The organism is Alcaligenes phenolicus, assembly GCF_032063905.1.
In the GTDB taxonomy this organism is placed as follows: Bacteria; Pseudomonadota; Gammaproteobacteria; order Burkholderiales; family Burkholderiaceae_B; genus Alcaligenes; species Alcaligenes phenolicus.
On sequence record NZ_DAMBOE010000005.1, the window covers coordinates 1 to 176,949 of the forward strand.

The following is a 176,949-nucleotide window of genomic DNA, read 5'->3' on the forward strand; positions in this document are numbered from 1 at the left end:
CCGACCCGACCCGACCCGACCCGACCCGACCCGACCCGACCCGACCCGACCCGACTGCGGCGGCCAGGCTGTCTTATGGAAATCTGGGTATTTGCTCAGTATTGGATATAAACCCAGTCCCATGTGCCCGTTTCCCGGCACTCCCTCCCCTGCCCAAGCACTAGCGCGCTTTATTGATCGTTCTCTGTCCGGATGCCAAACGTGGCTTTTTGGCGATAGTGGGCAATTCGTTTTGTCAGCTATCTACTTTGATAGGACAATCTGCTCACTGTGGAACTTTCGGGGCGTTTAGGCCGACAAAGCCATGGGTTTGAATCGCAAGTTGCTGTCAAAGTGAGGCGAAACCGGCACTTGCTCCAGTACATGGACACCGTATTTCTGCCTTGGCCCGTGGAATCACCCACTTATCTTTAAGGGGTATGTTTTTTCCTTGTGGGCAGCAAGGGTATTCTCCTGCTAGCCCGTGGCCTGAATCGCTATAAGAAATAGCGCGAAATCTCCCCTCATGTAACAATTGGCGCCAAGGCTGTTTAATCCTTAAGTATCGTCTCGCTACTCTCCCTGTACTTCATGTCTCAACCGAATATCGAAGAAGCCGCTCAGGACTGGCACGGCTTGCTCCAGAAAGTGCCCCTGGCGGTCCGTGCTCATGTGCTGACTATCACCCAAGATAACCAGGACGAGCTTGCGACCCACTTTTATACGCATATGCTCAAGCACCCTGCCGCACAGGTGTATCTCTCGCATGATCAGGTACACAAGCGCTTGCATCGCTCCTTGCGCAGTTGGTTGGTACAGCTGTTTTCGGTGGATGAACACAGTGATATGCAAGATCAGGTCAAGCTGCAAAATCAGGTTGGCGAGGTTCATGCTCGGGTTGGGGTGCCGGTTCACCTGGTGCTGCGTGGTGCACGCTTGCTCAAGGGGCGTTACGCCCGCTTCCTGTTTGAATCTTCGACTATTAGTTCCGAGCAGGCCTGGGAGTGCTATCGCTACATTCAGAATTTCATTGATCTGGCGATGGAACTGATGAGCCATGCTTATGCCAATTCGCGTGAGCGTAAATCCCGTGCCGAAGAGTCCTATCGCCTGTTTGCCATTGTGCAGAACGTGGCGGCCGAGCGTGGCCGACAGCGAGCCGCGCTGCTGGATTGGGAAAATCTCTTCATGTTTGCGATGGCGGTCAACAACGGTGTGACGCCTGCCCCGCGGATTGGAGATTCGGACTTCGGTATCTGGTTCAAGCATAAGGGGGCGCATGCCTTCCAGGGCACGGTAGAGAGTCGTGAGATCCTGGACTTGATGAACCTGATTGATACCGAGCTGATGCCGGCTTTCGAGCAAGGGGACGCGAAAGGACAGGTTCTACGCTTGCATGAGCTGCGTGATCGAACCCGAGCCATTGGTTTGCACCTGGATCGCTTGTTTGAGCAGCAAAACGAGCTGGAATCGGGCCGGGATGTGCTGACCCGCCTGTTAAGCCGCAAATACCTGCCTGTCGTGCTTAGCCGTGAAGTGGGCTATGCGCAGCAGCGGGGATCGCGTTTTGCGCTGCTGGCCGTGGATATAGACTTCTTCAAGCGGGTTAATGACACTCATGGCCATGATGCCGGTGATCGTATCCTGCGTCAGTTTGCTGAGCTGCTCAGCAATAGCGCGCGTGCTGGTGATTATGTATTTCGCCTTGGGGGCGAAGAGTTCCTTCTGGTATTGGTCGATGTGGATGCGGATGGTGCGATGCGTGCTGCCCGTAATTTGCGTCTTCGTATTCATGCGGAAACCTTCCGGGTTGCGGATGGCGAAAGCATGAGTATCACTGCCAGTATTGGCGTGGCCTTGTACGATGGTCATCCGGATTACGAGCGCACGCTGCGCCGGGTTGACCGCGCCTTGTATCAGGCCAAAGAAGAAGGCCGCGACCGGGTTGTATACGTCTGATGGGACGGGCTTGCCCGCCCTTTTATGTCGTATGGCGGCAACCTGTGCTACAAGTGCGTATTGTTTTGTTCCTGCCAGTGTTTGGTGCCTGATTCCTGACTGTTGCGCGGCCCTTGAAGTGGCGGCCCCAGCCTGGTGTGGCGCGTGAAACACATTTACATTGAATGGCATAAACGCTTTGGCCCCAAGCTGAAGCAGGATTTGTTTGCGAGCTGATTTTATGCATCCCCGTTTGGCTGTTCTTCCCCAGTACCTGCTCCCTAAACAGGCTCTGACCCAGTTTTTAGGCAGCTTGGCCTCCAAGCCCATGGGTGGGCGCACGACCTGGGCTATCAAGCGTTTTATCGACCGTTATCAGGTCGACATGAGCGAGGCAGAAAACTCCGACCCAGCCAGCTACGCCACCTTTAACGAGTTTTTTGGTCGTGCCTTGCGTCCGGGTGCCCGCCCTATCGCGGATACGGCCTTGGTCAGCCCGGTTGATGGTGCCATCAGCCAGTTGGGGCCCATCCAGGGTGCCGAGGTGTTCCAGGCGAAGGGGCATAGCTACTCGACGACGGCTTTGGTAGGCGGAGACGCTCAGGAGGCAGCCCGCTATCAGGATGGGCTGTTTGCGACCCTGTATTTGAGCCCTAGTGACTATCACCGGGTACACATGCCTTGTGCAGGTGTGCTCAAGCGCATGATTCATGTACCGGGTGATTTATTCTCGGTCAATCCGACGACGGCGCGCGGTGTTCCCGGCCTGTTTGCCCGTAATGAACGTGTGGTCTGCTTTTTTGACTCCGAGCAAGGCCCGTTCGTCTTGGTGCTGGTGGGGGCGACGGTGGTGGGCAGTATGGTCACGGTTTGGCATGGTGTGGTAAATGCCTCGCGTGACGGCAATATCCACGAGTGGAACTATGAAGGTCAGAATATCGCCCTGGAAAAGGGACAGGAAATGGGCCGATTCCTGCTGGGTTCCACAGTGGTGATGCTGTTCCCCAAAGAAAGCGCATATCGTTTTGACCCGAGCTGGCAGCCGCAAGGCGTAATCCGCCAAGGTCAAGCGATGGGCTATCAGGGCTAAACCCTGTTTTCTAATGAATAAAACCTGTGTTCAAGTGGACACAGGTTTTTTTTTGTCGGGCCGCTCGAGGCTCGGTGTCTTCGGAAAAAACTCCCTCTTTGGAGAGGCAGCAAGCCGAAGGCGTTGCCTGGGGGCTTTTTTTGACTGTTCAGCGCTTAAAAGTAATCTGTATTCAAGAGGTCTGTGGAGTGAGTATGAAAAGGTGGGGGGCGATGGTGATCAAGATTTTGGTCCTGTTATTGGTCTTGGCGGTAGCGGCCTGGGGCGCGCTGGCACTACAGTTTCAGATGTCAGCAGGTCTGGGGCGCTGGCTGGCATTGGCTGGCTGGGTAGCGGTAGCTGTATTGAGCCTGTATGCCTTGAGCAAGGGCAAGAACTGGCTCTTCGTACCCCAGGCGTTGGGCTTTTTGGTGCTGGTGGTCTGGTGGAGCAGTATTGCGCCCAGCAACGACCGGGAATGGGCGCCTGATGTGGCCAGAATGAGTTACGGCGAGGTAAATGGTTCAGTGGTGACTCTGCACAATGTGCGTGACTTTAACTGGCGCAGCGAGACCGATTTTGATGAACATTGGATTAGCCAGGACTACGATCTGCAGACGCTCAAATCGGTAGATATGTTCCTTTCGTACTGGATGGGCCCGGTGATCGCTCATACTCTGGTGTCTTTCGGGTTTGAGGATGGCCGCCATGTGGTGTTCTCGGTAGAAATACGCAAGGAAAAGAACGAGGCATTTTCTGCGATAGGCGGTTTTTTCAAAGAGTTCGAGTTGAGCCTGATCGCGGCAACAGAGCAGGACATTGTGCGTACCCGCAGCAATATGCGCGGCGAAGACGTGTACATGTACAGCGTGGAGTTGGCGAAACCTGCCATGCAGGCCTTGTTCTTGTCTTATGTGGAGCAGGGCCAGCAATTGCAGACTACTCCCCGTTTCTACAACACCTTGACGGCTAATTGCACCACCATTGTTTATGACATGGTCTCCAGGATTGTGGACGGGATACCGTGGGACTGGCGTGTGCTGGCTTCGGGCTATTTGGCCGAGTATGTATATGGTCTGAATGCTTTGGCACCAGGCCATAGTTTCCAGAAACTGAAGCAACTGGGCTACATCAACCCGAGGGCCTTGTCGCAGCAGGAGGGGCAGGATTTTTCTGCTTTGATTCGACAGGATTTGCCTCTCGTAAAGCCTTTTTAAGGCTGTTTTAGGCGCTTTTGTTCCACGTGAAACATATGTTTTACTTCATACGTTCTGAAAATTAGAGCGTATCAGGAATGAAAAGAAGAAACAAAAAACCCATCATATGAAAATCATGTGATGGGGTTTTTTAATCCCTGTGCCCTGGTTTTCAGATTGCAGCTGCGAGAGAAAATAATTATTTTTGCTAAATGCGTCAGGGCTGTTCAAGGACAGCTTAAGGAGTGGCCCTCCACTGCACCAACTGCTCCAGCGTCATGGTGTTGCCACCACACACAACGACCAGAATGTTGTTGTAGGGTGCCAGGGCCTCATGATCCAGGTAGAGAGTCGACAAAGTCGCGCCACATGCGGGTTCCACCAGAACTCGATGGTCGGTCAGAAAGCGTAAACACGCACTGACGGCCTGGGCATCGCTGACTTGAACGCAGGTGGTGGGATGGGATTGGCTGACGGCGTAAGCCTGGTCGCAGACGCGTGGTGCAGCCAAGGAGGTGGCGACCCCACTGACTTCGCTAAGTGTGATGTGCTGGCGCTGCCTCACCGACTCGCCCAGGCTGGCGGTGCCCTGGGTTTCTACCGCAATAATCGGGGTTTTGTCCCAGCCCTGCTCCCGCAGGCCTTGGGCCATACCGCATAGCAAGCCACCCCCGCCTACAGCCAGCAAGACGGCATCCGGCTGTACGCCCATTTGGGCCACTTCTGCGATCAGGCTGGCATGGCCTTCCCAAAGCAAAGGGTCATCAAATGGGTGAATCAGGGCGTCGTCTTCCTGCACCAGGGTCAGCGCATACTCATGAGCTTCCTGCCAGTTCTTGCCGATTACGTGCAGCTCGGCCTTTTCCCGTTGAATCAAGCGTCTGGCGTGTTCGCTAGTGGTTTCGGGGACCACAACAAGGGCGGGCATCGTCAGGCGGCGTCCGGCATAGGCAAGGGCAATTCCGGCATTGCCTCCCGAAGAAATGATAAAGCGCTTCTTTCCTTGCTGGGCATGGTGCTGACACAAGTGGCCAATACCGCGAATTTTGAATGATCCGCTAGGTTGCAGCGCATCCATTTTTAACCAGATTTGTTTGCCAAGCTGCTCGCTCAAGGCGTGTGAAAAAATGAGCGGTGTCTCAAGGTGAAGAATCATTTCTTATCGTTCCAGATTTTATAGTGATCTGAGGGGGCGCGTTGGGCGCTCCGAGCGCTGTTCACCACATTTTATCGATCTGAAACTCGTGTGGCTAAAGATCCTGGACACGGTTTTGTGACGACCAGGACAAGCGGGCGGAAAATTGTTTGGAAAGGATGCTTATATCATCGGACCTGGATTGTGTAACTGTTCTTGTTCCCCACACTAAGTCCCTTTATTAGCGTTTAATGTGAGGCAGCTTACTAACTAACTACGTGTCTGCACCTTCTTACAATTTTGCGACGTCAGGACTGTAGTGTTCAAGCTAAATCAAGGGCTTATCTGATAAAATTCCAGATAAATCGCCCGACTCAAGACCCCTTTCCGTACGGAATTCAGGCCCGGTCTTAAGCGTTTAATTTTAAGTGCATGATAAGCACCGAAACTCATTCCAATCACTCGGGCCATAAAGCAGTGTTGTTTTTTGCTTTGCCTGGGCGGAATAAAAACAATAATAACCAGAACTTATTTCTAGAAAGGACGCTGTGGTAGCGGTTCTTAAAGGAATAAAGATTTTGTTATGAAAACTGCCACCAGACCTGCTGATATTTATATGCGTTTTTTGCAGCTCGCCGATTCGCTGCATACCCTGCCTTGCTTGCCTTGCCTGGACCCTCTTGAAGAGCGGATTCTGGTGCTGGTTGCCAAGGCATCGAAAGACTGTTTGCGTTTGTCGGTGCGCGATGTCATGGCCGTCGAACGGCTGGGATCGCCTGCGACCATTCATACCCGCCTCAAATCCATGCGCGAGAAAGGCTGGATCGTCCTTAGTGATACGGAGGACACTCGCCGCAAACAAGTGGACTTGAGCCAGGCTGCCCTGCTGCATTTTGATCGTCTTTCCGCCTGTCTTTTAGAGGCGGCAAATGTTTGATTGATCAAATGGCGCGGCCTTGCACCCGATGTAATTGCTAACCCGCAAAAAGAAGCTTTTAGCATCAGGTAAATAAGTGGGTAGCGCTCGGGTCCAACTAATGGAATGCAAACAGGCGTTTGCAAAAAGCGCTCGCGTGTCTGGTGCTTAAAAAAACGGAAAAGATAGGTGGTATTAAAACAATGCCCCTGTTCCGCGGATTTACCTGCCTTCAAAGAGTCTATTTTTCTATACTGGGGACTCACCTTGAATTCCATGCCTGGAGGCAGAATGCGCTTACCCATCTATCAGCTTGATGCCTTTACCGACACCTTGTTTGCAGGCAATCCTGCCGCCGTGGTGTTGTTGCCCGAGTTCCCTGACGATGCCTTGATGCAGTCGATTGCGCAGGAGAACAATCTTGCCGAAACCGCCTTTCTGGTGCCACAAGGCCAGGACTTTCGCCTGCGCTGGTTCACCCCTACGGTAGAAGTGCCCTTGTGTGGACACGCAACATTGGCCAGCGCCGCGGTTGTGCTGCAGCATGTGCGTCCCCAGGATAGCCAGGTAGTGTTCCACACGCTAAGTGGCGCTTTGACGGTGCGTCGTGACCAAGACAGCTATGTCATGGATTTTCCTGTGCGCCCGGTTCACCGTGTGGATGACAATCCTTTGCTGGAGCAAGCCTTGGGCACCAAGATTACGCAACTGTGGCGTAATGACTTCACCCATTTGGCTGTATTGGAAACGGAAAAGCAAGTGCGACAGCTGCAGGTGGATGCGGCAGCCATGCTGGCCAGTGGGTGTGACGGATGCATTGTGACAGCGCCGGGCTCGGGCCAGTTTGATATTGTCAGCCGCTTTTTTGCTCCTGGCCACGGTATTGAGGAGGATCCGGTTACGGGCTCGGCCCATTGTGCTTTGCTGCCGTACTGGGCTCCTATCCTGGGCAAAACTCATATGTTGGCGTATCAGGCTTCTGCCCGTGGTGGTGTATTGGACTGCACCTTAACGGGTGACCGCGTGTTCTTGAAAGGCCAGGCCGTCCTGTATATGGAAGGCCACATCCAGATCGCCTGAGACGACGCCGATCGTTTTAAGCAGGCATGGCGGTGCTGTGCCTGTGTTTGTAACTTCCTTCCCTTGTTTTTGCCCAATCAGCATAGTAGTCAGCAAGACAGGCTGTACATTTTTTCGGCCTTCTTTATTGCGACTTTTTATGGTTTTTTGATCTCTTATGATTCCTGTCGCTCCATTTTCTTTGCTGTTTCTGCTGATTATTACGCTTGGGCCGCTTGCCTTAATTATTGTGCTGGTCTGGGTGGTTTTGCTTTTAGTACAGCCACGGCGCCGGGCAAACTTCAAGAAAAAACCCTGGCCACGCCTGCTTTTTTTGCTTCCTTTGCTTGTATTGGCGCTCTACTACAGTTATTTCCAGTGGGAGGTCTATCAGTTCGATAAACGCCAGGAACAGGAGCTGGCTAGTCGGCAGCATGTTTTAAAAGAGCCTGGTCGTTTTGCCGGAATTGATATGCCAGCCGGAACAGAGCTGGAGTTGAGTGTGTGGGGCGACCCGGACAGCGTGTCCTGGGCTCGTTTCCCGGAGGCGGTCATGGTAGGCAATGCCCCAGTGCTGTCTTTCAAGCGCCCCCGGCCCGATTTGCAGAACTCCAGCTGGAAGCTGCATCTGGCAGGCGATACGGAATTGGAGGGCTGGCATTGTGATGGCAGCCAAGTGCTTGAAATGGAACAAGATCCCATGGCAGAGCACGGCTTTCGTTTTGTCAGCTGCTTTTTGGCGAAAGGGAATCAGATCAGGGGCTGGAGTCCCTATGCGGCGGCTTCCAATATGAACACAGCCCCGGATTTTGTTCTGGATCTACCTGCCGGCACTTTGGTTCAGGCCAGGCCGGATGGGACTTTGTATGTCAACGGTGAGCGGGATCAGGACCGGTGGATGGTACGTGTAGAGGAAGAGGGTTTACAGGTTCAGGCATGGAATCTGCCTTTGGAACGTGCTTATTTCTCAGTCGATAAAAATAAAGATCTGCTTTATCTCTCGCATGCTCAATTGGCCCGGGAATTTCAATTCGGCGGATTTAGTTATCCAGCCGGTACGCGTGTGTCGACGCCCAACTATCGCTTTTACCCGCAGTGGCCACTTTTATTGAGAATGGTATTGCCTGCGGACGACGAATCTGATCAAAGAAAAGAACAGGTTCATGACCTGCTTAGCGGCCAAATTTTGGACGAATTTCACTAGTTAACGGCCTGGTTCCGGCTTTTTTTACCTGTAATCTGCATTTTTTTTGTGGTGAGTGTAATTAAATAAGGCGAATTTGTTTGGAATGGGTCAATTTGAGTTAATGTAAGCATTTGAAGCGAATGTATAAAATAAAAACGTATCGTTTTCAAAGGTGGAATTTAGAGGGTTGGTGGCTGCTGGTTTCGTTTTTTAAGGTTTTGGCCTTGAGCGGAAGAGACAATCCGTCGGACTGAAACCGCCCTATTGCTGGCTTAACTGAACAAGGTTAGATGCCGCTATGACGACATATCAAGGGGAACTGCTGGAGCATACGCAGGCCCACGCACAGGCTGCTTACTGGTTTACTCGCTTGAACTCGGGCGAGGCTACCGCAGCTGAATTACGGGAATTTGAGGATTGGCGCCGTGACAATCCTGAAAACGAACGTTCATATCGATATATTTGCTATTTTTGTGACGCCAGCCTGGATGCGCCCGAGCATGAGATACGCCGTTTATTGGCTGGCTCGGGGGAAAAGCCAGTGTTGCTCAAGCCCTATCACCGTGGTTTGCTGGCGGGTTTTCTGGTGTTGGCCTTGGCGCTGACCGTGTTTTTCTCCTGGCCCGAGCCGATATTGCGAGAAGAGCACCTGGTATCGGGGGCTCAAATGCTGGAGCAACGGTTTGTTGATGGGGCCGTGCTGCGCTTGGGCCCGGATTCAGCCCTTGAAATCCGTGAATACGAGGACAGATTGAATCTGCAGCTTTTACGGGGACAGGTCACGCTGTTGCTGGCTGATCCCACACCAAAGAGCGTGACGGTCTTTTCCAGCTTTGCCCAGGCTCGCAGTAACAAGGGGCAGTTCTCGGCTTTTCTGGACAGCGATCAAATGAAATTTGCTGTGGATACTGGATCGGTCGAAGTATCTAGCGGGACATGGTGGCGTCGACAGAGTCGGGTCTTGATTCCCGGTCAACATATTGATGTGGATCGATGGTCTGGAATGAAACGGGTTCAACCCGCTCCTGTATCTCCGAATGAGGCCGACTAACAGTCGGCCTCTTACGTTTCAGAGCGTTTAGAACATCCAGTTCAGGAACAATTTACCGTTTATATCGGCACGGCTATCCCCTAATAAACGGGTACTGGCCGACAGACCTAAACGCAGACGTTCGGATTGCTGCAAGCTGATGCTGGTGCCCAGCGCCAAAGCATGGCTATCTACCCGCGCGTAACGACCATCAAAACTCACGGATTGGGCACTGGCAAAGGCCGCTTCCTGGGTCTGGTTACGGCTTAGCAACGCCTGCTCCCAAGCCACCGACAAGGACGTTTGCAGTTGGCGATCCTGGCTTAAATTCCAGTTTTGACGCAGGGCCAGGCCGATAGAGGCCTGCAAGGCGTTTTGACGGCTGGAGTCCAGGCGCAGACGGCTGGCAGCATCACCACTCTCTTCCAGTCCAGGACGCCGGTAATGGAGGTAATCCAGAGCCAGAACCGGCCCGATGCTGCCGTTCTCGCCCAGCGCCCAGTTGTAGCCAGTCTGTACACCGAGCGAGAAGGTATGCCCTGTCCAATCCGAGGAGGGACGTGCTTGATAGCCCGCGAAGCTGATGTTGCGGTTCATCTTGCCCTGTTCGATACCCACTCGTAGTTGGGCCAAGCCATTCCAGCCTTCCTGGCTGTAGCCACGGTAGCGGGCATGCGCCCCCAGGCCCAGACCGGTCAGCTTGCTCTTGGCCTGGAAGGGGGCGTCTACGTTGACGCGCTGCTCGTTGGCATTACCATGCACCCCCAGGCTCCAGTCACTGCCTTCAGCCCGGTGTTCCGCCCCCAGCATTACCCCATAGGTCTCGCTGCGGTGGTCAACATCGTTGTTACCCAGTTGCCAGTGGTAGCGGCCCCCATAGGTCTGGATGAAGCTTTGCCAGCCGCTCTTGTTGATACCGTCGGTTTGGCGCAATTGTTCGGATACCAGTTGTTCGCGACGCAAGGCGGCGGCGGTTTGGGCAGCGTAAGATCCTGCACTTAACTGGTCCAAAGCCAGGCCGATATCGCTGCCATCAGTCCGAGAGAAGTCCATGGCCTGATACACCGCTGCCAGGGACTGATTGCCCGAGGAGGCTTGTGCCAGGCTGGTACCTACTGAGGCTGCATTGGGCGAAGCAGCATATTGCGCATAAGCGTCCTGATTACGGCTGACAGTCCAGCCATTGCCCGTGCTTTGTACACTCAGGGTGGGAGATGCCAGCGTGGCATTGAGCGCAGCAAACTGCCCTTGTGTTTGGCTGGCAGTGAACACCTTGTCCTGATTCAGTGTCCAGCCGTTCTGATACCAGTCTGGCTGCAGGTCCACGTGCAGTTCACCATCCAGCTGAGCCAAGCCTTGCACATCAATATGATCGTTCTGCGTGGTCGAGGCCTCCACCAGCATCCGGGCAGCGGCACCTTGAACAAAGTTGCCCTTGATCGTCATGTTCCCGTAGGAATTCCCAGGGCTGAGTGTGCCGTTATTGGTGAAGTTGTATTCAGGGTTGATGGTGAATTCGCTATTGCCGTACAGAGTAGCGCCCTGATCCACGTGCAAGCCAGATAGCTCGTGCTGTCCGTTCAAGGAAGTAGCGCCCCCGGCAATGACGACCGCCAGACTATTCTGGCCCTTGATATTGCCGTCATAACGCATCTGGAAGTTGGGGTCAGCCGCATTGGTGGCACGGCCATGTTCATCGGCCTTTTGACCAAAGCTGATGCGGGTCAGGCGCAAGTCCTGATTGTCATCCCGGCGGTTGTAATCCGAGGTGATGTCTCCCGTAATCTGCGCGCCCTGCAAAATATTGATGTTTTGTACCCAGGCATTGTCCGCGATATGGATGGCTGCTTTCTGGCCTGACAAGGTGCCGGACAGATCGTAGTTGCTGATCAAGGCACCTTGCAAAATGGTTGGTACAGGACGTAGCTGGCCACCCTCTAGGACTAGCCAGGAGCCGTGATACTGATCGTCGCTACCCATGGCGTTCTGGCCGAAATCAAACAAGGCACCCACGCCATCCTGGCCATCTGCGCGGACTTCGCCTTGCTGGACAATATTGTGTAGGCGGCCATAGCTGAATTGCAGGCCGCGGCCATACCAGCCTTGAGCATGAATAAGCGTCGTCTTGGGGATGATCAGCGTGTTTTCACTACCATCCACACGTACACCTACCCCTCCTGGACCGGCTGTCAGCAGATCCGCTGCCTGGGTAATGGTGTTGCGTTCGCCATAAATGTGCAGGCCCAAGCCTTGTGTGGCCATGTTGTACTGGCCGGGCAGGTAGGCTGTGCCATCTGCATTGCGTGCAAAGTAGCCATTGGTATTGTTCAGGGTGACATCGTCCCCATAGACCGAATAGCCAAAGAAGTTGCGGCGATCAATGCTCAGCCCGATATCCTGCAAGGCGGCAATTTCGGCCTCCATCAGATTCACGTAGTTGCGATAGGTCTGATGGCTCATCAAGCTGTTGCGCAGCTCGGTGTGGCTCATGTAGTTGCGGTCCACGCCGTACTGCGGTTGGTCGTGGTAGTTCAGGATGCTGACGGGGACGCCCGGCATGGCACCATTCAGGACTTCCTGTACGTGATCCCCGGTGAAGTAGCCCTTGTCCTGGCGCAGGTCAAAAGCGGCAGGATCATATGGGTTGGAGCAGACCGAACACAGGATCTTTTGCCCGGGGCTCGGGGCTCGGCCCTGGTCATCGCGCAAGCCCAAGGCCCAGGGGCTAAGCTCACTCAGGAAGAAGGGATCGGGTGGATCAGAGCTGTCGCCAGGCAGGGTATCTGTGACCGTATTGCTGATGCCCAAAGCGTGGGCCAGCTCGTGGAAAATCACTGCATTGTAATCAGCCTTGCCTGTTAAAGGCAGTTGGCTGGGGTTGACGGGGGCCGTGTCCAGATCTATTTTTCCAACACCGATAATGGCATCGGGATTAGTCGGGTCACCCTGGAATAACCCCAGCAAGCGTGCTTGTAAGGCTGAGAGGGTGAAATTGGGGTATGCCGAGTCGTTCCATTTCTTGCCATAGGCATTGGCATTTTTGATGCTCATGGTTCCCAGATTGATCACAGCCGGTGTATACCCTGCTGGCAAATTGATGATTTCAGCCCAGCGCTCCAGTGCGGCACGAATTTTCAGCCGGCCATTCTCGTCGATATTCCAGGGGGAAACGCGTTGATCGGTCTCATCCGACGCATCGTAACTGCCATCATCAGGTCCATAGACCCTCAATTCAAAAGCTTGTTGACCTTGTTTGTTCAGAATGAATTCTGTCTCGTAGGCATAAGCGCTGCTGGTCCCGCTCAAGGCTAACAGGGTGTGGGCTAGTAGTGCTTTGATTTTCAAGTCCATGGGGTTCCGATCTCAATGAGAAGACAATGGATAGGGGGTATTTTTTCTATCCAGATAAATAAAAGTGTTTTTTGTTGCCGTTTACTTCTGGGTTGTATTGAGCATCTGAGTAAAAGGCGCAACACTTGATGACATGCTCAGTGGTAAAGAACTACCGGGTTTCAGCCGTAACCCCTAAGGGAGAACGTGTTCAACAGAGGAAAGTATGCCGATAGAGATCAGTGGACAGGGTTTAATACATAGACAAAATATGCCCGTGGCCGAACCGATAAACGCGACGGCCATGACGCCCCCTGTAGTGTCAGAGCAAGAAGATGCAGGTTCCATAGACTCGTCGGGACGTATCAAGGTGAGCCTGTCATCCTTGGGAAAAGAGCTGTCGCTGACCAGTCAGCAAGCCAAAAAACAAGAGCGCGACAAGGATATTGATGACAGTTCTCTGCCCGATGGCATCAAGGACATCCTTAAGCGCATCCGCGACCTGAAAGAGCAGATTCAACAGAAGTTGATGGAGCTGCAGCGTGTGCAGGCCAGCGATAAAGGCAGCGAAGCGGAGAAGAAACAGGAACTGGAGCGAGTGCAAAGCGAGCTCACCAGCCTGAATGCGGCGTTGGCCAGTGCGCATGCCATGTTGAACAAGGTCATGGACGACATTGAGCTGGGTGGTGAGGGCCGAATGGAAGTAGCGGATTTATTGATGAAGTAAAAAGCCGTTCGATTGGCTTTGGGAGTCCTTGGGGCGCAGGTGGTTTGTTGGGGGCGGTTTTGCCCGTATGAACCCGTTTACTGCGCCCTTTTTTGCGCCTTTGATATTCAGGTGTCGGCTGGATACCGATCAGGGTTGGGTCGCGACTGTTAAAGCCTGCGTGATTTTGTGATTAAGCTGATGCGGAGACATCAAATCCGCCGTGACCTGCGCCTTGGTGTGAATGATATAGGCGGTCGACGGGTTCAAATCAATGCAATACACCACCAGCGAGCCGCCCCCCATAGGGGCAGCGCCGATATATACCCCTAATTGATCGTTGGCCGTTGGCTCGTTGCGCTGCTGATAGCCTTCCCCTGCCGCCGTTTGCTTGACCGTATCCAGACACTGAGCCACGTTCAAACGAGAGATGGAGCGCTGCTCGGCTTCTAGCTCCAGAGGCACCAGATCCTGGGCCTGGACGGCCCAGGTGGTATGGACCAAAGCGGCCATCAAAACCCACTTGTTGAGTGTGTGCATGACGCCCTCCCGCAGGAGACGATGGAATACCCAGCATAGTCCTGATTAAGGGGGGCGGGTTTTGATAGGGCTTAATTCAGGGATGAATTTCGGGTTTTTACTGAGTTTGGGGTTTGCTAGTAGCCGCCTGGATAAGGCAAGCAGGTGGCCGTTGGTACGCAGTATGTTCCACGCTTTCTTTAGCCAGGATTGTGGGTCTTAGTTCCTCAGCTTTTGGGTGGGTAGTTTCCCGGTTTGCTTCAGCAGTTTCTTTTCTTCCGTTTTGACGCGACGCTCCAGCTTTTTAATATCTTCCTCGGCTGGGAGCTGCTCAGGCTGAATACCGCGCTGGCCGAGCATATCGCGCACGCTGCGGTTGTTCTGTTCATGCTCGCGGGTGATCGACGTTTCGCCATGCAGCTGCTCTTGCGTGACGTTGTGATTCGTCATCTCTGTAGCAAGGTTCTTGGCAGCAATGGTTAACGTAGGCAGAAAGTCGGCCAAGGGGCGGCTTTGAATAATGCCGTAACGGTCTTTCATCATCTGGGTGGTGTGCCCACCAAATAGCGCTGCATCCCCTTTGGATCGGATGCGGCCAAAGCCTTTGTCGTCTACGCCATGTTCATAGAGGTTTTGCGATAGCGTTCTTTCGGACTCGCGAAGGCGTTCACGGGCATCCAGCCTGGCCTGCAGACGCATGCGGTCTGCAATCAGCTCCTGTTTACGGGTCTGGATGGCGAAGTAGCTTTGAGCAAAGGCAATGGCTGGCTTGCGTGGGTCGCCGTTCTGGGCGATGAGGTAGCAGGCATAGCGGGTGAGCATGATGTCTTCTATTGAACGATCTGCTCCGCTGCCAATCTGGACCATTTTCGTGACGCCACGAAAATGGTCCCCTTCTTCGTAACCCGTTGTTTTACAAGACTCCACCGCCCGATCTATCGCCGTCTTGAAGTTCTCCCAGCGCACATAGCCCAAAGGCTCCATCAAGTCGCGGGCGAACCAGAACTCCACGCCCTCTTCTGGGATGGTGTGGCTCAAGCCGTCGAACTGGTTTGTTAGCTGCTTAATGTCTTGAGATTCCACTTGATGTCTCCGGGGTATATGACACTTGCCATCACGTCGCCAAAAGCCTTGTCTGGTTCTGGGGCTAGAGCGATGAGACACCGAGGATGTTCAGGCCTGCATCACTTCCCAATACAAAAACTGGAGAAAATCTCCCCCAGCAAGTCATCGCTGCTGAACTCGCCGGTAATCGAGCACAGATCCAGATGTGCCAGACGCAGCTCTTCCGCAAACAGATCCAACACCTGATCGCTGTGTGTGGCGTGTTCCGCAGCCAGGCCCAGGTGGTACTCCGCGCGCTCCAAGGCCCGCAGGTGTCGTTCTCGTGCCAGCCAGGGGGACTCACTGCCGGGGTTCCAGCCTGCGATATCCAGCAAGGTGCGGCGCAAGGTGTCCAGACCGACATCCTTACGGGCAGAAATCGGCAGCACGGTGGCGCCGCTTTCCTGTGCCGGCAAGGCCGCCTGTTGCTCAGCTGTCAGCAAGTCTATCTTGTTATAGACGCGCAGCACGGGTACGTGTGATGGCAGGCGAGTGGTAATGGCACTATCGAGCTCGTCTTGCGGGTTGCGAGCATCGAGCAGGTGCACGATCACGTTCGCCTTGGCGATTTCGTCCCAGGTTCGGGCGATACCGATGCGCTCTACGGTGTCCTCGGTTTCACGCAGACCAGCGGTGTCCACGATATGTAGCGGGATGCCATCGATGTGGATCAGTTGCATGACGCGGTCGCGGGTGGTGCCGGCGATGTCGGTCACGATGGCCACATCTTCACCGGCCAGGGCGTTGAGCAGGCTGGATTTGCCCACATTGGGCTGGCCTGCCAGTACAACGTGCAGGCCCTCGCGCAGGATCGCCCCCTGACGTGAATGCTGCAGGATGCGTTCCAGCTCGTCCTGTATGCCTTGCAGGGTGGCCGCCGCCTGATACTTTTCCAGGAAGTCGATTTCTTCTTCGGGGAAATCCAGGGTAGCTTCTACCAGCATGCGCAGGTGAATGATACGGTCGGCCAGGGCGTTGACGTTGTTGGAAAACACGCCGGACAGGGACGCGACGGCACTGCGGGCCGCGGCTTCCGATGAAGCGTCAATCAGGTCTGCCACGGCCTCGGCCTGGGCCAGGTCCAGTCTGTCATTCAAGAAGGCGCGCTGGGTGAACTCGCCGGGCTCGGCCAGGCGCAGGCCCTGATCTTTACCTGCTTCCAGGCAGCGATCCAGCAGGCGGCGCAGGACAGCCGGGCCGCCGTGGCCCTGCAGCTCCAGCACATCTTCGCCGGTATAAGAATGCGGGCCTTTAAAGAACAGCGCGATGCCTTCGTCGATCGCCTCGCCTTGTGCATCCTTGAAGGGCAAAAAGTGCGCATGACGCGCTTGCAGCGTACGGCCAAACAGGGTCTGGATCAGAGCATCAAGCTCCTTGCCGGACACACGGATGACACCAATACCACCCCGGCCGGGGGCGGTGGCAATAGCCACAATAGGGGAAGAACTGGACATGGGCAGATCGATCAAAGAGGCAGAACAGAGCCGTATTGTAATGGAGCAGGTGGATGGTTCGGGCTTGGCACACTAGGCCTTGTTGGGGTCTGAAGCGCTTGTGTTTATTTACCTGTGGCCCAGGCTCTTGAGAATCAGGCAATCAGGCAATCAGGCAATCAGGCAATCAGGCAATCAGGCAATCAGGCAACCTAGCAGACATCTGGGTTATCTAACCGGGGCCAAAGCAAATAAACAAGCGCTTTGGTATGTCACCAAAGCGACTGAAGCCAGCTGTCTACGCATCTTAAGTCTAGTGATTGTTCACACAAACCACCAAGATCTCTACGCTTTCCCCGTGTTCGCACAGATACAAGTGGCCCAGATTGCTTTTGAAGTAGATGCTGTCGCGCGCCTGCAGCACGTGGCGGCGCCCGTCCTGAAACTGCATGGTCAACTGCCCTTCGATCACAAAAATAAACTCTTCGCCTTCGTGCTGGCTGAAGTCGCTGGCATCGCGTGGTTTACCGGCCAGGACGCGGCCGTGCATGGGCGTCATTTTCTTGTTGATCCACTCCGAGGCCAGCATACCGTATTCGTAGCGGTGTGCATGGTAAGTCACGGTACGCGAAGCCCGGCCCACCAGAATATCCATGCCGGATTCATTCTGATCGCGAGGCGTCTTGAACAGATCGGACAAATCCATCTTCAAGGCCCGGCTGACGGCCAGGAATTTCTCATAGCTCAGGCCAATCAGGCCGCGCTCTGCCTTGGACAGGGTGGACAAAGACACATTGGATAAGCGTGCCAACATCAGCAGGGTCAAGCCCTGTCGTTTGCGTTCATCACGTATGCGCGCCCCCATAGCTGTTTTGCTCAATAAGTTGGGGGCGGTGTTGGCTAAGTCTTTTGTCATAACCTAAAGAAGTAAAAAACCATCTTCTTATAAATAATATTAATTTTCTTATAGGAAAACTCTGTCCTATTGTATAGAACTACACGCTTTACGCTGGGAGAAAGAAGGCATGACTGCGTTGTTTGATCCTACTGCTTATCCCTCTACCTCGGTGGAATGGATACAAAAACTGATTGCTTATGATACGACAAGCCGGGAATCCAACCTGGAACTGATTCATGACGTGCAGGCCTATTTGCAGCAGCAAGGGCTGGAAACCGTGCTGACGCATGACGCCAGTGGCCGCAAGGCCAATCTGTTCGCCACGATTCCGGCCGCTGATGGCACGCGTACAGGTGGCATTGTTTTGTCGGGCCATACCGATGTGGTGCCCGTCGACGGTCAGAACTGGAGCAGTGACCCTTTCAAAGCCGAGATTCGCGACGACCGCCTGTATGGCCGCGGTACTTGCGACATGAAAGGCTTTGTCGGTGTGACGCTGCAATTGGTTCCTGAAATGCTGGCGACCAAGCTGGCCAAACCCATCCACCTAGCCTACTCCTACGACGAAGAAGTGGGTTGTGTGGGCGCGCCCGTGATGATTGATGATTTGGTCCGTCGTGGCGTAAAACCGGAAGGTTGCGTGGTGGGTGAACCCACCAGCATGCGCACCATCGTGGCGCATAAAGGCATTAACGCCTATCGCTGCCGGGTGCACGGTCATGCCGCGCACTCCTCGCTGACCCCCAAGGGTGTGAACGCGATTGAGCATGCTGCTCGCATCATTACCGCCATCCGTGATCTGGCCGACGACTACAAGAGCATGGGTCCCTATGACCATGATTTTGACGTGCCCTTCACCACTTTGCAGACCAGCATGATTCGTGGCGGCATCGCCTTGAATACCGTGCCTGACCTCTGCGAGTTTGAATTTGAATATCGCAATCTGCCCGGCGTGGACCCCGAGCCGATCTTGCAGGAAATTCGTGAGTTCATCGACTTGAAAGTCCTGCCTGCCATGCGCCGCGAGCATCCCGATGCTTTGGTGGAGCTGGAAAAGCTGGCAAGCGCCCCCGGCCTGAATCCTGAAGAGCAGGCCGCCATTACCAAGCTGGTGCGTGAACTGACACGGGACGACACGGTGCGCAAAGTGGCCTATGGCACAGAGGCAGGTCTGTTCCAGCAAGCCGGTATCCCTTCGATTATTTGTGGTCCCGGCAATATCGAGCAGGCCCATCGCCCCGATGAGTACGTGGAGCTGGCGCAAGTGGAGCAGTGTGAGCAGTTCTTGCGCGCTCTGATTCGCAGTCAGGCCGTGGCCTCCTAAAAATAGGCAAACAGGTTTCAAGGCAAACCCATGACAACAGAAAAAGTTACCAAGGAAAATGTTGTGCAGGCGCATGAGCGTCTGCGCCCTTATGTGCGCCAGACGCCCGTGTTTGATTACCAGACCGGGCGTCTGGATAGCGCCGTCAATTTCAAGTTTGAGCATTTGCAGGCCTCGGGCACGTTCAAGGCACGCGGTGCTTTCAACAACTTGCTGAGCTTGTCTGAAGAAGCACGCCAGCAAGGGGTGACCTGCGTCTCTGCAGGCAACCACGCCGTGGCCGTGGCCTATGCCGCCCATCAAATGGGGGTGAAAGCCAAGACCGTCATGATCAAGACTGCCAGTCCGGCGCGCGTAGCTCTGTGCCGCGAATATGGGGCCGAGATTGTTTTTGCTGACAATGGCGAGCAGGCGTTTGAACTGGTGCGTCAGATAGAGAAGGACGAACAGAAGACTTTCATTCACCCCTTCAGTACCTACCCAACCGTGCTGGGAACGGCCACCCTGGGCTACGAGTGGTTGCAGCAAGCGGGTAAGCTGGATGCGGTGCTGGTGCCGATTGGTGGCGGTGGCTTGGCCGCCGGTGTATCGGCAGCCGTCAAGCTCTGGCAGCCTGATTGCGTGGTCTATGGCATCGAGCCTGTGGGAGCAAATGTCATGGCGCTTAGCCGCCAGGCTGGCGAACCGCAAAAAATCGGCGCCATGCAGTCCATCGCAGACAGCCTGATGGCTCCGCATACCGACGAGTTTAGCTTCCGCGTGTGTCAGGACAATGTCGACACTCTGGTGACGGTCAACGACGACCAGATCCGCGCTGGCATGCACTTCCTGTTCAACGAATTCAAGATGGCCACTGAACCGGCTTGCGCGGTGGCGACAGCCGCCTTGATGTTCCCCTTGCGCAAACATCTGGCCGGGCAACGAGTGGGCGTGCTGTTCTGCGGCTCCAACACGGATACCGACACCTTTATCCGCCATATCACCACGCCACTGGCGCAAGGCTAAACATGCAGCTAAGCGTTTATGTCGCTAAAGCCCAGGAAGTGTACGAGGGGCTGGATATGGGGGCGGCGATTGATCTGATGCGCCAGGGTTTTATCGCCATGCAGCAAGGGCGTATTGATCAGCCCTTGCGCACGATTGTGCGCAGCAATTTGTCTAGTGGGTTTCTGGGCATGATGCCTGCCTGCATCGACATGCCCGAGATTTATCCCGAGCCTTTGTACGGCGCCAAGATGGGTACGCTGTTTCCAGACAATGTGCGCCTGGGTAAGGACCCCCATCAAGGCTGTGTGCTCTTGATGAGCGGCTTGACTGGCGAGACTCGTGCCATTCTGGACGCCAGCAGCGTTACGGCCTTGCGCACCGCGGCGGTCAGTGGCCTGGCTACCGACATGCTGGCGCGCCCGGATGCCAGCGTGCTGACCTTGTTTGGTGGCGGGCATCAGGCCTTGTGGCAGTTGCGTGCCGTGGCGCAAGTGCGTCGCTTGAGCAAAGTGTTTGTGATTACCCGCTCCGCACAGTCGGCGCAGCATTTCATTGAGGAAGCCCAGGCATATCTGGATTGCCCCTTGATAGCTGGAGTCTCGGCCCAGGAAGCCGTGTCCCAATCGGATATGGTACTGACAGCCACCAGCTCTGCCACGCCTGTCTTGCAGCGTGAATGGCTGCGCCCTGGCACGCACATCACCGCCATGGGCTCCAGCACACCCGCCAGCAGTGAACTGGATGGCCCCACCATGACGGCAGGCCGTTTGTTTGTGGACCGTGCGCAATCCACTCGTAACGAGTCGGGCGAGTTCTTGAATGCGTGCAAGCAGGGCTACTTGTCGGCGGATACCGAGCTGAACGAGCTGGGTGCCGTTCTGGAGGGGCAAGCCGCAGGCCGTATCAACAATGAAGAAATCACGATTTTTAAATCCTTGGGCTTGGCATTCGAGGACGTATTGACGGCAGCCGCCTTGTTAAGCCGTCATGCCGCACAAGGGAATGGACGAGTAGTAGAACTTTAATAGCGTCATCAAGAGGTAGGGAGACAAGTAATGAAAAAGAAATGGGCGCAGGTTTTGCTGGGAACGGCGTTGGCATTGGCAACGGGCATGTCTGTTGCCAGCAAATTGCCGGACACCATACGTTTGGTCGTAGGTTATCCGGCCGGAGGAACAGCGGATGCCGTCGCGCGGGTGTATGCCGAGCAATTGCGTGAAAAGCTGGGTGTGAATGTGGTTGTGGATAACCGCGCAGGCGCGGGCGGGCAGGTTGCTGCTCAAGGTTTTTTGCGCTCGCCTACCGATGGCTCGGTGCTGTTGGTCGCCAATAATCACATGATGACTACCCTGCCCCTGACCGTAAAAACGGTCAGCTACGACCCAATAAAGGACTTTGCGCCGGTGGCCGTGATCGCCAAGTTCGAACATATCTTTGTGGTGGGTAAAACCACGCCTGCCAATACCTTGCAGGAGTACGTGGAGCTGGTGCGCAAAGAACCGGAAAAGTACGGCCACTATGGCATTCCTGCCCCCGGCAGCGCCCCCCAGTTCATTGGCTACAGCATCGCCAAGAAGAACGATATCCAGATGTCTCCCGTGCCTTATAAAGGGGGAGCCCCTCTGATCAACGACCTGCTGGGTGACCATATTCCCGCTGGTGTGGATGCGGTGGGCATGATTACCGAACACGTTGCCGCCGGTTCGGTGCGGGTGCTGGGGATTACCGGCGTGGAACGTCTGCCTATCTTGAAAGACGTGCCCACCTTTGCAGAAATGGGCTATGGCGATCTGAAGGCGTCGGGCTGGATGGGGATTTTTGCCCCGCTGGGCATGGAGCCGGAGATGGTCAAACAGTTCCAGGATGCCTTCAATGAAGTGGCCAAGCTGCCACGCATTGAAAGCGCGATTGTGCCGATCGGCTTCAGACCCGAGTCGGGCGATGCTCAGGAACTGTCCCGCATTGTTCAGGATGATCTGGATACCTGGGGACCCATCATCAAGGAATCGGGGTATTTGCAGCAGTAAAACTCAAGGATGTGGAAAAACGCCCCGCAAGTTTGAGTGTGGGGCGTTTTTGCTTATACATGTAGTTTTCTAACCGCTCTGAAGAAGTCTATGTCAGCAAGACCAGGACAAGCCCCTGTCAGATTGCTCTTGAGGTGCACGGAATGCATATCCCGGATCCAGCACAAACTTATTTAACCGGCGTACACAACTCCACCACAACCCGCTCTGGCGTCTGCACATAAGACACCATCTGCCCCCATGGCTTGTTCTGTGGTGGTGCCAGTTCCGTGCCCCCTTCCGCCAGTGCCTTGGCATGAGCTGCGGGCACATCGTCGCAGACCAGGGCGATTTCAATGGCTAGTGGCACGTCGGATGCGTGAGTCGACAAATGCCCTTTGGGGTAGTTCATGTAGGCCAGCATTTCCCCCGCAAAGGCCAAGGTGGTTTGGCCAGTTTCCAGCTCACCGTACAAGCCGGTTTCATGCAGCATTTTGGTGGTCAAACCAAACGCACGGTTAAAGTAATCCAGTGCCTGGCCGACGTCGGGAACGTAGATGATGGTGTAGCCAAATTTCATAGTAGGGCTCGGTAGGAAAACGCAGGGCCAGTGCAAAAAAAATCGGCCCCCCGATTGTAGAGTGGGGGCCGAACTTTTTATGGCTTTACAAGGCGGGTCAGGGTTTAAAGCTGACCGCGTTTTGTCAGTTCTGCTTTGACACCTGCACCGTAGGCAGGGTCTGCCTTGGTGAAGTGGCCCAGCTGACGCTCGATGATTTCCTTGGGAACACCCGCCATGGCGTCGGCGATATTGCTGAACAGACGCTGCTTTTCCTCGTCGTTGAACAGGCGGAACAGATTGCCGGGCTGCGAGTAGTAATCATCATCTACACGGTGATCCCAGTGATCTGCCGGCTGGCCGTCCAGCGCCAGAGGCGGTTCGCTACGGGGAGCCTGTTGCCATTCACCCTGGCTGTTGGGCTCGTAGTTGATCGTGCCGCCGTTATTGTCGCCAGTACGCATGGCGCCATCGCGGTGGTAGCTGTGGAATGGACAACGCGGTGCGTTCACTGGCAGCAGCCCGTGGTTCACGCCCAGACGGTAACGCTGGGTGTCGCCGTAGGAAAAGATACGACCTTGCAGCATGCGGTCGGGCGAGTGACCAATACCGGGCACCAGGTTGGCCGGCGTAAAGGCGGCTTGCTCCACTTGGGCGAAGTAGTTGGTGGGGTTCTCGTTCAGCTCCAGCATGCCCACATCGATCAGCGGGAAGTCGCCGTGTGGCCAGACCTTGGTCACGTCAAAGGGGTTGATGTGGTAGTTGCGTGCCTGCTCTTCGGTCATGATCTGAATGCGCAGCGCCCAGCGTGGGAAGTTGCCCTTTTCAATGTTCTCGTACAGATCGCGCTGTGAGCTTTCACGGTCCTGGCCCACGACTTTGGCGGCCTCTTCATTGGTGTAGTTGGCAATGCCTTGCTGGGATTTGAAGTGGAACTTCACCCAGTGGCGCTCGCCCTTGTCGTTGATCAGGCTGTAGGTGTGCGAACCGAAGCCGTGCTGCTGGCGCAGGTTACAGGGCAAACCGCGGTCGCTCATCAAGATGGTGACCTGGTGCAAGGATTCGGGCGACAAGGACCAGAAATCCCAGGCGGCGCTCATATTGCGCAGGTGGCTGCGCGGGTCGCGTTTCTGTGTGTGGATGAAGTCGGGGAACTTCAGTGGATCCCGTATAAAGAAGACAGGAGTGTTATTGCCCACGAGGTCCCAGTTTCCGTCTTCTGTATAGAATTTGAGGGCAAATCCTCGAACGTCGCGTTCTGCATCGGCGGCTCCTGCTTCACCAGCTACGGTGGAAAAACGTAAGAAAACGGGTGTCTTGCTGCCTGGCTTGAAGACCTTGGCCATGCTGTACTGCGTGATGTCGTGCGTGACGGTAAAGGTACCGAAAGCGCCCGAGCCTTTGGCGTGTACGACACGCTCCGGGATGCGTTCTCGGTCAAAGTGAGCCAGCTTCTCCAGCAGCCAATAATCCTGCATCAGGACGGGACCACGAGGGCCTGCCGTCATGGAGTTCTGGTTCTCCTCAACAGGGCGGCCAGCGGCGGTCGTCAGGGTTTTGTTGCTCATTGTGTTTCTCCGTTGAAGCTGACCCGAACCGAGGGGGGCGGGTCGTTTTAAGAAGTTGAGATCAGTCTACTTGCCTTGGTCGAAATAGTTAAATAAAATGATTTTAGCGAACGAATAGTTTTTTGCTATTAGGACAGTTTTCATCCCGATCATAGCGGTAAGTAGAAACGCTGCGCATGAAATTTCTATGAACAGAATCTGAAAAGTTAATAAATGTTTGTAAATACGGGCCTTTAGCGATGTTGGGCAGGATCGTTCCGAGTGAACTGGCAGGTAACGGGCAAAAAAAACCCCGCTAAACGTAGCGGGGTTTTTTGTGTCAGAGCGAATTAGCTGTTGGCTGCTTTCGCGCTGTTCTTTTCGATTTGCACCATGATGTAGCGCTGCTGGGCGATGGACAGGATGTTGTTCACGCACCAGTACAGAACCAGACCGGCGGGGAAGAAGAACATCATGCCACCAAAGACCAGGGGCATCAGCATCATGACTTTGGCTTGCATTGGATCAGGCGGAGTGGGGTTCAGCTTGATCTGCAGGAACATGGTACCCATCATGATGGCGGGCAGAATCATCCATGGGTCGCGTGCGGCCAAGTCGTGAATCCACAGAATCCAGGGTGCACCGCGCATCTCGACGCTGCCCAGCAGCACCCAGTACAGCGCAATGAACACAGGGATCTGAACCAGCATGGGCAAACAGCCACCCAGCGGGTTGATCTTCTCGGTGCGGTACATCTCCATCATGGCAGCGTTCAGCTTGGCCTTGTCGTCACCGAACTTCTCGCGCAGGGCTTGCATGCGTGGCGCAAATTGCTTCATCTTGGCCATGGAGCGGTAGCTGGCGGCCGACAGCGGGAAGAACACCAGCTTGATCAGCACAGTCAGCGCCACAATGGCCCAGCCCCAGTTACCCAGCAGGGAATGCAGCCAGGTCAGCAGCTTGAACAGCGGCTTGGAGATGATGGTCAGCCAGCCGTAGTCCACAACCAGGTCCAGACCGGTAGCCAGTTGCGACATGGCTTTCTGGTCTTGCGGGCCTACCCACAGGGATGCGTCCACAGCCTTGCTCTGGCCAGCAGCAATCGAACCGACCGATTCCAGCGTGCGCACGGCGTACAGATTGTTGCCCAGTTTCAGGATTTCGTTGGTGCGTTGCAGATCCTGGGCAGGAACCCAGGCGGTTGCAAAGTAATGCTGCACCATGCCGATCCAGCCGTTATCCACGCTGCGCGCGTAGGTGGCCTTGTTCTTGTCGATGTCCGAGAAGGTGATTTTCTGGAACTTGTCGCCGCTGGAGTAAACCACAGGACCGGTAAAGGTGCTGTACAGGCGGGAAGAGTCGGGTGGGTTGTTGCCGTCGCGAGTCAGTTGCAGGTACAGGCGCGGGTCAATCGCGGCGCCGGTATTGTTCTGGATGTCGTGACGAACCTGGATGTCGTAACGGCCCTTGTGCAGCGTGTAGGTCTTGGTGACTTTCACGTCGTCCGAGGTGGCCTCAAACACCACATCCAGCGTATCGCCCGTCATGTTGCGCTGGCTCGAGACCAGGGTGAACGGGGTCAGGTGGTTGGGCAGGTTCTGGCCAGAGGCACCCACAATACCGGACTGGGCCAGGTAGGTGGAGGCAGGCGAGTTATCCAGCAGCACCATGGGCTGCTCGGGGTTCTCGGGCGAACCGTACTTCAACAGCTCGGCCTTGATCAGCTGGGCACCTTCGGTGCTAAAGCCCAGCTTGTAGACGTCTGTTGTGATGTCGATAGTTTGCGCTGTGGCAGACACCGCGCTGTTGCTCGAGGGCAAGGCAGCAGACGCAGTCGGCTCTTGAGCAGCGGGAACACCACCGTTTGCGGCAGGTTCGTCGGAGGCTGCTGGCGCTTGTGTGGTGGCTGGGGTGGAAGCGAACAGCGATGGTTTGCCGTTATATTCCTGCCAGTTGTTCCACAGCAGCAGCAGTGCAAAGGAGAAGATCATCCATAGGATGGTGCGTCGGATATCCATAGCGCCTGTATCACATTTATAAAGCTGAGCAAAAGCTTAGCAGTTTAACGTAGCTGGTCAGCAAACAGGGGGTTGCCTTGAAAAACAAGGCGCAGACCAGGACGATTTTAGAAAGTGTTGCGGTCTTCGGGCGTGCGAGCGGGCACAGGATCATGCCCTCCCTTGCACCAGGGATTGCAGCGGCAGATGCGTACACCACCAAGCCATAGCCCTTTGAGCGGGCCATGAATTTCAATGGCCTGCAAGGCATAGTTGGAGCAGCTGGGAGTAAAGCGGCAGTTTCTACCGATCCAGGGACTCAGAAAAAACTGGTAAAAGCGGATCGGTGCCGAAGCCAGTTTGCGCATCATGGCCGTACCTTGGAGAACAAGGTGTCGGCCTCGGTGCGAACCAGTTGCTTCAGGGCAGTCAGCGACACCTGGGGTACCTTGCTGTGCAGCCTAAAGACATAGGCGGCATTGGGCAAGCCTTCACGTTTGTGGCGGAAGGTTTCGCGCAAGATACGCTTGATGGTGTTGCGGGTGACGGCGCGGTTGGCAAAGCGCTTGGGGACGATCAGTCCCAGACGGGCGCCTTCGGTCTGGTGTGGATCTTCGCCACGAGAGCGAGTGACCACGAACAAAGCCCCGCGACCTACGCGTTGCCCTTTAAGAGACTGTGCGTATTCGGTGGGGCTATGTAAGCGAGCCGTAGCTGGAAAGGAGGCACGCATGATGCGTATCGTGGGAGTCGGGCTTTAGATAATAGATCCATCACCCTGGGCCCCGCATCCCGACATGGCTTATACAGCCAGACGTTTGCGACCTTTAGCGCGACGTGCGTTCAAAACAGCGCGGCCACCGCGAGTTTTCATGCGAACGCGAAAACCGTGGGTACGCTTGCGACGGGTAACAGAGGGTTGGTAGGTGCGTTTCATGGTGTATCCAAAAAAATGAGCCGCCAGAAATCGCAGAAAATCTCCACCCCGACAGCGCAAACGCTTGGGATCTGGCAACAGAAAATCGTGTTAAGCCCGTCATTTCAGCAAATTCTTTCTGTTGTGTCAATTATTTAGCCCGATATTACGCAACTAAATTTGTTAGCCTGTGGATAACTTGGCACAGCTCAGGGTAGAATCGAGGTTTACAGAAGTGATGACCGATGAATGAATTCTGGCAGTCCTGCGTTCAGAAATTGGAGCAGGAGCTTCCCCCCCAACAAATAAGTGCGTGGATACGTCCACTGGTTCCCCTGGACTTCGACAGCGAAGCCGGGGTGTTGCGCGTTTCTGCTCCTAATCGTTTCAAACTGGATTGGGTCCGCAAGAATTTCGCCACTCGTATCGAGGAACTGGCTTCGGATTTCTACGAATGTCCCGTTACGGTTCAGTTCGAGCTGCCTTCGGCCAGCGCGGCGCCGCGTCGCGCCCTGGCCGATCGTGCCGCTCCTGCGCCTGCAGGCAGCCCCGCCGGTGAAAACCTGGCCCCGCCCGTTGCCAACCCGGCCATGACGGCGGTGGTGGATGCGGTACAGGATCGTTCGCGCCTGAACGCCGAACTGACTTTCGACAACTTCGTGACGGGTAAAGCCAACCAGCTGGCACGCGCAGCGGCCTTGCAGGTGGCCGAGAACCCCGGTGTCTCCTATAACCCACTCTTTCTGTATGGCGGTGTGGGTTTGGGCAAGACCCACCTGATTCACGCGATCGGCAATGCGCTGGTCGCCAATGGCAATGGTGTGCGGGTACGTTACGTCCATGCTGACCAATACGTGTCGGACGTGGTCAAGGCGTATCAGCGCAAGGCGTTTGACGAGTTCAAGCGCTACTACCATTCGCTGGACTTGCTGCTGATTGACGATATTCAGTTTTTCGCCGGCAAGAACCGTACGCAGGAAGAGTTTTTCTACGCCTTTGAAGCGATGGTGGCTCAGCGCAAGCAGATCATCATCACCTCGGATACCTATCCCAAAGAGCTGGCCAATATTGATAGCCGCCTGATTTCGCGCTTTGACTCCGGCCTGACCGTGGCCATCGAGCCGCCCGAGCTGGAAATGCGCGTGGCGATCTTGTTGCGCAAGGCTCAGGCCGAAGGCATTGCCATGCCCGAAGAAGTGGCCTTCTTCATTGCCAAGCATCTGCGCAGCAACGTGCGCGAGCTGGAAGGGGCGCTGCGCAAGGTTTCGGCCTACGCGCGTTTCCATGGCCGCGATGTCTTGACGGTGGAAGTGTGCAAGGATGCACTGAAGGATTTGCTGTCGGTCTCCAATGGGCAGATCACAGTGGAAAATATTCAGAAAACCGTGGCCGATTTTTATAAAATCAAGGTCGCGGATATGTACTCCAAGCGCCGCCCCGCCAATATCGCCATGCCGCGCCAGGTGGCCATGTATCTGGCCAAGGAACTGACCCAAAAGAGTTTGCCGGAAATTGGCGATCTTTTCGGTGGTAGGGACCACACTACGGTGCTGCACGCGGTGCGCAAAATCTCGGATGCACGCACCAAGCAAGCCGAACTGAATCACGCATTACACGTACTGGAACAAACTCTCAAAGGATGACCATGCAACTCGTTCAAGCTACCCGCGACGCATTGCTAAAGCCCTTATCCACAGTAGTTGGCATTGTGGAGCGCCGCCATACTTTGCCGATTCTGGCCAACATCCTGCTGCGTAAAAACGGCTCTGATGTCTCTTTCCTGGCAACCGACCTGGAAGTGCAGATCACCACCAATGCCGACTTTGGCGTGGGTGAGGACAATGCGGCCACCACGGTGGCGGCCCGCAAGCTGCTGGACATTCTGAAAGCCCTGCCCGACTTTGGCGATGTGCGCCTGGGCCTGGACAGCGGCAAGCTGACCATCCAGTCCGGCAAGAGCCGCTTTCAGTTGCAGACTCTGGAAGCCGCTGATTTTCCAGTGCTGAACATGCCAGAGCAGTGGGACGTGTCCTTGAGCATGCCCCAGCGCACCTTGAAGCACCTGTTCAACACGGTGCACTTTGCCATGGCGCAGCAAGACATTCGCTACTACCTGAACGGTATGTTGCTGGTGTTTGAACCCGGCCTGGTACGTACGGTTACCACGGACGGTCACCGTCTGGCTCATAATGCCACCGCAATTGACGGGGTGCAGGAGCGTCACGACATCATCGTGCCGCGCAAGACTGTGCTGGAAATGCAGCGTTTGCTGGGCGATACCGACGATCTGGTCAATATTGACGTGTCCAGCCGTCAGATTCGTTTCCGCTTTGGCGATGTGGAGCTGGTCTCCAAACTGGTTGAAGGCAAATTCCCCGACTTTGCTCGTGTGATTCCTTCCAACTACACCCGCCACTTCGATGTCAGCCGTGAAGTGCTGCAAGGCAGTTTGCAACGTGCTGCCATTCTGACCACCGACAAACTGCGTGGCGTGCGACTGCAACTGTCGCAAAACCAGCTGAAGATTTCTGCTTCCAATGCCGAGCAGGAAGAAGCCGTTGAAGAGCTGGATATTGATTATGAACACGAAAGTCTGGACGTTGGTTTTAACGTCAGCTACCTGCTCGATGTGTTGGCCAGCATCAAGGACGAAACCGTCCGCTGGTCTGTGCAGCCCGATGCCAACGCCTCTGTGTTGATGACGCTGCCCGAGCAAGAAGACTTCAAGTACGTGGTCATGCCGATGCGCATTTAATGCAGCATGTTTGACCGGTATGGCCCGCCGGGCCATACCCGCTTGAAGCAGACAGGCTATTACAAGGTTTTATGCTATGACCGATCAAACCACGACCACCCAGCCAGCCGATTACGGCGCTGATTCCATCAAAATGCTCAAAGGCCTGGAGGCCGTGCGCAAGCGTCCAGGCATGTACATCGGGGACACCTCCGATGGCACCGGCCTGCACCACATGGTTTTCGAGGTGGTGGATAACGCGATTGATGAGGCCTTGGCCGGTCATTGCGACGATATCGTCGTCACCATCCACTCCGACAACAGCATTTCGGTGTGCGATAACGGCCGCGGTATTCCAACCGATATCCACAAGGACGACGAACACCAGCGCAGCGCCGCTGAAATCGTCATGACCGAACTGCACGCCGGCGGTAAATTCGACCAGAACTCCTACAAGGTATCTGGCGGTTTGCACGGTGTGGGTGTGTCTTGTGTGAACGCCCTGTCCGAATGGCTGTTGCTGACCATCTGGCGCAATGGCAACGAACACCAGGTCGAGTTCCGCCGTGGCGAGCGCACTGCGCCCCTGGCGGTGACCGGTCCTGCAGAAGGCCGCACGGGTACCTGCGTGCGTTACCTGGCCGACGTGGAAATTTTCAGCAATATCGAATACCACCACGAAATTCTGGCCAAGCGCCTGCGCGAGCTGTCCTTCCTGAACAATGGCGTGAAGATTCGCCTGGTTGACGAGATTCAGGGCAAGGAAGAAGACTTTGCCTTCCTGGGCGGCGTCAAAGGTTTTGTGGACTTCATCAACCGCAACAAGACCCCGCTGCACCCTAACGTGTTCAGCGTGGCAACCGAGTCCAATGCCGGCGGTACGCCAGTATCGGTTGAAGTGGCCATGCAGTGGAACGACAGCTACGCCGAAACCGTGCTGTGTTTCACTAACAATATTCCCCAGCGCGACGGTGGTTCCCACCTGACCGGTCTGCGTGCGGCCATGACCCGCGTGCTGAACAAGTACATTGCCGACAACGAACTGGCCAAGAAAGCCAAGGTCGACACCTCCGGTGACGACATGCGTGAAGGCCTAGTCTGCGTGCTGTCGGTGAAGGTGCCCGAGCCCAAGTTCAGCAGCCAGACCAAAGACAAGCTGGTGTCCAGCGAAGTGCGTCCCGCCGTGGAAGAAGCCGTGGCCCGCACCCTGGAAACTTGGCTGTTGGAAAATCCGAACGACGCCAAGGCCTTGTGCGGCAAGATCGTGGAAGCAGCCCGTGCCCGTGAAGCGGCTCGTAAAGCCCGCGAGATGACCCGCCGCAAGAGCGTGCTGGAAGGCGCTGGCTTGCCCGGCAAGTTGGCCGACTGTCAGGAAAAAGATCCCGCCCTGTGCGAACTGTACATTGTGGAGGGTGACTCCGCAGGCGGCTCGGCCAAGCAAGGCCGGGACCGTAAATTCCAGGCCATTCTGCCGTTGCGCGGCAAGGTGCTGAACGTAGAAAAAGCCCGTTTCGACCGTCTGATTTCCAGCGAGCAGATCACGACCCTGATCACCGCCCTGGGTACCAGCATCGGCCCGGACTTTGATATCGACAAACTGCGCTACCACCGCATCATCATCATGACTGACGCGGACGTGGACGGTGCTCACATTCGTACCCTGCTGCTGACGCTGCTGTACCGTCAGATGCCCGAGCTGATCGAGCGTGGCTATGTCTATATTGCTCAGCCACCTTTGTTCAAGGTGAAGGTTGGGCGTGAAGAGATGTACCTGAAGGACGAGGCCGAGGAAGCGGAATTCATGTTGAAGCTGGCACTGCGCGATGCAGTGCTGACACCATCCGAAGGCGCAGCTCCTATCACAGGCGAAGCCCTGTCCGACTACGCCCATCGCTACGTGAAGGCCAAGGCCGTGATTGAGCGTCTGTCGCGTCATATGGACGGTGATGCCCTGTCAGCGTTGGCTGAAGGCGTGAAGTTGAACTTGGACACGCAGGAAGCAGCCGAACAAACTGCTCAGGATTTGGAGAAGGCGCTGTTCGACGAAGCTGCCCCCACCGTCGTTAAAGTCTTTGCTGCCTTTGATGAAGGGAGCGAATCCTGGCGTGTGGTGGTGCAGCGTCTGCACCATGGCAACATCCGTGTCACGGTGTTTGACCGCAACTTCGTGCGTGGTGGCGATCACCAAACTCTGGCCCGCGCTGGCGAGACCTTTGCCGGTCTGATCGGTGATGGCGCCATGGTGGCTCGTGGTGAAGGCGAGAAGCGTCGTGAAACCGCCGTGGATGATTTCCGTGAAGTCATGCAATGGCTGTTGACCGAAGCCGAACGCGGGCTTAGCAAGCAGCGCTACAAAGGTCTGGGTGAGATGAACCCCAGCCAGCTGTGGGAAACCACCATGGACCCCACCGTACGTCGTTTGCTGCGTGTGCAGATCGCTGATGCCATCGATGCGGATCAGATCTTCACCACGCTGATGGGTGATCACGTTGAGCCACGTCGTGCCTTTATCGAATCCCATGCCTTGCAGGCGGGGAACCTGGATATTTAAGGCTGTCGGTGTTCACAGTTCCTGAAAGCTGTTCGGTTTGATGAAAACTGATCTCAGAAATTTGTGAAAAACCTCGCAGTGATGCGGATAAGAAAAATGGGCTCCGGCGTTCTTGCTGGGGCTCATTTTTTTGGTGATGACGGATGAGCTCTGAGTCTTAAAGATTCAGCGTCTTTGGGCAGGCTCAATTAATTTTTGTCAGTAGACACTGACTGATCAATTGCCAGGTGGGTTGGTGGCAATGGCGTCACGCGCCAGGAATGGAAAGGTGCGGAATCAAGCTGATGTGGTCTACTTGCAGTGATACACCCTGCTTCAGAACGAACTAAAAGAAGGGGCGTGGGGATCTGATGGTGGCACTTGGCGTCGGCCTTGCGAGGCCTTTTGGTCGATCGTAAAGACGCTGTAAATTATTCAATAATTCTTTGTTTGGAAATGAAATGCGACTGGACAAGTTTCTTGGTGAGAGCACGGATCTGAGTCGCTCAGACGCGCGTAAAGTGCTTAAAAGCGGAGAAATCACCGTCAATGGCGAGGTAGTGACCAAAGGCACTCACGTTGTACAAGAGGGTGATGTAGTGTGCTGGGATGATGAGCCGCTTGCCCTGATTGGCCTGCGTTACATCATGCTCAACAAGCCTGCTGGTTACGAGTGCAGCCTAAAAAATAGTGCTTACCCGTCTGTGATGATGCTGATCGATGTAGAAAAGCGCGAGCGCTTGCACACCGTCGGTCGATTGGATGTGGATACTACCGGCCTGATTTTGATTACGGATGATGGCCAGTGGACGCATCGTATTATTTCGCCCCGCCATCAATGCGATAAGGTCTACGTGGCGACCTTGGCAGAGCCTTTGCCTGATAATGCAGAAGAACTGTTCAAGGCCGGTATCTTGTTGAATGGCGAGGATAAGCCGACGCTGCCAGCCGTGCTGGAACGCATTGATGAACGTACCGCAAGGCTAACCATCCAGGAAGGGAAATACCATCAGGTGAAGCGTATGTTTGCTTCCCTGGGGAATCTGGTTCAGACCTTGCATCGCGAGCGCATTGGCTCTCTGTCCCTGGACGACAGCCTGGAGCCAGGCGAGTCGCGCTACTTAACGCCTGCCGAGGTGCAGCAGTTTGTAGAAGAAGGCTGAACTCCTGGCCCTTGGTTCTGGATTTGATAAGTCAAAGGTATAGCAAGCCCAAGGCTTTGATGTCCTGACATTGGGAAACCAGACAAAAAAAGCGCTCAAACACATTCTGTTTGAGCGCTTTTTTGTACCTGAATCAATTGTCAAAGTGGCTGGTGGCGCGGTGTCCTGCCTTATTCAAGCGCCTTGCGCATGATGCTGGTGTTGTGTTCATAGCCCAGCTGCTCATACAGAGCGATAGCGCCCCGATTATTGCTCAAGACCCCCAGCTCGATGTAGTCCAGTCCACGCACGTGTGCCCACTCCTGGGCGGTCTGCATCAGCAGCTTGCCCAGTCCCATGCCTCGTGCCGATTCTGTCACGACAAGATCAATCACATAGGCAAAGTCATGCGGCGTGATGCAGTTGTACGGCGGGGTCTTTTGCTGCTGAACAATAATGAAACCCAGCGCCTGATCGTCCTTCTCGGCCACAAACAAGGCTGCCTGGTCCGACTCGATCATGGACCGGATAAAGCCTTCGTCCTGCCGTGCTTGCAGGTAGTAGTGCGGCTGCAAATGATGCATGTGAGCAAATAGCTCGGCGTACATATCTCCAATCGTGCCAATGTCAGCAAGTTGGGCGGGACGTAGGGTGGGCATGGTTCGGGCTCTTGGTCAGTAATAAAGCGAAAACAGAAGCGTCTTGATGGTAGGCCGGGCAGGCTGAAAGAGGCAACGGAGTAGTCCGAACTTATGTTCGAAATCATGCAGGAAAGGCTCTTTGTCGCCATGAGGGGTAGTGTGATTTAGCATAACGCTATTGATTACAGAACCACCTATTCAAAGTCCCGCTCCATGATTGATTCTGTCCCCGACTCCCGCCCTATTTATCAAGCCGCCTGTCATTGCGGCACGGTTCGTTTTAATTTGCGGCTTAGCGATGGCTTGCGGTCCGCTCGGCGCTGTAATTGTTCTTACTGTCGTATGCGTGGCGCGGTGGCCGTCTCGGCTAACTTGGCTGATATTGAGGTTGAGCAAGGCCAGGATGCCTTGACGCTGTATCAGTTCAATACTGGTCAGGCCAAGCATTACTTCTGTTCGCGCTGCGGAATTTACACCTTTCATCAGCGCCGCTCCAATCCTGAGCAGTATGGCGTTAATGTCGCCTGTATTGAAGGGATGAGTCCCTTTGATTTTGTGGAGGTGCCTGTGAATGAAGGCCGCACTCATCCCAAGGACAGGAACAGTGGTAGTTCTGTGATTGCGGGGTGGCTACGTTACGAGGTGAATCCTGACGCGCAGGATTAGGTAGCAGTTGTTCCAGGAGTTTAAGTCGCAGGCAAATCCATCTGCTGCCTACGCAAGAAATACGAAGCCTCCGCCAGCTTCAGGAACTCCACCATCTCGGTACGCGCATATTCCGGGTCCCCGCTGGTCAGGGCTTTGCCCAGCTTTTCCAGCGCCTCTACCGTGGCCTGGTAGTTATCGGTATCGCTGGTATTGGCAAAACGCACCTGGTTGGCGTGGTCGGCGGACATGGCGATGGCGTCCAGCAGGCGCTCGTTGTGTACGCATTGCAGCCAGGCCCGACGAAAGCTGGCGTTGGCGCTGAACATCAGGGCGGCGTCTTTGTGCACCATGGCTACTTTGGCCAGATCAATGGCTTTGCTAAGACCGGCATGGAGCTGATCGCGGTCAGCGATGTTGACGGCCAGTGCGGCGGCAGCCGGTTCCAGAATGCGGCGCAATTCAAAGATGTCGCGCACCATGGCGTCGGTCAGCACGGGTACCTGAAATCCCCGTGTGGTGCTGTTCAATAAACCTTCGTTGACCAGTCGCAGCAGGGCCTGGCGCACGGGCATGCGGGTGCAACCAAAGCGCTCGGCCAATTCGTAATCCAGCAGGCGGTCGCCGGGGTGCCAGTCGCCCGCGTTCAAACGCTTGCGGGTGTCCCGGTAAATGGTGTCTACCAGCGTTTCCGCCTTGCTTGCCTGTGTGGATTTACCAGTCGAAGTCGCCATACGAAACCGATCAGAAAAGAATGGATGATTGTATCGTACAGACCCCGCTGCGCTGATCGGGTTTGTGCCTAGAACTTGGTTCGTATCCCCACCCTTAACAAGGTCTGGTTACGCCCCGTGGAACTGGGCATGCTGATCACGTTGGCCGTCGCGCCCTCGCCTTGCGCGTGCTGGATGATGGCCTGGGTATAAATATCCGTGCGCTTGGACAGGAAGTAGTCGGCCGTCAGGTTCAGTTGATGGTATTTGTTCGATCCCAGGGTGGTCAGCCCATAGCCCGGCCCCAGTACCAGATTGGGCGCCGCGCGCCAGGCAAAACCCAGCTGATAGTTGCGGAAGGTATGGTTCTTTTGCTGGCCATCGGGAGCCACGTAAAGGGCTTGTGAAAACACACCGTAGATAGTCACTTTATCGAAGGCGTAGTTTGCTCCTATGCCCCAGTCGCGCAGGTAACGGCCGCCGACTCGATTGGGTGCGCCACCGCCGGTAAGCGGGCTGATGTCCAGGCTGGCTTCTTGCACTTCGGTATAAGCGGCGCCCGTCGCAAAATTGCCGTTCTTGTAGTTGGCCGTAAAGCTGATGGTGCGTCCGGTTTGGGCCTGCCCTTCGCGCCGTTCCGGGAAGCCGTACATGGCACCCAGTTCAACACCGGCAAAGGAAGGCGTTACGTATTTCACCGATTGATTGACCCGCTGGCCGCTCATGCGGTCATTGTCCAGGGGGCTGTTCGAATAGCCGCCTGCCGACCAGGTGGGCGTGTAGAAAGCCTGCAGGGTGTCGGTGAAGAAATCGTATTGTCTGCCCAGCTTGATGCTGCCCAGATAATCGGATTTCAGGCCAACCCAGGCTTGGCGGCCCCACAGGGCGCCGCCCTGTCCCATTTCTCCGGTCGCCAGGGAGAAGCCGTTCTCCAGCTGGAAGATGGCGCTCATGCCATTGCCCAGTGATTCTGAGCCACGCAGACCCAATCGGTTGCCTTGCATGACGCCGGTATCCAGCGTGGCTTTGGAGGGGCCGTTGGCGTTGCTGATCCAGGTCAGGCCCGCATCCAGAATGCCGTACAAGGTGACGTTGTCGCCGGTTTGTGCCGTGGCGCAGGAGCTGGCGATCAGCGTAGCCAGTCCAACACAGCCAGCCGAAGCGGTTTTTACGTGACGGCGCATCATTGGGCACCGCCTTTGCTGGGGACAGCATGCAGTTTGGCGGCCTGATCCAGGGCGTTTTGCTGGCGGGCAGATGGCAGGGCAAAGACGCACAAACCACCCAGTACGGCCAGACCGGCAATGGTCAATACAGCGGTGCTGGTGCTGCCACTCATCTCTTGCGCCAGACCCATGGCATAGGGGCCAAACAAGCCGCCCAAGGCTGCTACTGCATTGATCAGGGCATAGCCGGTTGCAGCGGCGCGGCCACTCATGAAATTGCCGCCCAAGGCCCAGACCAGAGGTGTGCCGCCAATGAACATGGCTGTGGCAATGATGACGCCAATAATGCGCAAGGTCGGGTCCGGTGCCAAGGCCGTCATCAGCAGGCCGATAACACCACCTGCGCAGGCAATGGTCAAGTGCCAGCGACGTTCCCCAAAGTAGTCGGAGGAACGACCCAGAATCAGCATGGCCAGGGCTGAGGCGGCATAGGGCAAGGCGGCAATATAGCCAATGTGGGTCAGGTTCTTGATACCGGCTTCCTGAATGATGGTGGGCGTCCAGAAGATCACCGCATAAATGCCCAGGTTCAGGGACAGCAGCACGCAGGCCAGCCACCACACATTGGGTTTGCCCAGTACTTCAGCAATCTTGTCCTTGCGCGGCAGCTCGCGTTGCGCGTCCTGGTTCAGGGTGTGCAGCAGGGTTTTTTCTTCCTGGCTCAACCATTTGGCGTCTTCAGGACGGTTGGGCAAGGTCGCCCACAGCAAGGCCGCTACAAAGACTGCGGGCAGCCCCTGTAAGAGGAACAGCCATTGCCAGTTATGCAGGTGTTGGGACTCTGAAAACACATCCATGATCCAGCCAGACAGCGGGCCTACGATCATGCCGCCTGCCGCAGCGGCGGTGACCAAGGTTGCCATGACGCGGCCCTGGCGTTGTGGGGGGAACCATTGCGCCAGGTAATACACCACGCCGGGTAAAAAGCCGGCTTCCGCCACGCCCAGCAAGAAGCGGACGATATAGAACTGTGTGGGAGTGGTGACGAACATGGTCAACACGGACAGGATGCCCCAGGTGACCATGATGCGTGTCAGCCAGGCGCGGGCACCAAAGCGGTACAGCAACAGGTTGCTGGGGATCTCGAACAACAAAAAGCCCACAAAGAAGATGCCCGAACCCAGGCCATAGACCTCGGCTGAAAAATTCAGGTCTTGCAGCATTTGCAGCTTGGCAAAGCCCACGTTGACGCGGTCGATGTAGGCAACGATGTAGCTGATGAACAGGATGGGCATCAGCCGCCAGAGGATTTTGCCGAAAAGCAGATCCTCGGCCTTGGAGGGGACCGGGTCTGCGGGGCGCGATTGTTGTCTCATGATAGTCCTTATTGGTAATCGCAGTAAGTGAATTCAATTGAACTCATTTTTGTGAATATATTCATTTTCATACTTGATGGTCAATAAGTGCTATAGGTATAAAACAACTTTGTAATTCATTAATTTGTTGAAATTAAACAGATTTATAAAAAACAAAAAGTGAATTTCTAGTACAAACACCTAGACTTGTTGACAGCGATATACCTGCTATATAAACTGAATTCAGTTTTGGATAATAGCAATAAGGAGCTGGCATATGAGCAGGCAGGAGGCCCCTTCGGCCCAGGTGATCGAGCATGTTTCGTCCCTGATTGGCTTTGATACGGTAAGCAGAAACTCCAATCTGGCATTGATTGAATGGGCCGCCAACCGGCTCGAATCGGCGGGTGCCCAAGTGCGTTTTGATTACAACGAATCGCGCTCCAAAGCCAATCTGCTGGCAACCTTCGGCCAGGGGGCGGGGGGCGTGGTCTTGTCTGGCCATACAGACGTGGTGCCAGTCGACGGGCAGGCATGGTCCAGCGATCCTTTTCAGGCCCAGATTCGTGATGGTCGTTTGTTTGGCCGGGGCGCTTGCGACATGAAAGGCTTTATCGGCGTGGCTATGGCGCAGGCGCAACGCCTGGGTTCCATGACACTGCGCGAGCCCGTGCATCTGGCCTTGAGCTACGACGAAGAAGTGGGCTGTCTGGGCATTCCCGGCCTGATCGAGGAAATGCGTAAAGCCGGCATCCAGCCCAGCGGCTGCATTGTGGGCGAACCCACCAGCATGCGCGTTGTGGCGGCCCATAAAGGCGGCCGCATTTATCGCTGCCGCGTCAAAGGCTGCGCCGCCCATTCCTCTTTGACACCACACGGACTGAACGCAATCGAGTACGCCGCCAATCTGGTTTCGCACATTCAGCATCTGGCGGATGAAGAGGCCCAGGTCGGCAAGCGCATTGAAGGCTTTGATGTGCCCTTTTCCACCATTTCCACCAACACGATTTCCGGTGGCAATGGCATGAATATTATCCCGGCCCATTGCGAGTTCTCCTTTGAATACCGCTATCTGCCTGGCGTGGACCCGGATGGCTTCATCGGCAATTTGCGCCGCTTTGCCTATGAGCAGGTCTTGCCGCGCATGCAGGCACGCCATGGTGATGCGGCGATCGAATTCGAATGTCTGGGCAGCATTCCTGCCCTGGATGACGAAGACAGCCAGGAGCTGAAAAAAATGGCGTTGGCCTTGCTGGGTGAGTCCGCCGCACAACGTGTGGCCTATGGCACCGAAGCCTCGTTTTTCCAGGAAGCGGGCGTGCCCAGCATTGTCTGCGGGCCTGGCTCCATCACCGTGGCGCACAAGGCTGATGAATACGTCAGCCTGGAGCAGTTGGCCGCCTGCGAGTCCTTTCTGGGCAAAGTGATCCAGTCCTTGGCTGCTTAGGGCGGGATGGTTTCCGGCAGGTCTTGGGGCCTGTCTTATTCTGAAGGAACAATTTTTCATGAAGCTAGCAAAACGCATTACCGGCACCTCCCAAAAATCCTTTGGCATGTACGAGCAGGCGGCTCGTCTGCAAGGCGATACCTCGGACCTGATTCATCTGGAAGTTGGCCGCCCGGACGCGGATACGCCGGTGGCGATCAAGCAGGCGGCAGCCGATGCCCTGATGCGCGGCGAGGTGCATTACAGCGATCTGCGTGGTGTGCCCGCTTTGCGCGAAGCCTTGGCCGCCAAGCTGCGCAAGCAAAACAAGTTGGATGTCGGGCCGGATGATGTGCTGGTCACCAATGGGCTGACGCATGCTTCCTTTGCCGCTTTCTTCGCCATTCTGGACGAGGGTGATGAGGTGATTTTGCTCTCGCCGCACTACCCGCAACATATAGGCAAAATCGAGCTGGCCGGGGCGCATCCGGTGCTGGTGCCGCTGAACAAGGAACAGGGTTTTGCCATTGATGCGAAGGCCATCGAAGCGGCGATTACGCCCCATACCCGTATGGTGGTGCTGGTCAATCCGGCCAACCCCACGGGCCGTGTGTATCGCCGCAGCGAGCTGGAAGCTCTGGCGCAATTGGCGATCAAGCACGATCTGATCGTGGTCTCTGATGAAGTCTACGAGGACATTACCTATGACGATGCCGAGCACATCAGCATTGCCTCCCTGCCCGGCATGCAGGAACGCACCGTGTCCATGTTTGCCTTCACCAAGTCCTACGCCATGGATGGCTGGCGCATTGGGTATCTGGCTGCGCCTGCCTGGTTGATGCCCGGCTTGTTGAAGATCACCGCGAACGATGTCACCCATGTGAATACCTTTATTCAGGCGGGCGCGCTGGAAGCAGTGGTCGGGCAGCAAGAAGCCCTGCGCGGGATGATTGCGGACGACGATGCCAAGCGCCGCCTGATGCTGCAACGTCTGAATGCCATGGCGAATGTCAATTGCGCCCAGGTGGAAGGCACGATTTATGCCTTTGCCGATGTACGTGCCACGGGTGTGCCTTCGCAGGAACTGGCTGAGCGCTTGCTGAAGGAAGCCCGTGTGGTGGTTGAGGCAGGTAGCTTCTACGGTCCGCAAGGTGAAGGTTTCTTGCGCCTGTGCTTTGGCTCTGCCTCGTATGAGCAAATCGAGCAGGCCATGGATCGCTTGCAGGTATTCTTTGCTCAATTGGAGACTCAGGCCAGCCAAACCGCCGCCTGATAGGGTGAACTGGCAGGACCTCGGGGCCGCTTTCTGTTATGGAAAGCGGCTTTTTGGTGTCTGTGAGCAGGCCGTTTCAACTCCACTCTCTAGCGAAATACGTGCCCAGGCCATGACTTTTCCATATAAATATATAGACTAAAGTCCGTACAAATAAACCGACAGGTCATGTCGGTGTTTTCCCTTAAATTCGGGTCTATCCCCTTGTAGGCACTGGTTATAAGGTCATTATCAATCCATATTTCCATAGACAAGTATCCGCTCCCTATTATATTGTTCGTATCAAACAACAATTATGTCCGGTCAATTAATAGGAGCAGGTCCATGAAAAACGGGATACGGGGTGTACTGGCAGCAGCAGGGATGGTGGCCGCGCTGGGTGCGCAGGCTCAAACGCTCAAGCTGGGTGTGGTAGGAGGCATGACAGGTCCAGGCGCGCCCTGGGGGCTGGCTATTGATGGTGGCGTGAAAATCGCCGTGGATGAAATCAATCAGGCCGGTGGATTGGCCGTGGGCGACAAGAAGTACAAGGTCGAAGTGCTGACCTACGACGACCACTACAAGGCAGCGGATGCGGTAACCGCCACCAATCGTCTGATCGATCAGGATGAAGTGAAATACATCATCGGCCCTATTGGCTCGGCTTCGGTCATGGCCATGAAGCCGATTACCGAGCGCAACAAGGTCATCATGCTGTCCAACAGCTACTCGACCGAAGTGCTGGATGCGAACACGCAATACATGTTCCGCGTGCTGCCTACGCAGTACGAATACAACCGTCAGTTGATCGGCTGGTTGAAGCAGGAACGCCCCGAGCTGAAGCGTCTGGCGATCTTGTCGCCTAACGATGCGACCGGCTGGAGCACGCAAAAGATCCAGACCGCTGCTTACAAGGACGCCGGTTACGACGTGGCTGAAACCAAGTTCTTCGAGCGCTCGCAAAACGATTTCCGCACCTTGCTGACCAGCATTCTGGCCAAGAACGTGGACTTCATCGAACTGGATACGGTGCCACCTGGCCCGGCCGGTATTGTGATACGTCAGGCACGTGAAATGGGCTTCAAAGGCCAGTTCACCAAGTTTGGCGGCAATAACGTGGCTGAAACCGTGAAGTCTGCCGGTGCAGAGAACGCTCAGGGCACCCTGGTGTACCTGTCGGCCGACCCATCCAGTGAGCCCTACCAGAAGCTGAGCCAGGCTTACGCCAAGGTCCACAGCAACAGCATGGATGACTTCGTTTTCTACTTCTACGATGCCACCCGCCTGCTGTTCAAGGCCATTAACGAAGCTGGCACCGTGGACGATACCGATGCCGTGCGTGCCCGCATTGAAGCCAATAGCAGCTTTGACGGCATTCAAGGCGCGATTGTCTGGGGCGGCAAGGATGTCTATGGCGTGAACCACCAGATCGCAACCCCGGCCTACCTGGGCGTGATCGAGGATGGCAAGGCCAAGGTCATCAACAAGTTCGACGCCCGCTAATTACCGGTTTTGTTTCAGTACGCACTCCGCCACGGCGGTGGAGTGCACCTTGATACGGTTAGCAATTATGCAGATCGCAATGCAAATCGCCATCATCGCCTTGATGTCCACTTTCGTGTACGCCCTGGTAGCCCTGGGTTTCACGCTGGTGTTTGGCATCTTGCGGGTGGTGAACTTCGCTCACGGCGAGTTCTACATGCTGGGCGCTTACGCCATGTATGTGTTTTATGGTCAGTTTGGCTGGCCCTACCTGCCCTCTATCGCGGCCGCTGCCGTGCTGGTGGGGTTCCTGGGTTTACTGGCTGAACGTGGCCTGTTCCGTCGCTTTGTGGGAGACGAGATGGGCGGCATGATCATGTCCCTGGCTTTGGCGATTACCTTGCAGGCCGGGATCTCGCTGCTGTTCTCGGTGGACGAGCAATCGGTACGCCGTCCGGTGGAAGGTGCCTGGCAAATTGGCCAAGCCTTTTTCGCCAAGGATCAATTGCTGATTGTGGGCATGAGTGTGCTGGCGCTGGCTGCCTTCTATTTTCTGATCGAGCGTACCCGTATCGGCATGACGATACGTGCGGTGGCGCAGGATCGGGAAGTGGCACGTCTGCAAGGCGTCAGTTCCTGGAAGATCATGGCCTTCACCTTTGCCTTGAGTTGCGGCCTGGCCGGTTTGTCGGGTGCCCTGATGGCGCCGGTCTACACCGTGCACCCCTATATGGGCGAAGCCGTGGTGGTGAAAGCCTTCATTATTGTGGTTCTGGGTGGTCTGGGCAGCTTGCCCGGTGCAGTGGTTGCCGCCCTGATTCTGAGTGTCACCGAGGCCGTGGCGTCCACCTTCTATAACGCGACCGTGGCCACCATGTTGTCCTTCCTGATCGTGATGGCCGTGTTGCTGGTCAAACCCAGCGGTTTGATGGGGAAATCGTCATGAGCGCGATCAAAACTGCTTCTTTCTATCCGCGTGATGGCGCCCTGCAATGGGTCTGGCATGCCGTTGTGGTCGCGGTGCTGCTGGGCTGGCCCGTGTGGGCCGGACAGCCTCGCTTTGCCCTGCATCTGGCCATCATGGTGTCGCTGTACGCCTGCCTGGCCATGAGCATGAATCTGGTTTTGCGCATCGGCCAGCTTTCGCTGGCGCATGGTGCCTTGTTCGGGCTGGGGGCGTATGCCTCGGCCATTTTGAGTCGAGATTATGGCTGGTCCTTTCCAGCCGCGTTTTTGGGCGCCGGAGTGCTGACGGCAGCATTAGCTGTGATCACCGGCCCTATTTTTATGCGTATCAAGGGTGTGCATTTCGCACTCTTGACCTTCGCCCTGGGCGAAGCCGTGGTGCTGTGCTTTATCGAGTTCCACGAACTGTTTGGCGGCAATAACGGCTTTGGCCAGATTCCGGCCCTGCAAGCCAGCTTGCCGATTCCTGAAGGGCGTTACGGCGTTTATCTGGTGACGGTCAGCTTTGCCTTGGTGGTGTATTTCGTGCTGCGGGCCCTGTACCGCCGCGAATGGGGCATGGTGGCGGACTCTTTGCATCAGAGCGAACAACTGGTGCGCTCGGGCGGATTGAATGTGCTGCGTTTTCGGGTCAGCGTATTTGTGCTCAGCGCCCTGATTGCTGGCTGGACAGGCAGCTTGTATGCCCATTACCAAGGCTATATCTCACCTGATTCCTTCGGTTTCTGGACAGCGGTAAATGCCGTCATCATGAATGTGCTGGGTGGTGTGGGTGCCCTGGCTGGTGCCGTGGTGGGGGCCGCAATCCTGATCCCCCTGCCCGAGTTGCTGCGCGACTTGCAGCAGTATCAGCGCCTGATCTATGGCCTGACTTTGATTTTGCTGCTCTTGTTCATGCCGCAAGGTTTGGCGGGTCTGTGGCGTAAGTGGCGCGGCGCGCGCAAGGAGGCAGCATGAGCGTGCAATTGAATGTTCAGGGTCTTAGCCGACATTTTGGTGGGATCCGCGCGGTGGACGAGGTGTCCTTCAGCACGGCTCCCGGCCAGATTACCGGCGTGATCGGCCCCAACGGAGCCGGTAAAACTACGCTGTTCAATCTGATTGCCGGTGCGACCAAGCCCAGCGCGGGTGCAGTCACCATGGATGGTGCCGCGATTACGGGTCGCCCGGCCGCGTCCTTGGCGCGCCAGGGTCTGGTGCGTACCTTCCAGATGACGCATGTATTTGCAGGCCACACGGTATTTGAAAACCTGTATCGCGCGGCTCTGTTCCGTCAGTTTCCTTCGCCCTGGTCGCTGTTCAACCCTTGGGGTGTACGCCGTGGCCGCCAGGAAGCGGCGCGACAGGCAGAACAAGCCTTGGCCTTGATTGGCCTGGAATCTGTAGCCGATGAGCAGGCTGATTCGCTGGCCTACGGTTTGCAGAAGATTTTGGGTGTGGGCATGGCCCTGACAGCCATGCCCCGCCTTCTTTTAATGGATGAGCCCGCTGCTGGTCTGAACCCGGTGGAAACCGTGGCCATGGCCGACCTGATTGAACGCATCCACGCCAGTGGCATTGATGTGGTGGTGGTCGAGCACGATATGGGCCTGGTGATGCGTCTGTGTCAAAAGCTGGTGGTGCTGGTTAACGGTCGTTTGCTGGCCGAAGGCCCGACCGCACAAGTGCGTCAGGACCCGCGGGTGATTGAAGCCTATCTGGGTGCGGATCTGGACAAGGAACCTGGGCTGGAACCAGCCGTGGAGGTCCGCGCTGCGCAAAACGGGACGGGACACTCGGCTTCGGTCTCTACAACTGGTCAGGAAGCTGCCAAGGTCAGCAAGCCTGCGCCCATGCTGGAAATCAAGGACTTGAGCGTGTCCTATGGCGCGGTACGGGCCTTGGACAAGGTCAGTTTTGCGGTGGAAGAGGCCAGTGTGTGCGCCGTGATCGGGGCCAATGGCGCGGGTAAATCGACCCTGATGAAAGCCATTAGCGGTCTGGTGCCGGTTGCTGGGGGAGAAATCCTGCTGGAAGGCCAGCCTATCCAGAACTTGAGCGCAGAACGCCGTGTAAATCTGGGCATTGCCCTGTCGCCTGAAGGCCGTCGCCTGTTCCCGGAACTGACGGTACGCGAGAACCTCTTGATGGGGGCGTATCTGCGTCGCGATCAGGTAGACATTACGGTGGATCTGGAACGTATTTATGGCTACTTCCCGCGTCTGCTGGAGCGCGAGCAAAGCCAGGGTCGCCACCTCTCGGGTGGCGAGCAGCAAATGTGTGCGATTGGCCGTGCCTTGATGTCCCGGCCCCGCCTGCTCTTGCTGGATGAACCCTCCCTGGGTCTGGCCCCGGCGGTCACCTTGGAAGTGGCCCGTGCGATTCGTCAGATCAGCCAGGACGGCACCACGATTGTGCTGGTGGAGCAGAACGCTCGCCTGGCGCTGAAGTTGTCGAACCATGCCGTTGTGCTGGAAACCGGGCGCTTGAGTCTGGCGGGCGACAGCAAAGACATCATGAATAACCCCCAAATTGCAGCAGCCTATCTGGGCCACGCCGCAGAGGCTTCGCATCATGCCTAATATTTACCAGGTCGCCATGTTCAATGCCGAGCGCTACCCCGACAAGGTAGCGGTCTCGGACGAGCGCCAGGCCTTGTCCTTTGGCCAGTTCTGCGCCCGTGCGCGCGCCTTGTCGGCTTATTTGAAAGGTTTGGGCGTACAGCCGGGGGATCGGGTGGCCATCATGACGCCCAATTCCATCGACTATCTGGCCTTGCTGCATGCCACAGCCGTAGGCGGTTTTTCTCTGGTGCCGGTGAACACCCGTTACGGCGCCGCCGAACTGCGTTACTTGCTGGACGATGCCCAGCCTACCGTGTGTATTGTGGACCCGGCCTACCGTCCCTTGCGCGAGCAGATCGAGTCTGAAGGCGGTTTGAACAGTGCCGTGCAGTGGCTGGAACACCTGCCCGAGTCCTTGCCCGATCACCGTGCGGATGATCCGGTGCAGCATCGCTTTGGACGTGTGGGGGATGAGGATGTGGCCATCATCATGTACACCTCGGGTACGACCTCAGCCCCCAAGGGGGCCATGCTGACACATGGCAATCTGTCGGCCAATGCGGTGAACTACATCATGGAGCTGGGCATTGATGCCAACAGCCGCTCCTTGCTGGCGACACCCTTGTTTCACATTGGCGGTTTCGGGGTGGTGAATGGCCCCATTCTGTATGCCGGTGGCAGCTTGCATGTGGTGCCGCGTTTCGAGGCCGATGCGGTCATGGACGCGCTGCGTCTGTACCAGCCTACGCATGTGTTTTTGTTGTCCGCCATGTGGGTGGGCTTGACCGATCACCCAGAGTTCAAAGCGCTGTCCCTGCCCGGTGCCCAGTTTGTGCAAACTGCGGCTGCGCCTTTGGGCCAGTGGCGTCAGGACTTGATCCGAACCGTGTTTCCCAATGCTGAATTCAGCTGGGGCTTTGGCATGACGGAAAGCTGTGTCACTACCATCAAGAATCGCTACACGCAGGAGATTCTGGAGCATCCCGGTTCCATCGGCTACCTGTGGCGGCATGTGCAGTATCGGCTGGTTGATGCCGATGGCAAGGTGCTGCCTGATCAGCGCGGGCCGGGCGAAATGCAGGTGCGTGGCCCGACTGTGTTCAAAGGCTATTGGCGGCAGCCCGAGCTGACCGCCCAGGTGTTGGATGCCGATGGCTGGCTGCACACTGGCGATTTGATTCGGGTGGACGATGAAGGCTTTGCCTATTTCATGGGCCGCAGCAAAGATATGATCAAGACGGGCGGCGAAAACGTGGCCGCGCTGGAAGTGGAAAACTGTCTGGCCAGCCACACCGATGTGCGCGAGGCCGCCGCCTTTGGCCTGCCCCACGAGTATTGGGGCGAAGAGCTGGTTGCTGCGATTGTGCCTGCCAATGGCCGTGAGCCGGATGTGGAAGTGCTGCGCGAGTTTTGTCGGGAAAAACTGTCCGGCTTTAAAGTACCCAAACGCATCTTTATTGTGGATTCCCTGCCCCAGTCCTCTTCGGGCAAAGTGCAGAAGTTCCTTCTTCGACAAAGGTATGTCTGATGCTGACTTCTTTATCTCTGTTTGACCCTGCCGTGCTGGCTGCCTGGGCCAAGCGCGCCCGCGCCGATGATTTTGTACGGCAGCACAGTGTGCTGGCCGATGTTTGCGTGGCGCTGCGCAATACCGACACCGGCGAGCATGGTTGGCTGGCCGTGTCAGAACAGGATGTGCAGGCGGGCACAGGCCCGCGTGAGGTGCCATTCTGGCTGGAAGGCGATAGTGCTGCTTTTGCGGATTTGGCTCAGGGCTTTCCATTTAACCGTTTGGTGCGTCAGCACCGTCTGGTGGTGGGGGGCGATTTGCGCGCCTGCGTGCAGAACTGGATGTTGTTGTACGCCCTGACCCGTCTGACGGGCGAGCTGGAGGTCTGAGCATGCCTTATGTGACAACTGCGGATGGTATCCGCGCCTATTACGATCTGGCCGGTTCCGGTCCTGCCTTGGTGATGGTGCACGGCGCCAGTCAGGACAGCCTGTCCTGGCAATATGTGCTGGACCACTTTGCGCCCTTCTACACGGTGTATGCGCTGGATTTACCCGGTCACGGCAAGAGCGGCATGCCATTGGGTGGACCTCATAACGCCACCCCGCAAAATGCCCAGTATCTGCTGCAATTTCTGGATGCAGCGGGTATCCAGAATCCGGTCTTGATGGGGCACTCCATGGGCGGGGGCGTTGTTGCCCAGGCCGCTGCCATGGCACCCGAGCGTATTCGTGGACTGGTGCTGGTCGATGGCGCTTCGGTGAATGTGGTCAAGTCCTCCGGCTACAACCCGCGCATTCTGGAGATGGCGCGTATCAATCCGGGCGACTGGTTTGAAGTGACCTTCCGCACCTTGATGGGCACCCTGTCCGACCCGGCCCGTGCGCTGGAAGTGGTGACGGATGCCCGTCGTTGCATTCCGGCGGTGGCCTTTGCGGATATCTGTGCCTTTGGCGGTTTTCGCATGGAGCAGATTCTGGAGGATATTCGTTGCCCGGTGGTGATTGTGGAAGGCAGCGAGGACTGGTCCGTGCCGCCAGAGTCCGCCAGAGAGGTCGAACGCCTGCTGCGAGAAGGCAAAGTTCCGGTGGAATATATAGAATGGCCGGGCATCGGGCATTTTCCCCAAAGTGAATGTCCTGAGCAGTTCACCCGCGACACCCTGGCTGCGATGCGCCGCCTGTCTCTTTAAGCTGAAAACCGTATGGCAAACACCGAATCCCAGTCCAGCGCCAAGCCAACCCTGTATCAGAACATGAGCGATCGCTTGTTGGAGCTGATCCGTTCGGGCCATTACCCCGTCGGTTCCAAGCTGCCCACCGAGATGGAGCTGTGCGAGATGTACGGGGTCGGTCGGCACACGGCGCGTGAAGCCATACGCAAGCTGACCGATCTGGGTTTGATCGAGCGGCGTCGCCGTGCCGGTACCACCGTGATACGTCAGCATCCCAAGCCGCAGTTTGGTCTGGCGCTGGATACCACGGACCAGTTGCAGCGCTATCTGGAATTTACCGATCTGCACGTGCATAAAAAGGCGGTTTGTGTGGATAAGCAGCCGCCTGAAACCGCGCTGGACGGTGATCCGGCGGATTGGGTGAAGGTGGAAACCTACCGCAGTGTGCCGGGCAGCAAGCGCGGCATTTCCTGGACAGATATTTATCTGCGCAAGGAATACCAGGCGGTGGCCGACCTGATCTCTACCCAGCCCGGCGGTGTGTATCCACTGCTGGAAGAGCATTGCGGCGAGGTGGTGGAGACCATCGAGATGGAAATTTCCGCCTCGCGCTTTCCACCGCATGTCGCGCGCTTTCTGGGTTACGAGGACTCCGATCCGGCGCTGCTGATTATCCGCACCTTCCGCAATCTGGCGGGCAAGGTCATGGAAGTGGCGGTCAGCTTTTACCCACCTTATGAATTCCGCTACGTCACGCGCCTGTCGCGCAGTGATGGGAGCCATCGCTCGCAGAGCTGATTTTTCCGAACCTTTGGGGAGACATTCATGAAACGCAAATATGGCCGCAGTGTGACGGTCAAGGTGACCGGCGACCATGCGCTGGTGCGCTTTGATCGCGGCGTGAACCGTAATGCTATTGATCAGGACACTTTGCTGGCCCTGACGCAGGTGGCGCAGGATCTGGCCTTGTCGCTGGAGATTCACACCGTGGTACTGACTGGGGCCAAGGACATTTTCTCGGCCGGGATTGATCTGAAAGACCCGCAAAAGTGGAACGACGAGCAGGCTGGCTTGCTGGAGCGTCGGGATGTAGCTCAGCGCGGTGCACGCTTGTGCCGCCTGTGGGAAGAGCTGCCACAGCTGACCATTGCCGCCATTGAAGGCGCCGCCGTAGGTGGCTCGGTTGCCTTGGCACTGGCTTGCGATTGGCGTGTGGCCTCGCAGACGTCTTTCTTGTATCTGCCTGAAGCCAAGGTGGGCCTGAACATGGGCTGGGGCGCCATTCCACGCATGGTGAACATGCTGGGTGCCGCTCGCACCAAACGTGCCATCTTGCTGGCCGAACGCTTCGGTGCTGAACAGGCGCTGGACTGGGGCCTGCTGGATGAGGTCTGCGAGCCTGGTCAGGCCGTGGCGGTGGCACAGTCTTTGGCCAAGCGGGCTTCGGAGTCGCCTGCGGCGATTATCCGCATGACCAAGGAGTCGGTGAATCAGGTCGCCAATGCCATGAACCGACTGGGTATTTATATGGATGCTGATCAGGCGCTGGTCTGCCGCGACAGTGTAGAAGGAGCCCAGGCGCGTGCGGGGTTTTTGTCCGCTGGTCGAGCCTAGATAAAACGGCTCTGCTTGGGGGCGGTCAGCGGACCGGCGACCAGGACGGGAGAAGGCATTTTGTTGGGCCGCGCTTGAGTGCGCTGCGGGCGCATCGCTTTTGATGTTGCAGAGGTCTGAACAATAAGTCCCACACCCAGCTTGGCTTGCCCCCCAGAAGTTGGAGACTGTTCCAACCTTTGGGGGGGCATGACTACGTACGATGAGCAACATAAGCTGGACGTGGCCCAGCCCGAGCCTTGGTGAGACAGCCCTTTGCCTTGTTTTGATGCCAAACAGGTCACGTCGGCCTGTGGGGCGGCACAATCTGCGTGGCGTTAGTGTGCGCAAATAGTGTGTTACGTGCCCCTATCCGCGTTTGCGGACAAGGGGCTATCTACATCGAGGTATCAGGCGGTTTGACGCTCTTGTGCCAGTCGTCCCATCCCCTGCGGAAATAAATCCAGGCCAGCTGTCGCCACCAGATCCCAGAAGCCAGCAGGCGAGCTGGACACGACAGTGACGCCCAGTTTGTCCTCGACCTGACGTACAGCTTCCAGCGATACCAGGCCGCCGCAAGACAGCAGCAAACCTTGTGCCTGACCGGGGGCCTGCTCTTGGGCGATGTCCCACGTCTTCAGACACAGGTCTACCAGCTCCTGCGTGCTGATTTTCGACATGGCCGTGACGTCGTTAACGCCCAGTCCATAGGCGCAGACGGCCTGGACCTGGTTCTGGCCCAGAAATCGGACCAGGCGCTGGTTCACGTCATCAATATAGGACGAGGCCACTGCAACCCGTTCGATGCCGCTGACCTGCAGGCCGCGCAAAATGGCGTGGCTCATGGTGGAGCAAGGCAGGCCGGTGGATTCACGCAGGCGGGCCACCAGTTCCTCGTTAAAGTCCGAGCCGCGGTAAAAGCTCAGCGAAGTCCCCATCAAGGACACGGCTTGGGCGCCCCGGGCGGCCAGCTTTTGAGCGGCTTCAACGACCTGGTCAATGACCTGGTCGTAGCCTTCCTTGTCCACCGAACTTAGCGCCAGACCTTGGGCGATGAAGTCGATTTCCGGGTACATTTCCGGGCCTTCCGGAGGCACCAGACCGGCGGCTGGTGGCACGATCAGGCCAAGTACGGGGCGCTGGGCGCCAGAGTTGTCAGTCGTCATAACAGTAGCTGCTTATTTCATTGTTTAAATTCGAGTTGGGCGGTCTTGATGACATTGGCCCAGCGTTCTGTTTCTTCACCCAGCCATTTTTCGGTGGCCTGGGCATCTTGATAGCCGGCGACCGAACCTTGGGCCAGAAAGGCATCCTGCACTTGCTTTTGCTGCATGCTGTTTTCCAATGCCTTGCTGACGGTGGCGATCAAAGCCGGGTCCACGTTTTGTGGGGCCAGCATGAACAGCGACGGTGTCACGCTATAGCCAGGAATGGTTTCCGCGACGCTGGGCAGATCGGGCATGCCGGGGAAGCGGCGTTCGGACAAGGTGGCAAGCAGACGAATGCGGCCGGAGTTGGCCAGGCCAATCGAGGAAGCCAGGCTGGCAAAGGACATGGATACTTCACCGGATGCCAGAGCCTGGCTGGCCGGTGCACCGCCGCGATAGGGTACATGCACCAGTTCGGTTTTGGTCTGCAAGGCGAACAGTTCACCGCCCAGATGGTGCACCGAGCCTACGCCCACCGAGGCGAAGGTTTCTGTTTGAGGAGGTGCCTTGCGAATGGCTTCGATCAATTCGGCCACGGTTTTGACAGGGCTGTCACCCGGAACGGCCAGAGCCAGATCAGACTGGCCCACCATGCCGATAGGGGTGAAGTCACGTTGCAGGTCGTAGCGCAGCGCCGGGTAAATATAGGGGGCGACCAGCAAGGAAGTATCGGCAAACAGCAAGGTGTTGCCATCGGCCTGGGACTTGGACACATAGTCGGCAGAAATGGTGCCACCTGCGCCGGATTTGTTTTCCACAATCACGGTGCGATCCAGCTCTTTGCTTAGCGCCTGGGCGGTGACGCGGGCCAGGGTGTCGACCCCGCCGCCGGGAGCAAAACCCACGACCAGACGAATGGGTTCGGCAGCGTGTAAAGCGGCCACAGGGCTTAATGTCAGGGCGAGCGCAGCCAGCGCACGCCGTGTGAAACGGCTTGCAAACATGAGAAAGTCTCCTCGGTATGAGTGGTAGTTTTTTTAGCTAATTATTAATTCAGTGCCGCATATAAAACCCGGCTAAAGGGTTGAGCTGGGCGTTTAGCCAGCTATAGCGCTCGCGCTTGTCGAACTCCCATTTCTCGGGATGGGCCTGGGCGACACGGCGCAGGGATTCGGCTCCGGACAGCACATGGCTGGCCGCTGCCTGCATGGCGCTGGGGCCGTCGCGTTGGGCCAGGGCCTGGGTCAGTGCCTGATGTTCATGCCAGGACTGCTCCATGCGGTTTTCCTGATCCAGATGGCGGTGGCGGTAAGGGTTGGTCAGACGGCGCAGGTGTTCAATTTGCTGCACCATGAAGGTATTGCCGGCAATGCTGTGGATCAGGGCGTGCAATTCGGCGTTGTACGTGGCGTAATCTGCCAGGCTTTTTTCCTGCAGGGCCTTGGCACCGCGCTTTTGCAAACGCTCCAGTTCGCGAATCTGGGCATTGCTGATGCGGTAGGCCGCCAGTTGCGTACAGGCACCTTCCAGCAGCGCCAGGGTTTCCAGCATTTCTTCCAGCTCTTCAATGGTGTGCTGGGTGACAAAAATACCGGCTCGGGGGGCAATGCGCACTTGTCCGGTGGCTGCCAACTGCAACAAGGCTTCGCGTACCGGGGTGCGTGATACCCGGAAAAAAGTGCACAGCAAGGATTCATCAATGGCGCTGCCCGGCGGCAGATCACCGCTGGCAATGCGGTGCTCCAGTTCGATTCGTACCCGGTCGGTATTGCTAAGCGTCATGTCTGTCTCCCAAGCCCTTTCCTGTTTTTTAGGCTTAAATGATTCTAGGGAGGGCTTTTTGATATATCAATTAAGGCTTATCCGAGGGTAAAGAAAGTTTTGCCCCGTTTTGATTCGGGGAAATTTCACGGATAATCATTTTTTGCACCCCCCCTCTGCCCCTGTTCGGTCATAGGGGAAAGCACGCTATTTTTCGGATAAAAAAACCATGAGCGAAGAACGTAAACCGCTGGATGCGTTGGCCAGCGGTGCCATGCTGGTCCTGTGCCTGATCTGGAGCTTTCAGCAGATTTTGCTCAAGGCCACGGCCAATGACATGGCGCCTATTTTTCAGATCGGTTTGCGCTCGGGTGTGGCCTGTGTGCTGGTGGCTTTGCTGGTTCTGGTGCGCACGCACAAGCTGGCCTTCACGGAAGGGGCCTGGAAGCCGGGGTTGATGGCCGGTTTGCTGTTTGCGCTGGAGTATTTGCTGCTGGGTGAGAGCCTGCGTTTTACCTCCGCAGCGCACGTGGTGGTGTTTTTATATACCGCGCCCGTGTTTGCGGCTTTGGGCCTGCATATTCTCTTGCCGTCCGAGCGTCTGGCCCGCTTGCAATGGGTAGGGATTGGGCTGGCGGTGGCGGGTATCGCCATTACCTTTTTGGGCCCGGCCAGCATGGATGGGGCCAATCTGGGACGCATGTTGATCGGGGACTTGATGGCCTTGGCAGCCGGAGCCTTGTGGGGCTTTACCACCGTACTGATCCGCAGCACGCGCCTGTCTGCTGTGCCGCCTTCGGAAGCCTTGCTGTATCAGCTATTCAGCGCTTTTGTGATTTTGATGGTGGCCGCTGTCGTGACCGGGCAAACCGATATTAATTGGTCCGGCTTGCTGGGCGCCAGCCTGGTGTTCCAGTCCGTGGTGGTGGCTTTCCTGAGCTTTCTGGTCTGGTTCTGGTTGCTGCGTAATTATCAGGCGTCGCGCCTGGGGGTGTTTTCCTTCGCAACCCCTTTGTTCGGTGTTTTATTCGGCGCTTTCCTGCTGGGCGAGGCCATAGAACCCCGTTTTGTGATGGGCGCTTTACTGGTGTTGATGGGCATTACCCTGGTCAGTGCCTATAGCTGGATCAGTCAGCTGCGACGTCGCAGAGCTTGACTGAATCAGCGAGATGACGCGAATGGCCTCAAGGCGCAATGCGTTGTCGCAAGCTGCTTTTCAACCATCGGCAAAACTGGCGGGCCTCACTTTGCTGGGGGGATTGTGCGTTGACATAGGCCATGTAGGTCGCGCCTGTGGCGACTTGGCCAGGGCCGACTTCCCGCAGAACGCCATCGCGTAGATGGTCCATCACCAGTAAACGCGGCACAACCAGAAATCCGGAGCCGGCAATGGCCCCGGCAATCGCGAAAAACAGGTGATCGTAGGTGGCGCTCATCAGCAGCCGCGAAGGCTCGATACCCTGATCCAAAGCCCATAAACCCAACATGTCTGGTCGTGAGCGTGCGGTCACCATAGGCCAGTGCTCCCAGGCCTGCCCGCTATGTTGCTGGATCAAGGCGGGTGCTGCCACGCATACCAGCTCTTCGCGTATGAGCTCCCAGCTTTCGCTGTCGGGCAGGCTCAAGTCCCGGCTGATCAACACATCAAACTCTTCATTAGGACGGGGTGGCGACAGATTGGTGATCAGATCAATTTGCATATGGTGCTGGGCGGTGAACTGGCCAAGCATGGGCACCAGCACCGTCATTGAAAAGCTGGGCATGGAGGTGCGGACTCGCAGCCGTTCGTGCTGATCCTGCTGATGGGTGATTTGCTGAATGGCCATCTCCAGGGTGGCCATGGCATCTTTGACCGTGTCATACAGCTGCAAGCCGGCTGCCGTCAGCTCAATATAGGGGCCGCGTCGAATGAACAGGGCCTGCTTGCTGACTTTTTCCAGGGTGGCGATATGCCGGCTGACTGCGCTTTGGGTGATCCCCAGGCTTTGGGCTGCACGGGTGAAATTGCCTTGTCGGCCCACCGCGACAAATACGCGCAGGGGGACCAGAGGAACATTCTCAAGCATGATTAAAACTCATGATAGGGCTACGCTTAACAGGGGGTAGGTGTAGGGTGTAACAGAACCGTAATCTAAGATAAATACCATGATTTTCATGCAATTTTATTGAAATTACAGGAAATAATCATGCAAAACAGTTTCCCTTATCTATCCGCTTTGCTCATGCTTTCCTGCTTGGGTACGGGGGCTGCCAAGGCGGATGAAGTGGTGTTGTACTCCTCCAATAACATCGATGTGGTGAACACGGTGATCGAGCAATTTCGTCAGGTTCACCCCGAGATATCGGTGTCCGTGGTGCGGGCTGGTTCCGGCGCCTTGATGCAGCGTATCAAGGCTGAAGCAGAACAACCCTTGGGCGATTTGTTCTGGTCCGGTGGGTTTTCCACCTTGTCGCAGTATGCCGAGTACCTGGCGCCCTATTCGTCGCCCGAGGCCAGTGCAGTAGGTGCCCAGTATCAGGGAGCTGAGCAACGTTGGTTGGGTACCAACACCCATGTCACGGTGTTGATGCTTAACGAGCGGCAGTTGGGCAAGCTCAAGGCGCCTGACAGTTGGGCGGATCTGGCTGATCCGGCCTGGAAGGGCAAGATCGTGATTCCAGATCCGGAGCGCAGCAGCTCTTCTTATGTTGCCTTGTACGGCCTGCAAGATCTGATGGGTCAGGAGGTGTTTGAGAAGGTCGTGCGCAATGCTGTGGTGGTCGGGACCACCTCCGGCGCCTACGAGGGCGTTGCCAATGGCGAGTTTGCGGTTGCGGTAACGATGGAATATGCCGCCTATCAATATGTGGCCGGTGGTCTGGATACGATTGACCTGGTCTACCCCAAAGAGGGCACTTTCCTGTCGCCGGAAGGCATGGCCTTGATCAAGGGCGGGCGTAACCCCGAATCCGCTCGCAAGTTGTATGACTTCCTTGCCTCCCGCCCTGCTCAGGAAGAGGTGTTCAAAAGCGCGTTCCGTCGCCCTTTGCGCAGTGATATTGCCGTCAATACGCTGACAAGCTTGCCTGCCATGGATCAGATCCGTGTGCATGCGCTGGATGATGATCGTATGGGTGCGGATCGTGAAGCTTTTCTGGCACGTTGGCGTGCACTGGTTTCCCAACGCTAGGCGGGACTGGTATGCAGATACATCTATCAGGTATTGAGCAAAGCTACGGCTCGCAAACTTTGTTTCACGGCTTGGATCTGGACATCCCCAGTGGCTCCTTGTTTACCCTGCTGGGGCCATCGGGTTGTGGCAAGACGACCTTGCTGCGCATGCTGGCCGGGTTTGTGCGCCCTGATCATGGCAAGGTGCTGTTCGGCCAAACAGACATGACGCGAGTGCCTGTGCATAAACGCAATGTGGGCATGGTGTTTCAGGATTACGCGCTGTTTCCGGATCGCAGCGTGCTGGATAACGTCAGCTACGGTTTGCTGGCGCGTGGCCAGTCTCGCTCCCAGGCTCGCGTCCCCGCGTTGGAAATGCTGGCGCGCGTGGGCTTGAAGGACAAGGCGGATGCCTTGCCGTCTGCCTTGTCCGGTGGGCAGCGACAGCGAGTGGCCATGGCACGCGCTTTGGTGATCAAGCCCGATCTGCTCTTGCTGGATGAGCCCTTGTCTGCCCTGGATGCAAAGCTGCGCACCGATCTGCGCGAGATACTGCGGGACTTGCAGCAGGAAGCCGGCATTACTACCGTGTTTGTGACGCATGATCAGGAAGAAGCGCTAAGCGTGTCTGATTACATTGCCGTCATGGATCGGGGCTGCGTCCGCCAGGTCGGGACACCCGAGCAGATTTATCGCTGCCCTGACAACAGCTTTGTGGCTGATTTTGTAGGAGGGGCCAATCTGATCGAGCTTCAGGAGGAGCTCGGTCAAGCCGTAGACGGCTGCCGCCGCTTCCGGACGGCAGGCTGCATTGTGCGTATCCAGTCTGCCGGGCGTTTTTCTGAGCAGACGATGTTGGCTGTGCGGCCTGAAACCCTGAGTGTGGATGCCTTGCGTCCGCTGGACGAGGGGGACATTGCCGCGCGAATTGAGAGCGTGGATTACCGGGGCCCCAGTACGGCATATCAGTTGCGCACCGAATTCGGTTTTCTGAAGGCGGTGGTCTGGAATACCGGCGTCAGCCAGAGCTGGGAACGGGGCGATGCGGTGGTATTGCGCGTTCCCGAGTCGGCTCTTTTGGTGGAGCGGACATGATGCTGGTTTCTTTGCGACGCGATCCAGTCTGGTTGATGCTGGCGCTGGGGGCGGTGACCTTGCTGGGCTACTTTTTGCTGTGGCCGGTCTTGTCCATGCTGACCAGTTCCCTGTTCAACAAGGAAGGTCAGTTTGGCTTGCACGGCTACGTGCAGTTCTTCTCTGAGCCCGCTTACCGGGAGAGCCTGTTCAACACCTTGTGGCTAGGAGGCGCGGTTACCCTGCTCAGTCTGGTGCTGGGCGCTGGTTTGGCCCTGGCCGCCGCTCGCTTTTCCTTCCCCTTGGCCGCCTGTCTGGGTGTCTTGCCCCTGCTGACCCTGGTCATTCCAGATGTGGTGGTGGCGGCGGCCTGGATCGTGGTGCTGGGTAAGCAAGGTGTGCTCAATAGCTTGCTGGCGCCCTTGGGTCTGGAGCTGCCGTCCTTGTATTCCTGGTGGGGTCTGGTTTTTGTGATGACCTTGAACAACTACGTGTACGCCTATGTTGCCGTGCTGGTAGGTTTGAAGTCCATGGATCGCAACCTGGAAGAGGCGGGCCTGAGTCTGGGCAGCTCCCCCGTTCGCACCTTGCGCACGGTGACCTTTCCTTTGATGGTGCCGGCTTTATGCGGTGCCTCGGTGCTGGTTTTCATGCACGTCATCGGGGATTTTGGTGTTCCAGCCATTCTGGGAGCCCGCACTCCCGTGCTGGCGGTCAAGACATATAACGAGTTTGTCAGCGAGATGGGTGGTAATCCGCAAATGCAGACCACCATGGCTTCTTTGCTGGTGTTTCTGGGCCTGGCCTTGCTGCTGATTCAAAAGTGGGTTGTAGCCCGACGCACCTACCAGATGGAGTCTGGACGAGCTCCGGAGCGCGTTCCCTTGCGTGCCTGGCAGGCCGCTGTGTGCGCCTCTTTGGTGTCGATCCTGATCGTGTTGTCGGTGCTACCCGTGATGGTGGTGATTGTTACCGCATTTACGCCCTCTATCGGGCCGGTGCTGAAGTATGGCGGCTTTACCTTGAGCCATATGCAGCAAGCCCTGGTGCAGGCACCTGGACCTTTGTACAACTCCCTGCTGCTGGGTGCTGCGGCAACCAGCGCTGGTGCCGTGTTTTCCATCGTGGCGGCCTATCTGATTGTGAAACGGCCGTCCGGCTTGAGTGCGGGCCTGGATGTGCTGGTCATGCTGCCCTTGACGATTGCCGGCACGGTGCTGGGCATTGCCTTGATCAATGTGTTTAACAGCGGCTGGCTGGTGCTGACGGGCAGTTGGGTGATTATGGCGCTGGCCTACTTTTTACGCCGGGTGCCCACCAGTGTGCGGGCGGCCATGGGGCCTTTGCATAACTTGCGCAATTCTATCGAGGAGGCCTCCATCAGCCTGGGCGTAGCGCCGATGCCAACTTTTGCGAAGGTCGTTTTGCCGGTGGTATGGCCTGCCGTGATTGCCGCCACGGTGTTGATGTGGATCACGACCCTGTCGGAATTATCCGCCACGGTGGTTCTGTATTTTGGCGGGATGAGCACCCTGCCTATCGAGGTTTTTCAATTGGTGGACAGTGGGCGTTTGGCGCAGGCCAGTGCGTATAGCTTGGTGCTGTTGATGGCGATATTCCTGCCGCTGCTGCTGACCCGTTTCATTTTCAAAGTAAAAGTAGGATGGACACAATGAGCTCTGTGCAATGTCAGGAAGAGATCGCGCTGGCCCAGCGCGTGTTGGGAGCCAAGGCATCGGCCACCAAAGAGATGACGCGTCTGGCTAATCAAATGCGGCAACAGGGGCAGTCTGTGATTACCCTCAGTCAAGGCGAGCCGGACTTTGCGACCCCCGAGCATGTGCGTCAGGCGGCTAAAGAAGCAATTGATCGTAATGAGTCCCGCTATACCGAGGTCGCTGGCACCCTGGCCCTGCGTGAGGCCGTGGTGCGCAAGTTCGAGCGTGACAATGGCCTGCACTTCAGCCCCGATCAGATCCAGGTAGGCTGCGGGGCCAAGCAAGCCTTGTATAACGCCTTGCAGGCCACGGTGCAGGACGGGGATGAGGTCATTATCCCTACTCCTGCCTGGGTTTCTTATCCTGAAATGGTCTTGTTGGCAGGTGGCCAGCCGGTCATTGTGCGTTGCAGTGCACAAGCCGGTTTCAAGTTGCAAGCCGATCAGCTTGAACGCGCCATCACCCCCCGTACCAAATGGCTGATGCTCAATTCTCCGTCCAATCCCAGTGGTGCCGTGTATTCACGCCAGGAACTGGAAGCGTTGGAGCAAGTGCTGTTGCGCCATCCGCATGTCTGGGTGATGGCTGATGATGTATACGAAAAAATCCGCTATAGCGACGAACCCTTTGCGACGCCTGCCGCCTTGTCCCCGTATATGGCAGCGCGCACATTGACCATCAATGGTGTCTCCAAGGCCTATGCAATGACCGGCTGGCGGGTGGGGTTCGCCGCTGGTCCGCTGCCTTTGATCAAGGCCATGAATCTGGTGCAGTCGCAAGCGACCTCCCATACCAGCTCCATCAGCCAGGCAGCGGCCGTGGCCGCATTGGATGGCCCCATGGATTTTCTGCCCGAGTTTGTGGAAGCGTTCCGCCGTCGCCGTGACAAGGTGGTAGCCGCGCTCAATGCCATGCCGGGCATTGAATGCGATCTTCCCATGGGCGCGTTTTACGTGTTTCCCAGCTGTCAGGGCGTATTGGGTTTGCGAGACCCTTCCGGTCAGTTGATCAGTACCGACAAGGACCTGTGCATGTACTTCTTGCGCAGTGCAGGGGTGGCTGTGGTACCAGGGTCGGCATTTGAGCTACCCGGTCACTTCCGGGTGTCTTATGCCTCCAGCGATCAGGAGCTGGAGGAGGCGATGAGCCGCATTGCCCAGGCCATTGCTCGACTGAGCTGATCCCCTTACGGAGAAATAGTGTGAATAGCAAAAAAAATCAGGTGTTGAAAGAAGCCTTCTCCCAACGGCGTTTGATGACGGCGATGGCCGCACATAACCCCCTGTCTGCTCGGCTGGCGCAGGATGCCGGTTTCGGAGCGATTTGGGGTAGTGGTTTTGAGTTGTCAGCCAGTTATGCCGTGCCCGATGCCAATATTCTGTCGATGGGAACTCACCTGGAGATGATGCGGGCGATTGCCTCAAGCGTGGATATTCCTTTGATTGCCGACATTGATACCGGCTTTGGCAATGCGGTGAATGTCAGTTATATCATCCCGCTGTATGAAGCGGCGGGTGCCAGTGCCATTGTGATGGAGGATAAAACCTTCCCTAAAGACACCAGCTTGCGAGCGGACGGGCGTCAGGAGCTGGTACGGATTGAAGAGTTCCAGGGCAAGATTGAAGCGGCTTGTGCTGCGCGCCGTGATCCTGATTTCTTGATTATTGCGCGGGTCGAGGCCCTGATCGCTGGCCTGGGGCAGGAAGAAGCCCTGAAGCGAGGGCTGGCTTACGAGCAGGCGGGTGCAGATGCCATTTTGATTCACTCCAAACAAGCCACGCCAGACCAGATTCTGTCCTTTGTGCAGGCCTGGACCGGCAAGGTGCCGCTGGTGCTGGTGCCAACAGCCTATCCTCAATTGACCGAGGCGGACATTGCGCAACTGGGCAAGGTGGGCGTGGTGATTTACGGCAATCATGCGATTCGTGCGGCTGTAGGGGCCATGCAAGCGGTGTTTGCCCAAATTCGTCAGGATGGCGGCATTCAGAATGTGGATTCCGGCCTGCCTTCCGTCAAAACCATTATTGGCTTGCAAGGCGATGCCCATATGCGGCAGATTGAGGCCCGGTTTCTACGCTAGAAGGGACAGTATTGGGCTTCGTATAATGGCGGGTGGCCCGACGGCGGGCCCTTAGCCGGATGAATGCGATGCCCAAATCTGCACAAGGCCCTATCCCGGTCACACTGTTGACCGGTTTTCTGGGTAGCGGGAAAACGACTCTGATCAATCGTGCTTTGAAAGAAGCGCAGATGGCCGACACCCTGGTCATCATCAATGAGTTTGGGCAGACGGCGCTGGACCATCATCTGGTGGCGCATAGCCAGGAAAACGTGATCGAGGCTATGGGCAGCGGTTGTTTGTGCTGCACCATACGGCGCGATCTGGTACAGACCTTGCGCGACATTACCTGGCGTTTTTCGCGGGCAGGTCAGCGGCAGTTTAGACGGGTGCTGATTGAAACGACTGGGTTGGCCAATCCTGCCCCTATCTTGCATACCTTGTTAAGCGATCCGCAACTGGCCGGGAAGTACAGCCTGGCGGGTGTGGTGACGGTGGTGGATCTGGAGCATGGGCTGGAAACGCTGGCGCGCCATGCCGAAGCGCGACGGCAGATAGCCGTGGCAGACCTGCTGCTGTTCAGCAAGCGTGACCGGGTGGATGCAGGGGCGGAAACGGCACTGCTTGAATACGTGCGCGGTTTGAATCCTTTGGCGCAGCAGCAGATTTTGTCGGCAGCGCAGACCGTTGCGCCCAGTTTGTTGGGCTTGGGCGAGCAAGCCGGACAAGGTCGGGCCTGGAGCCTGGAAGCGTTCGAGGCATTGGGCCAAGATACTGGCGATCACGATCACGATCACGATCAGGTGCATAGCCATAGCCAAGCCACGGGTACCATGGCTGGCAACGGCAACGGCAACGGCAACGGCAACGGCAACGGCAACGGCAACGGCAACGCTGACCGCCTTGAGTCTGTTCACTTGCATGGAGCAAGCTCCAACGAGTCCGCGGTCGGCCAGCCTGATGTTTCCCGCCATGGAGATTCCATCTACTCGTTAAGCGCCTTGTTCCCTCAAGCTCTGCCCGCTGACAAACTGCAATCCTGGTTGTCGGAGCTGTGCCAGTGGGCAGGCCCTCGCCTATTGCGCCTTAAAGCTGTTCTGCCTGTGCAGGGCATGGACCAGCCGCAGGTGATTCATGCCGTGCAGCATCAGTCCTATCCTTGGCAGGCCGTGCCGCAGTGGCCCTGGTCGGATCAACAAGGGCGCCTGGTAGTGATCACGCAGGATCTGGATTTCCAGGAGCTTTGGGCCCGGTTGCAGGCTTTGGATACGGCGGTTCGAAAGACGGATTGATATTCGCAGAGTCCGAGCCTCCCTTGCCCGGATTTTCTCTAGTCGTTGACTTCGAGCCTTTCTTGATCGGATTTTCTTGAGTCGCCGGGAGCTTGATGGAGCATTGTCTCCTGGTTATCCGAACCGGCTTTCCACCGCTGCGGCAGACAGCACCCCAAAGCCGAAAAAAAGGACGCCTAAGCGTCCTTTTCAAAAGCCTTTGGGCTAACAAATTTTATTGGGGCTCTACGCCCACTTTCTTGAACAGGGCGGCCCATTGGGGCACTTGTTGCTCCACCTTGGCTTGCAAGGCAGCCGGGTTGGCTTCTTTGTCCATGACTGTTGCGCCCAGGGTGGCCATGCGGCTTTGGAAGTCCTTGTCGGCCATGCCGGCCTGAAGTGCTTTTACCAGGGTATCCACGACAGGCTGGGGTGTATCTTTCGGTGCCCACATGCCGTGCCAGATGCCGACTTCAAAGTCCTTGAAGCCGGATTCCTCCATGGTGGGGACGTCCGGGAAGGTCGGGACGCGTTCGCGGCTGGTCACCGCATAGACTTTCACCTTGCCGGATTTGATTTGCTGGGTGGTGTTGGTGGTTTGGTCACACATGATGTCCACCTGCTTGCCCATCAAATCCGCGATGGCCGGGGCGGTGCCTTTGTAGGGCACGGTCAGCAGTTCAATACCCAGTGCTTCGGTGAACATGGTGCCGCACAGGTGGCTGGCTGCGCCAATCCCGGCGTTAGCTAGCGAAACCTTGTCCTGGTTGTCCTTCAGGTACTGCACCAGTTCCTGAATGTTGTTGGGCGGGAAGTCCTCGCGGGCAATGATGGTCATGGGAACGTCCACCACCAGACCGATGGGGGACATGCCATTGATGGCGTCGTAGCCGGGCTTTTTGTACAGCGAAGGAGCGGTGGAAAAGCCGATGTGCATCAGCAGTATGTTGTAGCCATCCGGTTTGGCGCGGGCAACCTGGGCGGTGCCAATGGAGCCACCTGCCCCGCCTTTGTTTTCCACCACGATGGTCTCGCCCAAAACGGGACGCATGGCCTCGGCCAGCGCACGGGCCACGTTGTCCGTGGGGCCGCCTGCCGCAAAGGGCACAACCATATTGATGGGGTGATCCGGGTAATCTGCTGCCTGTGCGGTGACCGAGCAGGCCAGAGCCGCAGTAAGACTGACCAACAGCTTGTTTAATGCAACAGCCATGATGCCTCCTTGATAAGGATTACTTATTCTTGTGGGCAATACTTTGGTCCGGTCGCTAATTACTGCTAAGCGTGTGGAGCGGCTTTTATTCTACTGAGGGTAGGGGCGTTTCTTTTTCAGGTCTAACCCTAGTTCGGGGCTGAAATTGACTAGGGGAATATACGGGGACGGCAAGCCGCGGCCAGGGGGCGGCGGCTTGCTGGAGAGTCTGCTCAGGCCGCGGTGGCGGGCTTGTGCAGGACGGGTGTCAGGTAGGCGATGATGGAAATTATCAGCGCGGCAGTGGCGATCAGGCTGCAGAAAATCATCAGGCCCTGGTCCAGACCCAAGTGGTCGGCCAGCCAGCCCAGGCCCAAAATAGGCAGAATAGCGCCCAGATAGCCGGTGATCAGGTAGGTGGACGTCAGACCGGCACGTTGATGCGGGGGCGAGACACGCTGCACGATGGACATGCCGCCGTACATGCACAGGCCGTGGCCAAAGGCGGTCAGCAGCACGCACAGGATGAACAGCAGCGAGGAGCTGGCCCACAGATTGATCAGCAAGGCGATACAGGCCAGGGTGAAGGACAGCAGTCCCACGATGACGCTGCGCTTGGCGGGCCAGCGGCGGATCAGCAGTTGAAAGCCCGAGGACAGGAACAGAATAATCCCGATGGAAAAGCCGCTGGTAGCCGGGCCGTGCCAAGGCACCATTTGCGCCATGAAACTGGGCGCCAGAGAGGCAAACAGGCTGAACATGGCAAAGGCGCAACAGGCGGACAAACAGCCAATCAGATAGGGACGGCGCAGATGGGTGGCAGGCAGCGTCAGGCGCGGCATCCAGGTGCGCCAGTTGGTCTTTTGCGGCACAGGCTGTTTGCTGGCAATGGGCTTGATCTGAAACAGGGCATAGATGGCCAGCACGCCCAGGGCCATGGAGGGGATATAGCTGGAGAGCAGTGGATTTGGCACCCACTGTGCAATCAGGCCGCCCACGACCGGGCCCAGGCCAAAACCAAAGGCCAGCATCAGTGAGGTGGTAGCGGCAGCGCGTTGCACGTCTCCGCCCCGGTTAAATTGCCCCAGGCCGATGGAGGCTGAGGTCACGATCATGCTGGAGGCCATCCCGATCATGATGCGGCTGAACACAAAGCTGCCTACATCCCAGGCAAAGGCGGACAGGGTTACGCCGCTGGTCACCAGAATCAGGCCGGTACGCAGCACGGGCATAAAGCCTTTCATGTCGCTCAAGCGGCCCAGAAACAGCAGGCCCGTCAAACCAGCGGCCATATAGGCCACGTACAGTTGGGTAATGTGACTGGCGTTCAGGTCCCAGCGGTCCTGATACAGCGGGTATAGCGGACTGGCCAGGGCCGTGCCCATCACCCCGATACACATGGCGATACTGATCCACACGTAGGGGTCCCACTTGCTTTTCTTGCACGCCGGGCGCGCAGCCGCAGGCTTGTCAGCAGCCTTTTGCTGAGCGGGATGGTTCAGGTTCTGTTCGACCCGTGCTTTCTGCAGGGTCTGGGCGGGGGCGCTGGCGTGAAAGTCCTTGCAGCTTTGGGAGTCTCGCCAGCTTTCATGTAGAACCCATTGTGTTGGGGGCTGGTCTTTGCGCAATACATCGAAGCGTAAACAGGCGCTGTTGGCTCGGGCTTGTTCAGCCAGCGAGCCTACATAAGCGTCCTGTGCCTGAGGGTCCAGATCGGTGAAATGGTAGTTTGTAGTGCGAAAGTACGTATCGCCCATGCGGCGCAATCCTTGACAGCGAAATCATTCGGGACCATCAAGGATACTCTTTCGTGCCTGCACTGACATGGCAATTCGCTGACACTAGGCTGGCTGGCGTAAATCCAGATGTATATCAGCCACACGCAGGATTTCGGCTTCGTGGTCCGGGTCGCGCCAGGTGTCCTGACAGGCCATCTGGTGCCAGCGCTGCATGGCAGGCAGTTCCAGTATGCGGTTCATGTAGTCCTGACAGGCTTCGTCCAGCTTCAGACCATAGGTTTGCAGGCGAAACACTACGGGGGCGTAAAAGGCATCGACGGCGCTGAATCGCTCTCCGGCCAGGAAAGGGCCGCCAAAACGGCTCAAGCCTTCTTGCCAGATGGTTTGCAGGCGCTCCAGCTCGCCTTGCAGACGCATGTCCTGCTGATGGTGGTGGGCGCGCAGGGCGACGGCAAAGGGGCACAGACTCCGCAAGGAAGAAAAATTGGCGTGCATTTCTGCACTGGCGCTGCGCGCCCAGGCGCGGGCAATAGGGTCTATGGGCCAGACGCCGGGATGCTGTTCGGCCAGGTATTCGGCAATGGCCAGGCTGTCCCAAATGATTTGCCCATTGGTATGTAGCACAGGTACTTGGCCTGCCGGGGCCAATTCATGAAAAGCCAGGGTGCTGAAGGAAGGGCCAAAATTGAACCAGCGTGCGTCAAAGTCTATGCCCAAGTGGCTCATTAATAACCAGGGGCGCAAGGACCAGGACGAATAATGGGGATTGCCCAGAACAAGGGTATAGATTTTTGAGGGTTGCATGGCGACAAGCTTTCACGAAGGTGATGGTGTTTGCACTTTAGTAGGCTTTGTTCTGCTTGGGTAGTACCAGCACTGGCTTAGCGTTTTGGTATGCTGTTTTTTTTGCGGATTTTGGGAGTTGGGCATGGCGTATGACCTGGAGAAACGGCTGGTGATTGGGCTGGCTTCCAGCGCTTTGTTTGATCTGAGCCAGTCCCATCAGGTCTTTCTGGAGCAAGGCGAGGCGGCGTATCGCGACTATCAGTTGGCGCGCGAGCATGAGCCCCTGAAGCCGGGCGTGGCTTTTTCCTTCATTCGGCGCTTGCTGGCCCTGAATGATTTATCGCCCGACGACCCTTTGGTCGAGGTGGTGCTGCTGTCCCGTAACGATCCCAATACAGGTTTGCGGGTGATGAATTCCATTCGCCATCATGATCTGGACATTACGCGGGCGGTATTCCTGCAAGGCGGTGATCCCAGCCCTTACATCCAGCCGCTGTCTATCAGTCTGTTCCTGTCGGCCAATCAGGAAGACGTGCACCGGGCGGTGCAGCAAGGCTATCCCGCAGGCCAGGTTCTGAATTCGTCTTACGAGGATGCGTATGACGACCAGCCCATTCGCGTGGCTTTCGACTTTGACGGGGTGATCGCGGACGACGAGTCCGAGCGCGTGTATCAGCAGGAAGGTGGTTTGCCGGCCTTTTTCGAGCATGAAGTGCGTTTGGTGCAAAAACCGCATAATCCCGGCCTGTTACAGGCGTTTTTGCTGAAATTGGCGCACATTCAGGAAGTGGAGCAACGGCGACAGGAACAGGATGCCAGCTATGTGCCGCGTCTGCGGATTGCGATTGTGACGGCACGCAATGCACCGGCTCACGAGCGTGTCATCAATACCATCCGCAGCTGGGGTATTGAAGTGAACGAGGCCTTCTTTCTGGGTGGCATTGAAAAACGTCGGGTGCTGGAGGTCTTGCAGCCCCATATTTTCTTTGATGACCAGACTACGCACCTGATTCCTACCGCGCAGACTTTGCCTTCCGTGCATATTCCGTTTGGGGTGGTTAACCACCCACCGGTCAAAGCGGTGGTGCCGGAGAAAAAGAAAGGGCGGAAACAGGCCAAGACAAAGCCGCGAACTGATGCTTGATCAGGCGCGGCTTGGTTCCTGGGGGCACCCAGTCCTCAGACTTGGGCCAGGGCGCGGCTAACGGCGCGTGCAGCGGGCTGGATCAGGTTGGCTAGCGCTTCGGGGCTGATCGCCTCAAAGCGTTCCAGCGTACCCAACAAGGTCAGGCTGCCGAAGATACGTTTGGCATCATCAAAAATAGGCGCGGAAATACCGCCTATGCCCGGATTGATCTGCTCTTTGGTGATGCAATAGCCCGCACGGCGCAGTTCCTGCATATGGGCGGAAAATGCCGGCCACTCCTTGCCCAGGCGCTGTACATAATCAATTTCCTGGTTTTTCTCGTACAAGCGGCGCAGATGGCGGGTGGGCAGGTAAGCCGTGACGATACGGGCTGTGGAGCTGCGGAACATATCCATGGTGCGGCCCCGGCCAAACAGCAGCTCGAAACGCTCCGGCCCGGTTTCCTGATGGGTGGTCAATATGCGTTCGCCATATTGCTGGCCGATCAGGACATCCAGTCCGGTCTGCTCGACCAGCGAACGCAGCAAGGGGCGGCAACGGCTGACCAGCGGATCAAATTCGCGGATCAGCAGATCCATTTCTATAAACCGGGGCCCCGGCGCGTAACCTTCGGGACTGCGTATCAGCAGGCCGCTAGTGCATAACTCTTTCAGGTAGCGATAGGTTGTCGCGGGAGGGTAATTCAAGCGAGCGCAGATGGTTTCCACATCCAGAACCGGAGTGTCTGCACCGTACAAGTCCAGAATTTGCAGCATGCGTCTTAGACTATTCATGTGCCCTCGTAGAAGCGGAGTTGTTGGTTCTCTATTCTAACCATGCCGCGCCGTGTCAGTGGAGCGCAACATTGGGCATTGGCCGAGTCTACTGGTTTATACCTAAACCATCAGATTATTCGAAAATTATTCTCAGACTGCGGTAATAATCTGAGGCATAAGCGGGTCTGTTATGCATTTGCTTACACATGGCCTACTCCTTTTGTGGCGTCGGGTTCTACGCGGGCCCGGACCCGGTTTTTTTTTGAGGCGGACATGGATCAGGCTCAGCCCAGTCAGGTGTCTTTAGAGATCAAGAATGTGCTGTTCATCATGTGTGACCAGTTACGTGCAGACCACCTGTCCTGTTATACCCCTGGGGGAGCATTAAAGACCCCCAATCTGGATCGTCTGGCCGCCATGGGTGTGCGCTTTGATCGTGCCTATGTGAACTCTGCCGTCTGTGGCCCGTCGCGGGCCTCGTATTACACCGGCCGCTATCCCTTGTCGCACCGGGTCACCTGGAATCGCGTTCCCCACCCCATCGACGAGCTGTATCTGGGCGATTATCTGGCCCAATCCGGGCGAGACTGCCATCTGCTGGGCAAGACTCACCATGTGCCGGACCCGGCTGGCGCCAATGCCCGACGCTTCCAGGTTCAGCCCGAGGCGGCCGAGCGCTTCTGGCAAGGCGGCTTTACCGCGATTGAACGCTACGACGGTCACTTTGAAATGGGCCCGGATAGTGAATACCGCCAGTATTTGCAGGCTCAGGGTTACGACAGCGAGCGTCCCTGGGAAGACTATGTGATCGGCAGCCAGGATGCCCAGGGTCAGTTTGCCTCCGGTTGGTACATGCGTAATGCCAGCCTGCCAGCACGGGTACAGGCGCAGGATTCGGAAACCGCCTACTTTACCCAGCGGGCCATGGATTTCATCACAGCCAAAGGCGAAGAGCCCTGGGCCTTGCATCTGTCTTTCATCAAACCGCACTGGCCTTATAAAGCGCCAGCGCCCTACCACGATTGCTTTGGCGCGGAAGACGCCTGTACGCCCTTGCGTGCAGAGCACGAGCGCCAGAATGCACACCCCGTGCATGCGGCCTATCAGCAGCATGAAGAGTCCCAGTCCTTTGCCCAAGACGAGGTCTGGCGCACGATCAAGCCTGTCTATATGGGCCTGGTTCAACAGATCGACGATGAAGTCGGCCGTTTGCTGGACATGCTGGCACAGCAAGACCGACTGAAAGACACCCTGATCATTTTCAGTTCCGATCACGGCGATTTGCTGGGCGACCACTGGCTGGGCGAGAAAGAGTATTTCTTTGAAAACGCCATACGCGTCCCGCTGATCGTGGTTGATCCACGGACTTCAGCGAATGCCACACGTGGTCAAAGCAGTGATGCCTTTGTCGAGTGCGTGGATGTCACCCCCACGATTCTGGATGCCTTGCACCTGCCCGCCCAGGAACACCGGGTGGAAGGCCGTTCGCTGATTCCCTTGTTGCACGGCCAGTCCGATTGGGCGCGTGAGTACACCGTGGCCAGCCTGGATTACGCCTATCGGGAAGCCCGCCAGATTCTGGGCCGTGGTGTGGATGAATGTCGTGGCCTGATGCTGCGCGATAGCGACTATAAATACATACATTGGCAAGGCTACCGGCCACAATTACTCGACTTGAAGCAAGACCCTGACGAGCTGCACGACCTGGGCGCAGATCCGGCGTATGCAGCGGTTTGTCGGCGGATGAAAGAAGGCCTGCTGGACTGGCATGACACCCTGAAAGGGCGTGCCAGCGAGAGCTGGGCTGCGGTAGAGGATCGTACCAATGCGCACGAGCGCATGATGAATATCTTGATTGGACGATGGTAAATGCGCTGCGGGGGGCTACCAGTCGGTGGCGGGCCGCAATCAATAACGATAAGGAGTGGACAATGAAGCAGCTTAAAAATACGACGCTGGCCCTGTTGTTGGCAGGTGTGGGTGCTTTGGCCCCGATGATGGCTCAAGCCGCCTGGCCGACTACGGACCAGGTGCGTATTGTGGTCCCCTACCCACCCGGCACCGAGCCTGACATTCTGGCCCGCGATCTGGGTGTGCATCTGAACAAGGCCACCGGCAAGGTCTTTGTGATCGAGAACCGTCCGGGCGCCAACGCCATTATCGGTACTGACAATATCGCCAAAGCCAAGGGGGACGGCTCGGCCCTGCTGATGGTCGATAGCCTGGCGGTATCGACCAACCCGCTGCTTTACAGCAACCTGCCCTACAAATGGGAAAAGGACCTGAAGCCGGTCACCACAGTCGCGGGCGTGAACCTGTATCTGCTGGTGCGTAATGATTTCCCGGCCAAGGACTACAAGGAATTCATCGCCCAGGCCAAGAAAGCCAATGGTGATACCAATGTGGGCACCGGTGGCCGTGGACACGTCACGCACCTGGGCATGGGCTTGCTGGCCCGTGAAGAAGGGGTGAACTTCACCTACATCCCCTACAAGGGCATGGCCCCGGCGACAAACGCCATTCTGGGCGGTGAGACAGATGCCATGCTGGTCGGTGGCATTCTGGCATCCCAGCACGTAGATGGCGGCAAGGTGCGAGTCTTGGCGGTAGGCGCTGACAAGCGTACTGAACTGCTGCCAAGTGTGCCGACGGTGCAGGAAGCAGGCGGCCATGCCAACAGCATTCCAACAACGACTTTTGCGCTGTTTGCCCCCGGCACCACGCCGGATGACACCGTGAAAGAGATTCAGGAAAAGGTCGATGCTGCCTTGAAGACGCCCGAGATGCAGGCGGCCTTCAAGAGTCGTGGTCTGGCCCAGTTCTTCACCACCCCGGCCCAGACGCTGGAGCGCGTGCAGAACGACTCCAAGGTCTATTCCGAGCTGATCCCTACCCTGGGCATTCAGCCTGAGTAATGGGCTATCTGGCAGAGCCATACATCTGATCAGTAGCCTGGCTGCTGACGGTTATGGCTCTGTGAAGCCTCAAGGTTGGAGAGGATAAAAAACACCACACACGCCCCGTTCAGGTGGGGCGTGTGTGGTGTCTCTTGAATCTGGAAGTCGCTACAGACCAGGTTCAGAACGCCAAGCCCGCGCCATGCAGGGTTAGAACCGATAGTGTGGCCGGGCGGGCTGCGTTTTACTGATCGTTGTAGTCGTGCTGCTCGGAGATCAGACGCCGCAAGGTGGTTTTGAGGGCGCCGACATCCAGCGGTTGCAGGCGCTGCACCACTTCCTGCTCGTGCAGGCGGGCCTTGGCAATCAGGCCGGAGATCAGCGTTTGGCCTTCTTCGGTGATGCGTACCAAGGTGATGCGACGGTCCACATCGTGGGCCACGCGGCGCAGCAAACCTTGCTTTTCCAGGCGATCGAGCAAGCGTGTGACGGTGGGTTGCTTGGTGGTGGCAATACGAGCCAGATGGCCGATGCTCACTTCGCCCGCGCCGGACAGGGTGGACAGCACACGCCATTCGGAAATGGACAAACCGTTGCTTAGCACCACTTCATGGAATTCGGCAGAGATCAGCTGGCTTGCCTGGGCCAACAAGGCGGGCAGGTAGTTTTCGACAAAGACGGTGTCGTGTTCGGTGGGGCTCATGGTGCTTATTGTCATTACAGGCTAATGGGTGCCGCAAGGCAGCAACAGGGCTCACTATAACCAAGCTGTCCGCTCGCGTGTCGCAAATAATTTAGCTACTTTACTAGGGAAAACCATGAGAATGGATATGTTGAGATATAAACATATTCCGATGAAAATAAATACCATGTTCACAATGAGCGGTAAGTAAGGAAAGAAAAATGGCTGAGCGATCGTTTGTCGAAGAAGTCAAAAAGCTGCGCCTGGGTGATGGAGACGTATTCAGTGGCGAAGGCATCCTGGCGGTGACCAAGGCCCTGCTGGAATCGGGCGTGTCCTACGTGGCCGGTTACCAGGGTGCGCCTATCTCGCACTTGATGGACGTGCTGGCAGATGCCCAGGACATCCTGCAAGAGAACGGAATCCGTTTTGAAAACAGTGCCAGCGAGGCAACGGCGGCGGCAACGCTGGCTGCGTCGGTTAACTACCCGCTGCGTGGCGCCATCACTTTTAAAGCAACCGTGGGTACCAACGTGGCCTCGGACGCGCTGGCCAACCTGGCCTCCGGTGGGGTCAAGGGCGGTGCGCTGATCATTGTGGGCGAAGACTACGGTGAAGGCTCGTCCATCATGCAGGAGCGTAGCCACGCTTTTGCCATGAAATCGCAAATGTGGATGCTGGACCCGCGTCCTAATCTGCCCTGTATCGTGCAGGCGGTAAAAGACGGCTTTGATCTGTCCGAAGCGTCCAACACCCCCGTGATGTTGCAGCTGCGTATTCGCGCCTGTCACGTGCATGGTCAGTTTGTGGCCTCGGATAACCGCCGCGCCAAGTTCACCATCAAAGAAGCCATGGAGCAGCCCACACGCGACATCAATCGCATTGTGTTGCCGCCTGCCAGCTTCCTGCACGAAAAAGAAAAGATCGAACAGCGCTGGCCTAATGCCGTCAAGTTCATCGAAGAGCGTCAGTTGAATGAATTCTTTGCTGATGGCACCGATGACGTCGGCCTGATCGTTCAGGGCGGTGGCTACAACACCGTGATCCGTGCTCTGGAACACCTGGATATGGCCGATGTGTTCGGCGAATCCAAAGTGCCGATGTACGTGATGAACGTGGCTTACCCGCTGATCGAATCTGAAATCGTCCGCTTCTGTGAAGGCAAGCGTGCGGTGCTGGTGCTGGAAGAAGGTCAGCCCAACTTTGTGGAACAGAATATCTCCGACATCGTGCGTCGTCACAATGTGGACGTGACCTTGCACGGCAAGGATCTGTTGCCTCTGGCCGGTGAATACAACACCGCCACCATGTTGAAAGGCCTGCGTGCCTTCATGGAAAAATACGAGCGCATCGAGCCTCTGCCAGCCCGCAAACCACGCGTGATCCCGATGAAGGTCGAGACCGTGGAGCGTCCCAAAGCTGAGCAAGCCAGCCTGGCGGAAGTGGAAGCGGCTGAAGTCAAACCCTTGGGTAGCCTGGACGAGAACGTTCACGCCCGTCCGCCAGGGTTTTGTACCGGCTGTCCCGAGCGTCCTATCTTTACCGCTTTGAAGCTGGTGGAGCGCGAGCTGGGCGAGCACCATGTGTCGGCCGACATTGGCTGTCACCTGTTCTCCATTCTGCCGCCCTTCAACCTGGGCAACACCACCATGGGTTACGGCCTGGGTGGCGCCGGTTCGGCCGCCTTGAACGTGGATTCGGACAAGCGTGCCATCTCGGTCATGGGTGACGGTGGTTTCTGGCACAACGGTTTGACCAGTGGTATTGCCAACGCCGTGTTCAACCGCAGCGACAACCTGACCATTGTGATCGACAACAGCTACACGGCGGCTACGGGTGGTCAGGACATTCTGTCCTCCAAGGCCAAGAACGAAACGCGCAGTACCGGTCACCTGATCGAGAAAGCCGCGCGTGGCGTAGGTGTGGAATGGCTGCGCATGATTCGTCGCACCTACGACTTGAAGACCATGACGGCCACCCTGCGTGAAGCCCTGACGACCAAGGAAAAAGGTCCCAAGGTGCTGGTGGCGCAAAGCGAATGTATGTTGAACCGTCAGCGCCGCGAGAAAGGCCAGGTGCGTAAAGCTGTGGCTGCAGGCGAACGCGTCGTGCGCGAGCGCTTTGGTGTGGACCCGGATACGTGTACTGGCGATCACTCCTGCATCCGCTTGTCCGGTTGCCCTTCGCTGTCGATTCGCCCCAATCCGGACGCTCTGCGTCAGGATCCGGTGGCCAACGTGATGAACAGTTGTGTGGGTTGCGGTCTGTGTGGTGAGGTTTCCCACGCGGCGATTCTGTGTCCGTCTTTCTACCGTGCACAAGTAGTCAGCAACCCGACTGGCTGGGACAAGTTCCGCGAAAAAACTCGCCGTGGCTTTATCGGCTGGTTGCAGCGTCGTGACGCTGCCCGTCGTGAACGTCTGGCCTTCTAAGCACACCCGTAGAGATTTTTATCATGCAGATCAAACCAATCAAGATTGCTATTTTGGCCATGGGTGGCGAAGGCGGCGGCGTGTTGGCCGACTGGATCGTCAACCTGGGCGAACAAAACGGCTACTTTGCACAGACCACCTCGGTGCCGGGCGTGGCCCAGCGTACCGGTGCCACGATTTACTACGTGGAACTGTTCCCGCACTCGGCTGCTGTGGATGGCAAAAAACCGGTACTGGCTCTGATGCCCATGCCCGGTGACGTGGACGTGGTGCTGGCCTCCGAACTGATGGAAGCCGGTCGCGCCGTACAACGTGGCCTGGTGACAGAGGACCGCACCACGCTGATCGCTTCGACTCACCGTGTTTATTCCATTGCCGAAAAATCGGCCATGGGCGATGGCCGTGTGGACGACAATGCCCTGATTGCGCATGCAACCCAGGCTGCCAAGCGATTTGTGTACTTCAATATGGAAAAAGCGGCCGAGGATTCGGGCAGCGTGATTTCCGCCGTGCTGTTTGGCGCATTGGCCAGCACCGGCGTGCTGCCCTTTAGCCGCTCGCAGTTTGAACAGACCATCGAGCGCGGTGGTGTGGGCGTCAAGCCCAGCTTGAAGGCTTTTGGTGCCGCCTACGCCCGTGTCGCTGAAGGCGATGCTGGCAAGGCCGATTCGGAACACAAGCCGGTTGATATGGCGACGCTGGCCCCCCGCGACCCTGCGGTGGCCAAGCTGATTGACCGCGTCCGTGCCGAAGTACCCGCGCAGGCCCAGCCTATCGTGGTGGAAGGTGTGCGCCGTGTTCTGGACTTCCAGGACGTGGCTTACGCAAATCTTTACCTGGACCGCCTGAAAAAGATCAGCCAGTTTGCCCGCCCTGACGATGTGGCCCTGATCCGCGAAACCGGCCGCTACCTGGCGCTGTGGATGTCTTACGAGGACGCCATTCGCGTGGCTGAACTGAAAACCCGCTCCAGCCGTTTTGACCGTGTGCATAAAGAAGTGCGCGCTGCCGACGGCCAGATCGTGGCGATCAATGAATACATGCACCCCCGTGTGGAAGAAATCAGCGAAATCCTGCCTTTTGCCAGTGTAGGTCGTTGGTTGATGCGTCCTACCTGGGGCAACAAGCTGGTGAAATCGCAGACCAAATCCGGTCGCGTGATTCAAACCAGTTCGGTGCGTGGTTTTATTCCCCTGTACTTGCTCTCGGGCTTCAAGCGCTGGCGTCGTCGCACGCTGCGTTACCAGGCCGAGCAGCAGCGCATTGAAGGCTGGTTGAAGCAGATCGAACAGGCTGCCGATGCCCATCCGGCCCTGGCTCTGGAAATTGCTCAGTGCCAGCGTCTGGTCAAAGGATATGGCGATACCCATGCCCGTGGCTTGCGTAATTACCAGACCGTGATGTCGGCTCTGGAGCGCAACCCCAGCACCTTGTCGCCTGCTATTTTGGGTGCCCTGCGCGATGCGGCTTTGGCCGACGAGCACGGCGTCAAGCTGGAGGCTGCACTGCGCCAGTACGCACTGGTGTAAGGGCAACACCGGGCCGCTTTCGGGCGGCCTTGGTGAAAACCCTTGAGGACGCGTTTTTATACCCCCAAATACTTTATTTCTAAAATATTCATAGTAGAATATAAATTCGGATTGGCACTGCGAAGAAGGCCCTGAAAGCCAGAGATCCCGTGTCTACTTGGCCACTTGTTCAAGCAAGAATATCCCGCCTGTTGGTCAAACTGGATTAGCCAAAGCTTGGGGGAAAAAATATGAATCAAAGCGAAGCAGCACTCGAATTTTTGGTAGAACCGGCCGATGCCGGCTTTGAAGGCCGCGTCGGTCCCAAGGACCCCGCCAGCCTGAAATTGTGGTTGCGCATGCTGACCTGCACCAAGCAGATCGAAGACGAAATCCGTCGCCGCTTGCGCCAGAATTTTGATATTTCGCTGGCCCGTTTCGACTATATGGCCCAGCTGTATCGCTACCCGCAGGGCCTGAAGATGGGCGAATTGTCGCGCTATCTGATGGTAACCGGCGGCAATATTACCGGACTGACTGACGAGCTGGCCCGCGAGGGCATGGTGTCTCGCCAGAGCAGCCCCACCGACCGACGTGCCTGGGTGTTGCGTCTCACCCCCAAGGGCAAAAGCAGTTTCGAGGCGATGGCCCAGGCCCACAGCGACTGGATTGCAGAAATGTTTGAAGGGCTGGGTACCGAGGAAGTCGTGCACATCCATCAGCACCTGGGCCTGCTACGGGTTCATCTGCAAAGCGCGGCCAGCTAGCATAAGGTGCATCCTGCCAGGCCTGTGAACCAGGCAGGATGCGGATAGCGTCACGAACAGGCGCACAAAACACTTGCTAAAAAGGTGTCTACAACATGGTTTCCAAGCTGTACGAACAAGAACATCGCATCCGTTTTTCGGAATGCGATCCAGCGGGTATCGTTTTTTATCCGCAGTACTTTGTGATGTTTAACGACCTGATGGAAGCATGGATCGACTCCATGACCCCCGAGGGTTTTCACAACATGATCGCCAGCAAACGGGTGGGCATGCCTTCGGTGCACATTGAAGCCGAGTTCAAGTCCATCAGCCGTATGGGTGATGATGTGGTGATGAGCCTGGGTGTGGAACGCATTGGCAATAGCTCCTTGAAGCTGCTGTTGCGCTGCATCGGTAAAGACGGTGTGTTGCGTATGCAAGTGCGCCAGACCGTGGTGACCACCTCGCTGGAGACGCACCTGGGTATTCCTATCCCTGATTTCCTGCGCAACCCCATGCAAGAGTATGTGATTGCCCAGCCAGAAAGCAGCAAGGCTTGATCTAGTTTGAAGTAGTAGCAGGCAGTGTGCAGGTCAGGTATTTTTTTTGATTTAAATAGTTGACTTGTATAATATTTATTAATAAATATACTATGCTCAGAAGCATGTATTCAGACCATACGGACATATCATGAATATCGTATGTATTGGCGGAGGCCCAGCCGGCTTGTATTTCGGTTTGCTGATGAAGTTGCAGAACCCTCAGAACGAGGTTTTTGTCGTCGAGCGCAACCGACCGTACGACACCTTTGGCTGGGGTGTGGTGTTCTCGGACGCCACCATGGAAAACCTGCGTGAAGCTGACCCTGTGTCCGCGCAGACCATCGGTGACGCGTTCAACCACTGGGACGACATTGAGTGCCATTTCAAAGGTAGCGCCGTGCGCTCCAGCGGTCATGGCTTTATCGGGATTGGTCGCAAGAAATTGCTGAACATCCTGCAGGCTCGCTGTGAAGAAGTGGGCGTCAAGCTGGTGTTCGAGACCGTGGTCACGGACGAAGCTGAACTGGCCCGCAAGTACAACGCCGATATCCTGATTGCTTCTGACGGCATCAACAGCGCCATTCGTACCCGCTACGAAGATGTGTTCCAGCCTGATATCGACACCCGTAACTGCCGCTTTGTGTGGCTGGGTACGGAAAAAGTGTTCGACGCCTTTAACTTCATTTTTGTTGAAACCGAACACGGCTGGTTCCAGGCTCACGCCTACCGCTTCCAGGATGGCCTGTCCACGTTCATCGTGGAAACGCCTGAAGAGACCTGGCAGAAAGCCGGTATTGGCGAAATGTCGCAGGAAGAGGCCATTGCCTACTGCGAGAAGCTGTTTGCTGACCACCTGGATGGCAACAAGCTGATCAGTAACGCGACTCACCTGCGCGGTTCGGCTATCTGGATCCGCTTTCCACGCGTTATCTGCAACAAGTGGGTGCACTGGCAAGATTACGGCACCGGCAAGAAGGTTCCTGTGGTGCTGATGGGCGATGCCGCTCACACCGCTCACTTCTCCATCGGCTCTGGCACCAAGCTGGCTCTGGAAGATGCCATTACGCTGGCCCAGCACATGGACCACGAGTCCATGGAAGAGGCCCTGAAAGATTACGAAGCCGCTCGTAGCGTGGACGTATTGCGCATTCAGAACGCTGCCCGCAACTCGACCGAATGGTTCGAGAACGTGGCCCGTTACGCCAATATGAAGCCCGAGCAGTTCACCTACTCCATGCTGACCCGTTCGCAGCGCATCTCGCACGAGAACATGCGTATGCGTGACGCGGCCTGGCTGGAAAAATACGAGCGCTGGATGGCGACCGAAGCCGGCTTGAAGCTGGCCGACGGTGAAAAGGCCCCATCGCCCATGTTCACGCCCTTCAAGCTGCGCGATATGCAGTTGAAGAACCGTGTCGTGCTCTCGCCCACGCTGATGTACAGCGCCAAGGACGGCATGCCCGGTGCTACGCACCAGGTGCATTATGGCAGCCGCGCCATGGGTGGTGCTGGCCTGATCATGGCTGAGATGACGGCCGTGACGCCTGAAGGTCGTGTCACTCCCGGTTGTACCGGCCTGTGGAACGACGAGCAGGCCAATGCCTGGAAACCTGTGGTGGCTTTCGCTCATGAACAGGGTGCCAAGATCGGTGTGCAGTTGGGCCACGCTGGCCGTCGCGGTTCGACGCAGCTGGGCTGGGAAAAAGCCAATCAGCCGCTGGCTGAAGGCAACTGGCCTTTGGTGTCGGCCTCCGCCCTGCCTTACCAGGCTGGCGTCACTGCCGTGCCTGACGAGATCACCCGTGCCCAGATGGACGAAATTCGTGATGCATTCGTGGCCGCTGCCAAGCGCGCTGACCAGGCCGGTTTTGACTGCATCGAATTGCAAGCCGCCCACGGTTACCTCTTGTCCAGCTTCATCTCGCCGCTGACTAATCAGCGTAGTGACGAATTTGGTGGTAGTCTGGAAAATCGCATGGCTTACCCGCTGGAAGTGTTTGCCGCTATCCGTGCCGTCTGGCCAGAGAACAAGCCCATCATGGTGCGTATCTCGGCAACAGACTGGGCCGAAGGTGGCAACACGGCGGACGACGGTGTGGAAATTGCCCGCCTGTTCAAGCAAGCCGGTGCCGATCTGATCGACGTGTCCTCGGGTGAAGTGGTGCTGGAGCAGCAGCCAATTTACGGCCGCATGTACCAGACGCCATTCTCCGACCGTATCCGTAACGAAGCCGGTATCGCCACCATGGCGGTGGGCTCGATCATGGAAGCGGATCACGCCAACAGCATTATTGCTGCAGGCCGTGCTGACCTGTGCGCCCTGTCGCGTGGCTTTCTGGCCGACGCGAACTGGCCACAACGTCAGGCAGCGGAGCTGGGTTACACCGACCTGGCCTGGCCCGTTCAGTACGAATGGGGCAAGGACTGGTTGCAGCGTCAAATCAAACGTGCGCCAGTGGCCCAGGACGGCCCTGCCAAGTCATAAAACACGAAAGGAGACAGCATCATGTCGGAAGAACGTTTTGACACCCACCGCGAAAGCGTGATCGGTCGTGCAGATGTTGAGGACACGCCCGAATTGGTGAAGTACTACCAGGATTTGACTCAGTTTGAAGCCGGTGCCCTGTGGACCGTGGCGAACAAGATTGAGCCCTGGGAGCCCAAGTCCGAATCCGTGCCTGTGGTGTGGCGCTACCGCGACCTGCGCGACTACGTGTTGCGTTCGGTGGATCTGGTCAGCCCTGAAAAGGCCGGTCGTCGTGTGATTTACCTGAACAACCCCGGTCGCCAGGAAGTCTCGGCGGCGGTGGGCTGGCTGTACTCCGGTTTGCAGGTCATGAAACCGGGCGAAGCGGCTTCCGCACATGCGCACTCCTCCTCGGCCCTGCGTTTCATCATGGAAGGCCGTGGTGCCTACACCATCGTGGACGGCCACAAGATGACCTTGGGCGCCAACGACTTCGTGCTGACGCCTAACGGCTGCTGGCACGAGCACGGCGTGGAAGCCGACGGCCTGCCTTGTATTTGGCAAGACGGTCTGGACATTCCACTGGTCAACGCGCTGGAAGCCGGTTTCTACGCGGTTCACCCGGATCTGACCCAGGCCATTACGCACCCCGTCAACGACGCGGTGGGTATCTGGGGTGGCCGTGGTCTGAAACCTACCTTGCACGACTGGCAAAAACCGTACTCGCCCCTGCTCAAGTACGAGTGGGAGCCTACCTACGAAGCCTTGTCGGCCTACGCCAAGGTTACGGACGGCAGCCCCTTTGATGGCGTCATCATGGACTACATCAACCCGCTGACCGGCGGTCCTGTCATGGCCACCATCGGTGCCAGCATGCAAATGCTGCGCCCTGGCGAGCACACCAAGGCCCACCGTCACACCGGCAGCATCATTTACCAATGCGCCAAGGGTGAAGGTTATTCCATCATCAATGGCAAACGCTTTGACTGGCGCGAACGCGACATTTTCTGCGTACCATCCTGGATGTTCCACGAGCACGTGAACGGTTCTTCGTCCGAGGACGCTTGCCTGTTCTCGTTCCACGACCTGCCCGTGATGCGTGCCCTGAATCTGTACCGCGAAGAAGCGCTGGCCGAGAACGGTGGCCATCAAGTCTTGCTGTAAGACTACTTAATTAAGCTATATGAACAGCCTGCCACGGCAGGCTGACCTGATTTACTTAAGCCATCCGCATAGATGGCCCAATCTGGAGATAGAAATGCGTCTTGTAACGTACCGTAGTGAAGTTGCTGCCGCTGGCCGCCTGGGTGCCATTGTGGGCGATCTGGTGGTTGACCTGGGTTACCTGGGCGACGCCACAGGCCACATGCTGCCTGACAATATGCTCGATTTCATCGACCTGGGCCCAGCCGCTGTGACCTCCACGGCTCGCTTGCTGGAAACCTACGCCGACGATATGCCTTTTGGTGTGGCACTGCCCCTGGCCAACGTCAAGCTGTTGGCTCCTATCCCACGCCCACGCAAGAACATCTTTGGTATCGGCCTGAACTACGTGGAACACGTGGCCGAATCCAGCCGCACTCTGGACACCTCCAAAGAGCTGCCCAAACAGCCCGTGATTTTCTCCAAGCCACCAACCACCGTGGTTGGCCCTGGCGATGCCATCGAGCACAACAAGAACATCACTCAGCAAATGGACTGGGAAGTTGAACTGGCCGTGATCATGGGCACCCGTGCTCAGCGCGTGGCCAAAGAAGACGCCCTGAAGTACGTGTTCGGTTACTCCGTCATGATCGACGTGAGCGCCCGCGACTGCCGTCGTGCCGGTCAGTGGATCTACTCCAAAGGCCAGGACACCTACGCTCCTTTCGGTCCCGTTATCGTGACTGCTGACGAGCTGACCGATCCTCACAACCTGAACCTGAGCCTGACTCTGAACGGTGTGACCAAGCAAAGCTCCAACACCAAGCACATGCTGTTCAACGTGAACGACCTGATCGCTGACATCAGCGCCGGTATCACGCTGGAACCCGGTGACATCATCGCTACCGGTACCCCGGAAGGCGTGGGCGCTGGCCGTGATCCTCAAGAGTGGATGTGGCCTGGTGACGTGGTGCACGCTGTGGTTGAAGGCATCGGCGAATTGCGTCACCCCATCGTGGACGTGACCCCCCAAAACTAAGTAAAGGAGAGCATGATGCTGGAATTGCGTCAGTTCAAGGCCGCCGCCGTTCAGGCAGCGCCTGTGTTCCTGGACACGAATGCGACCATCGAAAAAGTATGTCGTCTGATCAATGAAGCAGCCGACAACGGTGCCGAGCTGATCGCCTTTCCCGAGGTGTTCGTCTCCGGTTACCCCTACTGGAGCTGGGTGATGAACCCGATCGACGGCAGCCCGTGGTTCGAGCGCCTGTGCAAATCGGCCATCGAAGTGCCCGGTCCCGAGATCCAGAAGGTTGCGCAAGTTTGTCGTCAGCGCAAGGTCAACGTGGTGTTGGGTGTGAACGAGCGCAGTCCCGTTGGCATCGGCACCATTTACAACACGCTGGTCACCATCGGCGCGGACGGCCGCATTCTGGGCCGTCACCGCAAACTGGTTCCCACCTGGGCTGAAAAGCTGACCTGGGCCAACGGTGATGCGTCCTCGATGCGTGTGCATGACACCACCATCGGCCCTCTGGGTGCCTTGGCTTGCGGTGAAAACACCAACACGCTGGCTCGTTTCAGCCTGTTGTCGCAAGGTGAACTGGTCCACGTTGCCAGCTACATCGCCTTGCCCGTGGCACCAAAAGACTACGACATGGCTGAAGCGATTCGCCTGCGTGCCGCTGCTCACTGCTTTGAAGGCAAGGTATTTACGGTGGTGGCTTGCTCGACGGTTTCCGAGGAAATCATCGAAGCCATGTCGGCCAGCCATCCTGAAGCACGTGATCTGCTGGCCCGTCCCAACAGCGCGTTCTCGGGCATTATTGGCCCCGATGGCCGCGTTCAGGGTGAAGCACTGATCGACAAGGAAGGCATTGCCTACGCCGACATCGATCTGTCGCGCTGCATCCAGCCACGTCAAATGCACGACATCACCGGTCACTACAACCGTTTTGACGTGTTTGACCTGCGTGTGAACCGCAAGGCTTTGACGCCTGCCCGCTTTTACGAAGGCGACGCAGCGTCCCAGCCAGACCTGAATCCTGCCGAGTTCTCCGTTCTGGACGACAAGGAAGTGTAAGAGGGTTCAAGACGGTCCCTTTCCCCCAGTGGATTGGGGCCGTTTTTTGACGGGTCTCTTTGCTCAAGTGACCTGCTCAAAAAAACCGCCGTGGCCTTGCCGCAGCGGTCCAAGATGCAAGCTGCCTTTGTAAAGAAGGCGGTGCCGGGCCTGAAGGAGCGGGCTGTGTTAACGGCTGGTCCCTATCCTGCGCCATGCAGGGCAGGCAACGATAATGACGACATAAGACCCAAGTAGGAGATGAAATGAGCGACAAGAACCCATTGGCAGCCTTTATCCAGGCGATCGACAGCAAGCAGGTCCGTTTCGTGGACCTGACCCAGACTCTGTCTCCCAGCTTCCCCGCCTTGCAACTGCCCCCCCAATTTGGCCAGACTGCCGGTTTCTCGATTGAGCGCATCAGCCAATACGACGAGAACGGCCCAGGCTGGTACTGGAACAACTTCACCTGTGGCGAACACACCGGTACCCACTTTGACGCGCCTGCGCACTGGATTTCCGGCAAGGACCATCCAGACAACACGGTCGACACTATTCCAGTCGACAACTTCCTGCGCCCTGCCGTGGTGGTTGATGCTTCCGCTGAAGTGGCCCAGAACGAAGACTTCATTTTGACCTCCGAGTTCCTGTTGAACTGGGAAGCCAAGCATGGCCGTATCCCTGAAGGCGCCTGGGTCCTGTTTCGCACCGATTGGTCCAAACGCGTGAACGACGCCGAGGCCTTCCTGAACATGCGTGAAGACGGTGCTCATACGCCTGGCCCAGCTCAGGAAGCGGTAGAGTGGATGATTCACGAGCGCAAGGTTCACGGTTTTGGCGTTGAAACCATCAACACCGACGCTGGCCAATCCTACTCCTGGCCCATTGGCTACCCTTGCCACACCCTGATGCACGGTGCCAACCGTTACGGTCTGCAGTGCCTGTGCAACCTAGATCAGCTGCCCCCTCAAGGTGCACTGATCATGTCGGCCCCGTTGAAGATTGAAGGCGGTTCCGGCAGCCCATTGCGCGTGGTCGCACTAGTTGCTCAGTAAGCACGAGAGCCGAGTCGGCAAAGCAAAAAAAAGGGTCAGGCAAAGCCTGACCCGATATGGATAGAGTGTCGTTCAAAGCAGGTCTGTCATCCATTCAGCGTTTGGGTGCGTGGGTGGGGGAAGTTTTCTTGTGAGTGGCCGGTGCCTGGTGAGTCGTGGCTGCGCTGGCTTTAGGGGTCGTTGCGTGTGCGGCGGGTGCCGTTTGAGCCGTAGCGGCATGAGGGGCGGGAGCCGGTTTTTGTGCCATGGCAGCAGTGCCGCCTAAAACACCCGTAGCGCCCATAATGACTGCGCAGATCAATGTTGAACGTTTCATCGTAAAACTCCTTGCGGTAAGAAAACTTGGGTTTGTCTGTGTTAGACGGCCTGATTATGCGCAAGGTGCTGTGAACAGAATCTGAAAACGGCATTCATATTTTGTTCATCTTGAACGTTCTATCGATAAACTGCGGGGTGAGTACAGACGGTGCTGACAGCTTGCCAGATAGTCGTTATCGTGTCTGAGCGATGCTGTTTTCTCACCTAGTGGTTTTCCATTATATTCGGCAGTATATATTTATCCGTAAACTATTCATCAATAAAATAAATTCACAAAAGAATGAATAGAGATCCAGCCATACAGCCAGTCTTGGTGTCAGGCAGCCGGTTTTAGCGGAGACAGTAGACGAGCCTTACGCAGCCTTTTTCAGGTTACGCGATACCGTCCCATTGCCCCCTGCGGCGCTACATCATGCCACGGCTTGGCCTTTTTGGCTGGGTAATTGATGTAGTCATGCTCAATGGTAGGCACATGATGGATACTTTTGAACTCGTTATCCGGGACATCCAGAACGCATCCCCGCTGATTCGCAGTTTTACGCTGGAGCCTGCCCAAGCTGGTTCCCTGCCCGCGTTTGCGCCGGGTTCGCACCTGCAGGTACAGATTCCTGATCTGAACGATCACCGCTGCTATTCCCTGATTTCGCTGGACGCCGACACGGCACAGGGCCCGACCTGTTACCGTCTGGGCGTGCGCCTGGAAGACAACAGCTCGGGTGGTTCGCGCTTCATGCACAGCCTGAAAGTAGGCGATACGCTGCGCGTGGCTGGCCCCAAGAATGATTTCCCCTTGCATGCTGCCGCTGAAGGCGAAACCGAAACCGTGCTGATTGCCGGTGGTATCGGTATCACCCCCATTGCCAGCATGGCCGCTGCTTTGCATCACCAGGGCCGCCCTTATCAGCTGCACTATGCCGGTCGCAGTGTGGAACAGTTGGCCTTTCTGGACGAGCTGAGCGCCCTGTCCGGCCCGGCCCTGCGTCACTATGCGGACGACAGCGAAGGCCGTTTCTGCCTGAATACCCTGCTCGACGGTCTGTCCAAAGACCAGCACATTTACGTCTGCGGCCCCAAAGGCATGATTGATGCCGTGATCGAAGCCTGCAAGCAACGCGGCTGGCCTACTGACCATGTGCACTTCGAGCTGTTCGTGACGGCTGCTCCCCAGGAAGGCGACCAGCCTTTTGAAGTGGAACTGCGCCAGACCGGCGTGACCCTGCAAATTCCCGCGGACAAGACCATTGTGGACGTGATGGAAGAGCAGGGCCTGGACCCCATGATCGACTGCAAGCGCGGCGAGTGCGGCGTCTGTACCTGTGATGTGATCGAAGGCGAGGTTGACCACCGCGACTACTTCCTGAGCGACTCGGAAAAAGCCAGCAACAAGGTCATCCAGATCTGTATTTCCCGCGCCAAGACCCCGCGTCTGGTGCTGGATCTATAAGCCCAAGGGCGACGGAGAACATGATGGAAAAGTATCGTGATAATCCCCAGGCTATCCGCGAATTGGTACGCGAGGCCGAGGTCCACAAGGATTTGTACATCAACCAGGAGCTGTTTGAACTGGAGATGGAGCAGTTGTTCGTCAATACCTGGGTCTACGTTGGCCATGCCAGCCAGGTGCCCAATAAAGGCGACTTCTACACCACGACGGTCGGTACTGAATCGGTCATCATGGTGCGCCATACCGATGACAGCATCCGTGTGCTCTACAACCGCTGCCCGCACAAAGGTGTGCAAGTGGCGGGCGAGACCTGTGGCAACACGGGCAAGTTCTTCCGTTGCCCCTACCACGCCTGGACGTTCAAGACGGACGGCTCCCTGTTGTCCATCCCTTTGAAAAAAGGCTACGAGAACACCGGCTTTGAATGCACCGAAGGCAGCAAGGGCATGGCCGCAGTACAGAACGTCAAGGTGTACCGCGATTTCGTGTTCTGTCGACTGGCCGATGAAGGCATTGGCTTTGAGGAATTCTTTGGCGAGTCCCTGAGCACCATCGACAATATGGTGGATCGCTCCCCCGAAGGCCGTCTGGAAGTGGCCGGTGGCGTGATGCGTTACATGCACCAGTGCAACTGGAAAATGCTGGTCGATAACCAGACCGATACCTGTCACCCCATGGTGGCGCACGAGTCCTCGGCGGGTACCGCTGTGAAAGCCTGGGAAGCGGCCCCTCCGGGTACGCCCAAGCCCATGGCCGTTGAATTGTTTGCCCCCTTCATGTCACCTTACGAGTTCTACGAAGGCATGGGCATTCGCGTGTGGGAAAACGGTCACGGCCATACCGGCGTGAGCAATTCCATTCACGCTGATTACTCCGAAATTCCGGGTTACTGGGACCAGATGGTCGAAGCCTATGGTGAAGAGCGCGCCAAAGCCATTTTGGGCGATACGCGTCACAACACCTGTTACTTCCCCAACATCATGGTCAAGGGCCCGATCCAGACCTTGCGTTTGTTCAAGCCGCTGGCCGCTGACAAAACCCTGGTGGAATCCTGGACCTTCCGCCTGGTGGGTGCACCTGACACCTTCCTGGAGCGTACCCTGATGTACAACCGCCTGATCAACGCACCGACCTCCATGGTCGGCCACGATGACCTGGAAATGTACGAGCGCGCCCAGCACGGTTTGCAGTCGCGTGGTCGCGACTGGATGAACCTGGCCCGCCTGGTAGAAAAAGACGAAGACCAGCAAAAGAACGTGGTGATCAACGGCACCAGCGAAATGCAGATGCGCGCCCAGTTCCGTGCCTGGCTGAAGTTCATGCTGCCCGAGCAGCAGGCTAAACAAGAAGAGGAATAACCATGAGCGAAATCAGCCGTCAGGCCCTTGTCGATTTTGTGTATGCGGAAGCCCGCCTGCTGGATGAGCAGCGCTACGAGCAATGGCTCGACCTGTTTACCGAGGATGGCTACTACTGGATGCCTCTGGTGCACGATCAGCAGGACGCCCGTTTGCACGCGTCCCTGATGCACGAGGACAAGCTCTTGCTGCGTATCCGTGTGGAACGTCTGGCAGGCCGCCGTACCTTTTCCCAGCAGCCCAAGAGCCGCAGCCATCACCTGCTCCAGCAACCCACTGTGGAAAGCATGGACGAGGAAAAAGGCGAATACACCGTGCGTTGCGCCTTCCACTACACGGAAACGCGCGGCGACAACCAAGACATCTATGTGGGTTGGAATACCTACACCCTGGTGCGCCAGGACGACGCCTTGAAGATCCGTCTGAAACGGGTGGATCTGCTCAATTGCGACGCGCCTTTCGGCAATATCCAGTTGTTTATGTGACAGGACAGGAGAATTTTTGATGGCCAACACCACGGTCTACCAGGCTTTTCGAGACACCGCCCAGAAATGGGGCGACAAGCCATTTGTATGTACCCTGCCTGAGACCGCCGAGATCTACGGTATTGAAGCGGGCGAGCTGACTTACGGTCAGGCTCTGGAGCGTATCGACGCCTTGCGCGCCGGTTACGCCGCTGCTGGCTACGGCCACGGCCACCGCGTCGGCATCCTGCTGGAGAACCGCCCCGTGTTCTTCCTGCACTGGTTCGCACTGAACAGCCTGGGCGTGTCGATTGTGCCAATCAATCCTGATCTGCGCGCTGCCGAGCTGGAATACCTGATCGGCCATTCGGAAATGATCATGGCCATTGCCCTGCCCAGCCGTCACCAGGATCTGGTGGAAGCGGCTCAGCGTGCAGGCCAGCCCTTTGCCATCATGGCCGACGGCGATGTGCCACCCATGGTAAGCCGCGCCGCCGCCCGCTCCTGTGACATTCCTGACGAACACAGTGAATGTGCTCTGTTGTACACCTCCGGCACTACCGGCCGCCCCAAGGGCTGCATGTTGTCCAACCAGTACTTCCATTACGCCGGTGAGTGGTACCGCGACATTGGTGGTCTGGCTTCGCTGGAGCATGGCAAAGAGCGCATGCTGACTCCGTTGCCCTTGTTCCACATGAATGCCATGGCCTGCTCGACCATGGCCATGGTCAAGACCGGCGGTTGCCTGATCTCCCTGGACCGTTTCCACCCACGTAGCTGGTGGGATTCGGTGCGCGAATCCGGCGCGACCGTGGTGCATTACCTGGGTGTGATGCCTGCCATTCTGATGAAGGCCGAGGCCAGCGAAAAAGACCGTCAACACAATGTGCGCTTTGGTTTTGGCGCTGGTGTGGACCGTGGTCTGCATCCTATTTTTGAAGAGCGCTTTGGTTTCCCTCTGCTGGAAGCCTGGGCCATGACAGAAACCGGCGCGGGTGCCAGCATCATCGCCAATCACGAGCCACGCTTTATCGGCACTTCCTGCTTTGGCAAGGAAATGCCTGTGGTGGAAGTGCTGTTGCGCAAGGACGATGGCGAGCCCGCTCAAGCCGGTGAAAACGGCGAATTGCTGGTGCGCTCGGCGGGTGATAACCCACGCTATGGCTTTTTCTCCGGCTACTGGAAAGACCCGGCAGCAACCGACGAAGCCTGGGAAGGCGGCTGGTTCCACACGGGCGACATTGTTTGCCGCGACGAACAAGGCTATCTGCACTTTGTGGACCGCAAAAAGAACGTGATCCGTCGCAGTGGCGAGAACATCGCTGCCGTGGAAGTGGAAAACATCATGCAGCAGCACCCGCTGGTGCGCTCCATTGCGGTTGCCGCTGTGCCCGACGCCATCCGTGGCGACGAAGTGATGGCGCTGGTGGTGCCGCACAACCCAATCGAAACCCAGGAACAGCGCGAACAGGCTGCCCAGGAGATGGTGCAGTGGGGTCTGACCCAGCTGGCCTACTTCAAAGTGCCCGGCTACGTCCTGTTTGTGGATGCTCTGCCGCTGACTTCGACCAACAAGATTCAGCGCGGTGAGCTGAAGACGGTTGCTCTGGCTGCGTTGGAAAACCCGGCCTGCGTGAACACGAATCACCTGAAAAAACGTCAGGAGGCCTGAGCCCATGGCCTTGCCGCAAGCAGCCCGCCAGGGCTATGACGATGTGGTGCTGGTCGCCCCGGTGACCATTCCCTACGAGCGCCATTCCGAGCAGACCGCGCATTGGTGGCTGGGTGCGGCATTGGGCCAGTTGCTGGCCCAGTCCGGCCTGAAAAAAGCCGATGTCGATGGCGTGTGCGTGTCCAGCTTCACGCTGGGTTCGGACACTGCCGTAGGTGTGATGCAGCATTTTCAAATGAGCCCGCGCTGGCTGGACCACATTCCTATGGGTGGGGCCAGCGGTGTGGTGGCCATGCGTCGTGCGGCTCGTGCCGTGCAGTGTGGCGATGCGTCCATCGTGGCGTGTATTGCGGGTGATACCAACCACCGTGAATCCTTCAAGAACACGGTGTCGGGTTTTTCCCGTTTCTCGCAGGATGCCGTCTACCCATACGGTGCTGGTGGCCCCAACGCCAGCTTTGCGCTGTTGACGGACTACTACATGCGTCACTACGGTGCCACGCGTGAAGACTTCGGCAAGCTGTGCGTCGCCCAGCGCGATAATGCGCTGCGCAATCCCCATGCCCTGATGAAAAAACCGCTGACGCTGGAACAGTACATGGAGGCGCGCGTCATTGCCGACCCCATCCACTTGTTTGACTGCGTGATGCCGTGTGCCGGAGCCGAAGGCTATCTGGTCATGCGTCGTGAACAGGCCCAAGCACTGGGCCTGCCTTATGTCCGTATCCGTTCTACCATCGAGCGTCACAACGCTTTCCCTGAAGACCCTGTGCAGCATCGCGGTGGCTGGGCCATGGACAAGGATGCTTTCTACGAACATGCGGGCCTCACCCCGGCAGACGTGGATTTCATGGAAACTTACGATGACTACCCCGTCATCAACATCCTGCAGTTTGAAGACCTGGGCTTTTGCGCCAAGGGCGAAGGCCCGGACTTCATCCGCAAGAACACCTTTACCGTGGATGGCAGCTTTCCCTTCAATACCAGTGGCGGACAGCTATCGGTAGGCCAGGCGGGCGCTGCCGGTGGTTACCTGGGTCTGGTTCAGGCGCTACGTCAATTGACGGATACTGCAGGCGACACGCAAGTGGCCAATGCCCGCATCGGCCTGGTGTCCGGCTTTGGCATGATCAATTACGACCGTGGCATTTGTACTGCTGCGGCCTTGCTGGAACGGGGGCAGTGATGAGCGATACCCAAATCTTGCCACCGGGCGCACGCAGCGCCACGGCAGTCGGACTGACCGAAGCCGCCCAGCGTGGCGAATTCGCCCTGCAAGTGTGCCCGTCCTGCGGCACGGTGCAGTATCCCGCCCGCGATGTGTGCGGCCATTGCCTGCACACGACGCTGAACTGGCAGGCCGTTGCCGACACGGGTGTTCTGCAGGCCACGACCACCTTGCATCACAGCAATGAACCCTACTTTCAGGCACGACTGCCCTGGCGTATCGGCACGGTTGCCCTGGATTGCGGCCCTTTTGCCATCGCTCACTTGCCTGAAGGCGGGCAGGCGGACGAGAAAGTGCGCCTGAGTCTGGAGCTGGATGCCGGCGGCGTAGCCGTGCTGGTGGCGCGCCCTGCGCCCTGAATTTGCCTGGAGACAATCAAGATGACACAAGCTCAATACACCGCCATTGTGACGGGCGGCAGCACCGGTATTGGTGAAGACATTTGCCGCAAGATGCTGGATCAGGGTTACACCGTGATCAGCATGGCGCGCAATGTCCTGCCCTGGACGCACGAGCGTCTGCACTGCGTGCAGGTGGATTTGCTGGATGCAGCAGCAACCGAAAAGGCCGCCAAGGATATTGCCGAACGTTTTGAAGTGACCCACTTCATCCACAACGCAGGCGTGATCTGGCCGGCCTTGCTGGACGAGGTCAAGCTGGAAGACTTGCAGGGTCTGACCCAGATTCACCTGGGTGCTGCCTTGCAGATTACCCAGGCGGTGGTGCCTGGCATGCGCGAGCGCCACTTTGGCCGCATCGTGCTGATGTCCTCGCGTGGTGCGCTGGGCCTGCAAACCCGTACTGCCTATGCCGCTACCAAGGCTGGCATGTTGGGTATGGCCCGTACCTGGGCGCTGGAACTGGCTGACCAGGGCATTACCGTCAACGTGATTGCTCCCGGCCCCATTACCACCAATATGTTCTACGACGTGGTTGAGGCGGGCAGCGAGCGTGAAGCCAAGCTGGCTGCTGCGATCCCTGTGAAGCGTCTGGGCCGTGCGGATGACATCAGCCGCGCAACCATGTTCTTCTCGGACCCTGAAAACAGCTTTATCACCGGCCAGACGCTGTATGTTTGCGGCGGTGCCAGCGTGGGTACGCTGACGATCTGATCGACGGGCAATGGGACTGCCCGTGATCGCGCTTTGAGTGCGTTCAGGAGCGAGTCCATTTGCTTGACGGCATATAAAACCCCCTTGGTTTTCCAAGGGGGTTTTTGCTTTTGGATGGCACAGCCCCCTTGATGGACTATCTGTTCCAGCATGTCTGGCGGCGAGTGTCGTTTAAACAAACGGCTGAAGGGACCGTCTTGATTGGTGGCGGCTGGTCAGCGGTGCCTGGATTTTTTGCTGCCTAAGTTTTTTTCTTTGTCGTAGAGGCCGATTTCTGGTTTTTATCCCCGGTTTTTGGTGTCAAAAGTCGCTGTTTCAGACCTGCTCGCATCGCATGGAAGTATGTCCAACACGTGAGGGGCCTGTTCATTCTCGACTCTTTTTTTGTCACATGAAACACCTGGGCCTCAGGGTTTGGCTACCGGTCTGGATGCTGCCTGCTTGCTAGTGGGCTGATTCTTTTATTGCCCTTCCTAAAGCCAATGTTCGCCTGCTCGACATTGCGCAAAGCACAGTACTCGCGCCTGTTCCAGCCGTTTTTACCAGCTCTTGCACAGGACAAGCGAGGCAGTTTGCGACCGTATTTCTTGCTATGTGAGATAGAAACCACGAATCCATGATTTTGGATGGAATTAAGGGTTTCTTTCTATTTACCTGGATTTGTTCATCTATAAACTATTTAGAACAGAAATATAACAATGCGCGTCGATTTTTCGGGGTGCATGATGACCCAAAAAACGGGCCTTCGCTGGCCAAAAAGAGTGGAGCTGTAATGAACGACGATCTGCCAGGAATGGAGCTGGTGCGTTCACGTGGAGTAGTACGAGTTGTAGAGACAATTCTGGATGCTGCCTGTGTGGTCATCTTGATCCTGATGACAGGGATCACTACCGTGGACGTGATAGGCCGGTATGTATTTCACGCCCCGTTGCTGGGCGCTTATGAAGCCAGCGAACTCTTGCTGGGTGTGCTGATTTTTGCGGCCTTGCCGCGTGTCACCTGGCATCAGCAACACTTGACCGTCAGTTTGATTGACGCCTGGCTAGGTTCAGTGGCGCGTCGTATCCAGCAATTCGTGATCAATGTGGTCTCTACCGTCATGCTGGCCGTGCTGACTGTCTATCTGTGGAGCCACGCCAACGAGTTGGCCGATTACGGCGATATGAGCAATGCCTTGCAAGTGCCTATTGCGCCCTTTGCCTACATCATCGCCACCATGACCGGCATTGCCACCGTGGCTTCCCTGTTCAAGATTTTTAGCTCTCCAAGCCGATAAAGACGGAGTTTTTTCATGTTGATTTCTATTATCGGACTGGCTGTCCTTCTGGGTAGCTTATTTCTGGGTTTGCCCATTGCCTGGGGCATGTTGCTGGTTGGTACGCTGGGTTTTGCCTTCTTTACGGGCATGGAAGCGGCCTTGACCATGGCGGCACAGACCAGCTACGACACAGCCATGAGCTACAGCTTTACCGTGCTGCCGCTGTTCATCTTGATGGGTAATCTGGTCAATGCCTCGGGCTTGTCCAAGGACCTGTACAAAGCTGCCCACGCCTTTATTGGTCACCTGCGTGGTGGTCTGGCGATGGCCACGATTGTTGCCTGTGGTGCCTTCAGTGCACTGTGTGGCTCCAGTATGGCCACCACAGCGGCCATGGGTCGTGTGGCCATGCCCAATATGCGCAAGTACAACTATGACGATCGTCTGGCTACCGGCAGTATTGCGGCAGGCGGCACCCTGGGCATTCTGATTCCGCCCAGCGTGATGATGGTGGTCTACGGGATCTTGACCGAAACCGACATTGGCAAGCTGTTTGCCGCTGGCTTCCTGCCCGGCATGATTGCCATGCTGATGTACCTGATCACGGTGATGATCATTACCGCGATCAACCCGAATCTGGGCCGTCCTGGCGAGAAGGCCAGCTGGCGCGAGCGCTTTGAGGCTACCAAAGGCGTGATGGCCATTACCGTGCTGTTTATCGTCATCATGGGCGGTATTTACGGTGGTGTGTTCACCCCGACAGAAGCGGCCGGGATTGGTGCGGCAGCGACTTTCCTGCTGACCTTGAAGCGTCGTGGCTGGCAGCCTCGCATGTACCTGACGGTGCTGATTGAAGCCGCTCAAACCACGGCCATCATGTTTGCGCTGGTGATTGGTGCACTGGTCTTTACCAACTTCCTGACCGTGGCTGGTTTGCCCAATCAGTTGCTGGGCTTCATCCAGGGTATTGATGTGTCGCCCATTGTGGTGATTCTGATCATCTGCGCCATTTACCTGGTTCTGGGTTGCTTCCTGGAAACCATGTCCATGGTCATGCTGACAGTGCCTATCTTCTACCCGATTGTGGCCTCCCTGGGCTTTGATCTGGTGTGGTTCGGCATCATCGTGGTGGTGGCTGCTGAAATCAGTCTGATTACCCCACCGCTGGGTCTGAACATTTTCATGATCAAGAACGTGATGCCCGATGTGCCTTTGGGCACCATTATTCGGGGTGTGACTCCCTTTGTAATGATGGACATCCTGCGTTTGCTCTTGCTGGTGTTTGTCCCCTGGATTGTTCTGGTCGTCCCGAACAGTATGTAAACCCGGCCCGGATGCAGTTGTGATCCGGGCAGCAGTAAAGCCGCTGGGTGTGCAGGTCCAGGACCTGTTTACTGTCACATCAAGTGGTCTAGACGCCGGGCTGTAGTGGCCCGGCAGCAAAATAATTTACGAGGAGTCGAGATGCGTGTTTTCAAAAAATTGGCCTTGAGCCTGGGCCTGGCTGCAGCAGCCCTGGCACCGACCATGCCTTCGGTTGCAGCTGAAGTTACCACCCTGCGTTTTTCCCAGTGGATGCCTCCAGGCCACTTCATCGTGACCAATATGTTTGAACCCTGGGCCCAGGAAGTGGAAAAAGCTACCGAAGGTCGCGTGAAGGTGGAATTCATCAACGCGCTGGGCAAGCCACAGGCTCACCTGGATCTGGTGCGTAACGGTATTGCTGATATGGGCATGTCGGTACACAGCTACACGGCTAACCGCTTCCCGCTGATCGAATTTGCCGAACTGCCTTTCACGACCGATGACGGTGGCGTGAACTCGGTGGCTTACTGGCGCACTTACGAAAAGTTCATGATGGGTGCTAACGAGCACAAAGGCGTGAAACTGCTGGGTATGTGGACCAGCCCTGCCACTGTGATCTTTACCAGCCAGGACAATGTGCAAAGCATTGACGATCTGAAAGGCAAGAAGCTGCGCTCGCCTAGCCCCTTGTTTGATGCCATCGGTAAAGCGTTGGGTATCGTGACGGTGAACGCGCCTGCTTCGGACAGCTACGAAATGCTGTCGCGTGGTGTGATCGACGGTATGTACTTCCAGTATGACCAATTGGACAACTGGAAACTGGACAAGCTGGTCAAGACTGCCGTGTCGGTGCCCGGTGGTTTTGGCAAATCCAGCCAGTACATGTTCATGAACGAGCGCAAGTGGAACAGTCTGTCTGAAGCCGACCGTGCTGCTATCGAGAAAATCAGCGGCGAATGGATTGCCAATGACTTCGGTTCCAAATGGCAGGCTGCCGAACAGCAAGCCATTGAGAAGCACACCGCAGCTGGCCTGAAAACACTGCGCATCCAGGGTGAAGCAGCAGACCAGATGAAAGAGCGTCTGGCCTTTGTTGAAGAAGACTGGATCAAAGCTGCCGACAAGAAGGGCATCGACGGTAAAGCCGCTCTGGCCTACTTCCGCGAGCAGATCAAAGAGCTGAGCGCTGCCAAGTAATCCGCAGCAAGAGACACACTACAGTTTTGGCCCCGCTTTCCTTTGGGAGAGCGGGGTTTTTTTGTTTTTTTGGGGGCTTACGTCGTTAGCGCAGCGGATAGGAAGCCGGGTTGCTGCTGTAGTCCTTGTCGACGCTTCTCCCTGTAAAACGCCGCTTCAGGCCCTGGGGGGTCTGGCAGGGCTGACCACTTGCCGGTGCTGCGCACCGGTGCCCTAGTCAAGAGAGAGCTACGGGCGCATCCTGAACTCGCCGGGTACTTGGTCCCCCGGACCAAGTACAAGCGCCCGGCTCAAACAGCAGGATGCTTGCATCTCTACGCTCTCTCTTGCCTGCGGCAAGTAGTCTGACTCGCCCTGCCAGACCCCCCAGGGCCTGAAGCGGCTTGCAGCGGAGGAAATGCACAAGTCCTCAAGCTTTAAGGCGTGGGTGATGGTGCCCCTGTCTCCAGGTCATAGTGCTGATTGACGGCATATTCGTTGATCACCGCCTTGCTCCCGTAGTATCGGGCTATGGCTTTGGGGTCGAAGTGCATATCGAAGCGATCCCGCGAACGCAATGTGGGCAGGAAAAAATACTTGGGTAGTTTTACGTGATGACGCTGATGCTTGTGAGCATCGGCCAAGATAGCGCGTCGTACCTGATCCTGCTCCCAGGTGCCGTGGTAACTGCGTAACATCAGGCCGCTGGAAACCAGCCATAGCGTGCCGCAGGTCCCCAAGGTCACTAACAGGTTGCGCTGCATGGGCATAGCGCGTTGCCCCTGCGCCAATAAGTCATGTCCATAAATAGACAAGGCCACCAGCAGAAACATCAAGCCGCCATTCAAGGCTCGCTTGGGGATATTGGGTGCCAGAACCAGAATGGCATTGGCCAGAAGCGATGCGCCAATGAGCAGCCACATCGCCCGGCGTACAGATTCAGAGGACGCAGGCCCTATGGAAAAACGCCAAACCAGCATCACTAGAATCACCCCCCAGTACCGCAATATGGCATCCGGGAAACGACGAGCAAAATGCTCCCAAATGCGCCATGAAAGAGGCTGGTCGTACCAATGAGCAAAGACCTCTGCGCGTACTTGATTGCCCGGCGCCAGGACCAGTACGGCGACCCCCAGTCCCATGCATAGCAGCCAAATCATGTGCCACGGGTTCAGCGAACCTGTGCGCTGAAAGTGCCTTAGGCACAGATACGCCAGCAAACACCAGCTGATAACGCCGGTGTTTTCATTGGAGCAACCGGCTAGCAGGCCCAGAAGGCAGAGCGCCAAGCCTGTGATCACAGAGGGCTTGCCCTTTTGCAAGTAGCAGATAAAGGCCAGCACAAAACCGAAATTGAACAGATTGGGCCACAGGTAGTTGGCGGCGCCTACCAACCAGAATGTGGTTTGCCCCAGATGGGGGTTGACCAGCCAGTACAAGGTGAACACCAGCAGCAGTAAGGACGGGCGCAAGGCTCGTCCGGCCAGTTGGGCCCCCAGTGCCGTCAGCACTGTGACCAGGCCAAACAGGGCTGCTGTATTCAGTGTGGCTTTCAGCCATCCCGGAGCCAGCGTGAGCATGGCGCTGGAGAGCGTATCCGAGACCAGACGACCGCTCCATTGCAGATAATGTTGCTTGATCGCCGTCCACGCAATGCCTTTGTTGGCGTAGTTGAAGTCGTCCGAGATCATGGGGGTGAGCCAGTAAATGGCCCACGTAGCCATCACGGCCAGTACCGCAAAAGTAATAAAGGCCCAGGCACCAAAACGGCGGCCGAGCAAGGGCTGGCTGAATCGGGATTCAGCAAAAGAGAGAGTTGGGCTCATCAAGATGAAGCGGCGGGTTTGTGGCCAGGTCCACGACGACGGTATTACACATCGCTCGCTGCCCTGGGTGTTCAGGCCCAGGTGATATCGATTATTCACTGGGCGGGAAGCGAGGAATTATCTCAGATACCCGTTGAAACACAGCGTTTAACGACTTTGCTGATCGTCATCCTTTAAATCTAAACCAAATCGGGGTTTTCCCTGCTTTTGCGGCTTCTTGCGCTTATTGGCCAGGCGCTGCGCAAAGTGGATATACCGACAAAAAGAGCACTTCTACCATTGGCTCCATCGTCATACCTAAAAAACAAAAGGAGAACGGACGTGGGGGACATCAATAAAAAAATAGCAGCAGTGGTTCTGGGTGCAGGGGTATTGGGCGCCGGCCCGGCCTATGCCATTGAAGGTAATGGCCTGCCTATTTATCCCGATGGTTTGGAAAACTTCATGAGTGGCGCCCTGCCGCCGCCCGGTGTGCACTTGCTGATGTACGGCGGTGCCATGCGTTACGACTCGGTGCGTGACAAGAATGGCGACAAGTTGCCTATTCCTGACTTCAAGGTCGATGTGGCAATGGTTGCGCCGCGTCTGGTCTGGGTGACGGACCAGCAGGTGTTTGGTGGCCAGTTGGCATTTCATGCCCTGGCTCCCCTGCTGACCGTCAAGGCGCAAGCCGCCGGCCAGTCCCAGCGCCGTAGTGGTTTGGGTGATGTGGTGTTTGGTCCCGCTCTGGGCTTTCACCCCAGCGAGAAGATGCATTACATCCTGGGCGTGGACTTTGTTGCCCCGACTGGCCGCTACAAAGTGACCGACAGCGCCAACCTGGGCCGCAACTACTGGGCCATTCAGCCCGCTGCTGCATTCAGCTACATGCAGCCCAGCGGCATCAACCTGGATTTGAAGATGATGGTGGACTTCAACTTCCGCAACAGCGACACCGAAACCCGTACGGGTAAAGCCATTCACGCCGATTACGCCGTGGGTTGGGGTTTTGGTAATGGCCTGGTGCTGGGGGTGGGTGGTTACGCCTATCAACAGATTGAAAGCGACCGTGGCCCCATGGCCGGTGACAGCAAGGCCCGTGCCTTCGCCATTGGTCCCAGCCTGCGTTACGCCAATGACAAGGGGCTGCTGATTACGGCCAAGTACCAGCAGGACCTGGGTGTGCGTGGCCGTCCTGAAGGAAAACAATTTTTTGTAAAAGTAGCGGTTCCGTTCTAAGGGCCCGCGGCAGGAGAGCGAGATGAAAGGATTGAAAGACAAGGTAGTCATCGTCACCGGCGGCGCAACACGTGTTGGCGCAGGCGTGGTCGAGGTGCTGATGGGCTATGGCGCACGTGTGGCCGTGTTTGATATTGATGCCGCAGGTGGTCAGAAAGCCGTAGGCAACGATGCTGCCAAAGCCAAATTCTGGGAAGTGGACATTACCAGCGATCAAAGCCTGAATGCCGCCATCGAGCAGGTGAAGGCGCACTTTGGCCGTGTGGATGGTCTGGTCAATCTGGCTTGTTCCTATCTGGATGAAGGCATGGCTTCCAGCCGTGAAGACTGGCTCAAGGCCTTGGATATCAACCTGGTCAGCGCGGTGCAGGCTGCCAAGGCTGTGCGTCCCTTGCTGCCGCGTGGCGGCTCCATCGTCAATTTCACATCCATTTCCTCGTCGATCGCTCAAACCGGGCGCTGGTTGTACCCGGTCTCCAAGGCCGCCTTGTTGCAACTGACACGCAGCATGGCGCTGGACTTTGCTCCTGACGGTATCCGTGTGAACTCGGTCTCGCCCGGCTGGATCTGGTCGCGTGTGATGGACGAGCTGACTGGCGGCGATCGCGCCAAAACCGACCGCGTGGCCTCGGCATTTCACATGCTGGGCCGCGTGGGAGATCCCCAGGAAGTGGGCGAAGTCGTGTCCTTCCTGCTCTCGGATTCCGCCAGTTTCGTGACCGGTGCCGATTACGCCGTTGATGGCGGCTACTCGGCCATGGGACCCGAGCAAGGTGTACCCGCCATTCCAAAGTTGGCTGAATAAGAAAAACCGGGACGCCGCCGCAGTGGCGTCCTTAGCTCCCTCAGAAGGAAAAAATCATGCGTAAAGTTGCTATTGTGGGCGCTGGCCAGGCTGGCATGCCCGTTGCATTCGGCCTCTTGGCCAAGGGCTATGACGTAGCCGTTTTCACCAACCGCAGCCCCGACGATGTTCGTGGTGGCCGCGTGATGTCCAGCCAGTGCATGTTTGCCGAGGCGCTGGACGTAGAGCGCCGACTGGGCCTGAATTTCTGGGACGACGAATGCCCGCCTGTACAAGGCATTGGCTTTGCTCTGCCCAACCCTGAACAGCCTGACACCAAAGCCGTGGACTGGAGCGGCCGTCTGGATCGTGAAGCCCAGGCAACTGACCAGCGCGTGAAAATGCCCTACTGGCTGGAACTGTTCGAGCAGCGTGGCGGCAAGCTGATCATGGAAGACGTGGGCGTGGCCGAACTGGAGCGCATCACCCAGGAATACGATCTGACCATGCTGGCTGCCGGTAAAGGCGAAGTGGTCAAACTGTTCGAGCGTGATGATCAGCGTTCCATGTACGACAAGCCTCAGCGCGCCCTGGCCCTGACCTATGTACATGGTCTGGAGCCTACGCCTGAATACTCGCGCGTGTCCTTCAACTTCATCCCCGGTGTGGGCGAATACTTTGTGTTCCCCTCGCTGACCCTGTCCGGTCCCTGCGACATCATGGTGTTCGAAGGCGTGCCCGGTGGTCCGCTGGATCGTTTCCGCGAGGCCAAGACGCCCGAAGCTCATCTGGAGCAAAGCGTTTCTTTCCTGCGCGAATTCCTGCCTTGGGAAGGCGACCGTGCCCGTAATGTGGAACTGACGGACGCCCAGGGTTACCTGTCAGGCGCCTTCCCTCCCACGGTACGCAAACCGGTGCTGACGCTGCCTTCGGGCCGCATGGTGCTCGGTCTGGGTGATGCCGTGGTCGTGAACGACCCCATTACCGGCCAAGGTTCCAATAACGCCGCCAAAGCCGCCCAAGTGTATCTGGACAGCATTTTGCAACGTGGTGAAGGCGCGTTTGATCGGAACTGGATGCAGGAAACGTTCGAGCGTTACTGGGATTACGCCAATCTGGTGGTGCGCTGGACCAATTCCATGTTGAAGCCACCAACCGACTCCTCTTTTGCCTTGTTGACCTCGGCTCAGCAATCGCCCGCCCTGGCTCATTTCCTGGCCAACAGTTTCAACCACCCACCGGTTCTGTTCCCGGCCTGGGAAGATCTGAATGCCGCCCAGGCATTGATCGAGAAGACTCGTAGCCAATCTGTGGCTGCCTGATAGATAGTATTCAAGGAGACGTATCATGACCCCCACCGCAACGCTGCAAGACTCCCCGTCCCAAACCGCTGCCCAGCGGCAGGCCGTGTCTGCCCAAGCGTTGGCAGCCGCTGACGCCAAACCCACACCGTCCAATCTGAATGTGGTCGATAGCCGTGCGTTTCGCCAGGCACTGGGCCATTTTCCAACGGGTGTGGCCATTGTCACCACTCGTTGTCCCGATGGCCGGGCGGTGGGTCTGACCATCAACTCCTTTACGTCCCTGTCGCTGGAGCCGCCTCTGGTGATGTGGAGCCTGGTGAATCACTCGCCCAGCCTGGAAATTTTCGAGAAGTGCAGCCACTTTGCGATCAACGTGATCAGCCAGGAGCAAGTGCCCGTGGCCCTGGGTTTTGCCAATTCCCAGGTCAAGGACAAGTTTGCTCTGGTCTCGCACGTGGATGGTGAGGAAGGTGTGCCCTTGCTGGACGATTGTGTGGCGACCTTTGTGTGCGAGAACTACCGTCAGCATGAAGGTGGCGACCACACTTTGTTTATTGGCCGTGTGGTGCGCCACACCACGCTGACCGAACACGAGCCTGCGGTGTTTCACCGTGGCCGTTTCGCCAACTTGACTACGCCTAGCGGAGACCGTTGAAATGAGTGATGCGCACAGCGCTGATGTAGTCATTGTCGGCAGCGGGATGAATTCACTGACCTGTGCCGCCTTGTTGGCTCAGCGGGGTTTGTCGGTGACAGTGCTGGAGCGCAATGCGGTGGCCGGGGGCTGTATCCGTACGCAGGAGCTGTTCCCCGGCTTTACCCATGATGTTCTGTCCAGCTGGTATCCCCTGTTCATGGGCGGTGCATCCTATGCCACTTTGGCTGAACCCTTGGCCAAAGCCGGTCTGGAGTTTGTCAAAGGCGAGTACAGCACGGGTCTGGCCATTCCTGGTGGCTCGTCGCTGGCCTTGCGTCAGGATATGGACGACACCGTACGTCGCTTCAATGACTTGATGCCCGGTGAAGGCGATGCCTTGGGTGCCATGGCGGCCCGCATGTTTGGCCCGGATGCCAGTCTGGTGTTTGGCTTGCTGGGCGGAGAGCCCTATCGCTGGCCCATGGCTAAATTGGCGTTTGGTGCCTGGCGCGAACGGGGGCTGGATGGCTTGATGTCCTTTGGCTCGCAAGCGCTGGAAAGTTTTCGGCGCTGGGCCATGCGCGATCTGCGCAGCGATCTGGCCCGTGCCATGATTGCGCCCTGGGTATTGCATAGCGGCCTGGGCCCGGACGAGGCCAGCTCGGCCCTGATCGGCAAGCTGACTTTCAGTGCCGTGGTCAGTGGTGGCATGCCGGTGGTCAAAGGCGGCAGTTACCAGATTGTGAAAGCCTTTACCCGCATCATCGAAGAAGCCGGTGGCGCGGTACTGACTAATTCCCATGTGGATCGTGTGCTGGTGGACGGCAATAAGGCGACAGGCGTGTGCGTCGGAACGCAGCGCTATCTGGCGCGTCGTGCCGTGGTGTGTAACGTGACGCCGGGCCAGCTCTATGGCGACTTGTTGCCGGAAGTGGAGCCTGAACTGTTGAAATCCGCCCAGGATTATCACTATGGCCGGGGCGGCATGCAGATTCACTTTGCCTTGAATTCCCCGCCCGACTGGGTGGACCCGGAGCTGCGCCATGTCCCTATGGTGCATGTGACGGAAAGCATGGAGCAGGTATGTTCCTCGGTGGTCACGGCCAGCAATGGCTACCTGCCCGCCAAACCGACCTTAGCCGTGGGTCAGCCGGTGGCGGTGGATGTGACTCGTGCACCGGAAGGTCACTGGATTCTATGGGTACAAATGCAGGAGCTGCCGCGCCACATCAAAGGCGATGAGGCGGGCGAGATTCCTGTGCCGGCTGATGGTCGCTGGAACGAAGCCGTGCGCGAGGCTATGGCCGATCGCGTTCAGGCTCGTCTGGAAACCGTCATGCCTGGCCTGGCTGCCAAGATTATCGGGCGTCGTAGCGTCAGCCCGGCGGACCTGGAGGCCTTGAACATGAATCTGGTGGGGGGCGATCCGTATAGCGGGGTGTGCTCACCGGATCAGTTCTTTTTCATGCGTCCTTTTGCAGGACACAAGAACGCGCGCAGTGGCACCACGCCCTGGCGCAATCTGCATCAAATTGGTGCGTCGGTACATCCAGGCCCTGGCCTGGGTGGTCAATCCGGCTATCTGGCAGCCCAGCGTATCTTGAAGGGGTGAGAGGACGGGTGAGGCGGTCAGCTCAGTGCTGGCCGCCGCGCACTCGTTGCAGGGTCTCGCCAGGCGTTTCGCCAAAGCGGCGGCGGTATTCGGCGCTGAAACGGCCTTGGTGGGCAAAGCCCCAGCGCATGGCCAGGTCGGCCAGCGTCAGGTGAGGCTCGTTGGAATGGATCAGTTCGTGGCGCAGACGGTCCAGACGAACCTGGCGCAGGTACTGCATGGGGCTGACGCCGTAGTGGTCTCTGAAGGCTTGCTGCAAGGTGCGAGAGCTGACGCCCGCAATGGTGCTGAGTTCGTCTACCGTGACCGGTAAATGGGCCTGCTCATGCAAATGGGTGGCTACTTTCTTCAAGTGGCGCGGCAAGATGCGAGTGGGGTTCAGGGCCTGAATCTGAGCCGGTGGGTGCAGATCCAGCAAAGTTGTGACAGCCAATTGTTCCAGCTGGTTGATGATCAGCGGCGAGCGTCGAATGTCTTCGTAATTGCGCGCACAGTCCAGCACGTAGCGCAGCATGATTTGCCAGGAAGGCTGGGTGTGAGCTTCCAGGCGTACTGGAAACAGCAAACCTTGCGGGCCTACGTCCAGGCCCATGCCACGGGCAGCCTGCTCCACCAGATTGCGGTCTATCTTGAGCATTAATTGCTCATTATTGGCGTGCCAGACCATGTCCACATCCTCGTTGGGATTCAGGATCGTGGCGGCGTAGGGGCTGGAGTCCACGGTTTGGCCACCGCAGCGAATTTTGGCGGTGCCGTATTGGGGCATCTGGACCAGGTAGAAACCGGCCAGGTGATCGGGTTGTATGTGTACATCGGCCCCGTAGCCCAGGCGGCTCAAGGCGACCTGACCAAACTGGGCGTGGCGCAGCCGGGTTTGCAGGGTCTGATCGGCACGTAGCTGCTTGAGCTGGTGCGACTTGAACATATCGCTGACAGATTTGCGCACGTGTTCCAGGTCAGCAGAAGCTACACGTGCCCAGTGATCGGGCTTATTTTCCATGTTTCATGTGCCTAGATGGTTCTGAAAGGCAGGAAGGATACGTAAAACCTTGAGTTTCAACGGTTTGCAGCGGCTTTATTTTAGTTGTAAAGTATATCAGTGGGCCACCGGGATTTCCCGCAGTCCCGTTTAGTTTGTTGTGTTTATTAACAGAGAGAACCGTGCAGAAAGACTTTCACTTCTACGAACCCACACAAGGCCATGGACTGCGCCACGACCCGATCAGTTCTATTGTGGGCCCTCGTGTAATTGGCTGGATCGGTACTAAAAGCACGGAAGGCGTGCTGAACCTGGCCCCTTACAGTTTCTGCAATGTGTTCAACTACCGCCCGCCTGTCATCGCTTTTTCCAGCGTGGGCTACAAAGACAGCGTGCGCAACGCAATTGAAACCGGCGTCTTCACCTGGAACCTGGCTACCCGTGATCTGGCCGAACCCATGAACATGACCAGCCTGGAACAAGATGTGCGCGAGTTTGAAGTCGCAGGCCTGACGCCTGTGGATTCCCGCCTGATTGATGCCCCCCGCGTGGGCGAGAGTCATGCCTCGCTGGAGTGCAAGGTGACGACCCACTTCCAGCTGAAAGACTCGGAAGGCAAGGATCTGAACACCTGGATGGTGCTGGGCGAAGTGGTGGGTGTGCATGTGTCGCCCAACAGCATCGTGGACGGCATTTACCGCACCGCGATCCCACGTCCGATTCTGCGTGGTGGTGGCCCTGGCGATTACTTTGAGATTACGGACCTGGCCTTGTTTGATATGCCACGTCCCAAGTCCTGATAGCAGGGCTGTAGTCAGAAGCTGCTGATTGGCGGCTTCATTAGGATGGCTGCAAATGCATAACGGCGCCGCAAGGCGCCGTTTGCTTTATGTCTGCTCAGAGTGTGGCCGAAGTCTTTGGGCTGTTTTACCTGCTGAGATACATTCGGCTGTCTGGCGATCCAGCGATCCAGCGGCCCGGCGATCCGGCTTTTCGATGTTTCCGTCGTGTCGCAGCCTGGCAGGCTTAGTGAACCTACTGCTTCGCGATTGCTCGGTGACTGGTCGGTCCGATCGACCCAAGGGGCAGATAGCCAGTCACAGACCCGTCAATCCGTATTGCGCGCCGTAGGCGGGCATCTTAGCTCTTGGATGAACCGCCCGCCGCCAGAAATTGCGCCAAACGAGGGCTGCGTGGCGACACCAGGACTTCTTCCGGTGGGCCCTCTTCCTCGATCAAGCCTTCGTGCAGATACACCACCTTGCTGGAGACGTTGCGCGCAAAGCTCATTTCGTGCGTAACCACCACCATCGTGCGCCCTTCTTCGGCCAAATTCTGCATAACGCGCAGAACTTCGCCCACACGCTCGGGGTCCAGTGCCGAGGTTGGCTCGTCAAACAGCATCACTTCAGGTTCCAGCGCCAGCGCACGGGCAATCGCCACACGTTGCTGCTGGCCGCCCGACAAGAAGGCCGGGTATTGCTTGGCCAGATCGCGCGACAGGCCCACCTTGTCCAGATACAGCTCCGCTTTGGCAATGGCCTGCGCCTTGTCCATGCCCTGTACATGAATAGGCGTGGCGGTAATGTTTTCCAGCACCGTCATGTGCGACCACAGGTTGAAGTGCTGGAACACCATGGCCAGGCTGGTGCGCAGGCGCTTGAGTTGTTGTTTATCTACCGCAACCAGTTCGCCCGTTTTGGGGTCCAGACGGGTTTTCAGTTCCTCGCCCTTGATGACGATACGACCGGAATTAGGCGCTTCCAGAAAGTTGATGCAACGCAGAAACGTACTTTTGCCCGAACCGCTGGACCCGATCAGGCTGATGACATCGCCCGGCTCCGCGCTGAGAGAGACTCCCTTGAGGACCTCCAGGGAGCCATAGCGTTTGTGAATATTCTCGATGAGCAGGTTGGGCATGGAAAACGGTATCGTATTGAAAATAAAAAAGACCGGCGCGACGCGGCAGAGGGGATTACAGCACAGACTGGCCGTCAGGCAAATCATTGATGCTGTGGTTTTCCCGTACAAATCTGTGGGTCTAAACGGATTTGCGCGCATTTCTGGGTTTATGATGCAGTCTTTCCCGCAGCCCTGATCGGGCTAAGGGCGCAGCGCAAGCCGCGTTTTAGCCAAGCTTAGGTGTCCGTTACAGGGGACCTGTTTCTAGAGAGTGTTGTCATGAAAAAAGTGGTCCGTGCCAAGCTGCATGGTATCAAGGTGACCGGTGCCGACTTGAACTATCACGGCTCGATCACACTGGATCCTGAAATCTGCGAACAAGCGGGCATTTTACCCATGGAGTTTGTGGAAATCTGGAATAAGGACAGTGGCGCCCGTATTTCTACCTACGTAATCTTCGGTGAACCCGGTTCGCGTTGCGTGGTTCTGAACGGCGCGGCCGCTCGTACCTGTCAAAAGGGCGACACCGTCATCATCTGCGCAACCGAATACGTGATGAACTCCGAAGACCTGTATTCCCTGCGCCCTACCGTGCTGACGTTCACGCCAGAAAACGAAGTGGATGAAGTCATGCACTACGAAGTGGCCAAGACAGCCCAGCGTGATTACGACTTCCGTGTGGTTCGCGACGACCGCCCTCGTGGCGCCGAGCGTCCACTGGCCCGTGTCGACGTGGACGCCCTGTCCGCTGACCTGCGCTCCCGTGGTCTGGACGATCGCGCCATTGCCGACATCCTGTCCTGCCATCTGGCCGATTTCGCGCCTGCGAACCAGAACTGATTGAATGTCACCGGGCCGCATCAGGCCCGCTGATGGCTTTATTAAAAAACGCGGTGTTCACTGCCCTTGGCAGCAAACACCGCGTTTTTTGCATTTAGCCCGTTCGTGGCCCAATGACTTCTGGCGCTCTAGCCTGAATATGGCATTGGGTGCAGCGCCGTAGTGCAGCGTATCGTCAGACCACAAGATACCCAGAGCGCTGCGATCAGAGCGCTTGAGTACCTCGTTCGTCACGTTCAGCGTCAATATTGGGCGCGCAGTGTCAGCATGACGTTGCGTGGATCACCGTAGTAGTTGTAGGCGCGTTCGTGGGCAATATAACGGTAGTACTTCTTGTCGAACACGTTGTTCAGGTTGAGGGTGGCTGAAACCTTGGGCGTGAAGTCGTAGCGCACCATCAGGTCGGCCACGGCGTAAGGATTTTGCTCGATACGGATCGTGCCGGCCGTGTTCTCGTACAGGAACTTGGTCTGCCACGTGAAGCCACCCCCCACTGTCCACTGGCGCAACGAGCCTGGCAGGCGGTAAGAGGTAAAGAGCTTGAACATATGCTCGGGTGTGCGGGTATTGAAGGGCTTGCCCTGGTTAGCCGCATCCTTCACGTACTTGGTGGTGTTGTAGGTATAGCCAGCCGTCAGATTCCAGCCTGGAGCCAGTTCACCCGTCAGTTCCGCTTCAATCCCTTCGCTGCGTACTTTGCCAGCCGCAATCGAGCAGTAATCGCTGGTGGTGTAGGGGCATGGTTTGGGGCCGTCCAGATCGGTCTGGGCGCGGTTGGTCTCCTCGATACGGAAGGCGGCTAGCGAAGCCTGCACGCGGCCATCCTGGAATTCGCCCTTGATACCCGCTTCGTAGTTGGCGCCCACGATGGGTTTGAGCAGCGAGCCGTTGCGATCGATGGCGTTTTGCGGGCGGAACACGTCGGTGTAGCTGGCGTACAGCGAGTAGTTATCGTTCAGATCGAGTATCAGACCGGCGTACGGTGTGAACTCGCCATTGACCTTGTAGCTCGAGGAGGCCGTGTTGGCGCCCGTCAGCAGATTGGTGCTGTCGCTGCTGTAGTCCCACCAGCTCCAACGACCACCCACGATCAAGGTGAGCGGATCGGCAAGGCTTAGACGGGCGGCGGTATAGATGCCCGACTGTTTGGTGGTGGTGGCGGTGCGCGATTCATAAGGCCCGATATTAGGCGGAGGCAGCGAGGTGGGGTCCCAGTTAAAGACATCGGGCCGGATGCTGGCGTATTCACGCAGCGGCACCTGATCGGTCTCGGTAGGGTTGCGGCGCATATTGGCACCCACCACCAGTTCATGCTCGCGGCCCAGCAGTGAGAACGGGCCCGAGGCGTACAGATCCACGCTGGTCTGGGTGCGGTTCAGGCTGCTGGCTCGTGCGTAGTTCAGGAGTGGGCCCTGGTGCGTGTTGCGGTCCACGCCCGCGCCCGAGGCGGACAGAAACACCGTGTCTACGTCGTAGTGCTGGCGGTTGGCCGACAGCTTGGTCTGCCAGCCGTTGTCCATCTCCCAGGTCAGATCGCCGAACACGGTGGTGCTGCGGGTGGCGCGGTGGTTCCAGTCGGCACCCAGGTAAGTGCTGCGCGGCAGTTCGAGATCGCCACCATCGGCAAAGAAGACGACGCCAGTGCCGTTGGGTGTGCCTTTGGTGCGCTGATGATCCACCCCCACAGTGGCCGTCAGCGAGGGGGTGAAGTCGTACTGCAAGACGCCATACACCACTTCCTTGCGTTCCTTGACGTGATCCACAAAGGAGTCGCGGTCGTCGTGCACGGCTACCACTCGCCCGCGCAGATCACCGCTCTTGTTGAGTGGACTGGATACGTCGGCTTCCACACGGTAGCTGTTCCACGATCCCACCATTGCGCTGCCGCTGGCGGCAAATTCGCGCGTGGGTTGCTTGCGTACCAGATTGAGCGTGCCGCCCGGGTTGCCGGCCCCCTGTAACAGACCCGCGGCGCCGCGTACCACTTCCACGCGGTCGTAGATGGCCATGTCGGCGGCCGCTTCCGAGCCTCCTGCGCCCAGCGAGACAGGCACGCCGTCAAGCTGTGCCGTATCCAGCGAGAAGCCGCGAATCTGATAGGTTGTGCCCAGCACTTCGCCTTCTTGTACCTTGACGCCGGTGGCCTGCTTGAGTGCGTCATTAAGCGTGAGCAGACCCTGATCGTCCAGTCGCTGGCGTGTGATTACGCTGACCGACTGCGGGGTTTCTCGCGCTGACAAGTTCATGCGCGTGGCCGAGCTTGCCGATGCGTTGGTGTAGCTGCCTGTGCCTTCGGTCCTGGGATTGAGCTGTCCACGTACGGTCACGGTGCTTAGCTGGGTGACGTCACCGGCAGGTGCCTCCGGGACTTGGCGCAGATGGTAGCTGCCATCCGAGCTGGCAACGGCGGTCAGGCCGGTACCGGCCAACAGTGCATCCAGCGCGGCCTGGGGCGAAAACGTGCCGGAAACGCCTGGGCTGTTTCTGTCTCTGGCCAGTTCACCGGCTCCAGCGACCAGTACGCCGGACGCGCTTGCAAAGCGAGCCAGCGCTGTGCTCAAGGGGCCCGCTGGAATGCTGTAGCTTTGTTGCTTGGCAGACGCACTGTTAACGGCTTGGGCGTGGGCTTGAGGGTGCCAGCTTGCCAGGCTTAATGCACTGCTGGCCAGGGCGAGTTGCAGCACGCAGGTCAAGGGGCTTAGTTTGAAACCGGATCGGAAAAAGTGCATGGCACCAGAAGGGTGCGCCCCGCGGGCGACAGGCTGGGAAGAGCCGGGCATGATGAATTCTGCTCCTTGGAAGCGGTGTAGTCGGCGAGAGCGAGCCGGTTTGCGTGTGTCCTGGCCGGGTTTTGGTTTTGTGCCAGGGGACGGGTAAAACGATGCCCTCATCAGGTATATCGGACACGCCAAGGAAAAGCGGAACTTGGAGAAGTGGAAATAGCCGGTTTGAAGCATTGGGCTGCCTGATCAGGCCCTGGAACCGGCTGCTCATGCCCGTGAATGTGCGCCTGAATCAAGGCTGGTGCTCGGCCAGTTCAATGCTGACCCACCAGGGCAGGGTCCGTTTGATGCGAATGGGGAGCACCCCTTCCAGCATTCTCAAGGCCCGGTCCGGGTCGGTGGAGGGATAGCTGCCAATTACAGGAAGCTGGGCAGCCTCGGGCGAGACGCCAAGGTAGCCACCGCGATAGCGTTGCAATTCGCGCACGACCTCGATCAAGGGTGTGTTGTCGGTGACGAGTATGCCTTTGGTCCAGCTTTGCCGCTCGGGCAGGACAGCAGTGGTAGCCGCAATCTCGGTACGCGAAAGCTGGGTCTGCTGACCGGCATGAACAATGTGCTGCTTGCGCTTGTTTGCCGTGTCCACCTGTACCGCGCCTTGATATACCGCTAGAAAAGTCTCCTGACCGTCCAGTCGCACCGTAAAGCGTGTCCCCAAGGCACGCAGCAAGCCTTGACGGGTTTCGACCAGAAAGGGCCGTGCAGGATCGGCCGCTGTATCGATCAGAATTTCACCCTGAACCAGGGAGAGCAGCCGTTGACTGCCTCGGTAGTCGTGGTTCATTGCGGTGTCGGAGCTGAGCCAGACGGTAGAGCCATCGGGCAAAGTCAGCTGGTGGACTTCACCACGGGCGGTGCGATGCTCGGCAGACCAGGCCATTACTGTGCCGGGCAAGGACGTATGTTGCCAGGCCAGCCAACTGCCCAAACCGCTGCCTGCCAGTGTGCCCAGGCCCAGCAGCAATTGGCGGCGGCGTCCCATGCGTTGGTTGGCCAGGCAATAGCTTTGGACGGCGGCCTGACGGTTATCACTGTTCTGGATAGGCTCAAAGCGGCCACTGATGCGCTCTACATACTGCCAGGCCTTGCGATGCTCGGCCTGAGCGGCCAGCCAGCCTTGCCAGCGTTGCTGGTCCTGGGCCGAGGCCTCGTCCGAGCGCAGCAGGGCAAACCATTCGGCGGCCTGCTCCAGTGCGTCAAATGAAGGCTCCAGCGTATCGTCGGGATGTGGTTCGGAGGTGCTCATGGGGGCGGGCAATCAGCGCGGCTCGGGCAGGCTGGAGGCCTGATGCACGGGCATGTCAGCGGCGGTATGGCGGGCTTCCAGTTTCAAGCAGCACAGCATGGCCTGGCTAAGGTATCGGTGCACCATGCGTGTGGACACGCCCAGCGCCTCTGCAATTTCCCGGTTGCTCATGCCGTCGGCCATGGCCATGAAAAAGGCATTGCCCACTTTGGCGGGCAGTGTGCGCAACATGCTGTCTATCTCTTGCAGGGCTTCCAGCACCAGGGCCTGGTGTTCGGCAGAAGGAACCAGGGCGGCCGGGCGGTTGGCCAGCTCTTCCAGCCAGGCTTGTTCGATTTGGCGGCGTCGCCATAAGTCCACGCACATGCCATTGGCCATGAGCCGCAAATACACACGGGCTTCGGGTTCGCTGCCGAATTGTCGGGGTTTTTGCAGCAGTCGAACAAAAACGTCTTGGGCCAGATCGGCTGCGTCAAAGGAATTACCTAAGCGGCGTCGTAGCCAGCTTTGCAACCAACTGTGGTAATTCCGATAGAGCGATTCCGCGTCTGGTGAGAAGGCGGCGTTGTGCATGATGCGTTCCAGTGGTGCCTGCTCAACCAGAAAAATGGCAGAGATTCGGGCAATGAGAACTGAGAATAATTCTCAATTATCAGAAAAAACCGCCCATTCGGCAAGCTGCCGTGGGCGGTTTTACTGTTGGCATCGCAAGCGATCAGGCCTGATCGCGCCCTTCTTCTACGGCATGGCAAGCTACTTCTTGCGGTCCGGTTTGCAGCAAAGCCGGGGCTTCGCGGCGGCAGCGATCATTGGCTAGCGGGCAGCGTGGATGGAAGGTACAGCCCGATGGCGGGTTCAGTGGATTAGGCACTTCACCGGCGACCGGGATGCGGCTTTTGCCCGCCCCGCTCATGTCGGGAATGGCCCCCAGCAACATGCGCGTGTAGGGGTGGCGAGGCTGCGCGAACAAATCGTCGCGTGGCGCAATTTCCACAATCCGGCCCAAATACATGACGCCAACCCGGTCGGCCACGTGATGCACCACCGCCAGGTTGTGCGAGATGAACAGATAGGTCAGCCCCAGTTCGCGCTGCAAATCCTTCATCAGGTTCAGTACCTGTGCTTGTACTGATACGTCCAGCGCCGAGGTGGGCTCGTCACAGACGATGAATTCGGGTTGCAGGGCCAGAGCACGGGCAATGGAAATACGCTGGCGCTGGCCACCGGAGAACTGGTGCGGGTAACGCTGGGCGTCGCTGGGGTTCAGACCCACTTGCGTCAGCAGCTCGGCCACTTTGGCGTCTTGCTGGGCGCGGCTCATGTCCGTGTGGGTAACCAGTGGCTCGGCAATGATGCGGCCCACGCGCCAGCGCGGATTCAGGCTGGCATAGGGGTCCTGAAAAATCATCTGACGGCGCTTGCGCATGGATTTTTGGCTGGCCTTGTCCATGGATTTCAGGGACTGGCCGTCAAACAGAATCTCGCCGCGTGTCAGCGAATACAGGCCCGTCAGCAAACGGGCTACGGTGGATTTACCGCAGCCGGATTCGCCTACCAGGGCCAGGGTTTCACCCTTGTTCAGGGTGAAGCTGACACCGTCTACTGCGCGCAGATTTACCTTGGGTTTGCGGTAGACCAGGCGTTCCAGCAAGGGCGGGGACACATCAAACCAGCAGGCAGCGTCCTTGACCTGGACCAGGGCTTGTTTAGGGGCGCTCATGCGGACTCCTGTGCATGCAGCCAACAGGCCGCCTGTGTTTGTGGGGGAACAGGCAACAGCTCGGGGCGTTCGACCAGGCAGCGATCAAAGCGACGATCACAGCGTGGATTGAAGGCACAGCCGGGCGGGATGGCGTTCAGGCGCGGCATGCTGCCGGGGATTTGCTCCAGACGCTCCAGCCCCGCGTGCAGATTGGGAATGGAACGCATCAAGCCACGGGTATAAGGGTGGCTGGGTTTCTGGATTACATCCTGTACAGGGCCGATCTCGATAATGCGCCCGGCGTACATCACGGCCACACGGTCGGCGGTCTCGGCAATCACTCCCATATCGTGGGTAATCAGCATGACCGAGGTGCCTTGCGAGCGACAGAGCTTTTTCAGCAGGTCGATAATCTGCGCCTGAATGGAGACGTCCAGCGCGGTGGTGGGCTCGTCCGCCACGATCAGCTTGGGCTCGGCTGCCAGGGCCAGCGCAATCACCACCCGTTGGCGCATGCCGCCGGAGAACTGGTGTGGATAGTGGTCGATACGCTCGCGCGCGGCGGGAATGCCGGTGGCTTCCAGCAACTCGATGGCGCGTTCCCGTGCCTGTTTCCAGGACAGGGGAAGGTGCGTGACGATGGTTTCAGCCAGTTGATGACCCACGGTATAGAGCGGGTTCAGCGAGGTCAGCGGGTCCTGGAAGATCGCGCCAATCTTGCGGCCACGAATCTTGCGCATCTGGTCCTGGTTCAGATTGTCGATGCGCTCGCCTTCCAGCAGGATCTGGCCGCCGCTGATGCGACCGGGGGCATCGAGCAAACCAATAATGGAGGAACCCGTCAGGGACTTGCCAGCACCGGATTCCCCCACCACTCCCAGCACTTCGCCGGGGGCGATGGAAAAGGACACATGATCCAGTGCTTGGAGCACACCACGCCGGGTCGGGAATTCGACACACAGGTCTTGGACAGTTAAGAGTGCAGTCATGGCTTAGCTCAATTTGGGGTTCAGGGCGTCACGCAACCAGTCGCCCAGGAGATTGACCGACAGCACCAGCAGCACCAGCATCAGGCCAGGGAAAATCGTGATCCACCATTCGCCGGAAAACAGGAAGTCGTTACCGATCCGGATCAGCGTGCCCAGGGAGGGCGAGGTGGCCGGAACGCCTACGCCCAGAAAGGACAGCGTGGCTTCGGTAATGATGGCGGTGGCCAGATGCACGGTGGCCAGCACCAGCACGGGGCCCATCACATTGGGCAGCACATGGCTGAACATGATGCGCGGCGAGGACACGCCAATGACGCGGGCAGCCTGCACGTACTCACGGTTTTTCTCCACCAGCGTGGAGCCGCGTACGGTACGGGCATATTGCGGCCAACCGGCCAGCGCAATCGCCCCGATCAGCACCGGAAAGGCGACCACATCATGCATGTTCAAGGGGAACACGGCACGGGCTACACCGTCGATCAGCAAGGCAATCAGGATGGCCGGGAAGGACAACTGCACATCGGCCACACGCATGATGAAGGCATCTACACGGCCACCGGAGTATCCGGCCAGCAGGCCCAGCACGATACCGACCAGCATGGACAGGGCTACCGAGGCCAGACCGATCAGCAAGGAGGTTCGCGTCCCGTACAACAGGGCCGAGTACAGGTCACGGCCCTGGCTGTCCGTCCCCAACCAGTATTGAGGCGAACCGTTTTCCGACCAGGCCGGGGCCAGCAAGGCATCCATCAGGTCGATGGAGGTCAAGTCGAAGGGATCGTAAGGAGCCACCCAGCGGGCACCCAGCGCGCCGATAAACAGCAGCAAGGCCATGATGGTGGCGGCAATGGCTACGGGGGAATGACGCCAGGACCAGACCAGATCGCTATCCCAGGCGGTTTTCAATTTAGCGAACATATTAGTGCCCCTTGGCGCCCGACAATTGGGTGCGCAGACGTGGATCGACCAGGAAGTACAGCAGGTCTACCAGCAGGTTGATCACAACAAATACCAGGGCAATCAGACAGAGGTAGGCCGCCATCACGGGGATGTCGGCAAATTGGACGGCCTGGATAAACAGCAGACCCATGCCCGGCCACTGGAACACGGTTTCTGTCACGATGGCAAAGGCGATGATGCCGCCCAGTTGCAGGCCCGTGATGGTGATAACCGGCACCATGGTGTTTTTCAGGGCGTGACCAAAGTGGATGGCGCGTTGCGACAAACCACGGGCACGAGCAAATTTGATGTAGTCGGCGCGCAGTACTTCCAGCATCTCGGAGCGCACCAGACGCAGGATCAGCGTGAGCTGGAACAAACAGAGCGTAATGGCGGGCAGGATCAAATGCTTGATCCCGTCCCAGCTAAGCAGGCCGGTACTCCACCAGCCAAACTTCAGGACTTCTCCCCGGCCATAACTGGGCAGCCAGCCCAATTGCACGGAGAAGATCAGGATCAGCAAGATACCGATCAGGAAGGTGGGCAGTGATATGCCCAGCAATGAAAAGGCCAGAATGCTTTGCGCCATGAAGCCATTGCGCTTCAAGGCGGTGTACACCCCTAGCGGCAGGCCTATCAGCAAGGCCAGTATGGCGGCCACTACGGATAGCTCGACGGTGGCAGGCAGGCGATCTTTGAGCAGAGTGGAAACAGGTTGGGCTTGCCGCAGGGACAGGCCAAATTCGCCTTGTACGGCCTGGGATACAAAGCGTCCGAATTGCACGGGGGCGGGTTGGTCCAGCCCCAGGCTGGCACGCAGTTCCACGCGATCTTGTTCGGTTGCGTCCTGTCCCAGCATGATGGTGACCGGGTCACCAATGTAGCGGAACAGCACAAAAGCCAGAAGGCTGACCGTCAGCATCACCAGAACAGCCTGGATCAGACGGCGAATAATAAATACCAGCATAGGCGGTCTCCTGGTAGAGCGCGAGGATCACTCGCGACCAGTGTCGTCCTTAATGTGTAGAAAGGGCCCGGCAAGGGGGCTGGTGTAGAAAAAAATGACTACAGCGTAATGGGAACCAGCCCCGCACGGAGGCGGGGCTGGGGTATGAAAACAACTTAGTCGATGGTGGTCCATTGGGCCAGCATGCGGTTGTCCGCACGATGAATCACGTTGACCTTCTTGGCCATGGCCCAAGGAATGATCTGGTCATGCAGGGGGATGTGACCCACTTCCTTGGCATGAATTTCCAGAACCTTGTGGATGGCCGCATCGCGCTTGGCGGTGTCGGTTTCAGTCTTGATCTGGTCGATCAAGGCGTCCACTTCGGCGTTTTCGTAGCCACCAAAGTTAAAGGAGCCGTCTGCGCCCTCGCCCTTGCTGTGCATCAGGCTTTGCAGGGTGTACAGCGCGTCAAAGGTCGGCACGCCCCAGCCAAACATGTAGGCGCTGGAGTCAAAGCTTTGTACTTTGGGGAAGTAGGTGGCACGTGGCATGGCGTTCAGGTTGGCTTTCACGCCGACCTTGGCCCACATGCCCACGATGGCCTGGCAGATGGCTTCATCGTTGATGTAGCGATCGTTCGGGCAATCCAGGGTGAAGGTTAGAGAGTTGTCGTAACCGGCCTCTTTCAGCAGTTCCTTGGCGCGATCCTGGCTGTAAGGCAGGCGCTGGGCTAGCTCTTTGGTGTAGCCGTGAACCTGAGGGGCCACCATGGTGCCGGTGGGGGCGGAAGAACCGCGCATTACGGCTTTCTTGATGGCTTCAATGTCGATGGCCACGTACAGGGCTTCACGCACACGCTGGTCAGCAAAGGGGTTCTTGCCCTTGATGCTGCTGTACTTCAGTTCCGGATTCTTCTGGTCCAGACCCAGGTAGATGGTGCGGTACTCGTTGCCTTCCACAATCTTGGTTTGCTGGCGCAGACGCTGCAAGTCCTGCGCAGGCGGGTCCAGAACCAGGTCCACTTCGCCCGACAGCAAGGCGGCGGTACGGGTGGCGTTCTGCTTGATCGGGACGTAGATCACTTCGGTGACATTACCCACCTTGTTGCCCTTGTTCCACCATTCTTCGTTTTCGACAAAGACGGTGCGCACGTCCACTTCACGCGACTTCAGCTTGTAAGGGCCGGTACCGTTGGTGTTGCGAGCCGAGTAGGTTTCTTCGTTCTTGTTGAAGTCCTGAGGCTGGGTGACATTGTTCTTTTCCGACCAGGCCTTGTTCATGATGAACACACTGGTCAATTGGCGTAGCAGAACCGGGTTGGGCGCGGCAGTGATGATGTCCACCGTCTTGTCGTCCACTTTTTCAGCCTTGACGATACCGTTCACGTAGGCCTTGAAGTTGGACGTAGGGGCCATGGCGCGCTGGACGGAGAACACCACGTCATCGGCGGTAAAGGGAGCGCCATCGTGGAATTTCACCCCTTCGCGCAGCGTAAAGCGCCACACAGTAGGTTCGCGCTGTTCCCAGGCCGTGGCCAGGCTGGGCACAATCTGGAAATCCTTGTCGTAGTCCACCAGCGCCTCATAGACATACATGCTGCCTGTGATCGTGAGGTTTTCGTTCTGTGCGTGTGGGTCCAGCGTCATGAAGTCGCCCTGGCTGGACCAGGTAAGCGTTTTGCTGTGGCCCACCAAGGGCAGGGCGACCAGAGCTGCCAGCGCAGCAGCCAATACTGTTTTTTTCATGAAAACCTCCTGTTGGGGTGCTTGGTGTCGCTGATAGAGAGGCTGCATAGTAACCGGGCGCTTGCTACCGATTCAATACGTAGTTTCAGCCTGCTGTCAGCTTAACGATGTTTAGTGATTTATATCATCCCGGCGCTTATTCAGTGGCTCTCGGTGCACCGCTGACTTGTCGCTATAATGGTGTACATATATACAGTTAACAGGCTGATCAAGGTGGCGGCACAAGAAGAAAAACCTCTGGAGCGGCGTATTGCTCATGTGGATATGGATGCGTTTTATGCCTCGGTGGAGCTGCTGCGCTACCCGCATTTGCGCGGCAGTCCCGTGGTGATTGGCGGGCGCAGTGCTGATGCGCCCAGGCAATTGCCCGATGGCAGCTGGCAACATGCCCGTCTGGCCGATTATGTGGGGCGCGGGGTGGCCACGACCTCGACTTATGAAGCGCGTCAGCTGGGTGTGTTCTCGGCCATGGGTTTAATGAAGGCGGCCCAACTGGCACCCGACGCCATCTTGCTGCCTGCTGATTTTCAAGCCTACCGCCATTATTCGCGCTTGTTCAAACAGGCCGTAGCCACGGTCTCGGACCATATCGAGGACCGGGGTATCGACGAGATCTATGTAGACCTCAGCCATAAAACCGAAGACAGCTACGAACTGGCCGAGCAGATCCGACAAGCCGTGAATCAGGCTACGGGCCTGACCTGTTCGGTAGGCATCACTCCCAACAAGTTGCTCTCCAAAATTGCCTCGGAACTGAACAAGCCCAATGGGGCCTGTGTGCTGACCATGGACGATGTGCCTTCCCGCATTTGGCCGCTGGCCGTGGGCAAGATCAATGGCATCGGTCCCAAGTCGGTTGTGAAGCTGACAGAAATGGGCATAGAGAAGATTGGGGAATTGGCTGCCACACCCGCAGAGAAATTGCAGGAACATTTTGGCCTGCGCTACGCGCAATGGCTGATGGCCGTGGCCCAAGGCCAGGATGAGCGCCCCTTATCCACCGACCGCACGCCTAAATCCATTAGCCGTGAAACCACCTTCGAGCGTGATCTGCACGTGCGCATGGATCGGTCCCGCCTGTCTGCTGTGCTGGAGTCCTTGTGTGAAAAGCTGGAGCAGGATTTACGCAAATCCGCCATGTGCGCCCAAACCATCGGCATCAAGCTGAAGTTCGAGGACTTCAAAACCGTGACGCGTGACCTGTCCCTGCCCGCTCCGGTGCTGGCGGCAGATGCCATTTTGGCCGCCGCCCGCCAGAATTTGAAACGCGCCGTGCTGGACAGGCGCTTGCGCCTGCTGGGTGTGAAAGCCAGCGCCCTGCTGCCTATCAGTGAAATGCCGCAGGAGCAGCCCCGGCAACTGGATCTGGACGGCTTGTTTTAGGCAGGCAGATCTTTGGAAGGCCGCCTGGATGACAGGTTTTATACAAACGCGTCCCGGCGACTCCCACCCCGATATCGTGCAAAGATTTCAGGCTTAAAACGTTTTGGCGCCTGCCAGGGCGCGGATGTGTACCAGAAAAGGGACAATCCACGGCCAGATGGCCATTGTCCCAGGCATAAGCGTCCTGCCGGGGGTGTGCTGCGTTAGAATTAATTGTCCAGCCGCCGGGCTGGTTTATTTTTTCTTCTTTCATTTTCATCAAGGTTTGCCGTTATGGAATTCGATCGGGCCGGTGTACGTGCATTAATGGAAATTACCCAGCGTCCGGAGTTGGTCTTTGTGCGAGGAGAAGGTTCCTGGCTGCAAGATCACAACGGCAAGCGATACCTGGACACCGTCCAGGGCTGGGCCGTGAACGCGCTGGGCCACAGCCCTGCCAACGTGATCAAGGCGATCACCGAACAAGCGTCCAAATTGATCAACCCTTCGCCTGCGTTCTACAACGAGCCCTCTATCGAGCTGGCCAAGCGCATCGTGGAGCACTCCTGCTTTGACCGCGTGTTCTTTGCCAACAGTGGTGGCGAAGCCAACGAAGGTGCCATCAAGCTGGCGCGCAAATGGGGTCAGATCAACAAGAACAACGCTTACAAGATCATTTCTTTTGAGCATTCTTTCCATGGCCGTACCCTGGCCACCATGTCCCTGTCCGGCAAGCCCGGCTGGGATCGCATGTTTGCTCCTCAGGTCGACGGTTTTCCTAAAGCCAAGCTGAACGATCTGGAATCCGTGCGCGCGCTGATCGACGATCAAACCGTGGGCATCATGCTCGAACCCGTACAGGGCGAGGCCGGTGTTATTCCCGCTACCGTGGAATTCATGAAGGGCCTGCGCGCTCTGGCTGACGAGCACAAGTTGCTACTGATCGTGGACGAAGTGCAAACCGGCATGGGCCGTACCGGCACCATGTTTGCCTACGAACACTCGGGCATTCGTCCTGACATCATGACCCTGGGTAAAGGCATTGGTGGCGGCGTGCCCCTGTCGGCACTGTGTGCCCGCGAAGAAGTGTCCTGCTTCCAGCCAGGTGACCAGGGCGGTACCTACAACGGTAACCCCCTGATGACCGCTGCTGGCGTGGCCGTGTTCGACGAATTGGCTGCTCCTGGCTTCCTGGAGTCGGTCAACGCCCGCGCCAAGCAACTGTCCGAAGGCCTGCTGGCCATCAGCGCCAAGTGGGGTATGAATGGTGAGCGTGGTGAAGGCCTGCTGCGCGCCCTGATCCTGGATCAGGACGACGGCCCGGAAATCGTGGCTGCTGCCCGCGACCGCGCTCCAGAAGGCATGCTGCTGAACTCGCCACGTCCTAACCTGCTGCGTTTCATGCCAGCCCTGAACATCACGGCCGACGAAATCGACCTGATGCTGGCCTGGCTGGACGAAATTCTGGTCAAGGTTCGCGGCTAAGCGGCCAGCTTGCTGTAAAGAAATCCGCCTTCGGGCGGATTTTTTTTGGTCTTTGGGTTTTGGTAGCCCTGCGGGTCTGGCGGTTTGGCGCAGGCCTGCAAACCGCCGTTCCTGGCTTAGAAGTCGAGTTGCTCCGGTGTAATCCCAAGCGCGGCGGCAATGCGCTCCAGGCTGCTTTTGCGTAGCCGCTCGCTGCTCTCTTGCTGAGCATAGGCAGATTGGCTGATACCCAGACGAGCGGCCAGTTCTGCCTGTGTCAGTCCAAGGTGTTCACGCCATGCCCGAACCGGCGTTGCACCGTCGATCGTGCTGCTGACGACGGCGTGGGGGATTAGCCCGCCATCCTGGGCCTGGCTGGCGATGTAGTCCTGGTAGGGAACCACGACAAAAGCGGGATTGCCGTCCGGGCCATTGATGATCTGAATGTTAGTACGTGCGTTCATCGCGCTTTCTCACTTCCTGGATGTCGATAATTCTTATCTCTACGTCCCAATCAAACAGGACGCGATAGTTTCCGATGCGCAGGCGATAGCCATACTGGGGATTCGTCAGCGCTTTGATGTTCTGCGATCCGGAGCAATTGGGCATGTCAGCCAAGTTGCCGACACCGTCGCGGATAGCGCCCTGGTGTTGCCTGTCGATCTTGTGCAGTTGTTCGGCGGCTTTGGGTGTCCAGAATATCGAGTTCATGGACAAAATATAAGTTAATTATAAGTTAAGTCCCTTGATATAAGTTTTTGGAAATTGTGCGGAGGACGGCAAAAAACATTTTTGACCCCTGTTCTTGCACTTCCACGGCTAACTTGAAACGCGCATGAAATATCACAAATGCCATCGTTGGCAGTATTTAGTTTATTTTCAAAAATAATATAAATATCAATAACTTGAAGTAATTTCATCCAGCAGTTAGCCAGCATAAGTAAATGATTGTTCTGTTGTGGTGCCAGGGGAATGGAGTCGATGTAATAGAAGCTTCCAAGATTTGCCTGCAAGCGCAGGCCTACCCCGTGAGGCACTGTTTACCATGCTCCAGCAACTGTCCAAACTCATCGTAGCTAGTGCCCTTGTGCTGGCTGTTTCTCCGGCCATTGCCGCCGATTCTTTACGCATTGGCGTGGTGCCGGGCGCCTATGCCGATTCCATCAATGCAGCGGCCAAGGATGCCAAGGCCCAAGGCATCAATGTCGAGGTAATCGAGTTCACCGACTGGACCACGCCCAATGTGGCGGTGGATAACGGCGATATTGATATCAATTACTTCCAGCATCAGCCTTTCCTGAAGAACGCCATCGAGAAAAATGGCTACAAGCTGGCCAGTGCGGGTACGGGCATTCTGGCTAATGTGGGGGTGTATTCGCTCAAGCATCAGGCGGTGGACCAGGTCCCTCAGGGCGGCAAGGTAGGCATTGCCAACGACCCCGTGAACCAGGGGCGTGGTCTGCTCTTGCTGCAAAAAGTCGGGCTGATCAAGCTCAAGCCAGAGGTCGGTTATCTGGGCAGCCTGGATGACATTGTGGAGAACCCCAAAAAGCTCAGTTTTGTGGAAGTAGAAGGCCCGCAGCTGGTGCGTATTACGGGGGATGTGGATATTGCCCAAGGCTATCCGCATTTCATCGTGGCGGCCAAAGCCTTTGATCCTTCCAGTGGCCTGGCCTACTCCGGTATTGAAGATGCACAGTTTGCAATTCAATTCGTGGTGCAAGCTGATCGCACCAACGATCCTGTCATTCAAAAGTTCATTTCCATCTATCAAAACTCGCAGTCTGTGCGTGACGTGTCGCGTGCGGCATTCAATAACGACGAGCGCCTCTACACCCTGGCCTGGCTGAACACCCAAGGAGGGGCGAAATAATGGCTGCGATCTTCTCCTCTCGCCTGCAGCGTTGGGCGCTGGGCATCCTGTTTGCCGCTGCCCTGCCGTTCAGCAGCTCTGCCGCCGTGATCAAAGTGGGTTCCATTCCTGGCGCAACCTCGGATGCGGTGCAAGCGCTGATCCCGGAAGGCAAGAAGCAGGGTCTGGATATTCAGCTGGTGGAATTTACGGATTGGACGCTACCCAACGAGGCCGTCAATAACCGCGATATTGATGTGAATTTCTTCCAGCACGAAGCCTTTTTGAACAATGCCATCAAAGAGCGTGGTTACGACCTGGAATTGATCGGTCTGGGCTTGCTGCAAAACATTGGCCTGTACTCGAACAAGTATCAGTCTCTGGACCAGGTTCCCAAGGGCGCAACCGTGTCCTTGCCGAATGATCCGGTCAATCAGGGCCGTGGCCTGTTGCTGCTGCAAAAAGCGGGCCTGATCACCTTGCGTCATGGTCTGGATACCGGGGCTACGGTCAATGATGTGGTGGACAACCCCAAGCAGCTCAAGTTGGTGGAAATTGAAGGCCCGCAACTGATCCATTCCTTGCCGGATGTGGATTTGGCCGTAGTCTGGCCCAGCTATTTTGTCAGCGCTGGCCGCAAGGCGGATGCGGGCAAGGCCCTGGTCTATTCCGGCATTGCCGACACCTTCTATGCAATGGGTTTTGTCACGCGCAAAGACCGCGTCAACGACCCTGCCCTGAAACAGTTCGTGGAACTGTTCCAGCAGTCGCAGGCGGTACGCAACACGATTGCAGACCGCTTTGATCACAACCCCCATCTGTACACCTTGCCCTGGCAAGGTAGCAGCACAGCGAGCAAGTGATATGGCATACACATCAGCACTACGGCGTAATTTGGACGAGCTACGGGACACCGCCGAACAGGCCGCAGGACAGCGCGAGGTTCATAAGGCCAGTGCGTCTGTCAAAGCGGAACTGGAACAGCAGCCCAGCGTCGTCAAGGCGGGCAGCGTGGCCTTTCGCAATCTGTCCAAAATCTATCAGTCCTCGGCAGGCGCTGTGCCTGCCTTGCAGGACATTGATCTGGACATAGAGCCAGGCAGCATCTTCGGCATTATTGGACGCAGTGGTGCGGGTAAATCCAGCTTGCTGCGCACTATCAACCGGCTGGAGCGCCCGAGCAGCGGCCAGGTACTGGTGGATGGCGCGGACATTGCTCGCTTGAATGAATCGGAACTGGTGCAGTTGCGTCGCCGCATCGGCATGATTTTTCAGCACTTCAACTTGCTGTCTGCCAAAACGGTGTACGAGAACGTGGCCCTGCCCTTGAAGGTGGCCGGGGTGTCGGCGCAGGACATTGCCCAGCGTGTTCAGGAGCTGCTGCAACTGGTTGGCCTGCAAGACAAGGCCGATACCTATCCCAGTCGTTTGTCGGGCGGGCAAAAGCAGCGTGTGGGCATTGCTCGCGCCTTGGCAACCGGCCCGGAGATCTTGCTGTGTGACGAAGCCACTTCGGCACTGGACCCGGAGACTACGCAATCCATTCTGAGTCTGCTCAAGGACATTAACCGTCGCCTGGGCATTACCGTCGTGCTGATTACGCACGAGATGAGCGTGATCCGCGAAATTGCCGACCGCGTGCTGGTGCTGGAAAAAGGCCGCATTGCCGAGCTGGGCGAGGTCTGGCGTGTGTTTGGCAAACCGCAGCATGATGCCACCAAGGCACTGCTGGCACCCTTGCAGCACACACTGCCGGAGGACTTGCAGGCACGTCTGGTGCAGCAGCCTCCTGAAACCGGGACCTATAGCCGCATCCTGCAATTGAGCTATAGCGGCGAAGGTGGCTGGGAGCCGGATTTGCTGCGCATTGCCCGCAGCCTGCCTGGCCAGCCGCAACTGGTTCATGGTGGCGTGGACCGCATTCAGGGCCATGCTCATGGCCGTCTGCTGGTGGCTCTTGAAGGGCATGTGAGCCTGCCCGATTTGAAATCCCTGACGCAAGGTCCGGCGGCCATCGCGCATCACATTGAGGACATTGGATATGTTGTGGAATCTGAGTATCCCCGCTGAACGTTATTGGCAGGCGTTTCTGGACACGCTGATGATGGTGGGCGTGTCGGGGGGCATCGCCTTTCTGGCTGGTATTCCGCTGGCGGTGCTCTTGATTGTGACGGCCCCTCATGGCTTTTGGGAGTCGCCCAGGATCAACCGGGCGGTGGGTAGCGTGGTGAATGGTTTTCGGGCCACGCCCTTCATTGTTTTGCTGGTCGCCTTGATCCCCTTCACGCGTTTGCTGGCAGGCACCACGATTGGAGTGTGGGCGGCTATTGTGCCCCTGGCAATCAGCGCCACGCCGTTCTTCGCACGGATTGCCGAGGTCAGCCTGCGCGAGGTGGACTCGGGCCTGATTGAAGCGGCTCAAGCCATGGGCTGCAAGAAGTGGGACATCGTGCGCCACGTCTACTTGCCCGAGGCACTGCCCGGCATTGTGGGTGGCTTCACCATCACCATCGTGGCCTTGATCAGCTCCTCGGCCATGGCCGGTGCGGTCGGTGCCGGTGGCCTGGGTGACTTGGCGATCCGCTACGGCTACCAGCGTTTTGATACGCAGGTGATGCTGATCGTGATTGCCGTGTTGATTGCTTTAGTGACTGTGGTGCAGTTTGCCGGCGACCGCTACGTGCAGTGGCTGCGCGCACGTTGATCCGAGTGCGGCCAAGGGCTGGCGCACGTAGTGGCGTCGCCTTGGCAAGGAATGTGATGTTCTTTGTTTGCTCGGACGCTCTGTCTTGAGCCGGGACGCAGGTGCTGGAAGCTGCGTCTATTCCTACCGTTTTTAGTCATTGAAAAGAGTGCCGTATGAATGATCGGATTACTCAGGGCGGAGCTTTGCCCGAAGCATCTGCAAAGCCGCGTCTGCCCTTGCCCCCCCAACAGCCTCATGCGATTGGCAGCGAGGCCGAAGCCCTCGCCATTGCTCGGCAATTGGCCACTGAATTTGCTCAAACCGCTGCCGAGCGCGACCGCCTGCGCCAGCTTCCCTGGGACGAGATAGAGCGCTATACCGCCAGTGGCCTGGGTGCCATCACTATCCCCAAAGCCTATGGCGGTCTGGAAGCTTCCAACGAAACGCTGGTGCAGGTGTTTGCCATCATCAGCGCGGCTGATCCTTCCCTGGGTCAGATCCCGCAAAACCATTTCGCGCTGATCCAGAACCTGAAAGATACCGGGACCGAATCTCAAAAGCAGCGTTGGTTCAAGGCGGTGCTGCAAGGCGCACGTTTAGGTAATGGTGGGCCGGAGAAAAAGGGCAAGGCAGCGGTGATTACCGACATCACTGCCCATCTTGCTCGGGCAGCGGATGGCTGTTTGCGTGTCAGCGGTACACGCTTTTATTCAACCGGCGCCTTGTTCGCGCATTGGATTCCTTTCCGGGCTGCGGATGAGCAAGGCCGTGGCGTGCAAGTCTGGGTACGCCGCGATGCGCCTGGTGTGCAGGTGATTGATGACTGGAATGCTTTTGGGCAGCGTACAACCGCCAGTGGCAGTGTGGTGTTCGATCAGGTTCTGGTCGAGGAGGACCATGTGCTGGAAAGCTGGCGCTTTGCGGACAAGCCTTCCTTGTCGGGCCCGATTTCCCAATTGATTCAGGCCAGTATTGATGCCGGTATCGCTCAGGGGGCCTTGCAGGATGCACTGGAATTTGTCCGCAATCGTGCGCGCCCCTGGACCGATTCGGGTGTGGCCAGTGCCACGCAGGACCCTCATATCATTCAGGAAGTCGGGGCCTTGCAGATTGAGGTGGATGCTGCTCAGGAAGTCTTGCTGGAGGCAGCGCGTTTGCTGGATGAATTGGCCGCCAAGCCCGTGGATGCAGACAGCAGCGCCCGTGCTTCTGTAGCCGTTGCCGAGGCCAAAATCCTGACGACGGAAGCGGCCCTGAATGCCAGCGAACAGCTCTTTGCCTTGGCCGGTTCATCGTCCACCCGTGCGGCTCATAACCTGGACCGTCATTGGCGTAATGCCCGCGTGCACACCTTGCATGATCCGGTGCGTTGGAAATATCACTTGCTGGGCAATTATCTGCTCAATGGCGCCTCGCCGTCTTATCACCAATGGAATTGAGGCCATGACAACACAGCTTTCTACATCCGTACACATCATCCAGTCCGAGGCCGAAGCGCTGCAAGCCGCCGAGCAGTTTGCACAATTCATTGCCCAACATGCGCTGGAGCGTGATCGCGACCGTATCTTGCCGCATCGCGAGGTGGAGCAATTCAGTCAAAGTGGTTTGTGGGGCATTACGGTCCCTAAAGAATACGGGGGCGCGGGCGTTTCCACCGATGTGCTTACCCGTGTCGTGCAGCGCATCGCCCAGGCTGATGGCAACTTTGGCCATATTCCGCAAAACCACTATTACGCGCTGGAAGTGTTGCGCGTGGGGGCGACGCACGAGCAAAAAGCCTTTTTCTACGATCAGGTGCTGCAAGGCAAACGCTTTGGCAATGCATTGGCAGAGATCGGCAAGAAGGACTTTGTACGTCGCACGCAATTGTTGAAAGAGCCGGATGGCTGGTTTGTGGATGGCCGCAAATTCTATTGCACGGGCTCGCTGTTTGCACACTGGATTCCCACGCTGACAACCTCGCCTGATGACGGCCGCCTGTATCTGGTTTTTGTACCGCGTGGGGCTGCAGGCGTCACGCTGACAGACGACTGGGACGGCTTTGGCCAACGTGTCACAGGCAGTGGCTCGGTGGAATTCACACGTGTTCCTGTGCAGCCGCAATGGGTCGTGCCGTTTACGGATTCCTTCGAACGCCCGACCACTATTGGCCCTTATGCCCAGATCATCCATGCAGCACTGGATTTGGGCATAGGCCAAGGGGCTTTCGAGGCCACCTTGCCTTTCATCCGCGAGCACAGCCGCCCCTGGATTGCCGCAGGCGTGGACAGCGCCGCACAGGACCCTTTGCTATTGCAGGAAGTGGGCAATGTGCATGTGCGCCTGCGTGCCGCGCAAGCGCTGCTGGCCCGCGCTGCCCGCTTTGTGGATACCGCTCAGCAAGCCCCGGATGAGGACAGCGTGGCTCAGGCATCCATTGCCGTTGCGCAGGCCAAAGCCCTGGCTACCAGCGCCAGTGTGCTGGCAGGTAGCAAGCTGTTTGAACTGGGAGGCACCAGCGCTACGCAAGCCCAGCATGGTCTGGATCGCTACTGGCGCAATGCCCGCGTCCATACCCTGCATGACCCGGTGCGCTGGAAGTATCACGCCATTGGCAACTACGCCCTGAATGGCGTGCGTCCGCCGCGTCATGGTGCTTTGTGATACCACCTGGAAAGCTGTGTTTGGGTATGGCTGCAAGGATGCAGGACAGATGCTCCACATGGCTCAAGGCGAGCTAATAAATATGTTTTAGCAAGGCATACATACGCTTCGATATGGCCTGTGTTCCAGGCCACGAGCCTTTCTCTTTTATCTGGATTTTGATTGATGACTATCTCGAAAATTTTGAAAAAACTGACGGCACTAAGCCTCGTTTCTACCGCCGCCTTGCTGAGTAGCACAGCGACCGCAGCTCCTTTGAAAATCGGTGTTGTGCCCGGAATTTTTGCGGACTCGGTGGCTGTTGCCGCGCAGGAAGCCAAGAAGCAGGGTGTAGATGTGCAGGTGATCGAATTTACCGATTGGGCCACGCCGAATGTGGCGCTGGATGCGGGCGATATTGATCTGAACTACTACCAGAACAGTAATTACCTGGCCAATGCGGTGCGCGACAAGGGCTTCAAACTGGTCAGCGTGCAGCCGGGCATTTTGTCCTACCTGGGTCTGTATTCCCTCAAGCACGCCACCCTGGCTGATTTACCCGATGGTGCAAAAGTGGCGATTGCCAGTGACGCCGTCAACGTAGGCCGTGGGCTGCGTCTGTTGCAGCATGCGGGTTTGATCACGCTGCGCCCCGAAACCGGCTTGCTGGGTACTCCGGATGACATTGCTTCCAATCCCAAAAACTTGAAGTTTGTGGAAGTGGAAGGCCCGCAATTGGCACGTGCCACGCAGGACGTGGATCTGGCTCAGGGCTTTCCGTATTTCATCCTGGCCTCCAAAGCCTTTGATGCTACGAAAGCCTTGTCCTTGACCAGTTACGAGGACGATTCCTGGGCGATTCAGTTTGTGGCCCGTAGCGACAGGACGGAAGACCCGCGCATTGCCCAGTTCCTGGAGGTCTACAAAACATCGCCCGCGGTGCGCGAGGCAATCGATCAGTTCTACCAGGGCGAGAAAAAGCTGTATCGGCTGACCTGGTTGCCGCATTAAGCAAGGAGAATGCCCCATGACGCAGCCCAAGAAACACATCCATATCAACGCTTTCAACATGAATTGCGTCGGCCACATCCACCATGGTTTGTGGACGCATCCGCGTGATCAATCCACGCAGTATCACACTCTGAAGTACTGGACGGATCTGGCCCAAACGCTGGAAAAAGGCTTGTTCGACGGCATTTTTCTGGCTGATGTAGTTGGCTATTACGACGTCTACCAGCAAGGTGTGGACTTGACGCTGCGCGAGGGTATTCAACTACCGGTGAACAACCCCTGGCTGCTGGTCTCGGCCATGGCAGCCGTCACGCAGCATATTGGCTTTGGCCTGACGGCGTCAGTGGCGGCGCATCACCCCTACACCTTCGCACGCGATGTCAGCACGCTGGATCAGCTAAGCAATGGCCGCATAGGCTGGAACATCGTGACGGGTTATGTGGATAGCGGAGCGCGGGGTTTGGGGCAGGATGGTCTGGATGCACACGACAGCCGCTATGACCGGGCCGAGGACTTTCTGCAGTTGGCCTACAAGCTGTGGGAAGGTAGTTGGGAAGATGGCGCGCTGATTGCCGATAAGCAGCGTCGCATTCATGCCCTGCCCGAAAAAGTGCATACCGTGCATCACGAAGGGCCGTTTTATCGCAGTAATGCAATTCATATGAGTGCGCCCTCTCCTCAGCGCACGCCTCTGCTGTTCCAGGCAGGCACCTCGGCGCGGGGGCTGCAGTTTGCCGGGCAACATGCTGAAGGGGTTTTCATCGGTGCGCGGGATCCGGAAGCGGCCAGGGACTCGTCCCGCAAGTTGCGTCAGGCAGCGGTCAATGCGGGACGGCGAGCGCAGGACCTGAAGATTTATGCGGGCGTGGCGGTCGTCACGGGCGCGACAGAAGCCGAGGCTAAAGAAAAATATGCCGACTATTTGGCCCACGCCAGTTCCGAGGGCGGCCTGGCGCATTTTGCGGCCAGTACTGGCGTGGACTTTGCCCAGTATGACCTGGACGAACCAATCAGCTTTGGCCCCAACAACGCGATTCAATCCGCAGCGGCCGCAGCCCAGAAACAAGGCTGGACGACGCGCCGCAAGCTGCTGGAGCAATTCACGCTGGGTAGCCGCTACAAAACCATTGTGGGCGATCCACAGCAAGTGGCAGATGCACTAACTACCTGGATTGATGAAGGCGAGATCGACGGCTTCAACCTGACCCGCATCGTTGTGCCTGAAACCTGGGAGGACTTTGCGAGCTACATCGTGCCCGAGCTGCAAAACCGGGGCCGCTATCGCACGGCTTATGAAGGTGGAACCCTGCGCCAGCAATTGTTTGGACAAGGAGATCGGGTATCTGCCACGCACCCTGCCGCGCAGTGGCGGCATTTGGTGCCCGGTTCGACCCCGGAGGCGGGATCGGATGAGGCGGCTACCTCTGCCTTGCAGGCAAGCTGATTAGGGCGAGAAAGAGCCAGTATCTGCTGCGTTGGATCATTTTTGACGACCCCTTTTATAAGGTCAGGATCATGTTGTTTGCCCGTTTTTCTATTCGTGCCGTGTTTGCCTTGGCAGCTTTGGGCCTTGCGGGCCATGTGTCTGCTGCTGCATTGAAAATCGGCGTCACGCCCGGCTCTTTGGCCGATTCAGTTGCCGTGGCGGCCAAGGAAGCCAAGCAGATTGGACTGGAAGTGGAAGTCATTGAGTTCACCGACTGGACCATGCCCAATACCGCCTTGGCCTCCGGGGACCTGGATCTGAACTACTTCCAGCATCAGGCTTTTTTGGACAATGCCGTCAAGGAAGGTGGCTATGCCATTGAAAGCGTGGCTTATGGTTTATTGCCCAATATTGGCTTGTATTCCAAGCAGTATTCGTCCTTGGATGCGCTGCCCGAAGGCGCTTCTGTTGGGGTGGCGAGCGACCCGGTGAATCAGGCGCGTGGCCTGCTGCTTTTGCAGACGGCTGGCCTGATTCAGCTGAAAGAGGGTGTGGAGGCACGTGCCTCGATTCATGATGTGACGGCCAACCCCAGAAAGCTGCGCATTGTGGAAGTCGAAGGGCCGCAATTGGTGCGCGCAGCGGATGACCTGCCCTTGGTCCAAGGCTATCCAGCCCATTTTGTGAACGCCGGGCAGGCCGAGCTGGCCAGCAAGGCCTTGCAGTATTCCACGGTAGATGACCTGTACTACGCGATTCGCTTTGTGGCTAGAAGCAGCCATAGAGATGATCCGCGCATACGCCAGTTTGTGGATCTTTATCAAAACTCCCCTGCCGTGGCCGCGCAGATCGACGCGTCTTTTGCGGGAGACAAGAAGCTGTATGCCTTGCCGTGGAAGACGGCGGGTCATACCTCCATTACGCAGGTTCCTTGAGGGCTGCACATCATGATTACTGACACTGCCGTTTTTACCTCTGATGTTGCGCCACGCCGGACTGGGCCAGAAAGGGCTGCGCCAGCAAGTGCACGAGCTTCCGATCTGGGCGGCTTGCGTGCCCGTTTCGGCGCCCTCTTTCAGCGCATTGCCGATACCGCTGCGGAGCGCGAGCACACCCGTACCCTGGCTTACGCACCCATCCTTTGGCTGAAAGACAGCGGCTTTACGGCTTTGCGCGTGCCACCTCAATGGGGGGGCAGTGGTGTCTCCATCCCGGTGTTCTTTGAGCTTTTTCAGGAGCTGGCTGCGGCCGACTCAAACGTCGCCCAAATTCTGCGCCCTCATTTCGGTTTCATCGACCGATTGTTGATTGATCGGGATGAGGCTACGCAAGCGCAGTGGCTGCCATTGGCAGGCCAAGGGGCGATTTTTGGTAATGCCACAACCGAGACTGGTTTAGGCGCTGTAGGTCAGTTGCAAACCACGCTGGAGCCCGATCCAGAGCAGGCCGGTCAATGGCGTCTGAATGGCCGCAAGTTCTACAGCACGGGCACCTTGTACGCGGATTGGGTCACGGTGGTGGCCCGCAGCACAGGAACGGGGCAGGAAGATGAAACGGTACATGCCGTGGTTGCCACCGACCAGGAGGGTGTGGAGCGTCTGGATGACTGGCATGGCTTTGGACAAAGGCTGACGGGATCTGGCACGACGGTGCTGACGGATGTGCGTGTGCCCGAGAGCGCCATCATCCGTTTTCCGCGTCAGGAACCCACACCGTTGGTGGCTTATTTTCAGCTGGTGCATTTGGCGACCTTGGCGGGTATCGCCCAAGCCTTGCAGCGTGATGCAGTGGCCTATGTGCAGGCGCGCAAGCGTGTCTTTAGCCATGGTAGTGCCGCGCTGCCCAAGGATGATCCTTTGGTGCAGCATATTGTGGGAGAGCTGGCCAGCACGGCCTATATGGCCCAGCTGGCGGTGCGCGATGTGGCCGCGCATTTGCAAAGTATTGCGGACCAGCGGCAAGCGGGTGTGGAAGTTCCCCGCGAAACTTTGGATGCTCTGGAGCTACGCACCGCACAGGCACAAGTAGCCGTGGTGGAACCCGTCCTGCGGGCGGCCACACGTCTATTCGATGTGGGTGGCTCTACGGCCCTGGAGGAGTCCCGCCGCCTGGATAGACATTGGCGTAATGCGCGTGCCCTGGCTTCGCATAATCCGGTGATCTACAAGGCCCGTTCGGTGGGGGATATTTTGCTGAACGAGGCCGAGCCCGTGTATTACTGGCATGTGGGGACCAAGGAGAGTTGAGCCGATGCGGCCCCGCCTCTTGGAAACACAAAGGGCACGAATTATTCGTGCCCTTTTGCTGGGTACGCTCGGAGATTGGGGGATTGATGACAGACAAACAGACTGTGGCGCTATCGCTAGTGCCACCTTGGGGTGTTTTGGGGCGGGGATGTCGATAGGCTCCAAGGGGCATCATCAAAGAGGGGCGATTGTCTCGCCCCTTTGGTGTGCATTCTGTTGTACACCTGACGCTTGTATTTAATGAGTCAGGCCACCGGCCTCACCTTACCTGGGCAGCTGAAACAGCCTGGCCGCATTGCCATAGAACAGCTTGTCCAGAATTGCATCCTTGAAACCCAGCTGCTGGAAGTCCTCAATACTCTGGCGAATCGGGCGGAAGGTGTAGGACGAGCCAAACAGCAATTGCTCGGACAGAAAGCTGTTGGCTGCCTGCACATAGCCCTCATGACCTGGCTGGAAAATGTACATATCCGGCACCAGATGTACGTTCTCGTGCAGAAAGGCCAGGCCTATGGCCTGCTGCACATTGGGCCAATAGCCGTGATAGACCACTAAAGGCAGATCTGGAAAGGCTTTGGCCACTTTGGCCAGTCCAGCCGGGTCGTTGTAGCGCGGGTCCGGCGTGGTGGGGCCGCTCATCAAAAAGACGGGTACTTTCAGGTGCCGCGCCAGCTCGTAAACGGGCCAGTAAATCGGATCATCGGGGTGACGTGCCGGCACACCAAAACCCGGCTCGATATCAATGCCCGACAAACCCAGCTCCTTGATGGCGCGTTCCGCCTCGGCCAGGGCCTTTTGCTCGCCTTGCAGGGCCGGATCTATACCGGCAATGCCCAGCAATTCTTCGTGTCCATGCACGATCTGGTGAATGGTGTCGTTGGGCAAGTGTTGCGATGGCGTGTGGCGGCCTACGACGACCGCTTTGCTCAGCCCAGCCTGGCGCACTTCTTTCAGAAAGCCTTCCTGACTCAGCGACTTTTCAAAATGGGTATCGCTGCCACGAGTGCCTACGCGGCGGTTCAGCCAACGAGCAGTGGCATGTTCTGGCGTACCAGGTTCGGCCCCGAAAAACTTGTGCAGAAAGGCAGGGCGGCAGCGCAGATCGATTATTTTTTGGCTCATGATGCAGAAGATAGTTGCTGGTTTTGAACACCGCGCGCGTCAAAGGCGCCGCCGGTCTGGGCGCGATCACTGACGGTGACGGCGCGTTTGCCCAGAAGTGGAAATACCAGCTCGGCAAAGCGGATGGATTCTTCCAGATGCGGATAGCCCGAGAGCACGAAGGAGTCCGCGCCCAGGTCTATGTATTCCTGCAAGCGCTGGGCCACGGTCTGGGCATCGCCCACCAGGGCGGTGCCTGCTCCGCCGCGTACCAGTCCTACGCCTGCCCACAGATTGGGCGAGACTTCCAGCTGATCACGACGGCCACCATGCAAGGCGGCCATGCGTTTCTGGCCTACCGAGTCCATGCTGGCGTAGTTGGCCTGCGCCTTGGCAATGTCCTCGTCCGTCAATTTGCTGATCAGGCGATCCGCCTCGGCCCAGGCTTCCTCATTGGTTTCGCGCACGATCACGTGCAGGCGTACACCCAGCCTTAATTTGCGGCCACGGGCGGCGGCACGGCGGCGGATGTCCTCAAATTTCTTGCCCACCGCAGCCGGTGGTTCGCCCCAGGTCAGGTAGGCATCGACATGCTCGGCAGCCAGTTCATGGGCGGCGTCTGAGGAGCCGCCAAAGTACAAGGGCGGATAGGGCTTTTGCACAGGCGGGAAGAAGTTGCGGCCATTCTCCACCTTGAAATGCTTGCCCTGAAAATTCACGGTGTCGCCAGAGAGCAATTGACGCCAGATCGTCAGATACTCATTGGCGTATTCGTAGCGGGAGTCATGGTCCAGAAATACGCCTTCGGCCGCCAGTTCGGTGGCGTCGCCGCCAGGCACCACATTCAGCAGCAAACGGCCATGCAGGGCCTGGTCCAGGGACGCTGCCTGACGTGCGCTGGAGACGGGAGCGCCCAAGGAGGTGCGTAGCGCCACCAGCAGCTTGATGCGCTGGGTAACAGGAACCAGGCTGGCCGCCACCACCCAGGGATCCAGGCAGGAGGCGCCGGTAGGAATTAGCAAGCCGTCATAACCCAGGTTCTCGCTGGTGACGGCAATGCTGCGCAGATACTCGTTGGTGGGCGCGCGGCCAAAGTCGGATTTGCCCAGATAACGGGTGTCGCCCGAAGTGGGCAGAAACCAGAAAATATCGGGTGTGGTGGAGGTGATTTGGCTCATGCTGCCTGGGCCTCCAGAACAGTGCTTTGCAGTGGCAAACGCGCTTGAATACTGTGCAGTACCGGCACGGCCAGATCAACCGTGCGCTGAATGTGCTGTTGCAGGGCGGCGCTGTTGACTTCGCCATCCTGAATCTCTTCAGGCGTGGCATAGACCCCGATAGGCAAGGTCAGAGACTGGAAGAAGCTGAACAGGGGACGCAGCTGATGTTCGATGACCAGGGCATGGCGTTGGCTGCCGCCCGTGGCGGCCAGCAGCACAGGCGTGCCGTTCAGGGCATTCAGGTCGACCAGATCGAACAGGTGCTTGAGCAGGCCCGGAATGCCCGCGCGAAAGATGGGCGAGCCCACGATCAGAAAGTCGGCTTGCTCAATGGCCTTAATGGCTTGATGCGCATGGGCGGGCAAGGCATCGGTGGACAGGGCCGCACCCAGTTCGGGCAGCAGGTTGACCAGCTCGATGTTTTGCACGTCCAGTGCCAGTTGGTCGTTCAGTGTGTCGCGCAGCGCATCCAGCAGCACTTGCGTGCGGGAGGGACGGTGCAGGCTTCCATTCACAATAACGGTTTTCAGAGGGCGGCTCATGGCAATTCCTTGCAGTGAAATCAGAACAAGGTGCCGCCAGAAAACGGGGGCACCTGTGCGAGTCAATGCCTTGTATTACATGCCTGATCGTCGCGGCCACGAAAGACAATTCGCTCATGTGTTTATGGTCGATAAGCGTCCTTACTCTTTTGATTTGCTTATGAAAATCAGTATTGTTGAATGTGAAAAAATGAGCTGCCAAATGGCATGGGCATGAACTGTGTCAGGAGTTCGTCGCCGGTCTTTTTCGGGGTCAAATAAAGCGATCGGAACGGGAGTGCCAGAACTGGATAGTGCGCCGCTACGTTGTGCCAAAGCTGGATAGTTCGGTACCAAATGGCTTCATAGAATGAAATCAGGTCAATCCGGGGGGATTGGCATCCGACTGTGTGGGAAACACAGCGGCTTTTATTTCTATGAGAGAGACAAGTCATGACTCAAAACAGCACCCCACCCTATATCGAGATCGAAAAGCGTATCGACAAGGTACGCGACGAATACGCTTTGGTTGAAGGCCACTTCGATACGTCTGAAGAAACCTCCCCCTGGATTCCCTTCGGACCCAATATTTGGCTGCGCCACTTGAGCTTTGATATTCGCAACAACACCTCGGTGCACATCATGCGCGCTGACAAGGGCGGTTCTTTGGGGCGTCATCGCCACCGCGCTGTGGTGACCGGCTACATTCTGTCCGGCAGCCTGCGCTACGAGGAATACGATTGGGTGGCCCGTGCCGGTCATTACATCCACGAAAGCCCCGGACGCACTCACACCCTGGTGTCCGACGAAGGCATGGAAACCCTGTTTCACCTGGGCACGCCCATCGAGTTCCTGGACAAGAACGACAACATTCTGGAAATCATTGATGTGTTCTGGATGATCGATCACTACACCAGCTACTGTAAGAAGCACAATCTGCCCATCAACAAGTCCATGTTCATCTAAGACTGTTTGATGCTTGTGTGCCGTGTCTGCCCCGTTTGATGGGGCAGCTCCTTGAAGCGTTGCTGGTAGTAGGCAGAAAACCGCCCTAGATGCCCAAAGCCATGCGCCAGTGCCACCTCAGTGACGTTGGGGCGGGGTCGGCTTTGCAGCACTTGATGCGCGGCGTCCAGACGCAGATTGCGTACCCAGCTCATGGGGGACTGTTTGTAGTGACGACGGCACAGCAGATGCAGGAAGCGGGGACTCACACCCGCTGCCTGCGCCAGATCATCCAGTGAGATGTTGCTGTGCAAATGCGCCAATACATAGTTTTTAGCTTGGAGCAGACGCATCTGCCCTGCTCGGGCCGCCGCTCCCATGGACTCATCCACCAGAGTCTGCACGGCTTGTTCATCGGCAGGATGACACAGCAGGAACAAGGCCAGGCTGCTTTCAATATGCTGCGTCCAGTTGGCTGGACGGTCGCTATGTTGCGTCGGTAGCAGAAGCAGGTGCTGGATGAGGTTGGTCCATTGCGGGCCCATACAGGGGTCCAGCTTGTAGACGCAGCCTCGGGTCATGCCTTCTTGAGCCAGAGTCTGATGGCCCACACCGTCAAACAGGCTGTAGGGGATTTTCACGATCAGCTGTTCGCAGCCGGCCTGCCACAAGGTGCGCACATTATGGCGGGGAGATACCACCGCAATATCGCCGGGATAGGCCGTTAGTTTGTGATGCCCATCGCTGATGAATTCGGCCGTGCCTTCCAAAGGCATTTGCACCAGACAGAAGTCGCCGAAAGCATCGGCCTGGATTTCCACTTCGGCACCATAGCCTAGTCGCATCAGGCTGATCTGGTCTATATCGCGGCGGTACAGGCTGGTGTTGATGCGCCCGCGACCCCAATGCAGGGCGTGCCGGGAAATGGCCCGACTAAGTGGCTGATGAGACAGCTCGGCGCTGTGGGAATGAAAGACTGGATGACGGTACAACACCGACAGATCCAAGCCATTTTCTGCCGGCATTGGGAACCCCTTGTTCCAGAGCATAAGGATGCGCGTGACCAGCGCCTAGTGTAAAAGTTGCGCGGCTGGGCGGGCATGGGGGCTATCCCTGATCGGCGATTGTAGTTTTCAGAATACTCTTTATTTATAGGTAGATAGCCGTTTTGTTGTTTTATTTAAGTTTAAAATAGCCTGTCTGAATTTTGATGCTGTGGTTGAGGCTTGAAGAAGTTGGCAGCATGAACTTTATCGCCCCTGTGCCCGATCCCCTTTCAAGGTCATGACAGCGCTTTCCACTGTCGCAATCATCTTGCCGTCTTCGCGCTGGATTTCACAGCGGTAATGGCTGATGCTGCGCCCGCGATGCGTGGCCCAGGCACGGGCTTGCAGCCGTTCTTGCCAGACTGGCCGCAGAAAGGTGGCTTTCAGATCAATGCTGGTAAAGCTCTCGCCTTCCTGCATCAAGGTGGAATGGGCCGTGCCGATGGCGGCATCGGCCAGCTCGCACAAGAGGCCCCCATGTACGGTGCCCTGCTGGTTGCCATGCAAGGCAGCGTCTGCATCCAGCTCCAGCGTGGCGCTGGCGTCATCTATAGCGGTAATACGAAAGTTCAGCAGCCGGGAGATTGCGGTGGGGTAACGCATATGTGTGTGCTCACCCTCCGTTAGCGTGCCATCCAGTTGGCGTTGCAGATATCCCAGTACGGGTAAGTGGCGAGATGAGCTTGGCATGGTGGCTCCAGTAGCTACTAGGCGATTTGAGAAAGTGGTACTGGCCTTGAGGGGGATCTTGGCGGATCAATACATAGTGTGCAAGTCTCGTGGCTTAGCGTAAAAGCGCTTGCCCCGGTGGATTTACGTCGTAAATGGAGACGGTCATGCTGCGGTCAGCCTTAAATAAAAGGTCGAATAATCAGTTGCAGACCCAAGACGGCCAGAAACAGCAGCAAGCATTGTTTGAAGCGGCGCGGGCTGATGCGCACGCGGATCTTTTGCCCCAGCAACATACCCAGTAGAGCCGGAACAATCACCAAGGTGGACATACCCAGCTGGTTCAGCTTGAACACATCGTGCATGAACAGACCGCCAGCCAGCGCGATGGTGGAGATGGTGAAGGACAGCCCCAAAGCCTGCACCAGCTCGTCTTTATCCAGATTCAGGGCTTGCAGATAAGGTACGGCTGGCATCACAAAAACGCCGGTAATGCCGGTCACCACGCCGGTCACCAGGCCAATCAAGGGTGAAAGCCAGGGCTCGAAGCGGGGCGACACGGTCAGGGCGGGGGCGATAAGCGCATAGCTTGCATACACCAGCAACGCGATACCCAAGGCCATGCCCGATAGCTGTGGCGAGGTATTGGCCAGCAGCGTTGAGCCCCAGAGCGTGCCCAGCACAATGGTCAGCATCATGGACCAGAGTCTGCGCAGCAAAGCCAGCATGGACGGCCCGGCAAAGCATTGCCAGACATTGGTGATGAAAGAAGGCAGCACCAGCAAGGCGGCGGCCGAGGCGGGTGACATCACCAGACCCAGCAAGCTCATGGCGACCGTGGGCAGTCCCATGCCGGTAATGCCTTTGACCATGCCCGCTACCAGGAAGGTGACGCCGATCAGAAGAAGGAAAGAGAGTGATTCGTGCATGCCTGTATTGAAGCGTGGCAGGCAGGCGTACACAATGTGGATTTAAGGCGGTATCCTTCGGTTTATCCGAAGGGTTTTCAGGAGTGGTCATGCGACTGGGTCTGGCAGATCTTCACTTGTTCTTGAGCATTGTGGATGCAGGCAGCATCACACAGGGGGCGGCACGCGCGAATCTGGCCCTGGCCTCGGCCAGCGAGCGTTTGCGTCGTATCGAGGACGATGCCGGCGTTGCTTTGCTGGAGCGTTTGCCGCGCGGAGTCGTCACTACAGAGGCGGGTGAGGCGCTGGCTCACCATGCCCGTTTGATGCTGCGTCAGCATGATCTGTTGAAAGGCGAATTGCAGGATTTTGCTGTTGGAGCGCGGGGGACTTTGCACCTTTATGCGAACACGGCGGCCTTAACCGACTTTCTGCCATCCCGCCTGGCACCCTGGCTGGCACAACGGCCCAATCTGCATATCGAGCTGAAAGAGCGCACCAGCGCAGATATTGTGCGTACGGTTGCCGCCGGTTTGGCCCAGGCCGGTGTGGTGTCGGATGCAGTGCAGGCACCGGGGCTGATGCTGGAGCCGGTCGCCAAGGATCATTTGGTGCTGATTATGGCTGCGGCTCACCCCTTGGCGGCACACAGCAAATTGAGCTTGCAGGATGTTCTGCATGAGCCGTTCGTGGGCCTGATGCCGGGTAATGCCTTGCAAGACCATCTGGACGAACATGCTCGCGCTGCGGGCCATGCTTGGGTGCAGCGCATCCGTATGAAAACCTTCGAGGGGCTATGCCAGATGGTGGCCCACGGTGTGGGCCTGGGGATAGTGCCGCAAGGCGTGGCCAGCCGCTACAAGCGTCGTCACGGCTTTGTGGCGCGGTCTTTGAGTGACGCCTGGGCCAAGCGCTCCTTGTGCCTGTGTTATCAGGACTGGGACGCCCTATCCAAACCCATGCAGCGCTTGTTGCAGCATTTGGGGTCTAAGGAGACTGTCTGAGCCCACATTTTTTGTGGAAACGTGTTCCCGGAGCTACATGCTTTCCAAGCAGCCAGGGGACAGATGCCAGGCGTAAGGTTCATGCTGATTTCCGCATTTTTTGGTGGACTCAGCGATCTGTGTTTCTATTGCTGGTGCTTTGTAACTCTGTCGTTTGATGACTGGCTCTAATGCTGGAGCTCACCTTCTTTGTTTTCGCTTAACACCCTAGTGGGGCAGGCTGACAAATAGTGAGCGGCCGGTGACCTTATTCCAGCCCTTCCAGTTTGCTAGCAACAAGCGGCTCTTGCGATTCTGCTGGCTCCGCCAAGCTGATCTTCACTCCAATATCGGCCGGTTTTGCGTAGTGCAGGCTGCTGGTCACCAAGGCATTCACGCCTGTTGCGGCGTAGGCGGCTGCGTTACCTGCATGAATCCCGCCCGCCGCCAGAATGGTGACGTGGGGATACGCTTTGCGCAGCGCAGGCACAATTTGTGCCAGGGTTTCGGGCGGGACTTTGTCGAACTGCACCACGTCCGCACCCGCCTGAGCCGCGCTATAGGCTTCATCCAGATCTGCCGCTTCGATCACGATTTTCTTTTCGCATAAGGCGAATTTGTGACGGGCAATCGCCCGGCCCACTTCTTCCCAGCCACCCATCAGTACGCGGTGCTGGGGGAAGATCAAAATGGTTTCACCCAGTCCCAGCCGATGCGGCATGGCTCCGCCCGATAGCGTGGCTTTCAGGGCCAGTTTGCGCACACCAGGCGCATGTTTGCGGGTGGTCAGCACAGCCACCGAGGCATCTACCGTTTGCACGGCTTGTACGACTTGATGTGTCAGGGTGGCGATGCCGCAGGCAAACTCCAGCAGGTTCTGGCCCACCTTCCAGGCGCGCAGCAAGGCTTTGGCGGGGCCTTGTGCCAGCAAGACGGTCTGACCGGGCATGGCCGCCACGCCGCTGGGGGTGTAGTGCTGGGTCTGGCCGCCGCAGGAGCGCACAATCTCGGCCACTTCTTCGGTGCCTGCCACGCGGATATGGTCACGCACGACGTAACGCAGTGTGGTGTTCTGGTTGTGCAGTCCCAGCATGTGGCTGGTCAGATCCAGGTAGGAGGCATCCTCGCCAATCCATTGGTCGATTTGGCTTTGTTCAAAAAAAACCGTCATTTTTGATTCCCGTAGCGCCGCAGCGCCCAAAAACAGGCTAATGCCGTCAGCCCCAGTAAGCAGGACAGCGCATTGGCACAGTCTGTGTCGCCATCCAGGACGGCGTTGTAGATTGATAAAGACAAGGTTTCGGTACGGCCCGTAATATTGCCACCCAACATCAGCGAGATCCCGACTTCGCCCAGCGCCCTGCCGCCCGACAAGATCAGGCCCGTGGCCAAGGCGGGTCGCAGCAAGGGCAATTCCACCCGGAAGAGGTAGGACCAGGTGCCGTGGCCCAGCGTGGCCGCTGCTTCACGCAGCCGTGGCGACAGGCTGTTCATGCTGTTTTGCACGGGTTTGACCATCAATGGCAGCCCGGCGATAAAGGCGGCGATCAGCAAGGCCGCAGGCTGAAAAACAATATTGGGTGACCAGCCGGTGGCACTGGCTAACCAGCCCTGTCTACCCAAGGCAAGCAGCAGCAAGTAACCGATAACAATCGGTGGGAAAACCAGCGGCAGGCTCACCAGCGAATCGAGTAATCCGTGGCCTGGAAAGCGTTTTCTGGCCAGTACCCACGCCAGTGCGACCCCCAGAACCAATTGAGCCACCAAGGTGGCAGTCAGCACATAGACACTCAGGCCCAGCGAGCTGCTGGAGCAGCTCATCCAGGCAGACATCACAGGCCGTGGCGCTCAAGAATGGACTTGGCCTTGTCCGAGCCCAGGAACTGGGTCCAGGATTGCAAGGCAGGGCTTGCAGGGCGGTCCTTGAGCACGGCCAGGCTCAGATCAATCGGATCGTGACATTGGGCCGGCATGGGCAGGATGGTGCCCAGCTTGTCCTTGTGGGCCAGCGCTTCGCTGCGGTTGATGAAACCGGCATCCACTTCGCCGTTCAGCAAGTAAGTCGATACTTGCGGCAGCATGGCGACTTCAATGGTGCGACCATCGGCCTGGATTTTTTCACGTTCCATGCAGGTAGTGGCGGCGCGGCCGTAAACCGTTTTCCTGGCATCGCCAATCGCAATGCGGGCGTAGCTGGGCTGCTGCAAATCCTGTATGGAATCAATGGTCTTGCCCTTGGGTACGGCCAGCATCAGAGCACCCTGGCTGATGTTCACGAACTGCTGGGCAATGCCCATGGGCTCCAGAAAAAAGCGGTCGCCAATAATGGCGGCAATGTCTGGATTTTGCTCGCTCTGGGCGCGGACCTGCTGCATATTGCCAAAGCTGCTCTCTACCGTCAGGCCTGTTTCTTTATTGAAGGCCTCCATCAGTTCCGTGACGGGCTTGCGATAGCCTGCGCCGGTGGCAATCAGCAGGTCGGAAGCGTGGGCCGTGGTGGTGATCGCCAGCAGGCAAGCGGCGGAAAACAGCAAAGATTTCATGGGGTTTCCTGTCGGTCAAATTCGTTATGAGTTCGAGTTTATAACGAAAAGGGGCAGACAGGGATGTTCGCTACGCTCCGAAGCCGGAGCCCCGAGACTCAAACCTGCTTGAAGACTTGGAAATGCTGCTTGTGCCGAGCGACGATTCAACTTCCTCTTTGCCGCAAATCTGGAACTAGGAGGCGAAAAAAATCCCCATCCTGAACCAGCAAGATGGGGATTTTGGGGGCACTCGCCACCCGGAGTCAGGCTCCGGGCGACATCGTGTGCTTTAGGCTTGAGCGGCTTTGAAAGCCAGACGCCATTGGTGCAGCAAAGGCTCGGTGTAGCCGTTAGGCTGTTCCAGACCCTTCAGAACCAGATCCTGAGCGGCGCGGAAGGCAAAGGAGCCTTCAAAGTTGCCGGCCATGTTCTGGTAGGCTGGGTCACCCGCGTTTTGCTGATCCACCACAGCAGCCATGCGCTGCAGGGTTTCAACCACTTGTTCGTGAGTGACGATGCCGTGCAGCAGCCAGTTGGCGATGTGCTGGCTGGAGATACGCAGGGTAGCGCGGTCTTCCATCAGGCCGACGTCGTGGATGTCAGGCACTTTGGAGCAGCCCACGCCCTGGTCAATCCAGCGAACCACGTAACCCAGGATGCCCTGAGCGTTGTTGTCCAGTTCTTCCTGGATTTCCTTGGCGGACCAGCTGGTGTCAGTGGCCACAGGAATGGTCAGGATGCTGTCCAGGTAGTCGTTGGTGTCGCCTTCCAGACCCTTCTGAACGTCGACCACATTGACTTGGTGGTAGTGCAAGGCGTGCAGCGTGGCAGCGGTAGGCGATGGCACCCAGGCGGTGTTGCCACCGGCCTTCACGTGACCAATCTTTTGCTCCAGCATTTCAGCCATCAGGTCAGGCATGGCCCACATGCCTTTACCGATCTGGGCACGACCACGCAGACCGCATTGCAGGCCGATCTGAACGTTGTTGCGCTCGTAGGCAGGCTGCCAGTCAGCTTGTTTCATGTCGGCCTTGCGCACTACGGCGCCAGCTTGCATGCAAGTGTGGATTTCGTCGCCAGTACGGTCCAGAAAGCCCGTGTTGATGAACACAACGCGCTCGGTGGCCTGGGCAATGGCTGCCTTCAGGTTCACGCTGGTGCGGCGCTCTTCGTCCATGATGCCCAGCTTGACGGTGTTGGGAGCCAGACCCAGCAGGCTTTCCACACGGTCAAAGATCTCGCTGGCAAAAGCCACTTCGTCAGGACCGTGCATTTTGGGTTTGACGATGTACAGCGAGCCGCTGCGCGAGTTTTTCTTCAGTTCCAGATCGCGCATGCCGATCAGGGTGGTGATCACGGCGTCCAGAATGCCTTCAGGGATCTCGCGACCTTCGCCGTCGATGATGGCGGGGTTGCTCATCAGGTGACCGACGTTACGCACGAACATCAGGGAGCGGCCAGCCAGAGTCTGGGTAGCGCCCTTCAGGTCGGTGTACTGGCGATCGTCAGCCAGGCGGCGGGTAAAGACCTTGCCGTCTTTCTTGATTTCTTCGGTCAGCGAACCGGTGACCAGACCCAGCCAGTTGCGGTATGCCAGAACCTTGTCGTCGGCATCCACGGCAGCCACGGAGTCTTCGCAGTCCATGATGGTGGTCAGTGCGGCTTCCAGAACGATGTCTTTCACGCCAGCCGGGTCGGTCTTGCCGATGGGGCTGTTGGGGTCGATCTGCAGTTCAAAGTGCAGGCCGTTGTGCAGGAACACGATGGCTTCAGGCGCATCGGGCTGACCGCGGTAACCCAGCAGGGTCGAGGCGTCTTTCAGACCGGTGGTGCCGCCATTTTCCAGGGTGACGCGCAAAGCGCCGTCAGCGATGGTGTAGGAAGTAGCCTGGTCGTGGCTGCCTTGAGCCAGAGGAATCGTGTCGTTCAGGAACTGACGGCCAAAGGCGATAACCTTGGCACCACGCACGGCGTTGTAGCCACCGCCACGCTGAGCACCGTCAGTGTCAGGGATGGCGTTGGTGCCGTACAGCGCGTCGTACAGGCTGCCCCAGCGTGCGTTTACGGCGTTCAGCGCGTAACGTGCGTTCATGATGGGCACAACCAGCTGAGGACCACCTTGTTCGGTGATTTCGGTGTCGACGTTGGCCGTGTTGACCTTGACGTTGGCAGGCGCTTCTTTCAGATAGCCGATGGAGCTCAGGAAGCTCTTGTAGGCAGGCATATCGGTGATGGGGCCTGGGTTGGCCGTGTGCCACTTGTCCAGTTCGACTTGCAAGCGGTCGCGTTCGGCCAGCAAGGCGCGGTTTTTAGGTGCCAGATCATGGACCAGCTTATCGAAACCAGCCCAGAAGGCTTCGGAGGAGATACCTGTGCCGGGCAGGGCTTCTTGTTCGATGAACTGATGAAGCACCTCGGCGACTTGCAGTCGCTGGCAGGAGATTCGAGTGGTCATGTGTACCCTTGCTGATAGTTAAAAGTGATTCGGTACAGCGGCAGGCCAAAACGGCCTTGCTAACTGCAATTACCTGGTCAAGAGCACTTTCAGATCTTGCTGAAATCGCGGGTGACAAGACCCACGCGGCGCCAGGACACAAATGACATCAGAGGGCGAGCAGATTGCTTGAAGCGAAAATCACTAAAATACGCTAACCCATTGTAAATTAGCCTAAATACAAGCTAATTTGCGCGATGACGAGCTATGTCTCACACGCATGCCGAGCACACTGCCAGGTTGGATAACTTAAATTATGAAGGACTGACGCTAGCTGGATTTAATACTAAAAGTATTAAGACTACATACTTAATGTATTTACTGGTTTTGGGCAAGTCTTATATATGAGGTAGAAGACGTGCCTGACTTCCACTTGTCATCATAAGCTGCCTCACCAGGCCCTGCTTGAAATACTTGATATGCCCGCCAAGCCGCTTGTTCAGCGCCATTAGCATAAAAACAGGGCTTTGGGTCAAGGGCTTGCGCCAGGGCTCTACCTGCCTGATCTCGGAAAAATGGAATTTACCCAAAACCGGGGTAAAGCTGCCTGTTTAAATGGGGCCTGTGAGTAAATTCAGTCTCAAAACCAACGATAGTGGTGTCCATTGTGTGGACAGTGGGGCTTGTGATTCAGTCAAAAACCAGTAACGACATTTGCTTTGGGTGGGACTGGGGCTGGGCTGCCTTGCTCGGATACGGCAAGACGCTGGGGCGCTAAGCGAGCCATTGCAAAGGTATATGGGTGATGGCTTTAAGCGCAGGCGAAAACGATAGCCGAACGTCTGTATTGGGGGGCGATGGTCCGCGAAAGCGGCAGACGGTCAGGCCTGTCTGTTCGGCTGGTACATGAGCGTCAGGATCAGGCGGCTGAATTTGTCATGGAGTCGTGTAGGAGGCGGAACAATAAACAGCTTATGATGCTTGCAGATCTGCTTGTCTTTGTTTCCCCTTGGAATACTTGTTATGTCTGATCCCAGCGGTTTTTCTCGTATCACGTCCACGCCGGAGCTGATTCCATTCAATGGCTATCAGGATGCCGGTCAGGCTTTGGAGCAACTGCGCCATATTTACGACCGCAACACCGCTTTTTTGCGCGACTCTTTTGCCCAGTGCCTGGAAACCGGATTTCCACGTGGGCAGCGTTTCAGAGCCTGCTACCCTGCAGTGCGTTTGCGCGTCGATACCTATCAGGAAGTGGATAGCCGCCTGTCTTATGGACATGTGGTCGAGCCCGGTGTGTACATGACCACCATTACCGCTCCTGGCCTCTATCACGATTACTTGCTGGAGCAACTGGAACTGCTGCTGCGCAATCACGGTGTGCAGGTGGAAGTGGGGGAATCCTCCGTGCCTATCCCGCTGCATTTCGCCCTGAATAATGGTGTGCAGTCCACGGTGACAACCGTGCCTGAATCGCCCGGTGACACTTTGCGCGATCACTTCGATGTACCGGATCTGGCGTATATGGACGATGCCATCGTGAACGGTACGTGGGAGCGCGTGCATAACGAACCCTTGCCGCTGGCCCCTTTTACTGCGCCGCGTATTGATTACTCCTTGCATCGTTTGCAGCACTACAGCGCTACTCGTCCCGAGTACTTCCAGAACTTTGTGCTGTTCACCAATTATCAGTTTTATGTGGACGAGTTCTGCCAGTGGGCGCGTGAAGTGCTGCAGGCGGATGATCAAGGCTATATAGATCTGGTGGAGCCGGGCAACATCATCACTCCGGCGGGTGCGAATGCATCCACAACTGGTTCGCCCCTGGCTCGCGCGCCGCAAATGCCTTCGTATCACTTGCGCCGTGCCGATCATTCCGGCATCACCCTGATCAATATCGGTGTGGGGCCATCCAATGCCAAGACCATTACCGATCACGTTGCTGTTCTGCGCCCTGCTGCCTGGCTGATGCTGGGCCATTGCGCCGGTTTGCGTACTACTCAGCGTCTGGGTGATTACGTACTGGCACATGGCTATGTACGTCAGGATCACGTGCTGGACGAGGATTTGCCCACCTGGGTGCCCATCCCTCCTCTGGCGGAAATTCAGGTTGCCCTGGAGCAGGCCGTGGCCGAGGTGGCCGGGCTGTCCGGCTGGGAGCTGAAACGCATCATGCGCACGGGTACGGTGGCGTCCATCGATAACCGTAATTGGGAATTGCGTGATCACCACGAGCCGGTGCGGCGCTTGTCGCAGTCGCGGGCGATTGCGCTGGACATGGAGTCTGCCACCATTGCTGCCAATGGCTTCCGCTTCCGTGTCCCATATGGCACCTTGCTGTGCGTGTCGGACAAGCCCTTGCATGGCGAGCTGAAACTGCCGGGTATGGCCAGCGAATTCTATGCACGTCAGGTTGGCCAGCATCTGCATATTGGCATCCGGGCGCTGGAACTGCTGCGCGAGATGCCCAAAGAAAGGCTGCACTCGCGCAAGCTGCGCAGCTTCCTGGAAACGGCGTTTCAATAAGATATTGCAGGCCTTGTTAGTGCCTACGCGCCTGGGTGGGTTGTTGGCTCGTAGCACTGACAAACCACCTTTAGTGGCTTAAGAAATAGGCCGTGCTACCAAGTGGAGCACGGCCTCCTGGTTTCTTTGAGGACAGCAGATACTCATATGGTTAAAGCGTTTCAAGATTTTTATGCCGACAACTTCAGCCATTGCTACGGTTGCGGCAAACATAATCCCGACGGGCATCAGCTAAAGAGCTATTGGGACGGCGACGATACCGTGGCCCGCTACACTCCCAAGCCGATTTACAGCGGTGGCGTGCCCAACCATGTATACGGCGGCTTGATTGCTTCCTTGTTGGACTGCCACGGTACTGCTTCTGCGGCAGCCTTCATCTATCGGGATCTGAATATCGAGATGGGCACCAGCGAGGAGCCAATTCGCTGTGTGACAGCCTCCCTGAAAGTGGAGTTTCGGCGTCCTACTCCAATGGGGACAGAGCTGACGGTACAAGGCAAGCTGCGTGAGCTGGATGGACGCAAGGTCTGGGTGGACCTGTCGCTTAGCGCGAATGGCGAATTGTGTGCGACGGGTGAAATGCTGGCGATACGCTTCAAGGAATAAGCGGGATTTTTTTGGGGCTCAGCGGTCAACGTGCTTTGACACGGTGTCTTGGACTTGCTGATCGCTCAGAAGGAAGCTGGTCTTTGATATTTGCAGGCTGTAAAGAATGCCCTCAGGTTGTGCCGCCGATTTATGGCATTTCTTTCTTCGAGGGTAACCCGGAGGTTGAAAGTATCCCCACGCTGCGCTCGTAGGCTGCTGCTTTCATGAGGTTTGTTTTGTGCGGGGCAGCCAGACAATAAAAAAAGCCGAGCCTGAATGGGCCCGGCTTTTCGTCCTTCAAACCCAGCTAATTAGCGGCTGGCAGCAATCGCGTCGCGCGCCTTCTTCACCAGGTCCTCACCAATGGTTTTGGTCCATTTCTCGACCACGCCTTCGGTTGCCTTGGCAAAGGCAGCGTGCTGCTCAGGCGTCAGGCTGGTGACCTTCACACCGTGGCTTTCGATCTCTTTGAGCAAGGCAGGATCTTCCGCCGTGATGCCGGTACGGGCAATTACGATTTCACGTTTACCGGCTTCAATAGCGGCCTCACGCACGATCTTCTGGTCTTCCTCGCTCCAGGATTTCCACACGTCGCGGTTCACCACAAATACCAGTGGGTCAGACACGTAGTTCCACAGGGTCAGGTACTGCTGCTGCACGTCGTACAGCTTGGCGCCGGCGTAAATGGACAGGGGGTTCTCCTGGCCGTCTACGGCCTTATTAGCCAGTGCGGGTTGTGCATCTGCCCAGCTCATTTGCGTAGGGTTGGCACCCAGGGCGCTGAAGGTGTCCATGTACAGCGGCGAACCGACCACGCGCAGTTTCAGGCCCTTCATGTCTTCAGGCTTGGTCACTTCGTGTTTGGAGTTGCTGAGCTGACGGAAACCGTTTTCACCCCAGGCCAGAGGCACCACACCGGCTTTCTCGATGTAGCCAAACAGGTCCTTGCCCACTTCGCCGTTGATCAAAGCGTCGGTGGCTTTGGCATCCGGTTGCAGGAATGGCAGGGAGAACAGGTTCAGCTGCTTGATCTGGGGGGACCAGTTGATGGTGGAGCCCACGGCCATATCAATCATGCCTTGGCGAATGGCAGTGAATTCGCGTGTCTGGTCACCTTGTACCAGCGAGGTGCCGGGGTAGATCTTGATGTTGATGCGGCCATCGGTACGCTCGCGTACCAGGTCGGACCAGATTACCGCCCCTTGACCCCAAGGGAAGGTGGTACCCACCACGATGGACAGCTTGTACTCGGATTTGTAGGCGGCTTGGGCAGCGGGAACCACGGCCAGGGTGGCGGCTGTACATGCCAGAGTGGCCAGAATGTGACGTAATTTCATGGGTCAGGTCTCCCTTTCTATGAGTTGTGTTTCAGTCTTGTGGTTTTAGTTAAAGCCCAGGTAGCGCGGCAGCCACAGGGCAATCTCGGGTTGTGCGATAACGAGCAGCATGGTCGAGCCCATGCCCAGCAGCAGCCAGCCTACCCAACGCAGGGTGCTTTCCATGGGGACGCCCGCGATACGGCAGGCGACCATCAGGTTGACGGCCACTGGCGGGGTGAACTGGCCCAGGGCCACGTTCAAGGTCAGCAAGACACCGAACCAGACGGGGTGCCAGCCAAAGTTGTAGGCAATCGGCATGAACAGCGGCACGAAGATCAGGAAGATCGAGATGCCATCCAGGAACATGCCCAGCACAATCAGCATGACAATCATCAGCGCCAAAATGCCGTACTCGCCCAGACCGGAATTGATGATGGCATTGGTGACGGGGTCAATAATGCTCAGGGTGGACAGAGCCCAGGCAAAAATACCGGCCAGCGCCACGACCATCATGATGACGGCTGATAATTCGGCGGCTTCCCGCAGGATCAAAAACAGATCGCGGAACTTGATGGTGCGGTGGATGACCATGCCTACGAACAGGCCGTAGAATACGGCCACAACAGCCGCTTCGGTGGGGGTGAACAGACCCAGGCGCATACCGCCCAGAATGATTACCGGCGCAATCAGGCCCCAGGCCGCTTCTCGCAGGCTGCGCCAGAAGGGTGGACGTGGCAGTTCGGCTTCGGCCAATCCCAGCTTGTGACGACGCGACAGCCAGATGGCCGGAATAATCAGGCCAATACCCGCCAGAATGCCGGGGAACATACCGGCCGCAAACAGCGCAGGTACGGAGGCCTCGGGCACCAGCACCGAGTAAATAATGAAGGCGATGGAGGGGGGAATCAGAATGTCGGTGGCTGCACCCGCGCCCACAATACTGGCCGCAAAAGGACCGGGATAGCCCGCGCGTTTCATGGCGCCGATCATGACCGCGCCCACGGCAGCGGCGCAGGCTGGGCCGCTGCCGGAAATACCGCCCAGGAACATGGCTACGCCAATGGCAACGACGGGCAACATGCCAGGACCACGGCCAACCAGCGCTACGGCAAAGTTCACCAGACGGCTGGCCACGCCCGAGCGGTCAAAAATGGAGCCCACCAGCACAAACATGGGAATGGCCAGCAAAGGGTATTTGGCCAGACCGGCGTAAAAGCTTTGCGGCACGGCCATCAGGCCAAACCAGTGCGTATCCAGGTTGGACATCAAAATGGCAAAGGCACCGCCTATACCCAGGGATACGCCAACGGGCACACCCACCAGCATCAAACCAATGAAGATGACGAACAGCAACGTTGCAATCATGATTTGGCCTGCCAACGACGCACCCACATGCCCAGCAAACGCAGGCTCAGGGTAGTAGACAGGATGGGCAGCCACATGCTGTACCACCAGGTTGGGACACCAATGGACGGCGAGGTATCACCCCATTCGAACTCGTCCAGGGCCATGCGGCCGGACAGAATGGCCATGCCGACAAAGAACAGCAGGCTCATGCCAATGCCAAACAGGGCCAGGCGGCGTTGACGACGCTGTGTGCCCGCATCGGCAAAGACTTCAATACGAATGTGCAAGTGGCGCACACAGGCGCTGGCACCGGCATTCATGGTCAGGACCACCAGCAGGAAGATGGAGATTTCCTCGGTCCAGGCAAAGGAACTATCGGTCAGATAGCGCACAAACACGTTGGCAAAAGTAATTAATGCCAGGGCCGCCATGATCAGGACCGAAGCCCAGTCTTCTATTTGCAAGGGAATACGCAGGCCGGATTCGGCGGGCGAGGCGGCGTGATTATCAGGTGTATCTGTAGAACTTGAATCCATGAGATCTGTCAGATTTGGCAATAAAGCTACATGCTAGCGGTCAAAGACGGGGCTGGCAGTGAGTAATTTCCCCCGGTGCAAACGCACCCTTGGGCCTTGTTTGGCCTGGGGAGAGACGATAGGGATTTGGGGGCGAGGGCACACGCAATAGGGGGGTGGTGCTTCGCCTAGCTGATGAGGTGTAAAACCTGGCCCGGCACGACAGATGGGCCTGTGTGTGGCGCTCTGAGAGGCCCGACTGGGGTGTTGCCGGGCTTGCTGTGCGGGTGATTAGCAAGGGTGCAGGCTGCCGGTGGGGCAGCCTGGGCTAATGCAAGCTGGGGGACAGCTTACTCTTTTTTACGGTCCTTTTTCCCTTTTGTGCCTTCTTTGTCCTTTTTGGACGCTTTTTTGTCTTTATTTTTATCTTTGTTTTTGGCTTTGTCTTTTTTCTTCTTTTTGCCCTTCTTGTCTTTTTTGTCTTTGGAACTTGAGGACTCGTTATCGTCGTCCGTGTCCTCGTCTTTATCCTGATCGGACTCGCCCTTTTCTGCCTGCTTATTGGCAGCGGCTTTCAGATCAGCGGTTTTTTGTTTGGATGAAACCGGCGTTTTACGGGCTTGCTCCATTTCTGCATCCAGCTCGGCAGCCACTTCACGCAGCTCGTCTGCCACAGCCTGGGAGCGATCCGATTGCAGGGCAATCATGGTGCCACGGCATTGGGCAGCGCCACACAGACAGCGATAGTTCTGCTTGAGCTCCTCGGTAATTTCATCGTCGATGACCAGCGAGTAGTCATACAAGAGCTCTTCCCCGGCGGGAATATCGCGCATGGCCACAATAAACACGCGTGATCCGTCCACGTTCTCGTGACCCTCACAGTTGGGGGCGCAAGAGTGGTTGATCCAGCGCGAGTCATTGCCGCCCTGACCACCGTCCACAATTTTGCCGTTGCTCAAGGCAAAGAAAAACGTGTGAAAAGGCTCGTCCGGATTGACCGGGAACAGGGCATCGGCTTGTTCGGGTGTCAGCCGCTTGCCTGCGTATTGCAGGATGCGAGTTCCGGCAGGAATATCGCGTAGCGCAAAGACGCCATTGCCGTGCAGTTTGGACGGTTTGACGACGTGCCAGGGTTGGCGTTGAGTGACCATGGGGAATCAGCCTGTAAAAGGGGATAAACTGGACGGCGATCTCTATCTTACAAAACATGCAGGGCTACGCAACCATGTCACTTGAAACGACCGCCCACAACGGCGCGCAAATCTTGCTCGAAACCTTGATCGCTCAGGGTGTAGATACCATTTTTGGTTATCCTGGCGGAGCGGTGTTACCGCTCTATGATGCTCTTCATGCACAACCGCGAATTCGTCATATTCTGGTCCGCCACGAGCAAGCTGCCGTACACGCGGCCGAAGGCTATGCCCGCAGCACCGGCAAACCTGGCGTGGTGCTGGTGACGTCGGGCCCTGGTATGGCCAATACCACCTCCGGTTTGCTCGATGCCTTGTGTGATTCTATTCCTGTCCTGTGTATTAGTGGTCAAGTAGCGACCACCGCAATTGGTACCGCTGCGTTTCAGGAGTGCGATGCGATTGGTATTTCCCGCCCTGTGACCAAGTGGAATGCCCAGGTTCGTCGCATTGAAGACGTGGCCTCCCTGACGGCCAAGGCCCTGCGCCTGTGTACCCAGGGCCGCCCTGGCCCGGTGCTGCTGGACTTCCCCAAAGATATTCAGATCGCCACCCTGCCCGCTGCCAGCAGCGAGGCTCCAGTCCAGGAAGAGGCCGACAGCCTGTTGGCTCCTGCCGCTCCGGCCCCTGCCCAGGAAGCGGCAATCAAACGCGCCGCCGCCATGATTGCGCACGCTCGCCGCCCCGTGTTTTACGGCGGCGGTGGCTTGATCAACTCCGGTGCCGATGCCAGCCACGCCTTCACCAGCCTGGTTCAGGAAACCGGCGCACCTTGCACTCTGACCTTGATGGGCTTGGGTGCTTACCCCGCACGTGATGAGCAGTTCGTGGGCATGTTGGGCATGCACGGTACGCTGGAAGCCAATCTGGCCATGCACCATGCGGATCTGATTATCTGTGTGGGCGCTCGTTTCGACGACCGCATTACCGGCCGTCTGTCCGATTTCTGCCCGCATGCCAGCAAGATTCATATTGATATCGACCCCGGTTCCATCGACAAGGTGGTGCGTGCTGATGTGGCTTTGGTGGGTGATTGCTATCCCCTGTTGCGCGCCCTGCGCAAAGAGCTGTCGCATCACGAATTGCCGGAAGGTCGCTTGCATGAGTGGTGGCAGCGCATTGGCGTGTGGCGTGCTCAAGAGTGCTTGAAAGTGACGCCTCATAGCGACGCCATCTTGCCGCAGCACTTGCTGCAACGTCTGGACGCGCATCTGGAAGGCCGTGATGCCATCGTCTCTACCGATGTGGGCCAGCACCAGATGTGGGCCGCGCAGTACATCAAGTTTGATCGTCCTCGCCGTTGGCTGACTTCGGGTGGGGCCGGCACAATGGGGTACGGCGTACCTGCTGCGTTTGGGGCGCAGATTGCGCATCCGGACAAGCTGGTGGTGTGTGTCAGTGGTGACGCGTCGGTGCTGATGAATATTCAGGAACTGGCCAGCGCTGTGCAGCATCGCACGCCGATCAAGGTGATTCTGTGCAATAACCGCCACATGGGCATGGTGCGCCAGTGGCAAGAGCTGATTCACGATGGCCGCTACAGCCACAGCTATAACGAAGCCATGCCGGATTTTGTGGCCTTGTCGCGCGCCTTTGGTTGGGAAGCCGAACGCGTGGAGCATCCCGATCAGCTGGATGCGGCGCTGGAGCGTTGTCTGGCCCACGATGGCCCGTTCTTCCTGAACGTGGAAGTGCTGGCGCTGGAAAACTGTTTCCCCATGATGCCAGCGGGCTATGGCCATCAACAGGTCATGTTGTCCGAAGATAACTGGTACGTAGAAGAATAAGGTGCCCGTTTGGGACACAGGCGTAAAAACCCCTATGTCCCAGCCCGAGCACTACGCATTAAATACACTGATCCATTCAGACAGGAGGGGCATGCATGATGTACCGTCACATGAAGAACCGTCTTTTGGCCGCAGGTTTGATGCTGGGCTTGGGCCTGGCGGCGGGAGCGGCCACGGCCCAGACTTCCTTGAAGCTGGCTTACGCTTTGTCCACCAGCTCTCACTATGGTGCGGGCGCAAAAGCCTTTGCCAGTGCCTTGGAAAAGGACGGCAACTACACCATCGAGGCCTTTCCTAACAGCGCCTTGGGCGGCGAGCGCGAAGTCATTGAAGGCTTGCAACTGGGCACGATTGATCTGGCGATTGTGTCTACGGGCGCAACCCTGAACTTTGTGCCCAAGACTGGCGTATTCGATATTCCTTTCCTTTTCCGCGACCTGCAACATGCCCGCCATGTGCTTGATGGCAAGATCGGTCAGGACATGCTGGCTGAATTTCCCAAACGCGGAATTGTGGCGCTGGCCTGGGGCGAGCAAGGCTTCCGTCACCTGACCAATAATGTGCGTCCTGTCACCACCCCAGCTGATGCCAAGGGCCTGAAGATTCGCACCACAGAGAACCCCATCCATATTGCCGCTTTCCGTGAAATCGGTATTCTGGCTACGCCTATGGCCTGGCCGGAAGTGGCAACCGCACTGCAACAGGGCACCATCGACGGTCAGGAAAACCCCTTGTCCGTGATTGTGTCGGCCAAGCTGCCGCAGCTGCAAAAGTATTTGTCGCTGACTGCTCACGTGTATGGCCCGGCCCTGGTGCTGATGTCTCCGGCGGTGTATGACGGCCTGTCCGATCAGGACAAGCAGTTGATGAAAGATGCCGGCGTAACGGCTGCACAGGCCATGCGTGATTACGTGGACGACATCGAGAAAACTGGCGTGGATGCCGTCAAGGCGGAAGGCATGCAGGTCAATACGGTTGACCACGCGGCATTTGCCAAAGCGGTAGAGCCCGTCTATCCCCAGTACTACAAACAGTTCGGCCAGGAGCTGGTCGAGGCCATTCGTCAGACTCAGTAAACGGCGTTCATCATGAAAGCGCTGCTGTCTGTGCTGGACAAGGGCCTGTTTCGTCTGGTGTCCTGCGTAACGCAGTTGCTGCTGCTCTCGGCAGTGGCAGCTGCGTTCTATCAAGTGATTGCCCGGTTCGTGCTCCAGTCGCCCGCCGACTGGAGCGAGGCCTGGTCGCGTGCTGCCTTGATCTGGACGGTCATGCTGGGTCTGTGTCTGGCCCTGCGTCAGGGCGCCATGCTGAGCGTGGATGTGTTGCGACTTTGGGTCGGGCAGCGGGCACAGCATTGGCTGGATGTGGCCGTGCTGCTTGCTTGTCTGACCTTTTTCGGCCTGTTGACCTGGGTCGGTATTCAAATGACCTGGCGGGTACGGTTTCAGACCATGCCCAGCCTGGAGTGGTCCATTTCCTGGGTGTACATCGCTATCCCGATTGGTGCCGTGCTGGCCATTTTGGGCCTGTTGGCTCGTTGGCTGGAGAAACCAGCGCCTGCTGTAGTCGATAACATGCAGCTCTAATTCAAGACCTGATTCCGTGCCTGTAAAGCACCACCGAACTCTGGATGTCCTACGGGCATCTGTTTAGACCGGAGACCGTATCGTGTCCCAGATCATGCTTGTGTCCATGCTGCTGTTTTTTGTATTGACAGTGCCCGTGGCGATTGCCGTGGGGCTGGCCAATATGGCGGGGGTAGCCTGGGAGGGGCGCATGACTTTTCTGGTCATCGCCCAGCAGTTGTATGCAGCTCTGGACAAGTACCCCCTGGTGGCGGTGCCCTTCTTCATTCTGGCGGGCAACCTGATGGAGTCGGGCGGCATGTCCAACCGTATGGTGGAGTTTGCCAAAAGCCTGGTGGGTGGTGTTCAAGGGGGCTTGGCCTGCAGCTGTGTACTGACCTGCATGATTTTTGCGGCGGTGGCCGGTTCCAGTGTGGCAACTACTTTTGCGGTCGGGGCAATTCTGATCCCTGCCATGGTCCGGCATGGCTACCCGGCACCGTTCGCGGCATCCTTGCAAGCCTCAGCGGCTGAGTTGGGGGTGATCATCCCGCCGTCCATTCCCATGATTCTGTTTGCCGTATCCACGGACACGTCGGTAGGCGAGCTGTTCGTTGCGGGTATTGGCCCTGGCTTGCTGATTGGCGGCGTCTTGATGCTTTATGTGTGGCTGTATGCACGTCGCCATGGTCTGGGTTTGCAGGACGGTGTGGGGCGTTTGGGTGTCTGGACGGCATTCCGTCAGGCGTGGCTGGCCTTGTTGATGCCGGTGATTATTCTCGGCGGGATTTACGGGGGTATTTTCACGCCTACCGAGGCTTCGGCGGTGGCGGTAGTCTATGCCTTGATCGTGAGCATGTTTGTCTACCGCAGCGTTAAATGGGGCGACTTGTCCAAGGTGCTGCATCGTTCCGTGGTGTCCACGGCGGTCATCATGTTCATCATCGCCAACGCGGGTGTGTTTGGCTTCCTGCTCAATCGCACCGGCATTCCGGCTGCCATGGGGATCTGGTTGGGGGAATTGTTCAGCAGCCCGATGATGTTCTTGCTGGGTGTGAACGCGGCCTTGTTTGTGGTGGGGATGTTCGTCGAGACTTCCGCCTCGATTGTGGTGCTGGCTCCGCTCTTGCTACCGGTAGCGGTGCAGTTTGGGATTGATCCGGCGCATTTTGGCATCATCATGGTGGTTAATCTGGCGCTGGGAATGGTGACTCCGCCCTTTGGCGTGAACCTGTTTGCGGCGTGTTCAGTAGCCGGAATTTCTTTGGAAAAACTGATACGCCCCCTGCTGCCTTTTGTCGTTGTCATCCTGGCCTGTTTGATGCTGATCAGCTATGTGCCAGAAGTCAGTTTGTGGGCGCGAGACCTGGTGTACCGTTAATGAATTGTCTGCTTTCCTGAGCGCTGTTCATGAGCTATTTTCTCTTGTTGTTGGTTCACCTTCTGGCTGCGATTTTCTTCATCGGCACCGTGTTTTTCGAGGTGCTGATGTTGTCGCCTTTGGCGCGTCAGGTTTCCCGGCCATCGATGCGGGAGTTCGAGTATGCCCTGGGGCGGCGGGCGCGTCGCATCATGCCTTGGGTTTTGTTATTGCTCTACGGTGCGGGCTTGAGTCTGGCCTGGCAGCATCGGGCTTTGTTTGAGGTCGGCGGCGCTCGTGCGTGGATACTGGGCGTAAAGATCACCCTGGCGCTAAGCGTATTTGGGCACTTTCTATCCGTAATGGTGATGAGCCGACGCAAGACCATGACGGCGCGGCGTTCACGGATTATCCACCTTAGTGTTTTTGCACACGTCCTGCTGATTGTGGTGCTTGCTAAGGCTTTGTTTTACTTACCGCTTTAGTTGCGGTTTTGATGCTGCTGCATTGTGGTTTAGAAGGGTTTTGGCTCTGGAGTAGTGCTTGGGACGGAGCTTGGCATAGGAGAGGTGATTAAAAGCCAGGCTCGAGTCCGTGGGGCATTGGGGGTGGGCTGAGCACTTGCCGGTGCTGCGCACCGGTTCCCTAGTCAGGAGATAGCGCAGGGCGCATCCTGAACTCGCACGATGGTTTGTCCACCGGACAAACCATAAGCGTCGTGCTCAAACAGCAGGATGCTTGTACCCCTGCGCTATCTCCTGCCCGCGGCAAGTACTCTGACCCGCCCACCCCCAATGCCCCACGGACTCGAGCCTTCACACCGTTTTAATACCTCGGCCTTGCAACACTGTTTCGGTTGAGTTTGCATTGGCTGTGGCTGTGGCTGTGGCTGTGGCTGTGGCTGCGTGCAGGGTGTCGTGTGCTTTGCACTATGTGTGTGTTGTTGTTGTTGTTGTTGTTGTTGTTGTTGTTGTTGTTGTTGTTGTTGTTGTTCGCTTTTCGATGCTTATGCTTGCTTAGCAGCCTATGTTTCGCTCGTTTCTTTATGCCATGCCCAGGGGCGTACATAAGTATTTGGGTGGAATTGAGGCCGTAATAGTAAGAAGCCTTACAGCTTCTGGGCAAAGAACTATTGTGAGCCGTTCAGGGACCGGGTTTGGGCCTCCGGGATGCAAGCGCCCTGTTGTTTGAGCCCGGCGTTTGTGGTTTGTCCGGGGGACAAACCACCGGGCGAGTTCAGGGCGCGCCCGGAGCCTGTACTCGACAAGGGAACCGGTGCGCAGCGCCGGCAAGTGCTCAGCCCGGAGACCCAAACCCGGTCCCTGAATGGCGTCTTCACAGAGACTCTCTTTCCCAGCCTGCAAACCCTACACGACTGCCCAAAAAAAACGGCCCCCAAAGAAGGAGGCCGTTCTTCCGAAGAAACCAAACTTTTTACTCAGCCTTGCTGGCCGTCTTTTTAGCAGCTGTTTTTTTAGCTGCCGTCTTCTTGGCCGCCGTCTTCTTCACTGCTGTCTTTTTAGCCGCTGCTTTAGTGGCCGTTTTCTTGGCGGCTGATTTGCGTCCTGGCTTCTCTGGACGAGGTTCGAACTCAAAGCCGATCTTGCCGTCTGCCTGACGCACCAGGAAGGCCTTGAACTTGCGGTTGGTACGCGAGGACACGAAACCATCCAGCAAGTCTGTCTTACCTTCACCTAACAGTTTGGCCATCTGTTCGCGGGTAATTTCCTGCTGCAGAATCACCTTGCCGCTACGGAAGTCGCAGCTCTTGGACGGGCCAACGGACTTCTCGCACAAATAACGCAAGCCGTGCTCAAAGACGGGAGACTGGCACTTGGGGCAGGGGCCGACCGGAGTCTGGCCGCTGAAATCCAGGGCTTCGTCATCATCGTCGTCGTTCTGGCCGAAGTCGAACTCCAGCTTGTACTCGTCGGTAATGCGCAAAAGTGCCGCAAAGGGACGGCCCATCTTGCTGATGAAACCGGGCAGTGGGCCCAGTTCTTTCTTGGCCAGCAGCTCTTCAACTTCAGGCAGCTCGAAGGTGCGACCACCGGGGTGCTTGCCGATAGAGAAATCGCAAGCGGTGCAGGCATAACGACGGTAATTTTCTTTGACCACGCCACCACATTTAGGGCATGGCGTCTGCAAGGTCGCGTAATCACCCGGAACTGTGTCGCGCTCATATTCTTTCGCACGCTTGACGATAACTTGCGTCATCTGCGCGATTTCACGCATGAACACGTCACGATCCAGCTGACGTTGCTCGATCTGCTTGAGCTGGTGCTCCCACTCGCCAGTCAGTTCGGGCGAAGTCAGCTCGCTAACTCCCAGGCCGGACAACAAAGTCATCAGCTGACGTGCCTTGGCGCTAGGCACCAGTTCGCGGCCTTCACGGCGCAGATAGGCTTCGTTCAGCAGACCTTCAATAATCGCAGCACGGGTGGCTGGTGTACCCAGACCGCGCTCGGACATGGCTTCGCGCAGGGCTTCATCGTCAACCAGCTTGCCGGCGCTTTCCATGGCCGACAACAAGGTCGCTTCCGTAAAGCGTGCGGGCGGCTTGGTGGCCAGCGCTTTGGTATTCACATCTTCGGTGCGAACCTTCTCGCCATCGGCAACGGGCACCAGGGACGCATCTTCACCTTGAGCATCGCGGCCATAAATAGCCAGCCAGCCTGGTTTGACCAGCACTTTGCCTTCGGTCTTGAAGTGGTGACCGGATACCTGCGTAATACGCGTGGTGACGCGGAATTCCGCAGCCGGGAAGAACACGGCCAGGAAGCGTCGGCTGATCAGCTCGTAAATTTTGTGTTCGGCATCGCTCAGCTCCCGAGGCACTTGCAAGGTGGGGATGATGGCAAAGTGATCCGAAACCTTCTTGTTGTCGAAAATCCGACGGTTGGGCTTGACCCACTTCTGCTCAACCACTTCCTGCGCAAACGGTTGCACTGAAGCGCTGGCAGGCGTGCCGCTGTCAGCCAGCGCACGCATGGTTTCTTGCACTGTACTTATATAGTCTTCGGGCAGATAGCGCGAATCGGTACGAGGGTAAGTCAGCGCCTTGTGGCGTTCGTACAGCGTCTGTGCCAAGGACAAGGTGGTCTTGGCAGAGAAGCCGAAGCGCGAGTTGGCTTCGCGTTGCAGCGAGGTCAAATCAAACAAGGCGGGTGACATCTGCGTGCTGGGCTTGGATTCCTCGGTGACTACGCCGGGTTGATCGCGGCACGCGGCCACAATGGTTTGGGCAGCCGTGAGGGACCATAGACGCGAGTCTTTTTTCTCGGGGTCATGCTCGTCTTTGACGAATTTAGGATCGAACCAGCGGCCGGTGTACAGGCCTGCAGCGGCAATAAAGTCCGCATGTACTTCCCAGTAATCACGCGACACGAACTGGCGAATGCGGTTCTCGCGCTCGTTCACGATAGCCAGCGTGGGGGTTTGCACACGGCCCACGGGAGTCTTGAAAAAGCCGCCATCCTTGCTGTTGAAGGCCGTCATGGCGCGGGTGCCATTAATGCCCACCAGCCAGTCTGCTTCGGCGCGTGAACGGGCCGCCGCTTCCAGCGGTTTCATGTCTTCATCGTCGCGCAGGTTTTCAAATGCTTCACGGATCGCCGATTGTGTCATCGAACGTAACCAAAGCCTTTGCACCGGTTTTTTCGCACCGGCGTACTGCATAATGTAGCGAAAAATCAGCTCTCCCTCGCGCCCCGCGTCACAGGCATTAATAACAGCGGTGACATCTTTTCGTTTGATCAGCTTGACCAGCAGTTTCAAGCGCTCAGTCGATTTCTTGTCAGTCGGGTTGAGCTCAAACTGAGGGGGAATAACAGGTAGATGTGTGAAGCTCCACTTGCCGCGGACCGGATCATTAGGGGCCACCAGGCCCAGCAGATGGCCGATGCTGGAGGCCAGCACATAGCGATCGCTTTCAAAATAATCACCTTCTCGAGTGAAACCGCCCAATGCCCGCGAGATATCTACGGCGACTGAAGGTTTCTCGGCAATGATTAGTGTTTTATCCATATGATTCCAGTGACAGCAACTGCGCTGCAATGCGCGAAATGATACGAGGTGCTTATCCCTCTATGCAAGTTATGAGACCTGACAAGACTAACGTATGGCCCACAGACTGGCGAGTGTTTCTGACAAAACTGGCCTGGGGTTTGGCCGTTTTGCTGCTCGCTAGTGGTCTGGTGACCTGGATTGCGGCCAATTGGGAAAACTGGGGGCACGTAGCCAAATTTGCCCTGGCTCAAGGTGCCGTGCTGGTTTCTGCAGGGCTGGCCTTGCTGTTTCGCCGACGTTCCGGTGGCTGGGGTCATGATCTGGGAGTGCCTGCTGCTTTGACCGGCCTGGCCGCCGTGGCCACGGGCGGTTTGCTTGCGCTGATTGGCCAGACTTATCAGACTGGCGCAGACCCTTGGCAACTTTTCGCATTGTGGACTGTGCTGATCATACCTTGGGTATTCACAGTGCGCAGTGTCTTTCTGTCGGTGCTGTGGCTAGTACTGATCAATACCGCCTTGTACTTATGGATAGACGTTGCCCGCTTGGGCTGGTTCGGGCGCAGTTACACCTCGCAGACCTTGCTAGCTCTGGCAGTCAATGCGCTGTTGTTGCTGGCCGCCGAAACCATCTGGCGTGCGCGTCATGACCCGTGGCGCATCGTGCCGCGTGTGGCAGCAATTGCGGTGGGTTTTTTCATCGGTGCCCAGGTCATGGAAGGCAACTTCCTGCTGGGGCTGGTCCTGTTCCTGGTGCTGTACGGTATTTATCACTACCGCCGCCCGGATTTGCTGATCATGTCCTTGGCCTCGTTCGGTGCGTATGGCTCCTTGAGCATGCTGATTATCGAGTATGCAAGCGATGCGTTCCTGCTGATCGTGGTGGTGATTGTGGGCCTGGGTCTGGGCTTGCTGCGCTTCCTGCAGCAACAGGTCGTCCGTTGGCGACGGACTCATGGTAGCGAAGCGGCAGCAACTCAAGCACCAGTGAACGCAGCAATGGCAACAAGTCCTGCCGCCTCAACAGCAGAGACCTTGGCCCACGCACAGGCTAGCGTTCAAGCTGACGCTGCTGCCCCGTTACAAGACGGGGGGCAGGCCGACGCCTCGGCGCTTCAGGACAGTGACGAGCATCACCCCTGGTATCTGCGCGTGATCAAGCTGTTCCTCTACCTGCTGTTACCGCTGATTATTCTGCTGTACCTGGCTGTTTCTCTGGACTTGAGTCTGGAAGCGCTAGGTGTACTGGGTGGCATCATGGCTCTGGTGTCCCCCGTGCTGTTTGGCAAGGCTCACTCAGTACCCAGCCGGGATCTGGTCGGCGGCTGGGTTGCGTGTGCGCTGCTCTTGCTGAGCGCGCCGCTTGTGGACATGCGCTACCCCTGGCCACCTGAGGCCAGCGCCATGATAGCCGTCGTGATCAGCACCTTGCTGTACAGGCTTGCCAAAGGCCAGTTCGTATTGCGCATGTTGCTGGTGATTTGGGCACTGGCCGCGATCGAGTTTCTGGTGATCGAGCGCTTGTTTGATCGCTGGACCATGATGCCTTATTGGGTGCTGGAAATGCCCGCGGCATTCATGTTCTTTGCTGCCTTGTTGTTAGGACATCTTTATTTGCGTGGTGAGCGTAAACCGCATTTCTGGCTGCCCTTGTTCTGGTCCTTGCTGCTCGCTTCCCAGATTCATCTTGTTTCGGCGGGCACGCTGTTTTATTCCATGCCCTTCTGGGACGAGTCGCGGCCTTACCTGACCGTAGCTGGCTTTCTGCTGGCGATGGCTCCTTTGGCGATACTGGCGTTTTATTGGCGCGGCTGGCGTGACCAGCCCCTGGTCTATGGCATTGCCTTGCTGGGGATGGCCGTTTTGTGCGCGGTCTGGACACCCTATCCGCCAGTGGCCCTGGCCTTGAGCTGGATTCTGGTGGCTTATGCCTGGCGCTATCTCAGCTTGTTGGCCGTGGCCGTGGCAATGGGCCTGTTCTGCCTCTGGCGTCTGTACTACATCCTGAATATCAGCTTGTTGGATAAGGCTGAACTGTTGCTGGCAACCGGGGTGGGATGTCTGGTCTTTGCCTATTTGGGGCAGTTGAGCCGCAAGAAGGCAGGGGCGGTAGCCGCGCCGCAGCAGGCCCCCAAAGGTATGGTTGCCAGCGTTCTGTTGGGGACGGTGCTGGTGCTGGGCGTGGCCAACGTGGCTATCGTGCAAAAGGAACGTATCTTGAGCGATGGTCAGACGGTGTTGCTGGAGCTGGCTCCGGTGGATCCCCGTTCGTTGATGCAGGGCGACTATATGTCCTTGAACTTTGCCCTGTCGCAGAATCTGTCTGCCCTGTCCTGGGGCTTGCCCAAGGACGTGCTTGCCAAGATGGACGCTCAGCAGTGGGTGGTTGTGGCTGTGCAGCTGGATGCGAACAAGGTGGCGCAGCTCAAGGGTGTTTATCTGGAGCAGGACGGCCAGGAGCGTCTGTGGACCGAAGAAGGCCCTGTGGCTGAGCCTTCCGATGTGATGCGCTTGCGCATGCGTCGTCACCGCAGTAACTGGACGCCTGGAACAGATGCCTGGTTCTTCGCTGAAGGCTCGGCAGATCGCTTCGATGCCGCCCGTTATGGTGAGTTTGCGGTGGTTGAGGGGGGACAAAGCCTGCTGCGCGCGATGCTGGACAAGGACAGAAAGGAAATCAAGTGAGCCTGACCTGATCAGTTGCGCTCAATAGCCTGTAGCCGGATTGCCTCTATCTAATAAAGACAATCCGGCTTTTTCGTATCTGGGACTTGTTTCTATAGAGGTGACCAAGCCAGAGCCAGTCAGCAGCAAGCCCAATCAAAAAGGCCCGAGTCCGATGTAGCGCCGGATTCGGGCCTTGGCTTTTTGTGTTGAAGGACCCTCTTTATCGGGGCCGTTTCCTGAACAAAAAATAGGTTCCTGTGTATCAGCTTAGTGGGACTGACGGGTGGAGTCGTCGCTGAGCAGCTCTTCAAAGATCAGGTGATCGATTTCGGCTTCGTGGCTCCACAAAACCATCAGGGCGACAATTTTTATTTTGTCCAACGAGACCGGGCTTTCGTCCACCGTCATGGCGCTTTCAATCAGGATTTCGCGCAGGTGGGCGGTAAGAGCGCCGGAATTTTGCAAAAAGGTGATGAAACCCATCGCGTCAGCGCCCAGCACATTCTGCTCGTGCTCAGAAAAAATACGCTGACTGTTGGGACTGAGTTGAGCCGTAGGCTGACACTGTTGCGAGGTCTCGCCCAGTGCATGTAACCAGCCCAGTGCGTCGTTGATGTCCTCGTCTTCAAAGCCAATAGCCGCCAGCTTGTGGGCCAGAACCTCCGCCTTGGGACAGGACTGGGGGTTGTAATACGTCTCGAATAGATAAACCAGGATATCAAACATGGGTATAAGGTTGCCGTCCTAAGTGATTAAAAAAACTGCGTGATTTCGGTAACCAGTGACCAAACTTTACGCTGATTTGCGGTAGGGGGCAAATGGGGTGTTCAGGGGATGGATGGGTCTTGCCTTGCGCATCCAGACTGCTTTTTGCCTGGGTCTGCTCTGGCAGACGCCCTTTGCGGCGGGGCGTCTTTATGATTGAAACATAAATCGATTGTTGGGGCAGAAACTGTCGTTTATTTGAAACCCTAGGTGGCATCCGCATCCGCATCCGCATCCGCATCCGCATCCGCATCCGCATCCGCATCCAGCCTCGGCTCGTGGCTCAGCTGTTCGGGCTTGGCTCCGCAGGCAGCGGGAAGCGCTGCGTCCACGCACTGATGGCCTGGCTCCAGAACTCGTCCAAGGTGTTCGCAGCTACGGGAGCAAACCCCAGAAAGGCCCAGACGCGTTGTAGCGTCTCCATAGGATGGTCCAGGTCAAAGGCCGGGGCATGGTTCTGTTTGGAGAGCTTGCGGCCTTGCTCATCGCAGGCCAGCGGCACGTGCAACGTGCGCGGTACAGGCAGGCCCAGGACTTTTTGCAATACGCGCTGGCGGGCCGTGGAGCTGAGCAAATCCGCGCCGCGTACAACGTCAGTGATCTGGCTGTCCGCATCATCAATGACCACAACAAACTGGTAGGCCCAGAGCTTGTCGGCGCGCTTAAGGATGTAGTCCCCGACTTCTTTGGCTACGTCCTGTTGCTGCGGCCCGGCCCAGCGATCGGTGAAGTGTTCCACCCCTTCCGGGACACGCAGCCGCCAAGCACGGATGGCACGGTCTGCCGGGATGCCGTGGCGGCAGGTGCCTGCATAGGGATATTCATGCGAATCCGGGGCAACCGGCATGGAAGCCGCCAGAATTTCCTGACGGGTGCAGGCGCAGCCGTAGACAAGATCTCGCTCGCGCAGGCCATCAAACACTTCTTGATAGCGTGCCTGCCGCTGGCTTTGCCAAAGCACCTCGCCATCCCAGCGCATGCCCAGACCTTGCAACTGCTGCATGATGATCTGGTCAGCCCCTGCGACCACGCGTGGCGTGTCTATATCTTCAATGCGCAGTAGCCAGCGCCCGTTCTGGGCGCGTGCATCCAGGTAGCTGGCCATAGCTGCCACCAGTGAACCCTCGTGCAAGGGACCACTGGGACTAGGCGCAAAGCGACCACAGTAAGGGGTAAGGGGTTGGGCGGTCATGAGTCGTTCTTAACGGCAAGAGCCCCTTGAACGGGGGCTCTTGTTAGTGCGACTTTACGCCTATTTTCCCAGCCCGGCAATGCGTTTTACACGGGCTGGAAGGGAGGAGTTTCAGCTCTCCATGGTGACCAGTTCAGCGCCTTCGGGCACTTGATCGCCCACGGCAAAGAACAGCTCGGCCACGGTGCCATCAGCCGGTGCCTGAATGGAGTGTTCCATCTTCATGGCCTCCATGACCAGCAGCACATCACCCTGCTTGACGCTGTCACCAGCGCCCACGTTCAGGGCAATGATCTTGCCGGGCATGGGAGCGGTCAGACGGCCGCCGTGGGCTTCCTGGCTGTTGGTACCGGCGCTGGCCAAGGTGTCGATCACGGCCAGAGTCCAGTCCGAACCGGCCTGGGCAACTTGCAGATGGTCGCCATCTTGCAGCACCTGGGCGCGGTATTCGACCTGATCCAGCCACAGACGCAAGGTCAGGGTGTTGGCCAGACCAGCGGTTGTCTCGGCTTGCCAGCGCAGCGCGTGTTGAGTCTCGCCCAGTGTGATCTGCCACTGGTCTTCACGACGTTGCAGCAGTACTTCGTGAGTTTGTTCGCCCAGTTGCAAGGCCACTTTCTGATCGTAGTCTCCGCTTAGACGCCAGGCGTCATGCACCGCCCAGGGGTCGGAGTTCTGGGCTTGCCCACTCATACCCTGGTGAGTCAGCACAGTGCAGGCGGCGAAGGCCAGCACAGACGCTGGAACGTCCTGATTGCTGGGGAACAGCGCATTGTGACGACGTGGAATCAGACCCGTATCCAGATCGGCCTGGGCAAAGGCTTCATCGCCCAGCAGGCGTTGCAGGAAAGTCTTGTTGGTGTGTACGCCAGCCACCTGGGTGTCAGCCAGCGTGCGGATCAGGCGACGGCGGGCCTGTTCACGATCAGCACCATGGGTGATGACCTTGGCGATCATGGGATCGTAGAAGGGGCTGATGACGCTGCCTTCACGCACGCCGCTGTCGATACGCACATCACCGGAGGTGAAGGACGCATGGGCGGGGTATTGCAAGCTGCGCAGCGTACCGATGGAGGGCAGGAAGTCCTTATCGGGGTTTTCTGCGTAGATGCGAACCTCAATGGCGTGACCATTGATGCTCAGCTCTTCCTGCTTGGCAGGCAAAGGCTGGCCATCGGCCACACGCAGCTGCCATTCCACCAGATCGTGGCCGGTAATCAGTTCGGTGACGGGGTGTTCCACCTGCAGACGGGTATTCATTTCCATGAAGTAGAAACGTCCGTCCTGCTCGGCAATGAACTCCACCGTGCCTGCGCCCACATAGTTCACCGCACGGGCTGCTGCAATGGCGGCTTCGCCCATAGCCTGGCGACGTTCGGGCGTCATGCCGGGGGCGGGAGCTTCTTCAATCACTTTCTGGTGACGACGCTGTACCGAGCAATCGCGCTCGAACAGGTACACGTACTCGCCATGCTGGTCACCAAAGACCTGGATTTCGATATGGCGTGGCTTGGTGATGTAGCGCTCGATCAGCACGCGGTCGTCGCTAAAGCTGCTGGCGGCTTCGCGCTGGCAAGAGCGCAAGGCTTCCAGGAACGCACCGGACTCTTCCACAATGCGCATGCCCTTGCCGCCACCGCCAGCACTGGCTTTGATCAGCACGGGGTAGCCGATGTTGTCGGCTTGTTGGTGCAGGAAGTCGGGGTCCTGGTTGTCGCCGTGATAACCGGGCACCAGAGGCACACCGGCTTTTTCCATCAGGGATTTGGCGGCGGACTTGCTGCCCATGGCCGCAATGGCTTGAGCAGGTGGGCCTACAAAAATAATGCCGGCTTCTTCACAAGCGCGAGCAAAGTGCTCGTTCTCGGACAGAAAGCCGTAGCCAGGGTGGATGGCATTCGCGCCAGTGGCACGGGCGGCTTCCAGAATGGCGTCGATCTTCAGGTAACTATCGCGTGGCTCGGGGCCACCGATGCGCACGGCTTGATCACAAGCACGTACGTGCTGGGCGTCGGCGTCCGCGTCGGAGTAAACCGCAACGGTACGCAGCCCCAGGCTGCGGGCAGTGGCGGCCACCCGGCAGGCAATTTCACCGCGATTGGCTATCAGCAGGGTCTGAAACACAGTGTCTCCTTGTCTTACATGCGGAACACGCCAAAGCGGGTGTCTTCAATAGGGGCGTTCAAGGCGGCGGACAGGCCCAGGGCCAGAACGCGCCGGGTATCCGAAGGCTGGATGATGCCGTCATCCCACAGACGCGCGGTGGCGTAGTAGGGGTGGCCTTCATGTTCGTATTGTTCACGGATGGGGGCCTTGAAGGCTTCTTCTTCCTCGGCACTCCAGGTCTGACCACGGGCTTCCAGGCCGTCGCGGCGCACGGTAGCCAGAACGCTGGCCGCCTGTTCGCCACCCATGACCGAGATACGGGCATTGGGCCAGAGGAACAGCAGGCGCGGGCTGAAGGCGCGGCCACACATGCCGTAGTTACCGGCACCAAAAGAGCCGCCCAGAATCACAGTGAACTTGGGCACGGCCGCGGTAGATACGGCGGTGACCAGCTTGGCACCATGACGGGCAATCCCTTCGTTTTCGTACTTGCGGCCCACCATGAAGCCGGTGATGTTTTGCAGAAACACCAGAGGCGTCTTGCGCTGGCAGCACAGTTCGATGAAGTGGGCACCTTTTTGTGCCGCTTCGGAGAACAGAATGCCATTGTTGGCGATGATGCCCACGGGCATGCCGTGGATATGGGCAAAGCCGGTCACCAGCGTGGTGCCAAAGCGGGCCTTGAATTCGTCAAAATCCGAGTCATCCACAATGCGAGCGATGACTTCGCGTACATCGTAGGGCTTGCGAGTGTCGGCGGGGATGATGCCGTTCAGCTCTTGCGGGTCGTAGCGTGGCTCGCGCACTTCTTTCAGCGGCCAGGGCAGTTTTTTCTCGCGGTTCAGGCGGCCGACGCAGCGGCGTGCCAGTTCCAGCGCATGCAGATCGTTCTCGGCCAGATGGTCGGCCACGCCGGACAGACGGGTGTGCACATCGCCACCGCCCAGATCTTCAGCGCTAACCTCTTCACCAGTTGCAGCTTTCACCAGTGGCGGGCCACCCAGGAAGATGGTGCCTTGGTCGCGCACGATGATGGATTCATCGCTCATGGCTGGAACGTAGGCACCGCCTGCCGTACACGAACCCATCACGACAGCAATCTGGGCAATGCCTTGGGCCGACATATTGGCCTGGTTGTAGAAGATGCGGCCAAAATGGTCCCGATCCGGGAACACGTCTTCCTGGTTGGGCAGGTTGGCCCCACCCGAGTCCACCAGGTACACGCAGGGAAGATTGTTCTGTTGGGCAATTTCCTGGGCACGTAAATGCTTTTTGACGGTCAGCGGGTAGTAAGTACCACCTTTGACTGTAGCGTCGTTGCAGACCACCACGCATTCAATGCCTGCAATGCGGCCAATGCCGGTGATGATGCCTGCGCCCGGAGACTCGTTGTTATAGACATCCTGGGCAGCCAAAGGCGAGAGCTCCAGAAAAGGCGTACCGAGATCAAGCAGACGTTCGACGCGCTCGCGGGGCAGCAGCTTGCCGCGACCCACATGACGTTGCCGGGAGGATTCGGAGCCACCCAAGGCGGTTTTCTGTAGCTTTTGGCGCAGATCAAGGATCAGGGCCTGCATGATCGAGGCGTTGTCCTGAAAGTCTTGGGAACGCGGATTGATGCGGGATTCAATAACTGACATGGCGTGCCTGGAAAGAGAATAGAGAAAAGCCCATAAAATCAGCCGGGCCGCAGCCCGGCTGATGAGCTTGCTTTAAACCAGCTCGATGGCCAGGGCGACAGCTTCGCCACCGCCAATGCACAGCGAGGCAATACCGCGCTTGCCGCCGGTCTTGCGCAGTGCGCCGATCAAGGTTGCCAGAAGGCGAGCACCCGATGCACCGATGGGGTGACCCAGGGCAGTTGCGCCACCATGGATATTGACCTTGTCGTGCGGGATGTTCAGCTCTTTCATGGCAGCCATGGTCACCACGGCAAAGGCTTCGTTGATCTCGAACAGATCAACGTCGGCCACGCTCCAGCCGGTTTTATCCAGCAGTTTCTGGATAGCAGCGACTGGAGCGGTCGTGAACCAGGCCGGTTCCTGTGCGTGCTGGGTGTGAGCCACAATGCGGGCCAGTGGAGTTGCACCCAGTTCCTTGGCTTTCTCTTCGGTGGTGATCACCATGGCGGCGGCACCGTCCGAAATGGACGAGGCGTTGGCAGCGGTAATCGTGCCGTCTTTCTTGAAAGCGGGACGCAGCGTAGGGATCTTCTCGGGCATGGCTTTGGTGGGGGCTTCGTCCTTGGCAACAACGACATCACCCTTGCGGCCAGCGATGGTGACTGGCGCAATTTCCCATTCAAAGCTACCGTCATCGCTGGCTTGGCGAGCGCGGCGCAGCGACTCCAGCGCGTAAGCATCTTGCTCTTCGCGGCTGAACTCGTATTTGCTGGCGCAGTCTTCAGCGAACACACCCATGGCGGTGCCACGGCTGTACGCATCTTCCAGGCCGTCCATGGCCATGTGGTCATACACTGTGGAGTGACCGTAGCGGTAGCCTTCGCGGCCTTTCAGCAGCAGGTAGGGAGCATTGCTCATGCTTTCCTGACCACCTGCCACCACCACGTCCACGCTGCCTGCCTTGAGCAGGTCGTGGGCAAACATGGCGGCTTTCAGACCGGAACCGCACACTTTATGAATGGTGGTGCAAGCTACACCCTGGGGCAGACCGGCGCCCAAGGCAGCCTGACGTGCAGGGGCCTGGCCCTGACCGGCTTGCAGCACGTTACCCATGATCACTTCGTCGATCTTGTCGGCCTGAATGCCCGAGCGCTCCATGGCCGCCTTGATGGCGACGGCGCCCAGTTCGTGGGCGGCCAGATCGGATAGGCTACCCATCATGCCGCCCATAGGGGTGCGGGCGATCGAGACGATGACAACGGAATTAGTCATGAAAGACTCCTGGTTGCAAAGAGGAGACCGGCGCGCGTTTGGCAAACTCGTGCAGCTGCCGATCTTTGTTATACGGAAAAATATTTTCGATCCGACCTTGTGTCACTCGCAAGCGGCACTGAGTCCACCATTCAGGCTCCAGCAGTTCTGCATGGTGGGCCATGAAGGCTTTGCGAATACGAGGGTCGGTCAATAGAAAGTAGCCGAATTCTTCGGGAAATACATCGTTCGGGCCGATGGGATACCAGGGTTCGCTGGCCATTTCGGCTTCTTCGTTCGGTGCGGGCGGAATGGCGCGGAAGTTCATCTCGCGCATGTGCTGGATTTCGTCGTAGTCATAGAAGACAACGCGGCCCAGACGGGTCACGCCAAAGTTCTTGAACAACATATCGCCGGGGAATATGTCGGCGGCGGCCAGTTCCCGGATCGCCTTGCCGTATTGCTCTACGGCAGCATTCAGGGCGGGGTCGCTGGCTTTATTCAGATACAGGTTCAGCGGGGTCATGCGCCGTTCAATGTAGACGTGGCGCAGCAAGATGGTGTCCTCGGACTCTTCCAGCAGGCTGGGCACTTCGCGGCGAAGTTCTTCCAGCAAGGCTTCGGAAAAGCGTGCCTTGGGCAAGGCCACCTGAGCGTAGTCCCAGGTGTCGGCCATGCGCCCGACACGATCATGTTTTTTAACCAGCTGGTATTTGCTGCGCACCGTGGCGTGGTCCATGCCCTGCTTTTGAATGCGGTCGCGGATCAGCTTGAACACATAGGGGTAGGACGGCAGGGTGAATACCGTCATCACCATACCGGCAATACCGGGTGCCAGATCAAAGTGATCGTGCGAGTGTGACAGATGATGCAGAAAGTCGCGGTAGAACAGGGTCTTGCCCTGTTTTTGCAGGCCGATGGCGGTGTACAGCTCGGCCTTGGGCTTGCGGGGCAGCAGGCTGGACAGGAAGTCCACATAGGCCGACGGCGCTTCCATATCGACCAGAAAATAGGCGCGGGTAAAGCTGAACAGCGTGGACAGGTCGTCCGTGGTGTGCAGCAAGGCGTCTATATACAAGTGTCCCGAGGGGCGATGCAGGATGGCAATCGAAAACGGCAGCACTTCACCCTGATTGATCAGGCGGCCCACTACATAGGCCCCCTTGTTGCGAAAGAACAGGGAGTTCAGCACCTGAATCTGGCAATCCGAGCCAATGCGCGAGCCATAGCCACGTGGCAGACGGCGGCACAGTTGGCGCACGGCCATGCGAGCCAGCGTGCGCACATCGCGCGGCAGGTCGGCAAAGGGGGCGGCCAGGCCGAAGTCGGCCAGCATACTGGTCAGGCTGGCTTCCAGACCTTCTTCGGTGGGGTAGTAGACCCGATACGAAGGGAGCGCACCGTCCAGATAATCCGTGGCAACGGCTGGTCGCACGAAAATGAATTCGTTGCGGAAGTAGTGCCGGTGCAGCACGCGGCAGGAGACGGAGTTGAAAAAGGTCTCCGCACACTCTGGCTGGCGGTGGCCCGAGAGCAAACGCACAAATTCAGCCTTGGCCTGCAACCACAATTGCTGCTGGGCCTCGTCCAGATGAGCCGGATCGGATGGCGTGGGCTGATGCAGACGCAGGTTCTGGCTAAGCATGGATGCGCATTCGCGCACCCGTGTGGCGTAGTACTCGATACGTTCGCGCGAGAGCTGCTGAATACCATGCCAGTCGCCCGATTCGTATAAAGACTTGGCGCGCTGGGCGCTGTAGCGAAACAGCGCATAGTGGCGATTGAACCCATCCAGCATGGCCTGGGCTACCTGGATAGCCGTCATCCCCGGTTTTTGAACCGGGGTGATGACGGTGGTTTCGCCAAAATCAGGGTTGGACATGCCTTTGCCTTTTTAGGCGGTTTCAGCGAACAGTTCGCGGCCGATCAGCATGCGGCGGATTTCACTGGTGCCCGCGCCGATCTCGTACAGCTTGGCATCGCGCCACAGACGGCCTGTGGGGAATTCGTTGATGTAGCCGTTGCCGCCCAGAATCTGGATGCCTTCACCAGCCATCCAGGTGGCTTTTTCAGCGCTGTACAGGATCGCGGCAGCGCAGTCTTTACGCACGGAACGCACGTGGCCTGCACCCAGACGATCCAGGTTCTTGCCCACGGCGTAGCACAGAGCGCGGCTGGCTTGCAGGGTGGTGTACATATCGGCCACCTTGCCTTGAATCAGCTGGAATTCGCCAATGGCCTGGCCGAACTGCTTGCGATCGTGGATGTAGGGAATCACCACATCCATCACCGCCTGCATGATGCCCAGCGGGCCACCGGCCAGCACGGCGCGTTCGTAGTCCAGGCCGGACATCAGTACTTTGACGCCACCGTTCAGTTGGCCCAGCACGTTTTCTTCTGGCACCTCACAGTCCTGGAACACCAGTTCGCCCGTGTGGCTGCCGCGCATGCCCAGCTTGTCCAGCTTTTGGGCAACGGAGAAACCGGCAAAATCTTTTTCGATCAGGAAGGCGGTAATGCCGCGTGCACCGGCTTGCGGGTCCGTTTTGGCGTACACCACCAGGGTGTCAGCGTCCGGGCCGTTGGTAATCCACATTTTGGAGCCATTGAGCACGTAGCGATCGCCCTTCTTTTCGGCGCGCAGCTTCATGCTGACCACGTCCGAACCGGCACCGGGCTCACTCATGGCCAGGGCACCGATATGCTCGCCGCTGATCAGCTTGGGCAGGTATTTTTGCTTCTGGGCTTCCGTCCCGTTGCGGTTGATCTGGTTCACACAGAGGTTGGAGTGCGCACCGTAGGACAGGGCCACCGAGGCGCTGGCACGGGAGATTTCTTCCATCGCGATCATGTGGGCCAGGTAGCCCAGGTTCGCACCACCGTATTCTTCGCTAACGGTCATGCCCAGCAAACCCATCTCACCGAACTTCTTCCACAAGTGCATGGGGAACTGGTCATCGTGATCCAGTTGAGCCGCTAAGGGGGCAATTTCGGCCTGGGAGAAGTCGGCGACAGCGTCGCGCAGCATGTCCAGGTCGGAGCCAAGATCGAAATTCAGGCCGGGCAGGCTCATGAGACACTCCGTGGAAATAAATGGGTTGTGGAATTGCATTTATATTACGTTTACGTAAACGTCATATATATGGGTTTTCCCTTATCGGGACTCCAACTTCAACTGTTCGCTCATGGTGTGACAGATGTCGAGCTGGTCCTGAATCTCCTGCAAGGTCTGATCCAGGTCCTGCCGCTGACGCTCCAGGCGCAGGCGGTGCTCGTTCAGGACTTCCTGATAGTGCTTAAGCTGGGAGGCCGTGTCCATCGGGGATTCATACATATTGATCAGCCGCAGAATCTCCGATAACTGCAGCCCCAGCCTTTTGCCGCGCAGGGCCAGTTTCAGGCGGGCGCGATCTCGGGGCTGATAAATGCGCTGAGTGCCTTGGCGCAGCGGGCTCAAGATTCCTTGATCTTCATAGAAGCGCAGGGTGCGGGGCGTGATGCCAAACTCGTGCGCCAGATCCGATATTGTCCAGGTTGTCGTGGTCATTTTTAGTGTGATTTACGTAAACGTAAACTATCATGCCATAGAGCCGGGGTGCGAACTAGGGCCTTTTAGTATGGTCTGCCCTTACGCCCTACAAGAGCCATTCATTGGAGCGAGCATGAATCCTAACGAACAAAAATTGAATTATCCCTGGGCAGATACCCTGCCCCCAGCGGGCGGCAGCCTGGAAGTCGCGCCGGGGGTGCGCTGGTTGCGCATGCCTTTGCCCTTTGCGCTGGATCACATCAATCTGTGGCTATTGCGCGACCAAATCGATGGCCGCGAGGGTTGGACGATTGTGGACTGTGGCGTGGCCCGTCCCGAAGTGCGCGAGCTGTGGGAGCAGGTTTTTCAAAATGAGCTGGACGGCTTGCCTGTACTGCGCGTGATCGTTACCCATATGCATCCGGACCATGTGGGTTTGGCGGACTGGTTGTGCCAACGCTGGAATGCCCCCTTGTGGATCAGCATGACGGACTACGCGACCGCCAAGCTGTGGTCGGGTACGGGTGGACGCCAGACTGGCGCGGAGGCCGGTGGCCCGAATGGCGTGGCGGCAGAAGCGCATTTTGTCCGTCATGGCCTGCAGGATGAGCAAGCCCGCGAGCAGATTCGCAGCCGTGGGGATTACTACCCTTCGATGGTGCCTTCGGTTCCCGAGCGCTTTGTTCGTTTGATGGATGGTCAGCGTGTGGTGATTGCCGGTCGTCCCTGGCGCCTGATCGTGGGTTACGGCCATGCTCCCGAGCATATGTCCCTGTACTGTGAAGAGCTGAAGGTGCTGATCTCCGGTGACATGCTCTTGCCGCGTATCTCCACCAATATCAGCGTGTTCGATACCGAGCCTTTCGCCAATCCTTTGCCCTTGTATTTGAACTCCCTGCTGTCCTATCAGGATCTGGCCGCGGACACCCTGGTGCTGCCTTCGCACGGCAAGCCTTTCCGTGGCATGCACGAGCGCATTCGTCAGCAGCAGGAGCACCATGCCGAGCGTCTGGAAGAAGTGCTGGAAGCCTGTGCCCAGCCTTGTACCGCCGCCGACATTTTGCCCGTGCTGTTCCATCGCAAGCTGGACTCGCACCAGATGACTTTCGCCATGGGCGAGGCTATTGCCCACCTGCACGCCTTGTATTTCGACGATCGTTTGCGTCGTGAGATGGGCGAGGATGGGGTTTACCGTTTCCAGCGCATTTAAACACTGGGGCGCCTCTTAATAAGAGGGGGCAATATAGTGACTGTCGGCATAGGCGACCGGGCCTGCTGGCCTGTGGTAGCGTAGAGCTTTTCTTGCTACCGCCTGCCAACACTATGAGCTCTGATCTCGCCCTGGACACCGCCTTGCAACATACGGGTCTGGCCCCGTTCGATCCGCATACGGATGCGGCGCCGGTGGCCGTGCCCATCATGCGCACCAGTACGGTGCGCTTTCGCAATCTGGATGCCTTGGACCGTGCTCAGGCTGACAAGGCCGATCCTGAAAAACGCTCGGTTACCTACGGGCGCTCGGGCATGGATACCCATGCCGCGCTGGAGCAGGTGTTCTGTCAGCTGGAATCTGCCACTCAGGCTTTGCTGGCACCGTCGGGCATGGCAGCCATTACCTTGGGTTTGCTGGCCTTGCTGGACTCCGGCGATCACGTGCTGATTGCCGACAGTGCGTATGGCCCGGTGCGCTATCTGGAAAAAACCGTACTGCGTCGCATGGGCATACAGGCCACGTTCTGCGCGCCGACCCCCGAGGAAATGGCCCGTCATCTGCAGGACAACACCCGCATGGTGTACGTGGAATCACCCGGTTCCTTGCTGATGCAGATGCTGGATATGCCCGCCTTGGCCGAGTTTGGCCGCAAGCATGATTTGCTGCTGGTCACCGACAATACCTGGGGCTCGGGCTATATCTATCGTCCACTGGAATTGGGTTTTGATGTGTCCATCGTGGCGGGCACCAAATACGTGGCAGGCCACTCCGATTTGATGCTGGGCGCGGTGATGTCGGCCGACCCGGAGATCAACAAGCGCTTGCACGATAATCACTATGCTTTGGGTTTTTCCATCAGTGCAGACGATGCCTGGCTGGCTCTGCGTGGTGTGCGCACCCTGCCTATCCGTATGCGTGAAAGCGCCGCCAATGCCCTGAAGGTCTGCCAGTTTCTGGATAGCCGCCCTGAAGTCACCCGTATCTATCACCCGGCTTGGCCGCAAGATCTTGGCCATGCTTTGTGGCAACGCGATTGCACTGGCTCTAACGGCATGTTGTCGGTGCAGTTACGACTGAACAACGCGCAGGCCCGTGTGTTTGTGGATGCCCTGACGCTGTTTGGTATCGGTTTTTCCTGGGGTGGCTTTGAAAGCCTGGTGCAGTTGGTAGATACGAGCTTCCTGGGTGGCCACAGCTATTGGAAACAAAGCCAGGACAGTTTGGTGCGCCTGCATATCGGCCTGGAGTCCACCAAGGACTTGTGTGCCGACCTGACACAGGCTTTCGAGAAGGCGGCGCAGGTTTAAGCCTTTATTGCACTATTCAAGCAATGCTCAAACCCTGGCTTAAATGAGCCAGGGTTGCACTGACCTTGGGCAGCAGTTGTCGGCCTATAGGCCAGATCAGACTAAGCGGCAGCCCCTTGGTATCGAGTTGCGGCAGCACGGCGATCAACTCTCCTTTATCCAATTGCTCTTGAACCAGCCAAGTCGCTAACTGGGCGATACCGCCTTGGGCCAGCACGGCGGTAATCTGAGCTTCTGCATTACCTACGACCAGGCCGCCTCTTTGTTCCTGCAGGTCGGTCAGGCCATTGTCGTGCAGGATGCGCCAAGGGCCGGTGCTGCCATCGGCCCGACCATAAAGAACCTTGTCGTGATGCTCCAATTCGGCCAAGGTCGTGGGTGTTCCGGCTCGCTCCAGATAGGTGGGCGAGGCACAAAAAATCAGACGTTCGCGTCCCAGATGCTGATAGCCCAGATTGGGTGAGTCCGGGGCCGGGCCGCCAATGCGTACGGCCAAATCTATGCCTTCTTCCACAACATCCACAAAGCGGTCTGACAAGGACAAATGCATGTCCAGCAAAGGGTGTTGCTGGCGTAACTGAAGCAATAAAGGCCAGACCTTCAAGCGTCCGAACGTGGCCGGAGCATCAATACGCAACTTGCCCAGCGGCGCTTCGTGGTGAGAGGCCAGGGACTGTTCCGCCTGTTCCAGCTCTGACAGCACACGTACACAGCTGTGATAGAAGGCTGTACCGGCATCCGTCAGGGCTAAACGTCGGGTACTGCGTTCCAACAGGCGCGCGCCCAGGCGCTCCTCCAGACGGGCGACGCTTTTGCTGATGGCCGAGCCACTCAGGTTCAGCGCCAGACCGGCGGCGGTAAAACTGCCTGCATCAACACTCGCTACAAAAGCGGCAATGCCTTTTAGTCGTTCCGAGGGGATCATGCTCTGCCTATTCTGGAATTTTTGTCTTTAATAAGTGGAAAATTTACCAGAGATAGGATTTATGGTCTTGAATAGACTGGGGTTTTCTTGATTTCTGGAAGTTCATGATGTCTACCCTGGTCCACCCGAACAGCTCGTCGCGCGGCGGCAGCGCCCTGGCTGTGGGGATTTTGGCTGCGGCCGCTTTTGTCATTGTCACCACCGAGTATTTGATTGTGGGCCTGTTGCCCGCCCTGTCCCGTGATCTGGGGATTTCGATTTCTCTGGCCGGTCAGTTGCTGACCTTGTTTGGTTTTACCGTGATGCTGTTTGGGCCACCGCTGACCGCCATGCTGGCACACGTGAATCGCAAACCCTTGTTCATCACGATCTTGCTGCTCTTTGCCGGTGCCAATGCCCTGGCCGCAGTAGCTCCCAATATCTGGGTTCTGGCTTTGGCGCGCTTTCTGCCTGCAATGGCCTTGCCGGTGTTCTGGGGGATGGCCAGTGAAACAGCGGGCCGATTGGCGGGACCCGAGGCGGCTGGCCGAGCGGTGTCACAGGTCTACCTGGGGATCTCAGCCGCCCTGCTGTTTGGCATTCCTTTAGGGACTCTGGCCGCCGACACGATGGGCTGGCGCGGAGCATTCTGGATGCTGGCAGGCTTGTCGCTCTTGATGGCGGTGTCGTTGGCTGTCTGGATGCCCGCAGTTCCAGGTACCGCTCGGGTGCGCTTGGCCCAGCAAGCACGTTTGCTGCGAGATGGGCGAGTTATGGCACATGTGGCTTTATCTGTCCTGGTCTTTACGGCCATGTTTACGGCGTATACCTATCTGGCTGATGTGCTGGAGCGTGTCATGCAGGTGCCTGCGGCTTGGGTAGGCTGGTGTTTGATGGGATTTGGTGCGGTGGGCTTGGTGGGCAATTATTGGGGTGGCCGACTGGTGGGCCGCAATGCCGTGCGCAGTACTGCCTTGTTTGCTGTCCTGTTGGGTATAGCGATGATTATCGCGGTGCTGGGCGCTTCGTCGCTCTTTATCTGGATACCTGCCCTGGCCTTGTGGGGGCTGGCGTATACCGCGTTGTTTCCGGTGTGTCAGGTACGGGTGATGCAGACTGCGCCGCAGGCTGAGGCCTTGGCAGGAACCTTGAATGTGGCGGCAGCCAATGCAGGAACCGGATTGGGCGCGATATTGGGTGGAGCGATGATTGCGCAAAGCGGTTTGCTGGCGGCTGTCTTGACTGCTGCCGTATTGGCCTTATTGAGCGGTGTTCTGGCGATGAGGTGGCAACGATTACGCGCTTGATTGAGTGTGTTTGAGCCCTATCCTGTTAAC

152 protein-coding genes are annotated in these 176,949 nt (G+C 57.4%); 89 read left to right on the forward strand and 63 right to left on the reverse strand.

Annotated elements, in window-relative coordinates; genetic code table 11:
• The first annotated feature begins 570 nt into the window (after positions 1-570).
• From U2949_RS11450 to U2949_RS11460, 3 genes are all read left to right on the forward strand, one after another.
• The gene (locus U2949_RS11450; protein ID WP_026484886.1) at positions 571-1,938 is read left to right on the forward strand and encodes a diguanylate cyclase; all 1,368 of its coding nucleotides are present in this window, start codon (positions 571-573) and stop codon (positions 1,936-1,938) included.
• Between the two features lie 220 nt (positions 1,939-2,158).
• Positions 2,159-3,007: an archaetidylserine decarboxylase gene (gene asd / locus U2949_RS11455; RefSeq protein ID WP_321287835.1), complete on the forward strand. Its 849-nt coding sequence runs from the start codon at positions 2,159-2,161 to the stop codon at positions 3,005-3,007.
• 194 nt (positions 3,008-3,201) lie between these two features.
• Positions 3,202-4,203 (forward strand): Lnb N-terminal periplasmic domain-containing protein, encoded by a 1,002-nt coding sequence (locus U2949_RS11460; RefSeq protein WP_321287837.1) that lies wholly within the window; start codon positions 3,202-3,204, stop codon positions 4,201-4,203.
• 217 nt (positions 4,204-4,420) lie between these two features.
• Here U2949_RS11460 and U2949_RS11465 read toward each other — a convergent pair whose 3' ends face one another.
• Positions 4,421-5,338: a pyridoxal-phosphate dependent enzyme gene (locus tag U2949_RS11465; protein WP_321287839.1), complete on the reverse strand. Its 918-nt coding sequence runs from the start codon at positions 5,336-5,338 to the stop codon at positions 4,421-4,423.
• Positions 5,339-5,900: 562 nt separating this feature from the next.
• Here U2949_RS11465 and U2949_RS11470 point away from each other — a divergent pair.
• From U2949_RS11470 to U2949_RS11485, 4 genes are all read left to right on the forward strand, one after another.
• Complete coding sequence (locus tag U2949_RS11470; RefSeq protein WP_021447165.1) at positions 5,901-6,254, forward strand: MarR family transcriptional regulator; 354 nt, start codon at positions 5,901-5,903, stop codon at positions 6,252-6,254.
• Between the two features lie 270 nt (positions 6,255-6,524).
• Positions 6,525-7,313, forward strand: coding sequence for a PhzF family phenazine biosynthesis protein (locus tag U2949_RS11475; protein ID WP_321287841.1), 789 nt, complete (start codon positions 6,525-6,527; stop codon positions 7,311-7,313).
• Positions 7,314-7,470: 157 nt separating this feature from the next.
• The gene (locus tag U2949_RS11480) at positions 7,471-8,496 is read left to right on the forward strand and encodes a hypothetical protein (RefSeq protein ID WP_321287843.1); all 1,026 of its coding nucleotides are present in this window, start codon (positions 7,471-7,473) and stop codon (positions 8,494-8,496) included.
• A gap of 280 nt (positions 8,497-8,776) precedes the next feature.
• Positions 8,777-9,529 (forward strand): DUF4880 domain-containing protein, encoded by a 753-nt coding sequence (locus U2949_RS11485; RefSeq protein ID WP_257723288.1) that lies wholly within the window; start codon positions 8,777-8,779, stop codon positions 9,527-9,529.
• 27 nt (positions 9,530-9,556) lie between these two features.
• On the opposite strand, the gene U2949_RS11490 is transcribed toward U2949_RS11485, so the two are convergent.
• Positions 9,557-12,859, reverse strand: coding sequence for an autotransporter outer membrane beta-barrel domain-containing protein (locus U2949_RS11490; protein ID WP_321287847.1), 3,303 nt, complete (start codon positions 12,857-12,859; stop codon positions 9,557-9,559).
• Between the two features lie 283 nt (positions 12,860-13,142).
• On the opposite strand from U2949_RS11490, the gene U2949_RS11495 reads away from it, so the two are divergent.
• Entirely contained in the window at positions 13,143-13,565 is a 423-nt protein-coding gene (locus tag U2949_RS11495; RefSeq protein ID WP_228125857.1) for a hypothetical protein, read from the forward strand.
• 129 nt (positions 13,566-13,694) lie between these two features.
• On the opposite strand, the gene U2949_RS11500 is transcribed toward U2949_RS11495, so the two are convergent.
• The 4 genes from U2949_RS11500 to U2949_RS11515 all read right to left on the reverse strand — a co-directional run bounded on the left by U2949_RS11500 (position 13,695) and on the right by U2949_RS11515 (position 17,465).
• The gene (locus U2949_RS11500; protein ID WP_026483993.1) at positions 13,695-14,084 is read right to left on the reverse strand and encodes a DUF6180 family protein; all 390 of its coding nucleotides are present in this window, start codon (positions 14,082-14,084) and stop codon (positions 13,695-13,697) included.
• Positions 14,085-14,282: 198 nt separating this feature from the next.
• The gene (dinD, locus tag U2949_RS11505) at positions 14,283-15,146 is read right to left on the reverse strand and encodes a DNA damage-inducible protein D (RefSeq protein WP_026483992.1); all 864 of its coding nucleotides are present in this window, start codon (positions 15,144-15,146) and stop codon (positions 14,283-14,285) included.
• Between the two features lie 101 nt (positions 15,147-15,247).
• Positions 15,248-16,621, reverse strand: coding sequence for a tRNA uridine-5-carboxymethylaminomethyl(34) synthesis GTPase MnmE (gene mnmE, locus U2949_RS11510; protein WP_026483991.1), 1,374 nt, complete (start codon positions 16,619-16,621; stop codon positions 15,248-15,250).
• Between the two features lie 292 nt (positions 16,622-16,913).
• The gene (locus U2949_RS11515; protein WP_003800785.1) at positions 16,914-17,465 is read right to left on the reverse strand and encodes a helix-turn-helix domain-containing protein; all 552 of its coding nucleotides are present in this window, start codon (positions 17,463-17,465) and stop codon (positions 16,914-16,916) included.
• 160 nt (positions 17,466-17,625) lie between these two features.
• Between U2949_RS11515 and argE (U2949_RS11520) the strand changes: the two genes are divergently transcribed.
• The 4 genes from argE (U2949_RS11520) to U2949_RS11535 are packed head-to-tail and all read left to right on the forward strand — an operon-like array spanning position 17,626 to position 21,836.
• A complete protein-coding gene (gene argE / locus U2949_RS11520) occupies positions 17,626-18,822 on the forward strand; it encodes an acetylornithine deacetylase (protein ID WP_035274907.1) in 1,197 nt (398 codons plus the stop codon).
• Between the two features lie 30 nt (positions 18,823-18,852).
• The gene (locus U2949_RS11525) at positions 18,853-19,827 is read left to right on the forward strand and encodes a threonine ammonia-lyase (RefSeq protein WP_321287853.1); all 975 of its coding nucleotides are present in this window, start codon (positions 18,853-18,855) and stop codon (positions 19,825-19,827) included.
• A gap of 2 nt (positions 19,828-19,829) precedes the next feature.
• Positions 19,830-20,834 (forward strand): ornithine cyclodeaminase family protein, encoded by a 1,005-nt coding sequence (locus U2949_RS11530; RefSeq protein WP_026483988.1) that lies wholly within the window; start codon positions 19,830-19,832, stop codon positions 20,832-20,834.
• 30 nt (positions 20,835-20,864) lie between these two features.
• The gene (locus tag U2949_RS11535; protein ID WP_321287856.1) at positions 20,865-21,836 is read left to right on the forward strand and encodes a tripartite tricarboxylate transporter substrate-binding protein; all 972 of its coding nucleotides are present in this window, start codon (positions 20,865-20,867) and stop codon (positions 21,834-21,836) included.
• A 169-nt stretch (positions 21,837-22,005) separates the two neighbouring features.
• Here the strand turns inward: U2949_RS11535 and U2949_RS11540 are convergent, their stop codons facing one another.
• From U2949_RS11540 to rpmH, 6 genes are all read right to left on the reverse strand, one after another.
• Positions 22,006-22,395 carry a VOC family protein gene (locus U2949_RS11540; protein WP_321287858.1) on the reverse strand — a complete coding sequence of 130 codons (390 nt, stop codon included), beginning with the start codon at positions 22,393-22,395 and terminating at the stop codon, positions 22,006-22,008.
• A gap of 104 nt (positions 22,396-22,499) precedes the next feature.
• Entirely contained in the window at positions 22,500-23,942 is a 1,443-nt protein-coding gene (locus tag U2949_RS11545; protein ID WP_321287860.1) for a catalase, read from the reverse strand.
• 329 nt (positions 23,943-24,271) lie between these two features.
• Positions 24,272-25,939: a membrane protein insertase YidC gene (gene yidC, locus U2949_RS11550; protein ID WP_026483984.1), complete on the reverse strand. Its 1,668-nt coding sequence runs from the start codon at positions 25,937-25,939 to the stop codon at positions 24,272-24,274.
• Between the two features lie 107 nt (positions 25,940-26,046).
• On the reverse strand, positions 26,047-26,289 hold the full coding sequence (gene yidD / locus U2949_RS11555) for a membrane protein insertion efficiency factor YidD (RefSeq protein WP_021447161.1): 243 nt from the start codon (positions 26,287-26,289) through the stop codon (positions 26,047-26,049).
• Positions 26,286-26,651, reverse strand: a complete 366-nt coding sequence (rnpA, locus tag U2949_RS11560) for a ribonuclease P protein component (RefSeq protein WP_009461433.1) — start codon at positions 26,649-26,651, stop codon at positions 26,286-26,288. The genes yidD and rnpA overlap by 4 nt, the downstream gene beginning before the upstream one ends.
• Before the next feature lie 69 nt (positions 26,652-26,720).
• Positions 26,721-26,855 (reverse strand): 50S ribosomal protein L34, encoded by a 135-nt coding sequence (gene rpmH / locus U2949_RS11565; RefSeq protein ID WP_003800771.1) that lies wholly within the window; start codon positions 26,853-26,855, stop codon positions 26,721-26,723.
• 224 nt (positions 26,856-27,079) lie between these two features.
• Here rpmH and dnaA point away from each other — a divergent pair, with 224 nt between their 5' ends.
• The 4 genes from dnaA to U2949_RS11585 all read left to right on the forward strand — a co-directional run bounded on the left by dnaA (position 27,080) and on the right by U2949_RS11585 (position 33,261).
• Complete coding sequence (dnaA, locus tag U2949_RS11570) at positions 27,080-28,477, forward strand: chromosomal replication initiator protein DnaA (protein WP_009461437.1); 1,398 nt, start codon at positions 27,080-27,082, stop codon at positions 28,475-28,477.
• A gap of 2 nt (positions 28,478-28,479) precedes the next feature.
• On the forward strand, positions 28,480-29,589 hold the full coding sequence (gene dnaN / locus U2949_RS11575; RefSeq protein WP_026483982.1) for a DNA polymerase III subunit beta: 1,110 nt from the start codon (positions 28,480-28,482) through the stop codon (positions 29,587-29,589).
• A 76-nt stretch (positions 29,590-29,665) separates the two neighbouring features.
• Positions 29,666-32,119: a DNA topoisomerase (ATP-hydrolyzing) subunit B gene (gene gyrB, locus U2949_RS11580; protein ID WP_321287862.1), complete on the forward strand. Its 2,454-nt coding sequence runs from the start codon at positions 29,666-29,668 to the stop codon at positions 32,117-32,119.
• A 440-nt stretch (positions 32,120-32,559) separates the two neighbouring features.
• Positions 32,560-33,261 carry a pseudouridine synthase gene (locus tag U2949_RS11585; protein ID WP_009461443.1) on the forward strand — a complete coding sequence of 234 codons (702 nt, stop codon included), beginning with the start codon at positions 32,560-32,562 and terminating at the stop codon, positions 33,259-33,261.
• 170 nt (positions 33,262-33,431) lie between these two features.
• Here U2949_RS11585 and U2949_RS11590 read toward each other — a convergent pair whose 3' ends face one another.
• A complete protein-coding gene (locus tag U2949_RS11590) occupies positions 33,432-33,899 on the reverse strand; it encodes a GNAT family N-acetyltransferase (protein ID WP_321287864.1) in 468 nt (155 codons plus the stop codon).
• A 195-nt stretch (positions 33,900-34,094) separates the two neighbouring features.
• On the opposite strand from U2949_RS11590, the gene U2949_RS11595 reads away from it, so the two are divergent.
• Complete coding sequence (locus U2949_RS11595) at positions 34,095-34,547, forward strand: GFA family protein (RefSeq protein ID WP_283737865.1); 453 nt, start codon at positions 34,095-34,097, stop codon at positions 34,545-34,547.
• Between the two features lie 20 nt (positions 34,548-34,567).
• Here the strand turns inward: U2949_RS11595 and U2949_RS11600 are convergent, their stop codons facing one another.
• The 3 genes from U2949_RS11600 to U2949_RS11610 form a co-directional block, all read right to left on the reverse strand.
• A complete protein-coding gene (locus U2949_RS11600; RefSeq protein ID WP_321287868.1) occupies positions 34,568-35,260 on the reverse strand; it encodes a GntR family transcriptional regulator in 693 nt (230 codons plus the stop codon).
• Positions 35,261-35,328: 68 nt separating this feature from the next.
• Entirely contained in the window at positions 35,329-36,426 is a 1,098-nt protein-coding gene (locus U2949_RS11605) for a porin (RefSeq protein WP_321287871.1), read from the reverse strand.
• The gene (locus tag U2949_RS11610) at positions 36,423-37,781 is read right to left on the reverse strand and encodes an MFS transporter (protein ID WP_321287873.1); all 1,359 of its coding nucleotides are present in this window, start codon (positions 37,779-37,781) and stop codon (positions 36,423-36,425) included. The genes U2949_RS11605 and U2949_RS11610 overlap by 4 nt, the downstream gene beginning before the upstream one ends.
• Positions 37,782-38,037: 256 nt before the next feature.
• Here U2949_RS11610 and argE (U2949_RS11615) point away from each other — a divergent pair, with 256 nt between their 5' ends.
• The 11 genes from argE (U2949_RS11615) (at position 38,038) to U2949_RS11665 (ending at position 49,727) form a co-directional block, all read left to right on the forward strand.
• Positions 38,038-39,207 (forward strand): acetylornithine deacetylase, encoded by a 1,170-nt coding sequence (gene argE / locus U2949_RS11615; protein ID WP_321287874.1) that lies wholly within the window; start codon positions 38,038-38,040, stop codon positions 39,205-39,207.
• A gap of 58 nt (positions 39,208-39,265) precedes the next feature.
• Entirely contained in the window at positions 39,266-40,459 is a 1,194-nt protein-coding gene (locus U2949_RS11620; RefSeq protein ID WP_321287876.1) for a pyridoxal phosphate-dependent aminotransferase, read from the forward strand.
• 324 nt (positions 40,460-40,783) lie between these two features.
• Positions 40,784-41,941: an ABC transporter substrate-binding protein gene (locus U2949_RS11625; RefSeq protein WP_257723306.1), complete on the forward strand. Its 1,158-nt coding sequence runs from the start codon at positions 40,784-40,786 to the stop codon at positions 41,939-41,941.
• 79 nt (positions 41,942-42,020) lie between these two features.
• Positions 42,021-42,866, forward strand: coding sequence for a branched-chain amino acid ABC transporter permease (locus tag U2949_RS11630; protein WP_021447158.1), 846 nt, complete (start codon positions 42,021-42,023; stop codon positions 42,864-42,866).
• On the forward strand, positions 42,863-43,843 hold the full coding sequence (locus U2949_RS11635) for a branched-chain amino acid ABC transporter permease (protein ID WP_321287878.1): 981 nt from the start codon (positions 42,863-42,865) through the stop codon (positions 43,841-43,843). Before U2949_RS11630 ends, U2949_RS11635 begins: the two co-directional genes overlap by 4 nt.
• Complete coding sequence (locus tag U2949_RS11640; RefSeq protein ID WP_321287880.1) at positions 43,840-45,447, forward strand: ATP-binding cassette domain-containing protein; 1,608 nt, start codon at positions 43,840-43,842, stop codon at positions 45,445-45,447. The genes U2949_RS11635 and U2949_RS11640 overlap by 4 nt, the downstream gene beginning before the upstream one ends.
• The gene (locus U2949_RS11645) at positions 45,440-46,957 is read left to right on the forward strand and encodes a class I adenylate-forming enzyme family protein (protein ID WP_199265228.1); all 1,518 of its coding nucleotides are present in this window, start codon (positions 45,440-45,442) and stop codon (positions 46,955-46,957) included. Before U2949_RS11640 ends, U2949_RS11645 begins: the two co-directional genes overlap by 8 nt.
• Positions 46,957-47,328, forward strand: coding sequence for a hypothetical protein (locus tag U2949_RS11650; RefSeq protein WP_321287883.1), 372 nt, complete (start codon positions 46,957-46,959; stop codon positions 47,326-47,328). The genes U2949_RS11645 and U2949_RS11650 overlap by 1 nt, the downstream gene beginning before the upstream one ends.
• A gap of 2 nt (positions 47,329-47,330) precedes the next feature.
• A complete protein-coding gene (locus U2949_RS11655) occupies positions 47,331-48,131 on the forward strand; it encodes an alpha/beta fold hydrolase (protein ID WP_321287884.1) in 801 nt (266 codons plus the stop codon).
• 12 nt (positions 48,132-48,143) lie between these two features.
• Positions 48,144-48,911 (forward strand): GntR family transcriptional regulator, encoded by a 768-nt coding sequence (locus tag U2949_RS11660; RefSeq protein WP_060186768.1) that lies wholly within the window; start codon positions 48,144-48,146, stop codon positions 48,909-48,911.
• Between the two features lie 27 nt (positions 48,912-48,938).
• Positions 48,939-49,727 carry an enoyl-CoA hydratase/isomerase family protein gene (locus tag U2949_RS11665; RefSeq protein ID WP_321287887.1) on the forward strand — a complete coding sequence of 263 codons (789 nt, stop codon included), beginning with the start codon at positions 48,939-48,941 and terminating at the stop codon, positions 49,725-49,727.
• A gap of 389 nt (positions 49,728-50,116) precedes the next feature.
• On the opposite strand, the gene U2949_RS11670 is transcribed toward U2949_RS11665, so the two are convergent.
• The 3 genes from U2949_RS11670 to U2949_RS11680 are packed head-to-tail and all read right to left on the reverse strand — an operon-like array spanning position 50,117 to position 52,636.
• On the reverse strand, positions 50,117-50,872 hold the full coding sequence (locus U2949_RS11670) for an arylmalonate decarboxylase (protein WP_321287889.1): 756 nt from the start codon (positions 50,870-50,872) through the stop codon (positions 50,117-50,119).
• 17 nt (positions 50,873-50,889) lie between these two features.
• On the reverse strand, positions 50,890-51,858 hold the full coding sequence (locus U2949_RS11675) for a Bug family tripartite tricarboxylate transporter substrate binding protein (protein WP_257723312.1): 969 nt from the start codon (positions 51,856-51,858) through the stop codon (positions 50,890-50,892).
• A 49-nt stretch (positions 51,859-51,907) separates the two neighbouring features.
• Positions 51,908-52,636, reverse strand: coding sequence for a GntR family transcriptional regulator (locus U2949_RS11680; RefSeq protein WP_026483950.1), 729 nt, complete (start codon positions 52,634-52,636; stop codon positions 51,908-51,910).
• A gap of 208 nt (positions 52,637-52,844) precedes the next feature.
• On the opposite strand from U2949_RS11680, the gene U2949_RS11685 reads away from it, so the two are divergent.
• Positions 52,845-53,771 carry a DMT family transporter gene (locus U2949_RS11685; protein ID WP_257723313.1) on the forward strand — a complete coding sequence of 309 codons (927 nt, stop codon included), beginning with the start codon at positions 52,845-52,847 and terminating at the stop codon, positions 53,769-53,771.
• 28 nt (positions 53,772-53,799) lie between these two features.
• Here the strand turns inward: U2949_RS11685 and U2949_RS11690 are convergent, their stop codons facing one another.
• Positions 53,800-54,681, reverse strand: a complete 882-nt coding sequence (locus U2949_RS11690) for a LysR family transcriptional regulator (RefSeq protein ID WP_257723314.1) — start codon at positions 54,679-54,681, stop codon at positions 53,800-53,802.
• Positions 54,682-54,801: 120 nt separating this feature from the next.
• On the opposite strand from U2949_RS11690, the gene U2949_RS11695 reads away from it, so the two are divergent.
• The 6 genes from U2949_RS11695 (at position 54,802) to U2949_RS11720 (ending at position 61,909) form a co-directional block, all read left to right on the forward strand.
• Positions 54,802-55,785, forward strand: a complete 984-nt coding sequence (locus tag U2949_RS11695) for an ABC transporter substrate-binding protein (protein ID WP_257723315.1) — start codon at positions 54,802-54,804, stop codon at positions 55,783-55,785.
• An 11-nt stretch (positions 55,786-55,796) separates the two neighbouring features.
• Complete coding sequence (locus tag U2949_RS11700) at positions 55,797-56,861, forward strand: ABC transporter ATP-binding protein (RefSeq protein ID WP_321287893.1); 1,065 nt, start codon at positions 55,797-55,799, stop codon at positions 56,859-56,861.
• Positions 56,858-58,516, forward strand: a complete 1,659-nt coding sequence (locus tag U2949_RS11705) for an ABC transporter permease (RefSeq protein ID WP_321287896.1) — start codon at positions 56,858-56,860, stop codon at positions 58,514-58,516. Before U2949_RS11700 ends, U2949_RS11705 begins: the two co-directional genes overlap by 4 nt.
• On the forward strand, positions 58,513-59,739 hold the full coding sequence (locus U2949_RS11710; protein ID WP_239054942.1) for a pyridoxal phosphate-dependent aminotransferase: 1,227 nt from the start codon (positions 58,513-58,515) through the stop codon (positions 59,737-59,739). The genes U2949_RS11705 and U2949_RS11710 overlap by 4 nt, the downstream gene beginning before the upstream one ends.
• A gap of 20 nt (positions 59,740-59,759) precedes the next feature.
• A complete protein-coding gene (locus U2949_RS11715) occupies positions 59,760-60,638 on the forward strand; it encodes a phosphonopyruvate hydrolase (RefSeq protein WP_321287899.1) in 879 nt (292 codons plus the stop codon).
• A gap of 68 nt (positions 60,639-60,706) precedes the next feature.
• Positions 60,707-61,909 (forward strand): CobW family GTP-binding protein, encoded by a 1,203-nt coding sequence (locus U2949_RS11720; RefSeq protein ID WP_321287901.1) that lies wholly within the window; start codon positions 60,707-60,709, stop codon positions 61,907-61,909.
• Between the two features lie 214 nt (positions 61,910-62,123).
• Here U2949_RS11720 and U2949_RS11725 read toward each other — a convergent pair whose 3' ends face one another.
• From U2949_RS11725 to U2949_RS11735, 3 genes are all read right to left on the reverse strand, one after another.
• The gene (locus U2949_RS11725) at positions 62,124-63,101 is read right to left on the reverse strand and encodes a tripartite tricarboxylate transporter substrate binding protein BugD (RefSeq protein WP_026483941.1); all 978 of its coding nucleotides are present in this window, start codon (positions 63,099-63,101) and stop codon (positions 62,124-62,126) included.
• Positions 63,102-63,313: 212 nt separating this feature from the next.
• Positions 63,314-64,837, reverse strand: coding sequence for an MFS transporter (locus U2949_RS11730; protein WP_321287904.1), 1,524 nt, complete (start codon positions 64,835-64,837; stop codon positions 63,314-63,316).
• A gap of 84 nt (positions 64,838-64,921) precedes the next feature.
• Positions 64,922-65,623 (reverse strand): glutathione S-transferase family protein, encoded by a 702-nt coding sequence (locus tag U2949_RS11735; protein WP_321287906.1) that lies wholly within the window; start codon positions 65,621-65,623, stop codon positions 64,922-64,924.
• Between the two features lie 124 nt (positions 65,624-65,747).
• Between U2949_RS11735 and U2949_RS11740 the strand changes: the two genes are divergently transcribed.
• The gene (locus U2949_RS11740; RefSeq protein WP_026483938.1) at positions 65,748-66,749 is read left to right on the forward strand and encodes a 5'-nucleotidase; all 1,002 of its coding nucleotides are present in this window, start codon (positions 65,748-65,750) and stop codon (positions 66,747-66,749) included.
• A 35-nt stretch (positions 66,750-66,784) separates the two neighbouring features.
• On the opposite strand, the gene U2949_RS11745 is transcribed toward U2949_RS11740, so the two are convergent.
• Positions 66,785-67,525: an IclR family transcriptional regulator gene (locus U2949_RS11745; RefSeq protein WP_026483937.1), complete on the reverse strand. Its 741-nt coding sequence runs from the start codon at positions 67,523-67,525 to the stop codon at positions 66,785-66,787.
• Between the two features lie 255 nt (positions 67,526-67,780).
• On the opposite strand from U2949_RS11745, the gene U2949_RS11750 reads away from it, so the two are divergent.
• Together U2949_RS11750 and U2949_RS11755 are read left to right on the forward strand one after the other, a co-directional pair.
• Complete coding sequence (locus U2949_RS11750) at positions 67,781-69,376, forward strand: sulfatase-like hydrolase/transferase (RefSeq protein ID WP_321287908.1); 1,596 nt, start codon at positions 67,781-67,783, stop codon at positions 69,374-69,376.
• A 62-nt stretch (positions 69,377-69,438) separates the two neighbouring features.
• Positions 69,439-70,422, forward strand: a complete 984-nt coding sequence (locus U2949_RS11755) for a Bug family tripartite tricarboxylate transporter substrate binding protein (protein ID WP_321287909.1) — start codon at positions 69,439-69,441, stop codon at positions 70,420-70,422.
• Positions 70,423-70,648: 226 nt separating this feature from the next.
• On the opposite strand, the gene U2949_RS11760 is transcribed toward U2949_RS11755, so the two are convergent.
• Complete coding sequence (locus tag U2949_RS11760; protein WP_009463827.1) at positions 70,649-71,107, reverse strand: MarR family winged helix-turn-helix transcriptional regulator; 459 nt, start codon at positions 71,105-71,107, stop codon at positions 70,649-70,651.
• A 200-nt stretch (positions 71,108-71,307) separates the two neighbouring features.
• Between U2949_RS11760 and U2949_RS11765 the strand changes: the two genes are divergently transcribed.
• From U2949_RS11765 to U2949_RS11805, 9 genes are all read left to right on the forward strand, one after another.
• The gene (locus U2949_RS11765) at positions 71,308-73,518 is read left to right on the forward strand and encodes a thiamine pyrophosphate-dependent enzyme (RefSeq protein WP_026483935.1); all 2,211 of its coding nucleotides are present in this window, start codon (positions 71,308-71,310) and stop codon (positions 73,516-73,518) included.
• 23 nt (positions 73,519-73,541) lie between these two features.
• Positions 73,542-75,047 carry an indolepyruvate oxidoreductase subunit beta family protein gene (locus U2949_RS11770; RefSeq protein WP_321287912.1) on the forward strand — a complete coding sequence of 502 codons (1,506 nt, stop codon included), beginning with the start codon at positions 73,542-73,544 and terminating at the stop codon, positions 75,045-75,047.
• A gap of 230 nt (positions 75,048-75,277) precedes the next feature.
• Positions 75,278-75,793, forward strand: coding sequence for a MarR family winged helix-turn-helix transcriptional regulator (locus tag U2949_RS11775; protein ID WP_052362948.1), 516 nt, complete (start codon positions 75,278-75,280; stop codon positions 75,791-75,793).
• A 95-nt stretch (positions 75,794-75,888) separates the two neighbouring features.
• A complete protein-coding gene (locus U2949_RS11780; protein WP_035269363.1) occupies positions 75,889-76,332 on the forward strand; it encodes an acyl-CoA thioesterase in 444 nt (147 codons plus the stop codon).
• A 130-nt stretch (positions 76,333-76,462) separates the two neighbouring features.
• A complete protein-coding gene (locus tag U2949_RS11785) occupies positions 76,463-78,799 on the forward strand; it encodes a bifunctional salicylyl-CoA 5-hydroxylase/oxidoreductase (protein ID WP_321287914.1) in 2,337 nt (778 codons plus the stop codon).
• A 21-nt stretch (positions 78,800-78,820) separates the two neighbouring features.
• Complete coding sequence (locus U2949_RS11790) at positions 78,821-79,945, forward strand: cupin domain-containing protein (RefSeq protein ID WP_321287916.1); 1,125 nt, start codon at positions 78,821-78,823, stop codon at positions 79,943-79,945.
• A 94-nt stretch (positions 79,946-80,039) separates the two neighbouring features.
• Positions 80,040-80,963, forward strand: a complete 924-nt coding sequence (locus U2949_RS11795; protein ID WP_009463820.1) for a fumarylacetoacetate hydrolase family protein — start codon at positions 80,040-80,042, stop codon at positions 80,961-80,963.
• A gap of 15 nt (positions 80,964-80,978) precedes the next feature.
• Positions 80,979-82,007 (forward strand): carbon-nitrogen hydrolase family protein, encoded by a 1,029-nt coding sequence (locus U2949_RS11800; RefSeq protein WP_042484948.1) that lies wholly within the window; start codon positions 80,979-80,981, stop codon positions 82,005-82,007.
• 245 nt (positions 82,008-82,252) lie between these two features.
• A complete protein-coding gene (locus tag U2949_RS11805) occupies positions 82,253-83,041 on the forward strand; it encodes a cyclase family protein (protein WP_009463818.1) in 789 nt (262 codons plus the stop codon).
• Between the two features lie 94 nt (positions 83,042-83,135).
• Here U2949_RS11805 and U2949_RS11810 read toward each other — a convergent pair whose 3' ends face one another.
• Complete coding sequence (locus tag U2949_RS11810) at positions 83,136-83,357, reverse strand: hypothetical protein (RefSeq protein ID WP_153228672.1); 222 nt, start codon at positions 83,355-83,357, stop codon at positions 83,136-83,138.
• 477 nt (positions 83,358-83,834) lie between these two features.
• Between U2949_RS11810 and U2949_RS11815 the strand changes: the two genes are divergently transcribed.
• From U2949_RS11815 to U2949_RS11860, 10 genes are all read left to right on the forward strand, one after another.
• Positions 83,835-84,803, forward strand: a complete 969-nt coding sequence (locus U2949_RS11815) for a PDR/VanB family oxidoreductase (RefSeq protein ID WP_257723413.1) — start codon at positions 83,835-83,837, stop codon at positions 84,801-84,803.
• A 23-nt stretch (positions 84,804-84,826) separates the two neighbouring features.
• Entirely contained in the window at positions 84,827-86,161 is a 1,335-nt protein-coding gene (locus U2949_RS11820) for an aromatic ring-hydroxylating dioxygenase subunit alpha (protein ID WP_026483930.1), read from the forward strand.
• A gap of 2 nt (positions 86,162-86,163) precedes the next feature.
• A complete protein-coding gene (locus U2949_RS11825; protein WP_321287919.1) occupies positions 86,164-86,646 on the forward strand; it encodes an aromatic-ring-hydroxylating dioxygenase subunit beta in 483 nt (160 codons plus the stop codon).
• 19 nt (positions 86,647-86,665) lie between these two features.
• On the forward strand, positions 86,666-88,297 hold the full coding sequence (locus U2949_RS11830; RefSeq protein WP_021447146.1) for an AMP-binding protein: 1,632 nt from the start codon (positions 86,666-86,668) through the stop codon (positions 88,295-88,297).
• Positions 88,298-88,301: 4 nt separating this feature from the next.
• Entirely contained in the window at positions 88,302-89,483 is a 1,182-nt protein-coding gene (locus U2949_RS11835) for a thiolase family protein (RefSeq protein ID WP_321287922.1), read from the forward strand.
• Positions 89,483-89,884 carry a Zn-ribbon domain-containing OB-fold protein gene (locus tag U2949_RS11840; RefSeq protein ID WP_321287924.1) on the forward strand — a complete coding sequence of 134 codons (402 nt, stop codon included), beginning with the start codon at positions 89,483-89,485 and terminating at the stop codon, positions 89,882-89,884. Before U2949_RS11835 ends, U2949_RS11840 begins: the two co-directional genes overlap by 1 nt.
• 21 nt (positions 89,885-89,905) lie before the next feature.
• Positions 89,906-90,637, forward strand: a complete 732-nt coding sequence (locus U2949_RS11845; RefSeq protein ID WP_009463811.1) for an SDR family NAD(P)-dependent oxidoreductase — start codon at positions 89,906-89,908, stop codon at positions 90,635-90,637.
• Positions 90,638-91,409: 772 nt separating this feature from the next.
• Positions 91,410-91,913: a TRAP transporter small permease gene (locus U2949_RS11850; RefSeq protein WP_321287926.1), complete on the forward strand. Its 504-nt coding sequence runs from the start codon at positions 91,410-91,412 to the stop codon at positions 91,911-91,913.
• Between the two features lie 15 nt (positions 91,914-91,928).
• Positions 91,929-93,218 carry a TRAP transporter large permease gene (locus tag U2949_RS11855; RefSeq protein ID WP_026483924.1) on the forward strand — a complete coding sequence of 430 codons (1,290 nt, stop codon included), beginning with the start codon at positions 91,929-91,931 and terminating at the stop codon, positions 93,216-93,218.
• 141 nt (positions 93,219-93,359) lie between these two features.
• On the forward strand, positions 93,360-94,397 hold the full coding sequence (locus tag U2949_RS11860; RefSeq protein WP_009464173.1) for a TRAP transporter substrate-binding protein: 1,038 nt from the start codon (positions 93,360-93,362) through the stop codon (positions 94,395-94,397).
• A gap of 416 nt (positions 94,398-94,813) precedes the next feature.
• Here the strand turns inward: U2949_RS11860 and U2949_RS11865 are convergent, their stop codons facing one another.
• Positions 94,814-96,202, reverse strand: a complete 1,389-nt coding sequence (locus U2949_RS11865; RefSeq protein WP_321287929.1) for a DUF6056 family protein — start codon at positions 96,200-96,202, stop codon at positions 94,814-94,816.
• Between the two features lie 330 nt (positions 96,203-96,532).
• Here U2949_RS11865 and U2949_RS11870 point away from each other — a divergent pair, with 330 nt between their 5' ends.
• From U2949_RS11870 to U2949_RS11890, 5 genes are read left to right on the forward strand one after another with little or no spacing between them, the layout of a single operon-like run.
• Complete coding sequence (locus U2949_RS11870) at positions 96,533-97,420, forward strand: SphA family protein (RefSeq protein WP_026483922.1); 888 nt, start codon at positions 96,533-96,535, stop codon at positions 97,418-97,420.
• Between the two features lie 22 nt (positions 97,421-97,442).
• Complete coding sequence (locus U2949_RS11875; protein ID WP_026483921.1) at positions 97,443-98,225, forward strand: SDR family oxidoreductase; 783 nt, start codon at positions 97,443-97,445, stop codon at positions 98,223-98,225.
• A 56-nt stretch (positions 98,226-98,281) separates the two neighbouring features.
• Positions 98,282-99,526: a styrene monooxygenase/indole monooxygenase family protein gene (locus tag U2949_RS11880; protein ID WP_026483920.1), complete on the forward strand. Its 1,245-nt coding sequence runs from the start codon at positions 98,282-98,284 to the stop codon at positions 99,524-99,526.
• 25 nt (positions 99,527-99,551) lie between these two features.
• Positions 99,552-100,163 carry a flavin reductase family protein gene (locus tag U2949_RS11885; RefSeq protein WP_026483919.1) on the forward strand — a complete coding sequence of 204 codons (612 nt, stop codon included), beginning with the start codon at positions 99,552-99,554 and terminating at the stop codon, positions 100,161-100,163.
• A 1-nt stretch (position 100,164) separates the two neighbouring features.
• Positions 100,165-101,757 carry a phytoene desaturase family protein gene (locus U2949_RS11890; protein ID WP_321287932.1) on the forward strand — a complete coding sequence of 531 codons (1,593 nt, stop codon included), beginning with the start codon at positions 100,165-100,167 and terminating at the stop codon, positions 101,755-101,757.
• Positions 101,758-101,779: 22 nt separating this feature from the next.
• Here the strand turns inward: U2949_RS11890 and U2949_RS11895 are convergent, their stop codons facing one another.
• Positions 101,780-102,757 (reverse strand): AraC family transcriptional regulator, encoded by a 978-nt coding sequence (locus tag U2949_RS11895; protein WP_257723330.1) that lies wholly within the window; start codon positions 102,755-102,757, stop codon positions 101,780-101,782.
• A gap of 161 nt (positions 102,758-102,918) precedes the next feature.
• On the opposite strand from U2949_RS11895, the gene U2949_RS11900 reads away from it, so the two are divergent.
• Positions 102,919-103,536, forward strand: coding sequence for a flavin reductase family protein (locus U2949_RS11900; protein ID WP_026483916.1), 618 nt, complete (start codon positions 102,919-102,921; stop codon positions 103,534-103,536).
• Positions 103,537-103,876: 340 nt separating this feature from the next.
• On the opposite strand, the gene U2949_RS11905 is transcribed toward U2949_RS11900, so the two are convergent.
• On the reverse strand, positions 103,877-104,656 hold the full coding sequence (locus U2949_RS11905; protein WP_026483915.1) for an ABC transporter ATP-binding protein: 780 nt from the start codon (positions 104,654-104,656) through the stop codon (positions 103,877-103,879).
• Positions 104,657-104,917: 261 nt separating this feature from the next.
• On the opposite strand from U2949_RS11905, the gene panD reads away from it, so the two are divergent.
• Complete coding sequence (gene panD / locus U2949_RS11910) at positions 104,918-105,478, forward strand: aspartate 1-decarboxylase (protein WP_009461218.1); 561 nt, start codon at positions 104,918-104,920, stop codon at positions 105,476-105,478.
• A gap of 242 nt (positions 105,479-105,720) precedes the next feature.
• Here the strand turns inward: panD and U2949_RS11915 are convergent, their stop codons facing one another.
• From U2949_RS11915 to U2949_RS11950, 8 genes are all read right to left on the reverse strand, one after another.
• Complete coding sequence (locus U2949_RS11915; RefSeq protein WP_321287936.1) at positions 105,721-108,258, reverse strand: TonB-dependent siderophore receptor; 2,538 nt, start codon at positions 108,256-108,258, stop codon at positions 105,721-105,723.
• Positions 108,259-108,493: 235 nt separating this feature from the next.
• Entirely contained in the window at positions 108,494-109,507 is a 1,014-nt protein-coding gene (locus U2949_RS11920; RefSeq protein WP_321287938.1) for a FecR family protein, read from the reverse strand.
• A 12-nt stretch (positions 109,508-109,519) separates the two neighbouring features.
• Complete coding sequence (locus U2949_RS11925) at positions 109,520-110,080, reverse strand: sigma-70 family RNA polymerase sigma factor (RefSeq protein ID WP_321287939.1); 561 nt, start codon at positions 110,078-110,080, stop codon at positions 109,520-109,522.
• A gap of 142 nt (positions 110,081-110,222) precedes the next feature.
• Positions 110,223-111,227 (reverse strand): ABC transporter ATP-binding protein, encoded by a 1,005-nt coding sequence (locus U2949_RS11930; protein ID WP_026483911.1) that lies wholly within the window; start codon positions 111,225-111,227, stop codon positions 110,223-110,225.
• The gene (locus U2949_RS11935) at positions 111,224-112,198 is read right to left on the reverse strand and encodes an ABC transporter ATP-binding protein (RefSeq protein WP_026483910.1); all 975 of its coding nucleotides are present in this window, start codon (positions 112,196-112,198) and stop codon (positions 111,224-111,226) included. Before U2949_RS11935 ends, U2949_RS11930 begins: the two co-directional genes overlap by 4 nt.
• A 3-nt stretch (positions 112,199-112,201) precedes the next feature.
• Positions 112,202-113,116, reverse strand: a complete 915-nt coding sequence (locus tag U2949_RS11940) for an ABC transporter permease (protein ID WP_026483909.1) — start codon at positions 113,114-113,116, stop codon at positions 112,202-112,204.
• Position 113,117: 1 nt separating this feature from the next.
• On the reverse strand, positions 113,118-114,104 hold the full coding sequence (locus tag U2949_RS11945; protein ID WP_009461210.1) for an ABC transporter permease: 987 nt from the start codon (positions 114,102-114,104) through the stop codon (positions 113,118-113,120).
• Positions 114,105-114,259: 155 nt separating this feature from the next.
• Positions 114,260-115,831 carry an ABC transporter substrate-binding protein gene (locus U2949_RS11950; RefSeq protein ID WP_321287942.1) on the reverse strand — a complete coding sequence of 524 codons (1,572 nt, stop codon included), beginning with the start codon at positions 115,829-115,831 and terminating at the stop codon, positions 114,260-114,262.
• A gap of 213 nt (positions 115,832-116,044) precedes the next feature.
• Between U2949_RS11950 and dinB the strand changes: the two genes are divergently transcribed.
• Both dinB and U2949_RS11960 read left to right on the forward strand, forming a co-directional pair.
• Positions 116,045-117,214: a DNA polymerase IV gene (gene dinB / locus U2949_RS11955; RefSeq protein WP_321287944.1), complete on the forward strand. Its 1,170-nt coding sequence runs from the start codon at positions 116,045-116,047 to the stop codon at positions 117,212-117,214.
• Between the two features lie 273 nt (positions 117,215-117,487).
• Positions 117,488-118,678 (forward strand): acetylornithine transaminase, encoded by a 1,191-nt coding sequence (locus U2949_RS11960; protein ID WP_009461207.1) that lies wholly within the window; start codon positions 117,488-117,490, stop codon positions 118,676-118,678.
• Positions 118,679-118,794: 116 nt separating this feature from the next.
• Here U2949_RS11960 and U2949_RS11965 read toward each other — a convergent pair whose 3' ends face one another.
• Entirely contained in the window at positions 118,795-119,121 is a 327-nt protein-coding gene (locus U2949_RS11965) for a helix-turn-helix domain-containing protein (RefSeq protein ID WP_321287946.1), read from the reverse strand.
• Complete coding sequence (locus U2949_RS11970; protein WP_257723339.1) at positions 119,105-119,368, reverse strand: type II toxin-antitoxin system RelE family toxin; 264 nt, start codon at positions 119,366-119,368, stop codon at positions 119,105-119,107. The genes U2949_RS11965 and U2949_RS11970 overlap by 17 nt, the downstream gene beginning before the upstream one ends.
• Before the next feature lie 334 nt (positions 119,369-119,702).
• Here U2949_RS11970 and U2949_RS11975 point away from each other — a divergent pair, with 334 nt between their 5' ends.
• The 10 genes from U2949_RS11975 (at position 119,703) to U2949_RS12020 (ending at position 130,500) form a co-directional block, all read left to right on the forward strand.
• Complete coding sequence (locus U2949_RS11975; RefSeq protein ID WP_026483903.1) at positions 119,703-120,530, forward strand: MetQ/NlpA family ABC transporter substrate-binding protein; 828 nt, start codon at positions 119,703-119,705, stop codon at positions 120,528-120,530.
• Complete coding sequence (locus tag U2949_RS11980; protein ID WP_051316309.1) at positions 120,530-121,372, forward strand: MetQ/NlpA family ABC transporter substrate-binding protein; 843 nt, start codon at positions 120,530-120,532, stop codon at positions 121,370-121,372. The genes U2949_RS11975 and U2949_RS11980 overlap by 1 nt, the downstream gene beginning before the upstream one ends.
• 1 nt (position 121,373) lies before the next feature.
• Positions 121,374-122,579, forward strand: a complete 1,206-nt coding sequence (locus U2949_RS11985; RefSeq protein WP_257723340.1) for a methionine ABC transporter ATP-binding protein — start codon at positions 121,374-121,376, stop codon at positions 122,577-122,579.
• On the forward strand, positions 122,551-123,213 hold the full coding sequence (locus U2949_RS11990) for a methionine ABC transporter permease (RefSeq protein ID WP_026483900.1): 663 nt from the start codon (positions 122,551-122,553) through the stop codon (positions 123,211-123,213). Before U2949_RS11985 ends, U2949_RS11990 begins: the two co-directional genes overlap by 29 nt.
• 155 nt (positions 123,214-123,368) lie before the next feature.
• Positions 123,369-124,634 carry an SfnB family sulfur acquisition oxidoreductase gene (locus U2949_RS11995; protein ID WP_321287949.1) on the forward strand — a complete coding sequence of 422 codons (1,266 nt, stop codon included), beginning with the start codon at positions 123,369-123,371 and terminating at the stop codon, positions 124,632-124,634.
• Positions 124,635-124,638: 4 nt separating this feature from the next.
• On the forward strand, positions 124,639-125,838 hold the full coding sequence (locus U2949_RS12000) for an SfnB family sulfur acquisition oxidoreductase (protein WP_321287951.1): 1,200 nt from the start codon (positions 124,639-124,641) through the stop codon (positions 125,836-125,838).
• A gap of 165 nt (positions 125,839-126,003) precedes the next feature.
• Complete coding sequence (locus U2949_RS12005; RefSeq protein ID WP_257723343.1) at positions 126,004-126,828, forward strand: MetQ/NlpA family ABC transporter substrate-binding protein; 825 nt, start codon at positions 126,004-126,006, stop codon at positions 126,826-126,828.
• 16 nt (positions 126,829-126,844) lie between these two features.
• Positions 126,845-128,272 carry an LLM class flavin-dependent oxidoreductase gene (locus tag U2949_RS12010; RefSeq protein ID WP_321287954.1) on the forward strand — a complete coding sequence of 476 codons (1,428 nt, stop codon included), beginning with the start codon at positions 126,845-126,847 and terminating at the stop codon, positions 128,270-128,272.
• A 71-nt stretch (positions 128,273-128,343) separates the two neighbouring features.
• On the forward strand, positions 128,344-129,189 hold the full coding sequence (locus tag U2949_RS12015) for a MetQ/NlpA family ABC transporter substrate-binding protein (RefSeq protein WP_321287956.1): 846 nt from the start codon (positions 128,344-128,346) through the stop codon (positions 129,187-129,189).
• A 12-nt stretch (positions 129,190-129,201) separates the two neighbouring features.
• Entirely contained in the window at positions 129,202-130,500 is a 1,299-nt protein-coding gene (locus U2949_RS12020) for an acyl-CoA dehydrogenase family protein (protein ID WP_257723346.1), read from the forward strand.
• 264 nt (positions 130,501-130,764) lie between these two features.
• Here the strand turns inward: U2949_RS12020 and U2949_RS12025 are convergent, their stop codons facing one another.
• From U2949_RS12025 to msuE, 3 genes are read right to left on the reverse strand one after another with little or no spacing between them, the layout of a single operon-like run.
• Positions 130,765-131,622: an amidohydrolase family protein gene (locus tag U2949_RS12025; protein WP_321287960.1), complete on the reverse strand. Its 858-nt coding sequence runs from the start codon at positions 131,620-131,622 to the stop codon at positions 130,765-130,767.
• Entirely contained in the window at positions 131,619-132,779 is a 1,161-nt protein-coding gene (gene ssuD, locus U2949_RS12030; protein ID WP_045930529.1) for an FMNH2-dependent alkanesulfonate monooxygenase, read from the reverse strand. Before ssuD ends, U2949_RS12025 begins: the two co-directional genes overlap by 4 nt.
• Positions 132,776-133,363 carry an FMN reductase gene (gene msuE / locus U2949_RS12035; RefSeq protein ID WP_321287962.1) on the reverse strand — a complete coding sequence of 196 codons (588 nt, stop codon included), beginning with the start codon at positions 133,361-133,363 and terminating at the stop codon, positions 132,776-132,778. The genes ssuD and msuE overlap by 4 nt, the downstream gene beginning before the upstream one ends.
• Positions 133,364-133,795: 432 nt before the next feature.
• On the opposite strand from msuE, the gene U2949_RS12040 reads away from it, so the two are divergent.
• The gene (locus tag U2949_RS12040) at positions 133,796-134,308 is read left to right on the forward strand and encodes a 2,4'-dihydroxyacetophenone dioxygenase family protein (RefSeq protein WP_321287964.1); all 513 of its coding nucleotides are present in this window, start codon (positions 133,796-133,798) and stop codon (positions 134,306-134,308) included.
• Here the strand turns inward: U2949_RS12040 and U2949_RS12045 are convergent.
• The 3 genes from U2949_RS12045 to U2949_RS12055 form a co-directional block, all read right to left on the reverse strand.
• Complete coding sequence (locus tag U2949_RS12045; RefSeq protein WP_321287966.1) at positions 134,305-135,312, reverse strand: AraC family transcriptional regulator; 1,008 nt, start codon at positions 135,310-135,312, stop codon at positions 134,305-134,307. The genes U2949_RS12040 and U2949_RS12045 overlap by 4 nt on opposite strands.
• 225 nt (positions 135,313-135,537) lie before the next feature.
• Complete coding sequence (locus U2949_RS12050; RefSeq protein ID WP_035274885.1) at positions 135,538-136,023, reverse strand: PaaI family thioesterase; 486 nt, start codon at positions 136,021-136,023, stop codon at positions 135,538-135,540.
• 161 nt (positions 136,024-136,184) lie between these two features.
• Positions 136,185-136,931: a sulfite exporter TauE/SafE family protein gene (locus U2949_RS12055; protein WP_321287968.1), complete on the reverse strand. Its 747-nt coding sequence runs from the start codon at positions 136,929-136,931 to the stop codon at positions 136,185-136,187.
• Between the two features lie 89 nt (positions 136,932-137,020).
• Between U2949_RS12055 and U2949_RS12060 the strand changes: the two genes are divergently transcribed.
• Complete coding sequence (locus U2949_RS12060) at positions 137,021-137,914, forward strand: LysR family transcriptional regulator (protein WP_026483884.1); 894 nt, start codon at positions 137,021-137,023, stop codon at positions 137,912-137,914.
• 247 nt (positions 137,915-138,161) lie between these two features.
• Here U2949_RS12060 and modD read toward each other — a convergent pair whose 3' ends face one another.
• The 4 genes from modD to U2949_RS12080 form a co-directional block, all read right to left on the reverse strand.
• A complete protein-coding gene (gene modD, locus U2949_RS12065; protein WP_321287970.1) occupies positions 138,162-139,064 on the reverse strand; it encodes a ModD protein in 903 nt (300 codons plus the stop codon).
• Positions 139,061-139,726 carry a molybdate ABC transporter permease subunit gene (gene modB / locus U2949_RS12070; RefSeq protein ID WP_321287972.1) on the reverse strand — a complete coding sequence of 222 codons (666 nt, stop codon included), beginning with the start codon at positions 139,724-139,726 and terminating at the stop codon, positions 139,061-139,063. Before modB ends, modD begins: the two co-directional genes overlap by 4 nt.
• The gene (gene modA, locus U2949_RS12075) at positions 139,726-140,436 is read right to left on the reverse strand and encodes a molybdate ABC transporter substrate-binding protein (protein ID WP_321287974.1); all 711 of its coding nucleotides are present in this window, start codon (positions 140,434-140,436) and stop codon (positions 139,726-139,728) included. Before modA ends, modB begins: the two co-directional genes overlap by 1 nt.
• 271 nt (positions 140,437-140,707) lie before the next feature.
• Positions 140,708-142,873: a malate synthase G gene (locus U2949_RS12080; protein ID WP_042484830.1), complete on the reverse strand. Its 2,166-nt coding sequence runs from the start codon at positions 142,871-142,873 to the stop codon at positions 140,708-140,710.
• Positions 142,874-143,875: 1,002 nt separating this feature from the next.
• Between U2949_RS12080 and U2949_RS12085 the strand changes: the two genes are divergently transcribed.
• Positions 143,876-145,378, forward strand: a complete 1,503-nt coding sequence (locus U2949_RS12085; protein WP_026483878.1) for an AMP nucleosidase — start codon at positions 143,876-143,878, stop codon at positions 145,376-145,378.
• Positions 145,379-145,525: 147 nt separating this feature from the next.
• Positions 145,526-145,984, forward strand: a complete 459-nt coding sequence (locus tag U2949_RS12090; RefSeq protein ID WP_026483877.1) for a PaaI family thioesterase — start codon at positions 145,526-145,528, stop codon at positions 145,982-145,984.
• Between the two features lie 293 nt (positions 145,985-146,277).
• Here the strand turns inward: U2949_RS12090 and U2949_RS12095 are convergent, their stop codons facing one another.
• The 4 genes from U2949_RS12095 to U2949_RS12110 form a co-directional block, all read right to left on the reverse strand.
• Positions 146,278-147,303, reverse strand: a complete 1,026-nt coding sequence (locus tag U2949_RS12095) for a DctP family TRAP transporter solute-binding subunit (RefSeq protein WP_026483876.1) — start codon at positions 147,301-147,303, stop codon at positions 146,278-146,280.
• Between the two features lie 45 nt (positions 147,304-147,348).
• The gene (locus tag U2949_RS12100; protein WP_009461177.1) at positions 147,349-148,650 is read right to left on the reverse strand and encodes a TRAP transporter large permease; all 1,302 of its coding nucleotides are present in this window, start codon (positions 148,648-148,650) and stop codon (positions 147,349-147,351) included.
• Positions 148,647-149,168 carry a TRAP transporter small permease gene (locus U2949_RS12105; protein WP_042484816.1) on the reverse strand — a complete coding sequence of 174 codons (522 nt, stop codon included), beginning with the start codon at positions 149,166-149,168 and terminating at the stop codon, positions 148,647-148,649. The genes U2949_RS12100 and U2949_RS12105 overlap by 4 nt, the downstream gene beginning before the upstream one ends.
• A gap of 329 nt (positions 149,169-149,497) precedes the next feature.
• A complete protein-coding gene (locus tag U2949_RS12110) occupies positions 149,498-150,298 on the reverse strand; it encodes an SET domain-containing protein (protein WP_321287978.1) in 801 nt (266 codons plus the stop codon).
• 56 nt (positions 150,299-150,354) lie between these two features.
• On the opposite strand from U2949_RS12110, the gene ilvB reads away from it, so the two are divergent.
• The 5 genes from ilvB (at position 150,355) to U2949_RS12135 (ending at position 155,534) form a co-directional block, all read left to right on the forward strand.
• Positions 150,355-152,124, forward strand: a complete 1,770-nt coding sequence (gene ilvB, locus U2949_RS12115; RefSeq protein ID WP_321287980.1) for a biosynthetic-type acetolactate synthase large subunit — start codon at positions 150,355-150,357, stop codon at positions 152,122-152,124.
• Between the two features lie 110 nt (positions 152,125-152,234).
• A complete protein-coding gene (locus U2949_RS12120; RefSeq protein WP_026483872.1) occupies positions 152,235-153,200 on the forward strand; it encodes a TRAP transporter substrate-binding protein in 966 nt (321 codons plus the stop codon).
• Between the two features lie 12 nt (positions 153,201-153,212).
• Entirely contained in the window at positions 153,213-153,710 is a 498-nt protein-coding gene (locus tag U2949_RS12125; RefSeq protein WP_257723358.1) for a TRAP transporter small permease, read from the forward strand.
• A gap of 82 nt (positions 153,711-153,792) precedes the next feature.
• Complete coding sequence (locus U2949_RS12130; protein WP_321287982.1) at positions 153,793-155,070, forward strand: TRAP transporter large permease; 1,278 nt, start codon at positions 153,793-153,795, stop codon at positions 155,068-155,070.
• Between the two features lie 29 nt (positions 155,071-155,099).
• Positions 155,100-155,534 carry a CopD family copper resistance protein gene (locus U2949_RS12135; RefSeq protein ID WP_009463604.1) on the forward strand — a complete coding sequence of 145 codons (435 nt, stop codon included), beginning with the start codon at positions 155,100-155,102 and terminating at the stop codon, positions 155,532-155,534.
• A 949-nt stretch (positions 155,535-156,483) separates the two neighbouring features.
• Here U2949_RS12135 and U2949_RS12140 read toward each other — a convergent pair.
• Positions 156,484-159,075 carry a DNA topoisomerase III gene (locus U2949_RS12140; RefSeq protein ID WP_321287986.1) on the reverse strand — a complete coding sequence of 864 codons (2,592 nt, stop codon included), beginning with the start codon at positions 159,073-159,075 and terminating at the stop codon, positions 156,484-156,486.
• A gap of 113 nt (positions 159,076-159,188) precedes the next feature.
• Here U2949_RS12140 and U2949_RS12145 point away from each other — a divergent pair, with 113 nt between their 5' ends.
• Positions 159,189-161,741: a GDYXXLXY domain-containing protein gene (locus U2949_RS12145; RefSeq protein ID WP_321287988.1), complete on the forward strand. Its 2,553-nt coding sequence runs from the start codon at positions 159,189-159,191 to the stop codon at positions 161,739-161,741.
• A gap of 249 nt (positions 161,742-161,990) precedes the next feature.
• On the opposite strand, the gene U2949_RS12150 is transcribed toward U2949_RS12145, so the two are convergent.
• From U2949_RS12150 to U2949_RS12185, 8 genes are all read right to left on the reverse strand, one after another.
• Positions 161,991-162,449: a Smg family protein gene (locus tag U2949_RS12150; RefSeq protein WP_042484796.1), complete on the reverse strand. Its 459-nt coding sequence runs from the start codon at positions 162,447-162,449 to the stop codon at positions 161,991-161,993.
• A 322-nt stretch (positions 162,450-162,771) separates the two neighbouring features.
• Entirely contained in the window at positions 162,772-163,680 is a 909-nt protein-coding gene (gene gluQRS, locus U2949_RS12155; protein WP_321287990.1) for a tRNA glutamyl-Q(34) synthetase GluQRS, read from the reverse strand.
• 111 nt (positions 163,681-163,791) lie between these two features.
• Positions 163,792-165,804: an acetyl/propionyl/methylcrotonyl-CoA carboxylase subunit alpha gene (locus U2949_RS12160; protein WP_321287992.1), complete on the reverse strand. Its 2,013-nt coding sequence runs from the start codon at positions 165,802-165,804 to the stop codon at positions 163,792-163,794.
• A gap of 14 nt (positions 165,805-165,818) precedes the next feature.
• A complete protein-coding gene (locus U2949_RS12165; RefSeq protein ID WP_321287994.1) occupies positions 165,819-167,426 on the reverse strand; it encodes a carboxyl transferase domain-containing protein in 1,608 nt (535 codons plus the stop codon).
• 72 nt (positions 167,427-167,498) lie between these two features.
• Positions 167,499-168,680, reverse strand: coding sequence for an acetyl-CoA C-acyltransferase (locus U2949_RS12170; RefSeq protein WP_026483863.1), 1,182 nt, complete (start codon positions 168,678-168,680; stop codon positions 167,499-167,501).
• Entirely contained in the window at positions 168,673-170,484 is a 1,812-nt protein-coding gene (gene aceK, locus U2949_RS12175) for a bifunctional isocitrate dehydrogenase kinase/phosphatase (RefSeq protein ID WP_321288118.1), read from the reverse strand. The genes U2949_RS12170 and aceK overlap by 8 nt, the downstream gene beginning before the upstream one ends.
• A 69-nt stretch (positions 170,485-170,553) precedes the next feature.
• Positions 170,554-171,732 carry an isovaleryl-CoA dehydrogenase gene (locus U2949_RS12180; RefSeq protein ID WP_063690996.1) on the reverse strand — a complete coding sequence of 393 codons (1,179 nt, stop codon included), beginning with the start codon at positions 171,730-171,732 and terminating at the stop codon, positions 170,554-170,556.
• 81 nt (positions 171,733-171,813) lie between these two features.
• Entirely contained in the window at positions 171,814-172,206 is a 393-nt protein-coding gene (locus U2949_RS12185; RefSeq protein WP_009463587.1) for a MerR family transcriptional regulator, read from the reverse strand.
• A gap of 115 nt (positions 172,207-172,321) precedes the next feature.
• Here U2949_RS12185 and U2949_RS12190 point away from each other — a divergent pair, with 115 nt between their 5' ends.
• A complete protein-coding gene (locus tag U2949_RS12190; protein WP_321287996.1) occupies positions 172,322-173,398 on the forward strand; it encodes an MBL fold metallo-hydrolase in 1,077 nt (358 codons plus the stop codon).
• A gap of 113 nt (positions 173,399-173,511) precedes the next feature.
• On the forward strand, positions 173,512-174,708 hold the full coding sequence (gene metC, locus U2949_RS12195) for a cystathionine beta-lyase (protein WP_321287998.1): 1,197 nt from the start codon (positions 173,512-173,514) through the stop codon (positions 174,706-174,708).
• A gap of 16 nt (positions 174,709-174,724) precedes the next feature.
• Here metC and U2949_RS12200 read toward each other — a convergent pair whose 3' ends face one another.
• The gene (locus U2949_RS12200; RefSeq protein ID WP_321288000.1) at positions 174,725-175,633 is read right to left on the reverse strand and encodes a LysR family transcriptional regulator; all 909 of its coding nucleotides are present in this window, start codon (positions 175,631-175,633) and stop codon (positions 174,725-174,727) included.
• Between the two features lie 107 nt (positions 175,634-175,740).
• Here U2949_RS12200 and U2949_RS12205 point away from each other — a divergent pair, with 107 nt between their 5' ends.
• Positions 175,741-176,919, forward strand: a complete 1,179-nt coding sequence (locus U2949_RS12205) for an MFS transporter (protein ID WP_321288120.1) — start codon at positions 175,741-175,743, stop codon at positions 176,917-176,919.
• Positions 176,920-176,949 lie beyond the last annotated feature (30 nt).

Bases quoted from the DNA above. Each gene is read 5' to 3' on its own strand.
- U2949_RS11740 (WP_026483938.1), top strand. From the start codon at position 65,748: ATGGCGTATGACCTGGAGAAACGGCTGGTGATTGGGCTGGCTTCCAGC.
- U2949_RS11590 (WP_321287864.1), bottom strand. From the start codon at position 33,899: ATGCCCACCCTACGTCCCGCCCAACTTGCTGACATTGGCACGATTGGA.
- yidD (WP_021447161.1), bottom strand. From the start codon at position 26,289: ATGATGCGCAAACTGGCTTCGGCACCGATCCGCTTTTACCAGTTTTTT.
- U2949_RS11950 (WP_321287942.1), bottom strand. From the start codon at position 115,831: ATGAAAAAAACAGTATTGGCTGCTGCGCTGGCAGCTCTGGTCGCCCTG.
- U2949_RS11850 (WP_321287926.1), top strand. From the start codon at position 91,410: ATGAACGACGATCTGCCAGGAATGGAGCTGGTGCGTTCACGTGGAGTA.
- U2949_RS11800 (WP_042484948.1), top strand. From the start codon at position 80,979: ATGCTGGAATTGCGTCAGTTCAAGGCCGCCGCCGTTCAGGCAGCGCCT.
- U2949_RS11875 (WP_026483921.1), top strand. From the start codon at position 97,443: ATGAAAGGATTGAAAGACAAGGTAGTCATCGTCACCGGCGGCGCAACA.
- U2949_RS11780 (WP_035269363.1), top strand. From the start codon at position 75,889: ATGGTTTCCAAGCTGTACGAACAAGAACATCGCATCCGTTTTTCGGAA.
- U2949_RS11755 (WP_321287909.1), top strand. From the start codon at position 69,439: ATGAAGCAGCTTAAAAATACGACGCTGGCCCTGTTGTTGGCAGGTGTG.
- U2949_RS11490 (WP_321287847.1), bottom strand. From the start codon at position 12,859: ATGGACTTGAAAATCAAAGCACTACTAGCCCACACCCTGTTAGCCTTG.
- gluQRS (WP_321287990.1), bottom strand. From the start codon at position 163,680: ATGACCGCCCAACCCCTTACCCCTTACTGTGGTCGCTTTGCGCCTAGT.
- U2949_RS11495 (WP_228125857.1), top strand. From the start codon at position 13,143: ATGACGCCCCCTGTAGTGTCAGAGCAAGAAGATGCAGGTTCCATAGAC.
- U2949_RS11980 (WP_051316309.1), top strand. From the start codon at position 120,530: ATGGCTGCGATCTTCTCCTCTCGCCTGCAGCGTTGGGCGCTGGGCATC.
- U2949_RS12110 (WP_321287978.1), bottom strand. From the start codon at position 150,298: ATGGTCACTCAACGCCAACCCTGGCACGTCGTCAAACCGTCCAAACTG.
- U2949_RS11700 (WP_321287893.1), top strand. From the start codon at position 55,797: ATGCAGATACATCTATCAGGTATTGAGCAAAGCTACGGCTCGCAAACT.
- metC (WP_321287998.1), top strand. From the start codon at position 173,512: ATGAGCTCTGATCTCGCCCTGGACACCGCCTTGCAACATACGGGTCTG.
- U2949_RS12135 (WP_009463604.1), top strand. From the start codon at position 155,100: ATGAGCTATTTTCTCTTGTTGTTGGTTCACCTTCTGGCTGCGATTTTC.
- U2949_RS11650 (WP_321287883.1), top strand. From the start codon at position 46,957: ATGCTGACTTCTTTATCTCTGTTTGACCCTGCCGTGCTGGCTGCCTGG.
- U2949_RS11535 (WP_321287856.1), top strand. From the start codon at position 20,865: ATGAAAAAGAAATGGGCGCAGGTTTTGCTGGGAACGGCGTTGGCATTG.
- argE (WP_035274907.1), top strand. From the start codon at position 17,626: ATGACTGCGTTGTTTGATCCTACTGCTTATCCCTCTACCTCGGTGGAA.
- U2949_RS12080 (WP_042484830.1), bottom strand. From the start codon at position 142,873: ATGACCACTCGAATCTCCTGCCAGCGACTGCAAGTCGCCGAGGTGCTT.
- U2949_RS11690 (WP_257723314.1), bottom strand. From the start codon at position 54,681: ATGCTTGAGAATGTTCCTCTGGTCCCCCTGCGCGTATTTGTCGCGGTG.
- U2949_RS11585 (WP_009461443.1), top strand. From the start codon at position 32,560: ATGCGACTGGACAAGTTTCTTGGTGAGAGCACGGATCTGAGTCGCTCA.
- U2949_RS11475 (WP_321287841.1), top strand. From the start codon at position 6,525: ATGCGCTTACCCATCTATCAGCTTGATGCCTTTACCGACACCTTGTTT.
- U2949_RS12060 (WP_026483884.1), top strand. From the start codon at position 137,021: ATGCGACTGGGTCTGGCAGATCTTCACTTGTTCTTGAGCATTGTGGAT.
- U2949_RS11885 (WP_026483919.1), top strand. From the start codon at position 99,552: ATGACCCCCACCGCAACGCTGCAAGACTCCCCGTCCCAAACCGCTGCC.
- U2949_RS11865 (WP_321287929.1), bottom strand. From the start codon at position 96,202: ATGAGCCCAACTCTCTCTTTTGCTGAATCCCGATTCAGCCAGCCCTTG.
- U2949_RS11985 (WP_257723340.1), top strand. From the start codon at position 121,374: ATGGCATACACATCAGCACTACGGCGTAATTTGGACGAGCTACGGGAC.
- msuE (WP_321287962.1), bottom strand. From the start codon at position 133,363: ATGAGCCGCCCTCTGAAAACCGTTATTGTGAATGGAAGCCTGCACCGT.
- U2949_RS11655 (WP_321287884.1), top strand. From the start codon at position 47,331: ATGCCTTATGTGACAACTGCGGATGGTATCCGCGCCTATTACGATCTG.
- U2949_RS12165 (WP_321287994.1), bottom strand. From the start codon at position 167,426: ATGTCAGTTATTGAATCCCGCATCAATCCGCGTTCCCAAGACTTTCAG.
- U2949_RS11845 (WP_009463811.1), top strand. From the start codon at position 89,906: ATGACACAAGCTCAATACACCGCCATTGTGACGGGCGGCAGCACCGGT.
- U2949_RS12015 (WP_321287956.1), top strand. From the start codon at position 128,344: ATGTTGTTTGCCCGTTTTTCTATTCGTGCCGTGTTTGCCTTGGCAGCT.
- U2949_RS11960 (WP_009461207.1), top strand. From the start codon at position 117,488: ATGGAATTCGATCGGGCCGGTGTACGTGCATTAATGGAAATTACCCAG.
- U2949_RS12170 (WP_026483863.1), bottom strand. From the start codon at position 168,680: ATGACTAATTCCGTTGTCATCGTCTCGATCGCCCGCACCCCTATGGGC.
- U2949_RS12045 (WP_321287966.1), bottom strand. From the start codon at position 135,312: ATGCCGGCAGAAAATGGCTTGGATCTGTCGGTGTTGTACCGTCATCCA.
- U2949_RS11835 (WP_321287922.1), top strand. From the start codon at position 88,302: ATGGCCTTGCCGCAAGCAGCCCGCCAGGGCTATGACGATGTGGTGCTG.
- U2949_RS11660 (WP_060186768.1), top strand. From the start codon at position 48,144: ATGGCAAACACCGAATCCCAGTCCAGCGCCAAGCCAACCCTGTATCAG.
- U2949_RS11730 (WP_321287904.1), bottom strand. From the start codon at position 64,837: ATGGGCGATACGTACTTTCGCACTACAAACTACCATTTCACCGATCTG.
- U2949_RS11685 (WP_257723313.1), top strand. From the start codon at position 52,845: ATGAGCGAAGAACGTAAACCGCTGGATGCGTTGGCCAGCGGTGCCATG.
- U2949_RS11965 (WP_321287946.1), bottom strand. From the start codon at position 119,121: ATGAACGCACGTACTAACATTCAGATCATCAATGGCCCGGACGGCAAT.
- U2949_RS11925 (WP_321287939.1), bottom strand. From the start codon at position 110,080: ATGCACAACGCCGCCTTCTCACCAGACGCGGAATCGCTCTATCGGAAT.
- U2949_RS12020 (WP_257723346.1), top strand. From the start codon at position 129,202: ATGATTACTGACACTGCCGTTTTTACCTCTGATGTTGCGCCACGCCGG.
- U2949_RS11525 (WP_321287853.1), top strand. From the start codon at position 18,853: ATGACAACAGAAAAAGTTACCAAGGAAAATGTTGTGCAGGCGCATGAG.
- U2949_RS11695 (WP_257723315.1), top strand. From the start codon at position 54,802: ATGCAAAACAGTTTCCCTTATCTATCCGCTTTGCTCATGCTTTCCTGC.
- U2949_RS11840 (WP_321287924.1), top strand. From the start codon at position 89,483: ATGAGCGATACCCAAATCTTGCCACCGGGCGCACGCAGCGCCACGGCA.
- U2949_RS12055 (WP_321287968.1), bottom strand. From the start codon at position 136,931: ATGCACGAATCACTCTCTTTCCTTCTTCTGATCGGCGTCACCTTCCTG.
- U2949_RS11765 (WP_026483935.1), top strand. From the start codon at position 71,308: ATGGCTGAGCGATCGTTTGTCGAAGAAGTCAAAAAGCTGCGCCTGGGT.
- ssuD (WP_045930529.1), bottom strand. From the start codon at position 132,779: ATGAGCCAAATCACCTCCACCACACCCGATATTTTCTGGTTTCTGCCC.
- U2949_RS12040 (WP_321287964.1), top strand. From the start codon at position 133,796: ATGACTCAAAACAGCACCCCACCCTATATCGAGATCGAAAAGCGTATC.
- U2949_RS11790 (WP_321287916.1), top strand. From the start codon at position 78,821: ATGTCGGAAGAACGTTTTGACACCCACCGCGAAAGCGTGATCGGTCGT.
- U2949_RS11545 (WP_321287860.1), bottom strand. From the start codon at position 23,942: ATGAGCAACAAAACCCTGACGACCGCCGCTGGCCGCCCTGTTGAGGAG.
- U2949_RS11595 (WP_283737865.1), top strand. From the start codon at position 34,095: ATGATTGATTCTGTCCCCGACTCCCGCCCTATTTATCAAGCCGCCTGT.
- panD (WP_009461218.1), top strand. From the start codon at position 104,918: ATGAAAAAAGTGGTCCGTGCCAAGCTGCATGGTATCAAGGTGACCGGT.
- gyrB (WP_321287862.1), top strand. From the start codon at position 29,666: ATGACCGATCAAACCACGACCACCCAGCCAGCCGATTACGGCGCTGAT.
- argE (WP_321287874.1), top strand. From the start codon at position 38,038: ATGAGCAGGCAGGAGGCCCCTTCGGCCCAGGTGATCGAGCATGTTTCG.
- U2949_RS11880 (WP_026483920.1), top strand. From the start codon at position 98,282: ATGCGTAAAGTTGCTATTGTGGGCGCTGGCCAGGCTGGCATGCCCGTT.
- aceK (WP_321288118.1), bottom strand. From the start codon at position 170,484: ATGACGGCTATCCAGGTAGCCCAGGCCATGCTGGATGGGTTCAATCGC.
- U2949_RS11605 (WP_321287871.1), bottom strand. From the start codon at position 36,426: ATGATGCGCCGTCACGTAAAAACCGCTTCGGCTGGCTGTGTTGGACTG.
- U2949_RS11460 (WP_321287837.1), top strand. From the start codon at position 3,202: ATGAAAAGGTGGGGGGCGATGGTGATCAAGATTTTGGTCCTGTTATTG.
- U2949_RS11670 (WP_321287889.1), bottom strand. From the start codon at position 50,872: ATGACGACTGACAACTCTGGCGCCCAGCGCCCCGTACTTGGCCTGATC.
- U2949_RS11450 (WP_026484886.1), top strand. From the start codon at position 571: ATGTCTCAACCGAATATCGAAGAAGCCGCTCAGGACTGGCACGGCTTG.
- U2949_RS11775 (WP_052362948.1), top strand. From the start codon at position 75,278: ATGAATCAAAGCGAAGCAGCACTCGAATTTTTGGTAGAACCGGCCGAT.
- U2949_RS12005 (WP_257723343.1), top strand. From the start codon at position 126,004: ATGACTATCTCGAAAATTTTGAAAAAACTGACGGCACTAAGCCTCGTT.
- U2949_RS11975 (WP_026483903.1), top strand. From the start codon at position 119,703: ATGCTCCAGCAACTGTCCAAACTCATCGTAGCTAGTGCCCTTGTGCTG.
- U2949_RS12105 (WP_042484816.1), bottom strand. From the start codon at position 149,168: ATGGATTCAAGTTCTACAGATACACCTGATAATCACGCCGCCTCGCCC.
- U2949_RS12185 (WP_009463587.1), bottom strand. From the start codon at position 172,206: ATGACCACGACAACCTGGACAATATCGGATCTGGCGCACGAGTTTGGC.
- U2949_RS11995 (WP_321287949.1), top strand. From the start codon at position 123,369: ATGAATGATCGGATTACTCAGGGCGGAGCTTTGCCCGAAGCATCTGCA.
- U2949_RS11805 (WP_009463818.1), top strand. From the start codon at position 82,253: ATGAGCGACAAGAACCCATTGGCAGCCTTTATCCAGGCGATCGACAGC.
- U2949_RS11625 (WP_257723306.1), top strand. From the start codon at position 40,784: ATGAAAAACGGGATACGGGGTGTACTGGCAGCAGCAGGGATGGTGGCC.
- U2949_RS11820 (WP_026483930.1), top strand. From the start codon at position 84,827: ATGGAAAAGTATCGTGATAATCCCCAGGCTATCCGCGAATTGGTACGC.
- U2949_RS11530 (WP_026483988.1), top strand. From the start codon at position 19,830: ATGCAGCTAAGCGTTTATGTCGCTAAAGCCCAGGAAGTGTACGAGGGG.
- U2949_RS11760 (WP_009463827.1), bottom strand. From the start codon at position 71,107: ATGAGCCCCACCGAACACGACACCGTCTTTGTCGAAAACTACCTGCCC.
- modA (WP_321287974.1), bottom strand. From the start codon at position 140,436: ATGAAATCTTTGCTGTTTTCCGCCGCTTGCCTGCTGGCGATCACCACC.
- U2949_RS11785 (WP_321287914.1), top strand. From the start codon at position 76,463: ATGAATATCGTATGTATTGGCGGAGGCCCAGCCGGCTTGTATTTCGGT.
- rpmH (WP_003800771.1), bottom strand. From the start codon at position 26,855: ATGAAACGCACCTACCAACCCTCTGTTACCCGTCGCAAGCGTACCCAC.
- U2949_RS11825 (WP_321287919.1), top strand. From the start codon at position 86,164: ATGAGCGAAATCAGCCGTCAGGCCCTTGTCGATTTTGTGTATGCGGAA.
- U2949_RS11600 (WP_321287868.1), bottom strand. From the start codon at position 35,260: ATGGCGACTTCGACTGGTAAATCCACACAGGCAAGCAAGGCGGAAACG.
- U2949_RS11645 (WP_199265228.1), top strand. From the start codon at position 45,440: ATGCCTAATATTTACCAGGTCGCCATGTTCAATGCCGAGCGCTACCCC.
- U2949_RS12200 (WP_321288000.1), bottom strand. From the start codon at position 175,633: ATGATCCCCTCGGAACGACTAAAAGGCATTGCCGCTTTTGTAGCGAGT.
- U2949_RS11540 (WP_321287858.1), bottom strand. From the start codon at position 22,395: ATGAAATTTGGCTACACCATCATCTACGTTCCCGACGTCGGCCAGGCA.
- U2949_RS11680 (WP_026483950.1), bottom strand. From the start codon at position 52,636: ATGACGCTTAGCAATACCGACCGGGTACGAATCGAACTGGAGCACCGC.
- rnpA (WP_009461433.1), bottom strand. From the start codon at position 26,651: ATGCGTGCCTCCTTTCCAGCTACGGCTCGCTTACATAGCCCCACCGAA.
- U2949_RS11470 (WP_021447165.1), top strand. From the start codon at position 5,901: ATGAAAACTGCCACCAGACCTGCTGATATTTATATGCGTTTTTTGCAG.
- asd (WP_321287835.1), top strand. From the start codon at position 2,159: ATGCATCCCCGTTTGGCTGTTCTTCCCCAGTACCTGCTCCCTAAACAG.
- U2949_RS12000 (WP_321287951.1), top strand. From the start codon at position 124,639: ATGACAACACAGCTTTCTACATCCGTACACATCATCCAGTCCGAGGCC.
- U2949_RS11905 (WP_026483915.1), bottom strand. From the start codon at position 104,656: ATGCCCAACCTGCTCATCGAGAATATTCACAAACGCTATGGCTCCCTG.
- modB (WP_321287972.1), bottom strand. From the start codon at position 139,726: ATGTCTGCCTGGATGAGCTGCTCCAGCAGCTCGCTGGGCCTGAGTGTC.
- U2949_RS12085 (WP_026483878.1), top strand. From the start codon at position 143,876: ATGTCTGATCCCAGCGGTTTTTCTCGTATCACGTCCACGCCGGAGCTG.
- U2949_RS11735 (WP_321287906.1), bottom strand. From the start codon at position 65,623: ATGCAACCCTCAAAAATCTATACCCTTGTTCTGGGCAATCCCCATTAT.
- U2949_RS12140 (WP_321287986.1), bottom strand. From the start codon at position 159,075: ATGGATAAAACACTAATCATTGCCGAGAAACCTTCAGTCGCCGTAGAT.
- modD (WP_321287970.1), bottom strand. From the start codon at position 139,064: ATGACGGTTTTTTTTGAACAAAGCCAAATCGACCAATGGATTGGCGAG.
- U2949_RS11895 (WP_257723330.1), bottom strand. From the start codon at position 102,757: ATGGAAAATAAGCCCGATCACTGGGCACGTGTAGCTTCTGCTGACCTG.
- U2949_RS12125 (WP_257723358.1), top strand. From the start codon at position 153,213: ATGAAAGCGCTGCTGTCTGTGCTGGACAAGGGCCTGTTTCGTCTGGTG.
- dnaA (WP_009461437.1), top strand. From the start codon at position 27,080: ATGAATGAATTCTGGCAGTCCTGCGTTCAGAAATTGGAGCAGGAGCTT.
- U2949_RS11920 (WP_321287938.1), bottom strand. From the start codon at position 109,507: ATGAGCACCTCCGAACCACATCCCGACGATACGCTGGAGCCTTCATTT.
- U2949_RS11935 (WP_026483910.1), bottom strand. From the start codon at position 112,198: ATGACTGCACTCTTAACTGTCCAAGACCTGTGTGTCGAATTCCCGACC.
- U2949_RS12010 (WP_321287954.1), top strand. From the start codon at position 126,845: ATGACGCAGCCCAAGAAACACATCCATATCAACGCTTTCAACATGAAT.
- U2949_RS11915 (WP_321287936.1), bottom strand. From the start codon at position 108,258: ATGCCCGGCTCTTCCCAGCCTGTCGCCCGCGGGGCGCACCCTTCTGGT.
- U2949_RS11500 (WP_026483993.1), bottom strand. From the start codon at position 14,084: ATGCACACACTCAACAAGTGGGTTTTGATGGCCGCTTTGGTCCATACC.
- U2949_RS11635 (WP_321287878.1), top strand. From the start codon at position 42,863: ATGAGCGCGATCAAAACTGCTTCTTTCTATCCGCGTGATGGCGCCCTG.
- U2949_RS11930 (WP_026483911.1), bottom strand. From the start codon at position 111,227: ATGAGCGCCCCTAAACAAGCCCTGGTCCAGGTCAAGGACGCTGCCTGC.
- yidC (WP_026483984.1), bottom strand. From the start codon at position 25,939: ATGGATATCCGACGCACCATCCTATGGATGATCTTCTCCTTTGCACTG.
- U2949_RS11465 (WP_321287839.1), bottom strand. From the start codon at position 5,338: ATGATTCTTCACCTTGAGACACCGCTCATTTTTTCACACGCCTTGAGC.
- U2949_RS11710 (WP_239054942.1), top strand. From the start codon at position 58,513: ATGAGCTCTGTGCAATGTCAGGAAGAGATCGCGCTGGCCCAGCGCGTG.
- U2949_RS11940 (WP_026483909.1), bottom strand. From the start codon at position 113,116: ATGTTCGCTAAATTGAAAACCGCCTGGGATAGCGATCTGGTCTGGTCC.
- U2949_RS12120 (WP_026483872.1), top strand. From the start codon at position 152,235: ATGAAGAACCGTCTTTTGGCCGCAGGTTTGATGCTGGGCTTGGGCCTG.
- U2949_RS11705 (WP_321287896.1), top strand. From the start codon at position 56,858: ATGATGCTGGTTTCTTTGCGACGCGATCCAGTCTGGTTGATGCTGGCG.
- U2949_RS12205 (WP_321288120.1), top strand. From the start codon at position 175,741: ATGTCTACCCTGGTCCACCCGAACAGCTCGTCGCGCGGCGGCAGCGCC.
- U2949_RS11485 (WP_257723288.1), top strand. From the start codon at position 8,777: ATGACGACATATCAAGGGGAACTGCTGGAGCATACGCAGGCCCACGCA.
- U2949_RS11480 (WP_321287843.1), top strand. From the start codon at position 7,471: ATGATTCCTGTCGCTCCATTTTCTTTGCTGTTTCTGCTGATTATTACG.
- U2949_RS11630 (WP_021447158.1), top strand. From the start codon at position 42,021: ATGCAAATCGCCATCATCGCCTTGATGTCCACTTTCGTGTACGCCCTG.
- U2949_RS11675 (WP_257723312.1), bottom strand. From the start codon at position 51,858: ATGTTTGCAAGCCGTTTCACACGGCGTGCGCTGGCTGCGCTCGCCCTG.
- U2949_RS12025 (WP_321287960.1), bottom strand. From the start codon at position 131,622: ATGAGCCAAAAAATAATCGATCTGCGCTGCCGCCCTGCCTTTCTGCAC.
- U2949_RS12050 (WP_035274885.1), bottom strand. From the start codon at position 136,023: ATGCCAAGCTCATCTCGCCACTTACCCGTACTGGGATATCTGCAACGC.
- U2949_RS12090 (WP_026483877.1), top strand. From the start codon at position 145,526: ATGGTTAAAGCGTTTCAAGATTTTTATGCCGACAACTTCAGCCATTGC.
- dnaN (WP_026483982.1), top strand. From the start codon at position 28,480: ATGCAACTCGTTCAAGCTACCCGCGACGCATTGCTAAAGCCCTTATCC.
- U2949_RS11945 (WP_009461210.1), bottom strand. From the start codon at position 114,104: ATGCTGGTATTTATTATTCGCCGTCTGATCCAGGCTGTTCTGGTGATG.
- ilvB (WP_321287980.1), top strand. From the start codon at position 150,355: ATGCAGGGCTACGCAACCATGTCACTTGAAACGACCGCCCACAACGGC.
- U2949_RS11830 (WP_021447146.1), top strand. From the start codon at position 86,666: ATGGCCAACACCACGGTCTACCAGGCTTTTCGAGACACCGCCCAGAAA.
- U2949_RS12190 (WP_321287996.1), top strand. From the start codon at position 172,322: ATGAATCCTAACGAACAAAAATTGAATTATCCCTGGGCAGATACCCTG.
- U2949_RS11515 (WP_003800785.1), bottom strand. From the start codon at position 17,465: ATGGGGGCGCGCATACGTGATGAACGCAAACGACAGGGCTTGACCCTG.
- U2949_RS11665 (WP_321287887.1), top strand. From the start codon at position 48,939: ATGAAACGCAAATATGGCCGCAGTGTGACGGTCAAGGTGACCGGCGAC.
- U2949_RS11640 (WP_321287880.1), top strand. From the start codon at position 43,840: ATGAGCGTGCAATTGAATGTTCAGGGTCTTAGCCGACATTTTGGTGGG.
- U2949_RS11620 (WP_321287876.1), top strand. From the start codon at position 39,266: ATGAAGCTAGCAAAACGCATTACCGGCACCTCCCAAAAATCCTTTGGC.
- U2949_RS12180 (WP_063690996.1), bottom strand. From the start codon at position 171,732: ATGAGCCTGCCCGGCCTGAATTTCGATCTTGGCTCCGACCTGGACATG.
- U2949_RS12150 (WP_042484796.1), bottom strand. From the start codon at position 162,449: ATGTTTGATATCCTGGTTTATCTATTCGAGACGTATTACAACCCCCAG.
- U2949_RS11890 (WP_321287932.1), top strand. From the start codon at position 100,165: ATGAGTGATGCGCACAGCGCTGATGTAGTCATTGTCGGCAGCGGGATG.
- U2949_RS11610 (WP_321287873.1), bottom strand. From the start codon at position 37,781: ATGAGACAACAATCGCGCCCCGCAGACCCGGTCCCCTCCAAGGCCGAG.
- U2949_RS11720 (WP_321287901.1), top strand. From the start codon at position 60,707: ATGCCCAAATCTGCACAAGGCCCTATCCCGGTCACACTGTTGACCGGT.
- mnmE (WP_026483991.1), bottom strand. From the start codon at position 16,621: ATGTCCAGTTCTTCCCCTATTGTGGCTATTGCCACCGCCCCCGGCCGG.
- U2949_RS11810 (WP_153228672.1), bottom strand. From the start codon at position 83,357: ATGAAACGTTCAACATTGATCTGCGCAGTCATTATGGGCGCTACGGGT.
- U2949_RS11815 (WP_257723413.1), top strand. From the start codon at position 83,835: ATGGATACTTTTGAACTCGTTATCCGGGACATCCAGAACGCATCCCCG.
- U2949_RS11860 (WP_009464173.1), top strand. From the start codon at position 93,360: ATGCGTGTTTTCAAAAAATTGGCCTTGAGCCTGGGCCTGGCTGCAGCA.
- U2949_RS11855 (WP_026483924.1), top strand. From the start codon at position 91,929: ATGTTGATTTCTATTATCGGACTGGCTGTCCTTCTGGGTAGCTTATTT.
- U2949_RS11990 (WP_026483900.1), top strand. From the start codon at position 122,551: ATGTTGTGGAATCTGAGTATCCCCGCTGAACGTTATTGGCAGGCGTTT.
- U2949_RS11745 (WP_026483937.1), bottom strand. From the start codon at position 67,525: ATGAATAGTCTAAGACGCATGCTGCAAATTCTGGACTTGTACGGTGCA.
- U2949_RS11750 (WP_321287908.1), top strand. From the start codon at position 67,781: ATGGATCAGGCTCAGCCCAGTCAGGTGTCTTTAGAGATCAAGAATGTG.
- U2949_RS12100 (WP_009461177.1), bottom strand. From the start codon at position 148,650: ATGATTGCAACGTTGCTGTTCGTCATCTTCATTGGTTTGATGCTGGTG.
- U2949_RS11970 (WP_257723339.1), bottom strand. From the start codon at position 119,368: ATGAACTCGATATTCTGGACACCCAAAGCCGCCGAACAACTGCACAAG.
- U2949_RS11770 (WP_321287912.1), top strand. From the start codon at position 73,542: ATGCAGATCAAACCAATCAAGATTGCTATTTTGGCCATGGGTGGCGAA.
- U2949_RS11795 (WP_009463820.1), top strand. From the start codon at position 80,040: ATGCGTCTTGTAACGTACCGTAGTGAAGTTGCTGCCGCTGGCCGCCTG.
- U2949_RS12095 (WP_026483876.1), bottom strand. From the start codon at position 147,303: ATGAAATTACGTCACATTCTGGCCACTCTGGCATGTACAGCCGCCACC.
- U2949_RS11725 (WP_026483941.1), bottom strand. From the start codon at position 63,101: ATGGCTGTTGCATTAAACAAGCTGTTGGTCAGTCTTACTGCGGCTCTG.